A 226,533-nucleotide genomic window follows, 5' to 3' on the forward strand; every position below is an offset into this window, starting at 1 on the left:
GTCCGAACGGCAGGTGCGCGCCATCCTCGAACTCCGCCTCCACCGCCTCACGGCCATGGGCCGCGACGAGATCGGCGAGGAACTGGAAACCATTGCCGCGGCGATCAAGGAATATCTCTCGATCCTCGGCGACCGGGTAAAGCTTTACGAGGTGATGCGGCAGGAGCTTTTGGAAGTGCGCGAGCGTTTCGCCACGCCGCGCCTCTCCGAAATCGCGCCCGCGTGGGACGGTCTCGACGATGAAGATTTGATCGAGCGCGACGAGATGGTCGTGACCGTCACCCTCGACGGCTATATCAAGCGCACCTCGCTCTCCACCTTCCGCGCGCAGCATCGCGGCGGCAAGGGCCGTTCGGGCATGAGCACGAAGGACGAGGATGCCATCTCGGCACTCTTCGTCACCAGCACTCACAACCCGGTGCTCTTCTTCTCCACCAGCGGCAAGGTCTATCGCCTCAAAGTCTGGAAACTGCCTGAGGGCGGACCGGCCACGCGCGGGCGGCCCATCGTCAACCTGCTCCCATCGCTGGACAAGGACGAGGGCATCGCCGCCGTTCTGCCTTTGCCGGAGGACGAGGACAGCTGGGGCGCGCTTCATGTCGTGTTCGCCACGGCGAAAGGCAGCGTGCGCCGCAACGCGATGGACAGCTTCTCGAACATTCCGTCGAACGGCAAATATGCCATGCGATTCGACGAGGCTGGCGGAGACCGCCTGATCGGCGTGGCCCTGCTTGATTCCAACGATGACGTGCTGCTCGCCAGCCAGCAGGGCAAGGCGATCCGCTTTGCCGCCGAAGATGTTCGCGAATTCCAGTCGCGCACCTCGACCGGCGTGCGCGGCATGACGCTGAAGGACAAGGACGAGGTCGTCTCGCTCTCGATCCTCAAGGGCCTGACCGCATCGCCGGACGAGCGCGACGCTTACTTGCGCGTCGCCCCGTGGAAGGATGCCGAGGCCGAGCGCGACGAGGACCAGCAGGCGATGGCCGAGGACGAGGAATTCATCCTCACTGTCTGCGCCAATGGCTATGGCAAGATCAGCTCAGCCTATGAATACCGGAAGACCGGGCGCGGCGGTCAGGGCATCGTCAATATCGACAATATCGAACGCAACGGCCCCGTCGTCGCCAGCTTCCGCGCCAATGTCCGCGATCAGCTGATGCTGGTGACGGACAAGGCCAAGCTGATCCGCATCAACCTTGAAAGCCTGCGCGTGCTGGGCCGCAACACGGCGGGCGTGCGCCTGTTCGATGTCGGCAAGAACGAACATATCGTCTCTGTCGCCCGCATCGACGAGGAAGAAGCGCCCGAGACCGAGGCCGAAGAGGCCATTGTCGAGGAAATGATCGGCCGCGATGCCGAGGAGACGACGCCCGAGACCACGCAGGACCGCGACGATCCGGTGGACGACGAGGATACGCCTCCTACCGAGGATTGATCCGCAACCGGAAAACGAAAACGCCCGCCAGTCAGACCGACCGGCGGGCGTTTTTCTTGGGCACGTGACCTATTTCCTGATTTCGCGCGAACGCAGCGTGCGGTTTACCCCGGTGACGATCAGGAGCTGCCCGATATAATAAAGCGGCCACACCAGCTCCGACACGGCAAGGCCGACCGCCCCGCCCACTTCCAAGAGGTGCGCCTGCGTCGCGATCAGCAGCAGTTCGGAGACGAGATAAAGCAGCGCGCCAAGCCCCACGCGCTGGCGCGGAAAGCGGCTGAGCCATGCGATGGCAGCGGTGATCGCCAATAGCGCGGCGCTGGCGGCCACGGCGCCCTGCCCCACTTCGCCCACCATCAAGAGCCATGCCAGCACCGGCGCGATCACCACGGCCGCCAGCCCCGCCAGCATCATCGCGGGCCGCACGCCGGGGCGATGGTTGCGCCAATACAGCACGATCGCCACCAGCTGCGACAAGGCATGCGCAATCCCGCCCCAGCCATATTCCAGCGTGGTAAGCGCGTCGCCAATGGCCGCGATCCCCATGACCGCCGCAATCAGCCGCCCGTCCAGCCCATGATGCCGCCGCCACGAATAAACCGCCAGGAACGCCACCGGCAGGAACTTCAGCCCCAGCAGATACAGCCCCGGCGTCATCGTGTTTTCAAACCCGAGCCACCACACCAGCGCCATCACGATGGACAGCATCAGCCATGGTCGGCGTTCGATAAGGGCACGCTTGGGCATTAAAACTCCACTGGTCTGCCGGGGTTTTGCAAACCGGCGTGCGCGTGATTGCATTTGCCAAGGGGGCAAGGCAATCGCTATCGGCGCCCCATGGATAACAAGACTTACGATATTCACGTCATCGGCGGCGGCCTCGCCGGCAGCGAGGCGGCATGGCAACTGGCGCGCCGGGGCTTTTCCGTGCGGCTTTCCGAAATGCGCGGTGGCGGCGGTTCGACCGATGCGCACCAGACCGACGGGCTGGCCGAACTGGTGTGCTCCAATTCCTTCCGCTCGGACGACGACACCTCGAACGCGGTCGGTCTGCTGCACCATGAAATGCGGGAATGCGATTCCCTTGTCATGCGCGCGGCGGCAGAGGCGCAGGTTCCCGCGGGCAGCGCGCTTGCCGTGGATCGTGATGTCTTTTCCGCCCATGTCGAAAAGGCGCTGGCCGATCTGCCGAACGTGACCATCGTGCGCGAGAAGATCGATGTCCTGCCCGATGCGGGCATGACCATCGTCGCCACAGGCCCGCTGACCGCAGCATCGCTGGCGTCCAGCATCGGCGCTGCCACCGGGGCCGAAGCCCTCGCCTTCTTCGATGCCATCGCGCCCATCGTGCACCGCGACACCGTCGACATGGACATCTGCTGGATGGCCAGCCGCTGGGACAAGGGTGACGGGAAGGATTACATCAACTGCCCCATGAACAAGGAGCAGTATGTCGCCTTCCGCCAGGGCCTGCTCGATGGCGAGAAGACCGAGTTCAAGGAATGGGAAGCGAACACCCCCTATTTCGAAGGCTGCATGCCGATCGAGGTCATGGCGGCACGCGGCGAAGACACCTTGCGCTTCGGCCCGATGAAGCCGGTGGGTCTCGACAATCCGCATGCCGCAACGCCCGAATTTCCGAACGGCCGCTGGCCCTATGCGGTGGTGCAGCTGCGGCAGGACAATAAGCTGGGCACCTTGTGGAACATGGTCGGATTTCAGACCAAGCTGAAGCATGGCGCGCAAAAGGAGTTGTTCCGCACCATCCCCGGCCTTGAAAAGGCGGAGTTTGCGCGGCTTGGCGGGCTGCATCGCAACACGTTCCTGAACTCGCCGATCCTGCTGGATCGCCAGCTTCGCCTGAAATCCGCGCCGCATATCCGTTTCGCCGGACAGATCACCGGGTGCGAGGGTTATGTCGAAAGCAGCGCCGTCGGGCTGATGGCGGGCATGATGGCCGCCGCCGAAATGGCGGGCCGCCAATGGACCAGCCCGCCGCGCACGACCGCGATGGGCGCGCTACTCTCCCACATCACCGGCGATGCCGAGGCGGACAGCTATCAGCCGATGAATGTCAACTTCGGCCTCTTCCCCATGCCCGACGAGGCGGTGAAGAAGAAGGACCGGAAGCGCGCCTACACCGAGCGCGGCAAGCGCGACATGCAGCACTGGTTGAGCGAGACCAAGGCGGCAGAGCCCGCCTGACCTAGCAGGAGCACTTCGGCTTAGGCTTCGGGGACCGCTTGGGCGCAGAGGTCGCGAATTCGGCAGGGGTCAGGCTGTCGTTTCCATCCGCGTCCATCTTCTCGAACCGGTCGACGGTGGTGACGGCCCATTCCTCGAAGGTCAGCAAATTATTGCCATCCTTGTCCAGCTTCCGGAATGCGGCGGTGCGGGTCGAGAGCATTTCGTTTCGCGTGATCTCAAGGTCGCGGTTGCGGTCATAACGGAAGAACCGCTTCTGCTCGCGCGTCAGCTCCTTCGCCTCGGGCAGTTCCGGCCCCTGCATGTCGCCGACATCGGCGGTCGGCAGGTCTTCGGGATCGGGCTCCGCCGCGACGATCTCTTCGGGTTCCGGCGGCGGCGGTGCGGGCGCCTCCACCGCGCGGCCCTGCCACCAGAAAACGCCGATTGCGACAAGGATCAATGCCCCGAAGGCGCCGAAAAGCGTCCGGTTCATCGGCTGAGAATCCGTGAGATATATGCGACCATGCCGGGGGGCATAGCAAACCAGTCGTTAAGCAAAAACTATCGAATTCACAGCATCTTCACGGCCGATCCTACCGCCCGGTCAGCCCTGCTCTGACCGCCGCGAGGAAATCGCCGCCGCCGCCGATATGCCGCCCATCGCCCGCCGCGCGCTCGGCCATGGCGCGCAGGGCCGCCAGAGGGCGCATCGGGCGGGAAAGCCGCGAGGACACCGGCTCGGCCCCTGCCAACAGAGCTGTCACGCCCTCACGTTCCGCCCCGTCAGTCAGATGGCCTGCCAGATCGGCCAGCGCCCAGCGAAAGCCCGCCTGGTGTGCCGCCTTGCCATCATCCTGCGCGCCGCTGATCCGCGCCAGCGCCGCCATTGCTCCTGCGCGTCCGTCGGCAAAGGCGACCATGTCGGTGACATCCAGCGCGCCCTCGCCCACCAGTGCTTCCCAGCCCTCTGCCAATCCGGAAAGCGCGGCGCGTTCATCATTCCATGCCGCCAGCCGCGCCAGCAGCGGTTCACCCGAAGGCCAGGCATCGGCAGGCTTGTCGAAATTCTCCCGCCACCATGCCAGCCGCAATTGCGCCAGCATCGGCTCGCTCGCCTGCGCGACAATACGGGCGAATCGCGAATCGAGTTCGAAGATATCAACCCAATATGGCCGCCAGCGAGCAGGCGCATAGGCGATCGCCAGACGCTCCGGCGGGGTCAGCGCGTCGAAAGCTTCCCCGGCAAGGGGCGGATCCCCCTTGGCTTGCGTGTTTAATGAGTTGTTTACCATGTTCCTTGGGATCGTGCTTACCAGAGTTGCGCTAGCTCTTGTCCTTGAACGCGCGCCTTGCCCTTTTTCCGCCTGAATATCGAGGGGCTGCGCGCATGGATTTATGGAGTTTGCGCCCTATGACCAGCAATCGCCTCCGTCGCTACGCCAGCCGGATCAAGACCCATGCGGCCTCTTGCGCCAGCCGCTTTGCCCGGGATTCGCGCGGCAATGCTACCATGCTGGTCGCCTTTGCAATGCCGATGATCATCGGCGGTGGCGGCATGGCCATCGATTTCGGCCAGTTCTACCTGTGGAAGCGCGAGCTGCAATACGCCAACGATCAGGCTGCCATCGCGGCCGCATGGGAGATGATCGAGAGCGGCAGCCAGAGCAAGATGAGCGAACGCGCGCTATACGCCTTCCGCACGAACGAGCAGGTCACCAACAGCTTTAACCAGGAGCCGACGGTCGAGCTGGCATTCTGGTCGGGCGGTGACGAGGACGGGAACGAGAACTCCGTCATCGTGACGTCGAGCGCAACGAAGCGCCTGCCCTTCACCAGCTTCTTCACGAAGGACGCCACCACCGTCGCCGTTAAAAGCCAGGCGACCTTTGCCGGTACGAAGACCTTTACCAGCTGCCTGAAAGCCATCGAAGAAGACGTCGCGGAAGGCACGACCATCACCATCGGCGGCAATGCGATTTTCACCGCAAAGTGCGGGATCATGGCGCTCTCAGCATCGTCGCGCTATTGCGTCGAATACGACAGCGATAATGTCTGCACAAAGTGGGAGGGTGAAGATGCGATCAGCAACAACGGCACCTCCTACGAGCTGGAGGCAGGCACCATTGTCACCGCCGGCACGGTCAGCGATGACATCAAGGCATCGGCAGAGGAAACCGGCGACGAAATTTTCGAGAAACAGCCAGGCCTGACCGACGAATTCGCCGATCTCGACCCGCCAGAGCCTGACTCGAATACGCCCACGGGCGTGTACACTTGCTCGAAGACCAACAAGAAAAAGCTGAACGAGGGCCTGAACCCCGGTGATGACGGCTATGTCTGGATGGGCGTGGCCAATCCCGGCCTTTACGAAGGAGGCATCACGGTCAGCTGCGACACCACTTTCAAGCGCGGTGTCTATTACCTCAGCGGCGGATCGCTGACCATCAACGGCAATTATGCCGTATCAAGCGAAAAGGGCGTGATGTTCGTGCTTTATGACGGCGCCGACTTCAAGATCAACGGCGGCGCCGACATCAATCTCAACGGCATGGAGAACGACCAGCTCCTCGCGCTCGGCTATACCGAGGAGGAAGCCAACACCCTTGACCGCATGCTGGTGTGGGAATCGCGCGACAACGACGAGAACAATGGCAACATCCTCAATGGGTCGAGCAACACCTATCTGAACGGCGCGTTCTATACCCCGGTTAATACGCTGAATCTGCAGGGAACCGCCGACGTCGCAAACGCCTGCCTGCTGATCGTCGCCAATAAGATCAACCTGACCGGCACGCTCAACATGCGCGATTTCTGCGAAAATGATCCTGATCTCGTCAGCACGACCGTGATCTTCGGCACCGTAAAGCTGGTGGGATGATGGCGATGCAAAAATTCATCAACCGGCTGCGCCGCGACGAAAAAGGCTCGGCCCTGATCGAAACCGCCTTTGTCGCCCCCTTCCTCGTCTTCATGAGCCTTGGCGGGGTGGAAGTGTCGAACATGGTCAAGCGCCAGAGCGAGCTGCAGAATGCAGCAAGCAAGGCGGCGGAAATCATCATGGCCGCCGCACCCGAAGACGATACAGCCACCAGCGCCATGCTGACCGGCGTTGCCGCGAAGCTGGAAGCCGACACGGGGCTGACGACGCATGTGCTGGGCTTCGATCAGGATCCTGACGAAACGAAGAAGAACGTCGCTTATGTCATGCGCCGCTATCGCTGCGGCAATTCGAAAACCTTCAAGAAGGCGGATACCGGCTGCACTGATTCGACGAATGCGCGAGAATTCATCGTCTTTCTGATGCGCGATGATTACACGCCCGTCTGGAAAGATTTCGGCATCGGCGAGACGCTGCAATACAGGGTCGAGAAATCGATTCAGATCGCGTGATGGACATGACCGGCAAGCTACGCACCTTCCTTCGCGATGAGAATGGCGCCAGCGCGATCGAATTCGTGATCCTGGCACCGATGCTGATCATGGCACTTCTGGGCGTGATGCAGGTCGGTTTCTATATGCAGGCGCAGAACGCGCTGGCCAGTATTGCCACGGACATGAGCCGTTTCATGTCGGTCGAGTATCAGCGCGACAACAAGATTACCAATACGCTTCTGGAAAACCGCGCCTATTCGCGGGCGATCGGTGCGCCTTACCTGCTTCAGCCCGAAGGAATTTCGGTTTCGGCAAAAGACGCATCAACGCAGACTATCAGCAACGTCCGCGAGATCGAGCTGGAACTGGGCTACAAGGTACCCAATGTCATGGCTTTTGCCAGCTTTGGGCCGATGGACCTGACCTACAAGAAATCAATCTTCGTCCCGAACTGACGGTATTCGACAGCCATGATGCAAAAAGGGCCGCCCGACACTTGGGCGGCCCTTTTCATTTGTCATCCTGCCTGCCGTCAATCGACGTAGCAGACCTTCTTCGCCGCCTTGACGATGCGGTCGGCATCGATCAGCGCCAGCTTCTCAAGGTTCGCCGCATAAGGCAGCGGCACGTCTTCGTTGGCAACGCGCAGGACCGGGGCGTCGAGGTCGTCGAAGCCCTGCTCCATGCAGACCGCGATGATCTCGCTCGCGATCGAGCAGACCGGGAAGCCTTCCTCGGCGACGACCAGGCGGTTGGTCTTCTTGAGCGAAGCCAGCACCGTTTCGGTATCGAGCGGACGCAGCGAGCGCAGGTCGATCACTTCCGCGTCGATCCCCTCGCCTGCCAGCTTCTCCGCCGCTTCCAGCGCGAAGCCGACACCGATGGAGTACGAGACGATCGTCACGTCCGAACCTTCGCGCATGATGCGCGCCTTGCCGATGGGCAGAACCCAGTCGTCAACGTCGGGCACATCGAAGCTCTTGCCGTACATCAGCTCGTTTTCGAGAAACACGACCGGATCGGGCGAACGGATCGCTGCCTTCAGCAGGCCCTTGGCATCGCGGCTGTCATAAGGCGCAAGCACGACCAGACCGGGGACCGAGGCGTACCAAGGGCCATAGTTCTGCGAGTGCTGCGCACCCACGCGGCTGGCAGCGCCATTGGGGCCACGGAACACAACCGGGCAACGCATCTGGCCGCCCGACATGTAATTGGTCTTGGCCGCCGAGTTGATGATGTGGTCGATCGCCTGCATGGCGAAGTTGAAGGTCATGAACTCGACGATGGGCTTCAGGCCGCCCATCGCAGCGCCCGTACCGATGCCGGCAAAGCCATATTCGGTGATCGGCGTGTCGATGACACGCTTGTCGCCAAATTCGTCCAGCAGGCCCTGCGTTACCTTGTACGCGCCCTGATATTCGGCGACTTCCTCGCCCATCACGAAGACGGTCTCGTCGGCACGCATTTCCTCGGCCATCGCGTCGCGCAATGCTTCGCGCACTGTGGTCGAGGTCATCGAGGTGCCCTCGGCGATCTCGGGATCGTTGGCGCGTTCCTTGGGGGCGGGCTTTGCCTCGGGCGGCTGCGCGCCTTCGCTCGGCTCGGCCTCGCGGCCCACGTCCTTGCCTTCGCCCGGAACGTCCTTGACCTCTGCCGCAGCGCCGCCGTCGACATCGCTGGCGTCGCCGTCGAGTACTGCGATCACGGTGCCGACCTTCACGTTCTCCGTCCCTTCCGGAACGGTGATCGCGCCGACGGTGCCTTCATCGATGCACTCGAATTCCATGGTCGCCTTGTCGGTCTCGATCTCGGCGATGATGTCGCCGGGCGACACGCTGTCACCTTCCTTGACCAGCCACTTGGCAAGCGTGCCTTCCTCCATCGTCGGGGAAAGCGCGGGCATCTTGATCTGGGTCGCCATCAGTAGTTCTCCACCAGCACGTCGGTGTAGAGCTCGGATGCTTCCGGTTCAGGCGAACTCTCGGCGAAATCCGCCGCCTCGTTCACGGTGGAACGGATGTCCTTTTCCATCGACTTGAGCTTGTCCTCTTCCACGCCGCGCTTGATCAATTCGGCCTTCGCCGCCTCGATCGGGTCGTGATGTTCGCGCATGTTCTGCACCTCGTCGCGGGTGCGGTACTTTGCCGGGTCCGACATGGAGTGGCCGCGATAGCGATAGGTGTTGAGCTCCATCAGCACGGGGCCGCCGCCGCCGCGCACATGCTCCAGCGCAACCTCGACCGCGCCGCGCACGGCGAGCACGTCCATGCCGTCAACGTCCATGCCCGGAATGCGGAAGGCGCTGCCGCGGCGGTGGAACTCGGTCTCTGCCGAGGAACGCGCGGTGCTGGTGCCCATGGCGTACTGGTTGTTCTCGATCACGAAGATGATCGGAAGTTGCCAGAGCGAGGCCATATTGAAGGTTTCATAGACCTGGCCCTGGTTCGCCGCGCCATCGCCGAAATAGGCAAGGCATACGCCGCCGTCTTCCCGGTACTTGTGCGCAAAGGCAAGCCCTGCGCCCAGCGGCACCTGGGCGCCGACGATGCCGTGGCCGCCATAGAACGCATGTTCGGTCGAGAACATGTGCATCGAACCGCCCTTGCCCTTGGAGATACCGGCCTGGCGGCCGGTCAACTCGGCCATGATGATTTTCGGGTCGATGCCATAGGCCAGCATGTGACCATGGTCACGATAACCGGTGATGACGCTGTCCTTGCCCTCGGTCAGGGCGGACTGCAGGCCGACGGCAACCGCCTCCTGCCCGATATAGAGGTGGCAAAAACCGCCGATCAGACCGAGTCCATAAAGCTGCCCGGCCTTCTCTTCGAAACGGCGGATGAGCAGCATCTGCTCATAAAGTTTCAGAAGTTCATCGTCGGTAGCCTTGTACGAACCTTTTTCCTCAAAGGTCGTCTGCAGGCTGTGCAGCTTGAATTCGAGATCGTCGGACGGAGGCGTTACGGGTTTTTTCGCGGCCAAGTCAGGTTTCCTCGTCTGCGATCAGGGCTGTAAGGGAGGTTTTGCCCTGATTTCGGGGTGCGGGTATATGGTCGAAACGCTTGAAGACGCAAGGAGGCTCCCGCCGATTCCAATTGCGGTTTTCGCAAATTCCAAGCGTCAAAGACAACTCGCACACGCACAAATCCGCATGGTGCAATGCAGCACCACGCTCACCCCTGATCGGGCGATCACTTGTCGCGGGGGACGACGACCTCGTCGGGATGAGCAACGTTGAGATTGCTGCGCAGCAATTCGCCGACCAGGTCAGGATCGGCATTTTCCGGGTCGAGCAACTCGACGCGGTTGGCGATCCGGTCACGCTCGGCTCTCAGCTTCGTCAGTTCGTCCTGCCGGTGCTCAAGCTTTTGCGAGCTTTCCGCCCATGCGGAAACGCCGGTGGGGCCAACCAGCGCGGCGGCGGCCAACATGATCACGCCGAGCGCCGCGGCCATCTGGCCGATACTACGGCGACGCGCACGCGGCTGCACGGGAAGCTTGCGCCCCCGCCGTACAAGTCCGAATTCGTGCTGATCTGCCATACTCTAGCAGAATCACGGTTAAGACATAGAATCAAGAGCAATGATGGGAGTGTTAGCATTAATTCGGATCACAAGCGCCGAACCGAGTCAATAATGCGACCAAACGCCGCCGCAGTGCGCCACGCCTGCCGCCCCGCCCGTTTCGCCGGGCAAAGCTGCAAGCACCCGATTGCCATTTGCCGCACCGCTTCGTAAACGGGCCCCGGCGCGCCCGTAGCTCAGCAGGATAGAGCACCAGATTCCTAATCTGGGGGCCACAGGTTCGAATCCTGTCGGGCGCACCATTTTGCCATAGAAGTACGCACTGGCTCGTCGCGTCGAGCGAATGCTATGACCCATGCTTCGAGCGCGCCCTTCGTGCCGTAAATTTCGATTGATTGCTTCGTCATCCTGACTTCGCTGACGAATGCATTGACTTATCTTTTGCGTAGCGATGGATCATCGGAACTACGCAAACGCTTTTTCAGAATATCAGCGAAACGGATTACATGATCCTCGGAAATACGGATGTTTTTGTTTCCTATCTGCCGAACCAGCGCTTGAGCCTCGACTTCGTCCACGATCAGATAGCCTCGGGCAGACGGTTCCGGATCCTCAACGTGGTCGATGGCGTGACGAGGGAGTGCTTGGCCGCACTGCCGGACACCTCGATCTCGGGGCACCGTGTCGTACGCGAGTTGACCCGGCTGATTGCCCAGCGGGGCAAGCCCGGCATGATCGTCAGCGATAATGAGACTGAGCTCACCAGCAACGCCGTGCTGGCCTGGTGCGGCGAGATCGGCATTGAGTGGCATTACATCGCTCCGGGAAGGCCGATGCAGAATGGCTATGTCGAGAGCTTCAACGGCCGCATGCGCGACGAGCTTCTCAACGAGACCCTGTTCCTCAGCATGGCATATGCACGAGTCGAGATCGCCGCTTGGGCGGAAGACTACAACCGGGAGAGACCGCACTCATCCCTTGGCTACGCAACCCCGGCGGCATTCGCCGCCAAACTGGATAAGCAATGGCCTGCTTCGACCGCGCTCATGCGCAATACAACCGCCCGGCTCTAATCCCATCTGGGGGAAACCTGGGGGTCACGTCACCAGCACTCTCGGGGTCATCGCGATGAATTTCGCCAATTCCCAAATTGTGATGCTGTATGGCTCCTCCCGAATTCTTCGATTTGGCGGCGGAATCGCAGCATTGTCGGGCATGGTGCTGGTCGCTTTGTTCGCCATGCCCTCCCTTCCCTTATTCTGGTCTGTATACGCAGCCCAATCGACATATGTGGCAATGGTCGGCTTGATCGTGGCAAATTCCGTCGCCGGCGCCATGAACGTCGACCCGCAAAGTACCGGATCAGTTTCCTCGCTGGTCGGGGCGATGCATTATGGCGCAGGGATAATCGGGGCTTCGTTGGTCGCCCTTTTGTATGACGGCACACCAAGACCTGCCATGTGGCTCATCCTTTTGTTTGGCGGGCTTGCATGGCTGCTCGCTTCGCGCGCCATGGTAGTCGTCAGAACGGCGTGAAGGGCTATGATGGCCTCAATAAACAGTCTGGTATTACCGGCTGGTGAATTGAACCTCGCATTTCGATTGCCGTACTTAAACGCGATAGCGGTCTTTTTCATGACGCCTTTTGGCCGATTGCGGACCGGCAGCTTTTGGGTGCGGAAGAAAGAAAAGCCGACACCGGCGCTCCCAACGGTAGATATTAAGGTGCCATAATATGGCGTAGCCACCGCCTTCGGCAAAGTCCGTCAACAGCAGACACCGCCTTTGCACCACGCCAAGATAGGTCGCTGCTGACTGTCGACGCCCTTGAAAGATGCGGCGTTTTACCCCTGCCTCAGGGACGGGCGAGCATGTCCATCTTGCCGGTTTCATTATGCGCGGTGCCCGCCATGCCCACGGCCTCACCGATCAGCAGCAATGCGGGACCATCTCCGATTGCGGTCGTGGCCATGATGCCAAGCAGATCGAGCCGACCGGTAAACACACGGGCCGTCGGAAGGCTGGCATTCTCGACAATGGCGACAGGGGTATGACCGGCAAGACCGTGGTCCATGAGTTGGCGTGACACCTCTGCTGCGGCAGCCTTCCCCATGTAGATCGCGAGGGTCGCCTGCGGATCGGCAAGGGTCTGCCAGTCGAGGTCAAGCGCCTCGCCCGCGCGCGCGTGGGCGGTGACGAATGTCAGCTTGCGGGCCAGTCCGCGCAGGGTCAGCGACAGGCTGAGATCTGCGGCGGCGGCACTTGCCGCGGTGATGCCGGGGCAGATACGAACGGTCACGCCCGCCGCGCGGCAAGCCTCCAGCTCTTCCGTGGCGCGGCCGAAAATCGCGGGATCGCCGCCCTTCAGGCGCACCACGCGATTTCCTGCCAGCGCAGCCTCCACGATAAGGGCGTCGATCGTCTTCTGATCCTTCGAATGGCGGCCCGAACGCTTGCCCACATGGACAAGGCGCACGCCGGCGGGGATGAGGTCCAGCACACCTGGCCCCACCAGCGCGTCATGGAATACCACGTCGCAGCTGTTCAAAAGGCGTTCGGCCTTGCGGGTCAGCAGATCGGGATCGCCGGGGCCAGCGCCCACCAGCCATACCTCGCCAGTTGCAATCATCGCGTTACGGTCAGTGGTCATCGTCGGCCTCCAGTCAAAGAGCGACGCATGAATGCGCGCCGCGAAACAGCCCCGATTGGGGCCATGCAGGCGGCGTCATTGCCGTATATGTCGTTAGAGGACTTTGCTGCTTTGCCCTTCCTTGGGCAGGCGCGTCCGATCCTTTGGTTTTTACACGATTCCCTTCGCATCCGCAAAAGAAAACATCATCGCGTGGCAAGGCTGATCAGCAAGGCCGCGAACAGCGCCACGCTGACGATCTGCCAGAACCGAACCGGATCGCGCTCCAGCAAGGGACGTTGCTGCCGCCGCGCCCAGTCTTTGGGCGGTCGGCGCAGATCGGCAAGGAATTCGGAAAGCGCATCGTGCCGTTTCAGCGGATCGGGATGAACCGCCTTTCTCAGCGCCTCGTCCAGCCATGCGGGCACGGCATTGTCTTCGCCCCGCGCGGCGCGATAGCGAAGCGCGCGCTGATCACGGCGGGATCGGATTTTCGCGACCTGCGTGCCATAGGGCAGTTCGCCTGTCAGCATTTCATAGGCGATGACGCCCAGCGCATAGAGATCGGAACGCCAGCCGACCGGATCGCCCGACAGATATTCGGGCGCGGTATATTGGAACGTGCCCGGCATCAGGCCCGCCGTGCCGGGGGCGGCCTCTTCCACCCCTGCCACGCTGGTCGATCCGAAATCGATGATCAGCACCGTGCCCGCCTCATCGATCATGATGTTTTCGGGGCGGATGTCCTGATGCAGCATGTCCTTGCGGTGAAACGCGCGCAGGCCCCGCGCGATCTGCTCGACGATGCCGCGCATGTCGTCGGGCGTGCAGCGGGGATGATCGTGCATCCACTGGCGCAATGTCCGCCCCTTCACATGCCGGGTGACGCAATAAAGCGCAGTGCGTTTTTCCGGCGCGGGCGCGGCCTTCAGCACATGCGGGCTTGAAATGCGGCGCGCGATCCATTCCTCCAGCACGAAGCGTTTGAGATAGGCTTCGTCCTCCGCCATTTCGCGCGTCGGGATCTTGATCGCCACCGCCGAACCGTCTGGCGCCTTTGCCAGATAGACATGGCTGCGCGCGCTGGAATGCAGGCCGCGCAGGATCGTGAACCCATCCAGCACATCGCCCGCCTTGGGGAGAGCGGGCAACGGAAGAAGCGCGGTCTCCGGTCCCATCGCTTCTTCCAGAGCGGCATCGCGTTCGGGCAGCGCGTCGATCCTCACGATCTGGCAGGTGAGATTATCGGCGCTGCCATTGGCTAGCGCAGCCTGCGCGATCATGCGCGCGGCATCGTCCAGCGTTTCGGATGCCGCGATAGCCTCTGCCACCGTGCGGCCGTCGACATGGTCATGCACGCCGTCGCTGGTGATCAGCCACACCTGCCCCACTTCCAGCGGAACGCGGGCGTAATCGGCCACGACCTCTTCGCCAATGCCCAATGCGCGCTCAAGATAGGATTCGCTGGCCGACAGGCGTTTCACATGATCGCGCGTCAGCAGTTCAAGGCTGATGCCGGTCAGCCGCTGGATGCGGCTGTCGCCAATGTGGAAGAGATGCGCGTGCCGTCCTTTCAGCACCAGCGCGGAAAAGGTGCAGGCCATGCCGGCATCGGCGTCATATATCCCGGCATTGCGATTGGCATCGTGCAGCCAGCGATTGGTCGCCGCAATTACCCGCATGCCCGCCGTCTTGACCGACCAGGCGTCCGACGTGGAAGGATAATCGGCAAGGAATGAAGTCACCGCCGTGCGCGCCGCCTCTGCCGATACGCGGCTTGAACTGATGCCGTCCGCAAGGGCCAGCACCACGCCTTTCATGGCGCTCTGACCGGCATCTGGCATCAGCGCGCCATGAAAATCCTGGTTTTCGGGCTTTGCCCCGGCATCCGAATATTGGCCGATAGATACGCGCAGCATGGGTCGTTACTCCGCCAAAAAGGCCCCGCCGCGTGAACGACGGGGCCCCTTCGCCATGTCCGGATAATGAGGAACCCGGACGTCAGGAGAGCCGGTTACTCGGCAGCGATCGACAGATAGTCGTCGCCCTGCGCCGCAGGCTTTGCATTGCGCGGAGCCGAAGCCTTGTAGTGGGTGGCGTAGAGCATGCCGCCGACAAAGGTCAGGCCGCCGACAAGGTTGCCGACAACGGTCGGGATTTCATTCCAGATGAAATAGTCCATCCAGGTGAACTGGCCGCCCAGCATGATGCCCGACGGGAACAGGAACATGTTCACGATCGAGTGTTCGAAGCCGAGGTAGAAGAAGACGAGGATCGGCATCCACATCGCCATGATCTTGCCCGAAACGGACGAGGACATCATGGCAGCGACGACGCCGGTCGATACCATCCAGTTGCACATCACGGCGCGGATGAAGAGCGTGAGCATGCCCGAAGCGCCAGCAGCGGCATAACCCAGCGTACGGCTTTCACCGATCACGCCGATCTTTTGCCCGATGGCATTGGGTTCGGTCGAGAACCCGGTGGTGAAGATGATCGCCATGAATACGGCAACGGTCATCGCACCGGCAAAGTTGCCGCAGAACACCAGGCCCCAGTTGCGCAGCACGCCGCCAATGGTGACGCCCGGCCGCTTGTCGATCAGGGCCAGCGGGACCAGCGTGAACACGCCGGTCAGCAAGTCGAAACCCATCAGGTAGAGCATGCAGAAGCCGACCGGGAACAGCAGCGCGCCCAGGAGCGGGTTGCCGGTATTGACGGTGATCGAGATCGCGAAGGCGGCCGCCAGCGCGAGGATGGCGCCCGCCATATAGGCGCGGACCAGAGTGTCCTTGGTGGACATGAAAACCTTCGATTCGCCAGCGTCGACCATCTTGGCCGCAAACTCGGCGGGAGCGATATACGACATATCGAATTCCTTCCTTCTTAAGTTGGTTTCCCGCCGGTCAGGCAGCAGGAGAGTTTTGCAGGTTCAGGTGGATGGTCCGGCCTTCCAGCCGCACCGCGTAGGTCGGCACGCTGCCTTCGTCCGCGCCTTGGGCAAGGCCGGTTTCGAGGGAGAGCACCCAGTTATGCAGAGGGCAGGTCACGCAGTTTCCGTGCACGATCCCCTGGCTAAGCGGCCCTTGTCTGTGCGGGCAATTATCCTGCATCGCGAAGATGCGGTCGTCTTCGGTGCGGAAGACGGCGATGGTCGGGCCATCGGTCTTCACGCAGCGTGCACCCTGGCGCGGGATATCGTCGATGGTGCCGACGCGGACCCATTCGGCGTCCGCAAGACGAGTGAAAGGCGTTGCGGCGTTCATTCTGCGGGCTCCATCTGCGAGGGTGCATGGGGCGATGACAGGTCAGCCATCGGCTTGAACTCGTGCTTGTCCTTGCCGCTGACGCGTTCGGACCACGGATCGGTCTGCGCGAACCGCTGCGAGAACACGAAGCGCTCGTAATAGGCGCGGCGCGTTTCCTTGTTGTCGAGGATCTGCTCGCGGATCGTGTCGTGCCCGACGCGGTCGGCCCATTTGTAGATGCGTTCGAGGTAGTAGCCCTGCTCGCGGTACATCTGCATCATGGCCGCGGTCACCTCCATCACCTCCTCCTCGGTCTCGAGGGTGGTGAGCTTCTTGGTGCCCTGGATGTGGAGGCCGGCAGCGCCTGCGTAGTGCAGTTCATAGCCGCTATCGACGCAGACCACGCCAATGTCCTTGCAGGTGGCTTCGGCGCAGTTGCGCGGGCAGCCCGAGACGGCGAGCTTGACCTTGTGCGGGGTCCACGACCCCCACAGGAATTTCTCGAGCGCGACGCCGAGGCCGGTCGAATCCTGCGTGCCCATGCGGCACCAGTTGGTGCCGACGCAGGTCTTCACCGTGCGCAGCGATTTGCCGTATGCGTGGCCCGAAACCATGCCCGCCTTGTTGAGATCGGCCCAGACGCCGGGCAGATCTTCCTTCTTTACGCCGAGCAGATCGATGCGCTGCCCACCGGTGACGTGAACGGTCGGGATCTGGAACTTGTCGACCACGTCGGCGATGGCGCGCAATTCATCGGAATTGGTCATGCCGCCCCACATGCGCGGGATCACCGAATAGGTGCCGTCCTTCTGGATGTTGGCGTGGACGCGCTCATTGATGAAACGGCTCTGGTTGTCGTCAACATACTCGCCCGGCCAGTCGGACAGCAGATAGTAGTTGAGCGCGGGACGGCACTTGGCGCAGCCGCCGCTGGTGGTCCATTCCAGTTCCTGCATCACGGCGGGGATGGATTTGAGGCCATTCGCCTTGATCAGGCGGCGGACCTCGCCGTGGCCGAGATGGGTGCAGCCGCACATCGACTTGGGCGCGCTGGCATCGAAATCATCGCCCAGGGTCAGCGCCATCAGGCTTTCGACAAGGCCGGTGCAGCTGCCGCACGATGCAGACGCCTTGGTATGGGCGCGCACCTCGTCCAGCGTGGAAAGGCCCTTGTCCTTGATCGCACCCGTGATGGCCCCCTTGCAGATACCGTTGCAGCCGCAGATTTCCGCGTCATCTGCAAGGTTGGCGACCGCTGCAAGGGGATCAGAGTTTCCCGCGTTCTGGAACGCCTGGCCGAAGATCAGGGTCTCGCGGATGTCGCGGACGTCCTCGCCCTTGCGCAGCAGTTCGTTGTACCAGCCGCCATCGGCGACATCGCCGTAAAGGACCGCGCCGATAACGCGGTCGTCCTTGATGATGACGCGCTTGTAGGTGCCGCGCGCGGCATCGCGCATGACGACTTCCTCACGGTCTTCGCCTTCCGCGAAATCCCCGACGGAATAGAGGTTCACGCCGGTGACCTTGAGCTTGGTCGGGGTTTCCGAATGGACGTAATTGTCGATCGGCGCACCCGCCAGATCGGCAGCAAGGATCTTTGCCATGGTGTAGAGCGGGGCGACGAGGCCATAGACGCGGCCATCGACCTCCACGCACTCACCGACCGAGCTGATCGCCGGATCGCTGGTGCGAAGCTGCGCGTCGCAGACGATGCCGCGATTGACTTCCAGACCGGCCTCCCTGGCAAGGCCGGTATTGGGGCGGATGCCCACGGCCATGACGACCACATCGGCGTCGATCACGGTGCCATCTTCCAGTTCGATGCCGGTGACCTTGTCGTCGCCCAGAATCTGCTTGGTATTCGCGCCGCAGCGGATGTCGATGCCGCGGCCCTGAAGTTCCTTTTGCAGCAGATAGCCCGCAGCGGTGTCCAGCTGACGCTCCATCAGCGTGGGCATCAAATGGATGACGGTGACCTTCATGCCTTTCATGTGAAGACCGGCGGCGGCCTCCAACCCCAGCAGGCCGCCGCCGATCACCACGGCGGACCCGCCCGTCGCCGCGTAACCGTGCATCTTTTCGACATCGTCGAGGTCGCGATAGGCAAGCACGCCATCGAGTTGATGACCCGGCACGGGAATGATGAAGGGGGCGGAACCGGTCGCGATGACAAGACGGTCGTATTCGGCGGTAATGCCGTTGGCGCTGGTCACGGTCTTCGCGTCACGGTCGATCTTTTCGACCTTTGCGCCGCGATGCAGCGTGACCCCGTTATCCTCATACCAGGCGTCGTCGTGGATCACGATATCCTTGAACGCCTTTTCGCCCGACAGAACCGGCGACAGCATGATGCGGTCGTAGTTCACGCGCGGTTCGGCGTTGAAGATCGTTACGTCATAACGTTCCGGAGCCAGCTCGAAGAGATGTTCGAGCATACGGCCCGGAGCCATACCGTTTCCGACAATGACCAGACGTTCACGCGCCATGGATAACTCCCGTGTTCGGTGGAGCTGCGCGTGAGCCGGAAATGGCGCGAACACGGGGCAAGACAAAAAGCGCCGCGTTCCCCGTTCAGCCGGACATCCGGTTGAAGGGCCGCGCAGCGCCATTGCTGCATGTCAAAAGTTCAGTTGAAAGATGGCTGGCCTGATCGCCGTTGGTCCGCCTCATCGCAGGACCGGATCGGGCCGTCATCGCTAGAAAATTCTATACGGCGATTCGATTTATGCCGCAATGCAAAATTGACCTGGATCGCACTTTTTGGAACTTTTTGCGCAAGCTCCAAGGCTAAGTCACGCAATTTTCAGGCATCTATTTTCGCAGCAGCGGTCTCCTCCTCGATCAGTTTCGCGATCAGCGGGCGGCAGCTGCCGCAGTTGCTGCCGGCACCTGTCTGGTCGGACACTTCGCCCAGCTTGCAGCAACCGCCGCGCACGGCTTCGCGAATGTCTTTCTCTCCGACATCGAGGCACAGGCACACCAGCGGGCCGCGATCTTCGGCAGGCTGCGCCGGACGCCCCGCCAGCAGTTCAAGCGAGCTGGCCTGTTCGTCGGTGAACTGTTTCGCCACCCAGTCCCGCTCGGGCAATTTGCCGCTGCGCGTCAGGTAAAGCACGGCGGCCAGTTCGCCATTGTCAGCGCGCACCACGATGCGCGTCATGCCGCGCGCCTTGTCCGATGCCTCGCAGCGTTCGCCTTCGGGCAGGATCGCGTCGACATCGATCGCCCCGTCGCCCGCCATTTCGGTAAGCCAGCCGCCTTCGACGCGGGCCATGGCCCAATAGGCTGTTTCGGGCCTCACCGCATCGCGCGCGATCAGAAAGCCGCGCCATTCGGGCTCGACCGGCGCGATCGTGGCCGACACGTTCTTGAAGCCGGGCTGGCCCGAAACCGGATCGGTGGCCGGGTGCACCAGCTTGCCTGTGCGCCCCTTCCCCGTAAGGTCCGTCCAGTGCATCGGCACGAAGATTTCGCCGCTGCGCTGTCCGTCGGAAACGGCGACGCGATAGACAGAGGCGCCCCAGCGCGTGCCGACCTGCGCAAAGCCGCCATCGGAAAGGCCGAACCGATCGGCATCGGCGGGATGAACCTCGACCAGCGGCTCGCGGCGATGGATCGATAGCTTGGCGCTCAAGCCCGTTCGCGTCATCGTGTGCCACTGGTCGCGATAGCGTCCGGTATTGAGCCGCAGCGGGAAATCGGGATCGACAGCTGCCGCCTTTGGCGCATCGACGGCGACGATGCGCGCCTTGCCATCCGCATGGCTGAAGCCCCCCTGCAATGGGTGCTCCCCGCCCCAGCGGAAGGGGGTCATCGCATCGTAGTCCTCTATGCTGCAACAGGCCCATGCGGTCAGGTCGAGCATCTTGCCATGGTCCACGGAAAGCTGCGTCATCGCGGCATATTCGGCGAAGATCATGCCGGGATGGTCGAAATCGAAACCACCATACCCCAGTCGCCGCGCGACATCGCACATGATGCGCCAGTCCGCCCTCGCCTCGCCGGCTGGCGACATCAGCGTGCGCTGGCGGCTGATCATGCGTTCGGAATTGGTGACGGTGCCATCCTTTTCGCCCCAGCCCATCGCGGGCAGGCGAATATCGGCCAGTTTCGCCGTATCGGTCTCGGCGATCACTTCGGACACGACCACCGTCTCGCAGCGATCCAGAGCCTCGCGCACAAAGCCTGCATCGGGCATGGAAACGGCGGGATTGGTGCCCATCACCCAGATGAAACGGATGCGCCCGTCATGCACGGCACGGAACATGTCGACCGCTTTCAGCCCGGGCTCTGCGCACAGTGCCGGCGCATTCCAGAACCGGGTGACCGATGCACGCTCTTCGTCCGAAAAGCCAAGGTGGCAGGCAAGCATATTGGCCAGGCCGCCCACTTCGCGCCCACCCATCGCATTGGGCTGGCCGGTCATTGAAAACGGCCCGGCGCCCGTGCGATTGATGCGCCCGGTGGCAAGGTGCAGGTTGATGACCGCATTGCCCTTGTCGGTCCCGCAAACGGACTGGTTCGCGCCCTGGCTGAACAGGGTGACCATGCGCCGGTTCGCGGCGACCAGTTCGGCAAGCCGGGCAAACACGTCCGGATCCACGCCGTGATCCTGCGCGGACAGGTCCGCCAGGAAATCGACCGGTAATTCACAATGCGCGTCCATGAAGCCGAGGTCGAGCAGCCCGCGATCGCGCATTTCGGCAAGCAGGGCATTGAACAGCGCGATATCGCCATCTGGCGCGACCGGCACATGCAGGTCCGCCCGCTCTGCCGTTTCGGTGCGGCGCGGGTCGATCACCACCAGCTTTGCACCGTGCGCCTCGCGCGCCGCCTCGATCCGCTGCCAGATGACGGGGTGGCACCATGCGGTGTTCGACCCTACCAGCAGGATCAGATCCGCCGCTTCGAGATCCTCGTAAGTACCCGGGACCACGTCTTCGCCGAATGCGCGATTATGCGCGGCGACTGCGCTGGCCATGCACAGGCGCGAATTGGTGTCGATATTGGCGGTGCCGACAAAGCCCTTCAGCAGCTTGTTGGCGATATAATAATCCTCGGTCAGCAATTGGCCCGAGACATAGAACGCCACGCTTTCAGGCCCGTGCTGCGCGATGCAGTCGCCCATCCGTTTGGCAACAAGGTCCAGCGCCTCGTCCCAACCCGCGCGGCGCTCGCCGATCATTGGATGCAGCAATCGCCCCTCCAGCCCGACAGTTTCGCCAAGCCATGTGCCCTTGGAACACAGCCGCCCGAAATTGGCGGGATGCTCCTTGTCGCCCTTGATGGTCAGCGCGCGGCCCTCGCCCGGCTGCGCCACGATGCCGCAGCCCACGCCGCAATAGGCGCAGGTGGTGCGGACCGCGCTCATCGCCCTTCGCCCCTTCTGCTGCGTGCCATCATCGCTTCAATCCCTTGGACTTGATTGCGCACGCAAAAAAGCCGCCTCGATCCGGTCCCATCAGGGACGGTTCGGGCGGCGCCATTGCCACGCGTGTTTCGAATTTCGCGCAATGCCGGTCTGTTCCCCCAACTGCGGGGACGGCATTTGCGGCTGCATATATATGCTTTTCCGGGGCGGGACGGCAAGCGCGAATGCGCGGCCTGCCGTCCCGGTGGGAAGGCGGAGGCGCCACACATTCGCCCCCGCCGATTGCGACCCGATGATTTCCGTCAAGCGGATCAACGATTTGCCTCAATAACTGAAAGAGGCCTGGAACCAGAACTTTTCGGTATCGGTGGCCCACTCCTTGGCATTGTAATTGGCGTATTTCGCCAGCAGGCCGACCTTGCCGACTTTGAAGGCGAGCGTGGCGTCGATTTCGTCGCCATAATTCATGCCGCCTTCGTCGCTTTCGAACTTGTGATAGGTGACGCCTGCGGCAAGCCCCTTCAGCGGCCCCATGTCACCGATCTTGTACGACGCGCCGCCATAGTAATCCTGAAGACCGTTCGCAGGCGTGCTCAGGAAAAGGTCGGCAAAGCCGTTGAACTTGTGCAGCGTGGCAAGCGGGGTCTGGAAAGCGGCGACGCCGTCGTCGCTGCCCAGCAGTTCATAACCGCCCTTGATGCCGAATGCGCCAAAGCCAAGGCCGGCTTCCGCACCGATGTAATCGGCCGAATAATCGATGGGGTTGTCGCCGTAATCGGACTGCTTGGCATAGCTCAGCACATAGTTGAGCTTCGTCGATCCGCCCAGCGGCACGGCGCCAGCAGCACGCACGCCATAGGTCTGGCTGGAGTAGGCAAGGCGGGTGTCGTAGTCGATGAGATAGGCAAATGCCTTCACCTTCACGCTCGACAGGTCGAAGCCGCCATTGACGAGGTAGATATTGCCGTCGAAATGCTCGTTCGGGCTGTCGACGCCAAAGATCGTGCGCTGCGAGAAGGAATAGGTCCCGTCCAGCGACACAGGGCCGATCTTCGTCTGCACGCGGGCGGCATCGAAGGTCTGTTCGTTCTGGCGCCATGCGACCGCGCCGACGAAACGCTGGTCGTCAAGGTTTATCGCCTGACGGCCGAGGGTAACCGTGGTGCCTTTGGCCGAATAGCCGATGGCAAGGCGGTTGAGCTCGATATTGTCGGGATCGGCGACGACCGAATAGGGCTCGACGCCATTGCCCGGGATCGTGTCGTTGTAATCGTCGATGATCGCAAGCGTGGCTTCCGCCTCGGCCAGCAGGAACAGACCGCCGGTCTTGAACTCTGCGCCCGAACGGATGCGGAAGGTAAGCGCATCGGCATCGTCGGCGGCGGTGTCGGGCTGACTGACGCTTTCATAGCGCAGCGTGCCTTCGATGATCGGGTCGAGCGTAGTGTTCTCACCGATCTCGTACGGACCGGCCTGCGCCAGCGCCGGGGCCGAAACGAATGCGGTTGAAGCCGCGCAAAGCAGAGCAAACTTGTTCAACACAATACCTCCCTCACGGGGTGCGCTCGCACCCCAGGCATGACTTGAAAGTCGAGCAGGCGTCATCGCCTGCCTATGGCTGGGTGAATGGCGGGACAGCATTGCCCGCCGGTGGATTATGGCGCCTTACCGCCGGGCGTCCTTGCCCGCGGCTCGCCTGCCCCGCAGCGGGGGCAGGCGCTGCGCTTGTCTATCAGGCTGCCTTGGCGGCGGGGCCGTGATCATATTCGGCAAGGAAGTGCAGCACTTCCTGCCGGTATTCGTAGAACTTGGGATCTTCCAAAAGCGACTTGCGATCACGCGGGCGCGGCAGGTCGACCTTGAGGATCTTGCCGATCGTGGCCTGCGGGCCATTGGTCATCATGACCACGCGGTCGGCAAGCAGGATGGCTTCGTCGACATCGTGCGTCACCATGATGGCAGTGACCTTGGTGCGGTTCCACACCTCGACCAGAACGTCCTGCAGGTCCCAGCGGGTCAGGCTGTCGAGCATGCCGAAAGGTTCGTCGAGCAGCAGCAGGCGCGGGCTGAGGGCAAAGGCGCGGGCGATGCCGACACGCTGGCGCATGCCGTTCGACATTTCCGCCGCCATCTTGTCCTTGCTGTCGGCAAGGCCCACGCGGTCGAGGTAATAGTCGACGATGTCGCGGCGCTCGCTGCGCGGCGCATGCGGATAGACCCGCTCCACGCCCAGCGCCACGTTCTGCCGCGCGGTCAGCCATGGCATCAGGCTGGGGGCCTGAAACACCACCGCCTTATCGGGGCCGGCAGCGCTGATCTCACGGTTATCAAGGACAATGCCGCCCTTCGAAATTTCGTTGAGGCCAGCCGCCATGGTCAGCACGGTCGACTTGCCGCAGCCCGAATGGCCGATTAGCGAGACAAATTCGCCCCTCTCCATGATGAGGTTGAAATCCTCCACCACGGTCAGCGGACCCTTGGGCGTCGGGTACACCTTGTCGAGCTTGAAGAATTCGAGATAGCGGTTCTTCACCGCGCTCTGCCCCGCCTCGCGATAGGCCTTGGGCGGCGGTGCGAGGTCGAGCGGGGTGACACCCGGCAGCGCGGTCGCGCTCTCACCGACGCTGGAGGATTCCGCGTTGAGGGTGGAGAGATAGTTCACGATCTTGGCGCGCAAGCTCTTGTAATGATCGTCGTCGTTCATCGCCTCACGGTCGCGCGGGCGATTGATGGTCACGTCGAAGATCTGCCCGATATGCGCGGCAGGCGCAGGGGTCAGCACAGCGACACGGTCGGCAAGCAGCAGCGCCTCGTCCACGTCATTGGTGACGAGGATGATGGTGCGCTTTTCTTCTTCGCGGATACGCTCGATCTCGTCCTGCAGCTTGGCGCGGGTCAGCGCGTCAAGGGCCGAGAGCGGTTCGTCGAGAAGGAGGATTTCGGGTTCCATGGCAAGCGCCCGGGCCACCGAAACACGCTGGCGCATGCCGCCTGACAGCTGCGCGGGCTTACGGTCCATCGCATGGCCAAGGCCGACGAGTTCAACCTTTTGGCGGACCAGCGCGGCGCGTTCGGTCTTGCTGCGGTCCTTGTGCACCGCATCCACCGCCAGCGCCACGTTCTGCTGCACCGACAGCCAGGGGAACAGCGAATAGGACTGGAACACGAGGCCCCGGTCGCGGTCCGGCCCGTCGATGGGCTTGCCGCGAAGCAGGACCTCGCCTGCGTCCTGTTTCACCAGCCCGGCAATCGTGCTGATCAGCGTGGTCTTGCCAGCGCCCGAGAACCCGAGGATCGCGATGAATTCGCCTTCCTCGACATCGAGGTCGATGCCGCCGAGCACGTCGGTGGTATCGCCGGTCTTCCCGGTATAGCTCTTGGTCACGCCCTTCAGGGAAAGGATGGGTGCGTTAGCCATGACCTGTCTCCTTATCGACTGAGCGCGGCTCAGATCTTGTGGTTCTTCGAAACGAGCGACTGCAGCGCCATCATGATGCGGTCGAGACCGAAGCCGATGAAGCCGATGACGACGACGGCGAACATGATGCGGGCCAGCGACTGCGAAGAACCGTTCTGGAATTCATCCCACACGAACTTGCCGAGACCGGGGTTCTGCGCGAGCATTTCGGCCGCGATCAGGACCATCCAGCCCACGCCCAGCGACAGGCGCATACCGGTGAAGATATAAGGCAGCGAAGCGGGCAGGACGAGGCGGGTAAGCTTTGCAAACCAGCCCAGTTTCAGCACGCGGCCCACGTTCAGGAGGTCCTTGTCGATGCTGCTGGTGCCGACGGCGGTGTTGATCAGCGTCGGCCACAGCGAGCAGAGCATCACGACGAGCGCCGAGATAACGAAAGCCTTGGGCAGCATGGGATCGGCGCTGGTGATGGTGGCCGAGATGACCATGGTCACGATCGGCAGCCAGGCGAGCGGGCTGACCGGCTTCATGATCTGGATGAGCGGGTTGATCGCGGCGTTGAACAGCGGCGACAGGCCAGCGGCCAGCCCCAGCGGCACGGCAACGACGGTTGCCAGCGCAAAGCCTAGCGCCACCGTTTCCAGCGAGGTGAAGATCTGGTCGAGGAAGGTCGGCGGGCCGGCATATTCGAAATTGCGCACACCGGCCGAGTTGCCCGCGGCAATGGCCTCCGCGTTGCGGGCATCCTGATCGGCGTAGAACTGCGCTTCCTTCTCATTCGCGGCCTGCCATTCGCCCACCAGCGAAACACCCTGCTCGGCGACCTCAACCGGACCGGGCAGCGCGCCCAGCGATGTTTCGACCTGCGGCGCGAGCGCCGCCCAAAGGCCGATGAAAATAAGAATGCCGAGAACAGGAGCGATCAGGCTCTTGCCCCACTTGCCTATCAGTCCGGCCAGCGGCGACGGCCCCGACTTCTTCGGCGCCGAACCCTCCGATGAAGTCTCGGGCTCGCTGGGAACAGCGACCTTGCCGGCGACAGAACCCGCCGCTGCTTCGATCGCGGGTTCGTCCGCAGAGCCACTGTCGAACTGGTTTGCAAATACGGTTGCCATGGGATCGCTCCTGTTCGCGGTCACTTGGATTGTATTACTTCGAGCTTACGCCGGATGCCGATACCGTCTGGCCTTCCTTCAGGCCGATCGGGAATTTGGCGAGATAGGCGTTGGGCTGGCTGCCATCGAAGGTGATGCCGTCGATGAAGCCCGACTGTTCGCCGCGGTAGCCGTCGGTTTCCGGAACGGAATCTGCGGGGATAACACCGTCTTCGACCAGCTTGTTGGCAGCGGCCAGATACAGGTCGGGGCGATAGACCGCCTTGGCCTGCTCCATGTACCAGCTATCGGGATGGTCGGCGGGAATCTGGCCCCAGCGGCGCATCTGCGTCAGATACCAGATGGCGTCCGAATAATAGGGATAGCCCGCGTATTTATCGAAGAAGATGTTGAAGCCTTTCGCATCGCGGGTGTCACCCTTTTCAAAGGTGAACTTGCCGGTCATCGAGGCGGCGATCACTTCGGCATCGGCACCGACATAGTTGGGGCGCGAGAGGATCTCGACCGCCTCGGCGCGGTTCGCGCCATTGTCGGCGTCGAGCCATTGCTGCGCCTTGATGATGGCGCGCAGGAGGGCGGCGGTGGTGGCGGGGTACTTCTCGGCGAAATCCTTGCGGATCGAGAAGACCTTTTCCGGGTTGTCGTTCCAGATTTCGTCATCGGTAATGACCGGAACGCCAATGCCCTTCTGCACTGCGGCCTGGTTCCACGGCTCACCCACGCAATAGCCTTCGATGGTGCCAGCTTCCAAAGTCGCGGGCATCTGCGGCGGCGGGGTGACCGACAGCTTGACGTCGGCGTCGATGGTGCCGGCAACGTCTCCGTCAGCGTAATAGCCCGGGTTCAGACCGCCAGCTGCCAGCCAGTAGCGCAGTTCGTAATTGTGGGTCGAGACCGGGAAGACCATGCCCATGTTGAAGGGCTTGCCCTGCTTGGCATAATCGTCGACGACCGGCTTCAGATACTTGGCGCTGATCGGGTGAGCGATCTTGCCGCCTTCGGTGGGAAGGCTCGGCTTGATCGCGGCCCAGGTCTTGTTCGACAGGGTGATCGCATTGCCGTTGAGGTCGAGGCTGAGCGGAGCGATTAGCTCGGCCTTGGTGCCATAGCCGATGGTCGCGGCGATGGGCTGACCCGCCAGCATGTGCGCACCGTCAAGCTGGCCGCCGATCACGCCGTCCAGCAGCACCTTCCAGTTCGCCTGCGGCTCGAGTTCGACGTTGAGGCCTTCCTCGGCGAAGAAGCCCTTTTCCTTGGCGATGGCCAGCGGGGCCATGTCGGTCAGCTTGATGAAGCCGAGTTTCAGATTGGGCTTTTCGGGCTGGCCGTCGACCGATGCGGCGACGACGTTCTCGCTCCCCGCATCGCTCGAACCGCCGCCGCCGCAGCCAGCCAGTGCCGCCGAGGCGAGCATCGCCGCCACGACCGCGCGCCGATTGAAACCGAATTTCCCGTTACGTCCCGACATTGCCACTCGATCCCTCTATCGTCGGACAACGCAAAAAAGCCGCCTCGAAACGCTCCCCAATCGGGAGGTTCGGGCGGCGACGTTGCCACGCAATTTCGTAAGTACGGCGAGGTTCGCTGGGTCACCCATCCGTGGGTGGCGATCCGCTCGCTGTGAGATCCAGATAAGCGATTCGCCGCAGCTGCGTAAAGAGGTTTTTGCGCTGCATCATGAAATTTTATTCAAGTCTGCGATGCCAGATAAGCCTCAAGCTGTTCTGGATCGAAGGTTTTCCCATCGAAAAATGCGTCGAATGCCATGACCAGATCGCCCTGCTCCGCCCCTACGCCAAGCGGGCTTTTCACCGCGCCTTCCACCTTGGAGCTTGCGCCGGGCAACGGCGAATCCTGTCCGCGCAATGCACTGCGGTAGACGTCCGGACGAAACACGCGTCCCGCCTTTTCGGCATCTGCCGGGTCGTAATCGAACCCGTCCCAGCGGACCATCTGCGTATAGAGCCACTGGGCCTGGCTGATCCATGGGAAGTTCGCCGCCTCGCGGTACTGGAACATGAAATCCTTGAAATGAACGGGCTCGCTATCCTGCGACAGGATCAGCTCGTCCGAGATCGCGGCGAGGATCAGTTTCGGGTCTGACGCCAGATATTCGGGCCGGGCCAGCAGGTTCGCGTGGCCTTCCCAATTGGCCGGATTGACGAAATGCTCGCCCGCGCGGCGCATGGCGCGGATCAGCGCCTCGATACTCTCGCGACGCTCGTCCAGCACGCTTTCGCGCATGGCCAGCACCTTCTCGACGCCGCGCCGCCAGATCTGCGCCGTTGCCAGCACGATCCGGCCCACGCCGCGATCCACCGCGACCGAATTCCAGGGTTCGCCCACGCAGGTCCCGTCGACCTCTCCCGCCGCCAGCGCATCGGCGGTAAATGGCGGAGCGACGGTGATGATCTCAACATCGTCATCAGGGTGCATGCCGCACGCTGCCAGCCAGTATCGCAGCATGTAATTATGGCTGGAATAGCGGTGTACCACGCCAAAGCGCAGCGGTTTGCCGGCGGCCTTGCGGGCAAGTGCCTCATCACGAAGGCGCGCGCCCAAGCCCTTGGGATCGCACAGTTCTCCATCACAGTCATGTGCGACCTTGTCTGCCAGCTCGTTCGAAAAGGTGATGGCATTGCCATTCAGGCCCAGCACGAAAGGCGCGGCCAGCGGCTGGGCTGGACGCCCCCGCCCCAGCGTCGTCGCAATCGCCAATGGCGCCAGCATATGCGCGACATCGCTATGCCCGTAAAGCAGCCGGTCAAGCACCGTTGCCCAGCTGACATCGCGCATGAAGGTAAGGTTCAGCCCCTCTTCTTCGGCAAAGCCCATTTCCTGCGCGATGATCGGCAGACACGCGTCCACAAGCGGAAGGAAGCCGACAGACAGCTCCTGCGTCACGATCCTTCCCCTTCTTGCAGCACCATTCAGTCCTTCATCAATTCATGCGCCGTGATCAGCGCTTCGGCAATATCGGCGATGCGTTTGGATGACGACATCGCCTTGCGCCGCAATTCGGCATAAGCCTCGGGCTCGGTAATGCCCTTGGTGTTCATCAAAATGCGCTTCGCCTTGTCGACATTGGCGCGCTCGGTCAGCTTGCTGTTTGCAGCATCCAGATCCGACTGCAGCCGCGAGAATGCGTTGAACCGGCGCACCGCCATTTCCATGATCGGGCGAATGCGATTAGCCGACAGTCCGTCGACGACATAGGATGAGACGCCCGCATCGATGGACGAGGCGATGGCATCGTCATCCGATTGATCGACGAACATGGCGATGGGGCGCGACAATGCGCGGCTGACCGCGAAATATTCCTCCAGCACGTCACGCGACGGGTTACCGAGGTCCATCAGCACGATTTCGGGATCGATTTCGGCAATCCGCGCCAGCAGGCCATGGCGGCCGGTAATCACCGAAATCTGGCAATCGGGAAGCTGCGAAAGGCCCTCTTCGATAATCGAGGCGCGCGAGGCGCTTTCATCGATGATGGCGATGCGCATGCAGCCTTACTGCACTGCAGCATGGCTTTGGGCAAGAGGATAAGCTGGGCTCTCAGCTTTTAGAGCAGATGCCGAAGTCGATTGCCAATCGGCGCATGGCGCGGCGACTGAATCCGGGCAAGGGCCGCCAATCCACCTCGCCAGCTTAACAAGCCAATTCTCCAGACTGCATGATCGTGCCGCCGGTTTAATCTTGGTAGTTTGGAAGCTGGATGTCCGCTTTTGGGCGAACGAAAGTTCGACCCTTATGACCGAAACCGGGCGCATAGCTGACATCACGAGATGATAATGGCCGAGCGGCGCTGCACACGATTAGAAGTCAAAGGTCGACTAAAATTCTCCAATGATCTGAGTGCCCATTGTTGTCCGGTCCGGCGCACCAACTTCCGCATCATTCGCGCCGGGTCTTTGCCCCCTTGTCGGCAAAAGCCCAGTTCAGCGTGCGCGTCATGGCATGCGCTCCTGCCCGAACCAGCGGGCGCGAGCGGCGTGACAGGTGCCTGCCGTGCATGTCCTGCGCCCAGCGCGGCATCAGGTCAATTGCCGCCCGCATCATCAATTCCTGCGCCGGTGCCGCGCTCAGCGAACGGGCGGGCTGGGACAGGACGAGGCGCGCGATTTCGCGCGTGCGATCGTCGACACGCAGTTCGGGCATGAATTCGCCGATCATCGCCTCGACCTCGGCTCGGGTCGATGGCACGGGGTCCGCGCCCAGCCTTTTTGCGACCAGGCCCGACTGGCGCACATATTCGTCGCGCTGCGCATGGGGCATCGCCGGATCACCGTAGATCGTCCAGGCATCGAGGAAGCCGATAGTCTCACACAGATGCACCCACGCCAGCAGATGCGGGTCATCCGCGCGATAGGGGGTACCGTCGGGCAACTCACCGCGCACCTGCGCATGTATCGCCTTCACCCGCTCGATCGCGGCCTCGGCCTCGGCACGCTCGGCATAGGTCGTCACCGCGATGAAGCGCGCCGTCCGGCGCAGGCGACCCAGCATGTCATGGCGGAAATTGCTGTGATCCCAAACCCCGGCCAGCGCAGCGGGATGCAGCATCTGCATCAAGAGCGCGGCGACACCGCCGATCATCATCGTGGTCACGTCACCATGCACGCGCCAGATCGCCGACGCCGGATCATACAGCGCATCGGGTGACCGCATGACCGGTGCCTCACCTTTCGACCTGTCGTTGAACAGGCTGCGCACCCGCGTCACCAGCATGTGGCGCAGCAGCCTTGCCGGAACAGGTTCGGAGCGTTCCGTCATGGCCGGCCTATGGAGGAAGTCCGCAGGATCTGGCCCGCCACCGCTGCCGCGACCAGATCGCGGAACAGCCCCTCAAACGTCTCGCGCGTTGCGACCAGCAGTTCGCGCACGGTTTCGGGCACGGCGCGCAAATCGTTCATCAGCGATGTCGTCAGCGAATCCGGATCGGCGACATCGTCGATGGCCCTGCGTATCTCCGTCTCCGCCTCGTTATCCGCCTCCGCCTCGTTAAAGGCGCGGTCGTGGATCCGCACCAACAGCACCTCTTTCAAGCGGATGTAGTGATGGTGCGAGCCGGCCAGCAGGCCCATCTTTTCACCGATGTCGCGAATGCTGGTGCCGGCATAGTCGCGAGTCGCGAACAATTGCGCGCCAGCTGCCAGCACCTTTTCCTGCCGGGCCGGATTTTGGGCTGCCGGGCAGCTATCTGCCTGTTTCGCTTGCGCCATCTGTACCGAGTAGAGCGCGCGCGCCACGCTCGGCAAGCGCTTTCGCCCCGAAATTGTAACGATCGCTTGATGCATGTGGTCCGCCAGGACCTTAACCCCCCTGGTGAATGCAAATGCCCTCTCCCGCTTTTACGCGGCCCATGTGCTGCCGCAGGCACCTGCGCTGAAAGCGGCCATGGCGGCGGGGCCCGACCTGGACATGGATCTGGCCGAAGAGCTGTTCCCAAAACGGATGGGCCAGCGCCACGCTGGCCCTATGCTAGCGCCCGACGATGACCCCGCGGCATTCGCCGAAGCCGATGCGGGCACAGCCCTCCTTTTCGGCGAAGGCGCGCATCACGATTTCGTCGCCATCCTCCAGGAAGGTGCGCGTCTCGCCCGAAGGCAGGGCGATCGGCTTCGTGCCATTGGCCGACAGCTCCATCAGGCTGCCCCAGCTCGTCTCGTTCTTGCCCGACAGCGTGCCGGTGCCCAGCAGATCGCCCGGATTGAGATCGCAGCCATTGCTGGCGTGATGCGCGACCATCTGCGCCGCGGTCCAGTACATCGCGGTCATCGAACCGCTGCTGAGCCGGTGCGGCGCATGGCCTGCATCGCGCATCGCAGCCGTGCTGATCAGCACCTCCATCGTCACCGCCAGCGCGCCTTCCCCCTGATCGGCATCGTCCCACAGATAGGGTAGCGGTTTCGGATCGCCTTCGGCACGCGCGGGCTGCGCCGTGCGGAACGGGGCAAGAGCGTCCATGGTGACCACCCATGGCGAAACGGTGGAATGGAAATTCTTGGCAAGGAACGGCCCCAGCGGCTGGTACTCCCATGCCTGCAGGTCTCGTACAGACCAGTCGTTCAGGATCGAGATCCCGGCGATATGTCGCCCCGCCCCGGCAATCGGGACCGGCTGGCCGAGCGCATTGCCCTCACCCACCCAGACGCCCATCTCCAGCTCGTAATCCAGCCTCGCGCTCGGGCCGTAACCGGGCATGTCCTCACCCTCTGCCGGGCGCGTCTGGCCGTAGGGCCGGATGACATCGCCGCCCGATACCCGCACCGAAGAAGCGCGGCCGTGATAGCCGATGGGCACATGCTTGTAATTGGGAAGCAGCGGATTTTCGGGCCGGAAGAAACGCCCGATATTCTCCGCGTGATGGATCCCGGTATAGAAATCGGTGTAATCGCCAATGCGGAAGGGAAGCTCCATCACGGCGTCGGCCACCGGGTGGAGATGCGGCTCGACCCGTTCGCGGTGATCCTCCTGCGTCAGCAGGGTAAAGAGCTGCCGTCGCAGATCGCGCATCGCATCCCCGCCGCGCGCGGCAAGATCGTTGAGCGATCCCATCGCATCGCGCGCCGCTTCCTGCGCCTTGCCCGTCATCAACCCGGCGATTGTCGGCAGCGACAGGACGTGATCGCCGATCCGCGTTACGCCCAGCGACGCGCCGCCATCAATGCTCGCCATGCCAAGCGGCAGGTTCTGGACCGGAAAGTCGCAATGGCCCTGAGCGCCGGGGACCCAGCAGCGTGCTGCCGGATCATGGGTGAAATCGATCATGCTCAAGGGTCTGGCTCCTGCTCTGCCGGATGCCTGTATCGGACCGGTCGTTATCGAGAGCCCCACATCGTCCCGCCCCCCCGCCATTGCAAGTGGCAGCGATTGGCCGGGGCCATCTCAATCCACATCGGCCTCCAGCTTCTGGAAAGCACGCGGCGGCATGTGGAAACGGCGCCGGAACGCGGTCGTGAAATTGCTGACGTGCCGATAGCCGGCGTCGATCGCGATATCCTCCAGATCCATCCCGCCATCGCTCAATTGCTGCCGCGCGCGCATCAGCCGCGCCTCTCTCACGATATCGGCAACCGACATGCCGAACACGTCCTGCAAGGCCGCGGCCAGACCGCGCGGCCGCATGCCGAGATCGACCGCAAGCTGTTCAAGCGTAGGCGCATCGTCGATGGATGCCAGTACCCGGTCGCGCGCATCCATGGCGCTATCGACAAGGGACGCGCGGGCAAAGGATCGCTGCGTCAGCGCCCGGTTGTCGACCGCCTCGACCACCGCGCACAGCAGGCCCGGCACCAGCGCCGATAGGAAGCGGGTGCGGATATCCCCTTCCAGATTGCAGTCGAGCGCGCTGCGGGCCAGATTGCGCACTCTCTCGCTGGTTCCGACCAGCGTGCCGGGGCGGTCATGCGTCAGCAGCCGCCGGATCTGCGCCTCATGCGTGCCCCAGTCGAGCGAGAGGAGATATTCGACATCCTGCGCTCCGAAGGTCATGGCCACCGCCCGAAAATGCGCGCCGCCCAGATAGACGGCGGAGCCCGGCGGATCCTCGACCCTCTTGATGATGCATTCGCCCGGATCGATGCGGCGCTCGACCGGGTCGTCATCTTCAAACGCCACTTCCATCCCGCCGGTCAGCAGGATCAATATGCCCAGCGAACCGATCGCCTCGGCCGGGGCGTAGGGGATGTGGCAATCGCCATCGAAGACGAGATCGATCAGCACCAGCCCGCCGGTGGGGCCAAAGGGCACAATTTCGTGCGGCATGACGGCACAGGGGTTGGGAGAGGAGGAAATCTCGGCTGACGAGACTACCGTCGCGCGCAGCCCATCCTCGAACCGATTCTCGTTTTCGCCCCCGAAAAATACGCGCAGCTGATCCATTTGCATTCTCCTGCGCGAAGAGCCTTACACGGTTCTTTGCCCTTTGTACTCCTGCCGATAATATTCTGCCCTTTTCACGACACCGCGCGTTAAACTGCCCATCACAGGACGAACTGTCCGCTGCAGGGGGCCGTATGGATCGAAACCGGCTCCGCGCCGCCAAGGTTCTAAAGGCGCCGCTTCTCCAGCTTTCGCGCAAGCGTGCGGCGGTGGAGGCCGAGCCGGCGCGCCGCCTCGGAGACATTGAAGTCACACTCGACCAGTGTCTGGTGGATATATTCCCATTCCAGCGTCTTGATCGAGGTTTTGCGCCCTTCCACGGGCACGCTGGCATCGCCTTGCTCGGCGTTGAAGGCGGCCTCGATATCGTCGGTGTTGGATGGCTTCACCAGATATTGCGAAGCGCCCAGCTTGATCGCCTCGACCGCCGTTGCGATGCTGGCATAGCCTGTCAGCACGACGACGCGCGTATCGGGCTGCACCGCTTTCAGCGCCTGCACAACGGCAAGCCCAGAATCGCCACCCAGCTTCAGATCGACGACCGCATAGGTGAAATCACCCTGTCTCGCGGCTTCATCCGCCTGAGCCGCGGAAGATGCGGTGGTGACCGCATAGCCGCGCCTTTCGAACGAGCGGCCAAGCGTGCGGGCAAAGGCCGGGTCATCTTCGACGATCAGCAATCTGGCGCCGCTCATGCGATAGGTCCCTTCCGATAGGCGATGGCCTCCAGCGGCAGCGACAGGCGCACCATCGCGCCGCCGTTTTCGCGATTGGCGACCCGGACATTGCCCCCCAGCTTGCGCATCACATTGGTGACAAGGAACAGCCCCAGACCGCCCCCGTCGCGCCCCTTGGTCGAGGCGTAGGGCTGGCCGATGCGATCCATGATTTCGGGCGCGAAGCCCGGTCCGTTATCCGTCACAGTGACAACCAGATCATCATCGACCCGCGCGATTTCAAGCGCGACATGGGCAGGCGATGCTTCCTGCGCATTGTCGATGACATTGCCGATCACCTGCCGCAATCCTGGATCGGCGACGATGGCCATGTCTTCACCGAACAGGTCGGTGAAGATCAGTTCGCCATCGCTGCGCGACTGCCATTCGCGCGCGATCTCGGCAAAGACCGTGCGCACGCTGGTGACCACCGGGTTTTCCCCGCGCAGTTCGCCCGCCGACATCAATATGCCGCTCACGATCGTCTTGCAGCGTTCCAGCTCTGTCCGCATGTCGGCGATGTCTTCCTGCAATTCCTCATCGGCGGTGACGACCGGCAAATGAGTCCAGTCGCCCAAGATCACCGACATGGACGACAGCGGCGTTCCCAGCTCGTGCGCCGCGCCCGATGCGAGGAGCCCCATGCGGATGATGTGGTCCTCCTCTGCCGCCTGACGCCGCATAGCTTCCAGCGCCTTGTCGCTTTGGCGGCGATTGCGGTCGAGCCGGGTCACGAAAAACACCAGCAGCGCCGCGGCCAGAACGAAACAGAAAAGGCTGCCGAACTGGTAGAGGCGAAATTCCTGCGCCGCATGTTCATCGGGCAGATCGAGCGGCACGTTGAAAAAGGTGAGAAACACGATCGCAAGGCTGGCAACCGCCGCGATCACCCAGCTTTGACGCGGTTCGAGGATGACCAGCCCGATCACGATCTGCAGCAGGAACAGGAAGGTGAAGGGGTTGGTCGAACCGCCTGAATGATACAGCTGCCAGCACAACGCCGCGACATCGATCAAAAGGGCGACCAGCAGCTCCCCCTGAGAGAATTCGCGCCTGCGCCGCAGGCTGAGCGCGCCCAGCAGGTTCACGCATATCAGCAGCAGCGGCGCGAGCAGCAGCGGCGCCAGCGGCAGGCGGGCTTGCAGCAGGGCGGTGACGGCGACGATGGTGGCCAGTTGCCCGATGACCGCGATCCACCTCAGCTGGATCAACAGCAGCACATTGCGCCAGCTGGCGCTCGCATGTGCAGGTACCGGGGCGATGAAGCGCAACATGCGCTAGCGGTTAGGCGAAACCCGCCACAGAAGCCAGATGGCCACGAGGGAAAGCACGGCCAGCGCAAACCATGTCAGGGCATAGGACAGGTGATTGTCGGGGAAATTGATGACGGTCAGGCCGGGCACCGGCTGCGCCCCTTCCCCGCTGTTCGCGCCGCCTGCTTCCGCCTGCGCATCGATAAAGGCGGGCACGACCGCGCCAATGCCGCGATCCTGCGCCAGTGCCGCGACATCGCGCGAATACCAGCGGTCGTCGGCAGGGCGGTTCGACTGGAGGAGGCTGCCGCCCGGTTCGGGTTTGCGCAGCAGGCCGGTGACCATGACCAGCCCTGTGGGAACGGCGGCGGAAGCTTCGCCAACCGTGGTGCCAGCGGGGACAAAGCCGCGATTGATCCAGATCTGGCGACCATCTTCGGCGCGCATCGGCACCATGGTCCAGTACCCGGTGCCAAGCCCCGTCGCCGCCCTGACCAGCGCGGCCGCCTCCGGCTCGAACCGGCCGGCGGCGCGCACGCGAAGATATTCGAAATCATCCGCTGCCAGCACCCGGTCGGAAGGCAGCGCCACCGGCGAGGCCGCGACCCGCGCATCGACGCGGGCGATCAGATCATGCTTCCAGTGCAGGCGCTGCACCTGCCACACGCCCAGCGCGACGAACCCCGCACAGGCCAGCAGGAGCACTATGGTCAGCACCCATGGCCTGCGAGACTTCACTACTCCGTCAATCGCCCCAGCATCCGGCATCGGTCATTGTCAGGGCAATTGCCCCATCTCGCTCATTGAAGGCATCATGTTGTAGTTCAGGTGATACATGACCCAGAGCGAGCCCGACAGGGCGATGACCACGATGATGACGGTGAAGATCAGCGCCATCATGGTCCAGCCGCCTTCGGATTTCGTGTTCATGTGCAGGAAGTAGATCATGTGCACCACGATCTGCACGATGGCGAAGGCCATGATGACCAGCGCGGTCGCCTGCTTGTCCGCGATCGCGCCCGACATCACCAGCCAGAACGGCACGGCGGTCAGCACGACCGAAAGCAGGAAGCCGATCACATATTCGCGCATCGAGCCGTGGGCCGCGCCATCATGTTCGTCATGACCGTGAGAGTGGGCGCTGGCGTGCATGTGCTTGCCGGCAAGCTCTTCGGGGCGGGTTTGGGTATCAGCCATCACAGCATTCCCATCAGATAGACAAAGGTGAAGACGCCGATCCAGATGACGTCGAGGAAGTGCCAGAACAGCGACAGGCACATCAGGCGGCGCTTGTTGGCGGGGATCAGTCCCTTCATGCCGACCTGGATCACCAGCGTGACCAGCCAGATCAGGCCAAATGTGACGTGAAGCCCGTGCGTGCCGACCAGCGAGAAGAAGGCAGTGAGGAAGCCCGAACGCCACGGCCCCGCGCCTTCCATGATCAGATGCGTGAACTCGTAGATCTCGATCCCGAGGAAGCACAGGCCAAAGAAGCCGGTGACCAGCAGCCAGAGCTGCGTGCCCTTCACGCTCCCCTTTTCCATCGCCAGCATGGCAAAGCCATAGGTGATGGAGGAGAACAGCAGCATCGCGGTGTTAAGCGCGATCAGCGGCAGCTCGAACAATTCCTTCGGACCCGGACCCGCCGCGAAATTGCCGCCCAGCACGCCATAAGCGGCGAACAGCATCGCGAAGATGAGGCAGTCGCTCATCAGATAGATCCAGAAGCCCAGCATGGTGCTGCCGCCTTCGGGGTGATCGTGTTCGTCGAGGTCGTAGAACGCCTCTTGCAGCTGTTCCTGCGAAAGCCCGTGATCGGGGACCTGCGCGGATACGGTGCGGGCGTCGGCGGTGTTTGCAGTCATTGTCTCGGCCCTCCCTTACGCTGCGGCCTGCGCCAGCTGGCGCGTGCGGGTATTCTCGGTCTCCACGACCTCCTCGACCGGAATGTGATAATCCCGCTTGTAGTTGAAGGTGTGGAAGATGCCGTAGCCGAGGATCCCGACGAAGGAAGCGATGGCGAGCCACCAGATGTACCAGATCATCGCGAAGCCGAGGCCGACCGACAGGCCCGCCAGCACGACGCCGGTGGCGGTGCTCTTGGGCATATGTATCGCCTTGAAGCCTTGCGTGGGGCGGGTCACGCCGCACCGCTTCATGTCGGCCCATGCATCGATGTCGTGCACGCGCGGGGTAAAGGCGAAGTTGTATTCCGGCGGCGGCGAGCTGGTCGCCCATTCGAGGGTGCGGCCATCCCACGGATCGCCGCTTTCGTCGCGCAGCTTTTCCTTGTTCCGGATGGAAACATAGAACTGCACGAACATGGCGCCGATGCCCGCCGCGATCATCACCGCACCCAGCAGGGCGACGATGAAGAACGGCTGAAGCGAGGGATCATCGAACATCCGCATGCGGCGCGTGACGCCCATCAGGCCCAGCACATAAAGCGGCATGAAAGCGGCATAGAAGCCCGGCACCCACATCCAGAAGCTGACCTTGCCCCAGAACGGATCGAGCTTGAAGCCGAACGCCTTGGGCCACCAGTAGTTGATCCCTGCGAATACGCCGAACACCACGCCGCCGATGATCACGTTGTGGAAATGCGCGATCAGGAACAGCGAATTGTGGAGCACGAAGTCGGCAGGCGGAACCGCCAGCAGCACGCCGGTCATGCCGCCGATGGTGAAGGTGAGCATGAAGGCCACCGTCCACATCATGGGCAGTTCGAACCGAATGCGGCCGCGATACATCGTGAACAGCCAGTTGAAGAGCTTCGCACCTGTCGGGATCGAGATCACCATGGTGGTGATGCCGAAGAACGAGTTGACGCTCGCCCCCGAACCCATGGTGAAGAAGTGGTGCAGCCACACGACATAGGACAGGATGGTGATGACCATCGTCGCATAGACCATCGACGAATAGCCGAAGAGGCGCTTGCCGCTGAAGGTCGAGGTGACTTCGGAGAACACGCCGAACAAGGGCAGGATCAGGATGTAGACCTCAGGGTGGCCCCAGATCCATATCAGGTTCACGTACATCATGGAGTTCCCTCCAAAATCGTTCGTGAAGAAGTTGAAGCCCATGTACCGGTCGAGGCTGAGCATGCACAGCACCGCCGTCAGCACCGGGAAGGCGGCGACGATCAGGATATTGGTGCACAGCGCCGTCCAGGTGAAGATCGGCATGCGCATCATGGTCATGCCCGGCGCGCGCATCTTGACGATGGTCGCCACGAGGTTGACGCCCGACAAGAGCGTGCCCACGCCCGCGATCTGCAGCGCCCAGATCCAGTAATCCACGCCGACCCACGGGCTGTAGGCGATGCCCGACAGCGGCGGATAGGCAAGCCAGCCGGTCTGGCCGAATTCGCCCAGGAACAGGCTCATCATGATGATCACCGCACCCGCGGTCGTCATCCAGAAGCTGAAATTGTTGAGGAAGGGAAATGACACGTCGCGCGCGCCGATCTGCAGCGGCACGACATAGTTCATCAGACCCGTCACGAACGGCATCGCGGCAAAGAAGATCATGATCACGCCATGCGCCGTGAACACCTGGTCGAAGTGATGCGCGTTGAGGTAGCCCTCGTTCCCGCCGAAGGCCATGGCCTGCTGCAGGCGCATCATGATCGCATCGGCAAAGCCGCGCACGAACATCACAAGGCCCAGCACCATGTACATGATGCCGATCTTCTTGTGATCGACGCTGGTGAACCATTCCTTCCAGAGATAGCCCCAGAGCTTGAAATAGGTCAGCGCCGCGACCAGCGCGATGCCGCCCACGGCGACGCCTGCAAAGGTCGCCCAGACGATAGGCTCCATCGGGATGGCATCGAACCAGAGCCGGCCCAGGATGGGGCTCCAGTGATCGTGGCTTACGTGTTCCAGTTCCATGACGGTCAATTCCGGGAATTCGTGGGGGATGCGGCAGCGGTTGCCGCTTCGGTGGGGGCCTCGGGAAGGATCTCCTGACCCTCCATCGCGGGCTTGTCCGCACCCTTGTTCATGTTCTGCATGTGATGGGCAGAGACGGCAGCGCGGGCCTTGGCGCGCACCTTTTCCAGTTCGCGCATATGCTCGGCGCTGGGGTTGCCGGTGATGGCGACCGATTTATCGCGGCCGTATTTGTCATAGGTCAGCAGGTCGGCGCTGACCATTTCGTGGCCTTCACCATCTTCGCCGGCACCCTCTTCACCGGCATGTCCGGCAGCGGCCCTGGCGTCCATCGCCATGATCTCGTCCTGACAAAGCTTGCCCGGCGCGACGCACATGTTGAGGATCGCCTGATAAAGCGCCGGATCGACCGAGCCGAAATGCATCGTCGGATCCGCCTCGCTCGGCTTTTCGAGTTCGAGATAGGCCGCGCGGGTCAGTTCGCCGCGGTTCTCGATATCACGGTCCGAAAAGGCCGAAGTATCCGCGCCCGCCTTCACCCGGCCCGCCCAGTCGGCGAACTCTTCGTCCGAAACCGACACCAGCGGGAAGCGCATGTTCGGGAAGCCCGCGCCCGAATAATTGGCGGAGAAGCCGACCGACTTCACGTTTTCGTTCATGACGGCGTGAAGCTTCGTCTCCATGCCCGGCATCGCATAGATCTGGCCCGCCATGGCCGGAACGTAAAAGGAGTTCATCACCGTGGCGGAGGTAATCTTGAAATTGAGCGGACGGCCCGTGGGGACGACCAGCTCGTTCACCGTGGCGATGCCCTGATCGGGATAGATGAACAGCCATTTCCAATCGAGCGCGACGACTTCGACCGTCAGCGGCTCCTGGTCCTCGGCCACCCTGGTCGCGGCATCGATCCGCTCAATCGGGCGATAAGGGTCGAGGAGATGCGTGCCCACCCATGTCAGCGCGCCAAGCGCGATGATGATCAGCAGCGGCGCGGCCCAGATCAGCAGTTCGAGCTGGGTCGAGTGATCCCAGTCGGGATCGTATTTCGCGTCCTTGTTCGAGGCGCGGTAATGCCATGCGAACCAGGCCGTGGCGGCCATCACCGGGATGATGATCAGCAGCATCAGATAGGTCGAATGAACGACGAGATCGCCTTGCTGCTGTGCGACATCACCGGCGGGGTCCAGCACCACGGTGCCACAGCCGCCCAGTGCCGCGGCAAGCGCGGTGACGCTGGTGATTCGCAGATAAGTCCAGCTTTTGCGCCGGTTTTGGGGGATGAGGGAGCGGGTCATGGCGCTGCGCCTAGACCCGTGCTGCGAATGCGAACATAGGACATTTTGTCCAATGTCATTGATCGCGGTCAAAGTTGATATGGCCCGCGAACACGAATCGTCCGGCGTTGCCCCGCCCATGGTAAAAGGGGCACGACGCCCCCGTACCGGAACGAGGCCGAACCTGAGATCATGAGCAGTCTTTCCCCGACCCGCGAAGCGATGGGCCTTCCCATCTTCAAGGAAAAACACAAGCCTTCACCGGCCGAGATTTCGATCGGGGTGATCATCGGCCGCACGTCCGAATTCTTCGACTTCTTCGTCTATGCCATCGCATCGGTGCTGGTGTTCCCGCGCCTGTTCTTCCCCTTTGTCGATGCGCTGACGGGCACGCTCTGGTCCTTCGCGATCTTCGCCCTCGCCTTCATCGCGCGGCCCGTGGGTTCGCTGGTCTTCATGGGCGTCGACCGGGCTTATGGCCGCGGCACGAAGCTGACGATCGCGCTGTTCCTCTTGGGCGGATCGACCGCGGCCATCGCTTTCCTGCCTTCGTATGAAACGGCGGGGATGACCTCGATCTATCTCCTCATCCTTTTCCGTCTGGGTCAGGGTTTCGCGCTCGGCGGCACGTGGGATGGCCTCGCCTCGCTGCTTGCCCTGAATGCGCCTGAGAACAAGCGCGGCTGGTATGCGATGATCCCGCAGCTAGGCGCGCCGATCGGCCTGATCGTTGCCTCCGTCCTCTTCGCCTTCATGAAAAGCTCGATGTCGGAAGCCGACTTCCTGAGCTGGGGCTGGCGCTATCCCTTCTTCGTGGCCTTTGCGATCAACGTGGTGGCGCTGTTCGCCCGCCTGCGCATCGTGGTGACCGAAGAGTTCGAGAACCTCTTCGTGTCCAAGGACCTGCAGCCGGTCAGCGTGATGAACACGCTGAAGACCGAATGGCGCACCATCGTAGTCGGCGCTTTCGCTCCGCTCGCCAGCTTCGCGCTGTTCCACATGGTCACCGTGTTCCCGCTGTCATGGGTCTACCTTTTCACCGAGGAAGGCCCGACCCACTTCCTTCTGATCGAGGCGCTGGCCGCCGCTGTCGGCGTGTTCGCCGTGGTCGCATCGGGCCGGCTTGCCGACAAGCTTGGCCGCCGCACGCTGCTGGGCGGCTGCGCGGTGGGTATCGCGGTGTTTTCGGGCTTCGGCCCGCAGTTGCTCGATGCCGGACGCGCGGGTGAGATCGCCTTCATGGTGATCGGCTTCATCCTGCTCGGCCTCGCCTTCGGCCAGTCGTCGGGCGTGGTGTCCTCCGAATTCCAGACCGAACACCGCTATACCGGCTCGGCGCTGACCAGCGACCTTTCCTGGCTCATCGGCGCAGGCTTCGCGCCGCTGGCCGCGCTGCTGCTATCGGTCAATTTCGGGCTGCTGGCATCGGGCGCCTATCTGCTGTCGGGCGCGCTGGCGACGCTGGGTGCGCTATGGCTGAACAAGGAATTGGCCAGCAGGAAGTAAGACCTGCTCGCCACGGCCTAAAGAAAAGGCGCCGCGCAGCTGATGCTGCCGGCGCCTTTTTCTTGTGCCTCTATGCCGTAGATCAGTTCATCGCTTCGGGAGGGCCGACCGGGAACGGCAGCGGGGCGATGTCGATGCCTTCATCCACCAGCTCGGCCGCTTCCTCGCGGCTGGTCTGGCCGTGGATCGCCTCCACCTCGCGCTCACCATAATGCATGGCACGGGCTTCCTCGGCGAAATCATTGCCGACCCATTTGGATTTCGAAAGCACCTTCTGCTGCATCGCGGCCATCGAGATCAGCGCCTTCTTCGCCTCATCCGTCAGATGGGTCATCGCCGGAACCGGTGCGGATGCTGGCGGCGCAGGTGCCTCGCCATGCGTCGGGTCAGGCTGCGCAGGGGCGGACACGGGGCGCGCGTCGATCTGGTTGCCCTTACGGCCGACTGCCGGCGCCATCACCGCCTTCTCCACCTGATGGCTGCCGCAATGCGGGCAGCACAGCAGGCCGGTGTCACGCTGATGTTCGAAATCGGCGGACGAGCGGAACCAGCCCTCGAACCGATGGTCGGCGTTACAGCAGCGGAGGTCGAAAACGATCATGGTTGCGGCGACTTAGCGATGCCAAGCGAAAGCGCAATGGCCTATTTGGTTAATGTGCGCCTGTTTGCGAGCGATGGCAACTGCCGCCGCACCTCGGCGATGCGGGCCGGATCGATCTCGGCGAAACCGACACCGGGGCCCTCTTCGCCCATGTCGAGCAGCACCTCGCCCCATGGGTCGACGACCAGCGAATGGCCATATGTCTTGCGCCCGTCCTCATGCTCTCCCACCTGCGCGGCGGCGATGACATATGCCGACGCCTCCACCGCGCGGGCGCGCAGCAGCAGGTGCCAATGGGCGCGTCCGGTGGGCCGGGTAAAGGACGCGGGACAAGCGATGGCATCGCAGCGGCGATTGCCCAGTTCCTCCCACAAGGCGGGAAAACGCATGTCATAGCAGATCGCGAATCCAATCCGGCCCAGTGGCGTGTCGGCGGTGACGACATCCTCGCCCGACGCAAACCCGTTCGATTCGCGCCAGCTTTCGCCGGACCCGCCATCGTCGAGATCGACATCGAACATGTGGATCTTGTCATATCGCGCCGCGATTTCGCCCGCAGGCGTGATCAGCAGCGAGCGGTTCGCCCAGCGCCCGTCGCCGCCGTCGGGCCTCACCGCGATCGAACCCAGCGCGATCCAGATGCCATGCGCCTTGGCCGCCACCTGCATCGCGGCCAGCGCCCTGTCCTCGCCCTCGCTTGTCACGCTGACGGCCGCGCGTTTGCGATCGCGGTCGAGCAGGCTCGACATCTCCGGCGTGAACAGCATTTGCGCCCCGCCTGCCGCCGCCTCTTCGACCGCCGTTTCCAGCGCGGCGATATTGGCGGCGAGATCGATGCCGGTATTGGCCTGATAGAGCGCGATCCGGGTCATGCGCGGCGCTTACAACCCCAGCATCGGGTCAAGCTTGCCCTCGCGGTTCAGGCCCATCATCTCGTCACAGCCGCCGATGGCTTCGTCGTCGATGAAGATTTGCGGCACGGTGCGCGCGCCGGGCTTGCGCTCTGCCATTTCGGCGCGCTTGGCACGGTCCATGGTCACGTCATATTCGGTGTAATCGACGCCCTTGTCCTTCAACAGCGCGATGGCGCGGTGGCAATAGGGGCAGCCAAACTGGGTGTAGATCTCGACCTTTGCGGACTGGCTCATAAAATTCCTTCAAATTCTCGGTTCGCGCCCGTCAACCGGGCACTTGAAACACGGATTTTCCCGCACCAGATAACAACTGCGCAAACCCATGCCGGTTTCGGATGGAGGCGCGCAAAGTTCGGCAGGAGCCGCGGATGCCCGATTGATGGGGTCCGTTCCCGGGGAAAACAACCGGGCCTGCGAAAGATTGCTTCATTTGGAGGATTTGACATGAACCGTTTTGATTTCACCCCCTATCGCCGGACCACTGTCGGTTTCGACCGTCTGTTCGACCTGCTTGAGAATACCGCGCGCAATCAGGGCGACAATTATCCGCCCTTCAATATCGAGCGCCGCGGCGAGAATGCGTATCGCATCACGCTTGCCGTTGCGGGTTTCAAGCCGGAAGACATCGACATCACCGCGCAGCAGAACATGCTGACCGTCAAGGGTATCAAGCCCGAGGACGCGGAAGACCGCGAGTTCCTGCATGTCGGCATCGCCCAGCGCGGGTTTGAGCGCCGGTTCGAACTGGCTGACCACGTCTTTGTCAAGGACGCGCAGCTTGCCGACGGCCTGCTGGTCGTTGAACTGGTGCGTGAAGTGCCCGAAGCGATGAAGCCCAAGAAGATCGCGGTGAACGGCGCCAAGAAGCTGTCCGTGGTCGAAGGTGGCGACGACAATAAGGGAGAGCAGGCTGCCTGATTTCCCGTAAGGCAGTCTCATTCCAGCTCTTTGGGGGGCGCGGCAGCATTACCTGCCGCGCCCTTTTCATTTGCGCTCTTGCCTTATCGCGCCTCCCGCCTTAGCCGCCCCGGCGAACACACGCATTCTTCCGGAGCTGCCCCAATGGTCCCACGTTACGCCCGCCCCGCCATGACCGCGATCTGGGAGCCGGAGGCGAAATACGCCATCTGGTTCGAACTGGAAGCACACGCGACCGAGAAGCTGGGCGAACTGGGCGTTGTGCCCCCGTCGGCAGCGAAGGCGCTGTGGGACTGGTGGGCGACGAACCCGAAGATCGACGTCGAGGCGATTGACGCGATCGAGGCGGTGACCAAGCATGACGTGATCGCCTTCCTCACATGGGTTGCTGAAAACGTGGGCGATGAAGCCCGCTTCATGCACCAAGGCATGACCAGCTCCGACGTACTCGACACCACGCTGGCCGTGCAACTCGACCGTGCCGCCGCGATCCTTCTGGAAGATCTCGACAAGCTCCTCGCCGCGATCAAGACCCGTGCCGAGGAACACAAATACACGCCCACCATCGGCCGCAGCCATGGCATTCACGCAGAGCCGGTGACCTTCGGTCTGAAGATGGCGGAAGCCTATGCCGAATTCTCGCGCTGCAAGGAGCGCCTTGAATTCGCGCGCAAAGAAATCGCCACCTGCGCGATTTCGGGCGCGGTCGGCACCTTCGCCAATATCGACCCCAGCGTCGAAGCCTATGTCGCCGAGAAGATGGGCCTTTCGATCGAGCCCGTTTCGACGCAGGTCATCCCGCGCGACCGGCATGCCATGTTCTTCGCCGTGCTGGGCGTGATCGCATCGTCGATCGAACGCCTCGCCGTCGAAGTCCGCCATTTGCAGCGCACCGAGGTCCTGGAGGCCGAGGAATATTTCTCGCCCGGCCAGAAGGGTTCGTCGGCCATGCCGCACAAGCGCAATCCGGTGCTGACCGAAAACCTCACCGGCCTCGCTCGCGTGGTGCGCGCCGCTGCCGTTCCGGCGATGGAGAACGTGGCGCTCTGGCATGAGCGCGACATCTCGCACTCCTCGGTTGAGCGTTTCTTTGGCCCCGATGCGACCATCACGCTCGACTTCGCCCTCGCCCGCCTGACCGGCGTAATCGAGAAGCTGCTCGTTTACCCCGAGCGCATGCAGAAGAACCTCGACCGCATGGGCGGCCTCGTCCATTCGCAGCGCGTGCTGCTGGCGTTGACGCAGGCCGGCGTGTCGCGTGAGGACGCCTATCGCCTCGTCCAGCGCAATGCGATGAAGGTGTGGGAGAGCGACGGACAGCTTTCGCTGCTCGACCTCTTGAAGGGCGACGAGGAAGTGACCGCAGCCCTCACTCCGCAGCAGATCGAGGAGAAGTTCGACCTCGATTATCACTTCAAGCATGTCGACACGATCTTCGCCCGCGTCTTTGGCTAAGGCCATCTGAAACCGGCGCGATCCCGCCGACGGGCGCAACTCTGGCCAAGCCGGAATTCTGCGCCTAGGATCGCGCCTGTCTCATGGCGGGCCCCCGCCTGCCAAGCATGCCATCCGAACGGGAGCACACATGCGAATTCTTCGTACCGGTCTGTGGGTGGTCGTGATCGTGGCGCTTGCGCTGTTCACGGCCTTCAACTGGACTTCGGTCGATATCCAGATCTGGGAAAACCTGGTGCTGGAGACCAGGCTTCCCGTGCTGATCCTTGCCGCCTTCCTGCTGGGCTATTTGCCAATGTGGCTGACGCATCGCACCACCACATGGAGATTGAAGCGCCGCATCGCCTCGCTTGAGGCTTCGCAGCGTTCGCTGATCGCCAGCCAGCAGCCTGCCGTACCGGCGGACCAGACCGTCACCACGCCTGTCGATGAGGCACAGCCATGAGCAACCCGATCTTCCTCGCCCTCGACACCCCCACGATAGAGGGTGCGCGCGACCTAGCCGCCAAGGTGAAGGGCCATATCGGCGGGGTAAAGCTGGGCCTCGAATTCTTTTGCGCGCATGGCCATCACGGCGTGCATGAAATAGCAGCGCTCGGCCTGCCGATCTTCCTTGATCTCAAACTGCACGACATCCCGAACACGGTCGCAGGCGCGATGCAGGCGATCCATGTGCTGGAACCGGCCATCGTCACCATCCACGCATCGGGTGGACGCGCGATGATGGAGGATGCCAAGGCCGCCGCGGGCGAGAATACCAAGGTCGTCGCGGTCTCAATGCTCACCAGCCTTGACGAAGCGGACCTCGCCGCCACCGGCGTATCGGGCAGCGCGCATGACCAGGTGATGCGCCTTGCCGATCTGGCGCAATCGGCAGGTCTCGACGGCATCGTGTGTTCCGGCCACGAAGTCGGCGCGGTGCACAAGCAGTGGAAGCATGGCACTTTCGTCGTGCCCGGCCTGCGCCCGGCAGGCGCGACGGTGGGCGATCAAAAGCGCGTCGTCACTCCGCGCCAGGCGCGAGACGATGGCGCATCGGTGCTGGTGATCGGGCGCCCCATCGCCAAGGCAGAAGACCCGCTGGCCGCAGCGCGCGCGATCGAGGCAACGCTCTGATCGTGATTTCATTGCTTTTGCCGCTGCTGCTTCAGGCCGCCGCACCCGTCGTTTCCGCTCCTCCCCAAGACACTCTCCCGCCCAACACCACCGTGCTGTCCGCGCCGCCGGCAGGGTTCGAATTGCCCGGTTGCTCGCGCGCGATTGCCGGCACGGTCGATGGCGGCTGGGACCCGACCGACAGCGACATCGCCGCGATGGAACTGGCGCTGTCCGACACGCTGCTCGGCCTTGCGCAGGACGGTGGCTATACGCCGGGTACCGAGAGCCCCGATCCACTGTCCTATCGCCCCGGCGACGGGCGCTGGCAGCGGGAGATGATCGGCATCACCCGCGATGGCCACCGCATCCTTTACGGCAATTACCTGCCCATCCGCGCCACCGCCGATGCCATCCGCATGCCGACCAATGTCTGCGACGGCGGGCCGGTGTTCTTCGCTGCCGAATATGACATGGATGCAGGGACCATTACGCACCTCTCCTTCAACGGCGCATTGGGTGGCCCGTTCTGGCCGGTCTTTACGCCGGGGGATGCACAGCCGTGACCGATATTGCCGTCCGCCGCGCCGGCCCTGCCGATGCGCCCGCGCTGAAGGCCCTGATCGAAAGCGGCTATCGCGGCGATTCCGCCCGTCGGGGCTGGAATCATGAAGCCGATATTCTGGAAGACGAGCGTATCGCCCTGTCGGATCTCGAGGAGATGCTGGCCAACCCCGCGATCCATCTGCTGATGGCGGAAAAGGATGACGGCTTGATCGGCTGCATCGCGGTCACCGACAAGGGCACCAATGATGCGGGCATCCACCGCGCCTATTTCGGCCTGCTCTGCGTCGATCCCACCTTGCAAAGCAGCGGTCTGGGAACGAAGCTCATGCAGGCAGGTGAAGACGCGGCGCGCCGGTTCGGTGCGAGCGTCATGGAAATCTCGGTCATAGAGAACCGCGATGTGCTGATCGCGTGGTATAGGCGTAAGGGTTACATGGAGACCGGCAGACGCGAACCCTTTCCCACGCCGCAGGACCCGCCGCTGTTCTTTCGCCTGTTCGAAAAACAGCTATAAGCGGGCCGGCGGGAATGGCCTCACGGGCTGTCAGCCCGCCAGCGCCTGCCCGACCTTGACCCCGGCGGCAAAAATGAAAACAGCCAGCACGAACAGGATCAGAACCTGTGGACCGCTGTCCAGCTTGTTGAATTTGTTTCTCAAATCACCCATGCAATTACGCATAATGGACATGAAATTTCGCGCAAGGGAAATCCCGCAATGAGCGGTGTGAAGATCAAGATCTGCGGCATCCGCGACCGCGCCGCCCTGGATGCGGCGATGGAAGCGCGCGCCGATTACGTCGGGCTTGTCTTCTACGCCCCCTCCCCGCGCGCAGTCAGCCCCCGCGAAGCCGCGCAGCTGGCCGAATTATCGGGTGATCAGATCGACCGTGTCGGCCTGTTCGTCGATGCCGGCGACGCCGAGATCGAGCAGGCGGTGCAGGCAGGCCGGCTTGGCGCGCTGCAGCTGCACGGTTCGGAAACGCCCGAACGCGCAGCCCAATTGCGCAGCCGTTTTGGCCTGCCCGTGTGGAAGGCGATTGCAGTATCCGGCCCCGGTGACATTCGCCGCGCCCATGATTACGCGGGCGCTGTCGATCTCGCCCTGTTCGATGCCAAGACGCCCAAGGGCACCTTGCCCGGCGGCATGGGGCTGTCTTTCGACTGGTCGCTCCTCACCTCTTATCGCGGGCCGCTGCCATGGGGGCTTGCCGGTGGGATCAATCCCGACAATGTCGCCGATGCCGTTTTGGTAACCGGCGCCAGGCTGGTGGACGTGTCATCTGGTGTCGAAAGCGGCACTGGAGTCAAGAGCCCAGAGAAGATCGCCGCCTTCGCGCGGGCGGTCAGGGGGGCCTGAACCGCTGGCTGAACCGGCTTCTCATGCTGGACACGACTCGCCTGCTCTGCCAATCGCGGGCGCATGACCGAGACCCAGACGCCTGTGCGGCCCAACAGCCTTTCGAACCAGCCTGACGAGCGCGGCCATTTCGGCCAGTTCGGCGGACGCTATGTTTCCGAAACGCTGATGCCGCTGATCCTCGATTTGGAACGCGAATATCGCGCAGCCAAGGCCGATCCGGCATTCCACGAACAGTTCGAGGATCTCCTCGAACATTACGTCGGTCGCCCCAGCCCGCTCTATTACGCGGAACGGCTGACCGAGGAACTGCGCAAGGACGCTCCTGCCGGAAAGGGCGCGCAGGTCTGGTTCAAGCGCGACGAGCTGAACCATACCGGCGCGCACAAGATCAACAATTGCATCGGGCAGATCCTGCTGGCCATCCGCATGGGTAAGACGCGCATCATCGCGGAAACCGGCGCGGGCCAGCATGGCGTGGCTACCGCCACCGTTTGCGCGCGTTTCGGCCTGCCCTGCGTCGTTTACATGGGCGCGACCGATGTCGAACGGCAGCAGCCCAATGTCTTCCGCATGAAGCTGCTGGGCGCCGAAGTCGTGCCGGTCAAGGCGGGCGCGGCCACGCTGAAGGATGCGATGAACGAGGCGCTGCGCGATTGGGTCGCCAATGTGCATGAAACGTTCTACATCATCGGCACCGCCGCAGGGCCGCACCCCTATCCCGAACTGGTCCGCGATTTCCAAAGTGTGATCGGGCGTGAGGCGCGCGCGCAGATGCTGGACCGCATTGGCCGCCTGCCCGACGTTTGCGTCGCGGCGATCGGCGGCGGGTCGAACGCGATTGGCCTGTTCCACCCTTTCCTCGAAGACGAAGAAGTCGGCCTCTTGGGCGTGGAAGCGGCGGGTTACGGCCTCGACAAGGAACATGCCGCATCGCTGGCAGGCGGCGCGCCGGGCATCCTGCATGGCAACAAGACCTATCTCTTGCAGGACGAGGACGGCCAGATTCTTGAAGGCCACTCAATCAGTGCCGGCCTCGATTACCCCGGCATCGGCCCCGAACACGCATGGCTGCGCGACATTGGCCGCGTCGAATATATCAGCGCGACGGACAAGGAGGCGCTAGACGCCTTCCAGCTCCTCTGCCGGACCGAGGGCATCATCCCTGCCCTCGAACCCAGCCACGCCATCGCGGCAGTGGTGAAACGCGCGCGCGAAATGGACGAGGATAGAATCGTGCTGTGCAATCTGTGCGGGCGCGGCGACAAGGACATCTTCACCGTGGCCAGCGCCCTCGGGGTGGAGATTTGAAACCCTTCCGCTCCCGCGATTTCACCGCCGACAGGGCATGGGGCAGCGCGCTGCTTGGCCAGGTCGACGATGTGACCGCGCGGCTGCACTGGACCGACCAGCCCTATCGCTGGCATCGCAACACCGGCAGCGAAGTGTTCTTCGTCGTCGATGGCGTAGTCGACATGCATGTGCGTGAGGGTGGACAAGAGAACATCTATCGGCTTGAGGCCGGTGACAGCATGACTTTCAACGACGGCGACGAACATGTCGCGCACCCTGTGGGGCCTGCGCGCATCCTAGTCGTCGAGCGGCAGGATAGTGAATGACCCGCTTTGAAAAAACCTTTGCCAAGCCGCAGCCCGCGCTCGTCTGTTTCATCACGGCGGGCGATGGCGATACGGCGGCCAATCTCGACGCTCTGGTCGAGGGCGGCGCCGATGTGATCGAGCTGGGCATGCCTTTCACCGATCCGATGGCCGATGGCCCGGCAATCCAGCTGGCTAATTTGCGCGCATTGGGTGCGGGCACCACCACCGCCGACGTGCTGAAGCTCGCCGGCGATTTCCGCGCGCGGCATCCCGATATTCCGCTGGTGCTGATGGGCTATGCCAATCCGATGGTGCGCCGCGGGGCGGACTGGTTCGCGCGCGAGGCAAAGGCCGCGGGCGTCGATGGCGTGATCTGTGTCGACATTCCGCCCGAGGAAGACGATTCGCTGGGCACCGACCTTCGCGCCGAGGGGATCGCCCCGATCCGGCTGGCGACGCCCACCAGCGATGCGAAACGCCTCCCCGCCATTCTGGAAGGCGCTGGCGGCTTTCTCTATTACGTCTCGGTCGCCGGTATCACCGGGCTGCAGCAGGCCGCGCAGACCAGTATTAACGATGCGGTTGCGCGGCTGAAGGCAGCGACCGATCTGCCCGTGTGCGTCGGCTTTGGCGTGCGCACCCCCGAACAGGCCGGAGCGATCGCCAAGGTTGCAGATGGTGTGGTTGTCGGCTCCGCGCTGGTTGACCTGATTGCAAAGCACGGCCACGAGGCCCCGATGCATATTCGTGATTTGACCGCCGCGCTGGCACAGGCCGTGCACTCGGCGAGGGAGACTGCCTGATGAGCTGGCTCAATGAAGTTCGCAAACGCCTGCCTTTCGTGCAGGCAAAGCGTGACACGCCCGACAATCTCTGGCGCAAATGCCCCGGTTGCGGCGAAATGCTGTTCACCAAGGAATATGAGGACAATTTGTGGGTCTGCCCGCGCTGTGAACATCACGGCCGCGTCGGCGCCGACACGCGCCTGGGGCAGATCATGGATGCGGGCTATACCGTGCTGCCGCCGCCGCATGTAAAGGAAGACCCGCTCCGCTTCCGCGACACCAAGAAATATCAGGACCGCCTGCGCGCGGCGCGCAATAATGCGCCCCACCCCGACGCACTGACCAATGCCGAGGGCACCATCGATGGCCGCAAGGCGGTCGTCGGCGTGCAGGATTTCGGCTTCATGGGCGGATCGATGGGCATGGCCGTGGGCGATGCCTTTGTTGCGGGCGTCGACCGGGCGGTGCTGGCCAAATGCCCCTATGTGATCTTCACCGCTGCTGGCGGCGCGCGCATGCAGGAAGGCATCCTTTCGCTGATGCAGATGCCGCGCACCACCGTCGCGATCCGGCGGCTGCATGATGCAGGCCTGCCCTATATCGTCGTGCTGACCGATCCGACCACGGGCGGCGTCACGGCCAGCTATGCGATGCTGGGCGACATCCAGATTGCGGAACCCAACGCCCTGATCGGCTTTGCCGGACAGCGCGTCATTCAGGACACGATCCGCGAACAGCTGCCCGAAGGCTTCCAGCGCGCCGAATATCTGCACGAACACGGCATGCTCGACATGGTCGTGCCGCGCGGTGAGATGAAGGACACGCTGGCCAAGGTCATCGACTACATGATGGCCGCGAAAAAGGCCGCCTGAGGCCCACTATCCGCCATGCGCGACTTCGCCGTTTCGGAAGACCCGCGCGTGCAGGCGCAGCTTGACCGGCTGGAGGCATTGTCCATTCCGCAGGGGCGGCTGGGGCTGGATGCGATCCGGGCGCTTTTGGCGCGGCTTGGCGATCCGCATCTGGCCATGCCGCCGGTGTTCCATATCGCGGGCACCAATGGAAAGGGCTCCTCCAGCGCCTTCCTGCGCGCCATGCTGGAGGCGGACGGGAAGCGCGTACACCAGTTCACCAGCCCGCATCTGTGCCGTTACAATGAACGGATTCGGCTCGCGGGCGAATTGATTTCCGATGTCGCGCTGGCCGATTTGCTGGCCGAGGTCATTGATGCGGGTGAGGATGTCGGCGCCAGCTTCTTCGAGGTCACGACCGCTGCCGCCTTCCTTGCTTTCAGCCGCACGCCTGCCGATGCCTGCGTGATCGAAGTGGGGCTTGGCGGGCGCTTCGATGCGTCCAACATGGTCGCCCACCCTGCTGTCTGCGGCATCGCCTCGCTGGGGCTGGATCACGAACGTTTCCTGCTCGCGCCCGATGACAGTGCCCCTGCCCACCCCATGGCGCGTATCGCGTTCGAAAAATCGGGCATCGCCAAGCCGGGCGCTCCGCTAGTGACGCAAAACTATGTGCCCGAGGCGGAGGATGCGATTGCCGCCAGTGCCGCGCGGATCGGCGCGCCGCTCCACATGCGTGGGCGCGACTGGGATGCCGTGGCGGGTGAGGCCATCGAATATCGCGACCGGCATGACACGCTGACCCTGCCGCTTCCGGCCCTGCCCGGCGCACATCAGGCGGATAACGCGGCGCTCGCCGTGGCGATGCTGCGTCTGCAGGACGCGGTCTCGGTCAGTGCCGAAGCCATGGCGCAGGGCATCCGCGCCGCCCGCTGGCCCGCGCGGCTGCAATGGCTGTCGGCTGGGCCGATGACCGAATTCGTCGATGGCGGGCGCGTGCTGCTGGATGGCGGGCACAACCCCGATGCGGCGCGGGTTCTGGCGCATTATCTCGGCGGGCTTGGCGAAGAGGTGCATGCCGTGTGCGCCATGCTCGACAATAAGGATGCGCGCGGGTTCCTGACGCCGCTTGCGCCCTATCTCTCCAGCCTGACCGCCGTGCCGATACCGGGCCATGCCTGCCACCCGCCCGAATTTCTGGCAAAGGTCGCGGGCGAACTGGATATCCCCGCCCGCACCGCCGACACGCTGGATCAGGCGCTGACCGGAGCGCAGGGCCCGCTGATGATCTGTGGCTCGCTCTATCTCGCGGGCACGGTGCTGCGCGCGAACGAGGAATTGCCCGATTAGGGCGCGGTGATCCCCGCCTTCCGGCCCAGCCGAACCTCGCGCATCCATTCGATGACGCACGCGACCACTGCGATCATGCCCAGCATCGTCGTCAGGATGAAGACCGGGTAATAGCCCTGTTCGTCGATCATCTGGCCCAGCGCCCCGCGCCCCAGCGTGCCGACAAGGAAAGTCAGCGAAGACAGCAGCGCATATTGCACGGCGGAATAGCCCTTCGACGTGATCGAGGACAGGTAAGCCACCAGCGCCGCGCCAGCGAGACCGCCCGCGACATTCTCACCCGCGATTGCCATCATCAGTTTCGCCAGCCGCAGATCGCCGCCCAGCCATTCGACCAGCGTGGTGAAACCGGTGATGTTCGACACCAGCTCCATATAGGTGCCGCCCAGCGCCAGATCGGCATAGAGCAGGTTCGAGAGCGCCGCCGTCAGCGCGCCGATGAACAGCACCGCCATGCGCCCGATATAGCTGAAGAGCACGCCGCCCAGCATGATGCCGAACATCAGCGCGCCAACGCCGAAACCCTTGGACGCGATGGCGACCTCATCCTTCGAATATTGGAGTTCGCCAAGGTAGAAGGGATAGGCGAAGCTGCCCCAGACCGTGTCAGTGAAACGGTAGGAGAGCACCAAGGTCAGTACGATGATAATCGCCCAGCCCAGCCGCCCGACGAATTCGGTCAGCGGCAGGATCAGCGCGCGATAGCCATGATCGACGAAGCCATCGAGCGCCGTCATCTTGGGCACCGAACCTGTCAGCACATGCTTGCCCTTACGCCGCCAGTTTTCGAGGACCGCGGCGATAATCACCGGGATCACCACGGTGGCGATGACGATGATCGGACCCATGCCGGTGATGAATTCGACCGAATCGGGCCGCGTTTCGGGGTTGGACGAAAGCGACCGGAACATGAACACGCCCACGGTCACCAGCGCCCATGCCCACAGCACACCCACCGCCGCCAGCGCCCAGCCGCGAATCTTCGGCTCCAGCTGGCCTGCCTGCCGCAATTCGCGCAGCGCATCGTCATCGGCGGTCAGCGAAGCCACGCTGCGCGTCGGTTCGGGCGCAAAGATCGCGGCGATGGCGATGGCGGTCATCACCGCGCCCATGATCAAATAGACGGTCGGCCAATCGGTCGCCTGCGCGATCACCAGTGCCAGCGCACCGCCGACCAGCACCGCCGTGCGCCAGCCAAGCTGGTACACGGTGGAAAGCATGTCGATCGTCGCCTTCTCGTCGGCGACATCGACGCGCCATGCATCCATCACCACGTCCTGCGTCGCGCCCGCAAACGCGCCCAGCGCCGCCATCAGTGACAGCAGTCCGATGGCATTGGCCGGATCGAGCTGCGACACGAACAATAGTACAATGCCCAGCAGGAACTGCGCGGTCACGATCCACTGCTTGCGCCGCCCCAGCTTCTTCACCACCGGGATATTCACCCGGTCCAGAAGCGGCGACCACAGGAACTTGAAGCTATAGGCAAGCCCGATCAGCGAAAACACGCCCATCGTTTCAAGGTCGATCGATGTATCGCTCATCCACGCATAAAGCGTGGAAAGCAGCAGCGTATAGGGCAGACCCGAAGCGAAACCGAACAGCAGCATATAGGCCGTTTTGCGATTGCCCAATGCGGCAATCAACGCACGCCAGCCCGGCTTGGGAGCCTTGGTAGCCGGTTCGACCGTTTCATCTGCGGTGGCGGGTGCGCTGCTCATCCATTCTCCTGCTTATGCGCGTCAATCAACGGCGGGGTGTAGCCTATTGCGCCCTTCATGCAATTTACACATGGTGGCTTTGCACCGAATTGGACTCGAAAACGGCTCATATCGGCTGGGCCGAGCCATCGAACCCGCATGCGGCGCTTGCACGATGCTCGCCGATGGCGCATGGCGCGCGGCTGAACGGATAGCCTTAACGACATGACAGACAAGCGCCCCCCTTCCCGACCCGGCGGCCCCCGCAAGGGCAAAGCAGATGGCCCACGCACCGGACGAGGCGGTCCGCGCGGCGATGCGCCCCGCAAGGATGGACCACGCCCCGGCAACCCGGGCAAGCCTTATCGCGCGAAAAAGCCCGGATCGCGGCCCGGAAGCGCGCCCAAATCCAGCCAGCCCAGCCCTGACCTCCCCAAGCGCGAGGGCGAACGCATTGCAAAGCTCCTCGCCCGCGCCGGCATCGCCAGCAGGCGTGAGGTGGAGCGCATGATCGAAGACGGCCGCGTCGCCATCGACGACAAGGTTCTGGATACCCCGGCTGTCGTGCTGAAAAACCTGAAAGGCGTGACCGTCGACGGCAATCCCGTCGCGCAGCCCGACGCGCCGCGCCTCTATCGTTTTCACAAGCCGCAGGGCCTGTTGACGGCAGAGCGCGATCCGCAGGGGCGCCCGACGATCTACACCGCGCTCAGGAACGCGCTGCCCGGCGACACGCCGCGGCTGATGCCGGTGGGAAGGCTCGACCTGAATACGGAGGGGCTGCTGCTCCTCACCAATGATGGTGAGCTGAAGCGCGCGCTGGAACTCCCTGCGACCGGGGTTCCGCGCACCTATCGCGCCCGCACATTCGGCGACATCAGCCAGACGCAGCTGGAAGAGCTGATGGACGGGATCGAGATCGACGGCGTGCATTACGGACAGATCGACGCAAACCTCGAACGGCGCACGGGCCGAAACCAGTGGATCGAACTGACTCTGACCGAGGGCAAGAACCGCGAGGTTCGCCGCGTTCTTGAACATCTCGGGCTGAAAGTGTCGCGCCTGCTGCGCCTGTCCTATGGCCCCTTCGTGCTGGGCGACCTGCCACGCGGTCAGGCCGATGAGGTGCCGCAGCGCGATGTCGAACGCCTGCGCAAGAGCCTGAAATGAGGGGCCCGGCAAAGGGCAAAGGCGCCAGGCCCACCGGTCTTCGCATCGTCGCGGGCGAATGGCGCGGGCGTAAGCTGTCTACGCCCGAAGGTGACGCCACCCGCCCCACCGCCGACCGCACGCGAGAGGCGCTGTTTTCCATGCTGACCAGCCGCCTTGGCAGTTTTGACGATCTCTTCGTCGCCGATTTATTCGCGGGATCGGGCGCGCTCGGGCTGGAGGCGTTGTCGCGCGGCGCAGGCCGCGCATTGTTCGTGGAACAGGACGCCTCCGCGATCCGCGCCCTGCGCGCCAATATCGCAGCCCTGCGTGCACAGGCGCGCTGCGACGTGCGGGCAACTTCGGTGCTGTCTCTGCCCAAGGGCAGCGAGCAGCCCGACCTTATCATGATGGACCCGCCCTATGGCACCGGCGCTGGCGCGGTCGCGCTCGACCGGCTCAACCGGCTGGGCTGGATCTCGCCTTCGGCATGGATCAGCATCGAGACGGCAAAGGACGAAGAGGTCAAGGTCAAGGGCTTCGACGTCGAGACGTCACGCGATAGCGGCAAGGCGCGCATCCATCTGTTGCGCCTGTCGACGGGTTCTGTGGAACCGGAAACGGAATAAAAAGGACGGCCTCGCCAAAGCGAAGACCGCCCTTCTCCCCTTCTCTCCCCGATCTTATGGCCGATCAGGGCCGAGCATTCGGGTTTTCGGCGTTACGACCCCATCTCGCTGGCGGGCTGACCCGGCCAGTAATCAAGCGGCTTGTTGCCGTAATTCTTGCCCGCTGCGCGCGGATTGACGCAGCTGTCGGTGCGCCCGTCGGTGCAAAGCGGATATTCGCTGTCCGGGGTCTTGGGCGTGGCGGCCATCGGCTGCGCCATTTCGCCGCTCTTCATCACCATCTTCGGGGAGGTGGTTGATGCGCTCATGCCAGTCGATGCGCTGGTGCTGGTCGAGGCGCTGGCGCTATTGGCAGCCATCTGCTGATTGATCGCGGCCCATGCCTGCGCACGCTGCGCCGGGGTCATGGTGTCGATGCGCGAACGCTGGTCGGCGGTCATCGCCCAATAGACATTCTGCTGGGCCGGCTCCAGTGACCAGTAATAATCCTGATAGCTGGTCGGCCAGGTCCAATAGGTCGTGCGGCTGTCGGCGGGCCAGCTCCAATAGCTGGTGCGATATTCCGCCGGCCATGCGACATATGTCGTCTGATATTCCGGGCTCAACGTTTCAAACTCCGCCTGCTGCTCGGCATTGAGCTGCGCGATCACGTCGGCCTTCTTGTCGGATGCGGTGTTAGATCCGCCTACGGCATCCTGTGCGTGAACGGCCATCGGGGCTGCGCCAAGCATCATGGCGGCGCCCGCCATCAGAAGATTTTTCATCAGTATAACTCCGGTATCGTTTTGCTTTGTGCTTGCTGAAACTACGCAGAAAAGCGCGATTTCGTTCCGGACACCCTCGCCCGGCGCGCCTTTGGATGGCTTGCGCCCGATGCATTCGTTCCCTACCTGTTCACCGATGGAAAACCCGCTTTCAGCAACAGCAGATTCCCCCGTCAATTCCCGCGCCGAACCGTTCATTTCGGGCCTTAACGAACCGCAGCGCGAAGCCGTGCTGACGACCGAGGGGCCGGTGCTGATGCTGGCAGGCGCGGGCACCGGCAAGACGGCGGCGCTGACCGCGCGGCTGGCACATCTCGTCGCAAGCCGCCGGGCGTGGCCGTCTGAAATCCTGTGCGTCACCTTTACCAACAAGGCGGCGCGCGAAATGCGCGAGCGCGTCGGCCAGCTGATCGGCCCCGCGGTGGAGGGGATGCCATGGCTCGGCACGTTTCACGCGATTGCCGCACGCATGCTGCGGAAACATGCGGAGCTGGCGGGGCTACAGTCGAACTACACGATCATCGACACCGACGATCAGATCCGTCTGCTGAAACAGCTCATCACCGGCAATGACATCGATGAAAAGCGTTTTCCCGCGCGGCAGCTTGCCGGGCTGATCGACCGCTGGAAAAACCGCGGCCTGCTGCCCGGCGATCTCGATGCGGTGGAGAACGAGGCCTATGCCAATGGCAAGGGCGAACAGATGTATCGCCTCTATCAGGACAGGATGAAGGCGCTGAACGCCTGCGATTTCGGCGATCTCCTGCTGCACACGGTCACGATCCTGAAGCGTCACCCCGACGTGCTTTCGGAATACCGCCGCAAGTTCAAATATATCATGGTAGACGAATATCAGGACACCAACACCGTCCAGTATCTGTGGCTGCGCCTGCTGGCCGAAAGCAAGGGCGAGGCCGGCCATAATATCTGCGTCGTGGGTGACGACGACCAGTCGATCTATTCCTGGCGCGGGGCGGAGGTTGCCAATATCCTCAGGTTCGAGCGTGATTTTCCCGGCGCGAAGATCATCAAGCTTGAACAGAACTACCGCTCCACCCCGCAGATCCTTGCCGCCGCATCGACGCTGATCGGCGCGAATAGCGAACGTCTGGGCAAAACGCTCTGGACCGAAAAGGATGCGGGCGATCGCCTCCGCGTCATCGGCGTATGGGACGGGCCGGAGGAAGCGCGCCGCGTCGGCGACGAGGCCGAAAGCCTGATGCGGCAGGGCATCCGCCTTGCCGATGCCGCCATCCTGGTGCGCGCGCAGCACCAGACGCGTGAGTTCGAGGATCGCTTCATCCAGATCGGCCTCAACTATCGCATCGTCGGCGGCTTCCGCTTTTACGAGCGGGCCGAGATCCGCGATGCGCTGGCCTATTTGCGCGTAATCGCCCAGCCTTCCGACGACCTCGCGTTCGAGCGGATCTACAACAGCCCGAAACGCGGTCTTGGGCAAAAGACGCTGGAAAAGATGCACCGCCATGCGCGGGCGACCGGACTGCCGCTGGCCGCTGCCGCGCTGGACATTTGCGATACTGATGAACTTCCCGCCCGTGCCCGCAACACGCTGCTGCAATTGATGCGCCAGTTCGCGCATTGGCGGGACGAGGCCAGGACCCTCGCCCCTGCCGAGCTCATGCGGCAGGTGCTGGACGAAAGCGGCTATACCGAAGCGCTGCAGGCGGAAAAAACGCCCGAGGCGAACGGGCGGCTGGAAAACCTCTCCGAACTCGCCCGCGCCATGGAGGAGTATGAGACGCTGGGCGCGTTCCTCGAACATGTGTCGCTGGTGATGGACAATGATTCCGCCGACGATGCCGACACCATCACCATCATGACCATGCATGCGGCCAAGGGTCTGGAATTCGACCATGTCTTCCTGCCCGGCTGGGAAGAGGGCGTTTTCCCCTCGCAGCGCGCCATCGACGAAGGCGGGCTGAAATCCCTGGAGGAAGAACGCCGCCTCGCCTATGTCGCAATCACGCGGGCACGAAAGCGCTGTACCATCATGCATGCCGCCAATCGCCGCATTTATGGCCAGTGGACGAGTTCTATCCCCTCGCGCTTTGTCGAGGAATTGCCAGAAGACATGATCGACATGGAATCGACCATGACCGGCGGCGCATCCTTGTGGCGCGCCAATTTCTCAGAGCGCGAAGACCCCTTTGCCCATGTCGCGGCGGCGCAGCCTGCACGCACCATGACTCGCGGCCCCGGTTTCCGCCGCGCCAGCAGCGGCGATTACGATCCCGCGCCCAAGCGCATCCGCGAAACGCATCGCAGCGCCGCCAGCTTTGCCGCGAAGCCGCGCACCGACATCGCCATCGGCCAGCGCGTGTTCCATGACAAGTTCGGCTATGGCGAAGTGCTCTCGCAGGAAGGGAACAAGCTGGAGATCGCTTTCGAAGGCGGATCGACCAAGCGGCTGCTCGATTCTTTCGTAAAGCCCGCCTGAGCCGGGGTTTCGCGACGGAATGACAAAAATTCCGATTTTTTCGGGAACATGGCGACAATGTGGCCAGTTGGTTGGGCAGGGACATAAAGAACCGCCCGAAAGATCTGGAGACATCACATCATGAAGAAATTCGCGATCGCCGCATCCGCCCTTGCCCTTCCCTTCGCCGTTGCCGCTTGCGGCGGCGATGTCGAAGACGCGCAGGCCGACCTGGCTGAACAGCAGATGGAATCGCAGGAAGACGTCCTTGAAGAACAGGCCGATCTTGCCGAGGAAATGGGCAATGACGCCATGGAAGACCAGCTCGACGACGAAGCCGATGCCGTTGGCAACGCGGCTCCCGAAGCTGGCGAAATGGTCAACGAAGACACCGCGATGTAATCGTCGCGTCGATCGGCCCGCGCTTTACCGCGCAGCCTGATCGTGAAGCACCCGCCCGCGCCAACCGGCGCTGGCGGGTGTTTTCGTATCTGTTTCAGATATCGCCAGCCGGCTCGTTCAAGCCGCGCCGCCCGAACCGTGCGGCAATCGCCTCGAACGGGCGGGCCAGTTCCCCGATGGGGCCGCGCGTCCCGGCCGCAATGCCCGTCTTGCACCCCAGATATGGCGTGGGATCGCACCATGTCCCGAACATCCGGTCGAACAGGGTGACGGTATTGGCGTAATTGGTGCCCATCAGCTCTTCATCATCGATGTGGTGCAGACGATGCGCCGCAGGTGACATCATGATCTTGCCCAGCGGCCCCAGCGTCCACGGCACGTCGGCATGGGCGAAATAGCCCCACCATGTGCGAAGCAGGTTTGCTACGATGATCGCCCAGATCGGAATGCCCAGCGCGATCGCCAGCATATCGTCGAGCACCAGCGAGAACAGCCGCGATAGAGGATGTTTGCGCGTGACCGAAAGCCAGTGCATCGCCTCATCCGAATGATGCGTCGCATGGATCGGCCAGAGCGAAGGGTCATGTTCGAACCGATGCCGCCAATAGGCCGTGAAATCGACGACCAGCACTGCAGCCAGCACCGTCACCGGCGCCCACAACCCATCCCAGAACGCGACGAGTGCAGGCAGTTGTGGCACCAGCAAGGCCACTGCTCCTGCGGCCACTGCATAAAATGGCGCGAGCAGCACGTAATTGATCAGCACCAGCACGATATTCGTGCCCACCTCATGCCGGCAGCGGCGAAAGGCGGCCATGACGCGCGGCCCTTTCGTAGCGATTGCCAGCGCGATGAAGACCGCCGCGATGGGCGCGGTGGTCTTGATGAACGAGAGTGCGGCTGCGGCCTGAAATTCCATGGGCGCAATCTGCCGCGCCCATGGCAAAAAAGGCGTTAACGCGGGGCCCGCTTTTTCAGGCCCCGACGCTGATCGGAATCAGACTGCCGAAACGTTGAGGAAGTCGGGAACCGGACCGTTCCAGCCACCCTCTGCCGCGGTCGCCGCGGGTTCCTCGTCGCGCTTGCGGCGCGCCGGTCGCGCTGCGCGTTCGGCGCGCTCTTCGCGAGCGGCGCTCTTTTCGCGCGGCTTGCGGGCCTTGGGCGCTTCCTCTTCGGCAGGCGCTTCGGGAGCAGGAGCAGCCTCTTCCCTTGGCTTCGCCTTGGAACGGCTGCGCGAACGCTTGGGCTTGGCTTCGGCTTCCGCCTCTGCCTGCGATTCCACCTGCTTTTCAGCAGGCGCTTGGCTTTTGGCGCCGCCCAGTTCGAAGACCGGCAGCACATAGCTGGTCAGCTTCTCGACATTCTCGATCGCCTCGGCGTCTTCCTTCGTGACGAAGGTGAAGGCGCGGCCCTTGGCCCCTGCGCGCCCCGTGCGGCCGACGCGGTGGACGTAATCGTCCGGGTGCCACGGCGTGTCATAGTTGAAGACGTGGGAAACGCCCTTTACATCCAGACCGCGCGCGGCGACATCGGACGCGCAAAGAATGTTGATCTTGCCTTCCTTGAACAGCGCAAGCTCGGCCAGACGCGCGCTCTGGTCCATGTCGCCATGGATTTCGCCGGTCTTGAAACCGTCGCGCTGCAGCTGCTTGTTGAGATCGCGCACGGTCGTCTTGCGATTGGCAAAGATGATCGCGGTGTTGATGTCGTCGCTGCGCAGCAGTTCCTTCAGCACGTCGCGCTTGCCGCGCGAAGTGGTCATCACCTTGAACTGCTCGATATTCTCGTTCTTGCTGGCGGCCCGGCTGACCTCGATAGTCTTGGGGTTCGACAGGAACTTGTCCGCCAGCTTCTTGATCGGCCCCGGCATGGTTGCCGAAAACAGCAGCGTCTGGCGGTTGGGCGGGAGCTTGGTGCAGATATTCTCGATATCGGGGATGAAGCCCATGTCGAGCATGCGGTCGGCTTCGTCGATGACGAGGAGTTCGCAACCCGTCAGCAGGATCTTGCCGCGCTCGAACAGGTCCATCAGGCGGCCCGGCGTCGCGATCAGCACGTCCACGCCCTCGTCCAGCGCCTTGACCTGATCGCCCATCTGCACGCCGCCGATCAGCAGCGCCATCGAAAGGTCCTGGTTCTTGCCGTATTTCTCGAAATTCTCGGCAACCTGCGCGGCAAGTTCACGCGTCGGCGCGAGGATCAGCGAACGCGGCATGCGCGCTCGGCGGCGGCCATGGGCAAGGATGTCGATCATGGGGAGCACGAAGCTCGCCGTCTTGCCGGTACCGGTCTGGGCGATGCCGATAAGGTCACGCATCATCAGGACGGATGGAATCGCCTGCGCCTGGATCGGAGTCGGCTCGTCGTAACCGGCCTCCGAGACCGATTTCAGCAATTCATCAGAGAGGCCGAGATCGGCAAACTTCATGCAATCATCCTGTGATGCGGTAAAATACGTTTCAGCTAATTCGATGACGCCCGCAATCGGGCATCTGGTGTCGCGGACATGCCGCCGACCGGCGTCGGAAGGCAGCAATGCGACAGGCCGCAAGCGCACCCGAAACACGGGGGCCGGCGACCGAAGCGCCCGCCTATGCGCGCACTGTGCGAAAAGTCAAGAGTTGCGCGGGATTCGGGTCGTATTTGCCCTCATTTCCTGCCGTTTCGGGACGGCGGGCGGCGCAATCAATCACCATCCCCGCCATTGCCATCGCCCCCGTCCTGCGAATTGTGCAGTTCGCGAAAGCCGCCCAACATGCAGTCGGCCCCCGAACGGGCGTGAAGCTCCTCGCGCCCGGCGCACAAGAGGCCGTCGCGCGGGCGTTCGACGTAAAACCCCGAATAAAAGCCCTGCACCGGGCAGGATCGTTCGAAATCAGCGGAGAACACCCGGCGATCACGCATGAACAGCAGCAATTGCCGCTGTGGCGACAGGCGAATCCCCGCGACCTGCGAAAGCGGGATGCACCGATGCGTGCCATCACTGCGCGCCCGCGTAACCGGGGGCTGCCGCGGGGGCGGAATGTCCATCTCACTCGCCGCGCGCCGGGAACTGAACGGGGTGATGCGCACGATCACACGGCGCTCAACGCGGACCTGGCGCGCCATGATCTGGCGCTGGACGTCTTCGAAAATTGCTTCCGGAGAATCCGGGTTGTCGGTGATCTGAGCAGGCTGATCGGGCAGGGAATCGGGCACCGGAACGGCCCCGTTGCCGAGCAATATTGCAGCCAGAAAAGGCAGTCCGCTTGCCATTCGGGTCGAGATGTCCCTTTTTTCGAACCGCCGATCAAGTGGCAATCCGTCTTGTCCCTGTTCGCGCTGACTGACGGATCGGCATTGAACGATGGCTGAACACCCCTGGAAGCCTCCTCCCCTTCCCGCCAGCCTGTGGCAAAACCTCCGCCCCTGTGGCAGATGGCCCCTGATGACCGACACGCATGCCAAACCCGAAATCGCAAACGCCGATCCCGTGCTGGAAAAGGCACTTGCCATCCTTGGCCCCCGCGGGCTGGTCACCGATGCCGACACTATCGAGCCATGGCTGACCGACTGGCGTGGACGCTATCACGGCGCGGCGCGGGCGCTGGCGCAGCCCGAAACGGTGGAGGAACTGGCCCAGCTGATCAAGCTGTGCGGCGAAAGCGGCGTGCCCATCGTCCCGCAGGGCGGCAATTCGGGCATGGTCGGCGGCGCGACACCGGACCAGAGCGGCGATGCCATATTGCTGTCGACGCGCCGCTTCCAGGGGATCGAGATCGACGAGCAGACCATGACCGCGCGCTGCGGCGCAGGCGTGATCCTGCAGGTGCTGCACGAAGCGGCCGAGGATGTCGGCCTGCGCTTTCCCCTGTCACTGGGCGGCAAGGGATCGGCGACGGTGGGCGGGCTGATCGCCACCAATGCGGGCGGCACGCAGGTGCTGCGCCATGGCACGATGCGCGCATTGGTCGAGGGGATCGAGGTCGTGCTTCCCAATGGCGACGTACTCGACCTGACCAGCCCGCTCAAAAAGGACAATCGCGGCTTCGACCTCAAGCAATTGTGGATCGGCTCGGAAGGGACATTGGGCATCGTCACCTCCGCCGTGCTGCAATTGGTGCCCGCGATCGCGGAACGCCGCGTGGTTTGGGCGGGGCTTCCCGATATCTTCACCGCACGGAAACTGCTCCTCCACTGCCAGCGCGCCATGCCCGACGCGCTGGAGGGTTTCGAGGTCATGCCCGGTATCTGTATCGAGCAGGTCCTCAAATACGTCCCCAATGCGCAAAGCCCGCTGGAGGGCGAGCACGGCTGGCACGTGCTGCTGGAATTCGACGCGGCAAAGGATGCCGCCGACGGCTTTGGCGAAGCGGTCGAACAGGTGCTGGCCGACGCGTTCGAGGCCGGGCTGATCGAGGACGCGGTGATCGCCGCGAACGAGGGGCAGGCCGCCCAGTTCTGGGAACTGCGTGAAAACATCTCGCCCGCCGAAAAGCAGCGCGGCCCGGCCATGCAGCACGACATCTCCGTCGCGGTCGCATCCATGCCCGAGGTCCTGAGCAAGGCGGAGAAGGAAATTCCCGAGCTTTTTCCCGGCACCATGGTCATGGGCTTCGGACATCTGGGCGATGGCAATATCCACCTTCACGTCTGCGAACCGGGCGCGCCGGATAAGGCCGCATGGGAAGCCAGCACCGGCAAGGCGGTCAGCCGCTGGGTCTATGAGATGGTGACGGCGGCAGGCGGTTCGATCAGCGCCGAACACGGCATCGGGCAGGACAAGCGCGACATATTGCTCGAAACGCATGATCCCGCCGCGATCCGGGCCATGCGCGCGGTGAAGGCCGCGCTCGACCCGCAGGGACTGCTGAACCCCGGCAAGCTGGTCTGATGCGCCCGCTGTCCGCGCTTTTGCACGGTTGATGGGCAGCGCGCCCGCCCCATCCCTTGCGCAGCGCACGGGGAGTGCGTAAAGCGCCCGGCCATGCGTGCCGCGGCTTTCGCGGCGCATCGATTGTGATTTCCTGACAGTTTCGGAGAGTTCCCATGGCGAGCGCGCCGCAAAACGCCAATCTGCCCCTTTTCTACAACTCGCTTGTGCCGCTGAATTCCAATGTGCACGGCAGCTGGAAAGCCCGCAGCACCGATGTTGCACCCTGGCTTGCCAAGCAGCACGCGATCCCGCTCACGGTTGAGGAATTTCCCGCCGCACAGCGCCAGTACCCCATCGTCTTCACCGCCGGTGACGAACCCGTTCCGATCGGTCTGATGGGCCTGAACGAGGGCATCAACACCTTCTTCGACGACGAAGGCAAGCAGACCGATCCGGTCTATGTCCCGGCCTATGCCCGCCGCTATCCCTTCCTGCTGGCAAAGCTCGACCAGAACTCCGATCAGCTCTCGCTCTGCCTTGACCCCGAAAGCGGTCTTGTGGGTGAGTTCGAGGACGGCGAAGCGCTGTTCACCGACGGCCAGCCCAGCGAAGCGACGCAGAACATCCTGAAGTTCAACGAGCAGTTCGAACAGGCAGGCATGCGCACCAAGAGCTTCATGGACGAGCTGAAGAAGCACGACCTCTTGATGGAAGGCGAAGTCGCCATCCGCCGCGACGACAACGAACAGCCCTTTATCTATCGCGGTTTCCAGATGATCGACCAGGCCAAGCTGCGCGAAGTGCGGGGCGATGTCCTGCGCACCTGGAACCAGAATGGCCTGCTGCCGCTGATCTATGCGCATTTGTTCTCGCTGGAACTGGCGCGTGAGATCTTTGGCCGCCAGATCAAGATGGGCAAGGGCCCGGCCGCGGCCGGTCAGCCTGCTGCACCCGCCAACGTCTGATCGCGAAAATCCCTCGCCCTGCCTTCGCCGCCTTAGGGGTAGCGCCAAGGCAAGGGGGCGGGAATAATTTTTTTCGGATGATGCCTTCTTGCAACAGGGCAGCCGAATCCGTATATTGGAGTCGTTCGCACAGGCTTCCCTCATGGCCTTGCGGACTGGTGCGTTTAACCGCACCACCTCCCTGAACCTTGACCACCTCGTGCCCCGTGCACGGGGTGGTTTTTTATTGCGATGACACCGGTTGCTATTCGGCAGCGTCCGCCAGCGGCCAGCCCGCCGCCACGCCCATGCCCGAAAGCAGCACTGCAAGATCGCGCGCCAGCGCCGCGACGATATCGGATTCATGTGCGATCGCGTCATCATCCGGGCGCCCTTCCCCGTCGAGATAGCGGGCGCGGTCAATCTCAAGCTGCAGCGCATGAATACCGCCGCGCGGATCGGCATGACGGTCAAGCACGTAGCCCCCCGCGTAAGGACGGTTATAGGCACTGCCGACACCGGCCCTGTTCAGGCATTCCATCGCGCAGGCCGCAATCGCCGATGCGCAGGATGTCCCGAAGCGATCGCCCACGACATGGGTCGCCTGCGGCAGACCGGCGCGGCGCGGCAGGCTTGGCATCGAATGCAGGTCGATCAGCATGGCATAGCCGTGCCGGTCGCGCAGGCGTGCAAGCTCTTGGGCAAGCTGGGCGTGATAGGGGACGTGAATGGCGGCGATGCGCCGCTCCGCTTCGGGCGCATTCATCGGCGCGCGCCATAATTCGCCGCTGCCCGACAAGCTGCGCGGAAACAGCCCCAGCCCGCGCCGCCAGCGCGGTTGCTGGCGTGGCAGCGCCCTGCCCGATGCGCCGGTTGCCGCAGCGCCGGCCCCGCTGGCAGGCAGTCCGCCGCGAAACATGCCGGGGTCGAGATCGCGCGTGTCACGGTTGAGATCGAGCATGGCGCGCGGCGCATGCGCGATCAGCAGGCTGGCACCGCAAGAAGCGGCGGCGGCGCGGCCCACCATGTCGATGAAGCGATCCTCCAGCCGGATGGCAGCCGCCTCGCCATGGCGCAGCCGGTCCATCAGCTCTGCGGGATAGGCGCGCCCGCCATGCGGCACCGCGATGAGAACCGGCGAGCCGACGCCATCTGGCCGGTGCAGCGTATAGGCAGGGCGCGACAGGCCCGGCACGCTCCCCCCGGACACCAGCGCCCCGTCATCGCCGGACCTCATGCCAAAGGCGGAAATGTCATGCTGCGCTGCGTCATCATCCATGACCCAAAGGCTGGTCGCTTGGCCGGTTCCCGTCAATGGCGCAAAAAGGCTTTTGTCCCGGCTTGCCCGCCGGTCATGTTCCAAAGGTGCACAGCATTTAGAAATTGGTCGAAATTTAACGGCGCCGGTTATACGACAGGGCAATGCAATAAGCGTCACCCGCTAACGAACTGCCGCCGCCGGGGTCGGCAGTGCCACGGGTGATGCACAAGGGGAATTTCATGATTCGCATCCTGCTGGCCGAAGACGAGGATTCGATGCGCACCTATCTCGCGCGCGCCCTCGAGAACGCCGGCTATGACGTCGTTGCCGTCGATCGCGGCACGCATGCCCTGCCCCTGCTGGTCAATGAACATTTCGATCTGCTGCTATCCGACATCGTGATGCCCGAAATGGATGGGATCGAGCTGGCGCAGCGCTGCGCCAAGGTTTCGCCCGCGACGAAAGTGATGTTCATCACCGGCTTTGCCGCCGTCACCATGAAGGCCAGCCGCGAAGCGCCGCAGGCCCGTGTGCTTTCCAAACCCTTCCACCTGCGCGACCTGGTGGCAGAGGTGGAGCGCCTGTTCGACGGGTCGATGGCCAATCACGGCCACTGATCCGGCAGCGTTTTTCGGACGACCCGAATTATTTTCGGGCGCGGATGATTTCGGGCTTGAACACATATCAAAGCGGCGCTAGTGGAGCGCCCCTGCCCGCCACGAGAGTGACGGGCCAGCATCGATGGTGCGGGCGTATAGCTCAGTGGTAGAGCACTATGTTGACATCGTAGGGGTCCCAAGTTCAATCCTTGGTACGCCCACCATCGAAGCGCTTTTTCAAAGAGATCGGATGACCACGCTGTAGCGCGCCACCCCATCGGGGCAGCGCGCTTTTTCGCGTTCAGGGCAGCAGTATCGTCGCGCCATGCGTCTCGCGCGCTTCCAGCTTGCGGTGCGCCTTCGCCGCTTCCTTCAAAGGAATACGCTGGCCGATATTCGAGACGACCACCCCATCGGCAATCATCTCGACAAGTCGTTTGGAACCAGCCTGAAAATCGTCCTTGTCCTCGTAATAATGCATCATCGTCGGGCGCGTGACGAAAAGCGAGCCATGCGCGGTGAGGTCGGTCATGGCGACGCCGGTGACGGGCCCGCTCGCATTGCCGAAGCTCACCACCAGCCCGAAGCGCCGGGCGGCCTTCAGCGTCAGCTCCCAAGTCTTGGCGCCGACGCCGTCGAAAACCACATCCGCACCTTTCCCGCCGCTCGCCTCGCGCACGGCTGACAACACTGCCTCTTCATCATAATCGGTGACCACATCGGCCCCTGCGTCCCGGGCAAGCTGACGCTTTTCGTCCGTGCTGGCGCTGCTGACGACGGTTGCGCCGATGTGTTTCAGCCAGCGGATCAGGATCTGCCCTGTCGCGCCGCCGCCTGCATGGACCAGCACGACATCGCCCGTCTTCACCTTCGCACAGCGTTCGATGAGAAATTCCGCGGTCGCGCCCTTCAGCATGAGCGAGGCCGCATCCTCGAAGCTTACCGCATCGGGCAGCTTTACCAGCCGGTCGGCCTTGATGATCCGCGCGCTGGAATAGGCGCCGACGCCCGACATGAAGACGGCGACGCGGTCGCCAGCCGCGACATTGGTGACGCCTGCGCCGACCTTCTCCACCGTTCCCGCCGCTTCCATGCCGAGGCCGGTCGGCAGGTCAAGCTTGTAAAGACCGGTGCGATGATAGGTGTCGATGAAGTTCACCCCCACCGCCTCGTTTTTCATCAGCACTTCGCCCTCACCCGGCTCGCCCAGTTCGACGGTTTCGAAACCGATGACTTCGGGTCCGCCGGTTTCACGGATAAGGGCCTGCACTGCCTGCATGATATTCATCTCCAAGGGCGCCGGCGCGCCGGATGACGCGCCTTCGGAAAGCGATCTGGGCACTGCGCGATGCCATGCAAAGCCGGCGCGGCGACAGCACGAGGTGCATATGGGGTCACCTGTGACTTATGAAAGCTGCCCGCATGCGCCCCTTGCGCATGGCGGGCGCTTTGCTAAGACCCGCCCGACTCATTCGTGCGCAGACGCCAGTACTGCGCTCCTCCCCATCTGTTACGAAAGAGAGCTGTAGGCCCATGGAGAAGATCAAGGTAATAAACCCGGTCGTCGAGATCGACGGCGACGAAATGACCCGGATCATCTGGGAATGGATCCGTGAACGCCTGATCCTCCCCTATCTCGACATTGATCTGAAATATTACGATCTGTCCGTCACCAAGCGTGACGAGACCGACGACCAGATCACCGTCGATGCGGCGAACGCGATCAAGGAATATGGCGTTGGCGTGAAATGCGCCACCATCACGCCTGACGAACAGCGCGTCGAGGAATTCGACCTTAAGAAGATGTGGCGTTCGCCCAACGGCACCATCCGCAACATCCTTGGCGGCGTGGTCTTCCGCGAACCGATCGTGATCTCGAACGTGCCGCGCCTCGTGCCCGGCTGGACCGATCCCATTGTCGTGGGCCGTCACGCCTTCGGCGACCAGTATCGCGCCACCGACACGCTGATCCCGGGCAAGGGCAAGCTGCGCCTCGTGTTCGATTCCGAAGATGGCCAGAACGACCTCGACCTCGAGGTGTTCGACTTCCCGGCACCGGGCGTCGCCATGGCGATGTACAACCTCGACGATTCGATCCGCGACTTTGCGCGCGCTTCGTTCAACTACGGTCTCGGCCTTGGCTGGCCGGTGTATCTGTCGACCAAGAACACGATCATGAAGGCCTATGACGGCCGCTTCAAGGATCTGTTCCAGGAAGTGTTCGACACCGAAGGCTTCAAGGAAAAGTTCGCCGAAGCGGGCATCACCTACGAACACCGCCTGATCGACGACATGGTCGCATCGGCGCTGAAGTGGTCGGGCAAGTTCGTATGGGCCTGTAAGAACTATGACGGCGACGTGCAGTCGGACACCGTGGCACAGGGCTATGGCTCGCTCGGCCTGATGACCTCGGTCCTGATGGCGCCCGACGGCAAGACGGTCGAGGCCGAAGCCGCCCATGGCACCGTCACCCGCCACTATCGCCAGCACCAGCAGGGCAAGGCGACCAGCACCAACCCGATCGCATCGATCTTCGCATGGACGCGCGGCCTGATGTATCGCGGCAAGTTCGACGAAACGCCGGAGCTGGTGAAGTTCGCCGAGACGCTGGAGCAGGTCTGCATCGAGACCGTCGAAAGCGGTTCGATGACCAAGGACCTCGCGCTCCTCATCGGTCCGGACCAGAGCTGGATGACGACCGAGCAGTTCTTCGAGGCGATCGTCCAGAACCTCGAAAAGAAGATGGCGAACTGGGCCTGATCTCGGCTCCATTTCGCATCTGATGCGTTAGGAAGGCACCGGCCCGCACCCGCGGCGCCGGTGCTTTCGCATTTCCGACCCGCCAAAAGCAGAGAATACCCCATGGCCAACACCCGCGCCCGCCTCGAAGTCCGCCAGGCCCAGGCCGGTGACGTTTCGGGCATCGCCGCCCTCGTCCGCCGCGTTTACGAAGACATGCCCGCCTATACGTTCGGCGAAATCCGCGGCCAGATGAACAATTTCGCCGAAGGCTGCTTCGTCGCCAAGCTCGATGGCAAGATCGTCGGCTATTGCGCATCCATGCGCCTGGCGCAGGGTCTGGCGTTCAGCCCCCACGACTGGGACGAGATTACCGGCAATGGCTTCGGTTCGCGTCATGATCCCACGGGCGACTGGCTTTATGGCTATGAGATGTGTGTCGACCCCAAGGTACGCGGCACCCGCATCGGCCGCCGCCTTTACGAAGAACGCCGTGCCTTGGCCGAAAGGCTGGAGCTGACCGGCATCGTCTTTGCGGGCCGCATGCCGAACCTCAGCCGTTTCTGGCGGCGCGTCGAAGGGCCGGAGGATTATCTCGACAAGGTGATCGAGGGGAAGCTGCACGATCCCGTTTTGCGCTTCCAGATGGCGAACGGCTTCGAACCCGACGGGGTGATGAAGGCGTATCTGCCCGAGGACAAGAAATCGAAGGCCTATGCCGTGCGCATGGTCTGGAAGAACCCCTTTGTCGACCGCGACCAGCCGACCAAGTTCCGCCTGCCCCGCGGCGTCGAGCAGGTGCGCATCGCCACCTGCCAGCTGCAGGCGCGGCAGGTGAAGGATTATGACGAATTCATGCGCGGCATCGAATATTTCGTCGACGTCGCCGCCGATTACGAAGCGGACTTCATCCTCTTCCCCGAATTGTTCACCCTGCCCCTCCTTTCCTTCGCCGAAAAGGAGCTGAGCCCGCAGGAGGCGATCGAGGCGCTGAGCTGGTACACGCCCAAGATCCGCAAGGCGCTTTCCAAAATGGCGCTGGAATACAACATCAACATCATCGGCGGTTCGCACCCCACCCGCATGGAGGACGGCGACATCCACAATGTCGCCTATGTCTGCCTTCGCGATGGCTCGATCCACGAACAGGAAAAGATCCACCCCACTCCGAACGAGGATTACTGGTGGAACATCAAGGGCGGCGATTCCATCGACGCGATCCAGACCGATTGCGGCCCGATCGGCGTGCTGATCTGCTATGACAGCGAATTCCCCGAACTCGCCCGCCGCCTTGTCGACGAAGGCGCGCGCATCATTTTCGTGCCCTTCTGCACCGACAGCCGTCAGGGCTATCTGCGCGTGCGTTATTGCGCGCAGGCGCGGGCCATCGAGAACCAGTGCTATGTCGTGATGGCGGGCAATGTCGGCAATCTGCCGAACGTGGGCAATATGGACATTCAATATGCCCAGTCCTGCATCCTGACCCCGTGCGATTTCCCCTTCGCGCGCGACGGTATCGCCGCAGAGGCATCGGAAAACGTGGAAACGCTGACGATCAGCGACGTGAACCTTGCCGATTTGTCATGGGCGCGCGCCGAAGGGACGGTGAAGAACCTCGCCGACCGGCGCTTTGACCTTTACCACATCGAATGGGACGGCAAGGTCGGCAAGCCCGCGCCCGATGGTGAGCCACGCGGCCACCACCAGCACAGCGAACCTTTGGGCACCCGAACGCCCGGCGGCGGGTGATGCGTCAGCCGCTCAGTCCGCCGCCAGCGCCAGTTTGCGCGCACGGCGGCGGCGGCAGCAGCGGCAAGCGAACAGCAGGATGGCAAGGTTGATGGCAGGCGCGACGATCGCCGGGATCGGCCCGCCCAGCCCTGCCTTGTCCGCTAGCCAGTTCCACGGCAAGCCCAAAGGCAGCAGGAACACGCCCGATAGCGGATCCTGCTCCTGCCCGAACAGGCCGAAGGTGCCGATGATCAAAAGCGCGAAGGCCGCCACGTAAAGGGCAATGAACGCGCCGCAGACGATCCTCATCCGCCGACCACCAGCGCATCGGGAATGACATAGCTCTCTGGCCCGAAGGTGATGATGCTTTCGTCGATATTGCGGTCGACCTTGAAATCCCATCCGGCAGAGCCATCGGCCTGCGCGCTATCGGCGCCATAAGGGGTGGTGCCGCGGAAAAAGATCGCGCGCTTGCGGCCATCGGGCTTGGTCACCTCGACCAGCGTGGTGCCATCCTCGCCCCAGCCCCGGATGACACCTGCGTTGCAGTCGTTCTCTCCGCAAGAGATGATGGCGGTGGCGTGGTAATCAGTGCCCGGCACCAGCGCGTCGGGCATTTCCCCGACCATGGGGCCGTTCTCGCCCATGGCTTCCATGCCGGCGTTGGCATCGCCCATCGGGATCGAAACCAGCGTCACGCCATCGATGGTCGCGGCGATATTCCCGTCCAATGCCTCGGCATCGGCTTCGGTCGGGCAGCCGACCAGCATGGCGCTGTCATCGAGATAATTCACGGTCGCCGCGCTTTCGCCAAGGCGGCGGCACGGATCGCCAGCAGCCGGATAGCCATCGCCCATCGGCGACAGGCTGGCAGGAAAGGCGAACTCCGGCGCCGCGGGCTCGGCCTCTGTGCCCGAACCGCAGGCGGCAAGCAGGAAAACGGGCGCGGCCAGCGACAGCCGCGCGACATTACGCATAATTTCAGTCATTTCGAACATCCCCCAACGCTCGATTCCTTCAATGCTGAAGTTCCTAACGCATTTTTTTCGGTTTGTCGCGTTAGAGGCCCCACAGTCAGCCTTTTCTCAAGATGTTATTGCAACTGACTTGCATTAGCTTATTTTGCATGAAACAACGACATCCCAAGCGAAGGAGACACAATGTATCGATTCCTCGACAGGCCGCTCAGCGAGATCGACGCTGGCGGGCAACTGCTGGTCAAGGCCATGCGCGGCTGGGTGATGGCGGTGGCAGAGCGCAAATGCCCGGCCGATGCGATCACGCCGATGTTTCTGGACAAGCGCCTTGTCGGCGCGATCGGCCCGTTCCACCGCGCACTGATGGCGATGGCGGTTCACGCAAAGCTTCAACTGGGCTTTGCGCGCGCCTGCTGCCCCTGCGTGGCAGAGGGCGAGGCGCTGATGCTGGCCATGCTTTCGAACCGGCAGGACCGTGATGCCAATGCCAGCCGCCTTGTCGGCGAGGTGCATGCCCCCGCCCTCGTCCAGTCGCTGGCGGAACTGGACGCGGCGCTGGCCGTGGCGGGGCTCTCGGCGGGGCTGGCGGCGGGCGCTCCCGACAATCGGTAAGCGCCCGCACGTATGCCATCAGGCGATGGCGGGCAGCTTTTCGAGATGCTTGTCGAGCGTGATGGGATAGTCGCGCACGCGCACGCCGGTGGCGTTGTAGATCGCATTGGCAATCGCCGCGCCCACGCCGCACAGGCCCAGTTCGCCCACGCCCTTCGCCTTCATGGGGGAAGACTTCTCGTCCACCTCGTCAAGGAAGACCACTTCCTGATGCGGGATGTCGAGATGCACGGGCACTTCATATCCGGCGAGGTCGTGATTGACGAAGAAGCCGAAACGGGTGTCGACCGCCATATCCTCCATCAAGGCCGCGCCCGCGCCCATGGTCATCGCGCCGATAACCTGGCTACGGGCCGATTTCGGGTTCAGGATGCGCCCTGCCGAACACACCGCCAGCATGCGCTTGATGCGCGATTCGCCGGTATAGGCGTTCACAGCGACCTCGACGAAATGGCCGGCAAAGGTCGATTGCTTGTAGCGTTCGCCGATGTCGCCATATTCGATCCCGTCCTCAGCCACCAGCTCGCCATCGGCAGCCGCATCGCTCAGGGCCACGGCATTGCCGCCAGACCGGATCTCGCCTTCATCGAAATCGACATCCGCGGCGTTGAACCCGACCTTGTCCGCGGCCATTTCGCGCAGCTTCACACAGGCGGCATAGACACCGGCGGTGGAGTTGTTGGCGCCCCACTGCCCGCCCGAACCGGCCGATGCAGGGAAATCGGAATCGCCAAGGGTCACCTCGACCGCCTCCAGCGGCAGGCCCATCATTTCCGCCGCCGTCTGGGCAAGGATCGTGTAACTGCCGGTACCGATGTCGGTCATGTCGGTTTCGACCACCAGTCTGCCGCCCGGCTTCAGCCGAACGCGCGCTGCCGATTTCATCAGCAAATTGTCGCGAAAGCCCGCCGCCATGCCGATGCCGGTCAGCCACTCGCCATCGCGCTTGCCGCCCGGTTTCGGATATTTGCCGCCTTCGGGCCAGCCGAATTTCGCCGCACCTTGCTGCAGGCATTCAACCAGATGCCGCTCGCTGAAGGGGCGCGAAGGCTTGGTCGGATCGACCTGCGTGTCATTGATGACGCGCAGTTTCACCGGACACATGTCGAGCGTCTCGGCCAGTTCGTCCATCGCCATTTCCAGCGCCATCATGCCCGGTGCCTCACCCGGCGCACGCATCGCGTTCGCTTCGGGCAGGTCCATCTCGGCAAGATGGAGATTGGTGTAGCGATTGGGCGAGGCATAAAGGAACTGCGTCTGCGCGGTCGAACCTTCGGTATCGCCGCCGGGCAGATTGCCATTGGTGCTGATGTGACGGATCGCGGTCAGCTTGCCGTCCTTTTCGGCCCCCAGCGATATTGACTGGATCGTCGCGGCGCGGTGGGTGGTGTTGTTGAAGATCAGCGGACGCTGCAGCATCACCTTGACCGGCTGGCCGACCTGCTTCGCCCCCAATGCCGCCACGACCGCATCGGCGCGCAGGAACAGCTTCGATCCGAAACCGCCGCCAAGGAAGGGCGAATCGACACGCACCTGATCCTGTTCGATACCCAGCACCCCGGCGAGCGCCATCTTGTTCCACTGGATCATCTGGTTCGATGTCCAGATCGTCACGTGGTCGCGGCCATCGTCCGTCTTTTTCCATGCAGCGATGGTCGCATGCGGCTCCATCATCGAATGGCTTTCGGCAGGCGTCGTATAGCGCGCCTCGTGCTTTACCGGCGCGCTGGCCCATGCGGCATCGAAATCGCCATAAGAGACCTCTTTGCCATCGGCGGGCGGCGCGGACGGAGCCAATGCCTCTAGATCGAAACGCCCGTCTTCGCGCGCATAATCGACGCGGATCAGCGCGGCAGCCGCACGGGCCTGCTCGAACGTCTCGGCCATGACCATGGCGATGGCCTGATGGTAATGCTGAATCTGCGGCCCGCCGAACAGGCTGGCCGTGTTGAAGTTCGATTTCATCGGATCGTGATCCAGCGTAGAGACCACGCCCTTCACGCCCGGCGCGTTCTGCGCATCGGTCAGGTCCATCGACTTGATGCGCCCCTTCGCGATGGCCGAACCGAGGATATAGCCATATAGCTGACCCTCTGCGACATCATGCCGTTCATAGGCATAAGGTGCCTGGCCCGTGGTCTTCAAAGGGCCGTCGATGCGGTTATACGCCTTGCCCACGACCTTCATGCGGTCGATCGGGTTCTTTCCTGCGGGATTGTCGAATTTCATGCTGCAGCTCCTTTGCTGCGCGCCTCGGCCAGAACGGCGGCAAGCGTTCGCTCCACCAACGGGACCTTGAAGGCGTTGTGTTCGGTTGTCTTCGCGCCCTGCGTCAGCACCTGCGCCGCGGCGCTGGCACCATTGCGCAATTGCGCGTCGGCAGCTGTGCTGCGCCACGGTTTCGCGCCGATCCCGCCCACGGCGAAACGGCCCGTGCCATCGGGCTGGATCACGGCGGCAACCGATACCAGCGCAAAGGCATATGACGCGCGGTCGCGGACCTTGCGATACAGATGCGTGCCGCCCAGCGGTTTGGGCAGGGTCACGGCGGTGATCAGCTCGCCCGCCTCCAGAACATTGTCCTTTTCAGGCGCGCTTTCCCATGTGCGGTGGAAATCGGCGATGGGAATGGCGCGGGTCATGCCATCGGGCTTCACCGTTTCGACCACAGCATCGAGCACGCGCATGGCCACCGCCATGTCGCCCGGATAGGTGGCGATGCACTGATCGCTTACCCCCATGATGCCCAGCTGGCGCGAATAGCCGTGCAGCGCGCCGCAACCCGAATCGGGGCTGCGCTTGTTGCACGGTTGATTGGTGTCATAGAAATAGGGGCAACGCGTGCGCTGCAGCAGATTGCCGCCCGTCGTCGCCTTGTTCCGAAGCTGGCCCGAAGCACCCGCCACGATCGCGCGCGTCAGCACCCCGTAATCGCGGCGCACCCGCTGATCGGCGGCCAGAGCCGTGTTCGACACCAGCGCGCCGATGCGCAGGCCGCCCTCCTCGGTCTCGCTGATCTCGTCCAGACCAAGGCCATTCACGTCGACCAGATGCGTCGGCACCTCGACCTCGATCTTCATCAGGTCGATGAGGTTCGTTCCGCCCGCGATGAATTTCGCGCCCTTGGTCCCGGCCACCGCACTCGCGGCAGCGGCGGGCGAGCTTGCACGTTCGTAGGTAAACGCCCTCATGCCTGCTCTCCCGCGACTTGCGCCATGGCTTCGTGGATATTGGAATAGGCCCCGCAGCGGCAGATATTCCCGCTCATGCGTTCGCGCATTTCCAGCTCGGTCGCTTCGAACCCGCCAGTGATGTCGTCGCTGACATGGCTGGGGATGCCCGCCTTGATTTCCTCCAGCACCGAAACGGCAGAGCAGATCTGCCCCGGCGTGCAGTAACCGCACTGATATCCGTCATGCTCGACGAATGCGGCCTGCATCGGGTGCATGTCCTCGGGCGTGCCGAGCCCTTCGATCGTGGTGATCTCGTCGCCTTCGTGCATCACCGCGAAAGAGAGGCACGAGTTGATGCGCTCTCCATTCACTATAACGGTGCAGGCACCGCACTGGCCGTGGTCGCAGCCCTTCTTGGTGCCGGTCAGCTTCAGATGTTCGCGCAATGCGTCGAGCAGGGTGACGCGCGTGTCGAGCGCGAGCGAGCGGTCCTGTCCATTTACAGAAAAGCTTACCTGCTCGTTCGGCACATTGGCGGGGGCGGCCTTGCCCTGCGCCGCGACGGGCCGGGCCGCCGTCATGGCAGCCGATGCCGCGCTGGTCGCGAGCATGGAGCGACGCGATAGTGGCAGGAATTTCTTGCGGGGTTCATTCATGATCTCATGTCCGGGGAAGAGGGATCGGGTCAGGGAATCGTCATAACCGTTGCGCCTGGCAGATGATGGTCGATCCGCTATCGGGGGTCAGGCGCACATCATAGGGTACATTTCGATACAATGCATCCTTGATGGTTTCGTTGCAAAGGCAGAACAGAAATTCACGGGAAACTGCGGCAATCGCTGGCCAGAGTGCAAATAATTGGCCTTTGTGTGAATTCGGCGCTTGACCCTCTGGAAACACACTCCTAAAGGCGCAGTCCGCACCACGGAGGCCCCTTCGTCTAGCGGTTAGGACGCGGCCCTTTCACGGCTGAAACACGGGTTCGATTCCCGTAGGGGTCACCAAGGTGCGGTTTATGCCTGGCCTCGATAGAGGCTCTGCCCATCGGCATGACGCCCCAGGCTCAGGCCCCTTCGTCTAGCGGTCAGGACGCGGCCCTCTCACGGCTGAAACACGGGTTCGATTCCCGTAGGGGTCACCACCTCGTGATTTGCGGCTCCCACTCTGCACACTGCAACCGTAGGCGATGTCGGCCAATCACCGACGTCGATCCGCGCCGCTACCCCAAAGGGGTATGCCCACATCCCGGACAGCCAATCTTCCGCAAAGGCCATGACAGTAACGCGCGGGAAATAGCTGCAAGAGTGATGTACCTGCGAATCGCCATGGCTGAAAGCCTTGCCCTCCCCGAACCCGGATACCGGCGCGCAAGGATCGCCGAACGGGATCCCCCTTTAGCCCGATGAGTCTTTTGCGCCGTTAACTTTTTGCCCCGTCATCTGCTAGGCTGCCGCCTTCGCATAGGGGGCGTAATCATGCTGACGCGGGAAATTCCGTGCCGCCACTGCGGCGCAACCGGCTATGTCGCCGGGCGTATTGCCTGCCCGCATTGCGGGGGCCGCGGCTTCGGCGTGTCGGAATATGCCAGCCTGCGCCGTTCGGGCATGCTGCGGGTCCGCGACGGCCACGGGCACGGCAATCGCCGCCTCTTCGCCTTCTTCCTGTGCGCCATCGGACTCGTCATCACGATCCTCGGGCTGGCAGCGCGCGAACAGTCCTTGCAAGTACTGGGCGTTGCCATGGCGGGTTTTGCGCTGTTCCTGCTGGTGGGGGCGCAGGCGATCGCAGGGCTGGCCAGATTCACGCGCTCGCGCGGGGCGCGCATCGCGATCTGCGCCTGCCTGTGCGCGATAACCGCGCTGGTATTGCTATCCGGCGCCTGAAATACTGATTTTCAAATCCTGAACCCTGAAATTCTGAAAAAATCCGGCCTATTTTGAACAATTACGCAGAATTTTTCGAAATAGCTGATTTGGCTCAATTTAAGTCGCAATGCCCCGATAAGGGGACCAATCCATTCGACAAATCTTCAGAATTATGCATCATGGTTTCCGCCAAAAGCACAAAAAAGCGGGGCAAATAATGGCAGAAGAGGGAGCGTTTTCGGTTTCCGCGGCCGACTTCGTAAGAGCATTTTCGAAATGGCGTGAGCAGGCGAACCGCGATCCGGTCTTCGTCACGAACCATGGCCGCACGACGCATGTAATGCTTTCGACGCAGGCTTACGAACGCCTTGTCTCGGGTGAAGAGCAGCGCGAACGCGGCGACGAGGTCGTCGACATGGCCGAATGGATCGACGAGGCCGTTCTGCTGTGTGACGGCAATCTGAAGATCCTTTTCGCCAACCGCGTCGCCAGCGCCATCTGCCGCAGACCTGCGCGCGAATTGATCGGGCAGATCCTGAACGAAGCACTTCCCGAAGTCGCCGGTTCGCTGCTCGACGTGCATGCCCGCCGCACCGTCGTCGGCGGAGAGCCCAGCGCGGCCGACATCCCCTCGCCCTTTACTGAAAATGCCTGGCTACGGTTCCAGTGCTTTCCGCTGGGCAGTCGCAATGTTATCATTTTCCGCGACATTACCGAAGATGTTCAACGCTATCGCCTTGCCGATGTGAAAAGCGCGATCCTTTCGGCGATGGCGATTCACGGGACCATCGGCTATGTTCGCGTATCGGTTCGCGGCACCATCGACCGCGTCGACGATCCTTTCTGCCAGATGCTCGAACTGCCCGAAGCGCGCCTGCTTGGTGTGCAGCTCGTCGATCTGGTCGCGATGGAACGGCGCGCCGAATTCCGCGAGGCACTGGAAGCCGTGCTGCGCGGGCGCGACCCGCGCAATTTCCGCAGCCAGTTCCTGTCGAACAAGGGCACGCTGATCGATGTGACGATCTCGATCGTCCAACTGCATGGCGCCTATGGCGCGGAAGGGGCGATCGTGCTGCTGACCCCGGTGCAGAGCGGCGAGCAGCCTGCCCGCCTGCGCGCCTGAGACTGCCTGAGACAGTAGACGGGGTTCCGGTCTGACGCATGGCCGCCATGTCCGGCCGGTCAACATGCCGCGCGGTCGAAAACGCATATCGCATCGCCGCATTGCATAAAGGTCGCCGGACAGGGGTGCCGGCTGGCCGTATCTCCGCGCACCGCCCCAGTGGAGTGCCCCCAGTGGAATGCTTCAGTGGACCGCCCAGATGCAGTGTATGCGCATCGCCACTGGTCACCCGTGAAAGCGGACATTATGGCGATGCCCCGATGACCTGCGCCGAATCGCCCTGCCCTCATTTTCGTACCGGCCCGCATTTTCGCACTGGTAAGATCCCTGCCGCGGAGTGGGCGCAATGAAGTTCGAAAGCCTGCCATGGGGCGGATTGCTGCTGGCTCTGCTGGGTGCGGGCGCCGTGATGCAGGTTTCGGGCAACTTCGTGCTGGCGGGCGCGGTGCTGCTGGTGTGGATCTGTTCGCTGCTGCTGCGCCGGGTGGAACCGCCGCCCCCGCCTCCGCCCCCGCCGCGCGGCACGCTGCTTCCCGAACAGACCCGCGAATTGATCGAAGTGCTGACCCAGCCCTATCTGATGATGGAAAAGGGCCGCATCACCATCGCGAACAAGGCCGCGCGCGATGTGCTGGGCCCGCATATCATCCAGCAGGACGCACGCGTCGCGATCCGCCATCCCGAAGCCGTGCGCCTGCTGGAGCGGGCCGAGGGCGGCACCGCCACGATCAAGGGCCTGTCGGGCCCGCGCTCGATCTGGGAAGTGTCGATGCGCCCGGTCGACAGCGAGCGGACCACGATCGAACTGGTGAACCGCACGGCAGAGGCCGACATCAGCCGCGCCCATACCGATTTCGTCGCCAATGCCAGCCATGAACTGCGCACGCCGCTCGCCTCGATCATCGGCTATGTCGAAACGATGCTGGAAGCAGAAGGCGACGATGCGCCGCCGATGAAGCCCGAAACCCGCCTGCGCTTCCTGTCGACCGTTGCCAAGGAGGCCCGCCGCCTGCAGGCGCTGGTCGAGGACCTGATGAGCCTGTCGCGCGTCGAGGCAGGCAAGCACGACCTGCCCCCGACCGTGCTGGACCTTCGCGATCTGGCAGAGCAGGTCGCGTCCTCGATGATCACTCTCCATGGCAAGGACCGGATCGTCCTCGACGCCGATCCGCGCCCGATGCCGGTGCGCGGCGACCACCAGCAGCTTGACCAGCTGATGCGCAACCTGATCGAAAATGCGCTGAAATACGGCTCGAAGAGCGAGCCGGTACGCGTCGCGGTCAAGAAGGACGAGCGCAATCTCGTCCTCACTGTCACCGACAGCGGCGAAGGCATCGCGCCCGAGCATCTGCCGCACCTCACCCGCCGCTTCTATCGTACCGATCCGGGCCGCAGCCGCGCGGCGGGCGGGACCGGGCTTGGCCTTGCCATCGTCAAACATATCGTGGAACGCCATCGCGGCAGGCTCGACATCGAATCCACCCTGGGCGTCGGCACCACCATCACCGTGCGAATCCCGCGTCACGTGGATGAAGCAAAAGCCGCCGAGGGCACCGCCCGCGCAAATTGATTCGCGAAGGCCCGGCTTCGTAAAATCCCGGATTCACGCACGAATGATGCGTATTCACCCTCGTCCAGAGCTTTGACATGGCAGTGACACAAACTGTCACAAAAGAGTCACCGAAGCCTCCTAGGGGCCGTCGCACCTTGGTCATGGACCGGTCATAAAAGTGTCACGAGCGATGTCTGCAAAGAGCCTCTTCGTTGCATCCCTGATGGGGTGCACCGCCCTCCTTACCCCCTCCGCCGCCATGGCGCAGGACAATGCGCCATCCGTCAGCGAAGAGCTGGCACAGATGCGCGCCGCGATGGCAGCGATGCAGAGCCGCATCGACCAGCTGGAAGAGCAGCTGGCGGAATCCAAGGTGCAGCAGGCAGAGACGGCCCAGACCGCCGCCGCCGCCAGCGCCGCCGCGCAGGCCGCGACCCAGACCGCCGAAGCCGCGAAGTCCGACACCACCGTCAAGTGGAAGGGCGCACCCGAAATGGAGAGCAAGAGCGGCTGGAGCTTCAAGCCGCGCGGCCGCCTGAACTATGACGCGGTTGCCGTCTCCGCCCCCTCCTCTACCGGCCATGATGACGGTTTCTCGACCGAAGCGCGCCGCGTGCGTATCGGCGCATCGGGCGATGTGCCGGGCGGTTTCGGCTACAAGCTGGAAGTGAACTTCGCCGAGAACGAGGCCGAAGTCACCGACGCGATCCTCACCTATGAGGACAAGGGCCTGACCATCACCGCGGGCCAGCACAACGCGTTCCACGGGCTTGAGGAAATGTCGAGCTCGCTCTTCACCTCCTTCATCGAGCGCACCGCCTTTACCGACGCCTTCAACCTGCAGCGCCGCATCGGCCTGTCGGCGCAGTACCAGGCGGGTGACATCCTGCTGCAGGGCGGCGCTTTCACGCACAACATGAACGACGATGCCGACCAGCAGGGCGGCGGCGATGCGCGCGTCGTCTACAGCCCGAAGATGGGCGAGACGCAGCTGCACTTCGGCGGCTCGTTCCACTACACCAATCTCGACAACACCGATAACACCGTGCGCTATCGCCAGCGTCCCGAGGTTCACGCGACCTCCACCCGCTTCGTCGACACCGGCAATTTCGAGGCGACGAGCGAAACCGGCTATGGCGTCGAAGCCGCCGCGATCATGGGCCCGTTCCACGTCGCGACCGAAGGCCGCTGGCAGAAGGTTTCGCGCCCCGGCCTTGCCGATCCCACCTTCTTCGGCGGCTATGTCGAGGCCGGCTTCTTCCTGACCAAGGGCGATCACCGCACTTACAAGAAGGGCATCTTCGACCGCGTGAAGCCCGCCAATCCGGTCGGCAAGGGCGGCATGGGCGCGCTGCAGGTCAATGTGCGTTACGATTATCTCGACCTGACCGACGCGGGCATCGTGGGCGGCACGCAGAACCAGTATGACATCTCGCTCATCTGGACGCCGACCGATCACACCCGCCTGCTGTTCGGCTATGCCCATATCGAGCTTGACGATGCCGTATATCCGACCGCTTCGGGCAGCACCTCCTATGGCGTCGACAGCTTTGGCGCGCGCGCGCAGATCGATTTCTGAATCCGCATGACGCACCGGGCAGGCGGGGCGGGCCATCCGCCTGCCTGCCCGGACGCGCAAAGAAATCTCCCAGCCTTCACAATCCGTTCCCGGCCCGGGTGGTCATTGTCACGCGGCTGTCATAAGCAGCCCATAATGGCCCGGGCATCTCAAGAGGAAAAAGACCTATGCGTATCGTGAAACCCCTTCTCCTCGCCGCCATGGCGACCACCGCCCTTGCCGCATGCGGCAGCCCGCAGACCGCCGGGCGCGACCAGATCAAGGCCGTCGGTTCCTCGACCGTCTATCCCTTCGCCAAGGCCGCTGCCGAGGAATTCAGCCGCACCTATCCCAGCTATGGCTCGCCGATCATCGAATCGACCGGCACCGGCGGCGGCTTCAAGCTGTTCTGTGGCGGCGTCGGCGTGCAATATCCCGACATCGCCAACGCATCGCGCCGCATCAAGCCGGGCGAACTGGAAACCTGCAATGCCAATGGCGTGACCGAAGTCGTCGAACTGCAGGTCGGCAAGGATGGCATCGCCATCGCCGAATCGAAGGAAGGCCAGAACTTCCAGCTTACGCCCAAGCAGGTCTATGAGGCGCTCGCCGCCGAACCCTATGGCAAGCCGCAGACCGCCAAGAACTGGTCGGACATCGACCCCTCTTTCCCGAACGAGCCGATCCTCGTCTATGGCCCGCCGCCGACCTCGGGCACGCGCGACGCGCTGGCCGAACTGATTCTGACCGCAGGCTGCGAAAGCGACCCCGCGACCGCCGCGATCAAGGACGAGGACAAGGACCGTTTCGAGCAGATCTGCACCGAGGTCCGTTCGGATGGCGCCTATGTCGAGCAGGGCGAGAACGACAATCTCATCGTCCAGAAGCTGGCCACCAACCCCAAGGCGATCGGCGTTTTCGGCTATTCCTTCCTCGAGGAAAATTCCGACAAGCTGCGCGGCCTTTCGCTGGGCGGTTTCGAGCCGACCTATGAAAACATCGCCAGCGGCGATTATCCCGGCGCGCGTCCGCTCTACATCTACATCAAGAAGCAGCATCTCGATGCTGTCCCGGGCCTGAAAGAATATATCTCGACCTGGGTTGAAAATTGGGGCAAGGACGGCCTGTTCACGAGCAAGGGCATGATTGCCTCGACTCCGGAAGTCGCCGCTCGTAATGCCGACGTCGCATCGAACATGACGGTGCTGACTGCCGCCGACCTGCAGACAAGCGAACCGGAAAGCTAAGCTTCAAGCAAACCCATGTCTCCTGCCATTCTTGTCCTCCTCGCCCTCGGCCTTGGTCTTGCCGGGTGGATCGCCGCTCGTTCAAGAGCCTATGCGCTGAGCGCGAAGGAGGGCAAGCGGCTGCATTCGCTGCCGAGCTATCACGCATGGTACGTGGGACTATGGGCCTTTGTCCCTGCGGTCATCGTCGCCCTCATATGGTCGGCGGTGAGCCCGCAGCTGGTGCTTGCAGCGATGCTGTCCGATCCCGCGGCAGCATCGCTTCCGGCTTTCGGCATGACCCGCAATTCGATCCTGGGCGAGGCTTTGGGCGTTGCCAGCGGATCGATGCAGGCCGTATTCGATCAGCGCGCCGCCGCCTTGGTCGAACCGGCCCGCGCGGCCATGACCAAATACACGATCATCGGCGTCGTGCTGACGCTTGTCGTCGGCTTTATCGGCGGCGCATGGTCCTTCCTGAAGCTGCGCCCCGATTTCACCGCCCGCACCCGGGTGGAGCGCATGGTGATGGCGCTGCTGCTCATCGCCTCGCTCGTCGCGATCTTCACGACCTTTGGCATCCTCGCCTCGCTGATCTTTGAAACCGCGCGGTTCTTCGGGATGATCAACCCGATCGACTTCCTGTTCGGCACCCACTGGTCGCCCGATCCGATGCGCGATCCCGCCTTCGCCAATGGTGAGGATTACGGCGCGCTACCGCTGTTCTGGGGCACGATCTATATTGGCGCGATCATCGCCATGCTGGTCGCGATCCCGCTTGGCATGGGCAGCGCGATCTATCTCACGCAATATGCCTCGCCCACGCTTCGCAAATGGATGAAGCCGATCCTCGAGATCCTCGCCGGCGTGCCGACGGTGGTCTATGGCTATTTCGCCGCGCTGACGGTCGCGCCCTTCATCCGCGACGTGGCGCAGGGCATCGGCATTTCCAGCGCTTCGAGCGAAAGCGCATTGGCCGCAGGTCTGGTGATGGGCGTGATGATCATTCCCTTCGTCTCCTCGATGGCAGACGATTCCATTGCCGCCGTGCCCGCCGCCATGCGCGATGGCAGCCTTGCCATGGGCGCAACCCAGTCGGAAACGATCCGCCGCGTGCTGGTGCCCGCCGCCCTTCCCGGCATTGTCGCGGGCGTGATGCTGGCTGTGTCGCGCGCGATTGGTGAAACGATGATCGTGGTGATGGCCGCGGGCGCATCGGCCAATCTGTCGGCCAACCCGCTGGAGAGCATGACCACCGTCACCTACCAGATCGTCGCCATGCTGACGGGCGAAGGCAGCTTCGACCATCCGGCGACCCTGTCCGCATTCGCACTGGGCATGGTGCTGTTCGCCGTGACCCTCGCCCTCAACTTCATCGCGCTGCGCGTGGTGAAACGTTACCGCGAAGCATACGAGTAAGAGCGATGAGCCAAGCTGCAGATCTCGCATTCGAGGAACAGCGCCGCATCCGGGGCGAGCGGGCCAATGCGCGCATCGCCAAACGTTACGCGGCAGAGCGCCGCTTCAAGCTGCTGGCCATGCTGTCGGTCGTGGTATCGGCGGGCGTGCTGGTCGTGCTGCTGATCGCCATGACGTCCAGCGGGCTTGCCGGCTTCACGCGTAGCGAAATCGACGTCACCATCGACTTCCCCGAAATGGGCCTGTCGATCGACCCTGCCGCACTGGAGGGCGAAAACGCCGAAAACGCTCTGCGCACCGCGGGTCTGCCCGACATCCTGCAATTCGCAGCAACCCAGCAATATGGCCCCGAAATCGCGGCCGAAGTCGGCGGCAGCGCATCGCGCGATCTTGCGAAAAAGATCGTGTCCGACCCTGACATGCTGGGTGAAACGGTCACCGTCTCGCTGCCCGTCAGCGAGGACCTTGCCGCCGCCGCCCGCGGCGAAGGGCCCGAGGAATTGCGCGCCGTCGCCGACCGCCTGCAGGCAGAGGGCCAGCTTGGCCGCAAGATCGACTGGGGCTTCCTGGCCCGCGCCGACGCGACCGACCCGCAGGAAGTGGGCATCTGGGGCGCGCTGAAAGGCTCGCTGCTGACCATGGCAGTGACACTGGTGCTCGCCTTCCCGATCGGCGTTCTGGCTGCCGTCTACCTTGAGGAATACGCACCCAAGAACAAGTGGACCGACATCATCGAGGTGTCGATCAACAATCTTGCCGCCGTACCCTCGATCATCTTCGGCCTGCTGGGTCTCGCGGTGTTCCTGTGGATCTTCCCGAACCTGCGCTCGGCCCCGATCATCGGCGGCATGACGCTGGCACTGATGACGATGCCGGTCATCGTGATTTCGGGCCGCAACGCGATCAAGTCGGTGCCGCCCTCGATCCGCGACGGCGCATTGGCCATTGGCGCTTCGCCGGTGCAGGTGGTGTTCCACCACGTGCTGCCGCTTGCCCTGCCCGGCATCCTGACCGGCACGATCATCGGCATGGCCCGCGCATTGGGCGAAACCGCGCCGCTGCTCATGATCGGCATGCGTGCCTTCGTCGCCTCGCCGCCCGATGGCTTCACCTCTCCTTCCAGCGTTCTTCCCGTCCAGATCTTCCTCTGGTCGGACGAGATCGATCGCGGCTTCGTGGAACGGACATCGGCAGCCATCATCGTACTGCTGCTATTCCTGCTGGTCATGAACGGCCTGGCGATCTACTTGCGGAACAAGTTCGAAAGGCGCTGGTAAGTCCAGTGACGTCGATATGAAGATGAACATGATGGAACCCAACACGGCAGAGGCCGAAACCGCAGGCGATGCACCCAGCCCGAAGATCTCGGCGCGGGACGTGTCGGTCTATTACGGTGAGAAGAAGGCGATCGACAATGTCTCGATCGATGTCTTCACGCGCTATGTGACCGCCTTCATCGGCCCGTCGGGCTGCGGCAAGTCGACCTTCCTGCGCACTCTCAATCGCATGAACGACACGATCTCCAGCGCCCGCGTGGATGGTGAGATCCTGCTGGACGGCGAAGACATCTATCGTTCCAAGATGGACGTGGTGCAGCTGCGCGCGCGTGTCGGCATGGTGTTCCAGAAGCCGAACCCGTTCCCGAAGTCGATCTATGAAAACATCGCCTACGGCCCGCGCATCCACGGCATTTCGTCGACCAAATCGGAACTCGACGGCATCGTCGAACAGTCGCTGCAGCGCGCAGGCCTGTGGAACGAGGTGAAGGACCGGCTGAACGATTCGGGAACGGCCCTGTCGGGCGGCCAGCAGCAGCGCCTGTGCATCGCGCGCGCCATCGCGGTCGATCCCGAAGTCATCCTGATGGACGAACCCTGCTCGGCACTGGACCCGATCGCCACTGCGCGTATCGAGGAACTGATCGACGAATTGCGCGGCCGTTATGCCATCGTGATCGTCACCCATTCCATGCAGCAGGCCGCCCGCGTGTCGCAGCGCACCGCCTTTTTCCACATGGGCAATCTGGTGGAATACGGAAAGACGAGCGATATCTTTACCAATCCCCGCGAAGAGCGGACCAAGGATTACATCACGGGGCGTTACGGCTAAGCCATGGAACATACGGTCAAGGCCTTCGAGGAAGACATCACCCGCCTGCGCGGGCTTATCGCCGAAATGGGCGGTCTCGCCGAATTGTCGGTGCAAGAGGCGCTGGAAGCCATCGTCAATGGCGATGAAGAGCTGGGCCAGCGCGTCATCACCCGCGACAAGGAAATCGACGCGCTCGAGATGGAGATCGACCGTCTTGCCGTTCGGACCATCGCCCTGCGCGCGCCGATGGCCGACGACCTGCGCGAAGTCATCGCCGCGCTGAAGATCGCGGGCGTGGTCGAACGCATCGGCGATTATGCAAAAAACATCGCCAAGCGCGTCAACCGGATCGAGGGCCGACGCCGTTTCGAACCGCTCGCCATGATCCCCGAAATGGGCGAGGTCGCGGTCGAGATGGTGCATGACGTGCTGACCGCCTATGCCGCGCGCGACCCGCTGCTGGCCAAGGAAGTGATCGCCCGCGATGCCCGCGTCGATGCGTTTTACGACAGCATCTTCCGCAATGTGGTGACCCACATGGTCGAGAACCCGGCCACCATCGGCAGCGCGGCGCAGCTATTGTTCATTGCGCGCAATATCGAACGCGTCGGCGACCATGCGACCAATGTGGCCGAGATGGTCCATTTCGCGGCCACGGGCGTCTATCCGCCCGACCGCGACGCCAGCGGCAATTGAACCGCTGCGAAAATCCGGAACTTTGCAGAACCCGATATTTGCACACCCGATATTTACACAGGGGCCAGACGATTGTCTGGCTCTTGTCATATGGCGGTAATAATATGCGTGTGAAGGTTCAGACCAGAACTGCCACAACCGGGATATGACCGCCGTGCCCGCACCGCGCCTGCTGCTTGTCGAAGACGACCTCTCGCTTGCCGAACTGCTGCAATATCGTTTTGAGGCGGAGGGCTATGACGTGGCCGTCACCGGCGACGGGGACGAGGCGCTTTTGCTGGCCGAAGAGCAGACCCCCGATCTCGTCATCCTCGACTGGATGGTCGAGGGTACCAGCGGGATCGAAATCTGCCGCCGCCTGCGCCGCGACAAGGAAACGGCGCATGTGCCCATCGTCATGCTGACCGCCCGCGGGGGTGAAGACGACCGCATCCGCGGGCTCGACACCGGGGCTGACGATTACATCACGAAACCCTTTTCCCCGCGCGAACTGATCGCCCGCGTCGGCGCGGTGCTGCGCCGCGTGCGCCCTGCCCTTGCCGGCGAAATGCTGGAAGTGGGCGACATCAGGCTGGACGCTACCAGCCACAAGGCGACCCGCCGCGGCCAATCGCTTCACCTCGGCCCCACCGAATTTCGCCTGTTGCGCTTTTTCATGGAGCACCCCGGACGCGTATTCAGCCGCAACCAGCTTTTGGACGCGGTGTGGGGCAATGGCAGCGATATCGAACTGCGCACGGTCGACGTGCATATTCGCCGCCTTCGCAAGGGCTTGACCGTGGAAGGGTCGAAAGACCCCGTACGCACCGTGCGGTCCGCCGGTTATGCGTTCGAAGCGGCCTAAGGATAATCCCGGCCTCACATAGTTGACTTATAGTTGCCTCAGGCCCAGCCTCGCCAAATCGGGGCAATAATTCCGATTCCATTTAAGTAATATCGGCGCCCCGATGGCAGCCCGTACGTTTCGTACGGGCCCGAAACCGGGGGAGTGATAATGAAATTTCCGAAAGCTTTTACGCCGCTGCTTGCGGCGTCACTGGCGTTTACTTCGCCTAATGCTGCATCTGCACAAAGCGAGATGCCCTTCACGAGCGCCGACTATGTCGAAGTGACCGGCGTCACCATCGATGACGGCCATGGCCTCGAATATGCGAACTTCCTCGCCGAAAACTGGGTTAAGGACCAGGCATTCGCCAAATCGAAGGGCTGGATCACCGGCTATGAGGTGCTGGTCAACAGCTTCCCGCGCAAGGGGGAGCCGGACGTCTATCTCATCACCCGCTGGGCCGAATGGGCAACGCCCGCAGACGAAGAGGCCCGCGCCGCCGCCTATCGCGAGTACAAGGCCAAGTCGATGACCGACCTGCAAAAGGAATCGGGCATGCGCGCCGAATACCGCCATGTCGAAAGCTCGATGCTGCTGCGAGCGATGACCCCGCGCAATTAGTCCCTGCGCGTGGGGATGCGGGCAGGCGGATCGAAGCCCTCGCCTGCCCGCCTTCACGACGACTGCACCCTAGCGGCAGACGCTGCCGAAACTGCGATCCGCCTGATCGAGGTGGAAGTGATCTTCGTGCAGGGCGTTGTAATCCGGCGAAAGCACGGTGCCGAACACATCGCAGGCCCCATCGCGGATCTGGTGCAGGAAACGGGCCTTGGGCGCATCGCCGTCCCAGTCGCCGGTCAGGGTGATGCGCGTGCCGTCCTCCAGCACAAATGCGGCGATGTCGATCGCATTGGCGCCCGAATGCTCGCTCCATGTCGTGGTCGATCCGCGGATCGGACGGCAGCTATAGGTGCCGTAATGCTCCATGCGGGCGATGCGGCTGCCCATGATCTCTTCCGCCGCGGGCTGGGCCCGATGTTTCAGCCACCACGCCATCGCGCCTGCGACGGCGCAGCTCATTTCCGGCTGGCCCGGAGCCAATGACAGGCCGCGCTCCGCATCGGTGGCAAGCCGCAGCCGGTCGTCCCGCCGGCACGCGCCCTCCCCCGACGTCTCCAGTTCGGTAAAGCCGATGTCGGCGCGCGACAGAACATCGCGGCACATCACCGGATTGCCGCGCATGGCAGCGAGCTTCGTGCCGGTCGCCCATCCTTCCCGGGCGTCGATTTCCAGCGGGGCGGCGGGGTTGTGCTCGGGGTGATCCTGCAGCCAGCGCCAGCCGTAAAGGCCGCCACCTGCCAGCACGGCCAGAACCAGCAGCGGGCCGATCGCCCTGCGGATGCCGCCGTTTCTTTTCCTGCGCCGTGAACTGGTCTTGCGTTTGCGGGGTTTTGCCATCGTCAGTGAAAGTCGCGAGACTTGGGAATGATCCTGACATCGCGCGGATGCCTGCCTTGAAACCCGCATTCGCGGTTGCCCGCTGGCGGCGGCTCCCACGGATCGATCGGCGGTTTCGCGGAATCGGGATGGGCTCCGTCCGGCGCGCTGTCATGCGGATCGTCGCGGCGGTAGGGATCGTCCGCGCCGCTGCGCAGATCGTCGCGCGGGTTGAATTTGTCGGGCAGCGGGCTTTGCACATGATCGGCCCGCGCCATGGGCGTGGGGATCATGTCTTCGGACAGGGCGTGGAGGGAGGAGTTGGCGTCGCTCATGTGCTGGACGATCACGTGGACGACATCGTCGTCATACTCAACCCGGCCGCGCACCTCCATCAACCGCGCGCCCATCACGACCTTGCGGTATTTCTCCTTCAGATGCGGCCAGACCACCAGGTTGATAACGCCCGTTTCGTCCTCCAGCGTGATGAAGCACACGCCCTTGGCGCTGCCGGGGCGCTGGCGGATCAGCACCACGCCCGACACCTGCACGTTCGAGCGGTATTTGCGGCTGCGCAGATCGCAGGCGCGGATGAAGCCGCGTTCCGCCAATCCGGCGCGCAGGAAGGCCATGGGATGCGCCTTTAGCGACAGGCGCATGGTCTGGTAATCGGCGACCACCTCTTCGGACAGCGGCATGGCGGGCAGAGCGGCAGGGCTGGCCTCCGCTCCCTCGTCGCGTGCCCGTGCGGCTTCGAACAGGGGCAGCGGCGGGGCCGACACGATGGAGCGCGCATCCCAAAGCGCCTGCCTGCGCGTCAGCTGCATCGAGCCGAAGGCATCAGCGCTCGCCAGCCGCTCTATATGCGCGGCGGGGATGCCGGATCTCTCGCGCAGGGCGGCGACGTCGGGGAACGCGCCATTGCCCTCGCGCCCATAATCCTCTCTGGCCGCGATCAGGCGAGCGGCGACATGTTCGGGCAGGCCATCCACCTGCCTGAGGCCAAGGCGCAGCGCCACCGTATCGCCGCTGACGGGTTCCAGCGTGCAGTCCCATTCCGACCGGTTCACATCCGCCGGTCGCACCTCCACCCCATGCTCCGCCGCATCGCGCACGATCTGCGCGGGCGCGTAGAAGCCCATCGGCTGCGAATTGAGCAAAGCGCAGGCAAAGGCCGCCGGGTAATGGCATTTCAGCCAGCTCGACACATAGACCAGATGCGCGAAGCTGGCCGCGTGGCTTTCGGGAAAGCCATATTCGCCAAAGCCGCGGATCTGGTTGAAACAGCGCTGCGCGAAGTCGCGGTCATAGCCGCGGTCGACCATGCGCTCGACCATCATGTCCTGCAGTTCATCGACCATCCCGCGGCTACGGAACGTGGCCATGGCCTTCCGCAACCGGTTCGCCTCGGCACTGGAGAATTTCGCCGCATCCAGCGCGATCTTCATCGCCTGCTCCTGAAAGATCGGCACACCCAAGGTACGGCCAAGGATGCTGGAGAGTTCATCCGGAGGCCCATGCGCAGGCCCCGGCGCGGGGATCTCCACCCGCTCCTCCCCCCGGCGGCGTTTGAGATAGGGGTGCACCATGTCCCCCTGGATCGGGCCGGGGCGCACGATGGCGACCTGAATCACAAGGTCATAGAATTCGCGAGGGCGCAGGCGCGGCAGCATGTTCATCTGCGCCCGGCTCTCCACCTGAAACACGCCCAGTGAATCGCCCCGCCGCAGCATGGCATAGGTCTCGGCGTCTTCGCGCGGCACGGTGGCGAGTGTCATCGCGCGGCCATGATGGTCCGCCACCTCGTCGAGGCATTTCCTGATACAGGTCAGCATGCCCAGCGCCAGCACGTCGACCTTGAGAATGCCCAAGGCCTCGATGTCGTCCTTGTCCCACTCGATAAAGCTGCGGTCGGGCATGGCGCCATTGCCGATGGGCACGGTCTCGGTCAGCGCGCCCTGCGTCAGGATGAAGCCGCCCACATGCTGCGACAAATGCCGGGGCATGCCGATCATCTGCTGCGTCAGCTTCAGTACGCGGCGCAGATGCGGATCGGTGATGTCCATGCCGGTCTCGGCGACATGCGCCTCCCCGATCTCCCGCCCCCAGCCGCCCCAGACGGTGCCCGCCAGTTTCGCGGTCACGTCTTCGGAAAGGCCCATCGCCTTCCCCACCTCGCGGATTGCCATGCGCGGGCGGTAATGGATGACGGTGGCGCATAGCCCGGCGCGGTGGCGGCCGTATTTCTCGTATATGTGCTGGATCACCTCCTCGCGCCGTTCGTGTTCGAAATCGACGTCGATATCGGGCGGCTCCTTGCGCTCTTCGGAGATGAAGCGGTCGAACAGCAGGGCATGGCGGGCCGGGTCGACGGCGGTGATCTCAAGGCAATAGCAGACCGCCGAATTGGCCGCGCTCCCGCGCCCCTGGCACAAGATCGGCGGATCGACTGAACGCGCGAATTGCACAATGTCGTGGATCGTCAGGAAATAGCGCGCAAGGTCGAGCTTCTCGATCAGCGCCAGCTCGCGCTGCAACGTCGCGCGGATGCTGTCGGGTAAGCCGCTGGGATAGCGCCTGTCCGCCCCCTCCCATGTCAGGATTTCCAGATGCTGCTGCGGGGTGCGGCCCTCGGGGTAGATCTCTTCGGGATATTCATAGCGCAATTCGTTGAGGCTGAAGGCGCAGCGGTCGGCCAGATCGCGCGCGGCGCGGATCGCGTGGGGCCAGCGCGCGAAGAGGCGCACCATTTCCTCGGGCGCCTTCAGATGCCGCTCGGCATTGGCGTGGAGGAGGTGGCCCGCCTTGGCCACGGTGGTCTTGTGCCGGATCGCGGTCATCACGTCCTGCAGCGGGCGGCGGTCGGGCGCGTGATAATGCACATCGTTGGTGGCAAGGATCGACAGCCCATGCTGCCGCGCCATCCGGTCGAGCCGCGCGATGCGGGCAATGTCGTCGCCGCGATAGAGATAGCTCGCCGCGACATGGCGCATCGATGGCAGCATGGCGGCGAGATGCGGCAGCAGATCGGGGAAGCCGACGCTCTGCTCGACCGGTTCGGGGGCGCTGCCGTCAAAGGGTATGACATTGCCCGGCAGGCTGGCGATGAAGCGCGCATCCAGATCGGCGGGTGCGATGAGGATCAGGTTCAGCACGCCGCCACCATTATCCGCCGCATGCTCTGCCAGCATGGCAAGGTCGATCTCACACACGCCCTTGTCCTGCCAGTCGCCCGACAGCGTCTGCATCCGCCCCCGGCTGATCAGCCGCGACAAGCGGCCATAGGCCCCGCGCGTTTCGGGATAGGCAAGGAAGGCGAGCCCCTCCACCGTCTCGATCCGTGCCCCGATCACGGGTTTGAGGCGCAATGTCTCTGCCTCGCTATGCACGCGCACCACGCCGGCAAGACTGTTGGCGTCAGCGATCCCCAGCGCGTCATAGCCAAGGCTGCGCGCCGTCATCACCATGTCCACCGCATCCGACGCCCCGCGCAGGAAGCTGAAGCAGGAGACGAGGCCAAGCTCGACAAAAGCCGCACGCGGCGGCGCGCCGCCTAGTTCGGGCGCATCGGGATCAAGCTCGATCCGGCGGCGATCAGGGGTAAGCGGGGCATCAGGCATGGGCGCACCGGTTCAGCCCTGCGCCCGGACATATGCACAGATGTCCCCATGTTCTGCCGCCCTCTCCACAGCGCCGCCCACAGCATTGCGCACAGGATTGTCCACAGCACATCCACAGCGGGCCATCACGCCAGCTCCCTCAGCCGAGCGGCCACGGCGGCGAGATCGGCGTCGAACAGCCGCGTTTGTTCCTCGCGCCCCATGCCTTCCAGCCGCAGCAGATAGGATGGATGCGCGGTTACCCAAAGCTCGCTCCCATCCTCCAGCGGGATCGGTGCCCCGCGTGCCTTGGTGATGGAAACGGTCTTGCCCAGCATCGCCCTCGCCGCGCTTGCGCCCATGGCCAGCACCAGTTTCGGTTTCACGATGGCGCGTTCGGATTCCACCCACCAGCGGCAGGTGTCGATCTCTTTCGCGCTGGGGTTCTGATGCAGGCGGCGCTTGCCGCGCTGAACATATTTGAAATGCTTCACCGCATTGGTCAGGTATGCCGCGCCCCGGTCGATCCCGGCCTTTTCCAGATGCACGTTCAGCAATTGCCCCGCCGGGCCGACAAAGGCGCGGCGCTGCATATCCTCATTATCGCCGGGCTGTTCGCCCACGATCATCAAGGGCGCATCCTGCGGTCCCTCGCCCATAACCGCATTCGTGTGTAGCTCCGCGATCAGGCAGCGGGCGCAGGTCTCGATCGCCTTTGCCACGGCCTCCAGCGTTTCGGGCCGCTCGGGCTCCTCCATCGCGCCTGCTGCCACCATCGCGGCCTCACGCGCCTGCGCGCCTGCGACCAGCTCGGGGATGAGCTGCGCCTCGGGCATGTTCTTCCAATATTTGCGCGGCATCTCCTTCAGCATCGCGCCGATCTTCAGCCGCGCGGGGTTGAAGATGGAGGCGTAATAGCTGCGCCACAGCTCCTCGGTCGGGTCGCCGTTCGGGGCATCGGCCTTGGTCGCGCCCGGCCCTTCGCGCAGGGTTTCGCCATCCCAGTGCAGGCTGCCCGCCGGGGTCAGGATCGACCAGCGCATATTGGCGAACCGCCGGGTGAAGAACCCCGCATTATGCCGCAATATGTGATGGAACGGTTCGAACCACGCCACGAAATACTCGCCTTCCTCAGTCTCCACTTCGCGGAAACGCAGGAAGGCGCGCATCTTGTGGATGTCGCGGCGCACGGCGCGGGCCATGTCGGCCATGGCGCGCACATCGGCATCGGCGCTATCCTCGATCAGGCGAGGTTTCGACTGCAATCGCCACAGCACGCGATAAAGCAGCCCGAAGCGGTCCGGGTCCGAATGCATGATGACAGTCTTGGCAATCTCCATGAAGCGGCGAGAGACACGCGGCTGCGGTGCCTCCCGGTCGGGCACGGGCAAGCGGCGATCACCATGGGTGAACAGATCGCCCCCGCTGCCGCCCGGTTCGGTCCACGCGATACGGTCGGGCGGGACATCGGCCATCACCATGCAGCGCGCATGGTCCCGCCATTCGGCGAAATCATCGGGGGCTGCCATGGGCACCACGTGATAGGCGCCCAGCCTGACATGCTGCAGAGCTGTCATGCCGCAAACAGCTCCAGTTGGCGGTTCGCATCGGGCGCGACGATGTTCTTCAGATCGGCACGGTCGGTCAGCAGCACCGGCCGCCAGTCCGCCGTCACGATAAAGGGCTTCAGCTTCGTCACCGACACGGTCAGCTTCGCCACATCGTCCAGCCGCAGCACCCGGTGCCGCCGCGCTGAAACTATCTGCGCCACGCCCCGCGTCCCCAGCCCCGGCACGCGCAGCAGCGCCTCTTTCGGTGCGCGGTTCACATCGACCGGAAAACTTTCGCGAAACTTCAGCGCCCAGGCGAGCTTCGGGTCGATGTCGAGCGGCAGCATCCCATCGCTATCCGCCGCCTGCGCCACCTCCGCCGGGGAATAGCCATAGAACCGCATCAGCCAGTCCGACTGATACAGCCGGTGTTCGCGGATCAGCGGCGGGCGTTTCAGCGGCAGCACCGCGCTGGCATCGGGGATGGGCGAAAAGGCGGAATAATAGACCCGCCGTAGCCGGTGCCGCCCGTAAAGCGCGCTCGCCCGCGTCACGATCTGCGCGTCATTCGCGCCGTCCGCGCCCACGATCATCTGCGTCGACTGGCCCGCGGGCGCATATCTGGGCGCATGGCGGAAACGCTTCTTCGCGTCCTTCGCCTCGGTGATGGCGTCCTTCATCGTCAGCATCGCGCCATCGATCACGCCCGCGTTCTTGTCGGGTGCCAGCCGGTGCAGCCCGGCATCGGTCGGCAGTTCGACATTGATCGACACGCGGTCGGCATAAAGCCCCGCGCGCCGCACGATCTCGGGGTCCGCCTCGGGGATGGTCTTCAAATGGATATAGCCGCGAAAATCATGCTCCTCGCGCAGGATGCGCGCGGTTTCGACCAGCTGCTCCATCGTGTGGTCGCTGCTGCGGATGATGCCCGACGACAGGAACAGCCCCTCGATATAATTGCGCTTGTAAAAGGCCAGCGTCAGATCCGCGACCTCCTGCGGAGTGAACCGCGCGCGTTCGACGTTCGAGCTTTTGCGGTTGATGCAGTAATGGCAGTCGAACACGCAATGGTTGGTCAGCAGCAGTTTCAGCAAAGAGATACACCGCCCATCGGGCGCATAGGCATGGCAGATGCCCATCCCCTCGGTGCTGCCGATGCCCTTGCCGCTGCGGCTATCGCGCTTGCTCGTCCCCGATGACGCACAAGACGCATCATATTTGGCGGCATCCGCCAATATCTTCAGCCGGTCGAGAACGGGTTTCTGTGCCATGGATGCGACTCCTCTTTGTTCCTTATATGTTCTCACGGGCTCCTTGGCCAGAGGGGAAAGGGATTCGCAGGTGATTCTTGGCGGTGAAATGCGGCAAAAGGGCAGCATGGTTCGATCGTGGAAGTTTCGGGCGCGGACGAGACCGAAAATGACCGGAAATCGCATCGTCCGTTCGCCAAAAGCATGATGGCGTTAACCAAAGATTTGCTGGCTTTCCGTTAGGATTCCCGCGATATTCAAAGAAACGCAGCGTCGTCGGAAACCACGCTGGCTTTGAACGTTTCCCCAGGATCGCAACAAAGAGATAGCACGGAAGGCCTCCGTGTGTGGGCGGCGGGGCGCAAGCCTCGTCGCCCTTCGCTTTTCAGCGCTCCTCGCGATCCGCAGCGCCATCGTGGCTCGCTTCGATCTCTGGCTTCACCTGCGCATGGGCGAGGAAAGCGAACAATCCTGCCCCTCCTACCAGATTACCGAGCGCAGCGGGCAGCAGGAAGCCGAAGATCCCTTCTGTCGGCGTGATCGTGCCATTGAGCATCACCACCCACATCTCGGCCGACCCGACGACGCTATGCGCGATATTGGCCATCGCCATCATCCAGGTGACGGCCACGATGATGAAGATCTCCTGCCCCTTCAGATTCGTCATCGACCAGACCAGTGCGGCCAGCATGAAGCCTGCCGGGATTCCCAGCGCAAAGGGCGCCTTCATGTAATGGCCGATGGCCATGGCCGAATGGTGCTGCACCTCGGCGGCGATTTCGGCTTGGTGGGCAAGGTCGAACTGGATGAACAGGCCGAACAGGAACGTGCCGATCAGATTGCCGCCAAAGACGATGGCCCACAGCCGCAATGTGCGCAGCGTATTGCTGACGCATGGCGTGGTGAGCGCGGGCAGAAATGCCGTCACCGTGCTTTCGGTGAACAGCTGCATGCGCCCCGCGATCACCAGCACGAACCCCAGCGCATAGCCGAGCGAGGTCCACACAGGCGCCAGCGGCGCATCACCCAGCTTCAACGCGATGATCGCCATGGCATAGGGCGACAGCCCGATCACGAATCCCGCCCCGATAGCTGACCACGTCAGCGACCAGAAGGGGCGCTCCAGCTCCTCGATCCCGCGCTGGCGCACGATCTCGTGCACCAGCCTCGCGCTCGGCACCTCGTTGCGGCGCACGAGCGAACGGTCCTGCCGCGACAGGTCCTCCAGTTCGGCATCGCTGCTTTCGGTTTCGGGCTGGTCGGTTTGGGCATGGGATGGGCGGGGATCGCCCGCGGTTTCGCGCGTCATGCCGCAATAACCCGCGGGGGTTGGGTTTGTGCCCGGGCGGATTGTTCGGCTATCCGGAGGCGGATGATAGAACCGATCAGCGCAAGGCTCGACGATAGCGGAGCCGTTCTTTGCCCGGAAGCGATAGCGCCATGGCTTGCCGGGATTGAGACGGCCCTGTCATCCTTGCCCGAGGAGCAGGCAGGAACGCGCATTCATGGGATCGAGCCCTTGCGCGAGATGCTGGCGCCCACCGGGTGCATCGGTTCGCCGGCGGCAGCCATTCTTGGCAGGAACGCAAGAGCCGTGCGGGCCATTCTCTTCAACAAGTCCGCCGCGACGAACTGGTCGCTCGGCTGGCATCAGGACAGGACGATCTGCGTGCGGGCACGACGCGATACGCCAGGGTTCGGGCCATGGACGGTCAAACAGGGACTTCACCATGTCGCCCCGCCCTTCGACCTGCTTACGCGGATGGTGACGCTGCGCGTGCATCTCGACGATGTGCCGGCGGATAATGCGCCGCTGCTGGTCGCCCCCGGATCGCACCGCATGGGCAGGATCGCGGTGGACGAGATCGATGCTGTCGTCAGTCGCTGCGGGACCATGGCCTGCCTTGCCCGGGCAGGAGACATTTGGATCTATTCCACACCGATCCTGCATGCGTCCGAAGCAGCAGCCGCGCCGCGAAACAGGCGCGTCCTGCAGGTGGATTACGCGGCAGACGAACTGCCCGGCGATCTGGAGTGGCTCGGCGCCTGACCCATCACGCGAACACCCCTTGCAAGAACCAGTCGGGCGCGCCGCCGCGGCCGTCGCCGATGATGCCGAGGCGGTAGATCCAGTAGCGGCGGCCCTCCCCGTCCTCGATCCGGTAATAGTCGCGCAGGCGCGCTGCGCCCTTTTCGCGCCACCATTCGGGCGCGATGCGTTCGGGCCCTTCGGCGCGCGCGACATCGTGCAGCGCGCCGCGCCAGCGGAAACGCTGGGGTAGGCCGTCGGGCGTGGCGTAAAGCACCGCGATGGGCTCGGCCTTGTCCAGCAGTTTGAGGGGCCGTGCGTGAAAGGCGAAGCCGTGCTGGACGGCGGGCGCTGTTTCCATCGGCGGCTGCCAGCGCTGGGCGCGTTCGGGAACGTGGCTGGCGTGCATGACCGGGCGGCGCACCGCCTGCTGCCCCAGCCGGATCGTCAGCCGGTCGACGCAGCCGGCAAGGCTGGTGCCATGCTCTGCGGCAGAGGCGTCGAGATCGGTCTGCTCCAGCCCCAATGGCTCGGCCCAGCGGGCGGTGAGGCGCGCCATTTCGATGCCAAGGCCCGCATCGATATTGGCGATGCGCTCGGCAAACAGGCGGCAGACATGGGCAGCGTCGCGGGTCGCGGCGGCCAGTTCCAGCGTGCGGGTCTGGATCTCGCCATCCACGCGCCAGCAGGCCAGCTCCAGCCGCCTTGCGCCCTCGCCCCGGCCCTCCAGCTCGCGCATCATCGCCGCCGCCAGATCACCCAGCACGGTTTCAAGGAGCGTGAGGTGCCGGATCGGCTCCATCAGCCGCAGCTGCACCATGGCGGGCGGATGTTCGATCACCGGCAGCATGGGTTCGGGGACAAGCCCGATCAGCTGGTCGCGCCGCATCAGCGGGTTCGCCATGGCCGACCGGCGATTGCGGAACCGGCGCGAGATCGCATCGCGCCCGATGCCATCAAGATCGCCCAGCCGCTTCAGCCCCAGCCGCCGCAAGACCAGCAGCACGTCATCGTCCAGCCGCAGCGCGCCCACCGGCAATTGCGCCAGCCTTTCGGCAATATCGTCGCCTTCGGGCAGGATCACCCCGCCCATGCCCCGCGCCGCCGACCCGTAATGCGCCAGCGCCCATGCCGCCCCTGCCGTGGGCGCGATGGCAAGGCGCACGGTCAGCCCGCGCCGCGCGAAGATGCGCGCGGCATCGTCCAGCAGCCGCTCCTCTCCGCCAAAGAGATGCGCCGCGCCGGTGATGTCGACGATGACCCCGTCGGGCGGGTCCAATGCGCTCCACGGTCCCCAGCGCTGCGACCAGACGGCAAGCCGTTCGAGGAAGGCGAGATCGCCCGCCGGATCGGCAGGTTCTATCCTGAGCGCGGGGCAGATGGCGCGCGCGTCGGCCAGCATGGTGCCGATGCGCACGCCAGCCGCTTGTGCCGCCAGCGTAGTCGCGGCGATGCGGGGGCCATGCGCGGTCTCGGTGATGAGGGCGAGGGTCGGGTCGCCCTCATCCCTGTCATTAGCCTCCCCAGCCTCAGCCTGGAGCGCCTTAGCCCGGAGCCAGCGATCAATCGCCAGTCGCGCGCACCATATCGCCAGCACCCGGCGTTTCGGGGTGCTCGCCATGGTCCGCGCGGCTGGCATGCAGGGTGTGCCCGCCATCGCGTCCTCCCGTTGCCATCTCCGGCCTGATCCACCATGCGCCGGGGCGAAGGCCCCGCGCCCGGAACAGTTCCGCCCGCCAATTGGGCGTGCCCGGCGCCTCTGCGTTCCATGGCGAAGGCTCGGACGCCGCCGATTGCACCTCCCACCGCATGCGGGCCGCGCCCAGATCGCGCCGCGCATCTACCCGCACCAGCCATAAAGGCACGCGGTGCCGTTCGGCCGCCAGCACCAGCCGGCGCGATGCGGTGAAATCCAGCGCACGCGGATTGCCCGCGATCTCTCCGATCACAAAGGCAAGGTCGCGGCAGCGCACCCCTTCCTCCAATGCAAAAAGCGCGTCCTCGGGCGTCTTGACCGCGACATGCACCATGCGGTGGGCCAGATCCCTTGGCAGGCCCGGCACGTATGGCCGCCCGCCCGCGCGGATCGCACCCGCATCCTGCACCCAGAGGAAGGCGCGCTCGTCGCTCTCTTCGGTCAGCCCGCGCTCTGCCAGCGGCCTTGGCGCAGAGCGGGCCAGCGCCACGGCCAGCGCCGCCCCCGCCCCGTCGCGCCCGCTGGCGAATATCTCCCCCGCGCCGCGAAAGCCGGTGGCGGGGCTCCATTCACGAGCATCGCCTTCTCCATCCCCCCCCCCATCCAACCAGCGTGCACCGGCAAGATCGGAGGCCTGAAACAGGCCTTCCGGCAGGTCGGCGCTGAGGTCGGCAGGGGCTGTCAGCTCAGTCATGGAAAGCCTCTCATGCGGGGTCGAATTGGGGTCGAATCGAGAATCGGAACGATCTTTGTTCTTATTATGTTCCATCCCTCGCGTCCATCGCGCCATCCCCCGCAAACTTTGGAACAGAGTGCGCGCGTGGTCCGTTGGTTTGATGAAGACATACAAGAAGAGGACAGCCCCGATGACCGACCACGATGAAAAAACGCACGAGATCAAGGACAAGTTCTGGCACGAACTCGCGGAATCGCCCTTCGTGATGCTCCAACTCGACAATGATCCCGACAGCGCCGCCCCCATGACCGCGCAATTGGACAAGGATGCCAATCACGCGATTTGGTTCTTCACCTCGCGCGACAATCACTTCGCGAAAATGGGCCTCGCCACCGTCACCTTCTCCAGCAAGGGCCATGACATCTTCGCCCGCTTCCACGGCATGCTGACCGAGGAAACGAGCAAGGAACGGCTCGACAAGGAATGGTCGAACGCGGTCGAGGCATGGTTCCCCGGCGGCAAGGACGATCCGAACCTGCTGATGCTGCGCATGGATCTGGGCAAGGCCTCGATCTGGCACGCCGATCTCGGCCTTGGCAATGTGGTCAAGATGCTGCTGGGCAAAAACGTGCGCGACGACGTTAAGGACAAGCACGTCGAAACCGCGCTGTAAGCCACGACGACCCGAAAAGCGAAAGGGCCGCCTCCCCACCGGGAAGCGGCCCTTTTCTCATGGCCTGCAGGTAAGATCAGGAAGTAGGAAGCAGCCCCGGAAACAGGCCGAACACCACGATCAGCAGCACCGCCAGCGGCGCGATCCATGCCATGATCAGGCGATAGAGCATGAGCGTGCCGGCCGACAGGCCCGTCTCCGCCTCAACCAGCCGGCGATCGGCGCGCCAGCCGATGAAAAGCGACACGCCCAGCGCAGCCAGCGGCAGCATGACCTTACCCGTGATGCCGTCGATGGAATCAAGGATGTCGCTATCGGCAAAAATGCCCCAGAACCACAAGGGGCGAACATCGGACAGCACATTATATCCCAGCGCGCACAGCAAGCCGACGCACCATGCGAGCCCGCCGACCAGCAGCGCGGCATGCAGGCGCTTTAGCTTGAAGCGGTCGATCACCCACGCGACCGGACCTTCCAGCAGCGAGATCGAGCTGGTGAGCGCGGCGAAAAAGATCAGCACGAAGAACAGCATGCCGACCCACGAGCCGCCCGGCATCTGCGCGAATGCGACCGGCAGCGACTGGAACACCAGCACCGGCCCCGCCGCGGGATCGAGCCCGACCGCGAACACGATGGGGAAGATCATCAGCCCGGCAAGGATCGCAACGCCCGTATCGGCAAAGGCGATCATGGTCGCTGTCGGCGCCAGCTTCACGTCATTGCCGACATAGGAGCCATAGGTGATCAGCGCCGCCGACCCCAGGGAGAGCGAGAACAGTGCCTGTCCCAGCGCCTCGTTCATGGCGGTGGGCGTGAGAAGGGAGAAATCCGGCGTGAAGAGAAAGCTCACCGCCTCGGCGAATGCGCCGGTGAACGCGCCATAGATCGTGATCAGCACCAGCAGCACGAAAAACGCGGGCATCAGCGTGCCCGCCGCCTTTTCGATGCCGTCATGCACGCCATTCGCAACGATGAACACGGTGATCGCCATAAATGCGGTGTGCATGAGGATGAGTTCGAGCGGGTTGCCGAACAATTCCCCCATGCGTCCGGTAATCATGTCCTGCGTCTCACCCTGAAAGGCGGTGCCGAACGGAGCGCCCGCCTGAAAGGAGGAGACGATGTCGCCCAGCATCACGAACACGTAATGGATCGTCCAGCCAGCGACGACCGAATAGAAGGAAAGGATGAGGAAGGCGGCGAGGATCTCCATCCCGCCGAAGAGCGACCATTTGCGCGATACGCCCGATTTTTCCGCGACGGCGGCAATCGATCCGGCAGCGTCGCTGCGGCCCGAACGGCCGATCATCACCTCGGACAGCACCAGCGGCAGGCCGATCAGGAAAACGCAGGCGATATAGACGATGACAAAGGCCCCGCCCCCGTTTTCACCCGCGAGCGTCGGGAAGCGCCAGATATTGCCCAGGCCGACCGCCGCGCCGATTGCCGCCAGCACGAAGGCGGAGCGTGAGGACCAACCCTGCTCCCCAGCCTGTCCCGTCGATCCCGCCATCCAACTCTCTCCGTTTCACTTGCAACTGAATGCGCCGTTATACTGGCGAAATTTGCGCTGGAAAGGGCCGCTTTCCACAATCAACGATCGTTACCCCCGTCACCAACCGACCGAAAGCAATTTGCGAAAGATCATATATCAGACGCAAAATTCGAGTATCGTTCCCACCGGGCGCAAGTTCACTCAAGCAAAGCGCCAAGCAGGAGGGTGACAATGACAATGACGCGTATGATTGCCGCAACTATCGCTGTGGCACTGGCGGCACCGCTTTCGGCCCCGGCCATGGCACAGGACGAGACAAGCGAAGTACATTTCCCGCGCGGCACGACCGGCACCACCATGGTCGGCACCGTCACCGGGCGCGACATTCACGATTACGTCATCCGCGCCGGTGCCGGTCAGGTCATGAAGGTCGACATGACCGGGGCCAGCAGCGCCTATTTCAACGTCCTGCCGCCGGGTAGCAGCGGCGAGGCGATCCATATCGGCAGCACCGCGGGCAATCATTTCGCCGGCACGCTATCAGAAGGCGGTGCCTACAAGATCCGCGTATACAACATGCGCGCCGCCGCCATGCGCGGGCAGCGCAGCAATTTCCGCCTGTCGATCACGGTGACGGGCCATGCGGGATCCACGCATGGCGCATCGGGCAGTCATCAGCCGGGTGCAGGCATGAAGGGCAGCATCGCCGGGATCCAGCACATGGACGGCGTTGCCGCCTTTGACGAGCTGACATCTCGCGGGTTCCGCGGTGTCGACAGCTTTTCGTCAGGCAACACGCTGTACGGCATCTATTATTATGCCCCGACGAAACTGTGCGTGCAGACCACCTCTGCTGGGGGCGAGATCGTGGATATCCGCGACATCCAGACCCATCCCAACTGCAAATGATCCGCTGATTTCGCATGGCCGGAGCGTGGCCCACGCGCTCCGGCCCCTTTCCAGCCCGGATGCAGGCGGCTAGAACGCGCCCCATGTCCACGACCTACAAGCTCGACACCGCGACCAGCCGCGCCAATCCCACACCCGCACCGATGAAGCGCCTGACCGTGCCCAAGGTGATGGCGCGCAAGAAAGACGGTGTGACTGAAGAACCGCTGGTGATGCTGACCGCCTATACCGCGCGCATGGCGCAGCTATTGGACCAGCACTGCGACCTGCTGCTGGTCGGGGATTCGCTGGGGCAGGTGATCTATGGCCTGCCATCGACGCTTCAGGTCACGCTCGACATGATGATCGCGCATGGCGCGGCCGTGGTGCGCGGGTCGTACCACTCCGTCGTGGTCATCGACATGCCCTTCGGCACCTATGAGGCATCGCCCCAGCAGGCATTCGAAAACGCGTCGCGCATCATGGCCGAAACCGGCGCCGCCGCGGTCAAGCTGGAGGGCGGCGAGGCCATGGCCGAGACGATTTCCTTCCTGTCGCAGCGCGGCATCCCGGTCATGGCGCATGTCGGGCTGACCCCGCAGGCGGTAAACGCGCTGGGCGGTTACATGGCGCGTGGCCGTAGCGATGCGGAAGAAGCGAAGATCATCGCCGACGGCAAGGCCGTGGCCGAAGCGGGCGCATTCGCCGTGGTGATCGAGGGCGTGGTGGAGGATATCGCCATCGCCCTGACCAAGGCGATCCCCGTCCCCACCATCGGCATCGGCGCATCGGCTGAGTGCGACGGGCAGGTGCTGGTTACCGAAGACATGCTCGGCATGTTTGAGCGGACGCCGCGATTCGTAAAGCGTTATGGCGACATCGCGGCTGTCATTTCCGACACCGCCGCCGAATATGCAGGCGAAGTGCGCGACCGCAGCTTTCCGGGCGAGGCGCAGGTCTACAAGGCCAAATAGCGCTCGCCGGTTCAGAGCGGAAGAGCCCTATGCCGCTGCAATCATGTCAGATGTTCGTCGGGCATGGCGGCGCGGTCCGGTCACTGGCCCAATCCGCCCGCCCGCATCGCCGCGCGCGGCGTGATCGAGAGCGTTGGTTGACTGATTGACCGGCCCGACCTGCCCCATATAAAAAGCGCATGAATCCGAACCGCACGCCGCCTAAAGCGGCCTTCAGCCTTTGTATTGGACTTGCCGCGTTCCTGCTGGCCGGCTGCGCCGCGGGAGAGCTGGAACAGGCGCCGCCGCCGTCCGAACGGCAGTTCGACGAACTCGACAGCTATATCGAAACGACGATGCGCGATTGGCGCGTGCCCGGCGTGGCGCTGGCCATCGTCGGCAGGGATGGCGTCATCCATACCGCCACCTATGGCACGACCGACATTACCAACGGCGATCCCGTCGATACCGACACCATCTTCGCGGTCGGGTCGAACGGCAAGAGCCTGACCGCGGCCATGCTTGGCGCGCTGCAGGATGAAGGCGCGCTCGACCTTTCGCAGCCTATCGGGAGCGTGCTTCCCGATTTCGCGATGGCGGACAGCGATCATGACGCGGTGACGTTCGAAGATGCGCTTTCGCACCTCAGCGGCCTTCCCACCCAATCCGGACTGGGTGCATGGTATCTGCAAGGGGCGGATCAGCCCTCGCTGGTCCAGTCCATTCGCAGGGTAAAGCCCGTTGCGCCGCTTCGCACACGCTTCGGCTATAACAACTCCATGTTTGCTGCCGCCGCGCAGGCAGCCGAGACAGCGACGGGCAAGGATTATCACGCGCTGATGCAGGCGAAGCTGTTTACGCCGCTTGGCATGAAGCGGTCCTCGACCAGCCTCGACCAGTTTCCCGATGGCAATCTCGCAAAGCCGCATGGCTATGTCGGCGGCCAGCCCGTGCGCATTGCGTTTCACCCCGTGATCGGCGCGGCTGCCGCCGGGTCGGTCAATGCATCGCTCATGGACATGACGCGTTTCATCCGCATGATGCTGAATGGCGGCACGATGGACGGAAAGACCGTCATCACGCAGCAGACCGCCGGCGCGATCCAGTCGGTACGCCATGAGCTGGCGCCGGACGAGATGCCCGAAATCTTCCAGATCCTGGGCGGCGTCGAATATCCGCAGGAGGTCGGCCAGCTGGGCTATGGCCTCGGCCTTGCCAATGTCGAATATTTCGGATCGGACTATGCGTTTCACGGCGGCTCGATCGATGGGATGACGTCATGGATGATGTGGTCGCCCCAAGCGGGTGTGGGCGTTGTCGTCCTCACCAATTCTGGCAATATCGCCTATCCTGCATGGGCGTCATTCGCGGCGGTGAATGCCGCCGCTGGCCTGCCCGCCGACCGGACTCTTGTCCGCCTCGCCAGCATGCGGGACGCGATCATCGCCGACCCGCCCACCCCCGAGGGTAATGGCATGGCGCCCGCCCTGCCCGTTGCCGAACTCGCCGGGGTCTATGCGAACCCGCTGGGAGGATTCGAGATTGTTGCAGGCGCCAAAGGTCATGCCGATCTTCGCTTCATCAAAACTGGCTATGAGGCGGATGTGACATCCCTTGGCGGGCCCGATTACTGGGTCGATTTCGCAAATCCGGCCCTGCCCGACTTCGGCCTGACGCTCACCTCGCAAACGGGAGAGAGCCCCTTGATCCTGAGCGAATCGCCATCGGAATATCCTGCCCTGTTCGCTGCCGATCCGGCCTTTACCCGGCGGGTCGATTAAAGGAAGCAGCGCCGGTTTGATTTTCCTATTCGCCCAGTCAGATCTATCGCCAGCCAGCTGCGCCCCTGCGCACAGGCTCTTTCAGGCGTCAGGATTTTGCCTTTGGCGATGATGTGTCACCCAAACGGCCCAAACGCGCGGAAATCCGCAGCACAGCGCCGGGTTACACGGGTTGTAGGAGATGTCACTTGTGTCAACGCGCCCCGCCCCGATCAGGCAGGGGCCAACCCTAATTGCCGCGCGCAGTCGCGGGTGCTTCCAGCGGGAAGAAGGGGATCGCAGCCTCGAACAGCGAACCATCGGCGCGGCGGAAGGTATAGTGCCCCTCCATCGACCCGCACGAGGTTTCGAGCGGGCAGCCCGACACATAGTCATGGCTTTGCCCCGGCTGTAGCAAAGGCTGTTCGCCCACCACCCCGTCACCATCGATCAGGCTGACGCGGCCCAGCGCATCGGTGATGCGCCAGTGGCGGCTGATCAGCTGGGCGGGTTCGTCGCCGACGTTTTCGATACGGATGTGATAGGCCCAGAACCAGCGCCCTTCGGACACCTGCGACTGTTCGGGCAGATAGCTTGCGCTGACCCGGACGATAATGCCGTTGGATGAGGCGGCGTGATCGAAGAGCTGGTCCATCATCATTAGATATACACGCTAACCCTATTGCCGGTTTCCGGCAAATCCTGGCGTACAGATTTAAACAGTTCCGAAAGGCCGGACACGCCCCCAATGCAGGCGCGTCTCAGCTTTCGGCGACTTTTCCGACAGCGGTGGCCAGCGACCAGAAAACGCCCGTTGGCCGGTATTCGAATGCGACTTCCGCATCCAGGCTGGCAGAGGGCATGTCGCGGATGACCGAGGTGCCGAATCCTGTGCGCTGCGGCTCTTCGACCGGCGGGCCGCCGCGCTCTTCCCAGCGGATGGAGAATTGACCGTTCTCGACCGTCCAGACGATGTCGACCATGCCCTGATCGGTGGAAAGCGCCCCATATTTCAGAGCATTGGTTGCAAGTTCGTGCAACGCCATGCCCAACGTCTCAGCCGTGCGGGCCGAGATTTCGAAGTCGGGCCCGCTGCGGTGCAGGCGCTTGCCCGCCCGGTCGCTCGCAAAGTCGAGCTGGGCATCGATAAGATCGGCAATCTTCACCCCGCTCCATGCCCTCTCGACCAAAAGGTCCTGATTTGCCGCCAGCGCCTGTATGCGCCGCACAAAGCGCTTCACGAAAGCCTCGTTCCCCGGCGCCGAACGGCGGGCCAGAGCCTGGATCAGCGTCAGCATGTTCTTGGCGCGATGGTTCACCTCGCGCAGCAGGTCCTCGATCGCATGGCGCTGTTCACGTTGTTCGGTAATATCGGTGTTGGTGCCGAACCAGCACGCGATGGTACCGTTCTCGTCATAGATGGGCCGGGCGCGGGAAAGGAACCAGCGATATTCACCTTCGGCGCTGCGCAGGGGGAACGTGTCTTCCCAGATCTCGCCGGTGTCCCAGCTGTGCTGCAGCCGTTTGACCACGCGCTCCACGTGATCGGGGTGGTGAACCGATTTCCAGCCCCAGCCCCGCATGTCTTCAAGCGTGGTGCCAGTGTAGTCGAACCAGCGCTTGTTATACCAGAAGATAGAGCCTTCCGCGTCCGCCATCCACGCCAGCTGCGCGATATTGTCGGCCATCATCTGGAAGCGCCGCTCACTATCGGCCAGCGCCCGGTTCGCCGCATCGAGCGCGTCTAGCCCGCGTACCATCTGGCTTGCCCCGACGATCGCCCCTTCGGCATCGCGCACCGGCGAGACGTTGAGCGCAACGCGGATCTGGTGGCCATCCTTGTGCAGGCGATAAGTTTCGGTCACGCCCGAGCGTTCGCCCGCGACCACGCCGGCGATGATCTCGTCCTCTTCGTGCTGCCGCTCCTCGGGGATCAGCGAACGGATCGACTGCCCGACCATTTCGTCGGCACCGAAGCCGAAGAGCCGCTCTGCCGCCGGGTTCCAGCTGGTGACGATACCATCCAGCTGTTTCGAGATGATCGCGATCTCGCTGTTCTCGAAGATCGAAGCCAGCAGGCCCGCCGCCGGGATATTGCCCTGCGAACCGCCGGATGCAGATGGCGCGCCGGTGTTCATGCCGCGCACCCGACTGGCGAAAGGAAAGCGATCTTTTCGCTGACCCCTGGCTCAGAGCCCGACCGCGGCGAGAGCCCGTTCGAGATCCTCGATAAGATCGTCTGCGTCTTCGAGACCAACATTAAAGCGAAGCATTCCTTCATCGACACCCATTTCGGCGCGTTTCTCCGGCCCGACCGAATGATGAGTGGTCGAAGCCGGGTGACACATCAATGAACGCGCATCACCAATATTGTTTGAGATATCGATAAGTTCCAGTGCATCAAGGAAAGCATGCGCCTCTTTTCTTCCGCCGTCGAGGACGAAGGAAAAGATGCAACCGGTCATGTCCATCTGCTTCATGGCAAGTTCGTGACGCGGATGGCTGGCAAGACCGGGGTGCAGGATTTTGGGCACGCGCCCTTCGAGAAACTGGCCGACCTTCAGCGCATTGGCGCATTGCTGGCGCGCGCGCAGTTCCAGCGTTTCCAACCCCTTCAGCACAACCCATGCGTTAAACGGAGACAGGTTCGGCCCGGTGTTGCGCTGGAACGGCAGCAGCTTTTCATTGATGAACTCTTCCGATCCGCAGACCGCACCTGCCAGCACGCGGCCCTGACCTTCCATCAGCTTCGTCGCGGAATAGGCGACGACGTCCGCACCCCATTCCATCGGGCGCTGCATGATGGGCGTGCAGAACGCATTATCGACCACGGTCGTGATCCCGCGCGATTTCGCAAGGCCGCAGACGAATTCCAGATCGACGACATCCAGCGTCGGGTTCGCCGGGGTCTCGAAGAAGAAGACCTTGGTATTGGGGCGGATCGCTGCTTCCCACGCGGCATTATCGGTGGAATCGATGGTCGTCCCCTCGATCCCGAAGCGCGGCAGCAAATCATCGACCAGCCAGCGGCACGAACCGAAAGCGGCCTGCGCGGCGACGATGTGATCGCCTGCCGACAGCTGGCACAGCAGCGCCGCGGTCATCGCGGCCATGCCGGTCGCCTGCGTACGGCACGCCTCTGCCCCCTCCATCAGCGCGATGCGCTCTTCCAGCATGGCGACGGTCGGGTTCTGCAGGCGGGAATAGGTCATACCCGCCTCTTCCCCGGCAAAGCGCGCGGCAGGGGTCGCCGCATCGTCGTAGCTGTAGCCAGAGGTGAGGAACATCGCCTCGCTCGTCTCGCCCATTTCGGAACGCCACGTGCCGCCGCGCACGGCGCGGGTCGCGGGTTTCCAGTTGCGGGTGATCGAGCGGTCGGTTCCGGTAGTGCGTTTCATGGCCCAAGCGACTAGCGCCGCCGGGCCGCGGTTTCAATCGCGCATTGATTGCGATAATTGCACCACGGCAGCGAAAGCCGGGATAGTTACCGGCCCATGACCCAGCGGCCCGTCACCGGATGCCACAGGAAAAAGCTGGTCAGGACGCTTGCGCCCAGGATCAATGCGACCCGCACCGGCAGCAGCGCGCTCGCTTCCTCGGGCGGGATCAGGAAGAATACCAGATAGATGACAAGGCCCGACAGCATGAGGTGAAAGCCGGTAATCGCAAACCGCACCCAATCATTCGCGGTCAGGATGAAAAGCAGGGCCGAGGCGATATAGACCAGTTGAAACACCGCGATCGGGGTTTCGAGCCCGGGCTTGGTCAAAAGCCACGTGCAGGCCAGAACAAGCAGAACGCAAATCGCGAAACCGCCAACGGTCCATGGCCAATTGGCCGGACGCAGCCTTTCCCTCAAACCTGTCAATTTCACCCCCGATACGGTTCGTGTGGCCGCGCCCGCAGGCACCGCCACCCGTCTTCAGTGCCAAGGGGCCAGCCAACCCCCTCAAGGCCGGGCCCTTTTGTCCCCTGCCCGTCAAAGCCGGGCGAGAACCGCGTCTCCAATCTCTCGCGTCCCGGCGCTGCCGCCCAGATCGCCGCCCAGAATGCCATCGGCGAGCGTCTTCGCGACGGCAGCCTCCACGCGTGCGGCCTGCTCTTCCTGCCCCAGCGAATGGCGCAGCAGTTCGGCCGCAGAGAGTATCGTGGCCATGGGATTCGCGATCCCCTTGCCTGCGATATCAGGCGCACTACCATGAATTGGTTCATAAAGACCGAACGTGCCGAATTCGGTCTTGCGCTCCCCCAGCGAGGCGCTGGCCAGCAGCCCGATCGAGCCCACGCACATGGATGCCTGATCGGAAAGAATATCGCCGAACAGATTGCCGGTGACGACGACGTCGAACTGGCCCGGGTTCTTCACCAGCTGCATCGCGGCATTGTCGACATACATGTGCGACAGGGTGACATCGGGATAATCGGCCGAAACCTCGATCACGACATCGCGCCACAATTGCGAGGTTTCGAGCACATTTGCCTTGTCGACCGAACACAGCAGGCCGCGGCGCTTTTTCGCGGCCTCGAACCCGGCGATGGCGATGCGGCGGACCTCGCTCTCGTCATAGCTCATCACGTCATAGCCTTCGCGCAGGCCATCTGCCGTGGTGCGCATGCCCTTTTCGCCGAAATAGACATCGCCGTTCAGTTCGCGAACGATCAGGAGGTCGATGGCCGCCGCGATCTCGGGCTTCAGCGCGGATGTATCCTCAAGCCCCGGGAACACGCGGGCCGGACGCAGATTCGCAAACAGGCCATTGGCGCTGCGCAGGCCCAGAATGGCCTGTTCGGGGCGCAGGTCGCGCGACAGGTGATCGCAGTCGAAATCTCCGACCGCGCCGAACAGGATAGCATCGCATGCCTTTGCGGTATCCAGCGTCGCCTGCGGCAGCGGGTGGCCATGCTTCTTGTATGCGGCGCCGCCGACGTCGCCTTCGTGATAGGAAAGCGGCAGATCCAGCGCATCGAGGATGCGCAGCGCCTCGCCCGTAACTTCCGGTCCGATACCGTCGCCTGCGAATACCGCGATCTTCATGTCAAAACCCTTCACACCGTCAAATCATGCGTAAGAGCCGCTCTCGCAATATGGCGCGGGCGGCAAGAAGCTCGCCCATAACACCCCCGGCCCGGTCTGCAAGCAGTCGCTTTTGCATCAATTGCCCTTGTCGGTCGAAAATCGGCATGATTGTTGCCCAATCATCCGCTTTCAGGTCCGGCCTGTTGCCGCCATAGCCCAGTTCGATCAGCGCCAGCGCCTCATAGCTGATGAGCGCGGGTACCCAGCCGCGCGCCGATGGCGCATGGCAGATCGCATCGAGCAGCGCGGACAGCGCGGCGTGCAGCGCGGGGAATTCGACCCGTTCGGGCAGCATGGCCGCGGTGAAACCGGTCGCCCAGCCGATCGCCGCCGACGGCAGCGGCTCCGATAGCCACGGCCCGCGACTGGTCACAAGTTCGAGTTTCAGGAAAGGAAGCTGATTGGCCGAACGCGCGGTAGCGTCGACCGATACGATATTGCCCGGAATCAGCACCGGGCGCATGTGCCGCCCGCGCCCGCCCGCGACATAGCCTGCGACCAGCCCTTCATCGGCGGTCAGCACGCGCGCGATGACGCCCGTTTCCCCATGCGGCCTTGCGCCGCAGACGATGGCGTCACTGCTGATCTTCATGGCCGATCACCTGCCTGCGCAATGCGGCGGGTGCAAGCCGGTCTGCTAATCGGGGTAAAGCCCCCGCCGCGATTACTCGGCAGCGGGCTTCTTGGCGGCAGGCTTCTTCGCCGCGGGCTTGGCAGCACCAGCTTCCAGCGCGTCGAGACGGGCCTTCAGCGCCTCGTTCTCCTCCAGCGCCTTGGCGGCCATGGCTTTCACCACCTCGAATTCCTCACGGCTGACGAAATCGAGCCCGCCCATCGCTTCCTTGAAACGCTCACGCGCAGCTTCGGAAGCCTCACGGCCCATGCCGGCAAAGGTGCCTGCTGCCGCGGTGAAAAGGCGGGAAAGGTCGGAGATACGGGGATTATCGCTCTGCATGGGCCATAGATGCGCCGCGCCGCGCCCCGTTTCAAGAGAAATTCCCCGCCGCGCCAGTGCACGACGGGGAATTCCCGGTGGAACCTCTTATTGCAGGCTCAGCGATGGAGGTCGAAACGATCGGCGTTCATGACCTTGGTCCAGGCCTTCACGAAGTCCCCGACGAATTTCGCCTCGGCTCCATTCTCGGCATAGATCTCCGAGATGGCGCGAAGCTGCGAATTGGAGCCGAACGCCAGATCGGTGCGCGTCGCGGTCCATTTCTGCTGGTCGGTCTTGCGGCAGGTGCCGACGAAAGTCTCATCGCCAGCCGGGTCCACTTCCTTCCACGCCGTGCCCATGTCGAGCAGGTTGACGAAGAAGTCGTTGGACAGAACCCCGACGCGGTCGGTGAATACACCGTCCTTCGATCCGCCATGGTTCGCACCCAGCACGCGAAGCCCGCCGACCAGCACCGTCATCTCCGGCCCGGTCAGGCCAAGCAGCTGCGCCCGGTCGACCAGCAATTCCTCGGTCGGAACGGTATGGCGTCCCTTCATGAAGTTGCGGAAGCCATCGGCATAGGGTTCGAGCCATGCGAAATTATCCGCATCGGTCTGCTCCTCGGTCGCGTCGACACGGCCCGGGGTGAAAGGCACGGACACCGCATGGCCCGCATCCTTTGCCGCCTTTTCGACAGCCGCGCTGCCGGCCAGCACGATAAGGTCGGCCATCGAGACCTTCTTGCCGCCGCCATTGGCGTCGAAGTCAGCCTTGATCCCTTCCAGCACGCCCAGCACGCGGGCGAGATTGTCGGGTTCGTTGACCACCCAGTCCTTTTGCGGAGCAAGCCGGATGCGCGCGCCATTCGCGCCGCCGCGATGGTCCGACCCGCGATAGGTCGAAGCCGAGGCCCATGCCACCTTCACCATGTCGGAGACCGAGAGGCCGCTCGCCATGATCTTCGCTTCCAGCGCCTTTATGTCGCTGGCGTCGATCGGCTTGTAATCCGCCGTGGGCAGCGGGTCCTGCCAGATCAGATCTTCCGACGGCACTTCGGGGCCGAGATAGCGGGCCTTGGGCCCCATGTCGCGGTGGCATAGCTTAAACCATGCGCGGGCGAACTGGTCGGCGAAATAATCGGGATCGGCGCGGAATTTCTCCATGATCGCGCGGAAACCGGGGTCCTCCTTCATCGCCATGTCGGCGGTGGTCATGATCGTCGGCTGCTTCTTCGACGGGTCATGCGCCTGCGGGGCCAGCGTATCGGCGGGCGCGCCCTTAGGCGTCCACTGCTTTGCACCGGCCGGGCTCTTCACCAGCTCGTATTCGTGGTCGAGGAGCATGTCGAAATAGCTCATGTCCCACTTGGTCGGCGTGGGGGTCCATGCGCCCTCGATCCCGCTGGTGATGGTGTCATCGCCCATCCCGCTGCCATGGCCCGACGTCCAGCCAAGGCCCTGGAAAGCGATGTCGGCGCCTTCCGGCTCCGCCCCGACAAGCGAGGCATCGCCCGCGCCATGGCACTTGCCGAACGTATGGCCGCCCACGGTCAGAGCGGCGGTTTCCTCGTCGTTCATGCCCATGTTGCCAAAGGTCTTGCGAATGTCGCGCGCGCTGCCCAGCGGATCGGGATTGCCGCCCGGCCCTTCCGGATTCACATAGATGAGCCCCATCTGGATCGCGGCGAGCGGGTCTTCCAGCTCCAGCTCCTTGTCGGGCTGGATGCGGGTTTCATTGCCTTCCTGCCCGACCCAATATTCCTCGGTGCCCCAATAGACATCGGTTTCCGGCTCGAACTTGTCGGCGCGGCCGCCGCCAAAGCCGAACACGGGCGCGCCCATCGATTCAAAGGCGACATTGCCGGCCATGATCATCAGATCGGCCCAGCTGAGATTATTGCCGTATTTTTGCTTGATCGGCCACAGCAGGCGACGCGCCTTGTCGAGATTGGCGTTGTCCGGCCAGCTGTTCAAAGGTGCAAAACGCTGCTGCCCGCTGCCCGCGCCGCCGCGGCCATCCTGAATGCGATAGGTGCCAGCGCTGTGCCATGCCATGCGGATGAAGAACGGACCGTAATGCCCGTAATCCGCCGGCCACCACGGCTGGCTGTCGGTCATCAGCGCGTGCAGGTCCTTCTTCACCGCATCATAATCGAGTGCGTTGAAGGCCTCTGCATAATTGAAATCATCGTCCATTGGGCTCGGGTTGCCGCCGCCCTGATGCAGGATGTTGAGCTGAAGCTGGTTGGGCCACCAGTCACGGTTCGTACGGCCCAGCAGCGATTTGCGGGCATCGTGCTGAACCGGGCATACGCCCTTCAGCGGGTCTTTCGTCTTGGCATCCATAATCCATCTCCTTGTCGAAAGCTGGCGCCTCTGTTGAGCTCCTTGTAAGCCTCCGTCCGAAATCAGACTAACGCAGAAGAGTGGAGACGATAAGCGACAAATTCGATCAATTATTCCCGATTGACGACTGGAATCGATTTCAATGTGAAGCTGTCAAGCAATTCAGCCTGCTGGCTTCATCAGTTCCAGCGCTGCTTCGGTCAGCACGGTCGCGCCGGTGGAAACGACCTTTTCGGCATCCGGCGCCCACAATGCGCTGTGAAGCGAAGGCAGGGTCATTTCGCCAGCCTGCGACTTTGCCCAATTATCGGCGGGCACGCCGCCGACCCACACGATCATGGATTGCAGATGATCGGGGTCGGCGCGGCGATAGCGGCCAAAATCCTCTCCCCCCATGACCGCAGGGGTTTCCATCACCCTCCCCTCGCCCAGCGCCTGCGCAAAGACGGGGGCCAGCCGCGCCGCCAGTTCCGGCGTATTATAGGTCGCAGGCGTATAGGTATCGGCATGGGTGACGACCGGCAGCATGTCGTCGGGGATGCCTGCGGCGATCGCCTCGCCCTTCGCGATACGGGCGATGCCATCGATAAGCGCGGTCCGTGTCTCGTCCGAATAGCTGCGCACGGTCAGGCCCATGGTCACCTCGTCAGGGATGACATTGCGCTTTGATCCGCCATGGATGGTGCCCACGGTCACCACCGCCGATTGCTGCGGATTGACTTCCCGGCTGACCAAAGTCTGCAATTTTCCGACAATGGCGGCGGCCAGCACCACCGGGTCTTTCGTCGTATGCGGATAGGCGCCGTGCCCGCCGACGCCGCGCACAGTGATGTCGACCGAATCCACATTGGCCAGCGCAAAGCCCGAGGCATAGCCGACCACGCCCGCCGGGATCTGCGCCGCATCGTGGAAAGCGACCGCGTAATCGGGCTTGGGAAAACGGGTGAAAAGCCCGTCCTCCAGCATGGCCTTCGCGCCCAGCCCCTTTTCCTCGGCAGGCTGCGCGATCATGACCAGAGTGCCTGACCATTCGCCCTTGCGCGCCGCCAGCTGCCGCGCCGCACCGACCCAGCCGGTCATATGCGTATCGTGCCCGCAGGCATGCATCACGCCGCTGGTATTGCCGGCCTCATCGGTCGCCGTGACCTTTGAGGCGAAGGGAAGACCCGTCGCCTCCGTCACCGGCAGCCCGTCCATGTCGGCGCGCAGCAGCACGGTGGGGCCCTCACCGTTTTTCATCACCGCAACGACACCGGTGCCGCCCACGCCCTCTGTCACCTCGAACCCCAGCCCGCGCATGATGCCCGCCAGCTTTGCCGCCGTGCGATGCTCTTCACCTGACAATTCGGGATTGGCGTGGAGGTCGCGGTAAAGCTCCATCAGCTCGGGCAGCTGCTGCTCGATCGATTGCGTGACCGACTGCTGGGCGATTGCGGGTGAAGCTGACGCGGCAGCAACAATGGCGATAGAGGAAACGAGCGAGCGGGCGATCTGGCGTGCGTTCATGGGTGCCACGATAGCCCGCGAAAAAGGGCGGGCAAGCCAAAGCTCACCCGCCCCTCTCATTTTGCGTCGCAACTGGCCTCAGGCGTCTTCGACATCAGCCTCCGGCGCGTCGGCTTCGGGCTCTTCCATCGGTTCCGCCTTCGGTGCGACCGCAGCGGGAATGCCCGCCTTGGCAATGCCTTCCAGCGAACCGCCGTCGAGGCCCAGTTCCTTCATCAGCCCGTCGATGACCGGGGCCTGCGCACGATAGGACAGCGCCGCCGTCAATGCATCGCTGGCGAGATTGCCGCCGCCCGATCCGGTCCCGCCGGCCAAGAGCTGCTTGGCATCGCCGCCCTTGGCGCCCGTGAGCCCGTCGACCTGCACGATCTTGATCGAATCGATTGCTTCCAGCGGCTTCGCACTTTCGCGCACCAGTTCCGGCAGGACCTTCAGGAGAGCCAGCTTCGTCTGGAGCGATATCTGACCGTCGGACAGGATGTTCGCCGCCTCGTTCACGGCGCGCTGACCTGCTGCCTCCACCTCAAAGCGGATGCGGTCGGCTTCGGCGCGCAGCTTCTCGGCCTCGGCCTGGCCCTCTGCCTCAAGCCGCGTGGCCTCGGCCCGGTTGCGAGCGGCATCGCGCTCGGCCTCGGCCTCGACCTTCACCTTGATCGCATCGCGCTCGGCCGCCTTGGCAGCCTCGATCAGCTGGATGCGCTTGTCACGCTCGGCGACCTCGGTCTCGCGGCTGGTCGCGACCTGTTCCTCGGCTGCGACGGCCTTGGCACGGGCCTCGTCCGCCTCGGCCTTGGCCTGGCTTTCCTCGCGGCTCTTGTTCTGAACGGCGATCTGCTGTTCCTGCCGCGCGATTTCGAGAGCGCGCTGCTGATCGATGCGCGCTTCCTCGACAAGGCGGTCGGCCTCGATCTGCTGCGCGTCGACCTGCTTCTTCGCCTCGATCTTGGCGGCATCGGCCTCACGGTTGCGTTCGGCCTGTTCGCGGGCGATCTCGGCCATCTGCGCGGCGCGGCGCACCTCGACCTCACGCTCCTGCTCAAGCCTTGCGTATTCCTGGTCGCGGCTGATTTCGAACGAGCGCTGGCTCGCTTCCAGGTTCTTGGTCTCCATCTGGACGCGGGTGTCCTGCTCGATGTCGTTCCTGAGTTTCTTGCGCGCCTCGATCTGCTCGGTCAGCTTGGTCAGACCCTCGGCATCGAACGCGTTATTGGCGTTGAAATGCTCGATCGACGTCTGGTCCAGACCGGTCAGCGAAACCGATTCCAGTTCAAGCCCATTCATGGCGAGGTCGTTCGACGATACCTGCTGCACCTTTTGCACGAATTCGGCGCGCTGTTCGTGCAGCTCGTTCATGCTCATGCCCGCAGCCACCGAACGCAGCGCGTCGACGAACTTGCCCTCGACAAGATCTTTCAGCGCCTCCGGGTTCATGGTGCGCTGGCCCAGCGTCTGCGCGGCCATGGCGATGGCGCCCGCATCGGGGCGGACCCGCACGTAGAATTCGGCCTTCACATCGATGCGCAGACGGTCAAGCGTGATGAGCGCGTCGCCATTCTTGCGTTCGACGGCGAGGCGCACGGTGTTCATGTTGACCGGCATCGTTTCGTGCAGAACGGGCAGCACCAGGGCGCCGCCGTTCATCACGACCTTTTCGCCACCAAAGCCGGTGCGCACGAAGCCCACTTCCTTGGTCGCGCGGCGATAGAGCCGGGTAATGGTGACTGCGATGATCAGCAGGACGGCGAAAACCGTGCCCGCGTAGATCGCGATGGTGACCAGCTGGTCCATTCAATTCCCCCTCAAAATAAAAAGTTCAGTCGAGCCGGAAAGGCCCCGTGCCGGTGACGGCAAAGAAGATCTCACCCTCGCGCCGCACGAGCAGCACCTCGTCGCCTTCGACGAACTGGCTCGCATCCTCATGCGGTTCGACCATCACATTGTGCGGCTGGCCAAAGTGATCCCTGACCGATGCGCGCGCCGGGCTGCCCCGGCGGGCCGTGCCGATCGAGATCGTGCCGCGCTTGCCGACCAGACGGTCGGTCGAAACCGCCGTCGTTTCGTCATGCGGCCAGATCTTCGCCAGCGGGCGTGACAGGATGGAAGTGGCAGGCACCCCCACGAGCAGCCCCACCCCCGCCGCCGGCAAGGCAGACAAGGGCGCGCCCAGCAGGCTGTCGAGCAATTGCTGCACCGACCAACCCAAAAGGGCGAAACAGGCGAGAAAGATCGAGAGCCACGCCATCAGCGGCAGGCGGTTCAGACCCAACAGGCTGACCAGCCCGCCAGACAGGTCCGCGCTATCGACCTCGATGTCGCCATCGACATCGGTGTCGAAGTCAGGACCGAAATCCGATAACCCTACGACCTGCATCAGCAGAAGCAGCACAAGCAGAGCCAGCGCCACCGCAAATGGCGTGTTGTAACTGGCCAGAATGTCCACGATGACGACCCCTTTCCTTGGACAATCTTGTACCAGAAAAAGGTTACTAATTATACGAAAATCGGAAAAATCGACTCCGATTTCGGTCGAGTTTTCAAGTGCCGCGCAACAATCGGTGTCGCAGCCACTTCTCCATTTCTAGCACGGCGAACAGGGCGATCCCGATGCCGATCACGACCGCGCTTTCTCCGATCCCCATGGCGCGCGTGGCAAAGACCGCCTGAAAGGGCGGCGCATAGGTAAAGGCAAGCTGCGCCGCGATCACCACGGCCAGCGCGATCAGCACCGGCTTCGTCCCCAGCACCCCGCGCCATGTCAGCGATGCGCCATCCAGAAAGCGGACGTTAAACAGATAGAATATCTCCGCCACCACCAGCGTGTTGACGACCATGGTGCGCGCCAGCGCGATATCGCCGCCAGCCGCCTGCGCCCCGAAAAACACCGCCAGCGCCGCCAGCGCGAACAGGGCGGAGACGAGAACGACGCGCCAGATCGTCTCCCCCGTCATCAGCGGCGCGTCGCGGGCGCGTGGTGGGCGCTGCATCACGCCGGGCTCGGGCGGCTCGAACGCCAGCACCAGCCCCAGCGTCGATGCGGTGACAAGGTTGATCCACAGGATCTGGGTCGCCGTCATTGGGAGGGCAAATCCCATCAGGATCGCGATGACGATCACGATCGCCTCGCCCCCATTGGTCGGCAGGGTCCAGGCGATGACCTTGCGGATATTGTCATAGACCGTGCGCCCTTCGTGCACGGCGGCGACGATGCTGGCAAAATTGTCGTCGAGCAGCACCATTTCGGATGCTTCGCGCGCCGCTTCCGTCCCGGCGCGTCCCATGGCCGTGCCCACATCCGCCTGCCGCAGCGATGGCGCGTCGTTCACCCCGTCGCCGGTCATCGCGACGATACCACCATGCGATTGCAGCGCGCGCACGATGCGCAGCTTGTGTTCGGGGCTGGCGCGGGCGAACACGTCTACGCTTTCGACCCGCGCGGCAAGCGCGTCGTCGTCCATCTCCTCGATGGCATGGCCGGTCAGCGCTTCGGGTTCATCGGCCAGTTCAAGCTGGCGCGCGATGGCAACGGCGGTCCCGGCATGGTCGCCGGTGATCATCTTGACCGCGATCCCGGCCGATCGGCACTCGGCAATCGCCAACCGCGCCTCTTCGCGCGGCGGGTCGAGGAAACCCATCAACCCCAGCATATGCGCACCGGCCAGCATCTCATGCGACAGATGCTCGGTATCCGGCAGGTCGATGGCGGCAAAGGCGAGCAACCGCTCCCCTTCGCCGGAGGCGCGATCCATCGCCCCGGCCCATTGATCCATGGCCATATCGGGGCACAGGCCGATCACCGCCTCTGGCGCGCCCTTGATAAAGGCCCGGCAATCGCCATCCGGCCCTTCGGCCAATACTGCCATGTAGCGGTATTCCGCATCGAAGGGGATCTCGTCCAGCCTTGTCCAGCCATCGGCAGCCACGTCCGCCTTTCGGGACAGTGCCAGCAGAGCGCCCTCCATCGGGTCGCCCGCGATCTCCCAGATACCTGACTCTTCATACAGGCGGGCATCATTGCAGATCAGGCCGCACAGGATGATGGCTTCAGGCACATCGGCGGGGGTGATCGCGCCTTTCGGTTCATAGCCGCTGCCCGACACCGAGAATTCCCGGCCATTGGCGAAGAGATGCACCACCGTCATCTCGTTCTTCGTCAGCGTGCCGGTCTTGTCGGTGCAGATCACGCTAGTCGCGCCCAGCGATTCCACGGCCGGAAGCTTGCGGATCACCGCATTGCGCCGCGCCATGCGCTGCACCCCGATGGCCAGCGTGATGGTGATGACGGCGGGCAGGCTTTCGGGGATCGCGCCGACCGAGATGGCGACAATGGCAATCAGCGCCTCGACCCAGTCGAAGCCGCGCACCAGAACGGCAAAGGCAAATAGCGCGACGCCAGCGGCAAGGATGATGACGGTCAGCCGATTACCCAGCCGGTCCATCTGACGGATGAGCGGCGTGACCAGCGGCACCGCCTTTTGCAACATCCCCGATATGCGCCCCAGTTCGGTTTGCGTGCCAGTGGCGACCACCACCCCGGTCGCCTGCCCGCGCGCCACCAGAGTGCCTGAAAAACCCATGGAGGCACGGTCACCCAACGCCGTGCCCTCGTCGACCTCCCTCTCCTGCTTGTCGGCAGCGACGGATTCGCCGGTCAGCGCGGCTTCCTCGATCGACAGGCCGCGCGCGTGCAAAAGCCTCACATCCGCCGGCACCCTGTCACCCGGCTCCAGATGGACGATATCGCCCGGCACCAGACCTGCCGTTTCCACCGCGCGCTTTTGCCTGTCACGCAGGGCAAGCGAATGGGGCGCGATCAGTTCCTGCATCCCTGCCAGCGCCTTTTCGGCGCGGCCTTCCTGCACGAAGCCGACAATGGCGTTGGCGATCACCACCGCCATGATCACCGCCGCATCGATAGCATGCCCCAAAAGCATCGCCGCCACCGCCGAAGCGAGCAGGAAATAGATCAGCGTATTGTTGAACTGCGACAGGAAGCGCAGGACCGGATGCACGCCCTTGGCTTCGGGCAGGCTGTTGGGGCCATATCGGCCAAGCCGCGCATCGGCCTCGGTGCTCGTAAGGCCGTGGTGAAAACTTTCCAGCACCTCGACCACGCGGCTGCCCGCCATGGCATGCCATGGACGGCGCGGCGGATTGTCGCCTTCAAGGGGCAACCGTGTTGAACCCCGCATCGACATAGATGGTCTGCCCGGTGACGAATTCGGCTCGGTCCGACAGCAGGAACGCCGCCATCTCGCCCACCTGCTCTGCCGTGACCAGACGGCCCAGCGGGGCATGTTCGGCAGCTTCGGCCATCAAAGCGTCGAAATGGGCAAGCCCCGATGCCGCCCGCGTTTTCACAGGCCCCGCCGACAGGGCATTCACCCGTATCCGGTCCGGCCCCAGATCATGCGCAAGATAGCGCACCGTCGCCTCCAGCGCCGCCTTTACCGGCCCCATCAGCCCGTAATCGGGCACCACTTTTTCCGAGCCATAGAAGCTCATCGTCAGGATCGCCCCGCCATCCTTCATCATCGGCTGTGCCCGCCGCGCGAGACGCACGAGCGAATGGCACGATACGTCCATGGCGACCGACCAGCCTTGCGCCGATGTATCCAGCACGCGGCCCTGCAAATCCGCCTTGGGCGCAAAGGCGATGGAATGGATCAGGAAATCGAGGCTGCCCCATTCACCCTCGATCCGATCGAACAGTGCATCGACTTGCGCCGGATCGGTCACGTCGAGCGGCATCAGCATCGCCGCCTCCAGCCTGTCCGCGACCGGGGCGACAAAGGGCAGTGCCTTGTCGTTCAGATAGGTCAGCGCCAGCTTTGCGCCACTGCGCTTCAGGGCCTCGGCACATCCGGTGGCGAGCGAATGTTCGTTGGCGATGCCGACGATCAATCCGCGCATGCGCCGCCCCCTGCCATCAGCTCTTTCACATGGATCGCCATCATCCGTTCCTCGTCCGTCGGGATCACCAGCACCTGAAACGCGGGCAGGAACGACAGCCGCGCCACCACCGCATCGCGCACGCTGGCCGCGTTTTCGCCAATGCCCGCGGTAAAGACCAGCGCATCCAGCCCACCCATCGAAACCGCCATGCGGCCAGCAAATTGCGCGATCCTCAGGGCAAAGACATCAAGCGCGAACTGCGCCTGGCGGTCATTGCTCTGGATCAAGGCGGCGACATCGTTGGTCAGGCCCGACAGCCCCTTCAGCCCGCTTTCGTGATAAAGCACGTGGTCGATTGCCTCGGCATCCATGCCGCGCCGCATCAGCATGGTAACAGCGCCCGGATCGATCGCCCCGCACCGCGTGCCCATGGGCAGGCCATCAAGCGCGGTCATGCCCATGGATGTATCGACGCTTTGCCCGCCCACCATCGCGCACATGCTGGCCCCGTTGCCCAGATGCGCAGCGACCACCCGGCCCCGCGCGATGCCAGGATGATCGGCACGCAGGCGGCGGGCGATCCATTCATAGGAAATTCCGTGAAAGCCATAGCGCCTGAAGCCTTCGTCACGCAGGCGCTGCGGCAAGGGCATGGTGGTGAAAAGCGGATCCTGCCCGGCATGGAAACCCGTATCGAAACAGGCAATGTCCAGCGCATCGGGCAGCAGCGCGCGCGATGCCTCTACCGCTTCCAGATTGTGCGGCTGGTGCAGGGGCGCCAGCGGCACCAGCTCGGCCAGAGCCGCCATCACATCGTCGTCGATAGCGACAGGTGCCGCAAAGCTTGTGCCGCCATGCACGATGCGATGCGCGATGGCGGTGACCTGCCAGTCGTCGTCATGCCGGTCGATGCAATCCAGAACCGCGGCCAGCGCCGCGTGATGGTCGCCGCCCATTGGCTGCGCGGGCGCGGCATCTTCGGGGACGGAGAGCGCAAGTTTCGCATCCCCGCCGATCCCCGTGACCTTCCCCGCCAGCAAAACCGACAGGTCATCCACGGCGAAAGCCTGGAATTTAAGGCTCGACGAGCCTGCGTTGAGCGTGAGGATCGCCTGTGTCATTGGCGCTCCCCCGAATGCTTTGCAATGATGCATGGCATGGCGGTCATGGGCCCCTTCCCGAAACACGCGGGCAGAGCATATCGCCGCGCCATGCTGCGGCGCAACAGCCTATTCGCCGATAAAACGGAATCCCTCGCCAGCCCGACCGGATCGCGCATAAAGATACGGCGTCGCTCCCACCGGGTGCGACGCCGTCATCATGCGCATGAAAGATGGCTCAATGGGCGAGTTCACCCTCACAGGCGCGGATGCGATTGTCTATGCGATCGATCTGGCGTTCGAGACGCTTGGCATCGGTGACATCACCAATGTCATGCGCCATCGCCAGCATGTGCTCGGCTTCGCTGCGGTAATACCTCAGCCCGTCGAGCATATAGCTCTTCAGAATATCTGCCACGGCCTCTCCTCCGTTTCCTTTTCGGCGCCTGTTGCGACGCTCTATCCGGCGCCTTTTCGACGCTCGGGGGTCTTCTAACAAAGAACGGCACCTATCACAAAGGATAAGAGGCAGGGCGCTATTTAAATAGGATCGAACTCACGAAGACAAATCATATTGCTTCATCAAGTCATAAAGTGTCGGACGTGAAATCCCCAACATACGCGCGGTCGAAGAAATATTGCCCTCCGTCCTTGCAAGTGCATGGCGAATCACCTTTCTGTCCGCCTGCTCGCGCGCGGCTTTCAGGTTCAGCGCCTGTGCCAGCTCCTCACCCGGCTCGGCAAGGTCGAGATCCTCGGCGCAGACCAGCCGTCCCTCGGCCATGATGACGGCGCGCTTCACCCTGTTTTCCAGCTCGCGCACATTGCCCGGCCAGTGCCAGCTGTCGATCGCGGCCAGTCCGTCGGCGGCAAAGCCCTTGACCTGCGGGTTCATCTCGGCGGCAAAGCGGTGCAGGAAATGCCGCGCCAGCAGCGGCACATCGCCTGCGCGCTCGGCCAGCGGGGGGACCTGCACGATGACTTCGGCAAGGCGGTAATAAAGGTCTTCGCGGAAGGCCCCGTTCGCAACCATCGCGGCCAGATCGCGGTTCGTGGCGCACACGATGCGCGCATCGATGGGGATGGCCCGCGCCGACCCCATCCGCTCCACCGCCCGGTTTTCGATAAAGCGCAGCAGACGCGCCTGTGCGCTGGCGGACATGTCGCCCAATTCGTCAAGGAAGAGCGTGCCGCCATCCGCCATCTCGATCCGCCCCTCTCGGGTCGAATTCGCCCCCTCGAACGCGCCCTCGGCATAGCCGAACAATTCCTGCTCCAGCAGGGTTTCGGGAATGGCGGCGCAATTGATGGCAATGAATGGCGCACGGGCGCGCAGGCTTGCACTGTGCAGCCCGCGGGCCAGCAATTCCTTGCCCGTCCCGCTTGCGCCCAGCAGCATGACCGAAACATCGGCGGGCGCGACGCGCTCCACGGTGCGGGCGCAGCGGATCATCTCGGGCGCGGCAGTAACAATGCTGCCCAGCACGGTCGCATCCTCACCCGCGCGTGCGGCAAGGCGGCGGTTCTCCGCCTCCAGCCCGGCAAGATGCAGCGCGCGCCGCACGATCAGGGCCAGTTCCTCGATCTTCACCGGCTTGCGATAGAAATCATAGGCCCCGCGCCCGATCGCCAGCATCGCGCTTTCAGGCGCGTTGTGCCCGCTGGCCACGATAACCTTGGTATCGGGTTTCAGCGCCATGATGGCATCCAGCACCGCAAAGCCCTCGCTTGTCCCATCGGGATCTGGCGGCAGGCCAAGGTCCAATGTCACCACCTCGGGCTCATGCTGGCGCAGCGCGGCGATCGCGCTTTCGCGGTCGCCCACGCAGGTGACGTCGAAATCCTCCCACGCCCATTTCAGCTGCGTGGCAAGGCCGGGGTCATCCTCGACGACCAGCAGTTTCGGCTTATCGGCCATGTCGGGTTTCGCGGCCATCAGGCCACCTCTTTGCGCATGTCGGAGGGTTTTTGCAGATCGGCCGGTGCGGCATGGGCAAGCGGCAGCCAGATGGTGAAACGGGTCCCCTCGCCCTCGCGCGATACGACATCGATGCGCCCGCCCATGGCGCGCACCATCTCGCGCGCTTCATAGGCGCCGATACCGAACCCGTCGGGCTTGGTCGAGACAAAGGGGGCGAACAGCTGGGAGCGGACGAATTCCGCCGACATGCCGCTGCCCCGGTCGGCAATTTCGATGCCGGCATGGCTGTCGGTGCGCTGGAACCGGATCTCGATCGGCGCGCTGGCGTGGCTGGCGTCGATCGCGTTCTGCACGAGATGGCGCAGCACCTGCTCCAGCGCCTCGCGGTCGGCCCTGACCTGCATTTCGCCGCCAGCGCCCACCCTGACCCGCCCCGAATAGGGAAGCTGGCCAAACAGCTGTTCCGCCAGAGCATGAGGTGAGAGCGATGCACGCTGCCCCTCTATCCGCGCGCCATAGCGGGAAAGCCGGGCCAGCAGCCCCTCCATCCGGCTGGTCGCATTGCGCAGGGTCACCAGCATATCCGCGCGAAAGGCCGGGTTCTCCATGTGCTTTTCGGCATTGGATACGGTGAGGCCCAGCTGGCTCGCCAGGTTCTTGATGTCGTGCATGACAAAGGCCATGCGGCGATTGAATTCGTCGAAACGCGCCGCCTCCAGCAAAGCGCGCTGGGCGTTGTGCTCGAACAGATGCGCGGCCAGTTGCTGGCTGATGATGCGCAGGAGGTCATTGTCCTCCCAGTCCAGCGCGCGGGCATAGGCAGGACGCGCCAGCACGACGGCCCCTGCCATGCGGTTTTCCAGCAGCAGCGGGACCACGGCCCATGCACGCACATCCTCTATCAGCCAGCGCGGCATCTGGCGGGCCAGCCAGCCATCCTCTGCGCGCAGCGGATCGAGGGCGAGCACGCCTTCGTGCTGCATCAGCGCGGCGATGGCGGCCTCATCCAGCGCCAGCGGCGGCACGTCCGCCTCTGCCCATTGCCAGCGGGCGGACAGGGCAAATCCGCCATCCTCCGCCGGTTCAAGCAAAAGCCCGCCGGGACTGTCGACGATCCCGGCCAGCGCCTGCACGGCGCGATGGCCCAGCGGTTCGGCATGGCCATCATGCGCGCCCATCATCTGCGAAAAACGCAGCCATTCGAGGCGGTAGTCGAAGCGGTGCCGAAACAGGTTGCGTGTCAATGTCTCACGCACCAGCGAGCGAAGGCCCGGCGATGCGAGCAGCGCGGCAATCACCACCGCGATCAGCACGGCTAGGAACTGGCTGGCCGCGCCCATGTCGAGGTCGAGACCGCGAAGCAGCGCATCGAGCGCGAACAGCCCGATCAGGTAGAAGCCGATCACCAGCAGCGACAGCGACTGGAAGGTGATTGACCGCGAAGGCTGAAAGCGCCTCTCGGGCCGCGCGATGCCGCCCAGGAACATCAGCGCCGCCACCACGCTCCACGTCAGGGCGCGCACGATCAGCATCGCCTGCGGCGCGCCGCCCAGCATATAGCTGAACGCATGAAAATTGAGCTCCAGCCCCCATGCCAGCACCAAAGCGGCGCTCATGTGTCGCAGGCGCTCTCGCTGTTCGGGGCTGGCTCCGGCAAACAGATTGTGCAGCAGGACGAGAACGCCCACGGAAAACAGCATGCGGATCAGCGCGCCGACGCCCATGACCAGTTCGCGCGCTTCCTCTTGCTGAAACCATTCGGTCAGGATCACGAGCGGCAATTGCGCGAATTCGGCGACGGCCAAGGCGAAAAGCACGGGGCGCAACGGGGCAAGGCCGGAATGCCGCCCATCGGCGGCAAACAGCGCGGCGATCAGCGCGAGGAACGAGAGATTCCTCAAGATCTCGACGAGCCATGCCACACGCGGATCGACCAGCGGCAGGCCGTTTGCCAATAATACCGCACCACCTGTACCCAGCGCCGCAATCGTCAGCGCACGCGACGGCGCCCTGCGGCCGCGCTTCCACAACAGAACCGCCGCGCCAAGACAAATTGCCGCGGCCGCGCACGAAGCCAGCGAGGTTAGCACCGTAAGCTCGAAAGGAAGGAACTGGGTCATGCTGCGCGCTCCTGCCGTATTGGCGCGCATTGCCGGTCACAGGGGGATGAAGGGGAAGACAGGGGCTGCATCGATCATGATGCTATCCCCTCCATGGTAAACGCAGGGTAAAATCCGTGCGCCAAAGGCGGGCGATGAATAAAAGAACGGGGACAGGCGCCGTTCGCCTGCCCCCGTTCATGTCACTTTGCGCAGCGCGCGGGTTATTCTGCGATCTTGTCCGCTGCCGCATCGGCGGCACTGCCAACGCTTTCAGCCGCATTGCCGACGCTGTCGGCTGCGCCCGCGATGGCGTTGTCCTTGGCGATTTCGGCTTCGCTGCCCTGCATCAGCACAAACGCGCCGATCAGCACCGCAATTACCAGCACGACCAAGATGATCCAGCCCGCACCGCCGCTGCGACGCGGTTCGGATTCGCGGATGATCTCGGTATGGGTATGGGTATTGCCGCTGGGCGTTTCCACCTCGGTAATGCGTTCTTCAGTCATGATATTCCCCTTATTCGTTACCAGGGAAACTCCTTGACTGGCATCGCGGTTCCGGCGGCGGCAATAGCAAGGCCCTTGCGCCCGCGCCGGGAATGGCCCCGAAAAAGCGAATGGCCCCGAAAAAGCGAATGGCGGGGTTGCCCCCGCCATTCAGCCTTACTCAGATGATACCTGCCCGGTTACGAAAACCGTTCAGCCATTCATCAATGCGTCGATGGTGCGGCGAAAGCCGCGGTTGTTGCCATTGGCCGGGCTCTTTACCGAAGCCAGCCAGTCGGCAATGTCACCATTACCATGGTTGTCATTAAGCGCATGTCCATGCGCTTCAGCATGCATCTGCTTCATTCTCGCCCTCATTTTTTGTCCCGAGCGGATGGGTCGGAATTTTTCAGATCTGACAGCTATGTCAATAGTCCTGCGGTCGAACGAGAAAAACGAAATTTTGCCGATGAACTCTTGCAACACGGGGTTCTAAAATTGCCAACAACTGTCTATTCGCGAACGAGTAATGCCGGACTTTGATCCCAAACTGAATACCGATTCGGGAATCACACAGCTAAGCAGCGCAGATTTGGGCGAATGGCGTGCTGCTGCCACGAATCTCGGCACAGCTTTGCCCGCCATCGGAGCATGCTGCGTCAGCCTGTCTGATGCCAATGCCAATGCCCGCATCGTGGCCGCACGCTCGGCGGGGCGGGCCGTGCTAGCCCTTGCCACGCGGGCACAGACGAGAGCGCGGCAAGCCGCTCTCAAGGCAGGGGCAAGCGAATTTCTGACAACCGGGCCGATCCTGCCTGCCGAATTGCTGGCGCGCGTGACCCTGCTGGCCACCGGCAGCGCCCTGCCTGACGGGCTGTCGCTTCGGGCCAGTCATCTGGAGATCGCGGACAAGGCCCATCCGCTGCAAGAGCGCGAGACTGCGATCATGGCGATGCTGATCGCGGCAAAGGGCGGTTTCGTCACGCATGAGTCGATGCTCACCCTTTGGGGAGAAAACGCCGATGACAGGCAATATCTGCGCGTCGCCATCGCCAAGCTGCGTAGACGGATAGAGCCGGAACCCGATCTACCACGCTTTATTTTGAGCGAGCCTGGGATCGGCTATCGCATGGGCAATGGCATGGCCTGCACGCCGCCCGGCTGATCACATGTAGAACACGACCAGCAGCAGCGACAGCGTGGTCGCCATCAAAAGCACCAGCGGCACGCCCGTCCTCAGATAATCTGAGAAGCGGTAGTTCCCCTCCTCCATGATCAGCATGTTGGTCTGATAGGCAATGGGCGTGGCGTAGCAAAGGTTGCAGCCGAACAGCACGGCCAGCACCATCGGCTCTGCCGGAATGCCCAGCGTGTTGGCGATATTAAAGGCGATAGGCGTGCCCACGGTGGCCGCTGCCGCGTTCGACGCGAAATTGGTGAGGATCGTGACGAATATCATGATCGCGGCCAGCACGGCAGCCGGCGGCAGGAACTGCAGGCCCGAGGCCATCAGCGCGCCCAGCCATTCCGCCGCCCCGCTTTCGAGAATCAGGCGGCCGACCGCGATGCTGGCCGCGACCAGCACGATGACATTGGCCGAAAGCGCCCGGCCCACGCGGTCGAATTTCACGCAGCCGGTCATGAACATCAGGATCGCCCCCCCCAGCGCGGCAATCGCGATAGGCCAAAGGCCAAGGCTGGCCGTCGCGACCGAACCGACCATGATGACAGCCGCCAGCAGCGATTTAGACCGGCGCGGGACCTCGCTAACCCCTTCGAGCAGCAGCAACCGGTCGGTCTCGGCGAATTCCTCGATCTCGGCCATAGGGCCCATGACCAGCAGCACGTCGCCTGCTTTCAACTGGACCTCGGTATATTCGTGACGGCCGCGATCCGGGCTCTTTTGCTGCTGGTGGATACCCAGCACGGCCACGCCGAACTGCCCCGCCACGCCCGATGACGGTATCGTCAGTCCGACCAGCCGCGATTCGGCGGTCAGCGCCATCTCGACCACGACAACGTCGGTCTGCTGCGAATTGGCGGCGGCGCTGATGCGCTCCACCACCCAGGCGGGGGCAACGCGCGCCTTGAACACGCGCATCGCCTCTTCCAGCGCCTTGTGCGACCCGCTGACCGGCAGGCGCGAATTGGCAGTGATCTGGCGATCGAGCGGCCCTTCGAAGCGGAAGCCGTCGGGCATTTTCTCTTCCAGCTCTCGCGGGGTCAGGCCGATGAGGTCGGAATCGTCGTCCACGCGCAAGGTCGCCGCAAAGCTGCGGCGCTGGCGCAGGTTTGCCGTGCCGTGATCTGGCAGCAGGCGCGGCATGACCAGCCACAGATAGGGCAGCGCCACCAGCGCCGCGATGGCGACGGTGGGGGTGAAATCGAAAACCCTTATATGCTCCATGCCCAGATCTTCGGCGATGGATACGACCAGCAGGTTGGTCGAGGTGCCGATCGTCGTCGCCATGCCGCCGATCAGCACCGCGGCATTCAGCGGGATCAGCGTCTTCGACGCCGCCATCGCCCCGCGTTCGGCCAGCGCCACGAAAATTGGCAGCAGCAACACTAGGACGGGCGTGTCATTGACCATCATCGACAGGCCCATCGCCATCACCAGCGAAACGAGCATGCCAAGCCGATTGTCGATCTTCCAGACCCGGTCGAGAAAGCGCGTTGCCGGCTCCAACGCGCCGGTTACGACAAGCCCGCGCCCCATGATCATCAAGGCGCATATGGTGATAAGCGCCGGATGGCCGAACCCAGCAAAGGCCAGCATCAATCCGTCGGTCGGGCGAGCAGGGTCCAAAGGAAAGAAAAACAGCCCCAGCGCAATCAGCGCAATGGTCACGAGGCTCACGATCTCGGTCGCGATGCGCCCGCGCGCGAAGGCAATGAACATGCCGACCGTCAGCAACATGGCTGCAAAGGCGTGGAATGACGGGATACCGGGCATCGGCATAGCGCTTAACAGCGCTTTGAGCGGCTTGCCAGAAACATCGGCTTTCGCGCTCCTTCAATCATCTTTTTTGCCGCATGCGCAAAGATGCGGATTACATGGCTGGTGCCCCTGGCCCGACTCGAACGGGCACGCCTTTCGACAAACGATTTTGAGTCGTTCGCGTCTACCATTCCGCCACAGGGGCACGCCTTTCGCCATCACGGCGCAAGATGCGCGAGCGGCGCTTTAGACGGGGTTGCCCCCGCCATCAAGCGTCGTTTCTCACTTCTCTTTAAGAGCGCCGACCAGCAGCTTGTGAAGCCGCGAATGCAGCACGTCATTGCCAGCCAGCACGGTCTGGTCGCAAATCGGCAGCGAACGGCCGCGCCAGTCGGACACGAAGCCACCGGCTTCGCGCACCAGCAGGCAGCCCGCTGCGCTGTCCCATGGCTTGAGCCCGCTTTCCCAGAACCCGTCATAGCGGCCCGCAGCCACCCATGCGAGATCGAGCGAAGCGGCGCCAAAGCGGCGGATACCCGCCACGCGGGGGCCAAGTTCGGAGGCGATCTTCTGCCACTCGTTCCAGTTGCCATGGCCTGCAAAGGGCATGCCGGTGGCAAGCAGCGCTTCCGACATCTCACGCCGGGCCGAAACGCGCAGGCGCGCATCGTGCAGCCATGCGCCGCGGCTCTTTTCCGCCCAGAAGCTTTCGTCGGTGATCGGCTGATAGACCAGCGCCGCGGTCACCTCACCCCAGCCGCCGCCGCCCAGCTTCGGTTCCTGCACCGCGATGGAAATCGCGAAATGCGGCATGCCGTGGAGGAAGTTGGTCGTGCCGTCCAAGGGATCAATGATGAAGCGCGGCTTGGTCTCGTCGCCCTTGATCTCGCCCGCTTCCTCCAAAAGGAAGCCCCAGTCGGGGCGCGCGGCGCGCAGCTCGTCCCACAGGATGCGCTCTGCCGCCTCGTCGGCCTTGGACACGAAATCGGCGGGCCCCTTGCGGGAAACCTGCAGGTGCTCGACCTCGCCGAAATCGCGGCGCAGGCGCGAACCTGCCTTGCGCGCGGCGCGTTCGAGCACGCGGATGATACCGGAAACTGCCATTGTCTACTTACCTAGCTGCGGGGCTCAGCCCGCTTTGCTCACATATGTACGTTCGTAAACGTCCACGACGATCCGGGTTCCGCTTTCGATATGCGGCGGCACCATCACGCGCACGCCGTTTTCTAGCACGGCGGGCTTGTAGCTCGACGAAGCGGTCTGGCCCTTCACCACGGCATCGGCCTCGACGATGGTCGCCTCGACCTGTTCGGGCAGTTCGACCGAGATCGGCTTTTCTTCCCACAGTTCAAGCTTCACCTGCATGCCATCTTCGAGGAAGGCGGCGGCATCGCCCAGAAGATCGCTGGGAAGCTGAATCTGTTCGTAGGTATTGGTGTCCATGAACACCAGCATGTCGTCCTCGGCATAGAGGTACTGGTAATCCTGCGTGTCGAGGCGGACCTTTTCAACCGTGTCGGCGCTGCGGAAGCGGACATTGGTCTTGCGGCCGTCCTGCAGGTTCTTCATCTCGACCTGCATGTAGGCGCCGCCCTTGCCGGGCTGGGTGTGCTGAATCTTGGCGACCTTCCAGATGCCGCCTTCATACTCAAGGATATTGCCGGGACGAATGTCCACACCGCTGATCTTCATTGGGGATCACCTGCATTTGTGGTCGCCGTGCCGGACAGATTCCCGCACGCGCCGATACCGTTGATGAGAAAGATTGAGCGCGCCCTTAGCCGCTGGCAGCGGGCGGCACAAGTCGCTAGGCTGGCACGCATGACCAAGCTGGCTGAACCGAACGCCGATCTGGCGGAGATGATCCGCACGATCCCCGACCACCCGAAACCGGGCATCATGTTCCGCGACATCTCGACCCTGATGCTCGACGGCGGGAGCTTTGCCGCGACCATCGACCGATTGGCCGAGGCGCTGGAGGGCGATGCCCCCGACCTGATCGCGGGGACCGAGGCGCGCGGCTTCGTTTTCGCATCCGCCCTCGCCTATCGCCTTGGCTGCGGCGTGCTGATGCTGAGGAAGGCGGGCAAGCTGCCGGGACCATCGGTGCGAATCGAATATGCGCTGGAATACGGCACCGACATGCTGGAAATGCACGACGACGCCTGCGGCCCGGGCGCCAATATCGTGCTGGTCGACGATCTGATCGCCACTGGCGGCACCGCCCTTGCCGCCGTGGAACTGCTGCGCGGCCGCGGCGCGCATGTCTCGCAGGCCCTCTTCGTGATCGACCTTCCCGAACTGGGCGGTGCTCAGAAACTGCGCGACGCCGGTGTGGAGCCGCATGCGCTGGTGGAATTTTCCGATGACTAGGCGGAGGGTTGGACATTTTGACCCATCCCACAATCATCAGTTTCATTAATTGAATATGTGATGTAGACGCATCGACCATGTTTGACGGACTCGACGCGATCTTCCTCGCCCGTGCACAGTTCGCCTTCACGGTGAGCTTCCACTTCATCTTCCCGGCCTTCTCGATCGGGCTGGCGAGCTATCTCGCCGTGCTCGAAGGCCTGTGGCTGAAGACGGGGAAGGAGCGTTATCTCGATCTCTTCCACTACTGGATAAAGATCTTTGCCGTCGCCTTTGGCATGGGCGTCGTGTCGGGCATCGTCATGAGCTACCAGTTCGGCACCAACTGGTCGGTCTTCTCCGACAAGGCCGGACCCGTCATCGGCCCGCTCATGGCCTATGAGGTACTGACCGCCTTTTTCCTAGAAGCGGGTTTCCTTGGCGTCATGCTGTTCGGGATGGAGAAGGTGGGCCGCAAGCTACACTACTTCGCCACCTTGATGGTGGCGCTGGGCACTTTTATCTCCGCCTTCTGGATCCTGTCGGTGAATAGCTGGATGCAAACGCCGCAGGGGCACATCATCGGCGCCAATGGCCAGTTCCTGCCGGGCGAAAGCTGGTGGCCGATCATCTTCAACCCCAGCTTCCCCTATCGCCTCATTCACACCGGCATCGCCGCCTATCTCACCACCGCGCTGGCCGTGGGCGGCGTGGGGGCATGGCACCTCCTCAAAGGCACGGGCGGCAAACATGCGCGTACCATGTTCAACATGGCGATGGGCATGGTGCTGGTCGTCGCCCCGATCCAGATCTTCGCAGGCGACGAACACGGTCTCAACACGCTGGAGCACCAGCCCGCCAAGGTTGCCGCGATGGAGGGGCATTTCGATGCACACCCCGATGGCGCGCCCCTTATCCTGTTCGGCGTGCCCGACAGTGAGGAGGAGACCGTGCATTACGCGGTGGAGATCCCGAAACTGTCCTCGCTGATCCTGAAGCATGACCTCGACGCGCCGCTGGGCGGGCTGAAGGATTATGCGAAGGAAGACCGCCCGCCGGTCGGCCCCGTTTTCTGGGCGTTTCGCATCATGGTCGGGCTGGGTTTCGGCATGCTGGCGCTTGGCCTGTGGACCGCTCTCGCGCGGGTTCGCGGCAAGCTGTATGACTGGAAATGGATGCACCGGCTGGCCGTGGTGATGGGGCCATCGGGCTTTGTCGCGGTGATCGCAGGCTGGTTCACAACCGAAGTGGGGCGCCAGCCCTACACCGTCTACGGCCTGCTGCGCACCGCGGATTCGGCCAGCCCGCTCGACGCGCCGGCGCTGGGCGCATCTCTTCTGGCCTTTGTGGTGGTCTATTTCACGGCCTTCGCTTTCGGAACTTTCTATATTCTGAAACTGATGGCCTCCCCGCCGCAGTCCCATGAAGAGCCGCTGGAGCGCGAGGAAACCGGACCGATGCGCGTCGCAGGCATAACCCCCGGTCCGGCCCGGCAGGGAAGTGGCCCCTTCCCCGCTGCAGACGAGATCATCCGCGGCAATCGCTCCGGCTCCACCAATGAAGGGGAGGACAAGTGATGGGCATTTCGATCGATCTCACTATCGTGTGGGCGTTCATCATCGCCTTTGCCGTCTTCGCCTATGTGGTGATGGACGGGTTCGACCTTGGCATCGGCATCCTGTTCCCGACGATCGAAGTGGGCACCGAACGCAACCGCGCCATGAACGCCATCGCGCCGGTCTGGGACGGGAACGAGACCTGGCTGGTGATGGGCGGCGGCGGCCTGCTGGCAGCCTTTCCGCTTGCCTATGCGATCCTGCTGCCCGCGACCTATCCGCTGATCATCGCCATGCTGCTGGGGCTGGTGTTTCGCGGCGTGGCGTTTGAATTCCGCTGGCGCGAAGACCGCCACCGCGCGTTCTGGGATTTCGCCTTCGCCGGCGGCTCCCTCGTTGCCGCGCTGTCGCAGGGCATGATCCTTGGCGCGATCCTGCAGGGGGTGACCGTGGTCGATCGCGCCTATGCGGGCAGCTGGTTCGACTGGCTTACGCCTTATACGCTGCTGACCGGGCTTGGCACGGTGGCAGGCTATGCACTGCTGGGTTCGTGCTGGCTGATCTGGAAGACCGAAGGCAAATGCCAGGAACACGCCTATCGCATGGCATGGAAAGCAGCCTTCGCGACCTTTGCGCTGATGGCCGCCGTCAGCCTTTATAATGTCGTCCTTAGGCCCGAATATGCCGATCGCTGGCTGCATCCGAAACAGATCGCGTTCGCCGCCCCCATCCCGATCATCACCGCCTTCCTTGGCATTTGGCTGCTGCGCACACTGAAGCAGAAACGCGAAGTGCTGCCGTTCTGGATCGGCATCGGCTTGTTCGCGATGGGCATGGTGGGCGTTGGCGTTACCATTTTCCCCAATGTGATCCCGCCCTCGCTCTCGATCTGGGATGCCGCCGCGCCCGAACGCAGCCAGATATTCATGCTGGTCGGGGCAGGCATCACCCTGCCGCTGATCCTTGGCTATACGTTCTGGGCCTATTGGGTGTTTCGCGGCAAGGCGATCGACCAGGCCTATCACTGATGGCCGGTCCGCGATCCCGATCCCAATCCCGATCCCGATCCAGGCTCCGTCCCGGGCAGGCGGCAGACGAAACGCCATTGTGGCGCAGGCTTTTATGGATGGTGGGCATCTGGGGTCTGAGCGTCGCCGCGCTGGGCGTGGTGGCGTGGCTCCTGCGGCTGTGGATCGCACCCTGACCACGCCCCGATCCTGCCGCAACGCGGCATCAGGCGTTAAGGTGGTTGACCTTTCCCCCGCGAATGGCTGAAACCTGTTGCTGTGCAGCGCAGCAACCCGTGCCGCGTTCGCAGGAACCCTTGGTGCCGTCGGCCATTTGGAAGAGTATCCCTCCATCCTCTTCCGGTGGCCGGAAATATCCCGGCACCCATGTCGCAGACAAAGGAACCCAAATGGCCAAGAACCGCCTTTTCCCGGCCCTCGCTTCCCTCACCCTCGCCGCATCGCTGGCCGCATGCGGCGGCGAAGCGCCGACCGAGACCGCCGAAGACACCATGACCGAAGACGCCGCCCCCATGGATGTCGCCGAGATGGAGCCCGAAGCCATCGTCAAGGCACGCCATGACAATTTCGAAGAGATCGGCGATGCCTTCAAGGCGATCCGCGGCGAGCTTGAGGGTTCGGAACCCGACTACACGAAGATCGCGACGCAGGCGCAGATCATCGACACCAATGCTGGCAAGGTCGGCGACTACTTCCCTGAAGGCACCGGCCCCGACGCGGTCAAGACCGAGGCGCTCGCCACCATCTGGGAAAAGCCCGAGGAATTCTCGGCCGCCGTCGATAAGCTGACCACCGCGAGCGCCGCCCTGCTGACCGCAGCAAATGCCTCCGACGCCGCCGCCGTCAGCGCCGGGGTCAAGGAACTCGGCAGCTCGTGCAAGAACTGCCACGACCAGTTCCGCGAAGAAGACGACTGATCCTCTGACCAGGGGCTGACGACATGGAGAATGCGCCCGCCGGCCGCGTCGGCATCTGGGACCTCGCGGTTCGCATCTGCCACTGGAGCTTCGCCCTGCTGATCCCCACAATGTGGTGGACGGCGGAAAACGGCGAGATGGGCTGGCACATGCGGCTAGGCATTCTGCTGCTGGCGCTTTTGGTGTTTCGCGTGCTGTGGGGCTTTTTCGGAAGCTCCACGGCACGCTTCTCCCATTTCGTGCGCGGCCCCGGCGCGGTCATCGCCTATTTCAAAAGCCTGTCGCAATCGCATGATCCGGTAATCGGCCACAATCCGGCCGGGGGGTGGAGTGTGCTCGCCCTTTTGGGCGCAATGATCTTTCAGGTCGTTCTGGGCCTGTTTTCCGGTGATCCCTTCGATGGCGCGACAGGGCCGCTGAACGATCTGGTCGGCGTGATGACCGCTGACACCATGACCGATTTGCACGAAAGCTTCTTCAACGTGCTGATCGCGCTGGTCGCCCTGCATATCGCGGCGATCGCGTTCTATCTTGTCGTCAAGCGCGACAATCTCGTCCACCCGATGGTGTCGGGAAAGCGCAGCGTCCCGGCCGGGCTGAAGGGCAACGCACCCGTACCCGCGTGGCGCGGTATCGTGTGCGCCGTGGTCGCAATGGCTGTGGCATATTGGGTGTGGAGCGGCGCCCCGCCCCTTTGACTAGGCGATCGGCGCAAGATCTTCAGATTTGATAAACAACAGCAAGGCGGGCTGATTGCCCCCAGCCCGCCTTGCTGTCCCCTGTTGTTCGGGCGCCTGTGCGTCAGGCAATCCCTATCGACCCGCGTGACGGGCGATCCATTGGGCAAAGCTTTCCATGAAGCCTGCCAGAAACTTTTTCGTGCCCGCGTCCTTCACGCTGCCGTCATCGGCGAACATGTCGCCGATGCCGCCGACATAGGCTTCGGGCTGCTGCATCGCGGGCATGTTGAGGAAAACCAGCGACTGGCGCAGCGCATGATTTGCCCCGAAACCGCCGATTGCGCCGGGCGAACCGGTGACAACGCCCGCGGGCTTGCCATCCCACACGCTCTCCCCCATCGGTCGGGAGCCGACATCCAGCGCATTTTTCAGAGCGGCAGGGACAGAGCGATTATATTCGGGCGTTACAAAGAGGACCGCATCGACATCGGCAATCGCCTCGCGAAATGCCTTCCAGCAAGCGGGCGCGCCCTTGTCTTCGAGGTCCTGGTTGTAAAACTGGAGTTCGCCGATCGGCAGGAATTCAAATTCCAGCCCTTCGGGTGCAAGCGCAACAAGCGCCTTGGCCAGCTTGCGGTTTAGCGACGCATCGCGAAGGCTGCCGACAAGCACGGCGACTTTGTATGGAGTGGTCATACGGCGAGTCCTTAAAAGAGATGCTTTAGCCGGCAGCAAGGCCACAATCCCGCCGCCGGCTGAAGGGTTCTTTCTTGCCCCCGTTACTGCCTGTACGCTTTGCGCACGGGTCTGTTCCCGGTAACTATCGAAAAGATCGCACAAATTGCCGAGTGGGCAGGCGGGCGACGGCCTAGCAGTCTCGCGCCAGAATTCGGCAGCCCGAACGGTCAAATCAGCACATCGGAATGGAACGCGCAGAAATCGGGGCCTAAACGCTCCGCATCGGTTCATCAGGATTGACTGAAATTATTACGGAAGCGCGTCAAACCATCATCAGGTGCGCCATTCTTGCCGCAGTGCAAAAAAATATTTACCCGCACCCTTCTATAATTCTTCGATCTTTGACACACTGCAGCATCTGAATTGGTGCATTGCCGCAAGTCATCGAGGGGTAATGCCAGAGTCGCTCCATCCATGGGGGGTGGAACCAATCGGCCCCGCGGGGCCAAGCAAACCGGGAGTTATCTAGATGAAGAAGTCCCTGCTTATCGCCGCAGCCGCATCGCTGCTTGCCGCTTCGCCCGCCATGGCCGTGGAACAGTCGCGCGCTTCGGCCCCCGCCAAGGAAGCCAGCGAGCTGGGCGGCGGCGGCATTATCGCCATCGTCGCGCTTGCCGGGTTCCTGACGGCCGTCGTCATCGCCGCTGACGAGGATGACGACGTTCCCGCCAGCGTCTGATCGGACTGCACTGCGGCCATTGCCCGCAGTCGTGATCTCCGTATGAAAGGGCTCGGTTCCAAGCGGACCGGGCCCTTTTTGCGTTGGCCAGCACCGGGCTGGCCATATCCATTTCCGGATAAACCTTATTATGATTGCTGTTGCGAAGTCGTCGCATTAACGAGTCCGTGCAATCTGTAGTGCGGCTTAACGGCTCCTACAGGTTCCATGCGCCGCTTTCATCCGTGTCGCATGGCTGCGGAGCGGCGCTTTTGGGATCCTCTCTACCCGAAAGCGCCGCCCCGCCCCTCTCCCATGCAGTTTTTTGACATGTTTTCGTCGAACGCAGTGGACAAGTCGCCCTGCATTTGATGAATTCACTTCTGGCGGCGACACAGGGAGGCGGGCGACACCGGATCGGTCCCCAGCCTCGCGGCACCGCCAAGCGAGGATACTGAAAGCCAGCCACCACCTTATTGGGGGACCAGTGCATGCTTTCCGAAGACTTCATTGACGAAATCGAGACCCTTGCCCCCGATGCAGAGGGCGATCTTTCCGACCGTGGTTTTTCCCGCCGCCAGATCGGACGCATCGCCATGATGCTGGGCGGCAGCGCCGCAATGGCCAGCTTTGGCCGCCCCGCCATGGCGCAGCAGTCGGCGCCGCCCGTCGCGGGTGCCGTTCGCATTCAGTCGAACGAATGCTGGACCGGCCCGTTTTCCGAAGGCGTCGCCGCCGCGGCCATGCTCGCCAAGGAAGGCAATCGCTACGAACCCAATGGCGAACATGCCAAGCTTTTCGCCGCCGTGGCGGAGGTCGAGGGCATTCCCGAGGATCACATCCTGGCATGGCCGGGATCGAGCGATCCGCTGAACCGCGTGGTCGTGACTTTCTGTTCGCCCGAAAAGGGCCTTGTCACCGGCAATCCAAGCTATGAACAGAGCTGGCGCACCAGCCAGTGGCTCGGCGTTCCGCTGGAGCGTGTGCCGCTGACCGCAGCCTACGCGCATGATCCCAAGGCGATGCTGGCCGCGAACCCGAATGCGGGCCTCTATTACGTGTGCTCGCCCAATAACCCGACGGGCACGATCACCCCGCTGGAAGACATCGTCTGGCTGGCCGAGAACAAGCCCAAGGATTCGGTGCTCGTCGTGGACGAAGCCTATATCCACTTTGCCGACGTGCCGAGCGCGGCCAAGCTTGCCGCCACACGCGACGATGTGATCGTGCTGCGCACCTTTTCCAAGCTGTTCGGCATGGCGGGCATGCGCCTTGGCCTCACCTTCGCCAGCCCTGCGCTGCATGAACGCATGATGCGCTATGATGGCGGGCAGGTCACCAACATGCTGCCGATGACGGCGGTCGCCTGCGGCACCGAATGCCTGAAGCAGACCGCCAAGATTGCCGCCCGCAAGGCGGAGCTGACTTCGGTACGTGCACAGACTTTAGCCCATCTCGATGCGCGGGGCGTGAAATACATTCCCGGATCGCAGGCCAACATGTTCATGGCCGATTGGGGCACACTGGGCACACCCAAGGAGATCCAGGCCAAGTTCCTGGAGCAGGGCGTACAGATCGGACGGTCGTGGGATGCCATGCCGACGATGAGCCGCATCACAGTCGGCTCTGCCGAGGACATGCAGAAATTTGCCCTCGCGCTCGACAAGATCCTGATGGCCTGATCGGGCCTAACGCCAAATGAAAAGGCCGGGCGCGGACGATCCGCTCCCGGCCTTTTTCATGTCCGCATCTGGCAGCCTTATTTCATCAGAACCAGTTCTTCGGCCATCGACGGGTGGATCGCGACGGTGGCGTCGAAATCGGCCTTGGTGAGCCCGGCTTTCACCGCGACGGCAGCGGCCTGCATGATCTCCGGCGAATCCGGGCCGATCATGTGGATGCCCACGATCTTCTCGTTATTGCCCTCGCAGATCATCTTGTAGAGGCCGCGCTCATTGCGGCCTGCCAGCACGTTCTTCATCGGGCGGAAGTCAGAGAGATAGACCTTCACATCGCCCAGCTTGTTCCTCGCCTCGCCTTCGGTCATGCCCACGCCCGCGATGGGCGGGTGGCTGAACACGGCAGAGGGGATGCAGTCATAGGATACGCTGGTCGGCTTGTTGCCGAACACGGTGTCGGCAAAGGCCTGCCCTTCGCGAATGGCGACAGGGGTGAGCTGCACGCGGTCGGTCACATCGCCCACGGCATAGATGTTCTCGACATTGGTCTTTGAGAACCGATCGACGACGATCTCGCCCCGGTCGCCCAGTTCGACACCGGCGTTTTCCAGCCCCAGCCCCTCGACGTTGGGCAGGCGGCCGGTGGCGAAGAGGACGCAATCGACCTCGATATCCTCATGGTTCGTCATCGAGACGCGAAGACAGCCCTCCTCGGTCTTTTCGATCCCGCGGAATTCCGCGTTGAAGCGGAAATCGATGCCCTTCATCATCGAGATCTGCAGCAGGCGGTCGCGCAGGCTTTCGTCATAGCCGCGCAGCAGCTTGTCCGACCGGTTGATGATCGTGACATGGGTGCCGAACTCGTTGAAGATCCCTGCGAATTCATTGGCGATATAGCCGCCGCCCGCGATCAGAATGCGCTTGGGCAGTTCGTCCAGATGGAACGCCTCGTTGCTGGTGATGCCAAACTCGTGCCCCGGACATTCGGGCACGCGGGGGCGCGCGCCGGTGGCGATCAGGATTGTGTCGGCGGTCACGGTCTTGCCGCCCGACAGTTTCAGCGTGTGCTCATCCACGAATTCGGCGCGTTCGTGGAAGATCGTGACGTCGTGGTTTTCCAGCGTATTGGTGTAAAGACCGTTCAACCGGTCGACATCGCCCAGCACGGTATCGCGCAATTTCTTCCAGTCGAAGCTGGCGTTCTCCACCGTCCAGCCGAACTGCTGCGCGTCTTCCAGATCCTCGGCAAAATGGGCGCCATAGACGAGCATCTTCTTGGGCACGCAGCCGCGGATGACGCAGGTGCCGCCGATGCGATGTTCCTCGGCAATGGCGACGCGCGCGCCATGGGCCGCGGCAACGCGCGAGGCGCGTACCCCGCCTGACCCTGCCCCGATCACGAAAAGGTCGAAGTCATATGGGCTGTCGGGGGTATCGGTCATCAATCGCTCCTAATGGGTCAGGGCGCGATATGGGCGGTATGGTCCAGGTTTGAAACCCCACGCAGGGTCAGATTTCCCGCGCAAAACGCAGACGCACACGCTGCGCCGCGATCAGAACCGCCGCGATGGCCGCGAAAAGGGCGGTCAGCCCTGCCAGCGAAGCCGCGAGTTCGGGCACTGTCATCTTCGTGGGATCGAGGAAGAAATAGGCATACCACCCCTGCGCCGCCCCGCGGATCAACGCATAGACGACATAGGCGATGGGCCACGCCGCCGCCGGGACGATCAGCCACCACGGCAGGCGTTTTGGCGGGTCCACGATGAAGCACAAGGCCGCCATGATCGGCACCGCCGTATGCAGGAAGAAATCGGCAACTATCTGCCACCCCTCCATCGGCACCAGACCGCGCAGCAGGGCGGCATAGGCAATGGCGACAAGGCCGATGCTTGCCGTGGCCGACAGGCGGAACACGGGCCGCGCCAGCAGACCGAACAGGCCATGGGGTGCGACGCCCAGCGCCTGCGCCGTCACCATCTTGGCTACGAAGATATTGGTCAGCACGGTGAAGTAGCCAAGGAAGCGCCACAGCCCCGGCCCAAGACCCAGCGAACCGACACTGATCCCCAGTTGCAGCGCCAGCCCGCCCCATGCAGCCAGCGCGGTGATCGCGGCCAGTATGCGCCCCGCCTTCACCGCGCTTCTTACCTCAGCCCTTCAGACCAGCCGCTTCCAGCAAGGCCTCGGTGCTCGGGTCGAAGGGATCGCCCTGTCCGCTTTCGATAGACTTGGCGATTTCCTTGCCCAGTTCCACGCCGAACTGGTCGAACGGATTGATGCCCATCAGCACCGCATTGCAGAACGTGCGATGTTCATGAAAGGCGATCAGCGCGCCCAGCGCCGGTGCATCGAGGTCGTCGCACAGCATGGTCGCGCTGGGGCGGTTGCCGGGATAGCAGCGCGCCGGATCGTCGCTTTGCTTGCCCGCCATCAGCGCCGCGCCCTGTGCAAAGCAGTTCGTCAGCAGGATACGGTGGTGATCGGGCTGAAGGTCATCGCCCGCTGCGATGCTGGCGATGAAGTCGACCGGCACCAGCACCGTGCCCTGGTGCAGCAGCTGAAACACCGCGTGCTGCGCATCGGTGCCCACCCCGCCCCATGTGATCGGCGCGGTCGGCCCATCGACCGCCTCGCCATCCAGCGTGACCAGCTTGCCGTTCGATTCCATCTCCAGCTGCTGGAGATAGTCGGGGAACAGCTTCAGCCGCTCATCATAGGCGAAGACCGCGCGGGTCTGCGCGCCGCGAAGGCGGGTGTAGAGCTGGTCGGCAAAGGCGGCGCGAAGGCACAGATTGGCGCGGCCATCGGTGTCACGGAAATGCACGTCGACCGCCTGCGCGCCCGCCAGCATCGCCTCAAACTCTTCCCAGCCCACGGCCATGGCGACGGGAAAACCGATCGAGCTCCACAGCGAATAACGCCCGCCCACGCTTTCCGAAAAGGGCAGGACGCGGGTTTCATCGACGCCCCATTCCACCGCCTTTTCGGGGGAAGCGGTCAGCGCGACGACGCGGCCATAGGGATCCGAGACGCCATTGTCGCGCAGCCAGTCCAACGCGCTCGTCGCGTTGGTCATGGTCTCGGTCGTGGTAAAGGTCTTGGACGCGACCGCGATCATGGTGGTGGCCGGATCGCAGGCCTCCATCGCGTCTTCCAGCGCGCAGCCATCGATGTTGGACACCACATGCACGTCAATGCCGGGCATGTCGATCGGCCGCGCCAGCATGGCCAAAGCGCAGGCCGGGCCCAGTGCCGAACCGCCGATGCCGACGTGGATCAGGTGCTTGATATCGCCCAGATCGCCATTGCGGATCGCGGTCACCAGCAGTTCCATGCGGCGGTGCAGCGCGTCGGCTTCCTCGACGCTGGCCTCTGCCCCGATGCCGCGCTGGGCGGTATGCTCGGCTGCGCGCCCCTCGGTCGGGTTGGCGATGCCGCCGGTAAGCAGCGTTTCGCGCCGACCTGCGAAATCCGTGGCCGCGGCCAGATCCTCAAACGCGGAAAGATACGCATCGTCGAGATGGGTCTTCGACCAGTCGAACAGGATCGAACCCGCCGTCTCGCCCTCGCCCCAGCCGATCCGGCCCGACAAGGCATCCAGCCGGCCGCTGTCGGCTTCGAACAACTCCTTCAGCGTCGGGGTCGGCAATGTGAGGAGGCGGTCGCGAATGGCGGCAGCGTCGGTCATGGGTGATCTTGTCCCTTCGGTAATGGTATTTGTCGATATTGATCGGTCGGTCAGCAATGTTTCACTTGGCCGCTCGCCCTCTCCTGCCCTATGCCGCGCTGCGATACCAGAGACGAGAAGCGAAAACACCTTACATGCCTACTGCACCATCGACCGACGAAACCCCAAAGGATGGCTCCCCGTTCCGGGCGCCGCCGACCGGGAAGAAAAAAGAGAAGAAGGAGGACAGCTTCTGGCTGTTCCTTCTGAAGCTTGCGGTGGTGGTGTTCGTGTTTCGCTCCTTCGTCTTTTCGCCCTTCAACATCCCGTCGGAATCGATGCTGCCGCGCCTGCTCATCGGCGACTATTTGCTCGCTTCGAAATGGAGCTATGGGTACACACGCTATTCGCTGCCCTTTTCCGCGCCGCTGATCCCGGGCCGCATCCTTGGCAGCACGCCCGAACGCGGCGACATCGCGATCTTCAAGGCCCCGCCGACGCAGGAGCAGGATTACATCAAGCGCGTGATCGGCCTGCCGGGCGACCAGATCCAGATGAAGGCGGGCCAGCTCTTCATCAACGGCACCGCCGTGCCGAAGCAGAAGATCGAGGATTTCGTCATTCCGGTGACGCAGAACATGATCGATGCGTCCGCCGCGTCGGGCCGGGGCAGCCCCTGCGTCGACTTCCGGTTCGAAAGCGTGGCGGCCGATGGCACACGCGAATGCCGCTATCCGCAATTTCGCGAAACCCTGCCCAATGATGTCAGCTATAACGTGCTCGACCTGATGGACGGCCCGGAAGACGACACCAGCGTCTATACCGTGCCTGAAGACCATGTGTTCATGATGGGCGACAACCGCGACAATTCGCAGGACAGCCGCTTCCCCGCGCAGGTCGGCGGCGGCATCGGCTATGTCCCCATGGAGAACCTCGTCGGCAAGGCGCAGGTCATGATGTTCTCTACCGACGGCGCGTCGAGCTGGATCAAGCCGTGGACCTGGTTCACCGCCACGCGCTGGGACCGGATCGGTTCGGGATTCTGATGGCAGACAACATCGAAACCGGGCTGAGCGACGACACGCGCGGGTGGATCGCGAAGCAGTCCGGCCACGACATCAAGGACGAGACCGTGTGGCTCTCGGCCCTCACCCATGGCAGCACCGGCGAGGAATTCGATTACCAGCGCCTCGAATTTCTGGGCGACCGGGTGCTTGGTCTGACCGTGGCCGAATGGCTCTATGACCTGACCGACGCAGCCGAAGGCAAGCTATCGCAGCGTTTGAACGCGCTGGTCAGCCGCGCCACCTGCGCCCGCGTCGCGCGCGAGATAGGGCTTCCAGACCATATACGCCTTGGCAAGCAGGCGCGCACCGATGGCGGGCTCGACAGCGACAATATTCTGGGCGACGTGGTCGAGGCGATCATCGGCGCCTGTTTCATCGAGCACGGTTTCGAAGCCGCGCGCGCCATGGTGCGCCGCTGGTGGGGCGATGCGGTCGAAGGCCGCGCCGGCCAATCGAAACACCCTAAATCCGCCCTTCAGGAATGGGCCGCCGGCAATCGCCGCAAGATGCCCGAATATGAGCTGGTCGAACGTTCTGGCCCCGATCACGCGCTGCGCTTTACCGTGCGCGTGTCGATCAAGGGCGTCGGCGAGGAAACCGGCGAGGGCGATTCCAAACAACAGGCCGAGACAAAGGCCGCCGAAAGGTTTTTAAAGCGTCATGGCTGACGAAATTGAACTGCCCCGGATTGAGGGCGAAGAAAATACCCGCTGCGGCGTCGTCGCCGTGCTGGGCGCGCCCAATGCGGGCAAATCCACGCTGACCAATGCGCTGGTCGGGCAAAAGGTGGCGATTACCAGCCCCAAGGCTCAGACGACGCGCGCGCGCCTTTTGGGCATCGCACTGGCAGAGGATGCCGAGGAGCGCCCGGTCCAGATCGTGCTGGCCGACACGCCCGGCATCTTTGCACCGCGCCGCCGTCTGGACCGCGCGATGGTCTCCGCCGCATGGGAAGGGGCAGAGGCTGCCGATGCGATCATGCTGGTGGTCGATCCGATCAAGCTGCGCCGTCACGAGCTGGAACCGCTGGTCGAGACCTTGGCCCAGCGCCCGGAAAAGAAGCTGCTGGTCATCAACAAGGTCGATGCCGCGAAGAAGGAGCAGCTCCTCGTCCTCGCGCAGGATCTGGCCGCAAAGGCCCAGTTCGACGAGATCTATTTCGTCTCCGCGCTGACGGGCGACGGGGTGGCAGAGCTTAAGGCGCAGCTGGCGGCAATGATGCCCGTGGGTCCATGGCTTTACCCCGAAGACCAGGTTTCGGACGCGTCGCAGCGCCTGCTGGCCGCCGAAATCACGCGTGAGCAGTTGTACCTGCAGCTACGCGAAGAGCTGCCCTATGACAGCGCGATCCGGCCCGAAGCCTATGTCGAGCGGCCCGACGGGTCGGTCGAGATTCGCCAGCAGATCGTGCTGGGCCGCGAAAGCCAGAAGCCCATCGTGCTGGGTAAGCGCGGCGCGAAGATCAAGGCCATCGGAGAGGCCGCGCGCAAGGAGCTTTCGGAGCTATTGGGCCAAAAGGTTCACCTGTTCCTGCATGTGAAGGTGCAGGAAAACTGGGCCGAGGACAAAGAGCTTTACGAGGTCCTCGGCCTCGACTGGGTGAAGTAGCGGATCAGTTGCCTGTCTCGGCATAGGCGGCGGTGCGCCGCTGTGCCGTGACGGTCAAAAAACGGGTGAGCGAACAGCCACCCGCAATCAGGGCCAGCACGATCGCCACGATAAACGGCACCGGCCCCAGCCCGACTCCCAGCCCCAGCATCAGCCCCGCGAGTGCTGCCGCATTCGCCTGACCGAACAGGCGCGAGGTGGATAGCAAGCCGCCAGCGGCGGCAGCGCGTTCGCGCGGGGCGCTGCCGATCAGCAGGCGCGAATTGGGCGGCATGAAAAACGCAAAGCCCACCGCGCAGGCGACAAGCCGCCATGCGACCGCGAAATAATCGCCATCACTGGGCAGGAAGATGAAGCTGACGAAGCCCGTTACCATCACCGCGATGCCGAACAGGCCCAGTTTCGTCGGCGCGATCCGATCGGAAAGCCAGCCGGTGAACGGCGCGAATATCAGCATGGTCAGCGGCAAGGGCAGGATCAGCAGCCCGACCTGATCAGGCGTGTAACCCAGCTTTTGTTCAAGAATAAAGGGCAGCGACACGGTCAGCAGGCCCGTCGCGCAAAACGCCACCGCCGCGGCCAGCGCGGACAGTCCGACCAGCGGCAATGCCATGATGTCGACAGGCAGCACCGGGCGATCCTGCTGCCGGGCATATCGGACGAGGAACACCGCGGCCACGATGCCCAGCGCCACCGCACCGATCCCCACCGCGAGCGTTCCGCCGTGCGCTGCCAGCTGCACGCCGCCGATCAGCAGGGCCACGGTAACCGCACTCCATATGCTGCCCTTCCAGTCGACATCGGCGCCGGGCCGGGTATTGGGCAGACTGCGCCCGATCAGCAATGAGAGCAGCGCAAAGGGCACGGGTGCGACAAACACCCACTGCCAGTCGAGATTGGCGACGATATAGCCGCCCAATGTCGGCGCCAGCGCCGCGCTCGATGCGACGACCACCGAGTTGATGCCCAGCCCGCTACCGAGGCTCTTTTCCGGATAGATCGTGCGGATCATCGCCGAGGCGACCGACAGGGCAAGGCTTGCCCCCAGCGCCTGCATGGCGCGCAGGACGAGCAGGAGGGGAAAGCTGTCGATGAACCAGACCAGCGCGGACGACAGGCAGAACAGCACCTGCCCTGTCTGGTATATCCGCCTGTGCCCCACCCTGTCGCCCAGCTTGGCAAAGGGCAGCAGGCCCATCACCATGACCAGCTGATAGATGGTGACGACGGATGTCACCGCCCCTTCGCTGACATTCAGCTCCCGCGAAAGCGTCGGCAGGGCGACATTGGCGATGGTGGAATCGACGACGAAGAGCGCCGTGCCAAAGCTTACGGCGATGATGGCCCATATGCGCCGGGGCATGGGCAGGCCTTCGCCCTCGGCATGATCTGGCCGAGAATGCGCCGATGGCCTGGCCCCGCCCGGTGCGGGCACGGGCCCGTCATCGGCGCCTGAAGGACCATCGTCCATCATCGCTCCATCGTCTCGCAATCGCAGCATGGCCTTCCAAAGCCGGAAGCGGCGAAAGGTTCCGCCGCTCCTGCCCGGTCATGCCTCCTGGGTATCCTCGGATCCAGCCTTTGAGGCTGCAGTTTTCTTGGCCTCCGTTTTCTTGGCTGGTGTCTTCTTGGCCGGTGCCTTTTTCGCAGGCGCCTTCTTGGCGGCGGCCTTCTTCTTAGGCGCGGCCTTTTTCTTCTTCTTGGCCGGGCCCTTCGCCGCACGCTCGTCGATCAGGCGGATCGCGTCTTCTTGGGTCACGTCCTCGGGCTTCATGTCGCGCGGGATCGTCGCATTGGTCGTGCCATCGGTGACATAGGGGCCATAGCGGCCCGCCAGCAGCTTGATCTCGCCGCCGCTGGTGGGATGTTCGCCAAAGACCTTCAGCGGCTCCGCCTTGGCCCGCGCCCCTCCCTTGCGGTTGGCGGCTTCGGCCAGCAGCGTAACGGCGGCGTTCATGCCGGTGTCGAACACATCGGCCGTGCTGGTCAGCTTTGCATATTTGCCGTCGTGGCGCAGATATGGGCCATAGCGGCCAATATTCGCCTCGATCTCCTTGCCCGTCTCCGGGTGCTCACCCACGATGCGCGGCAGCGACAGCAGCTTCACCGCCCATTCCAGATCCAGCTCGGGAATATCCTTGGGAATGGAGGCACGCGCGGCCTCTTTCCCCTCGCCCATCTGGATATAGGGTCCGAAACGTCCGGTCTTCCGTTCGATCGGCAGGCCGGTATCGGGGTGCTTGCCGATCTCGGTATCCGCGTCGGCTTCCTCGCCCGTCTGGCCAAAGCGGCGGGTGTATTTGCATTCCGGATAGTTGACGCAGCCGATGAACGGCCCCGCACGGCCACCGCGCAGGTGCAGTTCGCCCCCTTCGCGCCCGTCGGCGATGCATTGCGGGCAGGCGCGCGCAGGCAGGCCGTCTTCGCGCGGCGGGAAGAGATAGTCGGACAGGAATTCATCCAGCGCGACGGTGATGTCAGAGGGCTTCTGCTCCATCACCTCGTCGGACTTGGGCTTGAAATCGCGCCAGAACGCTTCGAGCACGGCATGCCAGTCGGCACGCCCGCCCGAGACATCGTCGAGCTCTTCTTCCATGCCCGCCGTGAAGTCATAGGCGACATAGCGTTCGAAGAAACGTTCGAGGAAGGCGGTCAGCAGACGGCCCGAATCTTCCGCGAAAAAGCGGTTCTTTTCGGTCCGCACATAATTGCGGTCCTTCAGCACCTGCAGCGTCGCGGCATAGGTGGAGGGGCGGCCGATGCCCAACTCTTCCAGGCGCTTCACAAGGCTGGCTTCGGAAAAGCGCGGGGGCGGCTGGGTGAAGTGCTGGCTCGCCTCGACCGACTTCTTGGCGGGGCGGTCGCCCGATTTCATCTGCGGCAGCAGGCCTTCGTCGTCGTCGTCGCTCTTCTGGTCCAGCCCTTCCTCGTAAAGTGCGAGGAAGCCGGGAAATTTCACGACCTGGCCCGTGGCGCGCAGCTCATGCTGGCCGGTGCCGTCGCGCATGGTGACGGTGGTCCGCTCAAGGCTGGCGGCAGCCATCTGGCTGGCCAGTGCCCGTTTGTAGATTAGGTCATAGAGCTTCGCCGCATCGGCGCTGCCGGCGCGCTGCTTGTAGAAATCGGTCGGGCGGATCGCTTCATGCGCTTCCTGCGCGTTCTTCGCCTTGGTCTGATACTGGCGCGGCTTTTCGGGCAGGTAATGCCCGTCATAGCGTTCGCTGATCGCCTTGCGCGCGGCGGAAATGGCGCTGCCGTCCATCTGCACGCCATCGGTACGCATATAGGTGATCGCGCCCTGCTCGTACAGGCCTTGCGCCAGACGCATGGTGTGGGAGGCCGAATAGCCAAGCTTGCGCGCGGCTTCCTGCTGCAGGGTGGAGGTGGTGAACGGCGGTGCGGGGTTGCGCTTCAGCGGCTTGGTGTCGACCTGCTCGACGGTAAAGGCGCCCGCCTCCACCGCGGCCTTGGCGCGCATGGCGATGCCTTCGTCGCCAAGGGTCAGGCGCTCCAGCTTCTTGCCATCGAACTTGACGAGGCGCGCGTCGAAGCCGGTGCCGTCATGCTCCATCTTGGCAAGGACGGACCAGTATTCCTCCGGCGTGAAACTCTCGATCTCGCGCTCGCGCTCGACGATCAGGCGCAGCGCGACAGACTGCACGCGGCCTGCCGATTTCGCGCCGGGCAGCTTGCGCCACAGCACGGGCGAGAGGGTGAAACCGAACAGGTAATCCAGCGCGCGGCGGGCGAGATAGGCGTCGATCAGGTCGCGATCCAGATCGCGCGGCTTCTTCATCGCATCGGTCACCGCCGCCTTGGTGATCGCGTTGAAGGTGACGCGCTCGACATCCTTGGGCAGGGCGCGGCGCTTTTTCAGCAGTTCCAGAACGTGCCAGCTGATCGCTTCCCCTTCGCGGTCAGGGTCAGTGGCGAGGATCAGGCGGTCGGCGGTCTTGGCCGCATCGGCGATGGCGCGCACCTGCTTCTGCTTGTCGCCATAAAGCTCCCAGTCCATGGCGAAGCCTTCGTCAGGCTTGACCGAACCATCCTTGGGCGGAAGGTCGCGGACATGGCCATAGCTTGCGAGGACCTTGTAGTCGGAGCCGAGATATTTCTCGATGGTCTTCGCCTTGGCGGGCGATTCGACGATGACGAGTTGCATGTTTTACCAAAATTTCCTGATGCGGGCTGGCCGTTATTTGCCGCCCCTTACACGTATACGCGCGAAAGTGGGGACCGGGATCGGCCCCCGTCAAGCCGGTTAAGGCGCTTTAGGCAAGCGAAACCCGCCCGCCTGCATGACGTTCCAGCCTTCCGGCCAGCTCCAGTTCCAAGAGCGCGAGCTGCACCGCAGAGGCGCTGGCACCGCTGGCGCGGATGAGTTCGTCGATGGCCACGGGCGCTGCCGAAAGCATGTCGGCGATGTCGGGCGCGGGTTCTTCGTCCATCTCGGGCTCCAGATGCTGGAACACCGCAGCCTCTTCGCGGAAACGGCTGCGCGGCGATCCGGTGAAGCTGTCGAGGAGTTCGGCCACATCCTCTGCCGATTGCACCAGCACCGCCCCTTCGCGGATGAGGTAGTTGCACCCCCTCGCCCGCGCGTCGCGCGGATTGCCCGGCACCGCCATGACCTCGCGCCCCGCCTCTGCCGCGATGCGCGCGGTGATCAGGCTGCCGGACTTGGGCGCGGCTTCCACCACCAGCGTTCCAGCGCATAGCCCTGCGATGATGCGATTGCGGGCCGGGAAATGCCGCGCCTGCGGCTGGGTGCCGGGGATCTGTTCGGCAAGCACCAGACCTTCGTCCGCCATCCGCTCCTGCAGATCGGCGTGGTCGGGCGGATAGGCGATGTCGATGCCGCTGGCGATCACGCCGACGGTCGCGCCGCCCGCTTCCAGAGCGCCTTCATGCGCGCCCGCGTCGATGCCCCGCGCAAGGCCCGACACCACCAGCCGCCCCTGCTCCGCCAGATCGCGCCCGAACTCGCGCGCCAGCGACACGGCAGCGGCAGAGGCGTTGCGCGCGCCGACGATCGCGATGGCCGGCTTGTCCAGATGCGCCAGATCGCCGCGATAGGTCAGGATTGGCGGCGCATTGCCCATCTCTGCCAGCAAGGCGGGATAGGCCGGATCGTCATGAAACAGGTAACGCGCCCCTGCCGCACGAACATTGGCGATTTCCTCGCTCACCCGGTCGCGGCTGGCCACCTGCCCCTTGCCGCCGCCACGCGACGCCATTTCGGGCAAGACCTCCAGCGCGGCCACCGCATTGCCGCAGCGCGCCAGCATCTGGTGAAACGTCACCGGCCCGACATGGGGCGAGCGCAGCAGGCGGATGCGGGCAAAAGCCTCTTCCTGGGAAATATGCATGGAGTGAGGTGCGACCCTTATTCTGAAATTCTACTTCTTGCCGACCTTTGGCTCCGTACCGTTCAAAAGCCGCCCGATATTCTGCCGGTGCCGCCACAGCACCACCAGCGCCATGATGGCAAGCGCCAGTGCATAATCCTGATAGCCCAGCTGATAGGCCGCAATGGGGGCCGCGACCGAAGCACTCATCCCGCCCGCGCTCGAAATGCGCGTGATGGCGAGCATGCCGATCCACACCACCGCGAACACCAGCCCGATAGGCCATGCCAGCCCCAGCGCCACGCCCATCAGCGTCGCCACGCCCTTGCCGCCGCGAAGCTTCAGCCAGATCGGGAAGCAGTGCCCGACAATGGCGGCAAGCCCGGCCCATTCTTCCAGCCCCGGCCAGATCGCGCGGGCCAGCAGCACCGCGACCACGCCCTTGAAAAGATCGAGCAGCAGCGTCGCCGCCGCCAGACCCTTGCGCCCCGTGCGCAGCACATTGGTCGCGCCGGTTCCGCCCGATCCGATCTCGTGCAGATTGCCTGCCCCTGCCATGCGGGTCAGGATCACGCCAAAGGGAATCGAGCCCAGCACATATCCGGCGATCAGCGCCAGCAGCAGGTCGGTGGTGGTCACGAAGCGTCTCCCAAAAAGCAGCTATGCCGTTAGCCGCTCACTGTTGCGCGCTCAAGCATGCGAGAGCGGTTTATATCGCGCCCTCCACCGCTTGCATCGGATCGCGCGGTGCCGCATGTCCGCTTCTCCATGGCAAACAGCAGCCCCCCTCCCGCAGCGGACGCGCCCATTCTGGTGTTCGATTCAGGCGTCGGCGGGCTCACCGTGCTTGACGCGCTGCGCCGCGAACTACCCGATGCTCCGGTGATCTATGCCGCCGACAATGCTGGCCTGCCCTATGGCGAAAAGAGCGAGGCGGAGATCGCCGCGCGTGTCGCGGGGCTGCTGGGGCGGATGGCCGAACGGTTCCGCCCGCGCCTTGCCTGCATCGCCTGCAATACCGCCAGCACCATTGCGCTGGGCATGGTGCGCGATGTCCTGAACATCCCGATCGTCGGCACCGTGCCTGCCATCAAGCCTGCCGCCGAAATCACCAGAACCGGCACAATCGGCCTGATCGGTACCGGTGCGACCATCCGGCAGGCCTATGTCGACCGGCTGGAGGCGGAGTTTGCCGCCGACAAGCATCTCCTGCGCCTTGCCGCGCCCGGTCTTGTCGCGGCGGCAGAGGCGAAATTGCGCGGGGGCACGCCCGATGCGGGGGTGATTGCCGATACTGCTGCGGCGATGAAGGCGATGGCCGGCGCGGAAAATATCGACACGCTGGTGCTGGCCTGCACGCACTTCCCGCTGCTGTCGGAAGAACTTGCCGAACACTTCCCCGGTGCCCGCCAGATCGACGGGGCAGCAGGGATCGCGCGGCGCATTGCCTTTCTGACTCAGGGGCAAGCCATGATCCGCAGCGCAGGCGACATCGCGCTGTTCACAAGGGCTGACGACAAGCTCGCCTCGCTCCGCCCGGCGCTGGAGGCGCGCGGCCTGTCACGCATGGAAATTCTGTGATTTCAGCATCGACCGGGTTTGATCGTAATACTTTGGGACTGTAATCGGCAATCTTGCTTTGCAAGCCCCCTTTCGATGCAGTAGGGGGTGCCCATATACATCCCGGACAAGCAATCCGGGGAGGGGATTTGGTAAGACGCAGCGCGCCAAATTGATCTGGCGCAATGCGTGAACAGCCTCACCGCCGCAATAGGGGACCTGGACGGGTCCAGCGACGGACAGGTGAACAGGCGAGTTGCAGCACAGTGAATTACGACCAGATTTTCGACCAGGCGATCGACCGGCTCCATACGGAGGGCCGCTACCGCGTCTTCATCGACATCCTGCGTAACAAGGGCGCATACCCCAACGCACGCTGCTTTGCCGGGCATAACGGGCCGAAGCCGATCACCGTCTGGTGCTCCAACGATTATCTCGCCATGGGCCAGCACCCCAAGGTGATCGAGGCGATGGAAGAGGCGCTGCATGACGTCGGCGCAGGGTCGGGCGGCACCCGCAATATCGGCGGCAACACCCATTACCACGTCGACCTCGAAGGCGAGCTGGCCGATCTTCACGGCAAGGAAGGCGCACTGCTTTTCACCAGCGGTTACGTGTCGAACGACACGACGCTCACCACGCTGGGCAAGCTGCTGCCGGGCTGCGTGATCTTTTCGGACGAACTCAACCACGCCTCCATGATCGCAGGCATCCGCAATTCAGGCTGCGAAAAGCGCGTGTGGCGCCATAACGACATCGAGCATCTGGAAGAGCTGCTGGCAGCCGAAGCGCCCGAAACGCCCAAGCTGATCGCGTTCGAAAGCGTTTATTCGATGGACGGCGACATCGCCCCGATCCACGCGATCTGCGACCTCGCCGAAAAATACAATGCGCTCACCTATATCGACGAGGTGCACGCGGTCGGCATGTATGGCGCGCGCGGCGGCGGCATTTCCGAACGCGATGACGCGGCCCACCGCATCGACATCATCGAAGGCACGCTGGGCAAGGCGTTCGGCGTGATGGGCGGCTATATCGCGGCGGACAAGCGCATCATCGATTGCGTGCGCTCCTATGCGCCGGGCTTCATCTTCACCACTTCGCTCTCGCCCGTGCTGGTCGCGGGTGTGCTGGCTTCGGTCCGCCACCTCAAATCGTCGAGCGTGGAGCGTGAGGCGCAGCAGGAATCGGCCGCTTTCCTGAAGGCTGCGATGCGCAATGCGGGTCTGCCGGTCATGGACAGCACCACCCATATCGTACCGCTGATGGTGGGCGATCCGGTGCGCGCGAAAAAGATCGCCGACATCCTGCTCGCCGAATATGGCGTCTATGTTCAGCCCATCAATTATCCCACCGTGCCCCGCGGGACAGAGCGCCTGCGCTTTACCCCCGGACCTGCGCACACCCAGGGAATGATGACCGAACTGGTCCAGGCGCTGGTCGAGATCTGGGATCGGCTGGAGCTGGAGCTACGCAAGGCTGCCTGACGCTCGGCATGGCTGGCAGGCGCAGTTTCATCGGCCTGCTCGCCGCCGCCGCGCTTGGCCCCGGTGTCGCACGGGCATTCGGGCCAGCCGGTGAAAGCGTCGCCCGGCAGGAGAACGCGATGTTCGGCCTTATCGGAAAATTCATTGCCGCCGCTGGCAGGCGCGACGATCTTGCCGCGATCCTGCTCGAAGGGCTGCGCGAAATGCCCGGCAATCTCTCCTATATCGTCGCAAATGATCCAGCCGATGCCGATGCGCTGTGGATCACCGAGGTCTGGACCGACGAGGCCGCCCACGCCGCCTCGCTTTCGCTGCCATCGGTGCAGGACGCCATCGCCCGTGGCCGCCTACTGGTTGCGGGTATGGAGCAGATCGCGCGAACCCAGCCGCTGGGCGGCAACGGGCTACCCTAACCCGCGCAGACCCGCGCCTTCGCCGCATCGTATTCCGCCTTGAATTGCGCGATCCGTTCGGCAGCCGGGACCACCGCGCGCACCGCGCCGATGCCCTGCCCGCTGCCCCAGATGTCCTTCCATGCCTTGGCGTCAGACAGCGCATTGCCGCCCTCCTTGCCCGATGCCAGCGACAAGCCGCCGTCGGCCTCGGGCAGCGCATCCGGGTCCATCCCCGCATTCACGATCGAGCCGCGCAGATAATTGCCGTGCACGCCCGTGAAGAGGTTCGAATAGACGATATCGCCCGCCCCGCTATCGACGATCATCTGCTTATAGGGATCGGTCGCCACCGCCTCGCTCGTCGCGATAAAGGCGCTGCCGATATAGGCGACATCGGCCCCCATCGCCTGCGCGGCGAGGATGGAGTCGCCATTGGCGATCGCGCCCGACAAGGCCAGCGGCCCGTCGAACCATTCGCGGATCTCGCTGATCAGCGCAAAGGGCGAAATCGTGCCCGCATGGCCCCCTGCGCCCGCCGCGACGGCGATCAGCCCGTCGGCTCCCTTGGCGATGGCCTTTCGCGCGAACATGTCATTGATCACGTCATGCAGCACCAGCCCGCCATAGGAATGGACCGCCTCGTTCACCTCTTCACGCGCGCCCAAAGAGCTGATGACGATGGGCACCTTGTATTTCACGCAAAGCGCAAGGTCCTCCTCCAGCCGGGGATTGCTGCGGTGAACGATCAGGTTGACGGCAAAGGGCGCGTCTTCTTCCGTCAGTTCGGCCTGAAGGCGCTGCAGCCAGCTTTCGAACACGCCCTCCCCCCGCGCATTCAGCGAAGGAAACGAGCCGACGATCCCGGCGCGGCACTGCGCCAGCACGAGATCGGGCTGCGAGATGATGAACATGGGGGCGGCAATCGCGGGCAACTGCAAACGGTCGTGCAGCCAGTCAGGCAGGCTCAAATTCATTCTCCCGGATCGGTCAGAGCCCGATCCCAAGATAGATCGCGGTCACGCCGATGAAGTTATTCGTCGCGTGCGCCATGATGGCCGGCAGCAGCCTGCGCCCGCAGGCCACGTAAAGCACACCGAAGATCAGCCCGACAAGCCCGGTCGAAATAACGCCGGTCCACCCCTGGTACATATGCGCCAGCCCGAAAACACAGGCCGACACGATCGCCAGCGGCAGCGCCATGGGTTTGCCGAATAGTTCCGCGCCCCAGCCGATGACAAAGCCGCGAAAAACAAGCTCTTCCGCAATGCCGCCGAACAATAGCCCGATGGCCAGCAGGACGAGATAGTTGGGCAGGTTCCCCTCCACCGCGGCAAAGCTGGATAGATCGACCGGCTCTCCGGTAACTGCGGATAGGACAGGGTCGACCAGCAACGCGAACCCCAGCGCCGTTGCAACGCCGACCGCCGCGCCCAGCGCCAGCGAAGGCCCCCAGCCACGCCACACCAGCGCCATGGTCGGCGCATAGGCGCTTTTCACGGTGAATATGGCGATGACGACGATGGCGACCGAAAACAGCGCGCCGATGCCAGAGATCAGCAAGGGCGCCAATAGCGGCAGCGCCCATAGCGCCCGCTTGCCCAGTTCGCCTGTAGAATGGCGCATGGATCGATCCCCCTCCAGTCCGTTTCCGTGCCGACCCGTAAAAGGATCATGCGCCCGGCAACGCGGGAGGTAAAGCTCAACTGGCGTAATAGAGCGCGACAGAGCCGATCAGGTTGAACATCATATGCGCCGCGATGCACGGCAGCAGTCGCCGCCCGCACAGCTGATACAGCACGGCAAGCGCCAGCCCGATCAGCCCCGTTACCACCGCGCCTGACAGCCCATAGGCATGCGCCATCCCGAATGAGGCGGACGAGATCACGATCAGCAGCGGCACCGCGCCTTTGCCGAATATCTTCGCGCCCCAGCCGATGACGAAACCGCGGAACAGCACTTCCTCTATCGCCGCGCTGGCCAGCGCGATGACCGTGGTAAAGATGGCGATGCCGATATTGCCCGCCACCGCGTCAAGGCCGCTGGTATCGACATTAGTGCCCAGCCACCCCTCGATCAGCGGGCGCATCACTTCTGCCGTGCCGACCGCCAGCAATCCGCCCATGACCATGCCGACAAGGATCGACAGCCACGGTTTTTTCCAGACCATCGCCAATGTCGCCGCACGCGCCGATTTGAACAGCGCCAGAGCCACGACAAGGATCAGGATCGAGATCAGAATGCCCGTGCCCGGCATCAGGATCGCCGGGACCAGCGGAGACAGGCAGACGATGGCTGGAAGCCACTGGCGGGCAGGCAGGGATGCGGCAGAACTCATGCGCGATGGCATAGCGCGCGCATGGCTAATGGAAAGTTAGCGCCGCCGCAGATCATCGCGGCACCGGGTCAATTTGTCCGCTGGACGGACACGCACGCGCAGCATAGGCTTCATGCCAGTGGGTCACGACAGTCGGTGCGGGTGCGAATGGCTGGCGATGAAGCGATCATGACAACGCCCCTGAAGGGCAGGATCATCGCCGTTCGCGGCGCGGTGGTGGACGTGCGCTTCAAAGACGGTGCCCTTCCGGCCATTGACGATGCAATCGTGCTTGCCGATGGCAGCGACCATCCCGTCATTGCCGAGGTTCAGGCCCATCGCGATTTAGACACGGTGCGCTGCATCGCGCTCCAGCCGACCAGCGGGCTGCGACGGGGCGAAAGCGCGCTGGCCCCCGGCGGGCCGATCACCGTGCCGGTGGGCGATGCGGTGCTCGGCCGCCTGCTCGACGTGACAGGCAATACGGGCGATACCGGCCCCGCCCTTCCCGCAGACGTGCCGCGCCGGGCGATCCACCACGATCCGCCCAGCCTTGCCCGGCAGGCAGGGCATGGGGAGATGTTCCACACCGGCATCAAGGTCATCGACCTCCTCACCCCTTTGGCCCATGGCAGCAAGGCCGCGATGTTCGGCGGCGCGGGCGTTGGCAAGACCGTGCTGGTGATGGAACTGATCCACGCCATGGTGCACCGCTATAAAGGGATCTCGGTCTTTGCAGGCGTGGGCGAACGCACCCGCGAAGGGCACGAGATGTTGGGCGAAATGCGCGGTTCTGGCGTGCTCGACAACACGGTGCTGGTCTATGGCCAGATGAACGAGCCGCCCGGCGCGCGCTGGCGCGTGCCGATGAGCGCGCTTTCCATCGCCGAACATTTCCGTGACGAGCAGCAGCGCAACGTGCTTCTGATGATGGATAATCTCTTCCGCTTCGTGCAGGCAGGAGCAGAAGTTTCGGGGCTCTTGGGCCGCCTCCCCTCCCGCGTCGGCCATCAGCCCACGCTGGCCAGCGAAGTCGCCTCGATTCAGGAGCGGATCGCTTCGGTTGGCGATGCGGCGATCACCGCGATCCAGGCGGTCTATGTGCCAGCCGACGACTTCACCGACCCCGCCGTCACGACCATTGCCGCCCATGTCGATTCGATGGTCGTGCTCTCGCGCTCCATGGCGGCAGAGGGGCTTTATCCCGCCATCGACCCGATCGCCTCCTCCTCCGTGCTGCTCGATCCCGCCTTCGTCAGCGCCGACCATATCCGCACCGCCATCGACGTCAGGAAAGCCATCGAGCATTACCGCGAATTGCAGGACGTGATCTCCCTCCTCGGCATGGAGGAACTGGGCCGGGACGACCGCGGAATCGTGGGCCGCGCGCGCAAATTGCAGCGTTTCCTTACCCAGCCTTTCGCCGTGACCGAGGGTTTTACCGGCATGAAAGGCCGCTTCGTCGATCTGGAGGACACGCTGAAAGGCTGCCGCGCCATTCTGGATGGCGACTGCGACGACATGGAGGAAGCCGATTTCTTCATGATCGGCACGCTGGAGGAGGCGCGCGAGAAGGCCGCTTCGAAGGAGGCCGCATGACCGGCAGCTTCCAGATTGAGATCGTGACGCCGGGACGGATCGCATTGGCGCGGGGCGACATCATCGCCGTCCGCGCCCGCGATGCCAGCGGCAGTTTCGGTATCCGCCCGGGCCATGCGGATCTGATGACGGTGCTCCCCGCCTCGGTCGTAAGCTGGCGCGCAGTCGATGGCGAGACCGGGTTTTGCGCCGTGCGCGGCGGCGTGCTCACCATGTCGGGCGGGAAGCGCCTCGCCATCGCCTGCCGCGAGGCATTGCCGGGACAGCGGATCGAGGATCTGGAGAGCGAAATCGTCGCGCATCAGGCGGGCGCCGAAGATTCCGACCGCGCCGCCCGTACCGCACAGATGCGCCTCCACGCGCAGGCAGTGCGCCAGATCGTGCATTTCCTCTCGCCCGCTCGCGGCCCCGGTGGCCACGGCTTGTCCGATTCCTTCGCTGCGGAGGATGCATCGTGAACGGCAAACGCGATCGCCTTGCCCATGCCGCAAGGGAGGAGGCGCGCCTGCGCGAACAGGGCCTGGCCGAACCCGAACCATCGCTGGGATCGCGGCTGGGGCAGATCGGGGTGCTGGGCTGGGTCATCGTCGCGCCCATGCTGCTGGCGCTGGCGGCGGGGCGCTGGCTCGACGGGCGCGCAGGCACGGGGATCACCTTGACGGCGGCGCTCTTGATGGCAGGAACGGGGCTGGGCCTGTGGTCGGGCTGGAAATGGATGCACCGGGGTTTATGAGCGCTGAGACTGTCGAATATCTCTGGCAATTGCCGTTGTCTCTGGCGGGGGGCTTGCTGATCGGCCTCGCCTTCTTCGCCTCGCTGCGGCGGGTGACGGCGGATTACCTTGGCGGGAATGTCGTGCGCGGGGCGGCGCTGCAATTGCTGCGGCTGGGTCTGTTGATCGGGGTCTTGTTCGTGCTGATGCGTATCGGGATACCGGTGCTGCTGGCCTTTGTCGCGGGGCTGGTGATAGCGCGGCAGATCATCCTGCGCCGGGAAAGGGCGCGCCAGCCGTGACCAATTCGCCCCTCGTCGCCCGGACCTTGTTCCATATCGGCCCCGCGCCGATCAGCGAAACGGTGGTGACGACATGGGCGATCATGGCGCTGATGGTCGCTGGATCGCTTTTGGTGACGCGGCGATTGCAGCTACGCCCCGGCAAGCTGCAGGCGGCGCTGGAACTGATCGTTTCGGCCATAGACAGCCAGCTGCGCGACGTGATGCAGCGCGATCCCGCACCCTATCGCGCGCTGATCGGCACGATCCTGCTCTTTATCCTGATCGCGAACTGGACGTCGCTGGTGCCGGGCGCCGAGCCGCCGACGGCGCATCTCGAAACCGATGCCGCATTGGCGCTGATCGTGCTGGCGGCGACGATCTGGTTCGGCATCCGCGCCAATGGCGTCGCGGGCTATCTGAAAACTTTCGCGCAGCCAACGTGGATCATGATCCCGGTCAATGTTCTCGAACAGATAACGCGTAGCTTCTCCCTCATCGTCCGGCTGTTCGGCAATATCATGAGCGGGGTTTTCGTGATCGGCATCGTCCTGACCCTTGCGGGCCTCTTGGTGCCGATCCCTTTGATGGCGCTCGACCTGCTGACGGGGGCCGTGCAGGCCTATATCTTCGCGACGCTTGCCAGCGTCTTCATCGCGGCCGCCGTGTCGGAAGGCGGTTCACGAACCGAACCGCCCAGGGAGCAAGCCAACCCATGCCCATAGAGCAGATCAGCATCATCGCCGCCGCGCTGGCGGTCTCTTTCGGCGCGCTGGGCCCCGCGCTGGCCGAGGGGAAGTCCGTCGCTGCCGCCATGGACGCGATCGCGCGCCAGCCCGATGCGGCGGGCACGTTGTCGCGCACTTTGTTCGTGGGCCTTGCGATGATCGAGACGACCGCGATCTATTGCCTCGTCGTCGCGCTGCTGGTGCTCTTCGCCAATCCCTTCGTGCAATAAAGGGCGCGCGGGGGGTGCAGATCGACTGGTGGACACTGGGACTGCAGCTGGTGAACCTGCTGGTCCTGTTGTGGCTGCTGTCGCGCTTCCTGTTCCGCCCGATTGCCGCGATGATCGCCAGCCGCCAGCAGCAGGCCGATGAGCTGCTGGGCGATGCCGCCGCGAAAAAGCAGGAAGCAACAGATGCGCTGAAACGGGCCGAGGATGAGCGCCGCGCCGCGGCCGCCGAACACGCCGCCATTGCAGGCAAGGCGCAAGCGGAAGCCGAGGCGCAGAAAGCCGAGATCCTTGCCAGCGCGAAGGCAGAGACCGATGCGCGCAGGGCCGAGGCAGAGACCGCGATGCAGCGCGCCAGTGAGGAGGAAGCGCAGCGTCTGCACCATGCCGCGAACCTGCTGGCGGGCGACATCGCGGCAAAGCTGCTGCGCGAACCGGCCGGCAAACTCCCGCCGACTGCCTTCCTGACCCGGATGACCATCGCCATCGCCGCGCTCGAAGAGGAGGAAAAAGCCGCGCTTGCCGCACCGGCTCGCCCTGCCGTTCTCACCAGTGCCCATACATTGAGCGAAGCCGAGCTGGCCAGGGTTCGCGCCGCGATCGACAAGGCGGCGGGGCGCAGCGTCGCCTTTAGCATCGCAGTCGATAAGGCGCTGATTGCGGGCCTGCGGCTGGATGCCGGGCGCGTGGTCGTGGATGCCAGCCTGCGCGCCGATCTGGAGCGGGTCGCGGCAGAACTGGACCGCGATGACGGCTGAAGCGCCCCTCCCCACCGGATCCGACGGCTGGCTGGAAAACGCGCGCCGCCGGGTAGAGGCCACCCCTGCCGGAGCCAGCACCGCCAGCTATGGCGAGGTCGTGCAACTGGCCGATGGAATCGTGCGCATCGCGGGCCTTCCCGAAGTCCGCCTCGATGCGCTGGTACGGTTCGAAAGCGGGCAACTCGGCCTTGCCCTCGCGCTGGAGGAGGACGCGCTGAACGCGGTGCTGCTGGACGAACCGCAGGGGCTGGAGGCAGGCACCCGCGTCACCGGCACCGGTGCGGTCGTGCGCGTGCCTGTCGGCCCCGCCCTCATGGGCCGCATCGTTGATCCGCTTGGCCGCCCGCTTGACGACAAGGGCGACATCGCAGCCGCCGAACACTGGCCGATCGAGCGCGCATCCCCCGCGATCATCGAGCGCGACCTCGTTTCCCGGCCGGTCGAAACCGGCGTGCTGGCGATGGATGCGCTGTTCGCGCTGGGCCGCGGACAGCGCGAACTGATCGTCGGGGACCGATCAACGGGCAAGACCTCGCTCGCCATTGATGCGATCTGCAACCAGTCCAAAAGCGACATCACCTGCGTCTATGTCGCTGTCGGCCAGCGCGCATCCGCTGTCGAACGCGCGATCGAGGCGGTGCGCAAACATGGTGCGGTCGAACGCTGCATCTTCGTCGTCGCATCTGCCGCCGCGCCCGCCGGGCTGCAATGGATCGCGCCATTCGCCGGCTTTTCCATCGCGGAATATTTCAGGGACAGCGGCGGCCATGCGCTGATCGTCATCGACGACATGACGAAACACGCCGCGACCCACCGCGAACTTTCCCTGTTGATGCGCGAACCGCCGGGGCGAGAGGCCTATCCCGGCGACATTTTCTATCTCCACGCCCGCATGCTGGAACGCGCGGGGCAATTATCCGCCGAACGTGGCGGCGGGTCGCTGACCGCGCTGCCCATTGCAGAGACCGATGCGGGGAACCTGTCGGCCTATATCCCGACCAATCTGATCTCGATCACCGACGGACAGATCGTGCTGGATGCGAAGCTCTTTGCCGCGAACCAGCGCCCTGCCGTCGATGTCGGCCTTTCGGTCAGCCGCGTCGGCGGCAAGGCGCAGAGGCCCGCCCTGCGGCAGGTGGCAGGGCGCATCCGGCTCGATTACGCGCAATTCCTTGAGCTGGAGATGTTCACGCGCTTTGGCGGCATTTCGGAAAAACGCTTCCGCCCGGTGCTGAATCGCGGGCAGCGCATCCGCGCGGTGCTGAGGCAGGACCGGTTCGCCGCCATAGGCACGGCGGGGCAGGTCGCTCTGCTTGCCGCGCTGAACGAAGGGGCGCTGGATGCGCTGCCGGTTGAAGCCATTCCGGCTCTGAAAGCGGCATGCGACAAAGCCGTACGCGCGCAATTGCCCGAAATCTGCAAAGCCATCGACGCGGGCGAAAAGCTGGACGATGCGCAAAGCACAAAGCTGGTGGCGGCGATTCAGACATTGGCAGCGGGATCGGGCGATGGCTGAACGCCTGGCGACCCTTGAACGCAGTATCGCCAGCGTGCGGCAGCTGTCATCGGTGGTGACCGCCATGCGCGGCATTGCCGCCGCCCGCACCGTAGAAGCGCAGGGCCGTTTACAGGGCATCGCCGATTACGCGGCCACCATCGGGCAGGCGATCAGCCGGGTGCTTGCCCTGCCCGGCGAAACCGCACCAGCAGGCGAGAGCGGCGGCCTCCGGCTGGTGATCGCCATATGCGCCGAACAGGGTTTCGTCGGCAACTTCAACCATCGCGTGCTCGAACGCGCCGATGTTGCCGCCCAGGATGGGGACCTGCTGTTTCTCCTCGGCAGCCGGGGCTTTGTTCCGGCAGAGGAAATGGGGCAGGACATCGCGTGGTCGGCCCCCATGGCAGGTCATGCCGATCAGCTGGATACGCTTGCCAATCGGCTGACCGATGCGCTTTTCGCCCGCGTCGCACGGGGCGGGATCTCCGAAATCGCTCTTGTTCATGCGGTCCAGCAAGAGGAAAGCGGCATCGCCATCGTCGAACGCACATTGGTCCCATTCGATTTTTCCCGCTTCCCTCTGCATCATGGCGAAACGGCGCCGTTGACGCAGATCCCGCCGATGGAACTGCTGCGGCAATTATCGGAAGAATATGTCTTTGCCGAAATCTGCGAGGCGCTCACCCTCTCCTTCGCGGCAGAGAACGCCGAGCGCATGCGGGCGATGATCGCGGCCCGCAGCCACGTCGATGCGCGGCTGGAGGAACTGGCCGCCGCCGAGCGCATCATGCGCCAGTCCGAAATCACCGAAGAGGTCATCGAACTTGCCGCGGGGCAATTGGGCTGACGGTCCGGTGGCCTGACGGTTCGGCCAAGGGGCGACGCGCCTTCCGCTGCGATTTCCTTGCCGGTTCATTCGCAAGGGGGTGAAGTCAGTTCACAATAAAGCCCGGCCTGACCGAACGCGGCGCGATCAGCGACAGGCGAAAGCCTTCGAAGGGATATTCCATCTCTATCATGCCGTCGAAAGCCGAAGAGAACCCCGCGTGGATCGTGCGCTGGCCAAAGCCGTGCTTGGTCGGCTCGCTTACTTCGGGGCCGCCGCTTTCCACCCAGTCGAAATGGAACTGCGGGCGATATTCGCAATCCATCATGTCCCTGCAGCGTTCGATGCGGTTAATTCGGGACGGGGCACCGGCTGATCCGACTTGCATTTCGCGCAACTTCGCTTGCACGCTTTACCGTGAAGTTTCGGAACCTTGTACCGGATAGTCCATTGGACAGGCATCACACCCCCCAACCTATCGACCCCGCCGATACCCGTCTCCGGGGCCGCAACCTCTCCCTTAAAGGTTTTGCGGAAATGAAATCCCAATCTCGTTTTCTTTCGCGGTCCTGGCTTGCCATAGCCACGGGCCTTGTCCTTGCGCTTATCGGGCTCGTGCTGCTTGTCGGCGGTGTCTGGCTCGCTTCGCTGGGCGGTTCGCCCTATTATCTGATTACCGGGGCGGCCATGGTCGTATCGGGCGGTTTGCTCATGATGGGCAAGCGAAGCGGGGGCTGGCTGTATATCGCCATTTTCGCGCTTACAGTGCTCTGGGCTTTCTGGGAATCGGGCATTGATGTCTGGGCGCTCGTGCCGCGCATTGTCGCGCCGGCCGTGCTGCTGATCCCGGTGCTCTATTCGATGGCGGCGTTGAAAAAGTCGGACCATCGCTGGCGCGGGGCCACATTGACCAGCGGCGTTGCCGTGGCCGCGCTGGCCATAATGTTCACCGTCGTCGCCAATCTCGACCGCCCGCCGCTTTATCGCGACCTGCCGGGTGAGCGCATGGCGATGACCGACCCCTCGCTCCACACCGCGGGGCAGGACTGGCCGCAATATGGCGGGTCATTCGCAGGGCAGCGCTATTCCCCGCTGACGCAGATCACCCCCACCAATGTCTCGTCGCTGGAGCGCGCATGGACCGTCCACACGGGCGACATGCCGTCTGACGCAGCCAAGGGCACCTATGGGGCGGAGAACACTCCGCTGAAGATCGGCGATACGCTTTACGTCTGCACGCCCAAGGATATCGTGCTGGCCTATGACCCAGCGACGGGCGAGGAGAAGTGGCGTTTCGACCCGCAGGTGCCGGATAACGCCATCCCCTATACCGCGGCCTGCCGCGGCGTCAGCTATTACGACGGAAGCGCGGGCGGTACGCAGACCGCATCGCAGACGACCGTGCCCAAGGGCATGACGGACGCGAATTTCAAGCTCGCCGACTATCCCGCCACGCCCAAGGAAGCGGCGGAGCTGATGGCTGCCCCCAGCCGCAGCAGCAATCCCGATTGTACGCGCCGCATCGTGTTCGGGACGCTCGATGCGCGCATGTTCGAGATCGATGCCGACACCGGCAAGCGTTGCGGCGATTTCGGCGATAACGGCGAGATCGATACCAAGGACGGCATGGGCGAAACCCCGGCTGGCTGGGTCTCGATCAACTCGCCGCCCGCCATCATCGACGGCGTGATCGTCACCGGCCATCAGGTCACCGACGGTCAGGATCGCTGGGCCCCGTCGGGCGTGATCCGCGGCTATGACGTCAAGACGGGCGAACTTGTCTGGGCGTGGGACATGATGCACCCGGAATGGACGAAGGCTCCGCCCGAGGGACAGACGTGGTCGCGCGGCACGCCCAATATGTGGACCATGGCCTCTGGCGATGAGAAGCTGGGCCTTGTCTATCTTCCGATGGGCAATTCATCCGCCGATTATTACTCCGGCCTGCGCACCCCGGTGGAGAATGAATACGCCACCTCCATCGTCGCGCTGGACGTAAAGACGGGCAAACCAGCATGGCATTTCCAGGCCGTCAGGAACGACGTCTGGGACTATGACTTCGGCAGCCAGGCTTCGCTGATCGATTTCCCGACGAAAAACGGCATGGTGCCCGCTCTCGTGGTGCCGTCCAAACAGGGCGACATCTACATCCTCGACCGCCGCACGGGCGAGCCGCTGACGCCTGTCGGCACGATCAAGGTGCCCGCTATCGGTGTCGAGCCGGGCGAACGCGCCACCACGCAGAAAGTGTCTTTGTGGCACACGCTGCGTAAGGCCGACCTGACCGAAAAGGACATGTGGGGCATGTCCCCCATCGACCAGATGGTCTGCCGCATCCAGTATCGCCAGGCATCGTACAAGGGCTTCTTCACGCCCCCCACCGACAAGCAGCGTTCCATCGAATATCCCGGTTATAATGGCGGGTCCGACTGGGGCAGCGTGGCGATCGATCCTGAGCGCGGCGTGATCATCGCCAATTACAACGACATGCCCAATTACGTGAAGCTGGTGCCCCGTAAGGTTGCCGACGCGCTGGGCTGGGAACCGCGTGACCAGTCGGGCGGCAAGATCGGCGGCAGCGGCGGCGAAGGCGCGGGCGATCCGCAGGCCAACACGCCCTATGCCGTGGACGTGAATGCCGGCTGGCGCCTGCCCTTTACCGGCATGCTGTGCAAGGAGCCCCCCTATGGCGGCATCCGCGCCATCGACATCGCCACGGGCAAGACCATCTGGGACCGCCCGATCGGCACCGCGCGCAAGAACGGTCCGTTCGGCATCGCCAGCCACTTGCCCTTTACCATCGGCACGCCCAACAACGGCGGCGCGGTGATCACGAAGAGCGGGCTGATCTTCATCGCGGCGGCAACGGACGATCTGATCCGCGCCATCGACATGAAGACCGGCAAGACCGTGTGGACCGACACCCTGCCGGGCGGCGGTCAGGCAACGCCGATGATCTATGAAGAGAACGGCAAGGAATATCTCGTCATCTATGCCGGTGGGCACCATTTCATGGAAACGCCCGTCAGCGACGAGGTGGTGGCCTACGCGCTTCCCAGCTGATCGCAGGCTGTAATGGCCGAATGAAAGGCCGCCCCCTCCACCATGGAAGGGGCGGCCTATTCATGTGGACCGGGCGGGCAGCAGATTGGCAGAAATTTCCTCAAGGCTGCGGCCGCGCGTTTCGATCATGACGAAGCGCACCCAGACAAGCTGCACCGCCATCATCGCGGCGAAGAACACGAAGATCCCGACCGGTGAGACATTGGCCAGCACGGCGGGCATCACCAGCGTCAGCACCGCGGCAAACACCCAATGCGTGCCCGCGCCCAGCGATTGCCCCTTTGCCCGCGCGGAAGACGGAAAAGTCTCGCTGATATAGACCCAGATCACCGCGCCCGATCCGATCGCATGCGCCGCGATAAAGGCGAAGATGAAGGGCATCACCAGCGCAAGGCTATCGCTGGCAAAGCCATAGGCGGTCATGCCCAGCGAGACGAGATAGCCCGCGCAGCCGACATACATCAGGAATTTACGACCGCGCCGATCGATCAGCATCAGCCCCGCCAGCGTGAAAACCATGTTCACCGCCCCGATCCCGACCGATGCCAATAGCGCGGTCGACCCGCCCGCGCCCGACAGTTCAAAGATGCGCGGCGCGTAATAGATGATCGCATTGATGCCCGACAGCTGGTTGAACGCCGCAATGGCAAAGGCCATCAGCGCCGGACGGCGATAATGGCGCGTGAAGAACTGGCCCCACGAAATCGACTTCGCCTCGCGCTCGGCCTCCGCCTCGATATCCTCGACCACCTGCTTCACATTGCCGGGCGATATGCGCGACAAAATCGTCAGCGCCTCGTCCCGGCGCTGACCATGGATCAAGAGCCAGCGCGGGCTTTCGGGAATGAAGAAGGTGGCGATGAGATAGGCGATTGCAGGCAGCGCCTCTGCCCCCAGCATCCAGCGCCATGCTTCATTGCCGATACCACCCAATGCGAAATTGGAGGCAAAGGCGATAAGGATGCCCAGCACGATCATCGTCTGGAACAATGCGACCAGTCCGCCGCGCCGGTCACGCGGCGCGATCTCCGCCAGATAGGCAGGAGCCGCGACCGAACTGGCGCCCACGCCCAGCCCGCCGATCAGGCGAAAGAGCATGAACGAAACAGGGTCCCATGCCAGCGCCGACCCGATGGCCGACAGCGCGTAAAGCACGCCGATCCAGATCAGCGTCGGTTTCCGCCCGAACCGATCCGAAGGCCAGCCGCCCGTCAGCGCGCCGATCACCGTGCCCCAAAGCGCTGCGGAGATCGCCAGCCCGTGCACCGCGTCCGACATCGCCCATTCGCGCTGCACCGCCTGTTCGGCGCCCGAGATGACGGCGGTGTCGAACCCGAACAGGAAGCCCGCCAATGCGGCCGTGATCGCCCAGCTGCTTCCTGCCCGCATTGCCATGCTCCCTTATTCCGCCTTCGAAGACAGCAGGCGAAAACCCCATGCGGGAAGTTCCACCGTGTCTCCAGCCGCGATCGTCACGGCCTCGCCTGTCCGGAACTCGGTATAGCTGCCGGCGGCGTGCCTGTCTGCCAGCGTGGCGCTGACAGGCCGGGCCGAAAGGTTGAATAGGCCGACGATCTTGTTGTCGTCCTCCTCGCGCACCCATGCGAACAGCTGCTTTGGCTTGTCGCTTACCACCTGGCTCATGCGCGCACCCCATTGGCCGTTGGACAGCGCGGGGTTCGCCTTGCGGAAATCGATAAGGTCGGTGAAGAGCTGCGTCAGTTCGCAATCCTCGCCCTGCGACCAGTCGATCGCGTCCTTTTCGAAGAATTCCAGACGTTTGGCATTGCACGCTTCTTGCCCGTCATAGATCATCGGCATGCCCTCTCCGGTAAAGGACAGGGCGATGAAGGCGGGGAGCGCATCACCGAAATTCTCGTATTGCGTGCCTTCCCATGCATTGCTGTCATGATTGGCGATATAGGTCAGGCGCATCGCCTCACGAGGCCAATTGCTTTCATTCTCGGCGTAATAGGTAAACAGGGCGGTGGCGTCGGCCTCGCCGTGGGCGATCCTCTTCACCGCTTCGTGCCAATCCCATGCATAGACAGCGTCGAATGCGCGGCGCGTGAGTTCGGGCGTCTTCCACTCGGCCAGCATGAATACCGGCTTGATCGCCTCCAGACGCTTGCGCTCGGTTTCCCAGAAATCGATGGGGACATAGCCCGCGACATCGGCGCGATAGCCATCGATGTCGAATTCGCGGACCCAGTATTCCATGGCCTTGCCGACATGCTCGCGCACGCCGGGCTGCGACCAGTCGAGGTCGATCACGTCGGACCAGTCCCACCACGGGGTCGGGCGGAAGTCGCCTTTCCAGTCCTTTTCGTACCAGTCGGGGTGGTCGGTCGCCATCTGGTTGTCCCACGCGGTGTGATTGGCGACGAGGTCGAGGATCACGTGGAAGCCCTGCGCGTGGGCTGTATCGACGAAGTGCTTCAGATCCTCCTTCGTCCCGAATTCGGGGTTCACCGCGTAATAGTCCTGCACCGAATAGGGGCTGCCCAATGTGCCCTTGCGGTTCTTCTCCCCAATGGGATGGATCGGCATGAGCCAAAGGATATCGACCCCCAGCTCCTTCAGCCGCGGCAATTCCTTTTCGGCGGCGCGGAAGGTGCCTTCCGCCGTGAACTGGCGGGTGTTGATCTGGTAGAGGACCGCGTCTTTCGACCAGTCGGGATGCTGGATCTCGCTATATTGCTGCGGCGCCCAAGGATCGGCCTGAACCTCGGCCTTTGCCCCGCTACAGGCGGAAAGAGCCATGGCAGAACCGGCGAGCATGAGTGCGGGAAGGAATTTCATGGCAATCACCCTTGTGGAATGGCAGCGGAAACGCGCGTCATGGCGAGCGCAGCGACGATCCAGGCAGCGGCGGCGAACAGCATGGTCCACACCGGCTCACCCGGGAACAGCCACAGCATGATTTGCCCCATCACGGTGGCGACCAGCAGCTGCGGCACGACGACGAAAATGTTGAACAGGCCCATATAGATGCCAAGCTTTGCCTGCGGCAGGTTGGAGGCGAGGATGGCATAGGGCATGGCGAGGATGCTGGCCCATGCGATACCGATGCCGATCTCGCAAAGGATCAGCGCGGTCGCATCGCGCAGGATGAAGAAGCCAAGGAAACCCAGCGCGCCCAGCACGAGGCAGATCGAATGGGTGCGCACCTGCCCGAAACGGCGGCTCATCACCGGCAGCAGGGCCAGCGCGGCAATCGCCGCCACGCCGTTATAAACGGTGAAGAGCACGTTCACCCAGTTCGCTCCTTCGTTATAGGCGGCGCTGGCAGTGTCGGTCGAACCGAATACATATTGGGTGACGACCGGCGTGGTGTTGATCCACATGATGAACAATGCCGACCAGCTGAAGAACTGCACCAGCGCAAGCCGCTTCATGACAGTCGGCATGCCGGAGAAATCGCCGACGATGCTGGAGAGCATGTTAGGCGGACGGCCAGCACGCGCCATGCGGATCGCCACCATGTCGAGCACGCCATAGATCGCAAGCAGCGCCCCCAGCAGCAGCATCTCCTTTTCAAGATCCATCAGCAGCACCAGCACCGCGACCGCAAGGCCTGCCGCGATCCACCCGACCCCGCCGGTGAGGCTCTTGGCGGAGAGGCGCTGCATGATCTCGGCATCGTCCGGCGCGTCTTCAGCGCCGCCGAATTGCGCCTGCTGCTCAGGGCTGTATTCGCGCGTCGTCACCACGGTCCACAGCACCGCGACCAGCAGCGCGGCGGCCCCGAACCAGAAGCTGAAGCGCACGGTATCGGGCAGCGCGCCCTCCCCCGCGACATTGGACACGCCCAGATGTTCGAGGAGCCACGGAAAGATCGAGCCGACCACCGCGCCCGCGCCGATGAAGGCGGTCTGCACTGCATAGCCGGCCGAATGCTGGTCGGTGCGCAGCATGTCGCCGACAAAGGCGCGGAACGGTTCCATCGAGACATTGAGGCTGGCGTCCAGCACCCAGAGCATGGCAGCGGCAAACACCAGCGGCGCGGCGATCGTGGGCGCCAGCGGCATCAGGAACAGCGCCAGCGCGGCCATCACCGCTCCGGTCAGGAAATAGGGGCGGCGGCGGCCAAGGCGGGTCCATGTCCGGTCGGACATGTGGCCGATGATGGGCTGCACGATCAGGCCGGTCAGCGGCGCTGCCACCCACAGGGCAGGCAGATCGTCCATGCTGGCGCCCAGGGTCTGGAATACGCGGCTCATGTTCGCGTTCTGCAAGGCAAAACCGATCTGGATGCCGAAGAATCCGAAGCTGATGTTCCACAGGCCCCAGAAGCCCTGCCGCGGTTTCTCGCTCGCAAGCATATGATGCAGTCCGTCCTTTCCCATGGGCCTTATGGGTCTTTGCCCTCATGGCCGATGCCCATCGCTGGCACGGAAAGCTGCGCTGCAACAGTGTGAATACGAATACGCTGCGCCCGCTAAACGGGGCTTGCGCGATCACCCAGAGACCGTGCTTCCCCTGACGATTAGCCGCGTCGGCAGGCGATTATCGGGCATGGCGCGCCCTTCTATCTGGGCCATCAGCGTGTCGACCAGCCGCGCGCCCGCGCCTGCCACGTCCTGCTGCACCGTGGTCAGCGGCGGGCTGGTCAGGCTGGCGGCCGGGATATTGTCGAAACCGACCACGGCGACATCGGATGGCACCTTGATGCCCGCACCCGCCAACGCGCGCATCGCGCCAATGGCGATCAGGTCGCTGGCGGCGAAAATCGCATCGAACGGGCGTTTCGAAGCGATCAGCTGGCTCGCCGCGCGATAGCCTGCATCCTCGTTGGTCAGCGCATCGAACTGGAGCGCCGGATCAGGCTTGATCCCGGCGTCGCGGATCGCATCGCACATCCCTTCGTAGCGGTGCGCGAATTCGGGGTAATGGCTGTCGGCATGGCCGAGAAAGGCAATTCTTTCACGCCCGATCGACACCAGATGCTCCCCCGCCAAACGGCCCGCGCCCAGATTGTCGGACCCGATCGTCGCCCCGCTGGTGTCGGACCGGACCGACCCCCAGCGCGCAAAGCTCGATCCCTGGCTCTTCAACTGGGCGAGCCGGGTCTGATAGATTTCCCAGTCGCCATATCCCAGCAGGATCAGCCCGTCGGCACGGTTCGCATCCTGATAGCGCAGGTGCCAGTCATCCTCCATCCGCTGGAAAGAGATGAGAAGATCGAGACCCCGGTTCGCACAGGCCCGCGTGATCGAACCCAGCATGGCAAGGAAGAACGGATTGATGTTGCTGTCATCGCTCGTCTGGTCCTCGAAGAACAGCAGCGCGATGGTGTTCGACCGCTGCGAGCGCAGCGACGACGCGTTCTTGTCGACGGTATAGTTGAGGTCGCGGGCGATCTTTTCAATCTTGGCGCGCGTGGCGGCGCTGACCGAACGGTCGCCGCGCAGGGCACGGCTTACGGTGGGCTGCGAAACGCCCGCCGCATAGGCAATATCGAAACTGGTGGGCCTGCCCGTTGGCCTGCGCCCCATCCCTCGTCCTCCCAATCGCAAACGGCTTGCACCCGTTGCAATCGCAACAATAGCCGATTGGTACGCGCCCCGAAAGCAGGATAAAACTATATTTGTTTCAGTATCTTACATGAATTCGCATAAGCAGCGTATACGTATGCCATCTTCCGGCACGGCCAAAACAGCGCGTATCAGGGAAATCGTGAAGGGCCGGATAACCGACCCCTTGCCACGAGATTTGCCGGACCGCGTCGCCACGACAGAGCGACACCGGCCAATGGGGACTGAGGATGACCATTCGAAACACTTTGCGCCATGGCGCAAGCGCTACCGCTTTCACCATCGCCCTTGCCATGCTGGCCCCCGGCCATGCGCTGGCACAGGAAGCCAGCGTCCAGCCCGGCGAGCAGTCGGTCGACGAAACCGATGGTGCAGATCAGGCCGAAGGCAGCGATGTCATAATCGTTTCGGGCTATCGCCAGGCGCTCGAAACCTCGATCAACATGAAGAAGGAAAGCCCGGTCATCGCCGAGGCTTTCAGCTCCGAAGACATCGGCAAGCTCCCTGACGTGTCGATCGCCGAAACGCTTGGCCGCCTCCCCGGTCTTGCCGTGCAGCGCATCAATGGCCGCGCACAGTCGCTTTCGGTTCGCGGCCTTGGTCCCGATTATTCGACCTCGCTCCTCAACGGCCGCGAACTCGTTTCCTCGGGCGACAACCGCGCCGTGGAATATGACCAGTATCCCGCAGAGCTGATCGACAGCGGTGTCGTCTACAAGACCCCCTATGCGGGCCTCATCGGTCAGGGCCTTGCCGGCACCGTCGACCTCCACACCATCCGCCCGCTGGCCAAGGGCGAGCAGATCCTGTCGGTCGCTGGCCGTTTGGAATTCAACGAGGACGGCTCGCTGAACCCCGACCTCAAGGGCTGGGGCTATCGCGCCACCGGCACCTATGTCGACCAGTTCGCCGATGACACGCTGGGCGTGGCGCTGGGCGTCGCCCTGCAGTCGAGCCCGAGCCAGGTGAAGCGCTTCAGCGCATGGGGTTACCCCGAAGACAATGGCCAGCTGGTGCTGGGCGGCATGAAGCCCTATTCGAAGTCGGTCGACCTCGACCGCCTTGGCACCTTCGGCACGATCGAGTGGGAGCCCACGACCGAGATCAACACCAGCGTCGACGTGTTCTATGCCGATTACCGCGAACGCATCCCGATGCGCGGCATCGAATTCCCGCTCTATCCGGGCTGGGGCGCAACCACGGACATGACCAATGTCGGCGAAGGGGCCTTCCCGGATACCGTCACCTACGAAAACGTGCAGCCGGTCGTGCGCAACGACTATGACCGCAAGGACACCACCACCTTCGCCGGCGGCTGGAACACGAAGTACGAGAATGACGATGTCATCCTCAACCTCGACCTTTCATACTCGATGGCGAAGCGCCGCCTGAAGCAGATCGAGAGCTATTCGGGCTTCGGCTATGGCGCGAGCGACATGGATCCCTCCGATGTCGTGACCTATGTCCGCAACGGGAACGGCTTCCCGTTCTCCTTCACCAACACCGCCGATTATTCGGACACTAACACCATCGTGCTGACCGATCCGCGCGGCTGGGGCGGCGGGCGCAATATCGTGCAGGGCGGCTTCATCAACGACACCTTCACCAAGGACGAACTCTATGCCGGCCGCGCCGAGGTCATCGGCAAGGTCGATCATTCGCTGGTCAAGCAGCTGGTCGCAGGCATCGCCTATTCCGACCGTACGAAGCGCCGCAATATCACGCAGAACTTCCTGTCGTTTGCAGGCGGCACCTCGATCGACCCGAACGACGACGGCGCGATCACGGAAATGCCGATCCCGTCGGACGCTCTGCTAAAGCCCATCGACAGCCTCGGTTTCCTCGGCTTCGGTCCGCAGGTCGCGTATAACCCCTTCGCGCTGATCAATGACGGCACCTACCTCCTCACCAATGTCGAAAGCTCGGACCTGCCCTTCCCCGGCGACTGGGAAGTGAATGAAAAGGTCTGGACCGGCTATATGCGGGCCGACCTCGACACGATGATCGGCGACATGCCGATGACGGGCAATATCGGCGCGCAGCTGGTGTTTACCGACCAGAGCTCGGACGGCTTCAATTCGCCGGGCGGCGTGGATGCGGTGAAGACGCCGGTGAGCGAGAGCGAGAAATACGCCCATTTCCTGCCCAGCATGTCGCTGAACTTCGAACTGGCGCCCAACATGAAGGCCCGTTTCGGCGCGGCCCGCACGCTGGCCCGCCCGCGCATGGACCAGCTGAACGCCTCGTCCAACGCCTCGATCTCGACGCAGCCGCAGGGCGCTCTGAACTCGATCTTCTCGGCCAGCGGCGGCAATCCGCAGCTGCGCCCCTATGTCGCGGATAGCGTCGATCTCTCGTTCGAACACTACTTCGCGGGCGGCGAGGGCTACATCGCGCTTGCAGGCTATTACAAATGGCTGAAAGACTTCGTGAACCCCAATGCGGTGAGCGTGATCCGCGATTTCTCCTACCTGCTCCCCACGCTGACGGATGAGCAGCTGGCGATTGCCAATGCTACCACGACCCTGGGCTTCGTGAGCGGGCCGGACAACACCGCCGACGGTTCGATCCGCGGCATCGAGCTGTCTGCCGCCGTGCCCTTCAGCATGATCACCCCTGCGCTCGAAGGCTTCGGCTTCCAGACCAGCGTCGCCTATACCGACAGCACCTTGAACGTGTATGACACGATCTCCGACACCTCGTTCAAATCGGACGTGCCGGGCCTGTCGAAGTGGGTCGTCAACTCGACCGCCTTCTTTGAAAAGTCGGGATTTGAAGCACGCGTCTCGCACCGCTTCCGGTCGAGCTTCCTTGCCGAGTTCATCGGCATCTCGGCCAGCCGCCAGTTCCGCCAGACCTTCTCGGAATCGATCTTCGACGCGCAGATCGGATATCGCTTCGAAAACGGCGGTCCGCTCGATGGCCTGTCGCTGACGCTGCAGGCGCTGAACCTGACGAACGAGCCGTTCGTGAGCTATCAGAACGGCGATAAGAAGCAGGTCATCGATTACGAGGAATATGGCCGCACTTACCTGGTCGGCGCTTCCTATCGCTTCTAAGGGCGCAGCCCTTTCCCGGCCGGGATCTCCCTCTCCGCCCGGCCGGGACCCTTCGCTTCCCCCCGCCCCGCCAATCGAAAGAGACGCGCCATGGACAGCAAGGAACAACAGACGATCCTGATCGCGGGCGGCGGAACTGCGGGCTGGATGGCGGCGGCTGCCCTGTCGCGTTTCGCGGGCGGCCACCGGATCGTGCTGGTGGAAAGCGAGGCGATCGGCACCGTCGGCGTCGGCGAAGCGACGATCCCGCAGATCCATCTGTTCAATGCCGCATTGGGTATCGACGAGGCCGAATTCCTGCGCGAGACAAAGGGCAGCTTCAAGCTCGGCATCGAGTTCGACGGCTGGCTGCGCGAGGGGACAAGCTACATGCACGCGTTCGGCGCCATCGGGCGCAGCGCGGGTCTGCTTCCGTTTCAGCATTACTGGCTGCGCGCCAAGCAGGCCGGGTTCGCAAAGCCGCTCCAGCGCTATTCGCTGAACGAGCTGGCCGCCCGCACCCAAAGAATGCAACGGGGGAGGATGCAGCGCGGGCGCACGGCGGCGGGGGCGGAAATGGCATATGCCTATCATTTCGACGCCGGGCTTTACGCAGCCTATCTGCGCCGCATTGCCGAAGCACGCGGCGTCACCCGCCATGAAGGCATGATCGCCAGTGTCGAGCGAGACCGCGCAACCGGTGACATCGCCTCCGTTACGCTGGACGACGGGCGCGTGCTGGCGGCTGATTTCTTCATCGACTGCACTGGCTTTCGCGGGCTTTTGATAGAGGGCGCGCTTGGGACCGGTTTCGACGACTGGTCGAACTACCTTCCATGCGACCGCGCCATGGCCGTCCCTTGCGAAGGCGGCGGCGATTTCACGCCTTATACGCGCTCCATCGCGCGAAAGGCGGGGTGGCAATGGCGCATCCCGCTGCAGCACCGCATCGGAAACGGCATGGTCTATAGTTCCGCGCACCTGTCGGATGACGAGGCGGCCGAAACGCTGCTCGCCAATCTGGATGGCAAGCCGCAGGCCGATCCGCGTCCGATCCGTTTTACCACGGGCAAGCGGCGCAAGCACTGGAACCGAAACTGCCTCGCCCTTGGCCTTGCGGCAGGGTTCATGGAGCCGCTGGAATCGACCAGCATCCATCTGATCCAGAGCGCGATCAGCCGCTTCCTCGCCCTGCTCCCCGCTGGCAAGCCCAGCCAGGCCGCGATCGACCATTTCAATGCGCAGGCCGATTTCGAATGGAGCCGCATCCGCGACTTCCTCATCCTCCATTACACCGCGAACGAACGCCGCGGTCAGCCCTTTTGGGATGCGGTGCGCGACATGGCGCTACCCGATACGCTGACCGCGAAAATCGAGCTGTGGCGCGAAACCGGCTTCATCCACCGCGAGCGTGAAGAGCTTTTTACCGAAGTGGCATGGTTTCAGGTGCTGGCCGGGCAAGGCGTGGAAGCCACCGGCTACAACCCGATGGCCGACGCCTTGCCCGAAGACCAGCTTCGCGCACTCCTCGAAGAGACCGAGGCCGCCATGGTCGAACAGGTCCGCGCCATGCCGCGCCATATCGATTTCCTCCGGCAATTCGTCAGCGGTCAGGGCACCGCCCAAACGCCCGCGACAAAGGCTAACGCATGAAACGCGCCCTCCCCCTTCTGACTGCCATTTCGGCCATGGCGCTTTCCGCCTGCGCCTCGGTGCAGGCGCAGCCCGCGCCAACCGCCGAAGCCGAAAGCTTCCGCGACCGCGCTCCGTCCGAGGAAGTGGTTTATTTCGTCCTTCCCGACCGGTTCGAAAACGGCGACAGCGCCAATGACAAAGGCGGGCTGACCGGCGAGCGACTGGCAACCGGCTACGACCCCACGGCCAAGGGCTTCTTCCATGGCGGCGACTTGAAAGGGCTGACCGAACGGCTCGACTATTTGCAGGACATGGGCATCACCGCGATCTGGTTCGCGCCCATTTTCCAGAACAAGCCAGTGCAAGGGCCAAAGGGCGACGAGAGCGCCGGTTACCACGGCTATTGGGTGACCGACTTCACCCGCCCCGACAGCCATTTCGGCACGCGCGATGAATTCCGCGCCTTCGTCGATGCCGCCCATGCGCGGGGGATGAAGGTCTATATGGACATCATCACCAACCACACCGCCGACGTGATCAAATATCGCGAGGTTCAGGCAGATGGCTTCCCCTATCGCAGCCGGGGCGATTACCCCTATTCCACGCGCGGCGGCCCCGATGGCGCGTCGATCAATCCCGGCTTTGCGGGCGATACCGACAGCAGCGAGGCGAATTTCGCGCGTCTGACCGATCCGTCCTTCGCCTACACCCCATACGTTCCGGCGGGCGAAGAGGATGTGAAGGTCCCGGCCTGGCTCAACGATCCGATCCATTACCACAATCGCGGGGATTCCACCTTTACCGGAGAGGACAGCCGGTTCGGCGATTTCTCCGGCCTCGACGATCTGTTCACCGAAAGCCCGGCGGTGCGCGCCGGCATGATCGACATCTATGGTGCATGGATCGACGATTTCGGGATCGACGGTTTTCGCATCGATACCGCCCGCCATGTCGACCCCGGCTTCTGGCAAGAGTTCGTGCCCGCCATGCAGGCCCGCGCAAAGGCGCGCGGCATCCCCAATTTCCACATGTTCGGAGAGATCTACAAGGATGTCCCCGGCAGCGGCTATATCGCGCAATACACGCGCCGCGATCGCCTGCCCGCCGTGCTGGACTTCGCCTTTCAGGCATCGATGCGCGAACTGCTGGGGCGGGATAAGGGCACGGTCGTCCTCGCCCATATGTTCGATGGCGACGTGCTGTATGAGAGCGGCGAAAAGACGGCACTGAACCTGCCGACTTTCCTCGGCAATCACGACATGGGGCGGTTTTCGACCCTGATCCGCGAGGATAGGCCCGAGATTTCGCAGGACGAGCTTTTGAAGCGCGTCATGCTTGGCCATGCGATGATGATGACCCTGCGCGGATCGCCTGTGATCTATTACGGCGACGAACAGGGCTTCGTCGGCGACGGCAATGACCAGCTGGCGCGTGAGGACATGTTCGCCTCGAAGACCGCCGTCTATAACGACAACAGGCTGATCGGCACGGACGCCACAACCGCAGCCGCGAATTTCGATGAGAGCCACCCGCTCTATCGCCTGATCCGCGAATTTTCGGCGATGCGCCGCGCGCATCCCGCCCTGTCGCGTGGGAGCCAGGAAATCCGCGGTTACCAGCAGGAGGCGGGGCTCTTTGCCGCTGCTCGCATCGATCCCGAAACTGGCCGCGAATATCTGCTGGCGTTCAACACCAGCGCGCAGCCCATCACCCGCAATATCGTCACCGGCCATTCCGTCCGCACGTTCGAGGCGCTGGCCGGCAATTGCCCCGGCGCGGCCTCCGCACCGGGCAGCGCCAAGTTCACCATCCCTGCATTCGGCTGGGCGGTCTGCCGCGCCGGCGAGGTTCCTTCGAAATGACCGACAAACCCGACTGGTGGCGCGGCGCCGCCATCTACCAGATCTATCCGCGCAGCTTCATGGATGCGAATGGCGACGGCATCGGCGATCTGCCGGGCATCGCGCAACGCCTGCCGCATGTCGCCTCGCTGGGCGTGGATGCGATCTGGATATCGCCCTTCTTCAAATCGCCGATGAAGGATTTCGGCTATGACGTTTCGGATTACCGCGATGTCGACCCGATCTTCGGGAAGCTGGCCGATTTCGACGCGGTTGTCGCGCGGGCGCATGACCTCGGCCTCAAAGTCCTGATCGACCAGGTCTATTCGCATACGTCGGACGAACATCCGTGGTTCGTCGAAAGCCGGTCGTCGCGCGATAATGCAAAGGCCGACTGGTATGTCTGGGCCGATGCCAAGCCCGACGGGTCGCCCCCGTCAAACTGGCAGTCGGTGTTCGGCGGACCGGCATGGACATGGGATGCGCGCCGCCGCCAGTATTACCTGCACAACTTTCTCTCCAGCCAGCCGCAGGTCAACGGGCACAACCCGGAAGTGCAGGAAGCGCTGCTGGGCGTGGCGAAATTCTGGCTGGATCGCGGCGTCGACGGGTTCCGCATCGATGCCTTGAACTTCCTGATGCATGACCCTGAAATGCGCGACAATCCGCCCGCGCCCGACAATGGGAAGGAGCGCACGCGCCCCTTCGATTATCAGCTGCGCGTCCACAACCAGTCGCATCCTGAAATCCCTGCCTTCATCCGCCGCATCCGCGCGCTTACCGAAGAATATGACGGCATCTTCACCGTCGCCGAAGTCGGCGGCGAAGGGGTGGAGGACGAGATGCGCGCCTTCACCGCCGGGAACGAACATCTCAATTCCACCTATGGCTTCGACTTCCTCTATGCCGATCGCCTGACGCCAGAACTGGTCTGCGAAGTGCTGACCAAATGGCCCGATGCGCAGGGCGGCAACTGGCCGAGCTGGGCGTTCGAGAACCATGACGCGCCGCGTGCAATCTCGCGCTGGGTGGATGAGGCCCATGCCCCCGCCTTCGCCCGCATGAAGATGGCGCTGCTGGCCGCCATGCGCGGCAATATCATCCTCTATAACGGCGAGGAATTGGGGCTCAGCCAAGTCGATATCCCCTTCGACCAGTTGCAGGACCCCGAAGCCATCGCCAACTGGCCGCTCACCCTGTCGCGCGACGGTGCCCGCACGCCCATGCCGTGGACGCCGGAAGGCGGGTTCGGGTCGGGCACGCCATGGCTTCCCTATGGCGAGGCGAACCTGACAAAATCGGTCGCGGCGCAGGACGCGGATGAAGGATCGCTCCTCAACCATACCCGCGCCATGCTGGCACTGCGCAATGCGCACCCCGCCCTCCATAACGGCAAGGTTGTCGATTGCCGCGCCGATGGCGCGCTCCTCACCTTCACCCGCGAAGCCGAGGGCGATCGCATCGCCTGCGCCTTCAACCTCTCTGCCAAAACCGCGCCCTATTCCGCGCCCGATGGCGAAATCCTCCTCTCCCTTAACGGTGCGACCTCCACCGAACTCCCCCCATTCGGAGCCCTGATTACCCGCCTATGACCAAGAGCCTCCTCCTCTCAGCCGCGATTGCCGCGCTTGCCATTCCTGCCGCCGCACAGGCGGGCACGGTCACCTCGCCCGATGGCCGCATTCAGGTCACCATCGATGTCGATTACGAAGGCAAGCCGTTCTATGAGGTGGAGCGCGATGGGAAGGAACTGATCGCCCGCTCGCAACTGGGCTTCAACTTCACCGATGAAGACCCGCTACGCCGGAACCTCAAGATCACGGCCGAAACAACGGCATCGGGCGATGAGACATGGGAACAGCCGTGGGGCGAACGGCGCTATGTCCGCGATCACCATAACGAGCTGTCGGTCAGTTTTACCGAGCAGGACGACACCCCGCGCGAGCTTACCCTGCGCATGCGCGTGTTCGATAATGGCATCGGCTTCCGCTATGAATTTCCGGACCGCGCCGATCATCCGGTGACCCATATCGCCGAGGAGCTGACCGAATTTTCAATCGCGCCGGCCAATGGAGCGGATGGAGGCACCGCATGGTGGATCCCGGCGGGCGACTGGAACCGCTATGAATATCTTTATTCGGAAACGCCGATCGCGTCGGTTTCCATGGCGCATACGCCCATGACCATGCGGCTGAAGGACGGCACCCACCTGTCCTTCCACGAAGCCGCGCTGGTCGATTATTCGGGAATGTGGCTGCAGCGCCTGCAGGGCCAGCGTTTCCGCGCCCATCTCGCCCCTGCGCCCAGCGGTGCGAAAGTAGTGCGAACGGGCGCGTTCAACACCCCATGGCGCACGATCCGCATTGCCGATGATGCGGCGGGTCTGGTGGAGAACGACCTCGAACTCAATCTCAACGAGCCTAACAAGCTCGGCGATGTCAGCTGGTTCAAGCCCGCCAAATATATCGGCATCTGGTGGGGCATGATCTCTGGCAAATGGTCATGGGCGCAGGGGCCCGACCATGGCGCCACGACAAAGCGCACGAAGCAATATATCGACTTCGCAGCCAAGCACGGATTCCGCGGCGTGCTGGTCGAGGGATGGGACTATGGCTGGGACGGGACCTGGTTCGGCAATGGCCGCGATTTCAGCTTTACGAAGCCATACCCGGATTTCGACCTGACCGGCCTGTCGAAATATGCCGCGAAAAAGGGCGTGCACCTGATCGGGCACCACGAAACCGGCGGCAATATCGCCAATTACGAGGCGCAGCTTTCCGATGCGATGAAGCTGTATGGCGATCTTGGCATCGACGTGGTCAAGACCGGCTATGTCGCCGATGCGGGCGGGATCATCGCCTGCAATGCCGACATCACCCAGCCTTGCGGCAAGCAGGTCATGGTGTGGCACGATGGCCAGCGGCAGGTGCAGCATCACCTGAAGGTCGTGGAGGAAGCGGCGAAAAACCGCGTCGCGGTCAACGCCCACGAACCGGTCAAGGATACCGGTCTTCGCCGCACCTACCCCAACCGCGTTTCGCGCGAAGGGGCGCGGGGCATGGAATATAACGCATGGGCTCCCTTCAACAACGGGCCGGACCATGAACCCACGCTGGTCTATACGCGCATGCTGGCAGGGCCGATGGATTATACGCCGGGCGTGCTCAGCCTGAAGGGCGGAAATGATGTTCCCCTCGCCTCCACGCTGGCAAAGCAGCTGGGGCTGTATCTCGCGATCTATTCGCCGATCCAGATGGCGGCGGACTTCGCGGAGAACCTTGCCGCGCATCCCAGGGAACTTGCCTTTATCGAAGCAGTGCCGACCGACTGGGCCGAAAGCCACCTGATCGCGGGCGAAGTTGGCGATTACGCGATCTTCGCGCGCAAGGACCGCAATAGCGACGACTGGTACGTCGGCGGCGTCAACGACGCGATGGCGCGCGATGTCACGCTGGACTTTGCGTTTCTCACCCCTGGCAAGCGCTATAGGGCAAGGATCTGGAAAGACGGCGAAGGCGCAACCTATGAGACCGAGGCGCGCCACCGCATCGCATATGACAGCGCCGTGGTGAAAAAGGGCGACACGATGAAGCTGTGGCTCGCCCCCGGAGGCGGCGCGGCGATACGGCTGGAGCCGATGGACTGACCGGCTCGGCACAGCGAGTCGGTGAACCGTCAGGTGCCGGATAATGGGATATGTCCCGGCGGCATGATCGCATGCACCAGCAATGCATCATTACCCGTCGGCAGATCAATCGGCCCGACCCGGCTAATATTGCTGTCGAAATGGCGGATTGGTTTGACTTCGCAATAGGGAGGTTCAGCCTGTTCTCGGGACTGAGGTGCATGAGCACCGCACAGACCGACCAAACGACTCTATCGCCACTTTGAAAACACGCCCTTCAATCGCGAATTAGCCATCTGGCCGGTCATCCGACATGAAAGGATGAACCGATGAGACCCATTATCCCGACAATCGCCGCCGCAACTCTGCTGACCTTCGCCCTGCCCGTTCAGTCCGAGCCACAGGAGGGAAGCACGATCGAGGTCGCCCCGCGCATGTCTGCGGATCAATGGGCGCAGAGCGTGAGCAAATCGCTGAACGGCCAGCTGCGCCAAATCGAGATCGACCAATACCACTCCGTTCCCGAAGCGATCATTCAGATCCGCTTCGAGATCGCCGATGGGGTACCGGTCAATGTGCGCATGGTGGAACCTTCGGGCATGAAGTGGCTCGACCGGGCGACGCTGCATTCGGTGGCCCAGATGCGCGGCCTGCCCGACATGCCTGCTTCACTGGAAGGCTGGACCGTGCGCGCCAATATCATCAGCGCCAAGGATTCGCGCACCGCGCAGCGTATGATGAGGGGCATGCAACACTCGGCGGCAACGCAAATGGCAAGCGCCGAAAGCACCAGGGAGATCGTGCTGACCGCAGGCGGCTGATCCCGCAAACCGGCCGCAGGCGCCTATGCAGGCGCCTCGTCGGTCCGGGGTGGCCAGTTCTTTACATGCAGGTCGCGCTGCGGGAACGGGATCTCGATACCCTCTTCCGCGAAACGCCGCGCGATCGCGAAGTTCAAGGCCGATGCCGTCGGTGCGCCATCGGTCGCCTGATGGACAAAAGCGAGGATCTTCACATTGATAGAGCTGTCGCCAAACCCCTCCATGGCGACCGCCGGTTCGGGGAACTCCAGCACGCTCTCGTTCGCCTTCGCGATGTCGAGCAGGATTTCCTGCACCCGGTCGAGATCGCTGCCATAGGCAACGCCCACCGGCACAACGATACGCGCGGGGCCAGTCGAAAAGCTGCGGTTCTTCACCACCCCCGAGATCAGCTGCGAATTGGGCACGATGATCTGGTGCCGGTCGAACGTCTCGATATGGGTGGAGCGTACCGCGATCTTCCTGACGATGCCCGAATGCTCGCCCACCTCGATCCAGTCGCCGACCTTGATGGGGCGTTCTATCAGCAGCAGGATACCGCTGGTGAAGTTCTCCACCACCGATTGCAGGCCAAAGCCGAGGCCGACAGACAAGGCGCCCGCGACAAAGGCGAGGCTGGAGAGATCAAGCCCGGTGGTGGCGATGGCAATCAGCGCGGCAAGGAAAATGCCGATATAGCCGATGAAGGTGAGGATGGCGGCCTCTGCCCCGGTATCCATGCCGAATTCGGGCATGATCGACAGTTTCAGGAACCGCTGCAGCCATCGCGTGATGAAAAAGCCGATGAAGAACACAGCGGCAAAGGTGACGATATCGCCTGCCGAAATGCGGATCTCGCCAAATTCTATCCCTGTGCGCAGCATGATGAAGGCATCGGCGATCTCGCTCGGCTCATAGCCCCAGATGATGGCAAGCAGGGCGATGACGGCGATGGTCAGGATCAGCCCCGTCAGCAGCGGCAGCAGGTGCAGGCCACGGCGAAAGCGCGCCATCGAACCTTTGGCAAAGGCATTGACGACCAGCACGAACGAGCGGTGGAGATAGACCGCCATGCCGACAAGCGAGAGCGACAGCAGGCTGGATGCAAAGAAAAAGCGCGCAATCAATTCGTAACCGACCACCGCCGCCCCTATGGCGATAATCGCGAACAGTTTCATCAGACGTGAAATGGGCGTCGCGAAATCCAGCCCCGGCGCATCGCCCCCTGGCTCCATCGCACGGCGCTCGTCGTAATATTTGCGGCCCTCGCGCAGGTAATTGGCAAGCTGCCACAAGAGCCATGCGCCGACAGCGACCAGCGCGGCAGAGGCGAAACGGGCAAAATTGCTGCCGATGAAGCCTGCCTTTTCCAGCGCGCTGATGACCAGTTCCGCCCCCAGCACGATCGCCATCTGCCGGATCGCGGCAAGCGCCATGTCTGCCCGCGCGGGCGGCAGGGTGACAAGCCGCAGTTCGGGAAACGGCGACATCAGCACGCCCCGCCCGATCCATTGCGCAATGCCAAGCAGAATGCCCGCCAGCATTACCGATACGACGATGGCGACCAGCGCCTCGACAGGCACGATGGGCAGCAGGAAGATCATCAGCGCGACCGTCATCGCGATCAGCGCAAGGGCGAAGATGAGACCGGCCAGCGCATCCTGAAGAACCGAGACAAGCAGCTTTTTCGCGACCGATCCTTCCTCGAGGACACGCCTTGAAAGGCGGGCCGATAATTTGCGCCAGAGAAACATGCCGACAAGCGGTGCGCCCGCGATCAGGGCAATCGCAACCGCGAATGCCGCGATCTGGTCGAGAACACCGTATTTGCCGAGGTTTTGCGCCGCATTACGCTTGCCCACGGTAACCGCATTGCCGATTTCAACGACGGTTCGATACCACAGGCGCGGGTCGATAAAGGACAGCCCGCGCTCAATCAGGCGCGCGCGCTTCATCGCCCGGATGCGGGCGTCGATGGCAGTCACGATGACCGAGGCGCGCGCGCTCGCTTCGCGCAGACGGATGGCGGGTGCGGTCACGATGCCCTGCTGTTCCTGCAGGGCTTCGCGCCGCGCGGCGACAATGGCCGGCTCGCTCTCACCCTCTGCCGGCGGCGGGCCAAGCGCGTCGATCTGCGCTTCCAATATGCGCGAAGTCATCGTCCCGCGGCTTGCCAGCGACAGCGCCCGGTCGCGGTCGCGCGCGACCGCATTGCGCAATTCGGTCAGCTTCGCGATCTGGTCGATCGACGGCTCACCGTCCACCTCGCCCAATTGCGAGAGGAACTGCCGCGCCTTGTCCGCATCCTCGTCAAAAGCGGCGAAGATGGCCTCGACCTCTTGCTGGCTGGCCGTTGGCTGCTGGCTGGAGGCGGGCTGCTGGCTGGCGGGCGAAGCGGGCGCGACGGTTTGCGCAGCCGCGATTCCCGGCAGCAGGATCAGGATCATGCCCATGATCAGCACCCGCAATGCCATGAAGCGCCCTGCCATCACGATCCGTTTCCGCATCTTTTCCCATTCGCCCCGATCCGGGCTTCCATTCGCGACATCTCCTCCTTGCCGCGACTGGACGGGCTGCGTCCATCCTTTTGTCTGCGGACCTCGTCCCGTTCACCGGACAAGGGCCACGCCGGGCCGCAGCGAAACGGATCATGGGCAAGGAGATGGATGGCGCCTTACGATCGAACCGCCATGGCCCGGCCTCTTGCCCAATGGCTGTATCCAGCAATAAAAAATAACAAAATTCAGGCGATCTGCGACTTCATTGCCGCACCATCTGCCCATATATGTTGCACCTGCGAACGGAGTGTTTTTCAAGGAGTGCAAGTGGCCACGCAACGTCTGGGATTACGCGATGCCGCGGCATGGATCTCGCAGATCATCGGACCCGATTTCGGCTATATCCGGATCGGGATCATCTATACCGTGGCGATCACGCTCCTGTCGCTTGCCACGCCGATCTCGGTTCAGCTCCTGATAAATTCCGTGGCGCGCACCACCTTGCCTGCGCCTTTATGGACATTATCGGGCGTGCTCCTGCTGCTGCTCTTGATGGTCGCGGCACTAAGCGCCCTGCGCCTGTACCTGATGGCCATGTTCGAACGGCGCCTCTTCGCCCGCGTCGTGGCAGAGATCACCGTGCGCGCCGTGCATGCGCAGAATCCCTATTTCTCCGACGCGAACAGCGGGCATCTGTTCAACCGTTTCTTCGACATGCCGGTTCTGCAGAAATCGGTGCCACACCTGCTGATCGGGGCTTTCACGATCATCCTGCAGGCCGCGGTCGGCCTTGCGGTTACCAGCTTTTACCACCCGTTCTTCCTTGCCTTCAACGCGCTGCTGGTGATCATCGTCGCGCTGATCTGGGTGGCGTGGCGACGCGGCGCGGTGACGGGCGCAGTGGGGCTTTCCCACGCCAAGCATAATGCCGCGCACTGGCTCGAAAGCCTTGGCGGCTCGAACGGCTTCTACAAATCCAGCCGCCATGTCGGTTATGCGATGGACCGGTCAGAGGATGTGACCGCCAGCTATATCGATGCGCACAAGCGCTATTTCCATTACAGCTTCTCGCAGGCGGTGGCCTATTTCCTGCTCTACGCATTGGCAAGCGCGGGGCTGCTGGCGCTGGGCGGGAACCTGATCATCCAGGGCCAGCTGTCGATTGGCCAGCTGGTCGCGGCAGAGCTGATCCTTTCGGGCGTGTTCTACGGCATTTCGCAGCTCGGCTGGTATCTCGACACCTTCTACGAAATGGCGGCCAGTTCCGAAGAATTGTCGTTGCTGTTCGGCATCCCGCAGGAAAGCAGCGAGGCAAGCGGCGCCGCACCGGCCGACGGTTCGGTGCGCATGCGCGACGTGGTCCAGGGCGATGCCCGGCTCAATTTCTCGATGAAGAACGGGGAGCAGATCGTCGCCCTGCTGGAGCCCGGCATGGAAAGCATGCTCGCCGTGCTGCTGAAGCGCCATGCCCTGCCCGATCGCGGGCAGGTGCTGGTCGGCGGCGGCGATATCGGCACGTTTGACATGTATCTGCTGCGCTCGGTGATCACCGTCCTCAATCGCCCTACCATCGTCGAGGTCACGATCCGCGAATATCTTGCCCTTGCCGTGGCGGAGGAAGACAGCGGGGCGATGATGGCCGCGCTCGACACGGTCGGGCTCGGCAGGCGGGTCGCGACATTGAGCAAGGGGCTGGACACCGAGCTATCGTCGTCTGGCGCGCCGCTTTCCATTGCAGAGGTCATGCAATTGAAGCTCGCCAATGCGCTGCTCAGCAAACCGCGACTGCTGGTATTGTCGGAACTGTTCGACATGATGCCGATCCCCCGGCTCATGGCCGCGCTCGAAAAATTGCGCGCATCGGGCACCACTGTGCTTCTTTCCACCCGCCGAACCGACGCGATCGCGCTGGATGGCTATATGTGGCTGGGGCAGCGCGAACAGCACCGGTTCGACACTCACGCCGAACTTGTCCGCTTTGCCGAAAAGCGGGAGGCCGAAGATGCCTAACCGGCCAGAGAATATCGCGCATTTCACCAGCTATGCCGCGCTGTCGCCGCCGCGTGTCACGATCGTGCTCGCATGGCTCATCGGCATCGGCTTCGCGCTCTCCATCGCCCTGCTGTTCGTACCGTGGGTCCAGACGGCGCAGGGATTGGGCAAGGTCGTCTCGCTCGACCCCGATGACCGTCCGCGTCAGGTGTCGTCGCTGATCGACGGGCGGGTCGAACGCTTTTTCGTCCGCGATGGCGAACGCGTGAAGCAAGGTGATCCCATTGCCCGCGTCGTCGATGTCGATCCCAATCTGCTGTCGCGCCTCAACGCCGAACGCAGCCAGCTGGAGGCGGAAATCGCCGCGATCCGGCAGGCGCGGCAGGTCGCCATGATCGACGTCGAACGCACGCGCCAATTGTTTGCCGAGGGCCTGGCCTCTCGCCGCGAATACGAACAGGCGCAGATCCGCATTTCCGAGGCCGATGCGACGCTTGCCGAAGCGCGCGCGGGGATCAACCGGATCGAAACCGAGATCAACCGCCGTTCCGCGCAGGTCGCCGTCGCTCCGCGCGACGGCCGGGTGCAGCAGGTCAATGGCGCGGCGGGAGGGCAGCTGATTTCTGCCGGGACCGTGCTGGCCGTCGTCGCGCCCGATCAGGTGGATCGCGCGGTAGAGATCTATATCGACGCGCGCGACGTGCCGGTGATCGACCAGGGCAGCCCCGTCAGGCTGGAATTCGAAGGTTTCCCCGCGATCCAGTTCAGCGGCTGGCCCAATCTTGTCTATGGCGTATATGACGGGCGCGTGCGCACCATCGATCCGGTCGCGCAGACCAATGGCCAATTCCGCGTGATCGTGGAACCCGTGCCCGGCGCACAGCGCCCATGGCCCGAAGCCCGCTTCGTTCGGCAGGGCAGCAATGTCGTTGGCTGGGTGCGCGGCGAAACCGTCACCGTCGGGTTCGAGATATGGCGCCAGCTCAATGATTTCCCCCTCCAATACGACCGCACCGGCAGCACGGCGCTGACCGATGGCGCGTCTGCGGAGTCGTCGTCGTGATCAGGCTGATTGCAGCCGCGATGACTGCGGCGCTGATGTCGCATCCGCTGCCAGCCATGGCGCAGAGCGAGGCGGCAGATGATTACGGGCCGCAGGATCCGGCGGCAGGGCCGCTGATGCTGGAAGACGTGCTGCGCGCCTCGGCCCGCAGTTCCCCCCAGATCATCGAGGCGCTGGCCGGTATCCGCAAGGCGCAGGGTACCGCGCTAAAGGCCGAGGGCGCATTCGATACGGTCTTTGGCGTTGAGGGGCGAAGCCGCGTAACTGGCTATTACGATGGCACCATTGTCGAAGGCAAAGCCACGCGCCCCTTCGTAACGAACGGCGGCTATGCCTATGGCGGCTACCGCGTATCTCGCGGCGACTTTCCGATCTATGAAGACAAGAGCTTCACCAACGAGCTGGGTGAATTCAAGCTGGGCGCGCTCTATTCGCTGGTCCGCGACCGCCTGATCGACGAACGCCGCGCCCAGCGGTCCATCGCCGCCAGCGGTATCGACATCGCCCGCTTCGAGGCACAGGCCGCCGCCATCGGAGTGCAGAGCCGGGCGATAACCGCCTATCAGCAATGGGTCGCCGCCGGGCTGCGCCTGCGCGCCTATCGCGATCTGCTGGAGCTGGCGGAAAGCCGAACCGGCGCCATCAACCGGCAGGTCGAACTGGGTTCGCAGCCGCGCATCCTGCGGACCGAGAACGAGCAGAACCTCGTGCGTCGCCGCGCTTTGGTGATCGAGGCGGAGCAGGCCTTTGGCGCTGCCGCCGCGCGGCTCGCGCTCTATTACCGCGACGCGTCGGGCGAGCCGATCATCGTTGGCGCAGGCCGTTTACCGGAAAGCAGCGAGGCACTGGATTTCGCGCGGCCCGATCCCGAATTCAGCGTCGAGCAGCGCCCTGAACTGCAAAGCCTGCTGGCGCAGGTCGAGCAATCGACCTTGAGCCTTGCCCTTGCCGAAAACGCGCTCAAGCCGCGCTTTGACCTGACTGCGGAAGTGGGCAAGGATATTGGCGACGAAGGATTGGGCGGCCCCAGCCGCACGCCGTTCGAAACGATCGTGGGCTTCCGCTTTTCGGTGCCGCTGCAAAACCGCGCGGCAAAGGGGCGCATCGCCGAGACCGAGGCGGGTCTTGACCAGCTGGCCATGAAACAGAAGTACCTGCGCGACCAGATCCGCACCGAGGTCGATGCCATGCGCATCGCCGTGGAGGGGGCCGAACGCCTTGTCGGCACGTCGCGCCAGGAATACGAGCTTGCCCGCGAACTGGCCAATGCCGAACGCCGCCGTTTCCAGCTGGGGTCGAGCGACTTCTTCCTCGTCAACCAGCGCGAGGAAACCGCCACCAATGCGCAGATCCAGCTGATCGATGCGCAGGCCCGCATCGGATCAACGCGCGCAGGGCTGGCCGCCGCGACAGCAGATCGTTCAGCCTTGGGGCTGGGGCTCGATCCGTAACGCCGACTAGGCGTAACCGGCGGGCAGCTGTTCGGTATGGTCCAGCCGGTCCATCACTTCGGGCAGGGGTTCGAGCACGGTCACGCTGCGGTTTTCGCCAAAGCGGATACGCGTGCCCTCCGACACCTCTGAGATATAGGTAACCTGCGTCGCATTCACGATGACCGCGACGCGGTCGGTGGCGGTGAACTTTACGAACATCAATGCCTCTCCGTTTTGTTTGGAGAGAGCTTAGCCGGTCGCGCGAATTCCGCCAGCAGGATTCGCGTCTGGCCGCTTAGCGCGCCTGCAACGCGACGCTGACGCTGGCCGCGATGGCATCGCCCAAAAGATGCCCCGACAGCCATGCGCATTCCACCCGCGGCCCGATCAGCCAGTCGCCGCAGGCCCCCAATTGCCTGTCCCGGTTCCAGAGGATTTCGTCGCCCGTGCCCGGCGCCCGCGCAAAGCGCCAGCGGTGCGCCGCAGCGGCCAGCGGTTCGGGAAGCGACAGGTCGAACTGCTCTTCGAACGCGCTGACGAGCCGTGGGAGGATGTTCGCGGGTTCCTCCTCGCAGGTCTGCGCGCTCCAATCCGCGCTGGCCTGCACGACCCAGCTTTCGGGACCGGTGCGGCCCGGCTTGGCATTGTTGCGGGCGGCCCATTGCACAATCCCGTCACCGCGCAGCACATCATCGGCGACCGGCAGCGGCCGATCGAAAGCCAGCATCGCGGTCCAGCATGGCATCGAATGCCGGCGCAGGGCCGCCCGCCCCATTGCGAAATCATGCAGCGAAAGCAGCGGCGCGGCCTGTTCGGCAGGTACGGCCAGCACGATCGTGTCGAACGGCCCGTCCCGATCGCGATCAGACCGAACATACCAATACCCATCGACGCGTTCGATCGCCTTGACCGTGGTGCCGACCTGCGCGTCATGCGCGCGGGCCATATGGCGCACGACCGCATTCATGCCGGGCACGCCGACCAGCGCATCGCTTCCCGCCGCGGGCCATGGGGCGACGAGGCCGTGCGATTGCCACTGTTCGACCAGCTTGCGAAAGCGAAGATCGCGGGCGGTGAAATATTGCGCGCCGTGGTCGAAATATGCGTCGCCCAGCGGGGTTTCCATGCGCCGGGTCGACATGCGCCCGCCAAATCCACGGCCCTTGTCGAAAAGCCTGACCGCGCAGCCATGCGCGGCAAGCCGGTCGGCGCAGGCAAGGCCCGCAATGCCCGCTCCGACAATCGCGACTTTCATGCTCGTATCTTGCAAATACCCATCCATCCAGCCAAACATCGGGACACGAAGGCCCGGCGACAAGCTGCCCGAAAGGGCAATCTTCCCAACCGGGCAAGAGTTTACTAGGCTTGCCCCATGAGCGCTTCAGACCTCATCGCCTCAAGCGCGGTCGCCGCCGTCGTGAGCAATCCGCGCCTGCCGGACAATCCGATTGTCGAATGCAATCCAGCCTTTGTCGCGCTTACCGGCTATAGCCGTGAAGAGATCATCGGCCATAATTGCCGCTTCCTTACCGGGCCAGACACCGAGCCGGAACTGACCGAAGAATTGCGCGCAGGGGTACGCGCCAAACGTCCGGTCATGGTCGAGATTCTGAACTACAAGAAAGACGGGACGCCGTTTCGCAACGCGGTCATGGTCGCGCCCATCTTCGGTGCCGATGGGGAAATCGAATATTTCCTCGGCTCGCAGATGGAAATTCCCGCCCCCACTACCCCGACCGAAAACCCAAGGCAGAGCGCGGCCCGGCAGCGCATCGACGAGCTGACCCCGCGCCAGCGCGAAATCCTGATCGAGATCGCGCGCGGCAAGCTCAACAAGCAGATCGCCTTCGACCTCGATCTCAGCGAGCGGACGATCAAGATGCACCGGGCAGCACTGCTGCGCGCACTGGGCATCACGACCACGGCAGAGGCGATCCGCGTGGTCATCGAGGCTGGATACTAGCCCACAGACTTTCCGAATAGTTCGCGACGACTGCACCTTGGGACAGGTTGTGGCCGAGGGGCCGCATGCGCATCTTCCAATTAATGGTTCGCCATTGATAGAAACAGGAGGATGCAATGCGCCTACCCGAAGAAAACGCCCAATATTCACCTGACAAGGTTCGGGGCGGGAGCGAAGAACATGTCGTGCGATATGTTCTTGGCTCCAGTCTTGGACTGGCAATCGTCACCCTGACTACGACGTGGATCGGCAGCGCCCTCATCCTGTCCTGATCCACCCCAAGAACAGGGCCCGTGGCCGTCCCACTCCCCCACGGGTCCTGTTCACCCCTCAAATCCCACCCCCCAAGAAGAAGAGAGATACTGATGAAACTTCCCGTCATGATGGCCGCAGCAATTGCATTGACGGCTGCCACCCCCGCCCTTGCCGATCACCATAGTTCCGCGACCATCGTCGAAGCTGCGGTTGAATCGCCGCAGCACGAAACACTGGTCGCCGCGGTCAAGGCTGCGGGCCTTGCCGAAACGCTGTCGGGCGACGGTCCGTTCACCGTTTTCGCGCCGACCGACGCGGCTTTCAACGAACTGCCCGAAGGCACCGTGCCGACCCTGCTCAAGCCCGAGAATGAAGGGACCTTGCGTTCGGTGCTGACCTATCACGTCGTTCCCGGCAAGGTGACCGCAGCCGAACTGATCGGCATGATCGAGGATAACGATGGCTCTGCCGCGCTGAAGACCGTGCAGGGTTCGACGCTGGTCGCCAGCCTGTCGGGCGGGAACGTGATCCTGACCGATGCGAAGGGCGGCACCGCCACTGTCGTCGCGACCGATATCAAGGCGTCGAACGGCGTGATCCACGCGACCGATGCCGTGTCGATGCCCGGCTGATTTCGATAGGAAGGCTGGTTGCTGACCGGCCCCCGCAACCAAATGGCGGGCTGGCGATCCATGCGATTGCCAGCCCGCCTTTCTATTTGCGCGCCAGACCCGTCAGATCGCGCGAAGCCCCATTTCGAGATCGGCGATCAGGTCGTCGACATGCTCGATCCCGACAGAAATGCGCACGACATCGGGCCCTGCCCCGGCGGCAATCAGCTCTTCGCCTTCAAGCTGGCTGTGCGTGGTCGACGCCGGGTGGATGATGAGCGAGCGCGTGTCGCCGATATTGGCAAGGTGGCTGAAAAGCTTGACGCTCGACACCAGCTTCACTCCGGCTTCGAACCCGCCCTTGACGCCGAAGGTGAAGACCGCCCCGCCCTTGCCGCCGAGATATTTGTCGGCCAGCGGCTTGTAACGACTGCCTTCCAGCCCGGCATAGGAAACCCATGCGATCTTGTTGTGGCTGTCGAGCCACTTCGCGACCGCCAGCGCATTATCGCAATGCCGCTCCATTCGCAGCGCCAGCGTTTCCATGCCGGTCAGCGCCAGCCACGCATTCTGCGGCGCCAATGCAGGGCCAAGATCGCGCAGGCCCAGCACCCTGCAGGCGATGATGAAGGCGATGGGGCCAACCGGCTCCAGCGCATCGACAAGCACCGCGCCGTGATAGGAACCGCTTGGCTGGGTCAGGCTGGGAAACTTGTCCCCTTGCGCCTTCCAGTCGAAGCGGCCTGAATCGACGATCACCCCGCCCACCGCATTGCCATGGCCGTTGAGGAATTTCGTGGTCGAGTGGGTGACGATATCCGCGCCATGTTCGATCGGGCGGCACAGCACCGGGCTGGCCATCGTATTGTCGACGATCAGAGGCACGCCGCCGTCATGCGCGATGTCGGCGATGGCCGCGATGTCGGTCACCACGCCGCCGGGATTGGCAAGGCTTTCGATGAAAACGCAGCGGGTCTTTTCATCAATGGCCGCGCGAATGTTTTCGGGATCGTCGGCATCGACAAAACGCGTTTCCCAGCCGAATTTGCGAAACGCCTCGCCCATCTGGTTCAGCGATCCGCCGTAAAGCTTACGCGCCGCGACGATATTGCAGCCCGGTTCCATCAGCGTGTAAAACGCCAGCAATTGCGCCGCATGGCCGCTTGCCACGCCGAGCGCGCCCACGCCCCCTTCCATGGCCGCGACCTTCTTTTCCAGCACGTCATTCGTCGGGTTCATGATCCGCGAATAGATGTTGCCGAACTGCTTTAATGCAAACAGGTCTGCCGCATGCTCGGCGCTGTCGAACACATAGCTTGCCGTCTGATAAATAGGCGTAATCCGGGCGTTGGTCGCCGGGTCAGGTTCACAGCCGGCATGCACGGTCATCGTTTCAAGCTTCATATCGCCCATCGGGTCCCCCATCCGCAATGTCATCGAAGAAGGGCGATCGATACCACGCAGATTGGACGACTTCCAACAGCGCCTGAAGAAATCCGGGCGTCACGGTGTGGAACGACCATGCCGCCCTAGCCTTGATCGCCAAATCCGAATAGGCGTGACCAATAAGGCGGTCGCGCCGCACCTTGTCTGGACGCGTCACCGAACAGGTCATTGGGACCGACCGAACGCGGCTGAGTGGAGGCACCTGGAAGAGCGGCCGATCAGAGGCGAGATCGTCTCGCTCACCGGGCTGAGGGGAGTTGCTGCGACCTGGGTGTTCCTGGGTCATTGCGCCATGCTCATGCAATGGGGCATCCCGTTGCTGGAATGGCCAAAGCTGGCAGTCGATCTTTTCATTCTGTTGAGCGGCTTTGTCATGGCCTATCAGTTGCATTCAGGCTGCGAACAGCCATGGCTGCAATTCTTCAAAAAGCGCTTCTTCCGCCTCGCACCTGCCTATTACGTGCTTTTGGTCATCGCGATCGCCATTGGCCCTCTTCTGGGTGAAATGCGCGAGGTTTTCGTCACACATCTTTCCGCCAATCCGGTTGGCCAGGGCCGCTATGATGATCAGTCACTGGGCAATCTGCTGATCCATGCCAGCTTCCTGTTCGGCCTGTTTCCCAATTATGCGCAGCACACCGCAATGCCCGACTGGTCGGTCAGCCTGGAGATGCAATTCTATATCGCATTCCCCGTTATCGCGCTGATGTTCAGGCGATTTGGCTGGTTCGCCGTCACCATTGCCCTTTCAGCCCTCAGCGTCTGCGTGATGTTCCTTGCAGGCGGCTGGATCGCCAGCTTCCCCGAGCCGGCCTTTCTGCCGATAAAGCTCAATCTATTCCTAGCCGGATCGCTGCTCGCCCTGATCCCCGCCGACGGATCGGCTATCCCGCTCTACCTTGCGCGAGCCGTCCTTGTCGCAGCCATTCCGATGGACGGTGAATTCGATACGAACGAGATATTCTCGATACTCGGCACCGGACTGATAGGAAGTCTTGCATGTTCCTTTGCCGGGAGCTGGAGGCTGCCACCTGTCACTTTGGCAGAGCGTATTCTGGAAACGCGACTGCTGCGCTGGCTTGGTGAAATCTCGTTCAGCCTTTATCTGGTCCACCTCCTGCTCATCGTGCCGATCGGCAGCGCGCTGCTACGGTTCGGCATCGACCATTGGCATCCCGTCCTGCGCTTTGCCGCGCTCGCCTCGGCCTCCTTACCCGTTGTCCTTGGCGGCGCCCATCTGCTGTATCGATATGTCGAACTGCCCGGCATCCGCATCGGGCGCGGGAAAGCCATGCAGGGGGTCGTGCAGAAGCTGGCTGGAAGATGGTTGCCGCGCGGGTAACGGCCGCGCCGATGCCGGTCTGACCTACGCTTCTCAGGAAAGCGGGGGCCTTCCCACCCGCCACGCCTCGGAACGCCAGTACGGCCCCCCGCGTTGGCTTCGTGGAAGGAGACGTCGATGATACTCGAGAAAATCAAGACACCGGGCCTCTCTCACCTTTCCTATCTCGTGGGTTCGGATGGACAAGCGGCCGTGATCGATCCGCGCCGCGACTGCGAGATCTATGTCGAGATGGCCCGTGCCAACGGATTGTCCATCACCCATATCTTCGAGACCCACCGCAACGAGGATCTGGTATCGGGCGCGCCGATCCTGGCGGAGCTGAGCGGGGCGAAAGTGCTCCACGGCCCCGATGCCGCCGGTGAAGTCCGCTATGCCGAAACCACGCGCGATGGCGATCGCTTTCCCATCGGCCAGCTTGAGATCCGCGTATTCGAAACGCCCGGCCATACGTTCGACCATATCGCGCTTGCCCTTTACGACAGCGCCTATGGCGAGGGGGCCGTAGGCGTGTTCACTGGCGATGCGCTATTCGTGGGCGATGTCGGTCGCACCGATTTCTACCCCAATCGCAAGCGTGAGGTCGCAGGATTGCTGTTCGATTCCCTGCAGAAGATCCTCGACCTTGGCGATCAGGCGATCATCTATCCCGCTCATGGCGCCGGTTCGGTCTGCGGTTCGGGCATGGCGGACCGCGAATTCTCGACCGTGGGGCACGAACGCTGGAACAACCCGCTCCTTCAGATCGCGGACCGCGACGCCTTTATCGAACGCAAGGTGGACGAGCATCATTACCAGCCACCCTATTTCCGTCTGATGGAACGGCTGAACCTCGAAGGCGGCGATCCGGCTCCGCGCATCATGCGGCCGCGGCCGCTGACTTTGGCCGGGCTGAGCGAATGCGGGGCGGATCATCTCGTCGATATCCGCGAACCCATGGCCTATGCCTCGGGCCATCTTCCGGGGGCGATGAACCTGCCGGTCGACATGATCCCGGCCTTCGCAGGCTGGTTCATCGGTGAGGGGGAAAGGATCGCGCTGGTCGCATCATCGCACGACCAGCTGGAACAGGCGATGCAGCATCTTGTCCGCATCGCGCTCGACAATGTCGTGGGCGGTTATGTGGGCGTCGTCCCCGCCGCCGCGTCGGGCCAGGAAATGCGCGCCATTCCCATGATCGGAACGGCGGAAGTCAGGGAACGGCTGGAAGGCCAGAGCGAAGGCTGGACCTTGCTGGACGTGCGCGACGCCGACGAACGCGCCGTAACCGCAATCGAAGGTTCGCGCCACATCTATGTCGGTGAACTTTCCGAAGAATGGAAGAAACTCGATCCCTCGGGCGCCTATACGCTGATGTGCGCCAGCGGCATGCGGGCGACCGTCGCGGCCGGCTGGCTTGACGCGCAGGGGTTCGACAATCTCGACATTTACCTGGGGTCGATGGGCGCGTGGAAGGCGGCGCAGCAGGAATGACCCGGCAGGGGGGGTCCCGCCCCTCCCCCGCCTTGCTGCTGCCAACTAGTCGATGCGGACTTCCCGTTCGCGCGGGAGATAGGCGGGATAGGGTTCGTTTTCAGTCGCGGCATCGCGGCCCATCGCCAGCTTCAGCATATGCTCGCGCATGCGGCACTGCATCTCCCACCCGCGCTGGGGGTCGGGTGATTGGGCCAGCAGGCGCAGCACCATGGCGGTGGGCGTGTGGTCCACCACTTGCAGCTTTGCCTCCTCCTTGTTGATGACATCCTCGTCATTGGCGACGAACTCGGCAAAATCCTCGCGCAGCGCATCGATATCGGCCCTGTGGTCCAGATAGAGATGCGCGACCTTGGTCAGGCTCGGGTCCTTCTTCGTCCAGTTTTCGAAACTGTCCTGCACGAAATTGCCGACAGGGGCGATGATCCGGCGATTGTCCCACGTGCGAAGCCTGAGATGGGTAAAGCCAATCTTCTCGACATAGCACCAGTCGCCGCTGAACATCACGGCGTCGCCGATCCTGGCCGTTTTCGAAAAGGCGATCTGCAGCGATGCCATGATATCGCCCAACAGCTTGCGCGCGGCAAAGGCCAGCACGACGGTGAACAGCCCCGCCGATGCCAGAAGCGAGAAGCCCAGCGTCTCGTTGATATTCGTCTGGAGAAGAACGATGCCGATGCCCAAAAGCAGGATGATGACGATGCCCATGCGCCGCACCGCTGACAGCATGGTGTAATAATTGCGGTCGTTCTCATGGTCGGGCTTCGAAAAATCCTCGATCTGGCTATCGGCCACGCGGTCGAGGATGCCTTCGAGGATCGACAGGAATACGGCGGCGGCGGCGAATACGATCAGCAAGGTCTGCAGAGGGTTGAGGATCGCATTGATCAGCCCCGAAAAGCTGAAGGCCAGGTTCCGCACCAGCGCGAAAGTGCCGGCAAAGGCAAGGATCGCGACCGGCATGCGCACCGCCCGCAGGATGCGCGCGGCGATATTGTCATCGTACCGAGTGATGAAATCGCCGATCGCGCGCCATGTCAGCCCCGCAGCGGCAATGGCGATGAGTATGACAATGGGCAGCGCGATCACTTCCCACCACATCAGCGTCCAGAACGCAGGCTTGCGCAGGGCGGCGGGCAGGGTCTTTTCGAAACGCGTCGGGCCATAGGCCGCATAAAGTGCCGGGACATTCTGCACCGTCTGGCTGGCGAACAGCCAGACCGGGTCCTGCCCCGGTTCCTGCACCCGCGCGATCCTGATCGAGGTCGTTCGCCCATCCACCTCGATCCGGCCCAGCCGGATATTGCGCCGGGGCGCGCCCGCCATCGGGTCCTTGCTGGATGTCGTGGTGTCGACCGCGTCGGGCCTGTCCGACAGTCCGCTCCAGTCGATGACGATGGATCCTCTCACCACCTCATAGAGCATGGCCGCCAGCTTCGGCCCCTCCTCGCGCCGCTCTGCCGGTGAGAGATGCGTCATGTCGAGCGCATAGCCCGCGCGCACCCAGTCGCCGTCCTGCCCTGCATCGAGGAAGCTTTCCAGAAGCGCCTGCGGGGTATCGCGGTACAGATCGTCGGGTGCATCGGCGATGCCGCCGTTCAGCCGATCGACCTTGTAGACATAAGGTTCGCTGGAGGTGGCGGCATTGCCCTGCGCCATGGCAGCAGCCGAGAGCGTCATCGCCAAAAGAGCACACAGGAGGGCGGTCAGGCGTGCAAGCGCCAGCTTGGGGAACAGGGCGGTCATCCTTATGCAACTTCGCTGACGGGCGATGGTTTCAACCCGGCCCGGATCCGCCCCGCCCGGGCGCATCGGCTGGGTCTGCCGATCCGGGCCGCCGGAGACCGGGGCAGATGCCGAAGCACGATTATCGAACCCGACAGCCTCTTATGGGCAGGCTGGCTGGATTTCCGGCTCGTTCGCTGTACCTTTACCGCTGGCGTTACAAGCGTAGCGGTCGCGGCAGGCAGCGGGGTCTTCGTCAGGCATGAAATGGGTATTCTGGCTGTTCGTTGCGCTTTATGCGCTGGCGCTCCTTATATTCCTGATCGGAACTTTCGGGTGGTTCGGTCAGGAAAAGGACCCGCTGTCAGGCGTCTTTCTCATGCCGCTTGGCATGCCGTGGAACCTGATCGGCGATCGCATCGGCATCGGATCGGCGGCGCTTGCGCTGCTGGCCCCGGCGATCAATGCCGCGATCCTGTTCGGCCTTTGGAAACGCTTCGGTTCCTGAAACCGGGCCGCGCCGGGCCTGTCAGTCATTCGCCGCCAGCAGCGTCATCGGGCGCCCGCTATTGTGCGCGCCGACACCGGCTGAAGTGACGAGCACCGTCGTCCCCTCCTCCACCCGGCCGCGCAGTTGATCATAGAAGCCGGGCGGCAGACGAAGGCGGTGCAGCGCCATGGCGTCAAGCGCATGATTTGCCTCCCCCTCATGCCCGGGCACGCCGATCAGCACCCAGTGCGGCTTGCCGTCCGCTCCGCGATGCATCGTCGCGACATGGGTGCCCACGTGGTCCTCGATCACTGCGCGCGAACGCCCCACTTCCTGTCCGTTGCGCATCACGACGACCCGCTGGTCACTGGTGGAAATGATGATCGAAAGCGGCCCTTCGTCGGGAACGGTATGGTTCCATTCCCAGTTCTCCTCATCCGCCAGCGCATGATGCGTGGCCGCCCCGCCCAGTTCGTCCACCGGGGCCAGCACGCCGCCGGCCAGCGTGCGGATCGGCGCGCCGGCGCGTCCAGTCACGACCACCGTCCCGCCCATGCTGGTGATCTGGAACAGCTCTTTCGCGAAATTATAGGGCAAATGCACGCAGCCATGGCTTTCGGGATAGCCCGGAAGACCGCCCGCATGCAGGGCGACGCCATCCCATGTCAGCCGCTCCTGAAAGAACATCGGGGCATTGTTATAGGTGCTTGACCGGTGATCCGCGTCCTTTTGCAGGATCTGGAACACACCCGTCGGCGTCTCATGCCCCGGCTTGCCCGTCGACACGGTCGAGACACCGATATTAACCCCGTTGCGATAGACGAAGGCGATCTGCGCCGTCAGGTCGACAAGAACGGTGACCGGGCCATCTGGCGCGATTTCGGGCGCCCAGACCCAATCGCCGGGCGCCAGGCCCTCGACCGCCTCGGCAAGCTCCAGCGCGGAGGATACCTTGGAACCCTGCGCCAGCGCGGGCGCTGCGGGCAGCGTCAGCGCGCCCGCCATAAATATCGCGACCAGACCCCGCATCACTTAATCCCCCTTTGAAAACGAAACCGATCAATCCGCCTTTTTGAAACGAAACAGCACGTGGCGCGTGACGATCGAAAGCTTATCCCCTTTGTCGGAGAGGATATAGGCGCTCGCCTGCGGCAAGTCGGCGGCCAGTTCCTCGCCAAAGGATGGCGGCGGGCACAGCGCGCGCGTCGCAGCGACGGGGCCGATGGTGAGGATGCCCTTCCCCTCGATCGCATCGCCCGCACTCCAGTCGGCAGTGCCATTGTTACAGTCGAGTTTGAGCGACACGGCATTCTCCCTGCCGAAGCGCAGCGTGTGCCTGCTCGCCTGTTCCGCAGTAAGCGTGACGGGGCGCTTGTTGGCCGTGTGAATTTCGCGCAATTCCCACGTCTGCCGCGCCAGCGGATGCGAAGGCTTGCCGGAGATGCTGGCACAGCCGGACAGCGCGACCATGGTAATCAGGGCGTAACATAGCTTCGTCGTCGTCATGGACAGTTCCCGATAGCGAAAGGCCAAAAGCAATATGGCCGGTCATGAAACGATTTGCGGGCGTCAGCTGGCGTATTTGGCCATGAAGTCGGCGCATTCCTGCGCAGTGCCGGTAATCTCGATACTGGCGCCATCCTTGTCGGACAGGTCGCTTGCCACTTGCGCAATCGTCCGGTCGGCGTCTTCGGCGCTCATCACCCCGGCATTCTGCGCAGCCTGTATGGTGGAGCACATGCCGGTCATGATGCCCGCCCCCGCCCCGGCACCGGCGGCGGCACCGCCAACGATCATGCTGGCGGAAACCCCGCCGATCACCAGCCCGAACACGAGTGCGATCAGGCCGATCGCGAATTTCCCCATCACGCCCTCCGTCAGAAATTTCAGACCACGCCGCACGGCGTTTCGGATCCGGCCAGCATTTTCCGACCACCTTCGATTCAGACAGTTTGATAGTTGCCTTTGAGATTTGTCAGGTCAATACTAGACAAAGATCCCATTTGGCATTCGGGACAATAAATATCATGAGGGGCAACGATAATTTTTCTGCATTGCAGCAAATTAAGTTTGCTCCATGTCAAAGCGCGTGCAGGATGTAGTGTCTATTCCGCCCAAGATATAATTGTTTTTGTAATGGAGGATTTCAGGTGCCACGGAAATTTCTCGTTCGTCTCGCCGCCGCACCGGTGGCTCTCTCACTGGTCGCAACGCCTGCCATGGCCGAAAAGGCCGACCGGCTCACAACGCTCAACGGTCTGCCCGCCGATGGGGTGGAAAGCGCGCTGAAATCCCGCGGTTTCAAATATATAGACAGCAACACCAATTCGATGGGCTATACCTATGCCTATTGGTGGGACAAGGATGACGGGAACTGCATCCGCACCGAAACCTATCGCGGAACGGTTGAAACGATCGTCGATGCCAGCGATGCGGACTGTCATCATTCGGGCGGTTCGAATGCTGCGGCAGCCGTGGGCGTGGTCGCCGGCGCGGCGATTCTGGGCGCGCTGCTGTCGCACAAATCGAACCACCACGATGACGGTTCGCACTATAGCGATGCGCAGGATGAAACGCGTTACGAGAACGGCTACACTGCCGGTCTCCACAACGCGCCCTATCACAACAAGCACGATTCATCGGCCTATTCGGCGGGCTATACCGCGGGCGTCGAACAGCGCAATGCGAACCTGCGGCACCACAGCGGGCGCGGCGGCTATACCGATCATGCCGACTTCAAGGACCTGGAAGGCGCGCGCGCAGCAGGCGGCATGTCGCAGCTTGAAAGCCGCGGCTTCGTGCAGGTCGACAATTTCACCTCTGGCAATACGCGCTATTCGATCCAGTGGCGCGCCGCTTCGCGCCAGTGCGTGCAGGTGACGATTGCCGATGGCCGGTTCTATTCGCTCGACGATATCGGGTCGCATCCGAAATGCCAGTCCGGCTCCGGCAGCTGGTCCGCATCATCAGCGGGCGATCCGGGCACCTGGTATGGCCGCCTTGTCGGTGCCGCCAGTGACGGGGCCGATGTCCAGATGAGCAACAACGGTTTCCGCCAGGTCGACAGCTTTACGCAAAGCGGCGGCGGTCACGGATCGCTCTGGTACAACTCTTCCAGCAGGCAGTGCATCGAACTGACGACGAGCCACGGGCGTGTCGACGGATCGACCATGGTGCCGCGCAGCCGTTGCCGGTGAACCGCCGGTTTGGGAGCGGCCCACGGAAGCCACCGGGCCGCTCCCAATATATTTTGGATAAGCGGGAGGATTGATGATGCATTCGAAACCGGCCCTGTTGATTGCCGCCAGCGGTTCGCTGGCGCTTGCGGCCTGCGGATCGGGTGAAACCGAAACCCCGGCAGAGGTGACCGCCGCCGATGCGGCGCCCGCGTTCCCGGCCGATCTGGTGCAGGTCGGCGATGGCTATCCCGAAAGCGGTGATCCCTGTGTCCGCGTCGGCGAAAGCGAAGCGACCGTGGATTTCCTCGACGACAGCGCGGATCTCGTCGCCTGTCCCACGCGTGAGGATGCCGCCGCGCTGGGCGGCCGCAATGTCGGCGTGATCGACAGCTACCACCTTGTCTCCGTGCCGCGCAGCAGCCCGATGGGCGAAGCGGTGCCGATGGAAATGCCGGTCAGGGAAACCGCCGCGCCAAAGCTGAAGGATCCCATCCGTTCACCCGGCGGGATGGAAACCCAATGCCTTGCCCGCGTCAACGAGATGACCGGCGGCAATGTCATCGGATCGCGCCGCATTGACGAGGCCGAATCGGGCGTGATGATCTATGTGAATGTCGACGGTGCCGAGGCTCCGTGGCAATGCTTCGGATCGCGGGACGGCGTGATCAGCGAAGTCTATTACGGAGGTGACGAGGGCGCGCTTTGACCGGAAGCGCCGCTTTGGCGGTGCCCGGCTGATATCGGGTCGGGGATCGCCTGTCGTTGGCTGCAGGTCCGCTCTCGGGCTTGTGCATCGAACCGCGGGTCAAGCTTACGGACGAACCTTTCGGCGCGCTCGACCTCCTGCCCCTCTCCGACCCGCGGCAAAGCCTTCCGCGCCATGATGCCCCCATCCTCCTTTCGCCAGCGGTGCGCACGGACGAGAAAGTTGTCGCGGCCCCATCGGGCCTGCTCGATACCTTGATGCCGTGATGATGGAAAAGCGAGGCTGACGGTCGACCGCACCGAGACCATCGCCACGTAAGGACAGGCGCCGCGGTGGCTCGCATGGCAGGACCGATCGTCAAACACCTGCCGTCCGGACACCAAAAAGAAATATCGCGGCCAATGAGACTACCCCCAGCACGAGGAGTGACAGCACGACCGTGCCCGTGACCCGGCCACCGGCGCGCACAAGCTTGCGGACATCGACGCCAAGCCCCAGTCCGGCCATCGATACGACCGTCAATCCCGTCGCCATGGATGCCAGCATGGGCAGGACCACTTCCGGGATCAGGCCAAGCGAACGGGCAATCGCCATTATGACGAAGCCGATGATGAACCAGGGCACCAGCCTCCCGAGAGGAGGGCGAGGACGCTCGCCGCCGGGGGAAAAGCCCGCGCGCGACTCATTTGCACGAAGCAGGTACGGTGCCATCATCGCAAGCATCACGCAGACCGGCCCCAGCATCAGCACCCGCACCAGCTTGACCAGAGTACCGATTTTGATTGCCGACATGCCCATCGGCGATGCTGCAGCTATGACCTGCGGCACGGCATAGACGGTCAGTCCCGAAAACATGCCGAACTGAGTGGCGGTCAATCCCAGAGCATAGCCCAGCAAGGGAAGGCCGAGTACGACGATCACCCCGAGCACGGCGGTAAAGGCAATCGCGGCGGCGACATCGTCGGGATCCGCATCGATCACCGGCGCAACTGCGGCGATCGCGCTATTACCGCATATCGCATTCCCGCAGGCGACGAGTATCGCCATGTGGAGAGGCAGTCCGAACAGTAGCCCGATCATGAAGCTCACGATGATGGCAACGGCGACCACCACGATTATCGCGGCGATCATCATAGGCCCCACGGCGGCAATTGTCGCCGCGCTCAGCGACGCACCCAGAAGGACGACGGCGACCTCCAGAAGGAAATGCGCACAGAAATCCACGCCGGGCAGCCACGATGCAGGAGGGGCCCAGACCGATCGCAAGGCCGTGCCGGCCAAGATGGCGAGGACGAGCGGCTCGATCCAGGCCTTGCCGAAAAGCTTTGCCTCCAGCCATGCAATCAGGAAGGCCGCTATGGAAACGAAGCCGCAAAGCAGGAGGCCCCGCCAGAGACGCTGCGGGTGATGCAGAGCACGCCGGGTCGCAAGGGCGAAGTCCGCATGCCGTGGGTTATCGGTAATGCTGGACATGCCGGGCCTTTGGATAGTGGAATGATGGTGAGCATCTAAGAATTGCCAATGATCGCTTCCAACGAACATTACTTGTCATACCATTCGGAAAATCTTATCAGTTGGATGGCATGACCCTCGAACAGCTCCGCATTTTCATCGCCGTGGCAGAGCGCGAGCACGTCACCCGTGCCGCCAAGGCCCTCAATCTCACCCAGTCCGCAGTCAGCGCGACAATCTCCGCGCTGGAAGATCGGCACGGGGTTCACCTGTTCGATCGCATCGGCAGGGGTATCGCCCTGAACGAGGTCGGCCGCGCTTTCCTTGACGAAGCACGCTCTGTGCTCACGCGTGCCGAGCAGGCAAGGCGTATGCTGGACGATTTCGGCGGGCTGAAGCGCGGCCTTCTCTCCATCGTCGCCAGTCAGACCATCGCAGGCTATTGGCTGCCGCCAATCATCGCCCGTTTCCGGGCACGCTTTCCGGGAATCACGGTCGAACTATCGATTGGCAACAGCCGCGAGGCTGCGGCGAAAGTGCGCGACGGAGTGGCCGAACTCGGCTTCATCGAGGGGCTGATCGAGGATCCGGCAGTCGCGCGCTGGCAAGTGGATGAAGACCAGCTTGCCCTGATCGGCACGGATCTGCCCGAAAGGCTCGACGACGAAACCCTGCCAAAGCTGCCCTGGCTGGTCAGAGAGCAAGGTTCGGGCACGCGCGCCGCCTTTGCTGCAGCGATGGAGGCGCGCGGCCTCGACATCGATGCTTTCGACCTACGCCTGACGCTGCCTTCGAACGAGGCGCTTTTGACCGCGGCTGCCGCAGGCGCCGGTGTCACGGTGCTCTCGCTGCTCGTCGCAGGCAGGCTGATTGCCACTGGGGCAGTGCAAGCGGCCCCCTTTGCATTGCCCCCGCGCCCGTTCTATGCGCTCAGACACAAGGAACGCTACCAATCACAAGCCGCGCAGGCTTTTGTCGAAATGGTCGGATCGACAAGATGAGCGTTTGGGGACGAGATTCTCCACCCTTCGTATCGCCGGGAGGGCGCTGGACTCTCAAGGCAAATGATAGCGCCATTTGCAAGGATGATTGCATCGATCCGGCGCTCTAACCGAAATGAGGCAGCTCCAGCAGAAAACCAATTGATGGTCTGCCGAACTCACTCAGCGCAGTTTGAAGCAGCGCTATCTGCCGTGGGCCAATCCATGATCTGCTGGCTCTCGTCACTGGCGTGATCGAGGCTATCGCCGATCGCGAGTACGCCCGGGATTGCCCGCAGCTCTTTAACGATGAAGTCAGCGCCGGAACCGGCAAAGAACGATGGGGTCAATCACCCACTGTTGCTTTAGCCCGTAACGTAACGGGCATTGAGCATCAGCGTAGGTCGAATGACCTAAGCAGCCAATAATGCGAGGATATTCATATTCAGAAATCGCGTAGGGAACGGCCCGCTCGCCCTTGGCTTGGGAAGCTGCCGCATCCTCCTTCGCGGCTTCGATGCTGGCGACGGGACGATCGGTCTCCCGGGTGGGCCTCTGGAACCAGTCGGTGCTCCAGACCCGCAGGATCGTCCCTCCATGGCTTTCAAGGACCGACTGGCGCAGGCGGTCGCGGTCGCGGTCGCGTGCGGAACGCGCCTCGTGGTAGGAGGCACCGTCGCATTCGACTCCGACGAGGTAGCGCCCGGGATGGCTCTCGTCCGCCACCGCGAGATCGATGTAGAACCCGGCAAGTCCGACCTGGCGATGGACCTGGTGGCCGCGCTGCTGCAGGGCCTTGGCGACCTGCTCCTCGAACACGCTGTCGTGGTCGCGTCCGGTGCTCTCTGCCATCGTCATGCGTCCGGTGCGGGCGAAGTGCATGAAGAGGCGGAAGGCGAACACGCCCTTTCGCGTCTGTGCGAAGTCGGGATCGATGTCCTCGTCGGTCATCGACGCGAAGACCTCGCAGCGCTGCTTGGCGCGGCTGATGAGGACGTTGAGGCGGCGCTCGGCCCCGTCGGTGCCGAGCGGGCCGAAGCGCATCGGGACGCGGCCTCCGGGGACCGTGGGACCGTGGGACCGTGGGACCGTGGGACCGTGGGACCGTGGGACCGTGGGACCGTATGCATAGCGGCTCCACTGCGCTGGCAAGGGAACTCTCCGCCTCGCCGCTGCGCCCACCCCCGAAAAATTAATTTTCGACCCGTGGCATCCAATTGGAAGATCGCAACGTAACTGCCCATGCCCGTCGCAGGCGGTGCACCGTGCAAGGACGCGAAAAGGGGCGCTATCTTCGTTCCTTGTCACTTTGCACGGTTTGAAACGCAGACTGGGGAGTATGCCGTGCAAAAATGGAAAACCCTATCGATCGCAGGAGCGGGACTGGCGCTTGCGGGCGGTGCCACGCTTTTGGCGCCGGGCTTGGGCGGGATGGCCGCAGACCATCTCGATCCGCCTGCGCGCACCGATCCATCGATGGATTCTACACCTGACCGGGCCGCAGATATTGCGGACCTCTTCGCATGGCATACGGACACGTCTGTTGTTCTTGCGCTGACGTTTGCGGGGCCGCAATCGACGGACAATCCCGGAACCTATGACCGCGATGTGATCTACACGATCAACCTTTCGAATGCGGCTCCTCGTACCAGCGCCGATATGCCGATCCATGTACGGTTCGGCCCCGGCACGACCGAGGGTTCCCAAGGCGTGTCCATCGAAGGATTGCCTGGCGTCACGGGTCCGCTGACAGGCGCTGTCGAGACCAATCTCATGCAGGGTGGCGTGAAGGCCCGCGCCGGCCTTTTTGACGATCCGTTCTTTTTCGACCTGCAAGGTTTCAAGGACACGGCCGCAACGGGCACGCTCAGTTTCGACAGCACCCGTGACTTCTTCGCCGGCCAGAACCTGACCGGCGTGGTGATCGAGATACCCAAGGATCGCATCGCCAATGGCGACAACCCGGTGGACGTATGGGCCACCACCGCCCGTTTCGGAGGACAGCTGTGATGAACCGGACCACGAAAACCCGCGCGATCGCGCGCCTTGCTCCGGTCGCACTGGCGACCATGCTGCTTACCTCATGCGGCGGTGACGACAATGGCAAGATGGATGACCCCATCACCATGACACCATCGCCGACGCCTGCCCCCACACCGACGCCGACACCGACGCCGACCACCTATGACGTTACGGCATGCCTGACACAGGAAGTCGCTCCGGGCGTTTCAGTGGCCGACCTGGTCGTGCCCGATACGCTTACGCTCAACCTTTCGGCGCCATCCGGCTTTCCCAATGGACGCATGCTGCCCGATCCGGTTATCGATGTAACGCTGGCGGTTATCTTCCTCGATCTCCAGACGCATGGTGCGAACACTCTGGCCGGACTGCCGCTGAATCCGCCGGGCAATGACGTGCAGTTTCAGCCGGGCTTTCCCTATCTTGCCGCCGCGCAGGGCACCCCGCCTTTGCCAGTAATGGGCAGCGGCTTTGATTTCCGCAGCGACGATCCCGCCGATTACACGCGGGTAGACCGCATGGGCATGCCTGCCGTTTCGACAGCGCTGATCGGTTCGGACTTGAAGAACGCCTATAACGATGCCGATCCCACGGACGATGCCAATGGCGACTTCGTGCCCGAAATTTCGGACCAGCTGGCAGGGCTTACCAATGCGCTTGCCGACGATCTGGTCGCGGCAGGCCTCACCCCGTGCGCAGAGGAAGCGTAACGGGGATGGCCGGCGTGGTCCCAACCCCGACAGGATCCGCGCCGGAAGCGGCTGTTTCCCGCACCGCCGCGCACACTCGGGACGAGCGGTTCAGGGCTTTTCTCCCTTCCAGACCCTGGCAATGGCTGCTCGTCCCGTTTTGTGCAGTTATGGCGCTGGCCGTGGCGGAACATGCCGCTGTTTCCATGCAGCAGAGCGGGCCATCCCGGGTGACCAGGCCCGATGCTGCACGCTTCGCGGTGGCCGAAAACCTCGTAGACGCGGATTTTCAGGGGGCGCTTCACAGAGCGGACAGCGATCTTTCCTGGGCCAGAAACCGCGTCCGCAATGCGCCGGGGCAGTGGCTGAAGCAGGAATCCCTTGCCACGGCGCAGATGCAGCGATTTTCGCTGACCCATGATTACGCCGCATTGGCCGAGGCTGGAAAGCTGTTGGACGATGCCCACGCCAATGCCCCTGCCGGATCAGGGCCATGGCTTCGGCAAGCGTCGTTTGCGATGATGACCCACGATCTTTCCCTGGCCGAGGCTGCCCTAGACGGTGCCGGGGCCATGGCTGTGCCACCCCCCGCATCGGACCGTGCGGAGATGACCGCCATGCGCGGCGACATCGCCCTTTATCGTGGCGACATGGCGACCGCGTCGGCCCGCTATACCGAAGCCGCGCGCACCGATCCCACCCGCAGCTTCGCGTTTCGCGGGGCGATGCTGTCCCGCGCACGCGGCGACTTCGATAGCGCCATCGCGCTCTTCGCCCGAGCCGCTCGCGAAAGCGCCAGCAGCAGAGAGGCCCGCGCCCGCATCGCCCTGCAGATCGGCGTTAGCGAGAACGCGCGGGGACACGGCGAAAGCGCGCAGGAATGGTATGACGCGGCCGAAACTCTGTTTCCCGGCAGCCCCATAACGATGGCACATCGCGCCGAAGCACTGGCGCTGGCCGGAGACATGGCAGCCGGCATGGCGCTGATGGAACAGGTCGCGCAAGATCACGGCTGGCCCGAGGCGATGGATGCACTGGCCATGATGCATCGCTTCAGCGGAGATCGGGCGCAAAGCCTGCAATGGGCGGACAGGGCCGCGGCCATCTGGGGCCAGCGTTTGCGACAAGCGCCTCTTGCTGCGCAGGCTCATGCGGCAGAACATGAGCTGGCTTTCGGCGATCCTGCGCGCGCGCTGGCACTGGCACGCGCAAATCTTGCCGTGCGGCAAGACGGCGCATCGCGCCTTCTGATGGCCAATGCGCTGATTGCAAATGGCCGCTACGCGCACGCCAGGCGCGAATTGCAGCTTGCGGTCGATGCGGGCTGGCGCAGTGCCCCGATTTACGCCGCAATGTCGCAGGCCGCCGCCCTGGCGGGAGACAAGGATGGTGCAGCCAACGCCCGCGAACGCGCACTGGCCATAAATCCGGCAATCTTCAATCCCGAAACGGCGCTGGCGTGGTTCTCCCATGGCTAAGGCTTGCCGGTCATTATCGATCATGACCTTCGCGGTTCTGGCGATGCTGAGCTGGTCGGAGTCCGCATTCGCCCACCTTACGCCCAATAGCGAAGTCACTCTGCATCTTTCCGGCGATCGGGTAGAGGCGCAGATCATCGTACCCGCTGCCGAATATGCCTACGCCTCGAGCCACAGGGCCGGCAATGGCGAAACCGATCTGGCCGATGCCCGAAAGTATCTCGCACGGCGGATTACGCTGACCACTGCGGATGGTGCCACGCTGCCAATGCGGATCGATCAGCTCCGCTTTGCGCAGGTTGCGGGACCGCTCGACCTGTTGGCTACAGCGTACTTCCCGCTTCCCGCTGGCAAGAGCGCGGGGCCATTTTCCCTGCGCTGGTCGGTCGTGGTCGACAGCGTGCCCGATCACTTCGCATTGATCAGCCTGGCTGACGGGGGCGAAAGTCGCGTCATTGGCGCGGTTCGGCAAACGGATCAGAATATTACTTTCACGCCCGACCCGTCGATGTTCACATCGTTCGTGCGCGCGGCGTGGCTGGGCGCGATCCATGTAGCGACAGGGTTCGACCATTTGCTGTTCCTGATGGCCTTGCTGCTTGCGGCCCCGTTGGCGGCAAGGGACAAGCGATGGTCAAGAGTGCGGGGCCTTCGCGAAAGCCTGTACCACATGGGCGGAATCGTCACTGGCTTTACCGTCGGCCATTCGGTCACGCTGGTGGCGGCGGGTCTTGGCAACTGGCACCTGCAAACTGGCCCGGTAGAGGCGCTGATCGCCTTGTCGGTGGTGGTCACGGCCTGCCACGCGATCCGCCCCATCTTTCCCGGCCGCGAAGCTTGGGTGGCGACAGGCTTTGGCCTTGTCCACGGCCTTGCCTTTGCGACGCTGGTGGCGGAGGCGGATACGAATATCGCGCATAATTTGCCGACCTTGGTGGGGTTCAACATTGGCATTGAATTGCTCCAGCTGGCGGTTCTGGCCTGCGTGGTGCCTCCGCTGCTGTGGCTGGCGCGCCGGGCCCAATTCGCGCCGATGCGCGTGGCGGGCGGAGCGATCGTCGCCTTGTGCGGATGCTGGTGGTTGTATCAGCGCCTGCCAGCCGTCATCGCCTGACTGCGATACTGGTTTACTTTACGCTCACGTTTTTTCGCGTAGGTTCGACGGATGGAGAGTGCATTCAGCGCCAAGAATAACCCGGGGGCGGAAGAGAGGCGCAAGATGCTGATCGCCGCCATCGAGCAGGTTGCGCGCGGCAATAGCGCGGCGCTGAAGCAGGTTTACGACATGACGTCGGCCAAGCTTTTCGGTGTCATCCTGCGCATCATGCACGACCGCGAACTAGCCGAGGACGTATTGCAGGACGTCTATCTCAAGGTCTGGAACAGGGCCGGACGCTTTGATGCGAACCGGGCCAGCCCCATCAGCTGGCTCTGCGTAATTGCACGCAATGCCGCGATCGATGGCGTCCGGCGCCAGCAGCGCAGCGATTACCTGTCGGGGCACGCAGAAGCGGACGTGCTGGAAGAGATTGAGGACGATGCAGTTCCCGCCGACGAATTGCTGTGCAACGCCGAAGATAACGAACGCATGCGTCGCTGCATGGAAGCGTTGCAAGACGATCACCGCAAATCAATCCGAATGGCTTTTTTCGACGGCCTGTCCCATTCCGAACTTGCAGAACGCATTGGTGTCCCGCTGGGCACGATGAAGAGCTGGATCCGCCGGGGTCTGGCTAGTCTCAAGGGGTGTCTTGGCGGTGGCTGACGATGTTCTGGAACCCGCAGAGGGCGTCCCCGACATGCAGGCTGGCGAGCTGGCGCTGGGCGTGCTGGAAGGCACGGAACTGGCAGAGGCCCGGCGGCGGCAGCTGTCAGATCCCGATTTCGCGCGCGAAGTGGAATGGTGGAACGCGCAGTTTGGCCTGATGGGCCAACAGGTAACCGGCGTAATGCCGCCTGCAGGGGTGTGGCGTGCGATCGAAAGCCGCATTGAGGGCATGGGCAACCATGCACCGACAGAGCTAGGCAGGCGCGCTCCTGCCGGATGGAGCATCGCGACAGCGCTGGCAGGCCTTGGTGCGGCTGCCGCGGCCATCGCGCTATACGTCAGCACGCCCACTGGCGTTCCGGTTCCCGCACCGGTGCCGACACCTGCGCAGCCTGCCAGAAACGTACTGATCGCCCAGCTTTCCGACGAGGCAAGCGGAATGAAGCTTGCCAGCGTGGTCGACCCTACAGCCGAACGGCTTTCGCTTTCGATCAGCGGATTGGCAGCTGCGCCCGGCAAGGCACCCGAACTTTGGGTCGTGCCAGAGGGCGGCGCACCGGTATCGCTTGGCCAAATTCCCGAGGATGGCCAGCTTACCCGTGAATTGAGCGGCGAGGAGACCCGCCTGTTGGTCGCCGGGGCCCTGGTCGCCGTTACCTTCGAGGATGCCGATGGTACCCGTCACGAGGCGCCTACGCCGCCCATCGTGCTGGCCGGTCCGCTCGACCAGGTCTGACCCAGTAAGCCGCCTGCCAGCAGCGTAACCCACGGCAGAACTTCGCACTACAGGGGATGAATCGATCGTCTCCGCCTTGAGCAGCATTCCCAATATGCGCGTAAAGATAGGTGGCAAAAGATGAGGCGCGCCAGAAGAAGATATGCCTAGACTAAGGCTTGGCAACTCTAGCGCGCATCTTTGGATGATCTGGAAAAATGGTAGCGGAGGAACTTAGTTTCTCGTTATAATTCCGTAAGTTAAGTCATATTCCACGAACTGTGCCAACTGAAGGTGTGCCAACAACTGACGATTTGGCACACTTTGGCACAATCAAAAAAGCAGGCGACGTAACGACTTAGCTTCTAGGGCAAGCCGCCTACCCTATGCCATGTCTAAGATACTTGTGACCCTTCCCCATTAGACTGACCCAAGTCACATCCAACATTTTGAATAGGACCCACCCGAATGCAGCAGGCTTTCCACGAAGACGAACACTACCAGCGTTTGAGAGATTACCTGGCTGCATCTAGCAAAGAGACCGACAGGGGGCACACCTTGGTGGTGGCGTCCTTGTTGGAAGAGATGCTCGAGGAGATTCTAAAAGGTTTTCTTCTCGAAGGGAGCGCGACGGAGAATCTCTTCAAGTCACCATACGCTCCATTCTCGACACTCTCAGCCAAGGCCGCTGCTTCTCGGGCGCTGGGATTGATCTCCGACGAAGAAGCTCGCGACATCGATCTGATGTGTTCCTTTGAGGACAGTCGCGTCCGAGACCGTGCAAACGAACTTCAAGTGGGCATGGGTTACTTGGACAAACTTGAGGATGGGCATGAATCGAAGGTCACCGATCCTAAGCAGCGATTTGCGATGGTGGCCTTATCCTTGGTTACAGCACTCTACAATCGCGCTCACTATGTAGCGCGCGAGAGATTGAAAGACAGACAGTGGCCTCAGTAGTCGGGTTGCCAAGGATTGATCCCCTGACAACGGGTATCGAATACCCGCTACTACTTACGTGTGCCAAAAACTGCCCGGTACTGTGCCCAGACTGTGCCAAATCAACGGTTTTTCTGGGCACACTTAACCAATAAAATCAGATATTTCATCGGCTTAAGTGCTTAAGAATGGTAGCGGAGGAGGGAAATATAGGGAGCGTATAACATGCTGATTTACCTAATCAACTTTTTGAATCACCTTGCAAATACCCCCATCAATACCCCCAGAATCGGACAGATGAGATAAAGCGCCTTTGGCAAACGATGACATGTAATTCGTAGTGACAGGTGAAAGGAGCGTCGGCCGTTTTCGGGCCGATCAGAAGGCGAAACGCCAGGTCATGAACCATCCGCCCGATCGTACAGCGAGGACATGTCATGGTCTGGCATGGACGGCATATTGTGGCCCGCATGCGGATCGGGTGTGTCGCTAGGCTTCGCATTCATCGGCGGGGGAGTGGCCGCAGGTGACGGCGCTACTACCGGAGTGCTCGCCGGTCGGTCTGGTTGCCTACCGGCAGTCACAGCTTCATCCGACCGGTTCGTGTTGGCCTCTCCAGCGGGAGAGGCAGCGTTGTCTCTTTCGCCTTCGCCAGGACCTGTGCTCTCGGTCGGCGGGGCCGTATACAGTGGCAAGGCTTCAGCTTCTGATGAAGTGTCCTGCGTCTGATCACATGCAGCGAGCCCTAGCCCCAGTGCCGCCGCAGCAAGGGGGGCAACAAACCCGTTCCGATTCGATCTGCGCATCATTCTATCCTTCAAAGCCAGGAGATACCAAGATGATTGGCACCGTGCGCAAGCTCGCCGCCCAGAAATCCCTGCACCAGCACTAGAGCGGCCATGGCAAAGATTGCGGCGCGAAGCGCGGTCCGGCTCGCGGAAGCACGGCTCGCCAGATAGGCCATCGCCAGACCGAGGACCGCGATCAGCATCCCGTTCCATCGATGGACCTGCATGACGGCATCGCCGCCGAACCAAAGGCCGGTGTGGATCCATCCGAACAGGACTGCGACGACTGCGCCGATTGCTCCGCCGTGGACGAGTACGCGCACCGCGCTCTCAAGCCCTGCATCTTTCCGGCGCATGACGAACAACTCGGTGGCAGCAGCCATGAGAAACAGGGCGATCGGGAAGTGGATGGTCGCCGGATGCAGTTTTTTCAGGGCGGCGATGACGCCGGAATCGCCCTCATCAGCATGGCCACCAGCCTCGTCATGGCCTCCACTTGCTTCGTCGTGCGCGGCTGAGGGCTCGCCGACCGCTCCGCCGTCGCCCATCTGCGCCATGGCCGCCTGGTCATGCGCATCGCCATTCGCGGCGGCAGGCGCGGCGCTCGTCTCTTCGCCATGCTTTTCGTCGCCATGAGCCTGAACTGGTCCGACGAAGAGCAAGCTGGCAGCTACAATAGCCATGAATTGCATTCGTTTCATTCTCTACGGGTTCCGGTCTTGGCGATGGTCGTGCGACCTATTGTGTCTGTAATGCTCTGCGAACCCTCATCTCTTGCCGTGATGGAGCGCGGTGATCCTCGGCGCGTGAGGGTCCAAATTTAACTCATGAGGGGGTTGGGTCTCTTGCCAATATCAGAGCCTTGTTAAGAGGGCGGCCAGCTTTAAGCACGAGCAAGAGCCCGGCTACCATCTCCTAACCGTCTTGCGCCATGTTCTGGTGAGCCGCCATCTGCTTCATCATATCGTGCATCATCATCATGCGCTGGTGACAGGCCGCCATCATATCGGCGTTGTCCCCCTGCATCATGCCCGCCATGTGTTCCTGCATCGCTGTGCGGTGCTCGGCCATCAGCCTTTGGCGTTCGGCAGGATCGCTCGCCGCGTGGGCCTGCTGCATCAGCGCGCGCATTTCAGCCATCTTCTCGCGATGGGCAGCCATAGCGTCGGAATCCTGCATCGTGTGGCCAGCGTGATCCTGCTGCTGTGCCACAGCCTGAGCTCCGTGCTCATGCTGTTCCTGGGCCGTCGCCGGAGTGGCTGTCAGGCCAGTGGCGAGAATGAGAGCTAGAGCTGTCCGTTTCACAATCGATTTCCTTTCGTCGGTCATGCGATGGGTGCTGTGCGCATTCATTCTCTTTACGCAGCCAACATCTGTTCCCCTCAAACAATTTCCGCGCCCACCGGAGACGGCTGAGCCGATGGCACAGCCGGTTGCAGGAATGGTGTTTTTCGGTCACCCTTTTTGACCGAAGCCGGTCGAGATGAATGGGACAGATCATGGTGACAACAGAGCCGTCGGAGAAGCAGTCGTGAGCACGGTCAATGAGGACGGCAGCTGGGACATTCCGGAGCCCGATCATGCCGAGCTGGTGCAAATGCGCATTCGCCTCATAACTCTCGAGAACATAGTTCTCGGCCTTTTGTCCGGGGCCAGCGATGAACAGATCGACCAGATCAGAAAGCGTGCGGACATGATCGAACCACGCCCCGAGGCGAGCCGGCATCCGCTTACCGAACTGGCAGCAGGTGACATGCGTAAGTTTCTCGAACGCGCTGCTCGCATGGCCGAGGCGGAGGGCCGCGAAAACCATGACTGATCCAGGCTTTGGGGCAGCAAAGGCGCTATGCAGGACGTGGAAATCCGGCCCGCCGCTATTTCCTTGCGCACATCATTCCGGCGTATCCGCAGCATGACTAGAACTCATTGGCTCATCTTTGTTTGCGGGAGCCTGATCGCGTTCGTCTGGGAGATTTTCCAGATGCCGTTTTTCAAGCCGGGAAATCTCGAGCCTTATGAGCAGACCATTCGCTGCGGCATTGCAAGCCTAGGCGATGGCGTGATCCTGCTAACAGCTTATAGCCTTGCTGCATTGCGCGGCGGGCGCGCGTGGCTCTGGCAAGCCGCCAAAATGCCCTATGCGATCTATTTCGGCTTCGGGCTTGTCGTCGCCATCGCCGTCGAAATGATCGCCACATCGCTTCCGGCAGAAAGCTTCGTGAGCTGGCGCTACAGCGAGTTGATGCCGCACGAGCCAGTGACGGGGTTGGCGCTGATCCCGATCGCGATGTGGACGATCGTGCCTGCGCTCACGATCCTTCTGGTCCGCTTTGCCCGAGCCGAACCTGATTAAACTGGGAGCGGCTTCAGGGTGCGTTCGGCACATGTTTCGCCCGCCGCCTGATTCTGGGAAACCGGTTCGCAAGCAGGACAAAGCCCGAAACCGCGATAATCGTCCCGCCGATCCCGAACAATAGCAGCCACCAGCTGTTGATGCGGTCGCGCTGCGTCCAGTCCATGATATGCAGCCCCCAGACAAAATCGAACAGGCGCCAGGTGTCGCTGCGGGCAGCGAGCACCGAGCCACTCGATGCATCGATGTAGACGCGGGTATTGTCCTCATCGCCGTAGGTGATCTGCCACGCCGGAAACGGACCCCGGAATTCGGTCCCGACAGCATCTTCGATGAGGCGCGTGGTCGCTATGGTGGTTGGTGGCCCGGTCCAGGCATAGCGAGCGATGGCCTGTGCGCTTGCAGCGGGAAGAGGCGAAAGGAGAATGCCGCTGTCCGGGTCGCGGAGCGTGACGCTTCCATCGTCCCGGCGGACCTCGGTTACGGCCCTGCCGCCGACCGCGCGCGTCGCAAGGGAAACCACCCCCTCGCTGCTATCGAGCCAATGGGGCATGACAGCATCAGCGGGCAGGACCTCCGGCGCGCGCGAAACGACATGTTCGGACCGAACCTCTTCGATGTCGAGAAACGACATCAGCGCCCCGGTGATCATCCACAGGAGCACTTGGACGCCGACAAAGATCGCCAGCCATTTGTGAAGCTTGCTGCCCAGCACATGAAGACGCAGCTTGAAAGAGCGTGTCGCCAATCGGTGTTCCCCCGATCAGATCAGTTGTTACGCGGTGCGCGTGACGATGAATGGTACTGAACGATCTTCCAGCCATCTGCATCATGGGCGAGGACCGAGGTCGCAACCCCTTCGCGGTCGATTACGCGACCGTCGGCCAGTTCGATCCGATAGGTGTACGTTTCGCGGCCATACGCCATATGTCCCATCCGGGTGACTGCGAGCGTCGGTTCGCCGAAGGTGAAGCTGGTTATTGCATCGAGTTCCGGTCCCAGGTGATGCTCCATGTAATGCGTGAAGCTGCCTTCCGCCTTGCCGTTTTCGTAAATGAAGGATTCCTGGGCAAACAGCGCAGCCATGGCCTCTGCATCGCGCGACGTCAGGGCATCGCGATATGATGTCAGAATTGCTTCTGCCCCAGCAACGTCATCGTTCATCGCAGCCATATGCTCGGCATGGTTCATGCCCTGCTCCGTATGATCCATCGGCGTTGATACCGAATGTTCCGAATGCGCCGAATGGTCCATGGATTGTGCCAGGGCGGGAGTGCCCCCTGCAGCCAAGGCCAGGGCGACCGCGCTTAGAGATAGTCTCGTTCTCATTGTATATTTCCTTCACTTAAAACCAGAATCGCAAGCCCACGACGTAATTCATCACGCTGGGGTCTTCCCCTGCGGCGCGGGCAAAATCGGCGCCCTCACCGATCCGCCACTCCTGGGAGACGCCGACATAGGGCGCGAATTCGCGTGCGAACTCGTAGCGAAGACGCAGACCTGCCTCGATCCGGTCGAGGCCAGCGCCAATGCCGAGTTCGGGAATATCCTGAGCCGAAAGAGCGATTTCGGCTCGCGGCTGGAGGATCAGCCGCTGCGTGATGCGCTGATCAAGCTCGCCCTCAAAGCGCGCCGTTACATCGCCCTTGCTCGATACGAACGCCGCGACGTCGATCTCGAACTGGTAAGGGGCAATGCCCTGGACACCGATGACCGCATGGGTGCGCTCGGGCCCCGTCAGATCCTGACGGACACCGGCTTGGAAATCGAAGAAGGGTGCGATGGCGCGGCTCCAGAGCGCCTGGACCTCGGCGCCCTCGACGGGCTCACCGAAGCTGCCTTCACCCTCGGATTTGAACCAGAACTTGTCGATATCACCGCCATAATATCCCTGGATATCCCAAAGATATCCATCAGCTCCTTCGCGTGCGCGATACTCAAGGCGGTCGCCCTGAAACCAGAAGCGCATCCCGCCGTCGGTCTCACGGACAAGTTCGCGCCGCGCTTCGTTCATGGCTTCCTCGCCCCAGATCGCAACCGCCGCGCGCGCGGGACCGCTCCCAGCTTCGGGAGGAGGCGGCAGCAGCGGGATATCGTCGTTCGAGCCCATCTGCATCGCCGAATGGTCCATGCCCTGCATGTCCTGCGATCCCATCTGCCCATGGTTCATCTGGCTGTGATCCATCTGCCCATGGTCCATCGACGAGCTGCTGGCTTCCGCCTGCCCCATGTCGCCGCGGTTCATTTGCGAATGATCCATCGCGCCTTCGTCAGGCCTGCCCTGCGGCATCGAACCATGATCCATCGTCGAATGGTCCATCGCAACTTCAGGCTGGGCAGCGGGGCCGCAAGCCCCCTCTGCTACCGGATGCCCCATCGCGCGATGGCGCTCGGCTGCCGCCTCGCACTTTGTTTTGGCGTCAGCCTGCGCCTCGGCGCTCTGCTGCGGTTCCACTGGCGAGTGACCCGCATGCTGCGCCGCGGCGGGGGAGGCGAGAACCGAACCCGCGGCGGCCGAGGCAAGCAGGCTGATGATAGATATCTTCATGCGCCCTCTCCGGCAGGATTGGCAACCGTGACGATCTGAAACATCCCGGCATGCATGTGATAGAGAAGGTGGCAGTGGAAGGCCCAGTCGCCCGGCTCGTCCGCCGTCAGGTCGAACTGCGCGCTGCCACCCGGTTGCAGGATAACCGTGTGCTTCAGTGGTTGACGGTTTGGAGGTGCACCGTTGACCAGCTCGAAGAAGTGTCCGTGCAGATGGATCGGGTGTGCCATCATCGTGTCATTGATCAGCTTTACCCGCACGCGTTCATTATAGGCAAAGCGGATCGGCTCCTCGGAGACGGCGGAGAATTTCTTGCCGTCGAACGACCACATGTAGCGTTCCATGTTCCCGGTAAGATGGATTTCCATCCGGCGCGAAGGGCTTCGCGAGTCCTTGTTTGGTGTCAGCGCGCGCAGCTTGCGATAGTCGAGGGTACGGTGCGGGACATCGGCAAGGCCAATCCCGGGATCGCCCATCCGGTCGACCGGGTTCATCGACACCATGTCGATGCCCGGTCCGACCTTCACATCGGGAGGCAATAGCGAGGTATCGCGCATCTGCATGCCTCCCGCCATGCCAGCCATTCCGGTCATCTCCGCCGAACCGCCATCCATACCGGACATCCCGTCCGCGCCAGCCGCTCCGCTCGATCCGTGATCCATTCCGGCCATCCCGCCAGCGCCATGGTCCATGCCGGCCATACCAGCATCGCCGCCGGAGCCATGGTCCATACCGCTCATGCCCATATCGGCCATAGTGAGCAGCGGGGGATCGCGCAGCGGCGGGATGGCCGCACGCGCGCCGGGCGTGCTCGCCAGCGTTGCGATGCCCATACCTGACCGATCCATCGACTCCGCCATCAGCGTGTAAGCCTGCTGCTCACCCGGCGTCACCACGACGTCGTAGGTTTCCGCGACGCCGATCTGGAACTCGTCCACTTCGACCGGCTCGACGTTCTGCCCGTCGGCTTGAACCACGGTCATCGGCAGGCCGGGAATGCGAATATTGAAAAATGTCATGGCGCCGGCATTGATGAACCGAAGCCGCACACGCTCGCCCGGACGGAAAAGATATTCCAGATTGTCGAGCGGTCCATGACCGTTCAGCAGATATGTATAAGTTGCGCTCGACACATCGAGGATGTCGGTTGGCATCATGCGCATTCTGGCCCACATCCGGCGATCCTCGCCCGAGAGCGGATAGTCGTCGGTCCAGGTATTCTGGTTGTAGTTGAAGTAGCCTTCGCCCTTCTTGAGCTTGTCGAATATCGTGTGGGGCGACATTTCGCTGAACTCGCTCAGCACCACGATATATTCGCGGTCGGCCTGCACCGGATCGGGACCTGCGGGATCGACCACGATCGGACCATAATGACCGGCCTGTTCCTGCAGCCCGCTATGCGAATGCCACCAATAGGTGCCTGCCTGCCGCACGGGAAATTCCGCTGTGAAGGTCTCGCCCGGCTTCACGCCGGGAAAACTTACGCCCGGCACGCCATCGAGCTGGAACGGCACGAGCAGGCCATGCCAGTGGATCGAGGTGTCTTCCTCAAGCTGGTTATGGACGTTGAGGCGGACGGTGGTCCCTTCGCGCAGGCGAAGGAGTGGCCCAGGGATGCTGCCATTGACGGCAATCGCGCCGCCACGCCTGTTGCCGGTGGAGAAAGCCGAGCGCGCAACCGTCAGATCGATATTCGGTCCGGTCGCCTCATCGATACCTCGCCGGGCGGCCCCGGAGAGCAGATCTCCGCCTCGCGCCCAAGCGGGAACGGCACCGCCCAGGCCAAGCAGGCCCAGCCCGCTGGCACTTGTTCCAAGAAATTTTCGGCGATTGACGGCAGGCATAGGGGGCTCCTGAGAAGGCATATACCGTCACTTACGCGGCCACCTGCGCTACCCCTCAAAGTTTTCGAACCGCTCCTTCAGCCGGTTGCGCGCACGATAGATGCGCGTCTCGACAGCTTTCTCCGTGGTGCCGAGCAGCTCGGCAGCCTCGGCCTGGCTGTATCCCTCGACAGTGACCAGCACGAGCGCCTCTTGCAGCCGCACCGGCAAGCGCCCGATTTCGGCCTGGACCAGCCGCAGCTGTTCGCGGGCTCCGGCAACATTTTCGGGATTGGGGGCATCGTCGGCAACGGCGTCGGCTTCCCGCCCGTCCGGCAAACTAAGGAAGCCCGCAACTTTCCTCCGGCGGAGCCTGTCGCGGCACCGGTTGAGAACGATTGTCGTCAAATAAGGACCGATGGGCTTGCTCGGATCGAGGCGATGCCGTGTCAGCCAGACCGAAGCGAGACTGTCCTGGACGACATCTTGGGCCCGCGAGGGTGAACCCAGCATACGCGTGGCGAGCGCAATCAACCTAGCGATCTCATGCTCGACCAGAGCTGTGAACGCCCGCTTGTCACCGGCTATCGCCCGCCCGATCAGAGCTTCGTTCGAAGTGTCATCCACCACTGCCAAGGCTGATCAGTCACGCGGATCGCGCGTGAGGGCCGCGGACACTTTCCGGTCGAACTGAAGCTGCTGATCGGGATCGAGAATTTCCCGCATGTCGAAGACGTGGCGCACGGTCGCTTTTTGCAAATCGCCCATGCGCGCATGCACCTCGTCGATCGCGGCACTGACTTCGGGCCCGTATTCGTGCTCGGTTTCCATTGCCTGGGCGAGCTGGGCGTTGGCTGCGCGCGCAGAGGCTTCGAGCCTTGCCTGTTCTACCGCGAAACGCGCTTCGAGCGCGTCGAGCCGCTGCTCCTGATCAGCCGTGAGCGAGAGTTCATCGTGCACGAACTGGTGCAGGCTACCCTCGGCATCGTTGTTGGACCAGCGATCGGCGGCAAGCGCTCCGAGGCATCCGGCGAGCGCCGCCAGCAGGACCGCGAGGACAAGGTGAAACTTCTTCAACGCCTATGACCCCACATGAAGCAAAGCAGCGGGCGACAGGGATTCTCCGCCAACGAGGCTCTCGCCAACAATTTCTGTAGGAGCGCCATATTCGGACGGCCATCCGCTGGTCCCTGCGCCTGCCGCCAGGCCGACGACAAACAGACCGGCGAACAAGGCCATTCTGCGTCGCTGATCGGCAATTTCGCCAAGCTGTCCTGCGCGCTGCCAGACGCCGTTCATGAAGTCGGGCGGCACGTCGCCAGCCTCCTGCGACGCCATCGTGCCGAGCATCGCATCGAGTGTCTGATTATCACGCATCCCTTGCTCCTGTCGGTTGCACGGTTCCTATACGCGACACTTCGCGCAAACCCTCAAGATAATTTGAGGGCAAGAAGCAATTGATGCGTAAAGGCATTGAGTCAAAAGCACGCGTCGTTTGTCGGCGCAGAATTTGCGCGGACACATTCTGGCAAAGTCATTCTGCTCGGCGCGGCCTCAGGAAAGGCAAATGTAAATGAGTTTCATCAATCCATCAAAACCGTTCAGTCGTTCGCTGGCGGCTTCGCTCCTCCTCGCCCTTGCAGCCTGCTCGAATGCGGCCCAGGCCGCGACATACACGATGTACCGCGACGCAGGGTGCGGGTGCTGTCTTAACTGGGCCGGTCACGTAGAACACGGGCTCGAAGCGGAGGTCGCCTCGGTCGACTCCGACGACATGGCTGCACTAAAGACAGCCAGGGGTGTACCGCAGGATCTGTGGTCGTGCCACACGATGGAAGTCGATGGCTATATCATCGAAGGCCACGTGCCGGCCGATGCCGTCGCGAAGCTATTACGCGAACGCCCCGAAGGAGTGGCAGGCCTGGCCGTGCCCGGAATGCCGCTTGGCTCGCCCGGGATGGAACTCGGGGACCAGGTGCAGCCCTATGATGTCATCGCCTTCGGCCCAGGCGGGCGGAGCGTGTTCGCATCCTACCCGTGAATATGGGCAGCCCTTTTTGCGCCAACTCTGACGGAGGACCATCATGTCGGACTATTCGGTCAAAACCTCAATTTTCATATGGGGCTGGACACTCAGCCTCTTCCTGCTTTTCAGCTACCTGATCTGCATCGGTTTCGGCCTGCTCGCGCCCGAACAGGCGCACATGCACGAAGCGTGGGCGCCGCTGCTTCCCGGTTTCGAGTGGCTGACCCTCTCGGGCTTTCTGGCAGGCGCTCTTGGAAGTTTTTTGTATGGTTGGTATATTGCTTTAATCGCGGTGCCGCTTTTCCGATATTTTCAGAAGCGTTTCAGTCGATAGACAGAGCTTGTCGCGGTAACTTGGTCCAAGAGGGGCAAGGCCTCGTCTGGCTCATTTCGATCGCATATTATTACTGGAGCTAGAGCCATTCCCAGAACTCCGTCCCAAGGAGAGAGGCGATCCCTGTTAGTTCACGTCGCCATCGGCGCTGTTCTGGGTGTAGTGATTCTTCACCCGCTCACGACGCTCGTCTTTTGGTACGAGTTTGGTGCCTTGGCCTTTGCCGACCAAGACAGCGCACTCAGCTTCATA

210 protein-coding genes, 5 tRNA genes and 1 pseudogene (2 of these 216 cut by a window edge) are annotated in these 226,533 nt (G+C 63.2%); 105 read left to right on the forward strand and 111 right to left on the reverse strand.

Features of this window, described 5'->3' with window-relative positions; all coding sequences use genetic code 11:
• On the forward strand, positions 1-1,438 hold the 3' portion of the coding sequence (gyrA, locus tag A9D13_RS16660; protein ID WP_066776211.1) for a DNA gyrase subunit A. Its footprint begins 1,352 nt before the window's first position; 1,438 of the gene's 2,790 nt are visible here — the last part of the coding sequence; its start codon lies off the left edge, out of view; the stop codon is at positions 1,436-1,438.
• A 69-nt stretch (positions 1,439-1,507) separates the two neighbouring features.
• Here the strand turns inward: gyrA and A9D13_RS16665 are convergent, their stop codons facing one another.
• Complete coding sequence (locus A9D13_RS16665) at positions 1,508-2,188, reverse strand: lysoplasmalogenase family protein (protein ID WP_066776214.1); 681 nt, start codon at positions 2,186-2,188, stop codon at positions 1,508-1,510.
• Between the two features lie 90 nt (positions 2,189-2,278).
• On the opposite strand from A9D13_RS16665, the gene trmFO reads away from it, so the two are divergent.
• Positions 2,279-3,646, forward strand: coding sequence for a methylenetetrahydrofolate--tRNA-(uracil(54)-C(5))-methyltransferase (FADH(2)-oxidizing) TrmFO (trmFO, locus tag A9D13_RS16670; RefSeq protein WP_066776217.1), 1,368 nt, complete (start codon positions 2,279-2,281; stop codon positions 3,644-3,646).
• A gap of 1 nt (position 3,647) precedes the next feature.
• On the opposite strand, the gene A9D13_RS16675 is transcribed toward trmFO, so the two are convergent.
• Together A9D13_RS16675 and A9D13_RS16680 are read right to left on the reverse strand one after the other, a co-directional pair.
• A complete protein-coding gene (locus A9D13_RS16675; RefSeq protein WP_066776219.1) occupies positions 3,648-4,121 on the reverse strand; it encodes an EF-hand domain-containing protein in 474 nt (157 codons plus the stop codon).
• 100 nt (positions 4,122-4,221) lie between these two features.
• Complete coding sequence (locus A9D13_RS16680) at positions 4,222-4,920, reverse strand: hypothetical protein (RefSeq protein ID WP_082922511.1); 699 nt, start codon at positions 4,918-4,920, stop codon at positions 4,222-4,224.
• Between the two features lie 119 nt (positions 4,921-5,039).
• On the opposite strand from A9D13_RS16680, the gene A9D13_RS16685 reads away from it, so the two are divergent.
• Genes A9D13_RS16685 through A9D13_RS16695 form a run of 3 tightly spaced genes read left to right on the forward strand, consistent with a single transcriptional unit; the run spans position 5,040 to position 7,455 of the window.
• Positions 5,040-6,506: a TadE/TadG family type IV pilus assembly protein gene (locus A9D13_RS16685; protein WP_066776222.1), complete on the forward strand. Its 1,467-nt coding sequence runs from the start codon at positions 5,040-5,042 to the stop codon at positions 6,504-6,506.
• Positions 6,507-6,511: 5 nt separating this feature from the next.
• Positions 6,512-7,018: a TadE/TadG family type IV pilus assembly protein gene (locus A9D13_RS16690; protein ID WP_172808212.1), complete on the forward strand. Its 507-nt coding sequence runs from the start codon at positions 6,512-6,514 to the stop codon at positions 7,016-7,018.
• 5 nt (positions 7,019-7,023) lie between these two features.
• Complete coding sequence (locus A9D13_RS16695) at positions 7,024-7,455, forward strand: TadE/TadG family type IV pilus assembly protein (protein WP_172808213.1); 432 nt, start codon at positions 7,024-7,026, stop codon at positions 7,453-7,455.
• A gap of 77 nt (positions 7,456-7,532) precedes the next feature.
• Here A9D13_RS16695 and A9D13_RS16700 read toward each other — a convergent pair whose 3' ends face one another.
• From A9D13_RS16700 to A9D13_RS16710, 3 genes are all read right to left on the reverse strand, one after another.
• Positions 7,533-8,921, reverse strand: a complete 1,389-nt coding sequence (locus A9D13_RS16700) for a pyruvate dehydrogenase complex E1 component subunit beta (protein WP_066776231.1) — start codon at positions 8,919-8,921, stop codon at positions 7,533-7,535.
• The gene (gene pdhA / locus A9D13_RS16705; protein WP_066776234.1) at positions 8,921-9,982 is read right to left on the reverse strand and encodes a pyruvate dehydrogenase (acetyl-transferring) E1 component subunit alpha; all 1,062 of its coding nucleotides are present in this window, start codon (positions 9,980-9,982) and stop codon (positions 8,921-8,923) included. The genes A9D13_RS16700 and pdhA overlap by 1 nt, the downstream gene beginning before the upstream one ends.
• Positions 9,983-10,191: 209 nt before the next feature.
• On the reverse strand, positions 10,192-10,455 hold the full coding sequence (locus A9D13_RS16710; RefSeq protein ID WP_066776753.1) for an FtsB family cell division protein: 264 nt from the start codon (positions 10,453-10,455) through the stop codon (positions 10,192-10,194).
• Positions 10,456-10,749: 294 nt separating this feature from the next.
• Here A9D13_RS16710 and A9D13_RS16715 point away from each other — a divergent pair.
• From A9D13_RS16715 to A9D13_RS16725, 3 genes and pseudogenes are all read left to right on the forward strand, one after another.
• Positions 10,750-10,826: transfer RNA gene (locus A9D13_RS16715), tRNA-Arg, on the forward strand.
• A 240-nt stretch (positions 10,827-11,066) separates the two neighbouring features.
• Positions 11,067-11,597, forward strand: a pseudogene (locus tag A9D13_RS16720) (integrase core domain-containing protein); the annotation flags it as partial.
• A 55-nt stretch (positions 11,598-11,652) separates the two neighbouring features.
• Positions 11,653-12,060: an MFS transporter gene (locus tag A9D13_RS16725; protein ID WP_156522139.1), complete on the forward strand. Its 408-nt coding sequence runs from the start codon at positions 11,653-11,655 to the stop codon at positions 12,058-12,060.
• A 319-nt stretch (positions 12,061-12,379) separates the two neighbouring features.
• Here A9D13_RS16725 and cobA read toward each other — a convergent pair whose 3' ends face one another.
• From cobA to cyoA, 23 genes are all read right to left on the reverse strand, one after another.
• Entirely contained in the window at positions 12,380-13,174 is a 795-nt protein-coding gene (gene cobA, locus A9D13_RS16730) for a uroporphyrinogen-III C-methyltransferase (RefSeq protein WP_066776239.1), read from the reverse strand.
• Positions 13,175-13,359: 185 nt separating this feature from the next.
• Positions 13,360-15,072, reverse strand: coding sequence for a bifunctional protein-serine/threonine kinase/phosphatase (locus A9D13_RS16735; protein ID WP_066776241.1), 1,713 nt, complete (start codon positions 15,070-15,072; stop codon positions 13,360-13,362).
• Between the two features lie 95 nt (positions 15,073-15,167).
• Positions 15,168-16,022, reverse strand: a complete 855-nt coding sequence (locus A9D13_RS16740) for a formate/nitrite transporter family protein (RefSeq protein ID WP_066776245.1) — start codon at positions 16,020-16,022, stop codon at positions 15,168-15,170.
• A 37-nt stretch (positions 16,023-16,059) separates the two neighbouring features.
• Positions 16,060-16,419: a nitrite reductase small subunit NirD gene (gene nirD / locus A9D13_RS16745; protein ID WP_066776248.1), complete on the reverse strand. Its 360-nt coding sequence runs from the start codon at positions 16,417-16,419 to the stop codon at positions 16,060-16,062.
• Entirely contained in the window at positions 16,416-18,887 is a 2,472-nt protein-coding gene (nirB, locus tag A9D13_RS16750) for a nitrite reductase large subunit NirB (protein WP_066776253.1), read from the reverse strand. The genes nirD and nirB overlap by 4 nt, the downstream gene beginning before the upstream one ends.
• Positions 18,888-19,204: 317 nt before the next feature.
• Positions 19,205-21,772, reverse strand: coding sequence for a nitrate reductase (locus A9D13_RS16755; RefSeq protein WP_066776255.1), 2,568 nt, complete (start codon positions 21,770-21,772; stop codon positions 19,205-19,207).
• 324 nt (positions 21,773-22,096) lie between these two features.
• A complete protein-coding gene (locus A9D13_RS16765; protein ID WP_373288744.1) occupies positions 22,097-23,314 on the reverse strand; it encodes an alginate export family protein in 1,218 nt (405 codons plus the stop codon).
• A 190-nt stretch (positions 23,315-23,504) separates the two neighbouring features.
• Positions 23,505-25,190, reverse strand: a complete 1,686-nt coding sequence (locus A9D13_RS16770) for an ABC transporter ATP-binding protein (RefSeq protein ID WP_066776262.1) — start codon at positions 25,188-25,190, stop codon at positions 23,505-23,507.
• A gap of 29 nt (positions 25,191-25,219) precedes the next feature.
• Positions 25,220-26,305 carry an ABC transporter permease gene (locus A9D13_RS16775; RefSeq protein WP_082922513.1) on the reverse strand — a complete coding sequence of 362 codons (1,086 nt, stop codon included), beginning with the start codon at positions 26,303-26,305 and terminating at the stop codon, positions 25,220-25,222.
• 34 nt (positions 26,306-26,339) lie between these two features.
• Positions 26,340-27,773, reverse strand: a complete 1,434-nt coding sequence (locus A9D13_RS16780; protein ID WP_082922514.1) for a CmpA/NrtA family ABC transporter substrate-binding protein — start codon at positions 27,771-27,773, stop codon at positions 26,340-26,342.
• 221 nt (positions 27,774-27,994) lie between these two features.
• Positions 27,995-29,209, reverse strand: coding sequence for an ABC transporter substrate-binding protein (locus A9D13_RS16785; protein WP_066776265.1), 1,215 nt, complete (start codon positions 29,207-29,209; stop codon positions 27,995-27,997).
• 26 nt (positions 29,210-29,235) lie between these two features.
• Complete coding sequence (locus A9D13_RS16790) at positions 29,236-29,811, reverse strand: ANTAR domain-containing response regulator (protein ID WP_066776274.1); 576 nt, start codon at positions 29,809-29,811, stop codon at positions 29,236-29,238.
• Positions 29,812-30,202: 391 nt separating this feature from the next.
• Positions 30,203-31,081 carry an oxygenase MpaB family protein gene (locus tag A9D13_RS16795; RefSeq protein WP_066776276.1) on the reverse strand — a complete coding sequence of 293 codons (879 nt, stop codon included), beginning with the start codon at positions 31,079-31,081 and terminating at the stop codon, positions 30,203-30,205.
• On the reverse strand, positions 31,078-31,557 hold the full coding sequence (locus A9D13_RS16800) for a TetR/AcrR family transcriptional regulator (RefSeq protein WP_244884888.1): 480 nt from the start codon (positions 31,555-31,557) through the stop codon (positions 31,078-31,080). The genes A9D13_RS16795 and A9D13_RS16800 overlap by 4 nt, the downstream gene beginning before the upstream one ends.
• A gap of 232 nt (positions 31,558-31,789) precedes the next feature.
• Positions 31,790-33,079 (reverse strand): fumarylacetoacetase, encoded by a 1,290-nt coding sequence (gene fahA / locus A9D13_RS16805; RefSeq protein WP_156522155.1) that lies wholly within the window; start codon positions 33,077-33,079, stop codon positions 31,790-31,792.
• A gap of 117 nt (positions 33,080-33,196) precedes the next feature.
• Positions 33,197-34,192, reverse strand: coding sequence for a helix-turn-helix domain-containing protein (locus A9D13_RS16810; protein ID WP_066776297.1), 996 nt, complete (start codon positions 34,190-34,192; stop codon positions 33,197-33,199).
• A gap of 167 nt (positions 34,193-34,359) precedes the next feature.
• Positions 34,360-34,887 (reverse strand): response regulator transcription factor, encoded by a 528-nt coding sequence (locus A9D13_RS16815; protein ID WP_066776300.1) that lies wholly within the window; start codon positions 34,885-34,887, stop codon positions 34,360-34,362.
• A complete protein-coding gene (locus tag A9D13_RS16820) occupies positions 34,884-36,182 on the reverse strand; it encodes an ATP-binding protein (RefSeq protein ID WP_066776302.1) in 1,299 nt (432 codons plus the stop codon). Before A9D13_RS16820 ends, A9D13_RS16815 begins: the two co-directional genes overlap by 4 nt.
• 3 nt (positions 36,183-36,185) lie before the next feature.
• A complete protein-coding gene (locus A9D13_RS16825; RefSeq protein ID WP_229665306.1) occupies positions 36,186-36,899 on the reverse strand; it encodes an SURF1 family protein in 714 nt (237 codons plus the stop codon).
• 39 nt (positions 36,900-36,938) lie between these two features.
• Complete coding sequence (locus tag A9D13_RS16830; RefSeq protein ID WP_156522156.1) at positions 36,939-37,313, reverse strand: cytochrome o ubiquinol oxidase subunit IV; 375 nt, start codon at positions 37,311-37,313, stop codon at positions 36,939-36,941.
• 44 nt (positions 37,314-37,357) lie between these two features.
• On the reverse strand, positions 37,358-38,026 hold the full coding sequence (gene cyoC / locus A9D13_RS16835) for a cytochrome o ubiquinol oxidase subunit III (RefSeq protein WP_082922517.1): 669 nt from the start codon (positions 38,024-38,026) through the stop codon (positions 37,358-37,360).
• 15 nt (positions 38,027-38,041) lie between these two features.
• On the reverse strand, positions 38,042-40,054 hold the full coding sequence (gene cyoB / locus A9D13_RS16840; RefSeq protein WP_066776312.1) for a cytochrome o ubiquinol oxidase subunit I: 2,013 nt from the start codon (positions 40,052-40,054) through the stop codon (positions 38,042-38,044).
• A gap of 5 nt (positions 40,055-40,059) precedes the next feature.
• The gene (cyoA, locus tag A9D13_RS16845; RefSeq protein WP_066776315.1) at positions 40,060-41,349 is read right to left on the reverse strand and encodes a ubiquinol oxidase subunit II; all 1,290 of its coding nucleotides are present in this window, start codon (positions 41,347-41,349) and stop codon (positions 40,060-40,062) included.
• Between the two features lie 171 nt (positions 41,350-41,520).
• Here cyoA and A9D13_RS16850 point away from each other — a divergent pair, with 171 nt between their 5' ends.
• On the forward strand, positions 41,521-42,834 hold the full coding sequence (locus tag A9D13_RS16850) for an MFS transporter (RefSeq protein ID WP_066776318.1): 1,314 nt from the start codon (positions 41,521-41,523) through the stop codon (positions 42,832-42,834).
• Between the two features lie 82 nt (positions 42,835-42,916).
• Here the strand turns inward: A9D13_RS16850 and A9D13_RS16855 are convergent, their stop codons facing one another.
• From A9D13_RS16855 to grxC, 3 genes are read right to left on the reverse strand one after another with little or no spacing between them, the layout of a single operon-like run.
• Complete coding sequence (locus A9D13_RS16855) at positions 42,917-43,435, reverse strand: DUF1178 family protein (protein ID WP_066776320.1); 519 nt, start codon at positions 43,433-43,435, stop codon at positions 42,917-42,919.
• A gap of 41 nt (positions 43,436-43,476) precedes the next feature.
• Entirely contained in the window at positions 43,477-44,307 is an 831-nt protein-coding gene (locus A9D13_RS16860; protein ID WP_066776322.1) for a carbon-nitrogen hydrolase family protein, read from the reverse strand.
• A gap of 9 nt (positions 44,308-44,316) precedes the next feature.
• On the reverse strand, positions 44,317-44,583 hold the full coding sequence (gene grxC / locus A9D13_RS16865) for a glutaredoxin 3 (RefSeq protein ID WP_066776324.1): 267 nt from the start codon (positions 44,581-44,583) through the stop codon (positions 44,317-44,319).
• Between the two features lie 210 nt (positions 44,584-44,793).
• Between grxC and A9D13_RS16870 the strand changes: the two genes are divergently transcribed.
• The 6 genes from A9D13_RS16870 to A9D13_RS16895 all read left to right on the forward strand — a co-directional run bounded on the left by A9D13_RS16870 (position 44,794) and on the right by A9D13_RS16895 (position 48,898).
• Entirely contained in the window at positions 44,794-45,267 is a 474-nt protein-coding gene (locus A9D13_RS16870; protein ID WP_066776325.1) for an Hsp20 family protein, read from the forward strand.
• Positions 45,268-45,411: 144 nt separating this feature from the next.
• The gene (gene purB / locus A9D13_RS16875) at positions 45,412-46,722 is read left to right on the forward strand and encodes an adenylosuccinate lyase (RefSeq protein ID WP_066776327.1); all 1,311 of its coding nucleotides are present in this window, start codon (positions 45,412-45,414) and stop codon (positions 46,720-46,722) included.
• Between the two features lie 130 nt (positions 46,723-46,852).
• The gene (locus A9D13_RS16880; protein WP_066776329.1) at positions 46,853-47,167 is read left to right on the forward strand and encodes a lipopolysaccharide assembly protein LapA domain-containing protein; all 315 of its coding nucleotides are present in this window, start codon (positions 46,853-46,855) and stop codon (positions 47,165-47,167) included.
• Positions 47,164-47,838 (forward strand): orotidine-5'-phosphate decarboxylase, encoded by a 675-nt coding sequence (gene pyrF / locus A9D13_RS16885; protein WP_066776331.1) that lies wholly within the window; start codon positions 47,164-47,166, stop codon positions 47,836-47,838. Before A9D13_RS16880 ends, pyrF begins: the two co-directional genes overlap by 4 nt.
• Before the next feature lie 2 nt (positions 47,839-47,840).
• Entirely contained in the window at positions 47,841-48,383 is a 543-nt protein-coding gene (locus A9D13_RS16890) for a hypothetical protein (RefSeq protein ID WP_156522141.1), read from the forward strand.
• On the forward strand, positions 48,380-48,898 hold the full coding sequence (locus A9D13_RS16895; RefSeq protein ID WP_066776344.1) for a GNAT family N-acetyltransferase: 519 nt from the start codon (positions 48,380-48,382) through the stop codon (positions 48,896-48,898). Before A9D13_RS16890 ends, A9D13_RS16895 begins: the two co-directional genes overlap by 4 nt.
• A 30-nt stretch (positions 48,899-48,928) precedes the next feature.
• On the opposite strand, the gene A9D13_RS21315 is transcribed toward A9D13_RS16895, so the two are convergent.
• Positions 48,929-49,051, reverse strand: coding sequence for a hypothetical protein (locus tag A9D13_RS21315; RefSeq protein WP_268235794.1), 123 nt, complete (start codon positions 49,049-49,051; stop codon positions 48,929-48,931).
• Positions 49,052-49,099: 48 nt separating this feature from the next.
• Between A9D13_RS21315 and A9D13_RS16900 the strand changes: the two genes are divergently transcribed.
• The 6 genes from A9D13_RS16900 to A9D13_RS16925 all read left to right on the forward strand — a co-directional run bounded on the left by A9D13_RS16900 (position 49,100) and on the right by A9D13_RS16925 (position 54,328).
• Positions 49,100-49,741 (forward strand): phosphoribosylanthranilate isomerase, encoded by a 642-nt coding sequence (locus A9D13_RS16900; RefSeq protein WP_066776346.1) that lies wholly within the window; start codon positions 49,100-49,102, stop codon positions 49,739-49,741.
• A gap of 63 nt (positions 49,742-49,804) precedes the next feature.
• Positions 49,805-51,052 (forward strand): tryptophan synthase subunit beta, encoded by a 1,248-nt coding sequence (gene trpB, locus A9D13_RS16905; RefSeq protein WP_066776348.1) that lies wholly within the window; start codon positions 49,805-49,807, stop codon positions 51,050-51,052.
• Positions 51,049-51,360 carry a cupin domain-containing protein gene (locus A9D13_RS16910; RefSeq protein WP_066776351.1) on the forward strand — a complete coding sequence of 104 codons (312 nt, stop codon included), beginning with the start codon at positions 51,049-51,051 and terminating at the stop codon, positions 51,358-51,360. The genes trpB and A9D13_RS16910 overlap by 4 nt, the downstream gene beginning before the upstream one ends.
• The gene (gene trpA / locus A9D13_RS16915; RefSeq protein ID WP_066776353.1) at positions 51,357-52,145 is read left to right on the forward strand and encodes a tryptophan synthase subunit alpha; all 789 of its coding nucleotides are present in this window, start codon (positions 51,357-51,359) and stop codon (positions 52,143-52,145) included. The genes A9D13_RS16910 and trpA overlap by 4 nt, the downstream gene beginning before the upstream one ends.
• Positions 52,145-52,999 carry an acetyl-CoA carboxylase, carboxyltransferase subunit beta gene (accD, locus tag A9D13_RS16920; RefSeq protein WP_066776356.1) on the forward strand — a complete coding sequence of 285 codons (855 nt, stop codon included), beginning with the start codon at positions 52,145-52,147 and terminating at the stop codon, positions 52,997-52,999. Before trpA ends, accD begins: the two co-directional genes overlap by 1 nt.
• Positions 53,000-53,014: 15 nt before the next feature.
• Positions 53,015-54,328 carry a bifunctional folylpolyglutamate synthase/dihydrofolate synthase gene (locus A9D13_RS16925; protein ID WP_066776358.1) on the forward strand — a complete coding sequence of 438 codons (1,314 nt, stop codon included), beginning with the start codon at positions 53,015-53,017 and terminating at the stop codon, positions 54,326-54,328.
• On the opposite strand, the gene A9D13_RS16930 is transcribed toward A9D13_RS16925, so the two are convergent.
• The gene (locus tag A9D13_RS16930; RefSeq protein WP_066776360.1) at positions 54,325-56,049 is read right to left on the reverse strand and encodes an AmpG family muropeptide MFS transporter; all 1,725 of its coding nucleotides are present in this window, start codon (positions 56,047-56,049) and stop codon (positions 54,325-54,327) included. The genes A9D13_RS16925 and A9D13_RS16930 overlap by 4 nt on opposite strands.
• A gap of 204 nt (positions 56,050-56,253) precedes the next feature.
• Here A9D13_RS16930 and A9D13_RS16935 point away from each other — a divergent pair, with 204 nt between their 5' ends.
• Both A9D13_RS16935 and rsmD read left to right on the forward strand, forming a co-directional pair.
• Positions 56,254-57,198 carry a pseudouridine synthase gene (locus A9D13_RS16935; protein WP_066776361.1) on the forward strand — a complete coding sequence of 315 codons (945 nt, stop codon included), beginning with the start codon at positions 56,254-56,256 and terminating at the stop codon, positions 57,196-57,198.
• The gene (gene rsmD, locus A9D13_RS16940; protein WP_066776363.1) at positions 57,195-57,806 is read left to right on the forward strand and encodes a 16S rRNA (guanine(966)-N(2))-methyltransferase RsmD; all 612 of its coding nucleotides are present in this window, start codon (positions 57,195-57,197) and stop codon (positions 57,804-57,806) included. Before A9D13_RS16935 ends, rsmD begins: the two co-directional genes overlap by 4 nt.
• A 92-nt stretch (positions 57,807-57,898) precedes the next feature.
• Here rsmD and A9D13_RS16945 read toward each other — a convergent pair whose 3' ends face one another.
• Positions 57,899-58,570: a hypothetical protein gene (locus tag A9D13_RS16945; protein WP_066776366.1), complete on the reverse strand. Its 672-nt coding sequence runs from the start codon at positions 58,568-58,570 to the stop codon at positions 57,899-57,901.
• 136 nt (positions 58,571-58,706) lie between these two features.
• On the opposite strand from A9D13_RS16945, the gene A9D13_RS16950 reads away from it, so the two are divergent.
• Positions 58,707-61,028, forward strand: coding sequence for an ATP-dependent helicase (locus A9D13_RS16950; RefSeq protein WP_066776369.1), 2,322 nt, complete (start codon positions 58,707-58,709; stop codon positions 61,026-61,028).
• A gap of 120 nt (positions 61,029-61,148) precedes the next feature.
• The gene (locus tag A9D13_RS16955; protein ID WP_066776372.1) at positions 61,149-61,409 is read left to right on the forward strand and encodes a hypothetical protein; all 261 of its coding nucleotides are present in this window, start codon (positions 61,149-61,151) and stop codon (positions 61,407-61,409) included.
• Positions 61,410-61,503: 94 nt separating this feature from the next.
• Here A9D13_RS16955 and A9D13_RS16960 read toward each other — a convergent pair whose 3' ends face one another.
• The 3 genes from A9D13_RS16960 to A9D13_RS16970 form a co-directional block, all read right to left on the reverse strand.
• Positions 61,504-62,328 (reverse strand): sterol desaturase family protein, encoded by an 825-nt coding sequence (locus A9D13_RS16960; protein WP_066776374.1) that lies wholly within the window; start codon positions 62,326-62,328, stop codon positions 61,504-61,506.
• Positions 62,329-62,406: 78 nt separating this feature from the next.
• The gene (locus A9D13_RS16965; protein ID WP_066776376.1) at positions 62,407-63,837 is read right to left on the reverse strand and encodes a DEAD/DEAH box helicase; all 1,431 of its coding nucleotides are present in this window, start codon (positions 63,835-63,837) and stop codon (positions 62,407-62,409) included.
• Positions 63,838-64,094: 257 nt separating this feature from the next.
• The gene (locus A9D13_RS16970) at positions 64,095-64,664 is read right to left on the reverse strand and encodes a hypothetical protein (protein ID WP_066776378.1); all 570 of its coding nucleotides are present in this window, start codon (positions 64,662-64,664) and stop codon (positions 64,095-64,097) included.
• Between the two features lie 172 nt (positions 64,665-64,836).
• Between A9D13_RS16970 and A9D13_RS16975 the strand changes: the two genes are divergently transcribed.
• Both A9D13_RS16975 and A9D13_RS16980 read left to right on the forward strand, forming a co-directional pair.
• Positions 64,837-66,282, forward strand: a complete 1,446-nt coding sequence (locus tag A9D13_RS16975) for an FAD-binding oxidoreductase (protein WP_066776380.1) — start codon at positions 64,837-64,839, stop codon at positions 66,280-66,282.
• Between the two features lie 155 nt (positions 66,283-66,437).
• Positions 66,438-67,229, forward strand: a complete 792-nt coding sequence (locus A9D13_RS16980; RefSeq protein WP_066776389.1) for a SapC family protein — start codon at positions 66,438-66,440, stop codon at positions 67,227-67,229.
• Positions 67,230-67,473: 244 nt separating this feature from the next.
• Here the strand turns inward: A9D13_RS16980 and A9D13_RS16985 are convergent, their stop codons facing one another.
• Positions 67,474-68,487 carry an N-formylglutamate amidohydrolase gene (locus A9D13_RS16985; protein ID WP_229665305.1) on the reverse strand — a complete coding sequence of 338 codons (1,014 nt, stop codon included), beginning with the start codon at positions 68,485-68,487 and terminating at the stop codon, positions 67,474-67,476.
• Positions 68,488-68,708: 221 nt separating this feature from the next.
• On the opposite strand from A9D13_RS16985, the gene cpdR reads away from it, so the two are divergent.
• Together cpdR and A9D13_RS16995 are read left to right on the forward strand one after the other, a co-directional pair.
• Complete coding sequence (gene cpdR / locus A9D13_RS16990; protein ID WP_066776391.1) at positions 68,709-69,086, forward strand: cell cycle two-component system response regulator CpdR; 378 nt, start codon at positions 68,709-68,711, stop codon at positions 69,084-69,086.
• Positions 69,087-69,217: 131 nt separating this feature from the next.
• A tRNA-Val gene (locus tag A9D13_RS16995) sits at positions 69,218-69,292 on the forward strand.
• 77 nt (positions 69,293-69,369) lie between these two features.
• On the opposite strand, the gene A9D13_RS17000 is transcribed toward A9D13_RS16995, so the two are convergent.
• Positions 69,370-70,347, reverse strand: coding sequence for a quinone oxidoreductase family protein (locus A9D13_RS17000; protein ID WP_066776769.1), 978 nt, complete (start codon positions 70,345-70,347; stop codon positions 69,370-69,372).
• Positions 70,348-70,601: 254 nt separating this feature from the next.
• Here A9D13_RS17000 and A9D13_RS17005 point away from each other — a divergent pair, with 254 nt between their 5' ends.
• Together A9D13_RS17005 and A9D13_RS17010 are read left to right on the forward strand one after the other, a co-directional pair.
• Entirely contained in the window at positions 70,602-71,828 is a 1,227-nt protein-coding gene (locus A9D13_RS17005) for an NADP-dependent isocitrate dehydrogenase (RefSeq protein WP_066776394.1), read from the forward strand.
• Between the two features lie 102 nt (positions 71,829-71,930).
• Positions 71,931-73,556, forward strand: a complete 1,626-nt coding sequence (locus A9D13_RS17010; RefSeq protein ID WP_066776397.1) for a bifunctional GNAT family N-acetyltransferase/carbon-nitrogen hydrolase family protein — start codon at positions 71,931-71,933, stop codon at positions 73,554-73,556.
• 12 nt (positions 73,557-73,568) lie between these two features.
• Here the strand turns inward: A9D13_RS17010 and A9D13_RS17015 are convergent, their stop codons facing one another.
• Both A9D13_RS17015 and A9D13_RS17020 read right to left on the reverse strand, forming a co-directional pair.
• The gene (locus tag A9D13_RS17015) at positions 73,569-73,847 is read right to left on the reverse strand and encodes a hypothetical protein (protein ID WP_066776399.1); all 279 of its coding nucleotides are present in this window, start codon (positions 73,845-73,847) and stop codon (positions 73,569-73,571) included.
• Positions 73,844-74,527 carry a hypothetical protein gene (locus A9D13_RS17020; protein WP_066776771.1) on the reverse strand — a complete coding sequence of 228 codons (684 nt, stop codon included), beginning with the start codon at positions 74,525-74,527 and terminating at the stop codon, positions 73,844-73,846. Before A9D13_RS17020 ends, A9D13_RS17015 begins: the two co-directional genes overlap by 4 nt.
• Positions 74,528-74,698: 171 nt before the next feature.
• Between A9D13_RS17020 and A9D13_RS17025 the strand changes: the two genes are divergently transcribed.
• A complete protein-coding gene (locus tag A9D13_RS17025) occupies positions 74,699-75,127 on the forward strand; it encodes a hypothetical protein (RefSeq protein ID WP_066776402.1) in 429 nt (142 codons plus the stop codon).
• Positions 75,128-75,145: 18 nt separating this feature from the next.
• On the opposite strand, the gene paoC is transcribed toward A9D13_RS17025, so the two are convergent.
• From paoC to paoA, 3 genes are read right to left on the reverse strand one after another with little or no spacing between them, the layout of a single operon-like run.
• A complete protein-coding gene (paoC, locus tag A9D13_RS17030; protein ID WP_066776405.1) occupies positions 75,146-77,356 on the reverse strand; it encodes an aldehyde oxidoreductase molybdenum-binding subunit PaoC in 2,211 nt (736 codons plus the stop codon).
• Positions 77,353-78,318 carry an FAD binding domain-containing protein gene (locus tag A9D13_RS17035; protein ID WP_066776408.1) on the reverse strand — a complete coding sequence of 322 codons (966 nt, stop codon included), beginning with the start codon at positions 78,316-78,318 and terminating at the stop codon, positions 77,353-77,355. The genes paoC and A9D13_RS17035 overlap by 4 nt, the downstream gene beginning before the upstream one ends.
• Entirely contained in the window at positions 78,315-78,956 is a 642-nt protein-coding gene (paoA, locus tag A9D13_RS17040) for an aldehyde dehydrogenase iron-sulfur subunit PaoA (RefSeq protein ID WP_066776410.1), read from the reverse strand. Before paoA ends, A9D13_RS17035 begins: the two co-directional genes overlap by 4 nt.
• A gap of 273 nt (positions 78,957-79,229) precedes the next feature.
• Between paoA and A9D13_RS17045 the strand changes: the two genes are divergently transcribed.
• From A9D13_RS17045 to A9D13_RS17105, 13 genes are all read left to right on the forward strand, one after another.
• Positions 79,230-79,304 (forward strand) — tRNA-Glu (locus tag A9D13_RS17045).
• A 62-nt stretch (positions 79,305-79,366) separates the two neighbouring features.
• A tRNA-Glu gene (locus A9D13_RS17050) sits at positions 79,367-79,441 on the forward strand.
• Between the two features lie 334 nt (positions 79,442-79,775).
• Entirely contained in the window at positions 79,776-80,183 is a 408-nt protein-coding gene (locus A9D13_RS17055; protein WP_066776412.1) for a hypothetical protein, read from the forward strand.
• A 199-nt stretch (positions 80,184-80,382) separates the two neighbouring features.
• Complete coding sequence (locus tag A9D13_RS17060) at positions 80,383-81,288, forward strand: PAS domain-containing protein (protein ID WP_066776775.1); 906 nt, start codon at positions 80,383-80,385, stop codon at positions 81,286-81,288.
• Positions 81,289-81,634: 346 nt separating this feature from the next.
• Entirely contained in the window at positions 81,635-82,858 is a 1,224-nt protein-coding gene (locus A9D13_RS17065) for a sensor histidine kinase (protein ID WP_066776777.1), read from the forward strand.
• Positions 82,859-83,030: 172 nt separating this feature from the next.
• Positions 83,031-84,419, forward strand: coding sequence for an OprO/OprP family phosphate-selective porin (locus A9D13_RS17070; protein WP_066776414.1), 1,389 nt, complete (start codon positions 83,031-83,033; stop codon positions 84,417-84,419).
• Between the two features lie 167 nt (positions 84,420-84,586).
• On the forward strand, positions 84,587-85,645 hold the full coding sequence (locus A9D13_RS17075) for a substrate-binding domain-containing protein (RefSeq protein ID WP_066776417.1): 1,059 nt from the start codon (positions 84,587-84,589) through the stop codon (positions 85,643-85,645).
• A gap of 15 nt (positions 85,646-85,660) precedes the next feature.
• Entirely contained in the window at positions 85,661-87,043 is a 1,383-nt protein-coding gene (gene pstC / locus A9D13_RS17080; RefSeq protein ID WP_066776421.1) for a phosphate ABC transporter permease subunit PstC, read from the forward strand.
• A 5-nt stretch (positions 87,044-87,048) separates the two neighbouring features.
• Positions 87,049-88,320 carry a phosphate ABC transporter permease PstA gene (pstA, locus tag A9D13_RS17085; RefSeq protein ID WP_066776424.1) on the forward strand — a complete coding sequence of 424 codons (1,272 nt, stop codon included), beginning with the start codon at positions 87,049-87,051 and terminating at the stop codon, positions 88,318-88,320.
• A 28-nt stretch (positions 88,321-88,348) separates the two neighbouring features.
• On the forward strand, positions 88,349-89,152 hold the full coding sequence (gene pstB / locus A9D13_RS17090; RefSeq protein WP_066776780.1) for a phosphate ABC transporter ATP-binding protein PstB: 804 nt from the start codon (positions 88,349-88,351) through the stop codon (positions 89,150-89,152).
• 3 nt (positions 89,153-89,155) lie between these two features.
• Positions 89,156-89,830 (forward strand): phosphate signaling complex protein PhoU, encoded by a 675-nt coding sequence (gene phoU / locus A9D13_RS17095; protein ID WP_066776428.1) that lies wholly within the window; start codon positions 89,156-89,158, stop codon positions 89,828-89,830.
• Positions 89,831-89,984: 154 nt separating this feature from the next.
• Complete coding sequence (gene phoB, locus A9D13_RS17100) at positions 89,985-90,674, forward strand: phosphate regulon transcriptional regulator PhoB (RefSeq protein WP_066776783.1); 690 nt, start codon at positions 89,985-89,987, stop codon at positions 90,672-90,674.
• Positions 90,675-90,824: 150 nt separating this feature from the next.
• On the forward strand, positions 90,825-91,277 hold the full coding sequence (locus A9D13_RS17105; RefSeq protein ID WP_066776430.1) for a hypothetical protein: 453 nt from the start codon (positions 90,825-90,827) through the stop codon (positions 91,275-91,277).
• A 69-nt stretch (positions 91,278-91,346) separates the two neighbouring features.
• On the opposite strand, the gene A9D13_RS17110 is transcribed toward A9D13_RS17105, so the two are convergent.
• The 5 genes from A9D13_RS17110 to A9D13_RS17130 all read right to left on the reverse strand — a co-directional run bounded on the left by A9D13_RS17110 (position 91,347) and on the right by A9D13_RS17130 (position 99,801).
• Entirely contained in the window at positions 91,347-92,114 is a 768-nt protein-coding gene (locus A9D13_RS17110) for an extensin-like domain-containing protein (RefSeq protein WP_066776432.1), read from the reverse strand.
• Positions 92,115-92,116: 2 nt separating this feature from the next.
• On the reverse strand, positions 92,117-95,713 hold the full coding sequence (locus A9D13_RS17115; protein WP_066776440.1) for an error-prone DNA polymerase: 3,597 nt from the start codon (positions 95,711-95,713) through the stop codon (positions 92,117-92,119).
• Positions 95,714-95,838: 125 nt separating this feature from the next.
• The gene (locus A9D13_RS17120) at positions 95,839-97,269 is read right to left on the reverse strand and encodes a UdgX family uracil-DNA binding protein (RefSeq protein ID WP_066776451.1); all 1,431 of its coding nucleotides are present in this window, start codon (positions 97,267-97,269) and stop codon (positions 95,839-95,841) included.
• Entirely contained in the window at positions 97,266-98,513 is a 1,248-nt protein-coding gene (locus A9D13_RS17125) for a putative DNA modification/repair radical SAM protein (RefSeq protein WP_066776454.1), read from the reverse strand. The genes A9D13_RS17120 and A9D13_RS17125 overlap by 4 nt, the downstream gene beginning before the upstream one ends.
• 364 nt (positions 98,514-98,877) lie before the next feature.
• A complete protein-coding gene (locus A9D13_RS17130; protein WP_082922519.1) occupies positions 98,878-99,801 on the reverse strand; it encodes a formate/nitrite transporter family protein in 924 nt (307 codons plus the stop codon).
• Between the two features lie 63 nt (positions 99,802-99,864).
• Here A9D13_RS17130 and A9D13_RS17135 point away from each other — a divergent pair, with 63 nt between their 5' ends.
• Positions 99,865-100,542 carry a phytanoyl-CoA dioxygenase family protein gene (locus tag A9D13_RS17135; protein WP_066776457.1) on the forward strand — a complete coding sequence of 226 codons (678 nt, stop codon included), beginning with the start codon at positions 99,865-99,867 and terminating at the stop codon, positions 100,540-100,542.
• A 4-nt stretch (positions 100,543-100,546) separates the two neighbouring features.
• On the opposite strand, the gene A9D13_RS17140 is transcribed toward A9D13_RS17135, so the two are convergent.
• Positions 100,547-102,178 (reverse strand): DUF6504 family protein, encoded by a 1,632-nt coding sequence (locus A9D13_RS17140; RefSeq protein WP_373288743.1) that lies wholly within the window; start codon positions 102,176-102,178, stop codon positions 100,547-100,549.
• Positions 102,084-102,911 carry a hypothetical protein gene (locus A9D13_RS20990; RefSeq protein WP_188713464.1) on the reverse strand — a complete coding sequence of 276 codons (828 nt, stop codon included), beginning with the start codon at positions 102,909-102,911 and terminating at the stop codon, positions 102,084-102,086. Before A9D13_RS20990 ends, A9D13_RS17140 begins: the two co-directional genes overlap by 95 nt.
• Positions 102,912-103,083: 172 nt before the next feature.
• Here A9D13_RS20990 and A9D13_RS17150 point away from each other — a divergent pair, with 172 nt between their 5' ends.
• Positions 103,084-103,566, forward strand: a complete 483-nt coding sequence (locus A9D13_RS17150) for a pyridoxamine 5'-phosphate oxidase family protein (RefSeq protein ID WP_066776462.1) — start codon at positions 103,084-103,086, stop codon at positions 103,564-103,566.
• Positions 103,567-103,642: 76 nt separating this feature from the next.
• Here the strand turns inward: A9D13_RS17150 and A9D13_RS17155 are convergent, their stop codons facing one another.
• On the reverse strand, positions 103,643-105,079 hold the full coding sequence (locus tag A9D13_RS17155) for a sodium-dependent transporter (protein WP_066776465.1): 1,437 nt from the start codon (positions 105,077-105,079) through the stop codon (positions 103,643-103,645).
• Positions 105,080-105,292: 213 nt separating this feature from the next.
• On the opposite strand from A9D13_RS17155, the gene A9D13_RS17160 reads away from it, so the two are divergent.
• The 3 genes from A9D13_RS17160 (at position 105,293) to A9D13_RS17170 (ending at position 108,683) form a co-directional block, all read left to right on the forward strand.
• Positions 105,293-105,970: a hypothetical protein gene (locus tag A9D13_RS17160; protein WP_156522143.1), complete on the forward strand. Its 678-nt coding sequence runs from the start codon at positions 105,293-105,295 to the stop codon at positions 105,968-105,970.
• An 83-nt stretch (positions 105,971-106,053) separates the two neighbouring features.
• On the forward strand, positions 106,054-106,923 hold the full coding sequence (panB, locus tag A9D13_RS17165; protein ID WP_066776470.1) for a 3-methyl-2-oxobutanoate hydroxymethyltransferase: 870 nt from the start codon (positions 106,054-106,056) through the stop codon (positions 106,921-106,923).
• 179 nt (positions 106,924-107,102) lie between these two features.
• A complete protein-coding gene (locus A9D13_RS17170) occupies positions 107,103-108,683 on the forward strand; it encodes a serine hydrolase domain-containing protein (RefSeq protein WP_066776473.1) in 1,581 nt (526 codons plus the stop codon).
• A 229-nt stretch (positions 108,684-108,912) separates the two neighbouring features.
• On the opposite strand, the gene apaG is transcribed toward A9D13_RS17170, so the two are convergent.
• The 19 genes from apaG to A9D13_RS20855 all read right to left on the reverse strand — a co-directional run bounded on the left by apaG (position 108,913) and on the right by A9D13_RS20855 (position 130,510).
• On the reverse strand, positions 108,913-109,317 hold the full coding sequence (gene apaG, locus A9D13_RS17175) for a Co2+/Mg2+ efflux protein ApaG (protein ID WP_066776792.1): 405 nt from the start codon (positions 109,315-109,317) through the stop codon (positions 108,913-108,915).
• Positions 109,318-109,423: 106 nt separating this feature from the next.
• Complete coding sequence (locus A9D13_RS17180; protein ID WP_082922520.1) at positions 109,424-110,800, reverse strand: sensor histidine kinase; 1,377 nt, start codon at positions 110,798-110,800, stop codon at positions 109,424-109,426.
• A gap of 51 nt (positions 110,801-110,851) precedes the next feature.
• A complete protein-coding gene (locus tag A9D13_RS17185; protein WP_066776476.1) occupies positions 110,852-112,060 on the reverse strand; it encodes a trans-sulfuration enzyme family protein in 1,209 nt (402 codons plus the stop codon).
• Between the two features lie 86 nt (positions 112,061-112,146).
• Positions 112,147-112,530 carry a hypothetical protein gene (locus A9D13_RS17190; RefSeq protein ID WP_156522144.1) on the reverse strand — a complete coding sequence of 128 codons (384 nt, stop codon included), beginning with the start codon at positions 112,528-112,530 and terminating at the stop codon, positions 112,147-112,149.
• Between the two features lie 111 nt (positions 112,531-112,641).
• Complete coding sequence (gene leuB / locus A9D13_RS17195; protein WP_066776803.1) at positions 112,642-113,697, reverse strand: 3-isopropylmalate dehydrogenase; 1,056 nt, start codon at positions 113,695-113,697, stop codon at positions 112,642-112,644.
• Positions 113,698-113,716: 19 nt separating this feature from the next.
• Complete coding sequence (recO, locus tag A9D13_RS17200; protein WP_066776482.1) at positions 113,717-114,331, reverse strand: DNA repair protein RecO; 615 nt, start codon at positions 114,329-114,331, stop codon at positions 113,717-113,719.
• 72 nt (positions 114,332-114,403) lie between these two features.
• The gene (locus A9D13_RS17205) at positions 114,404-114,694 is read right to left on the reverse strand and encodes an accessory factor UbiK family protein (protein ID WP_066776486.1); all 291 of its coding nucleotides are present in this window, start codon (positions 114,692-114,694) and stop codon (positions 114,404-114,406) included.
• Between the two features lie 98 nt (positions 114,695-114,792).
• Positions 114,793-117,021 carry a catalase/peroxidase HPI gene (katG, locus tag A9D13_RS17210; protein ID WP_066776489.1) on the reverse strand — a complete coding sequence of 743 codons (2,229 nt, stop codon included), beginning with the start codon at positions 117,019-117,021 and terminating at the stop codon, positions 114,793-114,795.
• Positions 117,022-117,183: 162 nt separating this feature from the next.
• Entirely contained in the window at positions 117,184-118,527 is a 1,344-nt protein-coding gene (locus tag A9D13_RS17215; RefSeq protein ID WP_066776492.1) for an amidohydrolase, read from the reverse strand.
• Positions 118,528-118,605: 78 nt separating this feature from the next.
• Positions 118,606-120,315, reverse strand: coding sequence for a flotillin family protein (locus tag A9D13_RS17220; RefSeq protein WP_066776495.1), 1,710 nt, complete (start codon positions 120,313-120,315; stop codon positions 118,606-118,608).
• Between the two features lie 25 nt (positions 120,316-120,340).
• Complete coding sequence (locus A9D13_RS17225) at positions 120,341-120,967, reverse strand: YqiJ family protein (protein ID WP_066776498.1); 627 nt, start codon at positions 120,965-120,967, stop codon at positions 120,341-120,343.
• A 94-nt stretch (positions 120,968-121,061) separates the two neighbouring features.
• Entirely contained in the window at positions 121,062-123,653 is a 2,592-nt protein-coding gene (locus tag A9D13_RS17230; protein ID WP_082922521.1) for a cation-translocating P-type ATPase, read from the reverse strand.
• A gap of 34 nt (positions 123,654-123,687) precedes the next feature.
• Positions 123,688-124,437 (reverse strand): enoyl-ACP reductase FabI, encoded by a 750-nt coding sequence (gene fabI, locus A9D13_RS17235; RefSeq protein ID WP_066776507.1) that lies wholly within the window; start codon positions 124,435-124,437, stop codon positions 123,688-123,690.
• The gene (locus A9D13_RS17240; RefSeq protein WP_066776509.1) at positions 124,425-125,540 is read right to left on the reverse strand and encodes an acetate/propionate family kinase; all 1,116 of its coding nucleotides are present in this window, start codon (positions 125,538-125,540) and stop codon (positions 124,425-124,427) included. The genes fabI and A9D13_RS17240 overlap by 13 nt, the downstream gene beginning before the upstream one ends.
• A 217-nt stretch (positions 125,541-125,757) precedes the next feature.
• Positions 125,758-125,937 carry a hypothetical protein gene (locus A9D13_RS20635; RefSeq protein WP_156522145.1) on the reverse strand — a complete coding sequence of 60 codons (180 nt, stop codon included), beginning with the start codon at positions 125,935-125,937 and terminating at the stop codon, positions 125,758-125,760.
• 138 nt (positions 125,938-126,075) lie between these two features.
• Positions 126,076-127,455 carry a PEP-CTERM-box response regulator transcription factor gene (prsR, locus tag A9D13_RS17245; protein ID WP_373288742.1) on the reverse strand — a complete coding sequence of 460 codons (1,380 nt, stop codon included), beginning with the start codon at positions 127,453-127,455 and terminating at the stop codon, positions 126,076-126,078.
• On the reverse strand, positions 127,455-129,560 hold the full coding sequence (gene prsK / locus A9D13_RS17250) for an XrtA/PEP-CTERM system histidine kinase PrsK (protein WP_066776512.1): 2,106 nt from the start codon (positions 129,558-129,560) through the stop codon (positions 127,455-127,457). The genes prsR and prsK overlap by 1 nt, the downstream gene beginning before the upstream one ends.
• Positions 129,561-129,763: 203 nt before the next feature.
• The gene (locus tag A9D13_RS17255) at positions 129,764-130,048 is read right to left on the reverse strand and encodes a hypothetical protein (RefSeq protein WP_066776513.1); all 285 of its coding nucleotides are present in this window, start codon (positions 130,046-130,048) and stop codon (positions 129,764-129,766) included.
• A gap of 192 nt (positions 130,049-130,240) precedes the next feature.
• Positions 130,241-130,510, reverse strand: a complete 270-nt coding sequence (locus A9D13_RS20855; protein WP_172808214.1) for a hypothetical protein — start codon at positions 130,508-130,510, stop codon at positions 130,241-130,243.
• 109 nt (positions 130,511-130,619) lie between these two features.
• On the opposite strand from A9D13_RS20855, the gene A9D13_RS17260 reads away from it, so the two are divergent.
• Positions 130,620-131,192, forward strand: coding sequence for a response regulator transcription factor (locus A9D13_RS17260; RefSeq protein ID WP_172808215.1), 573 nt, complete (start codon positions 130,620-130,622; stop codon positions 131,190-131,192).
• On the opposite strand, the gene A9D13_RS17265 is transcribed toward A9D13_RS17260, so the two are convergent.
• The 4 genes from A9D13_RS17265 to efp form a co-directional block, all read right to left on the reverse strand.
• Positions 131,193-132,983, reverse strand: coding sequence for an SLC13 family permease (locus A9D13_RS17265; protein WP_082922540.1), 1,791 nt, complete (start codon positions 132,981-132,983; stop codon positions 131,193-131,195). It lies immediately after the preceding gene.
• A 106-nt stretch (positions 132,984-133,089) separates the two neighbouring features.
• Positions 133,090-133,173, reverse strand: a tRNA-Leu gene (locus A9D13_RS17270).
• 77 nt (positions 133,174-133,250) lie between these two features.
• Entirely contained in the window at positions 133,251-134,072 is an 822-nt protein-coding gene (locus A9D13_RS17275; protein WP_066776521.1) for an inositol monophosphatase family protein, read from the reverse strand.
• A 24-nt stretch (positions 134,073-134,096) separates the two neighbouring features.
• The gene (gene efp / locus A9D13_RS17280) at positions 134,097-134,660 is read right to left on the reverse strand and encodes an elongation factor P (RefSeq protein WP_066776524.1); all 564 of its coding nucleotides are present in this window, start codon (positions 134,658-134,660) and stop codon (positions 134,097-134,099) included.
• A 129-nt stretch (positions 134,661-134,789) separates the two neighbouring features.
• On the opposite strand from efp, the gene A9D13_RS17285 reads away from it, so the two are divergent.
• From A9D13_RS17285 to A9D13_RS17305, 6 genes are all read left to right on the forward strand, one after another.
• Positions 134,790-135,341: an adenine phosphoribosyltransferase gene (locus tag A9D13_RS17285; RefSeq protein WP_066776527.1), complete on the forward strand. Its 552-nt coding sequence runs from the start codon at positions 134,790-134,792 to the stop codon at positions 135,339-135,341.
• A 77-nt stretch (positions 135,342-135,418) separates the two neighbouring features.
• Entirely contained in the window at positions 135,419-136,897 is a 1,479-nt protein-coding gene (locus A9D13_RS17290) for a cytochrome ubiquinol oxidase subunit I (protein WP_066776531.1), read from the forward strand.
• Positions 136,897-137,904, forward strand: coding sequence for a cytochrome d ubiquinol oxidase subunit II (cydB, locus tag A9D13_RS17295; RefSeq protein WP_066776540.1), 1,008 nt, complete (start codon positions 136,897-136,899; stop codon positions 137,902-137,904). The genes A9D13_RS17290 and cydB overlap by 1 nt, the downstream gene beginning before the upstream one ends.
• Positions 137,904-138,080, forward strand: coding sequence for a DUF2474 domain-containing protein (locus tag A9D13_RS21360; RefSeq protein ID WP_082922523.1), 177 nt, complete (start codon positions 137,904-137,906; stop codon positions 138,078-138,080). The genes cydB and A9D13_RS21360 overlap by 1 nt, the downstream gene beginning before the upstream one ends.
• 213 nt (positions 138,081-138,293) lie before the next feature.
• Positions 138,294-138,821, forward strand: coding sequence for a c-type cytochrome (locus tag A9D13_RS17300; protein ID WP_066776543.1), 528 nt, complete (start codon positions 138,294-138,296; stop codon positions 138,819-138,821).
• 23 nt (positions 138,822-138,844) lie between these two features.
• Positions 138,845-139,519 (forward strand): cytochrome b/b6 domain-containing protein, encoded by a 675-nt coding sequence (locus tag A9D13_RS17305; RefSeq protein ID WP_066776545.1) that lies wholly within the window; start codon positions 138,845-138,847, stop codon positions 139,517-139,519.
• A gap of 114 nt (positions 139,520-139,633) precedes the next feature.
• Here A9D13_RS17305 and A9D13_RS17310 read toward each other — a convergent pair whose 3' ends face one another.
• Positions 139,634-140,197: an NADPH-dependent FMN reductase gene (locus A9D13_RS17310; protein WP_066776548.1), complete on the reverse strand. Its 564-nt coding sequence runs from the start codon at positions 140,195-140,197 to the stop codon at positions 139,634-139,636.
• 511 nt (positions 140,198-140,708) lie between these two features.
• On the opposite strand from A9D13_RS17310, the gene A9D13_RS17315 reads away from it, so the two are divergent.
• Positions 140,709-140,918 carry a hypothetical protein gene (locus A9D13_RS17315; RefSeq protein ID WP_066776551.1) on the forward strand — a complete coding sequence of 70 codons (210 nt, stop codon included), beginning with the start codon at positions 140,709-140,711 and terminating at the stop codon, positions 140,916-140,918.
• 470 nt (positions 140,919-141,388) lie between these two features.
• A complete protein-coding gene (locus A9D13_RS17320; RefSeq protein ID WP_066776553.1) occupies positions 141,389-142,579 on the forward strand; it encodes a pyridoxal phosphate-dependent aminotransferase in 1,191 nt (396 codons plus the stop codon).
• Between the two features lie 77 nt (positions 142,580-142,656).
• On the opposite strand, the gene gor is transcribed toward A9D13_RS17320, so the two are convergent.
• From gor to pgi, 3 genes are all read right to left on the reverse strand, one after another.
• Complete coding sequence (gene gor, locus A9D13_RS17325) at positions 142,657-144,018, reverse strand: glutathione-disulfide reductase (protein WP_066776555.1); 1,362 nt, start codon at positions 144,016-144,018, stop codon at positions 142,657-142,659.
• A 67-nt stretch (positions 144,019-144,085) separates the two neighbouring features.
• On the reverse strand, positions 144,086-144,712 hold the full coding sequence (locus tag A9D13_RS17330) for a Pr6Pr family membrane protein (RefSeq protein WP_066776556.1): 627 nt from the start codon (positions 144,710-144,712) through the stop codon (positions 144,086-144,088).
• Between the two features lie 13 nt (positions 144,713-144,725).
• A complete protein-coding gene (gene pgi / locus A9D13_RS17335; protein ID WP_066776560.1) occupies positions 144,726-146,264 on the reverse strand; it encodes a glucose-6-phosphate isomerase in 1,539 nt (512 codons plus the stop codon).
• 134 nt (positions 146,265-146,398) lie between these two features.
• On the opposite strand from pgi, the gene lepB reads away from it, so the two are divergent.
• The 3 genes from lepB to era are packed head-to-tail and all read left to right on the forward strand — an operon-like array spanning position 146,399 to position 148,918.
• A complete protein-coding gene (gene lepB, locus A9D13_RS17340; protein WP_082922525.1) occupies positions 146,399-147,289 on the forward strand; it encodes a signal peptidase I in 891 nt (296 codons plus the stop codon).
• Entirely contained in the window at positions 147,289-147,978 is a 690-nt protein-coding gene (gene rnc / locus A9D13_RS17345) for a ribonuclease III (protein WP_066776563.1), read from the forward strand. Before lepB ends, rnc begins: the two co-directional genes overlap by 1 nt.
• The gene (gene era / locus A9D13_RS17350) at positions 147,971-148,918 is read left to right on the forward strand and encodes a GTPase Era (RefSeq protein WP_066776566.1); all 948 of its coding nucleotides are present in this window, start codon (positions 147,971-147,973) and stop codon (positions 148,916-148,918) included. Before rnc ends, era begins: the two co-directional genes overlap by 8 nt.
• 4 nt (positions 148,919-148,922) lie before the next feature.
• Here era and A9D13_RS17355 read toward each other — a convergent pair whose 3' ends face one another.
• The 4 genes from A9D13_RS17355 to plsY all read right to left on the reverse strand — a co-directional run bounded on the left by A9D13_RS17355 (position 148,923) and on the right by plsY (position 154,905).
• Positions 148,923-150,281, reverse strand: a complete 1,359-nt coding sequence (locus A9D13_RS17355; RefSeq protein WP_229665301.1) for an MFS transporter — start codon at positions 150,279-150,281, stop codon at positions 148,923-148,925.
• Positions 150,282-150,467: 186 nt separating this feature from the next.
• Positions 150,468-153,080, reverse strand: a complete 2,613-nt coding sequence (gene topA / locus A9D13_RS17360) for a type I DNA topoisomerase (protein WP_066776573.1) — start codon at positions 153,078-153,080, stop codon at positions 150,468-150,470.
• Between the two features lie 109 nt (positions 153,081-153,189).
• Positions 153,190-154,287, reverse strand: a complete 1,098-nt coding sequence (gene dprA / locus A9D13_RS17365; RefSeq protein WP_066776575.1) for a DNA-processing protein DprA — start codon at positions 154,285-154,287, stop codon at positions 153,190-153,192.
• Between the two features lie 30 nt (positions 154,288-154,317).
• On the reverse strand, positions 154,318-154,905 hold the full coding sequence (plsY, locus tag A9D13_RS17370) for a glycerol-3-phosphate 1-O-acyltransferase PlsY (RefSeq protein ID WP_066776577.1): 588 nt from the start codon (positions 154,903-154,905) through the stop codon (positions 154,318-154,320).
• 129 nt (positions 154,906-155,034) lie between these two features.
• Between plsY and murI the strand changes: the two genes are divergently transcribed.
• The 3 genes from murI (at position 155,035) to A9D13_RS17385 (ending at position 157,726) form a co-directional block, all read left to right on the forward strand.
• Positions 155,035-155,847 carry a glutamate racemase gene (gene murI, locus A9D13_RS17375; RefSeq protein WP_066776579.1) on the forward strand — a complete coding sequence of 271 codons (813 nt, stop codon included), beginning with the start codon at positions 155,035-155,037 and terminating at the stop codon, positions 155,845-155,847.
• Between the two features lie 245 nt (positions 155,848-156,092).
• The gene (gene hemA / locus A9D13_RS17380) at positions 156,093-157,313 is read left to right on the forward strand and encodes a 5-aminolevulinate synthase (RefSeq protein WP_066776584.1); all 1,221 of its coding nucleotides are present in this window, start codon (positions 156,093-156,095) and stop codon (positions 157,311-157,313) included.
• Between the two features lie 8 nt (positions 157,314-157,321).
• Positions 157,322-157,726: a putative quinol monooxygenase gene (locus A9D13_RS17385; RefSeq protein WP_216635518.1), complete on the forward strand. Its 405-nt coding sequence runs from the start codon at positions 157,322-157,324 to the stop codon at positions 157,724-157,726.
• On the opposite strand, the gene A9D13_RS17390 is transcribed toward A9D13_RS17385, so the two are convergent.
• From A9D13_RS17390 to A9D13_RS17400, 3 genes are all read right to left on the reverse strand, one after another.
• Positions 157,723-158,676 (reverse strand): NAD(P)H-dependent flavin oxidoreductase, encoded by a 954-nt coding sequence (locus tag A9D13_RS17390; protein ID WP_066776815.1) that lies wholly within the window; start codon positions 158,674-158,676, stop codon positions 157,723-157,725. The two genes, A9D13_RS17385 and A9D13_RS17390, sit on opposite strands and share 4 nt — an antisense overlap.
• A 19-nt stretch (positions 158,677-158,695) precedes the next feature.
• A complete protein-coding gene (locus tag A9D13_RS17395) occupies positions 158,696-159,331 on the reverse strand; it encodes a CPBP family intramembrane glutamic endopeptidase (protein ID WP_066776587.1) in 636 nt (211 codons plus the stop codon).
• Between the two features lie 76 nt (positions 159,332-159,407).
• Positions 159,408-160,043: a CPBP family intramembrane glutamic endopeptidase gene (locus A9D13_RS17400; protein WP_066776590.1), complete on the reverse strand. Its 636-nt coding sequence runs from the start codon at positions 160,041-160,043 to the stop codon at positions 159,408-159,410.
• Positions 160,044-160,211: 168 nt separating this feature from the next.
• On the opposite strand from A9D13_RS17400, the gene atpD reads away from it, so the two are divergent.
• The 9 genes from atpD to A9D13_RS17445 are packed head-to-tail and all read left to right on the forward strand — an operon-like array spanning position 160,212 to position 166,675.
• A complete protein-coding gene (gene atpD, locus A9D13_RS17405; RefSeq protein ID WP_156522147.1) occupies positions 160,212-161,621 on the forward strand; it encodes a F0F1 ATP synthase subunit beta in 1,410 nt (469 codons plus the stop codon).
• On the forward strand, positions 161,618-162,079 hold the full coding sequence (locus A9D13_RS17410) for a F0F1 ATP synthase subunit epsilon (protein ID WP_066776601.1): 462 nt from the start codon (positions 161,618-161,620) through the stop codon (positions 162,077-162,079). The genes atpD and A9D13_RS17410 overlap by 4 nt, the downstream gene beginning before the upstream one ends.
• The gene (locus tag A9D13_RS17415; protein ID WP_066776604.1) at positions 162,076-162,354 is read left to right on the forward strand and encodes an AtpZ/AtpI family protein; all 279 of its coding nucleotides are present in this window, start codon (positions 162,076-162,078) and stop codon (positions 162,352-162,354) included. Before A9D13_RS17410 ends, A9D13_RS17415 begins: the two co-directional genes overlap by 4 nt.
• A complete protein-coding gene (locus A9D13_RS17420) occupies positions 162,351-162,635 on the forward strand; it encodes an N-ATPase subunit AtpR (RefSeq protein WP_066776606.1) in 285 nt (94 codons plus the stop codon). Before A9D13_RS17415 ends, A9D13_RS17420 begins: the two co-directional genes overlap by 4 nt.
• Positions 162,632-163,339 carry a F0F1 ATP synthase subunit A gene (locus A9D13_RS17425; protein WP_066776609.1) on the forward strand — a complete coding sequence of 236 codons (708 nt, stop codon included), beginning with the start codon at positions 162,632-162,634 and terminating at the stop codon, positions 163,337-163,339. Before A9D13_RS17420 ends, A9D13_RS17425 begins: the two co-directional genes overlap by 4 nt.
• Entirely contained in the window at positions 163,330-163,572 is a 243-nt protein-coding gene (locus A9D13_RS17430; RefSeq protein ID WP_066776612.1) for a F0F1 ATP synthase subunit C, read from the forward strand. The genes A9D13_RS17425 and A9D13_RS17430 overlap by 10 nt, the downstream gene beginning before the upstream one ends.
• A gap of 14 nt (positions 163,573-163,586) precedes the next feature.
• Positions 163,587-164,327, forward strand: a complete 741-nt coding sequence (locus A9D13_RS17435) for a F0F1 ATP synthase subunit delta (protein WP_066776615.1) — start codon at positions 163,587-163,589, stop codon at positions 164,325-164,327.
• Positions 164,266-165,846, forward strand: coding sequence for a F0F1 ATP synthase subunit alpha (locus tag A9D13_RS17440; protein WP_229665299.1), 1,581 nt, complete (start codon positions 164,266-164,268; stop codon positions 165,844-165,846). Before A9D13_RS17435 ends, A9D13_RS17440 begins: the two co-directional genes overlap by 62 nt.
• Positions 165,839-166,675, forward strand: a complete 837-nt coding sequence (locus A9D13_RS17445; protein WP_066776620.1) for a F0F1 ATP synthase subunit gamma — start codon at positions 165,839-165,841, stop codon at positions 166,673-166,675. Before A9D13_RS17440 ends, A9D13_RS17445 begins: the two co-directional genes overlap by 8 nt.
• An 85-nt stretch (positions 166,676-166,760) precedes the next feature.
• Here the strand turns inward: A9D13_RS17445 and A9D13_RS17450 are convergent, their stop codons facing one another.
• Complete coding sequence (locus A9D13_RS17450; RefSeq protein WP_172808216.1) at positions 166,761-167,042, reverse strand: hypothetical protein; 282 nt, start codon at positions 167,040-167,042, stop codon at positions 166,761-166,763.
• A gap of 149 nt (positions 167,043-167,191) precedes the next feature.
• Here A9D13_RS17450 and A9D13_RS17455 point away from each other — a divergent pair, with 149 nt between their 5' ends.
• Positions 167,192-169,717, forward strand: a complete 2,526-nt coding sequence (locus tag A9D13_RS17455; RefSeq protein ID WP_066776625.1) for a membrane-bound PQQ-dependent dehydrogenase, glucose/quinate/shikimate family — start codon at positions 167,192-167,194, stop codon at positions 169,715-169,717.
• Positions 169,718-169,777: 60 nt separating this feature from the next.
• On the opposite strand, the gene A9D13_RS17460 is transcribed toward A9D13_RS17455, so the two are convergent.
• The 4 genes from A9D13_RS17460 to A9D13_RS17475 form a co-directional block, all read right to left on the reverse strand.
• Positions 169,778-171,106: a sugar porter family MFS transporter gene (locus tag A9D13_RS17460; RefSeq protein ID WP_156522148.1), complete on the reverse strand. Its 1,329-nt coding sequence runs from the start codon at positions 171,104-171,106 to the stop codon at positions 169,778-169,780.
• A 12-nt stretch (positions 171,107-171,118) separates the two neighbouring features.
• Positions 171,119-172,519 (reverse strand): alpha-amylase family glycosyl hydrolase, encoded by a 1,401-nt coding sequence (locus tag A9D13_RS17465; protein ID WP_229665297.1) that lies wholly within the window; start codon positions 172,517-172,519, stop codon positions 171,119-171,121.
• Between the two features lie 5 nt (positions 172,520-172,524).
• Positions 172,525-174,066 (reverse strand): MFS transporter, encoded by a 1,542-nt coding sequence (locus A9D13_RS17470; RefSeq protein WP_229665295.1) that lies wholly within the window; start codon positions 174,064-174,066, stop codon positions 172,525-172,527.
• A 111-nt stretch (positions 174,067-174,177) separates the two neighbouring features.
• On the reverse strand, positions 174,178-175,215 hold the full coding sequence (locus A9D13_RS17475; protein ID WP_066776630.1) for a LacI family DNA-binding transcriptional regulator: 1,038 nt from the start codon (positions 175,213-175,215) through the stop codon (positions 174,178-174,180).
• A gap of 269 nt (positions 175,216-175,484) precedes the next feature.
• Here A9D13_RS17475 and A9D13_RS17480 point away from each other — a divergent pair, with 269 nt between their 5' ends.
• The 6 genes from A9D13_RS17480 (at position 175,485) to A9D13_RS17505 (ending at position 186,214) form a co-directional block, all read left to right on the forward strand.
• Positions 175,485-178,313, forward strand: a complete 2,829-nt coding sequence (locus tag A9D13_RS17480) for a TonB-dependent receptor (protein WP_082922529.1) — start codon at positions 175,485-175,487, stop codon at positions 178,311-178,313.
• A 90-nt stretch (positions 178,314-178,403) separates the two neighbouring features.
• Complete coding sequence (locus A9D13_RS17485) at positions 178,404-179,945, forward strand: tryptophan halogenase family protein (protein ID WP_066776633.1); 1,542 nt, start codon at positions 178,404-178,406, stop codon at positions 179,943-179,945.
• Entirely contained in the window at positions 179,942-181,789 is a 1,848-nt protein-coding gene (locus A9D13_RS17490) for an alpha-amylase family glycosyl hydrolase (RefSeq protein ID WP_156522149.1), read from the forward strand. Before A9D13_RS17485 ends, A9D13_RS17490 begins: the two co-directional genes overlap by 4 nt.
• On the forward strand, positions 181,786-183,360 hold the full coding sequence (locus A9D13_RS17495) for an alpha-amylase family glycosyl hydrolase (protein WP_066776642.1): 1,575 nt from the start codon (positions 181,786-181,788) through the stop codon (positions 183,358-183,360). The genes A9D13_RS17490 and A9D13_RS17495 overlap by 4 nt, the downstream gene beginning before the upstream one ends.
• Positions 183,357-185,414 (forward strand): glycoside hydrolase family 97 protein, encoded by a 2,058-nt coding sequence (locus tag A9D13_RS17500; protein WP_066776644.1) that lies wholly within the window; start codon positions 183,357-183,359, stop codon positions 185,412-185,414. Before A9D13_RS17495 ends, A9D13_RS17500 begins: the two co-directional genes overlap by 4 nt.
• Before the next feature lie 308 nt (positions 185,415-185,722).
• Positions 185,723-186,214: an energy transducer TonB gene (locus A9D13_RS17505; RefSeq protein ID WP_066776647.1), complete on the forward strand. Its 492-nt coding sequence runs from the start codon at positions 185,723-185,725 to the stop codon at positions 186,212-186,214.
• A 23-nt stretch (positions 186,215-186,237) separates the two neighbouring features.
• Here the strand turns inward: A9D13_RS17505 and A9D13_RS17510 are convergent, their stop codons facing one another.
• A complete protein-coding gene (locus A9D13_RS17510) occupies positions 186,238-188,700 on the reverse strand; it encodes a mechanosensitive ion channel family protein (RefSeq protein ID WP_066776651.1) in 2,463 nt (820 codons plus the stop codon).
• 318 nt (positions 188,701-189,018) lie between these two features.
• Between A9D13_RS17510 and A9D13_RS17515 the strand changes: the two genes are divergently transcribed.
• From A9D13_RS17515 to A9D13_RS17525, 3 genes are read left to right on the forward strand one after another with little or no spacing between them, the layout of a single operon-like run.
• On the forward strand, positions 189,019-190,701 hold the full coding sequence (locus A9D13_RS17515; protein ID WP_066776834.1) for an ABC transporter transmembrane domain-containing protein: 1,683 nt from the start codon (positions 189,019-189,021) through the stop codon (positions 190,699-190,701).
• Positions 190,694-191,746: an efflux RND transporter periplasmic adaptor subunit gene (locus A9D13_RS17520; protein WP_082922530.1), complete on the forward strand. Its 1,053-nt coding sequence runs from the start codon at positions 190,694-190,696 to the stop codon at positions 191,744-191,746. The genes A9D13_RS17515 and A9D13_RS17520 overlap by 8 nt, the downstream gene beginning before the upstream one ends.
• Entirely contained in the window at positions 191,743-193,197 is a 1,455-nt protein-coding gene (locus tag A9D13_RS17525; RefSeq protein ID WP_066776654.1) for a TolC family protein, read from the forward strand. Before A9D13_RS17520 ends, A9D13_RS17525 begins: the two co-directional genes overlap by 4 nt.
• A 6-nt stretch (positions 193,198-193,203) precedes the next feature.
• Here the strand turns inward: A9D13_RS17525 and A9D13_RS17530 are convergent, their stop codons facing one another.
• Both A9D13_RS17530 and A9D13_RS17535 read right to left on the reverse strand, forming a co-directional pair.
• Complete coding sequence (locus tag A9D13_RS17530) at positions 193,204-193,398, reverse strand: hypothetical protein (protein WP_066776656.1); 195 nt, start codon at positions 193,396-193,398, stop codon at positions 193,204-193,206.
• A gap of 76 nt (positions 193,399-193,474) precedes the next feature.
• Positions 193,475-194,434: an NAD(P)/FAD-dependent oxidoreductase gene (locus A9D13_RS17535; protein WP_082922542.1), complete on the reverse strand. Its 960-nt coding sequence runs from the start codon at positions 194,432-194,434 to the stop codon at positions 193,475-193,477.
• 117 nt (positions 194,435-194,551) lie between these two features.
• On the opposite strand from A9D13_RS17535, the gene A9D13_RS17540 reads away from it, so the two are divergent.
• From A9D13_RS17540 to A9D13_RS17545, 3 genes are all read left to right on the forward strand, one after another.
• Positions 194,552-195,142 (forward strand): PAS domain-containing protein, encoded by a 591-nt coding sequence (locus A9D13_RS17540; RefSeq protein ID WP_066776658.1) that lies wholly within the window; start codon positions 194,552-194,554, stop codon positions 195,140-195,142.
• A 116-nt stretch (positions 195,143-195,258) separates the two neighbouring features.
• On the forward strand, positions 195,259-195,414 hold the full coding sequence (locus A9D13_RS20860) for a hypothetical protein (RefSeq protein WP_172808217.1): 156 nt from the start codon (positions 195,259-195,261) through the stop codon (positions 195,412-195,414).
• A gap of 93 nt (positions 195,415-195,507) precedes the next feature.
• Positions 195,508-196,029 carry a fasciclin domain-containing protein gene (locus A9D13_RS17545; protein ID WP_066776662.1) on the forward strand — a complete coding sequence of 174 codons (522 nt, stop codon included), beginning with the start codon at positions 195,508-195,510 and terminating at the stop codon, positions 196,027-196,029.
• Between the two features lie 102 nt (positions 196,030-196,131).
• Here A9D13_RS17545 and A9D13_RS17550 read toward each other — a convergent pair whose 3' ends face one another.
• On the reverse strand, positions 196,132-197,421 hold the full coding sequence (locus A9D13_RS17550; RefSeq protein WP_066776850.1) for an O-acetylhomoserine aminocarboxypropyltransferase: 1,290 nt from the start codon (positions 197,419-197,421) through the stop codon (positions 196,132-196,134).
• Positions 197,422-197,566: 145 nt separating this feature from the next.
• Between A9D13_RS17550 and A9D13_RS17555 the strand changes: the two genes are divergently transcribed.
• Positions 197,567-198,796 (forward strand): acyltransferase family protein, encoded by a 1,230-nt coding sequence (locus tag A9D13_RS17555; RefSeq protein ID WP_172808218.1) that lies wholly within the window; start codon positions 197,567-197,569, stop codon positions 198,794-198,796.
• Positions 198,797-198,913: 117 nt separating this feature from the next.
• Entirely contained in the window at positions 198,914-200,269 is a 1,356-nt protein-coding gene (locus A9D13_RS17560; protein WP_066776665.1) for an MBL fold metallo-hydrolase, read from the forward strand.
• Between the two features lie 45 nt (positions 200,270-200,314).
• Here the strand turns inward: A9D13_RS17560 and A9D13_RS17565 are convergent, their stop codons facing one another.
• A complete protein-coding gene (locus tag A9D13_RS17565; protein WP_066776669.1) occupies positions 200,315-202,015 on the reverse strand; it encodes a mechanosensitive ion channel family protein in 1,701 nt (566 codons plus the stop codon).
• Positions 202,016-202,256: 241 nt separating this feature from the next.
• Here A9D13_RS17565 and A9D13_RS17570 point away from each other — a divergent pair, with 241 nt between their 5' ends.
• Positions 202,257-202,502, forward strand: coding sequence for a hypothetical protein (locus A9D13_RS17570; RefSeq protein ID WP_066776672.1), 246 nt, complete (start codon positions 202,257-202,259; stop codon positions 202,500-202,502).
• A gap of 21 nt (positions 202,503-202,523) precedes the next feature.
• Here A9D13_RS17570 and A9D13_RS17575 read toward each other — a convergent pair whose 3' ends face one another.
• From A9D13_RS17575 to A9D13_RS17585, 3 genes are all read right to left on the reverse strand, one after another.
• On the reverse strand, positions 202,524-203,513 hold the full coding sequence (locus A9D13_RS17575) for a L,D-transpeptidase (protein ID WP_066776675.1): 990 nt from the start codon (positions 203,511-203,513) through the stop codon (positions 202,524-202,526).
• A gap of 30 nt (positions 203,514-203,543) precedes the next feature.
• Positions 203,544-203,990, reverse strand: coding sequence for an META domain-containing protein (locus A9D13_RS17580; RefSeq protein ID WP_066776677.1), 447 nt, complete (start codon positions 203,988-203,990; stop codon positions 203,544-203,546).
• 63 nt (positions 203,991-204,053) lie between these two features.
• Entirely contained in the window at positions 204,054-204,350 is a 297-nt protein-coding gene (locus tag A9D13_RS17585) for a hypothetical protein (protein ID WP_066776680.1), read from the reverse strand.
• 284 nt (positions 204,351-204,634) lie between these two features.
• Between A9D13_RS17585 and A9D13_RS17590 the strand changes: the two genes are divergently transcribed.
• On the forward strand, positions 204,635-205,681 hold the full coding sequence (locus A9D13_RS17590; protein ID WP_188713463.1) for a hypothetical protein: 1,047 nt from the start codon (positions 204,635-204,637) through the stop codon (positions 205,679-205,681).
• Positions 205,682-205,757: 76 nt separating this feature from the next.
• Positions 205,758-206,369 (forward strand): hypothetical protein, encoded by a 612-nt coding sequence (locus tag A9D13_RS17595; RefSeq protein ID WP_156522151.1) that lies wholly within the window; start codon positions 205,758-205,760, stop codon positions 206,367-206,369.
• 357 nt (positions 206,370-206,726) lie between these two features.
• Here A9D13_RS17595 and A9D13_RS17605 read toward each other — a convergent pair whose 3' ends face one another.
• Positions 206,727-207,911: a YeiH family protein gene (locus A9D13_RS17605; protein ID WP_229665293.1), complete on the reverse strand. Its 1,185-nt coding sequence runs from the start codon at positions 207,909-207,911 to the stop codon at positions 206,727-206,729.
• A gap of 41 nt (positions 207,912-207,952) precedes the next feature.
• Between A9D13_RS17605 and A9D13_RS17610 the strand changes: the two genes are divergently transcribed.
• Positions 207,953-208,822, forward strand: a complete 870-nt coding sequence (locus A9D13_RS17610; RefSeq protein WP_066776857.1) for a LysR substrate-binding domain-containing protein — start codon at positions 207,953-207,955, stop codon at positions 208,820-208,822.
• 294 nt (positions 208,823-209,116) lie between these two features.
• On the opposite strand, the gene A9D13_RS17615 is transcribed toward A9D13_RS17610, so the two are convergent.
• Positions 209,117-209,845, reverse strand: a complete 729-nt coding sequence (locus A9D13_RS17615; protein WP_066776689.1) for a DUF559 domain-containing protein — start codon at positions 209,843-209,845, stop codon at positions 209,117-209,119.
• Positions 209,846-210,145: 300 nt separating this feature from the next.
• Here A9D13_RS17615 and A9D13_RS17620 point away from each other — a divergent pair, with 300 nt between their 5' ends.
• The 7 genes from A9D13_RS17620 to A9D13_RS17650 all read left to right on the forward strand — a co-directional run bounded on the left by A9D13_RS17620 (position 210,146) and on the right by A9D13_RS17650 (position 216,430).
• Positions 210,146-210,811, forward strand: coding sequence for a DUF4331 family protein (locus A9D13_RS17620; RefSeq protein WP_172808219.1), 666 nt, complete (start codon positions 210,146-210,148; stop codon positions 210,809-210,811).
• On the forward strand, positions 210,811-211,530 hold the full coding sequence (locus A9D13_RS17625; protein ID WP_229665291.1) for a DUF4331 family protein: 720 nt from the start codon (positions 210,811-210,813) through the stop codon (positions 211,528-211,530). The genes A9D13_RS17620 and A9D13_RS17625 overlap by 1 nt, the downstream gene beginning before the upstream one ends.
• A gap of 161 nt (positions 211,531-211,691) precedes the next feature.
• The gene (locus A9D13_RS17630; RefSeq protein ID WP_156522152.1) at positions 211,692-212,987 is read left to right on the forward strand and encodes a tetratricopeptide repeat protein; all 1,296 of its coding nucleotides are present in this window, start codon (positions 211,692-211,694) and stop codon (positions 212,985-212,987) included.
• Positions 212,980-214,101: a HupE/UreJ family protein gene (locus A9D13_RS17635; RefSeq protein WP_082922533.1), complete on the forward strand. Its 1,122-nt coding sequence runs from the start codon at positions 212,980-212,982 to the stop codon at positions 214,099-214,101. Before A9D13_RS17630 ends, A9D13_RS17635 begins: the two co-directional genes overlap by 8 nt.
• Positions 214,102-214,152: 51 nt before the next feature.
• Complete coding sequence (locus A9D13_RS17640) at positions 214,153-214,752, forward strand: sigma-70 family RNA polymerase sigma factor (protein WP_066776700.1); 600 nt, start codon at positions 214,153-214,155, stop codon at positions 214,750-214,752.
• Positions 214,745-215,491, forward strand: a complete 747-nt coding sequence (locus tag A9D13_RS17645; RefSeq protein WP_156522153.1) for an anti-sigma factor — start codon at positions 214,745-214,747, stop codon at positions 215,489-215,491. The genes A9D13_RS17640 and A9D13_RS17645 overlap by 8 nt, the downstream gene beginning before the upstream one ends.
• 447 nt (positions 215,492-215,938) lie before the next feature.
• A complete protein-coding gene (locus tag A9D13_RS17650; protein WP_066776705.1) occupies positions 215,939-216,430 on the forward strand; it encodes a hypothetical protein in 492 nt (163 codons plus the stop codon).
• 796 nt (positions 216,431-217,226) lie between these two features.
• Here A9D13_RS17650 and A9D13_RS17655 read toward each other — a convergent pair.
• Positions 217,227-217,880, reverse strand: coding sequence for a DUF2231 domain-containing protein (locus A9D13_RS17655; RefSeq protein ID WP_290755085.1), 654 nt, complete (start codon positions 217,878-217,880; stop codon positions 217,227-217,229).
• A 232-nt stretch (positions 217,881-218,112) separates the two neighbouring features.
• Positions 218,113-218,526, reverse strand: a complete 414-nt coding sequence (locus tag A9D13_RS17660) for a hypothetical protein (RefSeq protein WP_225982098.1) — start codon at positions 218,524-218,526, stop codon at positions 218,113-218,115.
• A 202-nt stretch (positions 218,527-218,728) separates the two neighbouring features.
• Between A9D13_RS17660 and A9D13_RS17665 the strand changes: the two genes are divergently transcribed.
• A complete protein-coding gene (locus A9D13_RS17665) occupies positions 218,729-219,016 on the forward strand; it encodes a hypothetical protein (protein WP_033193304.1) in 288 nt (95 codons plus the stop codon).
• A gap of 27 nt (positions 219,017-219,043) precedes the next feature.
• Positions 219,044-219,550, forward strand: a complete 507-nt coding sequence (locus A9D13_RS17670) for a hypothetical protein (protein WP_225982097.1) — start codon at positions 219,044-219,046, stop codon at positions 219,548-219,550.
• A gap of 13 nt (positions 219,551-219,563) precedes the next feature.
• Here A9D13_RS17670 and A9D13_RS17675 read toward each other — a convergent pair whose 3' ends face one another.
• From A9D13_RS17675 to A9D13_RS17705, 7 genes are all read right to left on the reverse strand, one after another.
• Complete coding sequence (locus A9D13_RS17675) at positions 219,564-220,298, reverse strand: PepSY domain-containing protein (protein ID WP_029140033.1); 735 nt, start codon at positions 220,296-220,298, stop codon at positions 219,564-219,566.
• A gap of 20 nt (positions 220,299-220,318) precedes the next feature.
• On the reverse strand, positions 220,319-220,804 hold the full coding sequence (locus A9D13_RS17680) for a YybH family protein (RefSeq protein ID WP_010412795.1): 486 nt from the start codon (positions 220,802-220,804) through the stop codon (positions 220,319-220,321).
• Between the two features lie 91 nt (positions 220,805-220,895).
• On the reverse strand, positions 220,896-222,098 hold the full coding sequence (locus A9D13_RS17685) for a copper resistance protein B (RefSeq protein WP_010412792.1): 1,203 nt from the start codon (positions 222,096-222,098) through the stop codon (positions 220,896-220,898).
• The gene (locus A9D13_RS17690; RefSeq protein ID WP_010412790.1) at positions 222,095-223,942 is read right to left on the reverse strand and encodes a copper resistance system multicopper oxidase; all 1,848 of its coding nucleotides are present in this window, start codon (positions 223,940-223,942) and stop codon (positions 222,095-222,097) included. Before A9D13_RS17690 ends, A9D13_RS17685 begins: the two co-directional genes overlap by 4 nt.
• A gap of 48 nt (positions 223,943-223,990) precedes the next feature.
• On the reverse strand, positions 223,991-224,551 hold the full coding sequence (locus A9D13_RS17695; RefSeq protein WP_373288747.1) for an RNA polymerase sigma factor: 561 nt from the start codon (positions 224,549-224,551) through the stop codon (positions 223,991-223,993).
• Between the two features lie 12 nt (positions 224,552-224,563).
• The gene (locus A9D13_RS17700) at positions 224,564-224,998 is read right to left on the reverse strand and encodes a periplasmic heavy metal sensor (protein WP_010412783.1); all 435 of its coding nucleotides are present in this window, start codon (positions 224,996-224,998) and stop codon (positions 224,564-224,566) included.
• A 3-nt stretch (positions 224,999-225,001) separates the two neighbouring features.
• Entirely contained in the window at positions 225,002-225,298 is a 297-nt protein-coding gene (locus A9D13_RS17705) for a hypothetical protein (protein WP_029140031.1), read from the reverse strand.
• Between the two features lie 196 nt (positions 225,299-225,494).
• Between A9D13_RS17705 and A9D13_RS17710 the strand changes: the two genes are divergently transcribed.
• The 3 genes from A9D13_RS17710 to A9D13_RS17720 form a co-directional block, all read left to right on the forward strand.
• The gene (locus A9D13_RS17710; protein ID WP_033193265.1) at positions 225,495-225,962 is read left to right on the forward strand and encodes a DUF411 domain-containing protein; all 468 of its coding nucleotides are present in this window, start codon (positions 225,495-225,497) and stop codon (positions 225,960-225,962) included.
• A 43-nt stretch (positions 225,963-226,005) separates the two neighbouring features.
• On the forward strand, positions 226,006-226,281 hold the full coding sequence (locus A9D13_RS17715; protein WP_010412775.1) for a hypothetical protein: 276 nt from the start codon (positions 226,006-226,008) through the stop codon (positions 226,279-226,281).
• Between the two features lie 213 nt (positions 226,282-226,494).
• Positions 226,495-226,533, forward strand: the beginning of a protein-coding gene (locus A9D13_RS17720) for an AlbA family DNA-binding domain-containing protein (RefSeq protein ID WP_225982095.1). The gene runs 648 nt beyond the window's last position; 39 of the gene's 687 nt are visible here — the first part of the coding sequence; it begins with the start codon at positions 226,495-226,497; its stop codon lies off the right edge, out of view.

Origin of the sequence: Croceicoccus mobilis (assembly GCF_001661965.1) — a bacterium.
In the GTDB taxonomy this organism is placed as follows: Bacteria; Pseudomonadota; Alphaproteobacteria; order Sphingomonadales; family Sphingomonadaceae; genus Croceicoccus; species Croceicoccus mobilis.

What these genes read in the sequence shown, in the direction of transcription:
- A9D13_RS16665 (WP_066776214.1), bottom strand. Translation starts at nt 2,188, where the DNA reads ATGCCCAAGCGTGCCCTTATCGAACGCCGACCATGGCTGATGCTGTCC.
- trmFO (WP_066776217.1), top strand. Translation starts at nt 2,279, where the DNA reads ATGGATAACAAGACTTACGATATTCACGTCATCGGCGGCGGCCTCGCC.
- A9D13_RS16675 (WP_066776219.1), bottom strand. Translation starts at nt 4,121, where the DNA reads ATGAACCGGACGCTTTTCGGCGCCTTCGGGGCATTGATCCTTGTCGCA.
- A9D13_RS16680 (WP_082922511.1), bottom strand. Translation starts at nt 4,920, where the DNA reads ATGGTAAACAACTCATTAAACACGCAAGCCAAGGGGGATCCGCCCCTT.
- A9D13_RS16685 (WP_066776222.1), top strand. Translation starts at nt 5,040, where the DNA reads ATGACCAGCAATCGCCTCCGTCGCTACGCCAGCCGGATCAAGACCCAT.
- A9D13_RS16690 (WP_172808212.1), top strand. Translation starts at nt 6,512, where the DNA reads ATGCAAAAATTCATCAACCGGCTGCGCCGCGACGAAAAAGGCTCGGCC.
- A9D13_RS16695 (WP_172808213.1), top strand. Translation starts at nt 7,024, where the DNA reads ATGACCGGCAAGCTACGCACCTTCCTTCGCGATGAGAATGGCGCCAGC.
- A9D13_RS16700 (WP_066776231.1), bottom strand. Translation starts at nt 8,921, where the DNA reads ATGGCGACCCAGATCAAGATGCCCGCGCTTTCCCCGACGATGGAGGAA.
- A9D13_RS16710 (WP_066776753.1), bottom strand. Translation starts at nt 10,455, where the DNA reads ATGGCCGCGGCGCTCGGCGTGATCATGTTGGCCGCCGCCGCGCTGGTT.
- A9D13_RS16725 (WP_156522139.1), top strand. Translation starts at nt 11,653, where the DNA reads ATGAATTTCGCCAATTCCCAAATTGTGATGCTGTATGGCTCCTCCCGA.
- cobA (WP_066776239.1), bottom strand. Translation starts at nt 13,174, where the DNA reads ATGACCACTGACCGTAACGCGATGATTGCAACTGGCGAGGTATGGCTG.
- A9D13_RS16735 (WP_066776241.1), bottom strand. Translation starts at nt 15,072, where the DNA reads ATGCTGCGCGTATCTATCGGCCAATATTCGGATGCCGGGGCAAAGCCC.
- A9D13_RS16740 (WP_066776245.1), bottom strand. Translation starts at nt 16,022, where the DNA reads ATGTCGTATATCGCTCCCGCCGAGTTTGCGGCCAAGATGGTCGACGCT.
- nirD (WP_066776248.1), bottom strand. Translation starts at nt 16,419, where the DNA reads ATGAACGCCGCAACGCCTTTCACTCGTCTTGCGGACGCCGAATGGGTC.
- nirB (WP_066776253.1), bottom strand. Translation starts at nt 18,887, where the DNA reads ATGGCGCGTGAACGTCTGGTCATTGTCGGAAACGGTATGGCTCCGGGC.
- A9D13_RS16755 (WP_066776255.1), bottom strand. Translation starts at nt 21,772, where the DNA reads ATGAGCGCGGTCCGCACCACCTGCGCCTATTGCGGCGTGGGCTGCGGC.
- A9D13_RS16770 (WP_066776262.1), bottom strand. Translation starts at nt 25,190, where the DNA reads ATGGCTAACGCACCCATCCTTTCCCTGAAGGGCGTGACCAAGAGCTAT.
- A9D13_RS16775 (WP_082922513.1), bottom strand. Translation starts at nt 26,305, where the DNA reads ATGGCAACCGTATTTGCAAACCAGTTCGACAGTGGCTCTGCGGACGAA.
- A9D13_RS16780 (WP_082922514.1), bottom strand. Translation starts at nt 27,773, where the DNA reads ATGTCGGGACGTAACGGGAAATTCGGTTTCAATCGGCGCGCGGTCGTG.
- A9D13_RS16790 (WP_066776274.1), bottom strand. Translation starts at nt 29,811, where the DNA reads ATGCGCATCGCCATCATCGATGAAAGCGCCTCGCGCGCCTCGATTATC.
- A9D13_RS16795 (WP_066776276.1), bottom strand. Translation starts at nt 31,081, where the DNA reads ATGACGGAACGCTCCGAACCTGTTCCGGCAAGGCTGCTGCGCCACATG.
- fahA (WP_156522155.1), bottom strand. Translation starts at nt 33,079, where the DNA reads ATGATCGATTTCACCCATGATCCGGCAGCACGCTGCTGGGTCCCCGGC.
- A9D13_RS16810 (WP_066776297.1), bottom strand. Translation starts at nt 34,192, where the DNA reads ATGGATCAGCTGCGCGTATTTTTCGGGGGCGAAAACGAGAATCGGTTC.
- A9D13_RS16815 (WP_066776300.1), bottom strand. Translation starts at nt 34,887, where the DNA reads ATGAGCGGCGCCAGATTGCTGATCGTCGAAGATGACCCGGCCTTTGCC.
- A9D13_RS16820 (WP_066776302.1), bottom strand. Translation starts at nt 36,182, where the DNA reads ATGTTGCGCTTCATCGCCCCGGTACCTGCACATGCGAGCGCCAGCTGG.
- A9D13_RS16830 (WP_156522156.1), bottom strand. Translation starts at nt 37,313, where the DNA reads ATGCACGCCAGCGCCCACTCTCACGGTCATGACGAACATGATGGCGCG.
- cyoC (WP_082922517.1), bottom strand. Translation starts at nt 38,026, where the DNA reads ATGACTGCAAACACCGCCGACGCCCGCACCGTATCCGCGCAGGTCCCC.
- cyoB (WP_066776312.1), bottom strand. Translation starts at nt 40,054, where the DNA reads ATGGAACTGGAACACGTAAGCCACGATCACTGGAGCCCCATCCTGGGC.
- cyoA (WP_066776315.1), bottom strand. Translation starts at nt 41,349, where the DNA reads ATGACCCGCTCCCTCATCCCCCAAAACCGGCGCAAAAGCTGGACTTAT.
- A9D13_RS16850 (WP_066776318.1), top strand. Translation starts at nt 41,521, where the DNA reads ATGAGCAGTCTTTCCCCGACCCGCGAAGCGATGGGCCTTCCCATCTTC.
- A9D13_RS16855 (WP_066776320.1), bottom strand. Translation starts at nt 43,435, where the DNA reads ATGATCGTTTTCGACCTCCGCTGCTGTAACGCCGACCATCGGTTCGAG.
- A9D13_RS16860 (WP_066776322.1), bottom strand. Translation starts at nt 44,307, where the DNA reads ATGACCCGGATCGCGCTCTATCAGGCCAATACCGGCATCGATCTCGCC.
- grxC (WP_066776324.1), bottom strand. Translation starts at nt 44,583, where the DNA reads ATGAGCCAGTCCGCAAAGGTCGAGATCTACACCCAGTTTGGCTGCCCC.
- A9D13_RS16870 (WP_066776325.1), top strand. Translation starts at nt 44,794, where the DNA reads ATGAACCGTTTTGATTTCACCCCCTATCGCCGGACCACTGTCGGTTTC.
- purB (WP_066776327.1), top strand. Translation starts at nt 45,412, where the DNA reads ATGGTCCCACGTTACGCCCGCCCCGCCATGACCGCGATCTGGGAGCCG.
- A9D13_RS16880 (WP_066776329.1), top strand. Translation starts at nt 46,853, where the DNA reads ATGCGAATTCTTCGTACCGGTCTGTGGGTGGTCGTGATCGTGGCGCTT.
- pyrF (WP_066776331.1), top strand. Translation starts at nt 47,164, where the DNA reads ATGAGCAACCCGATCTTCCTCGCCCTCGACACCCCCACGATAGAGGGT.
- A9D13_RS21315 (WP_268235794.1), bottom strand. Translation starts at nt 49,051, where the DNA reads ATGGGTGATTTGAGAAACAAATTCAACAAGCTGGACAGCGGTCCACAG.
- A9D13_RS16900 (WP_066776346.1), top strand. Translation starts at nt 49,100, where the DNA reads ATGAGCGGTGTGAAGATCAAGATCTGCGGCATCCGCGACCGCGCCGCC.
- trpB (WP_066776348.1), top strand. Translation starts at nt 49,805, where the DNA reads ATGACCGAGACCCAGACGCCTGTGCGGCCCAACAGCCTTTCGAACCAG.
- trpA (WP_066776353.1), top strand. Translation starts at nt 51,357, where the DNA reads ATGACCCGCTTTGAAAAAACCTTTGCCAAGCCGCAGCCCGCGCTCGTC.
- accD (WP_066776356.1), top strand. Translation starts at nt 52,145, where the DNA reads ATGAGCTGGCTCAATGAAGTTCGCAAACGCCTGCCTTTCGTGCAGGCA.
- A9D13_RS16925 (WP_066776358.1), top strand. Translation starts at nt 53,015, where the DNA reads ATGCGCGACTTCGCCGTTTCGGAAGACCCGCGCGTGCAGGCGCAGCTT.
- A9D13_RS16930 (WP_066776360.1), bottom strand. Translation starts at nt 56,049, where the DNA reads ATGAGCAGCGCACCCGCCACCGCAGATGAAACGGTCGAACCGGCTACC.
- A9D13_RS16935 (WP_066776361.1), top strand. Translation starts at nt 56,254, where the DNA reads ATGACAGACAAGCGCCCCCCTTCCCGACCCGGCGGCCCCCGCAAGGGC.
- rsmD (WP_066776363.1), top strand. Translation starts at nt 57,195, where the DNA reads ATGAGGGGCCCGGCAAAGGGCAAAGGCGCCAGGCCCACCGGTCTTCGC.
- A9D13_RS16945 (WP_066776366.1), bottom strand. Translation starts at nt 58,570, where the DNA reads ATGAAAAATCTTCTGATGGCGGGCGCCGCCATGATGCTTGGCGCAGCC.
- A9D13_RS16950 (WP_066776369.1), top strand. Translation starts at nt 58,707, where the DNA reads ATGGAAAACCCGCTTTCAGCAACAGCAGATTCCCCCGTCAATTCCCGC.
- A9D13_RS16955 (WP_066776372.1), top strand. Translation starts at nt 61,149, where the DNA reads ATGAAGAAATTCGCGATCGCCGCATCCGCCCTTGCCCTTCCCTTCGCC.
- A9D13_RS16960 (WP_066776374.1), bottom strand. Translation starts at nt 62,328, where the DNA reads ATGGAATTTCAGGCCGCAGCCGCACTCTCGTTCATCAAGACCACCGCG.
- A9D13_RS16965 (WP_066776376.1), bottom strand. Translation starts at nt 63,837, where the DNA reads ATGAAGTTTGCCGATCTCGGCCTCTCTGATGAATTGCTGAAATCGGTC.
- A9D13_RS16970 (WP_066776378.1), bottom strand. Translation starts at nt 64,664, where the DNA reads ATGGCAAGCGGACTGCCTTTTCTGGCTGCAATATTGCTCGGCAACGGG.
- A9D13_RS16975 (WP_066776380.1), top strand. Translation starts at nt 64,837, where the DNA reads ATGACCGACACGCATGCCAAACCCGAAATCGCAAACGCCGATCCCGTG.
- A9D13_RS16980 (WP_066776389.1), top strand. Translation starts at nt 66,438, where the DNA reads ATGGCGAGCGCGCCGCAAAACGCCAATCTGCCCCTTTTCTACAACTCG.
- A9D13_RS16985 (WP_229665305.1), bottom strand. Translation starts at nt 68,487, where the DNA reads ATGGATGATGACGCAGCGCAGCATGACATTTCCGCCTTTGGCATGAGG.
- cpdR (WP_066776391.1), top strand. Translation starts at nt 68,709, where the DNA reads ATGATTCGCATCCTGCTGGCCGAAGACGAGGATTCGATGCGCACCTAT.
- A9D13_RS17000 (WP_066776769.1), bottom strand. Translation starts at nt 70,347, where the DNA reads ATGCAGGCAGTGCAGGCCCTTATCCGTGAAACCGGCGGACCCGAAGTC.
- A9D13_RS17005 (WP_066776394.1), top strand. Translation starts at nt 70,602, where the DNA reads ATGGAGAAGATCAAGGTAATAAACCCGGTCGTCGAGATCGACGGCGAC.
- A9D13_RS17010 (WP_066776397.1), top strand. Translation starts at nt 71,931, where the DNA reads ATGGCCAACACCCGCGCCCGCCTCGAAGTCCGCCAGGCCCAGGCCGGT.
- A9D13_RS17015 (WP_066776399.1), bottom strand. Translation starts at nt 73,847, where the DNA reads ATGAGGATCGTCTGCGGCGCGTTCATTGCCCTTTACGTGGCGGCCTTC.
- A9D13_RS17020 (WP_066776771.1), bottom strand. Translation starts at nt 74,527, where the DNA reads ATGACTGAAATTATGCGTAATGTCGCGCGGCTGTCGCTGGCCGCGCCC.
- A9D13_RS17025 (WP_066776402.1), top strand. Translation starts at nt 74,699, where the DNA reads ATGTATCGATTCCTCGACAGGCCGCTCAGCGAGATCGACGCTGGCGGG.
- paoC (WP_066776405.1), bottom strand. Translation starts at nt 77,356, where the DNA reads ATGAAATTCGACAATCCCGCAGGAAAGAACCCGATCGACCGCATGAAG.
- A9D13_RS17035 (WP_066776408.1), bottom strand. Translation starts at nt 78,318, where the DNA reads ATGAGGGCGTTTACCTACGAACGTGCAAGCTCGCCCGCCGCTGCCGCG.
- paoA (WP_066776410.1), bottom strand. Translation starts at nt 78,956, where the DNA reads ATGAATGAACCCCGCAAGAAATTCCTGCCACTATCGCGTCGCTCCATG.
- A9D13_RS17055 (WP_066776412.1), top strand. Translation starts at nt 79,776, where the DNA reads ATGCTGACGCGGGAAATTCCGTGCCGCCACTGCGGCGCAACCGGCTAT.
- A9D13_RS17060 (WP_066776775.1), top strand. Translation starts at nt 80,383, where the DNA reads ATGGCAGAAGAGGGAGCGTTTTCGGTTTCCGCGGCCGACTTCGTAAGA.
- A9D13_RS17065 (WP_066776777.1), top strand. Translation starts at nt 81,635, where the DNA reads ATGAAGTTCGAAAGCCTGCCATGGGGCGGATTGCTGCTGGCTCTGCTG.
- A9D13_RS17070 (WP_066776414.1), top strand. Translation starts at nt 83,031, where the DNA reads ATGTCTGCAAAGAGCCTCTTCGTTGCATCCCTGATGGGGTGCACCGCC.
- A9D13_RS17075 (WP_066776417.1), top strand. Translation starts at nt 84,587, where the DNA reads ATGCGTATCGTGAAACCCCTTCTCCTCGCCGCCATGGCGACCACCGCC.
- pstC (WP_066776421.1), top strand. Translation starts at nt 85,661, where the DNA reads ATGTCTCCTGCCATTCTTGTCCTCCTCGCCCTCGGCCTTGGTCTTGCC.
- pstA (WP_066776424.1), top strand. Translation starts at nt 87,049, where the DNA reads ATGAGCCAAGCTGCAGATCTCGCATTCGAGGAACAGCGCCGCATCCGG.
- pstB (WP_066776780.1), top strand. Translation starts at nt 88,349, where the DNA reads ATGATGGAACCCAACACGGCAGAGGCCGAAACCGCAGGCGATGCACCC.
- phoU (WP_066776428.1), top strand. Translation starts at nt 89,156, where the DNA reads ATGGAACATACGGTCAAGGCCTTCGAGGAAGACATCACCCGCCTGCGC.
- A9D13_RS17105 (WP_066776430.1), top strand. Translation starts at nt 90,825, where the DNA reads ATGAAATTTCCGAAAGCTTTTACGCCGCTGCTTGCGGCGTCACTGGCG.
- A9D13_RS17110 (WP_066776432.1), bottom strand. Translation starts at nt 92,114, where the DNA reads ATGGCAAAACCCCGCAAACGCAAGACCAGTTCACGGCGCAGGAAAAGA.
- A9D13_RS17115 (WP_066776440.1), bottom strand. Translation starts at nt 95,713, where the DNA reads ATGCCTGATGCCCCGCTTACCCCTGATCGCCGCCGGATCGAGCTTGAT.
- A9D13_RS17120 (WP_066776451.1), bottom strand. Translation starts at nt 97,269, where the DNA reads ATGACAGCTCTGCAGCATGTCAGGCTGGGCGCCTATCACGTGGTGCCC.
- A9D13_RS17125 (WP_066776454.1), bottom strand. Translation starts at nt 98,513, where the DNA reads ATGGCACAGAAACCCGTTCTCGACCGGCTGAAGATATTGGCGGATGCC.
- A9D13_RS17130 (WP_082922519.1), bottom strand. Translation starts at nt 99,801, where the DNA reads ATGACGCGCGAAACCGCGGGCGATCCCCGCCCATCCCATGCCCAAACC.
- A9D13_RS17135 (WP_066776457.1), top strand. Translation starts at nt 99,865, where the DNA reads ATGATAGAACCGATCAGCGCAAGGCTCGACGATAGCGGAGCCGTTCTT.
- A9D13_RS17140 (WP_373288743.1), bottom strand. Translation starts at nt 102,178, where the DNA reads ATGGCGGGCACACCCTGCATGCCAGCCGCGCGGACCATGGCGAGCACC.
- A9D13_RS20990 (WP_188713464.1), bottom strand. Translation starts at nt 102,911, where the DNA reads ATGACTGAGCTGACAGCCCCTGCCGACCTCAGCGCCGACCTGCCGGAA.
- A9D13_RS17150 (WP_066776462.1), top strand. Translation starts at nt 103,084, where the DNA reads ATGACCGACCACGATGAAAAAACGCACGAGATCAAGGACAAGTTCTGG.
- A9D13_RS17155 (WP_066776465.1), bottom strand. Translation starts at nt 105,079, where the DNA reads ATGGCGGGATCGACGGGACAGGCTGGGGAGCAGGGTTGGTCCTCACGC.
- A9D13_RS17160 (WP_156522143.1), top strand. Translation starts at nt 105,293, where the DNA reads ATGACAATGACGCGTATGATTGCCGCAACTATCGCTGTGGCACTGGCG.
- panB (WP_066776470.1), top strand. Translation starts at nt 106,054, where the DNA reads ATGTCCACGACCTACAAGCTCGACACCGCGACCAGCCGCGCCAATCCC.
- A9D13_RS17170 (WP_066776473.1), top strand. Translation starts at nt 107,103, where the DNA reads ATGAATCCGAACCGCACGCCGCCTAAAGCGGCCTTCAGCCTTTGTATT.
- apaG (WP_066776792.1), bottom strand. Translation starts at nt 109,317, where the DNA reads ATGGACCAGCTCTTCGATCACGCCGCCTCATCCAACGGCATTATCGTC.
- A9D13_RS17180 (WP_082922520.1), bottom strand. Translation starts at nt 110,800, where the DNA reads ATGAACACCGGCGCGCCATCTGCATCCGGCGGTTCGCAGGGCAATATC.
- A9D13_RS17185 (WP_066776476.1), bottom strand. Translation starts at nt 112,060, where the DNA reads ATGAAACGCACTACCGGAACCGACCGCTCGATCACCCGCAACTGGAAA.
- leuB (WP_066776803.1), bottom strand. Translation starts at nt 113,697, where the DNA reads ATGAAGATCGCGGTATTCGCAGGCGACGGTATCGGACCGGAAGTTACG.
- recO (WP_066776482.1), bottom strand. Translation starts at nt 114,331, where the DNA reads ATGAAGATCAGCAGTGACGCCATCGTCTGCGGCGCAAGGCCGCATGGG.
- A9D13_RS17205 (WP_066776486.1), bottom strand. Translation starts at nt 114,694, where the DNA reads ATGCAGAGCGATAATCCCCGTATCTCCGACCTTTCCCGCCTTTTCACC.
- katG (WP_066776489.1), bottom strand. Translation starts at nt 117,021, where the DNA reads ATGGATGCCAAGACGAAAGACCCGCTGAAGGGCGTATGCCCGGTTCAG.
- A9D13_RS17215 (WP_066776492.1), bottom strand. Translation starts at nt 118,527, where the DNA reads ATGAACGCACGCCAGATCGCCCGCTCGCTCGTTTCCTCTATCGCCATT.
- A9D13_RS17220 (WP_066776495.1), bottom strand. Translation starts at nt 120,315, where the DNA reads ATGGACCAGCTGGTCACCATCGCGATCTACGCGGGCACGGTTTTCGCC.
- A9D13_RS17230 (WP_082922521.1), bottom strand. Translation starts at nt 123,653, where the DNA reads ATGGCGGGCAGCCGCGTGGTCGAGGTGCTGGAAAGTTTTCACCACGGC.
- fabI (WP_066776507.1), bottom strand. Translation starts at nt 124,437, where the DNA reads ATGCGCGGATTGATCGTCGGCATCGCCAACGAACATTCGCTCGCCACC.
- A9D13_RS17240 (WP_066776509.1), bottom strand. Translation starts at nt 125,540, where the DNA reads ATGACACAGGCGATCCTCACGCTCAACGCAGGCTCGTCGAGCCTTAAA.
- prsR (WP_373288742.1), bottom strand. Translation starts at nt 127,455, where the DNA reads ATGGCCGCGAAACCCGACATGGCCGATAAGCCGAAACTGCTGGTCGTC.
- prsK (WP_066776512.1), bottom strand. Translation starts at nt 129,560, where the DNA reads ATGACCCAGTTCCTTCCTTTCGAGCTTACGGTGCTAACCTCGCTGGCT.
- A9D13_RS17255 (WP_066776513.1), bottom strand. Translation starts at nt 130,048, where the DNA reads ATGACTGAAGAACGCATTACCGAGGTGGAAACGCCCAGCGGCAATACC.
- A9D13_RS17265 (WP_082922540.1), bottom strand. Translation starts at nt 132,983, where the DNA reads ATGCCCGGTATCCCGTCATTCCACGCCTTTGCAGCCATGTTGCTGACG.
- A9D13_RS17275 (WP_066776521.1), bottom strand. Translation starts at nt 134,072, where the DNA reads ATGGCAGTTTCCGGTATCATCCGCGTGCTCGAACGCGCCGCGCGCAAG.
- efp (WP_066776524.1), bottom strand. Translation starts at nt 134,660, where the DNA reads ATGAAGATCAGCGGTGTGGACATTCGTCCCGGCAATATCCTTGAGTAT.
- A9D13_RS17285 (WP_066776527.1), top strand. Translation starts at nt 134,790, where the DNA reads ATGACCAAGCTGGCTGAACCGAACGCCGATCTGGCGGAGATGATCCGC.
- A9D13_RS17290 (WP_066776531.1), top strand. Translation starts at nt 135,419, where the DNA reads ATGTTTGACGGACTCGACGCGATCTTCCTCGCCCGTGCACAGTTCGCC.
- cydB (WP_066776540.1), top strand. Translation starts at nt 136,897, where the DNA reads ATGGGCATTTCGATCGATCTCACTATCGTGTGGGCGTTCATCATCGCC.
- A9D13_RS21360 (WP_082922523.1), top strand. Translation starts at nt 137,904, where the DNA reads ATGGCCGGTCCGCGATCCCGATCCCAATCCCGATCCCGATCCAGGCTC.
- A9D13_RS17300 (WP_066776543.1), top strand. Translation starts at nt 138,294, where the DNA reads ATGGCCAAGAACCGCCTTTTCCCGGCCCTCGCTTCCCTCACCCTCGCC.
- A9D13_RS17305 (WP_066776545.1), top strand. Translation starts at nt 138,845, where the DNA reads ATGGAGAATGCGCCCGCCGGCCGCGTCGGCATCTGGGACCTCGCGGTT.
- A9D13_RS17310 (WP_066776548.1), bottom strand. Translation starts at nt 140,197, where the DNA reads ATGACCACTCCATACAAAGTCGCCGTGCTTGTCGGCAGCCTTCGCGAT.
- A9D13_RS17315 (WP_066776551.1), top strand. Translation starts at nt 140,709, where the DNA reads ATGAAGAAGTCCCTGCTTATCGCCGCAGCCGCATCGCTGCTTGCCGCT.
- A9D13_RS17320 (WP_066776553.1), top strand. Translation starts at nt 141,389, where the DNA reads ATGCTTTCCGAAGACTTCATTGACGAAATCGAGACCCTTGCCCCCGAT.
- gor (WP_066776555.1), bottom strand. Translation starts at nt 144,018, where the DNA reads ATGACCGATACCCCCGACAGCCCATATGACTTCGACCTTTTCGTGATC.
- pgi (WP_066776560.1), bottom strand. Translation starts at nt 146,264, where the DNA reads ATGACCGACGCTGCCGCCATTCGCGACCGCCTCCTCACATTGCCGACC.
- lepB (WP_082922525.1), top strand. Translation starts at nt 146,399, where the DNA reads ATGCCTACTGCACCATCGACCGACGAAACCCCAAAGGATGGCTCCCCG.
- rnc (WP_066776563.1), top strand. Translation starts at nt 147,289, where the DNA reads ATGGCAGACAACATCGAAACCGGGCTGAGCGACGACACGCGCGGGTGG.
- era (WP_066776566.1), top strand. Translation starts at nt 147,971, where the DNA reads ATGGCTGACGAAATTGAACTGCCCCGGATTGAGGGCGAAGAAAATACC.
- A9D13_RS17355 (WP_229665301.1), bottom strand. Translation starts at nt 150,281, where the DNA reads ATGCCCCGGCGCATATGGGCCATCATCGCCGTAAGCTTTGGCACGGCG.
- topA (WP_066776573.1), bottom strand. Translation starts at nt 153,080, where the DNA reads ATGCAACTCGTCATCGTCGAATCGCCCGCCAAGGCGAAGACCATCGAG.
- dprA (WP_066776575.1), bottom strand. Translation starts at nt 154,287, where the DNA reads ATGCATATTTCCCAGGAAGAGGCTTTTGCCCGCATCCGCCTGCTGCGC.
- murI (WP_066776579.1), top strand. Translation starts at nt 155,035, where the DNA reads ATGGCAAACAGCAGCCCCCCTCCCGCAGCGGACGCGCCCATTCTGGTG.
- A9D13_RS17385 (WP_216635518.1), top strand. Translation starts at nt 157,322, where the DNA reads ATGGCTGGCAGGCGCAGTTTCATCGGCCTGCTCGCCGCCGCCGCGCTT.
- A9D13_RS17395 (WP_066776587.1), bottom strand. Translation starts at nt 159,331, where the DNA reads ATGCGCCATTCTACAGGCGAACTGGGCAAGCGGGCGCTATGGGCGCTG.
- A9D13_RS17400 (WP_066776590.1), bottom strand. Translation starts at nt 160,043, where the DNA reads ATGAGTTCTGCCGCATCCCTGCCTGCCCGCCAGTGGCTTCCAGCCATC.
- atpD (WP_156522147.1), top strand. Translation starts at nt 160,212, where the DNA reads ATGACAACGCCCCTGAAGGGCAGGATCATCGCCGTTCGCGGCGCGGTG.
- A9D13_RS17410 (WP_066776601.1), top strand. Translation starts at nt 161,618, where the DNA reads ATGACCGGCAGCTTCCAGATTGAGATCGTGACGCCGGGACGGATCGCA.
- A9D13_RS17420 (WP_066776606.1), top strand. Translation starts at nt 162,351, where the DNA reads ATGAGCGCTGAGACTGTCGAATATCTCTGGCAATTGCCGTTGTCTCTG.
- A9D13_RS17430 (WP_066776612.1), top strand. Translation starts at nt 163,330, where the DNA reads ATGCCCATAGAGCAGATCAGCATCATCGCCGCCGCGCTGGCGGTCTCT.
- A9D13_RS17440 (WP_229665299.1), top strand. Translation starts at nt 164,266, where the DNA reads ATGCCAGCCTGCGCGCCGATCTGGAGCGGGTCGCGGCAGAACTGGACC.
- A9D13_RS17445 (WP_066776620.1), top strand. Translation starts at nt 165,839, where the DNA reads ATGGCTGAACGCCTGGCGACCCTTGAACGCAGTATCGCCAGCGTGCGG.
- A9D13_RS17450 (WP_172808216.1), bottom strand. Translation starts at nt 167,042, where the DNA reads ATGCAAGTCGGATCAGCCGGTGCCCCGTCCCGAATTAACCGCATCGAA.
- A9D13_RS17455 (WP_066776625.1), top strand. Translation starts at nt 167,192, where the DNA reads ATGAAATCCCAATCTCGTTTTCTTTCGCGGTCCTGGCTTGCCATAGCC.
- A9D13_RS17460 (WP_156522148.1), bottom strand. Translation starts at nt 171,106, where the DNA reads ATGCGGGCAGGAAGCAGCTGGGCGATCACGGCCGCATTGGCGGGCTTC.
- A9D13_RS17465 (WP_229665297.1), bottom strand. Translation starts at nt 172,519, where the DNA reads ATGAAATTCCTTCCCGCACTCATGCTCGCCGGTTCTGCCATGGCTCTT.
- A9D13_RS17470 (WP_229665295.1), bottom strand. Translation starts at nt 174,066, where the DNA reads ATGGGAAAGGACGGACTGCATCATATGCTTGCGAGCGAGAAACCGCGG.
- A9D13_RS17475 (WP_066776630.1), bottom strand. Translation starts at nt 175,215, where the DNA reads ATGGGGCGCAGGCCAACGGGCAGGCCCACCAGTTTCGATATTGCCTAT.
- A9D13_RS17480 (WP_082922529.1), top strand. Translation starts at nt 175,485, where the DNA reads ATGACCATTCGAAACACTTTGCGCCATGGCGCAAGCGCTACCGCTTTC.
- A9D13_RS17485 (WP_066776633.1), top strand. Translation starts at nt 178,404, where the DNA reads ATGGACAGCAAGGAACAACAGACGATCCTGATCGCGGGCGGCGGAACT.
- A9D13_RS17490 (WP_156522149.1), top strand. Translation starts at nt 179,942, where the DNA reads ATGAAACGCGCCCTCCCCCTTCTGACTGCCATTTCGGCCATGGCGCTT.
- A9D13_RS17495 (WP_066776642.1), top strand. Translation starts at nt 181,786, where the DNA reads ATGACCGACAAACCCGACTGGTGGCGCGGCGCCGCCATCTACCAGATC.
- A9D13_RS17500 (WP_066776644.1), top strand. Translation starts at nt 183,357, where the DNA reads ATGACCAAGAGCCTCCTCCTCTCAGCCGCGATTGCCGCGCTTGCCATT.
- A9D13_RS17505 (WP_066776647.1), top strand. Translation starts at nt 185,723, where the DNA reads ATGAGACCCATTATCCCGACAATCGCCGCCGCAACTCTGCTGACCTTC.
- A9D13_RS17510 (WP_066776651.1), bottom strand. Translation starts at nt 188,700, where the DNA reads ATGCGGAAACGGATCGTGATGGCAGGGCGCTTCATGGCATTGCGGGTG.
- A9D13_RS17520 (WP_082922530.1), top strand. Translation starts at nt 190,694, where the DNA reads ATGCCTAACCGGCCAGAGAATATCGCGCATTTCACCAGCTATGCCGCG.
- A9D13_RS17530 (WP_066776656.1), bottom strand. Translation starts at nt 193,398, where the DNA reads ATGTTCGTAAAGTTCACCGCCACCGACCGCGTCGCGGTCATCGTGAAT.
- A9D13_RS17535 (WP_082922542.1), bottom strand. Translation starts at nt 194,434, where the DNA reads ATGAAAGTCGCGATTGTCGGAGCGGGCATTGCGGGCCTTGCCTGCGCC.
- A9D13_RS17540 (WP_066776658.1), top strand. Translation starts at nt 194,552, where the DNA reads ATGAGCGCTTCAGACCTCATCGCCTCAAGCGCGGTCGCCGCCGTCGTG.
- A9D13_RS20860 (WP_172808217.1), top strand. Translation starts at nt 195,259, where the DNA reads ATGCGCCTACCCGAAGAAAACGCCCAATATTCACCTGACAAGGTTCGG.
- A9D13_RS17545 (WP_066776662.1), top strand. Translation starts at nt 195,508, where the DNA reads ATGAAACTTCCCGTCATGATGGCCGCAGCAATTGCATTGACGGCTGCC.
- A9D13_RS17550 (WP_066776850.1), bottom strand. Translation starts at nt 197,421, where the DNA reads ATGGGCGATATGAAGCTTGAAACGATGACCGTGCATGCCGGCTGTGAA.
- A9D13_RS17560 (WP_066776665.1), top strand. Translation starts at nt 198,914, where the DNA reads ATGATACTCGAGAAAATCAAGACACCGGGCCTCTCTCACCTTTCCTAT.
- A9D13_RS17565 (WP_066776669.1), bottom strand. Translation starts at nt 202,015, where the DNA reads ATGACCGCCCTGTTCCCCAAGCTGGCGCTTGCACGCCTGACCGCCCTC.
- A9D13_RS17570 (WP_066776672.1), top strand. Translation starts at nt 202,257, where the DNA reads ATGAAATGGGTATTCTGGCTGTTCGTTGCGCTTTATGCGCTGGCGCTC.
- A9D13_RS17575 (WP_066776675.1), bottom strand. Translation starts at nt 203,513, where the DNA reads ATGCGGGGTCTGGTCGCGATATTTATGGCGGGCGCGCTGACGCTGCCC.
- A9D13_RS17580 (WP_066776677.1), bottom strand. Translation starts at nt 203,990, where the DNA reads ATGACGACGACGAAGCTATGTTACGCCCTGATTACCATGGTCGCGCTG.
- A9D13_RS17585 (WP_066776680.1), bottom strand. Translation starts at nt 204,350, where the DNA reads ATGGGGAAATTCGCGATCGGCCTGATCGCACTCGTGTTCGGGCTGGTG.
- A9D13_RS17595 (WP_156522151.1), top strand. Translation starts at nt 205,758, where the DNA reads ATGCATTCGAAACCGGCCCTGTTGATTGCCGCCAGCGGTTCGCTGGCG.
- A9D13_RS17605 (WP_229665293.1), bottom strand. Translation starts at nt 207,911, where the DNA reads ATGTTCGTTGGAAGCGATCATTGGCAATTCTTAGATGCTCACCATCAT.
- A9D13_RS17610 (WP_066776857.1), top strand. Translation starts at nt 207,953, where the DNA reads ATGACCCTCGAACAGCTCCGCATTTTCATCGCCGTGGCAGAGCGCGAG.
- A9D13_RS17615 (WP_066776689.1), bottom strand. Translation starts at nt 209,845, where the DNA reads ATGCGCTTCGGCCCGCTCGGCACCGACGGGGCCGAGCGCCGCCTCAAC.
- A9D13_RS17625 (WP_229665291.1), top strand. Translation starts at nt 210,811, where the DNA reads ATGAACCGGACCACGAAAACCCGCGCGATCGCGCGCCTTGCTCCGGTC.
- A9D13_RS17635 (WP_082922533.1), top strand. Translation starts at nt 212,980, where the DNA reads ATGGCTAAGGCTTGCCGGTCATTATCGATCATGACCTTCGCGGTTCTG.
- A9D13_RS17640 (WP_066776700.1), top strand. Translation starts at nt 214,153, where the DNA reads ATGGAGAGTGCATTCAGCGCCAAGAATAACCCGGGGGCGGAAGAGAGG.
- A9D13_RS17650 (WP_066776705.1), top strand. Translation starts at nt 215,939, where the DNA reads ATGCAGCAGGCTTTCCACGAAGACGAACACTACCAGCGTTTGAGAGAT.
- A9D13_RS17655 (WP_290755085.1), bottom strand. Translation starts at nt 217,880, where the DNA reads ATGGCTATTGTAGCTGCCAGCTTGCTCTTCGTCGGACCAGTTCAGGCT.
- A9D13_RS17660 (WP_225982098.1), bottom strand. Translation starts at nt 218,526, where the DNA reads ATGACCGACGAAAGGAAATCGATTGTGAAACGGACAGCTCTAGCTCTC.
- A9D13_RS17670 (WP_225982097.1), top strand. Translation starts at nt 219,044, where the DNA reads ATGCAGGACGTGGAAATCCGGCCCGCCGCTATTTCCTTGCGCACATCA.
- A9D13_RS17680 (WP_010412795.1), bottom strand. Translation starts at nt 220,804, where the DNA reads ATGGACCATTCGGCGCATTCGGAACATTCGGTATCAACGCCGATGGAT.
- A9D13_RS17685 (WP_010412792.1), bottom strand. Translation starts at nt 222,098, where the DNA reads ATGAAGATATCTATCATCAGCCTGCTTGCCTCGGCCGCCGCGGGTTCG.
- A9D13_RS17690 (WP_010412790.1), bottom strand. Translation starts at nt 223,942, where the DNA reads ATGCCTGCCGTCAATCGCCGAAAATTTCTTGGAACAAGTGCCAGCGGG.
- A9D13_RS17705 (WP_029140031.1), bottom strand. Translation starts at nt 225,298, where the DNA reads ATGCGTGATAATCAGACACTCGATGCGATGCTCGGCACGATGGCGTCG.
- A9D13_RS17710 (WP_033193265.1), top strand. Translation starts at nt 225,495, where the DNA reads ATGAGTTTCATCAATCCATCAAAACCGTTCAGTCGTTCGCTGGCGGCT.
- A9D13_RS17715 (WP_010412775.1), top strand. Translation starts at nt 226,006, where the DNA reads ATGTCGGACTATTCGGTCAAAACCTCAATTTTCATATGGGGCTGGACA.